The following is a 230,686-nucleotide window of genomic DNA, read 5'->3' as shown; positions in this document are numbered from 1 at the left end:
AAGGCTTGTTGCTGTGAGGCTAAGATCACCAATTGCCCCTGCTTTTCATCACTATAGACAGGTGAAAGTTCAGCAATAACATCAGCCGCCACACTACCTTTGAGGGCTTCACAGCTGACCAGGAGCAGATCATTAAGGTGGGTAACCGACAATTCCTGGCGGGCAATCTGGCCAAATTCACCGATTTCCGTTGCCGCCGCTTTCACATCAAAACTGCTGGCAACATGTAAATGACTGCTGCTACCGCTGAAATTATCGGTTAGCGGCTGCAACGTTTTCTTATGCAGAACCGGATTGCCCAGACGTCCTAACTCCCGTGCTACCGCGTTGGGTAAGCGGTGCAATTTACGGGCAGAAGGCACCACCCTGGGGTCGGCGCTGTAGATGCCATCAACATCCGTCCACAGGGTGACATTTTTCGCCGCTAATAAAGAGGCAAAAATAGTTGCCGAATAATCACTGCCGTTTCGGCCCAAAGTACAAGAGTTGCCCGCCTGATCCTTGCAGATAAACCCGGTGATCACCGCCAGTTTTTGTCCTTGGCGGCTGTTTGCTAAATTGGCTTGGCTTACCGGATTATCGACCCGGCATTCCCGGGCATTATTGATTACCAGAAAATCCCGGGCATCAAGGTAATAGCTGCTGCAGATACGCTCATTTAATAATGCTGATAATAGCCGGGCTGACCACACTTCCCCCAAGGCGAGAATATCGCTTTCAAAGGCAAGCGGATCATCACTTAACCAGGCAACCAGCTGATTGATGTCCTGCTCTAATTCTCCCGCCAGGCGACCGGCATTGTCGGCATTTAATAAAGCAAAAATCAACGCGCTTTGCTGCTCTTTCAGCAAAGCCAGCGAGGTGTCCAATAACTCACCGCCAAGGGCCAGCTGATGCAGGGACAAGAGCAGATCTGTGGTTTTTCCATTCGCAGAAACCACTATAATGTCATTCAGCTGGCAATGCTGACGGATAATAGAGATCACCCGCTCGATGCACTCGGGCGTTGCTAAACTGCTGCCACCGAATTTATGAACATTAACGCTGTGTTTTTCTAAGTTATTTTGAGCAAAATCAACTTGCTCAAGAGTATTTATCTGAGTCATTTTTTTACCACAAGCTCGCCAGTGCAGGATTAAAACTAAAAGGTTTTGTTTGCTGATCATTATCTGCCACAACCCTCAGGCTTGGCTCTGAGTTGCTTGCAGCAGATGCCTTGTCAGTAAGCTTTTTTTCAGGACCAGTATTATCGAGCCCTGACTGGCTGGCAGTTAAACCGGCATCAAGATCGTTAATAATGTCGTCGATATCTTCTATACCCACGGAAATACGCACCAGCGACTGGCTGATCCCCGCCACTAACTGGGCTTCAAGCTCCATTCCGGCATGGGTCATGGTTGAAGGATGGCTGATTAAACTCTCCACACCGCCTAAGGACTGGGCCAGGGTAAACAGGGATAAATTGTCAAACAGGCTTTTAACGGCTTCGACACCGCCTTTAACTTCAAAACTGAGCATGGCACCAAAAGACTTTTGCTGTTTGCAGGCAATAGCATGGCCGGGGTGATCCGCCAGGCCGGGGTAATACACCTGCTCAACCGCCGGGTGTCCGGCTAAAAACTTGGCCACGGCATCGGCATTGCTTTGATGTTGCTTCATTCTGATCGGCAGGGTTTTCAGGCCGCGTAAACTCAAATAGCTGTCAAAAGCTGAGCCGGTAATGCCGATACAGTTCGCCCACCAGGCCAGCTGCTCTCCGAGCTCCTTATCCTTAGTGACTAATACCCCGCCGACAACATCGCTGTGACCATTGATATATTTCGTAGTGGAATGAAAAACTATATCCGCCCCCAGTAATAATGGTTGCTGCAACACGGGGGATAAGAAAGTATTGTCGACCGCCACCAGGGCGCCCGCTCTGTGGCTTGCTTCGGTTACCGCTTTAATGTCTACGATCCTGAGCAAAGGGTTGCTCGGGGTTTCGATCAAGACCAGTTTAGGTTTTTGCGCCAAGGCTTGCTCAAGGGCATCACTGTCGTTTTGATCCACTACAACTAATTTAAACAGCCCCCTTTTCGCCAGGTGGCTGAATAAACGATAACTGCCGCCATAACAGTCATGAGGGATCACCACGAGATCATCCACAGCCAATAGCTGACACAATAAATGCACCGAAGACATACCGGTACTGGTGACTATGCCATGGGCGCCCTGCTCCAGCTCGGCCACCGCCTCGGCAAAAGTAGCACGGGTAGGGTTGCCGGTACGGGAATAGTCAAATTCACGCTTTTCATTAAAGCCGGTTAACGAATATGTACTGGATAAGTGAATTGGCGCAACCACAGCACCATGATGCTTATCATTATTTATACCTGCCCTGACGGCAATTGTTGCTGTTTTGTTATTAGCCATTTCACTCTCGATTTACATTTGGATGTTTGGACGTCTAAAACTCTAAACGTTTAGATTGTTGGGGTCAAGATCTTTTTAGCCGTCTAAACCTCTACACATTCGGATGTTGACTCACAGCCCACAACCAGTACAATTTACCCTGGGAAATTTAGAATATGAGGTAAGTCGATGGCAGAGTGGAATGCCGAATACATTAATCCATACGCCGAGCATGGGAAAAAAAGCGAGCAGGTGAAGAAAATCACTGTTTCTATCCCCTTGCGTGTTTTAAAAGTATTAACGGATGAAAGAACCCGTAGACAAGTCAACAACTTACGTCATGCGACTAATAGTGAACTATTATGTGAAGCTTTTTTGCATGCCTTTACCGGACAACCCTTGCCGGACGATGCTGACTTAGCCAAAGATAATAATGAGAAATTACCGGCAAGCGTAAGAAAAGCACTTGAAGCAAAAGGTATTACCGATTTCAGTGTTTACGAAGCAGAAGAAGAATAATATCCGATACAATTGCAGTGCTTTGCTTAATGATTTAGCAGAGAAATAGCTGACAGGTATTAAACAAGTTAAAGGCGCATTTTGCGCCTTTTTATTTACAGGGATGTAATGTATACCATGAATGCAGGATGCATACTCTTAGTAATTGCTGACCTCACCTATCAAAACAGAACCTAGAGAAATAGCATTTACCGGTTTTAAACTCGCCCATGCGCCAACACTTTCCCTGAATGAAAATGGCAAAGTAACCAGCTCGAAACACAAATGCCATTGATAAGCTTCAGTGACCATTCACTTCGCTAGTACACGATTAACATATTGTCAAATATCTTTACATTAATTTAATCACTCATAAACACAACACGAGCAAGAGATTGATTTTATTCATTTTTTATATTTTGGCATAGGAATCGCTTTATAGAGTTCAGTAACCAAGTTGCTTAGTGAGCTGTCAGGCACGACACCAAATAACAAAAGATATAAAGGAATATCACATGAAATCTAACTTCTTAAAAACTGCTGTAGCCGGCCTTATCCTTTCTGCCAGTACTCTGGCCCATGCAGGCGCTATCGACTTAAACTCCTGGTCTCAGCAGGGCAATGCCGGCAACGGTAACTGGACCGTTGCCCCTGACGGCTCTTCGGTCGTACAGTCTATCAATGGTAACCCTACCTTTTTTGTTAGCCCGGAATCTTTTATCAATAAAGAGTTTACCGGCTCTTTTGGTGTAGAAACCTCCAGTGACGATGACTTTGTCGGTTTTGTGTTCGGCTACAACGGCCTGGACGACTTCTACCTGTTTGACTGGAAACAGGGCACGCAAACCGTTAACGGCCAGGTAGGTTATGAAGGTTTTACCTTATCTAAAATTTCTGCCGGTGCCGATGTGACGTCTTTGAACGGTTTATGGGGTCATAACGGTACAGGTATTACCGTTTTAGATACAGATTATGGCAACGACCGCGGCTGGGCAGATAATACCGTTTACGAATTCACCCTGGGTTATACCGATACCGAAATCAATATCGGCATCAACGGCGGTGATTTCGTCAACGAGCAAATTTTCAGCATTTCCGGTTTAAACAACCAGGCCGGTAGCTTCGGTTTTTATAACATGTCTCAGGCAACCGTAAGATACAGCGGTTTCGAAGAAGATACCTGTACCGAAAATTGCGGTACCGTACCTGAGCCTTCTACTTTGGCAATTTTTGCCTTAAGCCTGATGGGTATCGGTGCCCGCCGCTTTAAAAAATAAAACCTTATACTTATATAAGTAATAAATAGATAAGCCCCACTTAAAAGGCATCCCAAACGGGATGCCTTTTCTATATACAGAAGGTATAAGTTAAAGAGGAGTCTCATTTCCCACTAAGTGCCGCTGACTTTACCCGGCCAGGGATTCACTTTTTCGCGGTAAATGTATGCCCGCCAGCATGCATCGAATAGAACCTCCCGCCAGCTCAATGGTGGAGACATCCAGCGGCACAATTTTTACGTATTTTTCAATCGTGTTTATCTGCTCTGGGTTTAGAGAGTTAAAAGCCGTTTGCGATATTGCCAAGATATTACCCTGTGCAGTCGCCAGCTCCAGTGCATTACCGGCAAATTGTCTGATCTGAGCCAAAGTCAGCTCTATCACCTCCCTGCCCCCCAGTTGTAAATGCTGCATCACCCGACGGCGTTCACCCTCATCTTTGATCAGCCCAGCGCCTATCATGACAAAGCCGGTGCCGATACACATTAAAACATTGGTGTGATAAACATCGACATTGTTTTCATCCCTGGCATGAAAAGCCACTGCCTGATAATTAAAATCCCGGCAAAAATGATTAAGCAGCCAGTCACTCATGCGTTTCGACTTCACCGCATAGGCAATACGGTTAACATGATCCAGCACCATGGCTCCCGTACCTTCCAGGAAAAGTCCCTGGTTTTCAAAACGAGCATAATTAAAAGTTTGCCTGACCCGGTATTCCCTGCCAAGCAGGGCCAGGACATCATCCCTTCTTTCCTGGCGACGGTTTTCACAATACATGGGATAAATGCCCACAGATCCGTTTTCATGGGTAGTGAACCAGTTGTTGGGGAACACGGAATCCGGCGTGGTTCTGGTTTCATCATCAAATAAAATCACCTTAACCCCGTGCCGGGTCAGGATTTCAGCGGCGGTATCCACCTGCGCCAGGGCTTTGCTTTTAATATCACCACCGGTGAGGGCCTGGTGACTTTTTTGAAAGGCATTATCTGCCGCCGTTTGTGGGTTAGGACAAAAATGATGGGGGCGGATCATGACCACGGCCGCCGGTGCCTGATGGTAATTTTTCATCTTGGCTGACTCCTGGAGCTAATAAGTAATTTCTGGAAAATGTTTATCTGGGGAAATTATGAAGAAAAAGAAAACTAAAATTTAGTGCAAGAATGCGATTAAATTGCTTAAAGAATTAGCAAAGTGAGCACACCGAATAACACTTTGCTAATAACTTACTTTGATCTGTCACCAAAGCACTACTGGTCCGCTACAACTCTTGCGAACTGATCCTGTGACTCGACAATAAAATGCTGGTTTCCGAGGCAGAAACTTCATTGATATTACGTATCCGCCCCAGCACCTGGTCAAACTCTTCCAGCGACCTGGTTTGCAATTCGGCAATCATATCCCAGCGGCCGTTAGTGGTATGAATAGCACACACACTCGGCTCAGCCATGAGTGCCTGTTTGATATTTTTAGTGGAAGTGCCTTTAAGTTCAATATTCATCAGGGCGCGGATCAAGGAGACCTGTTCGTTAGTGCCCGGCGAAACCAGCGCGGTATATCCGGTGATCACTCCTCTTTTTTCCAGGCGGTTAATACGGTTTTGCACCGTGGCACGGGAGACATCAATGGTTTTCGCCAACTGGGAAACCGAGGTCCTGGCATCCGCCCTAAGCAGACTGATTAGCTGCCGATCGATATTGTCCAAATCACTCATTATGCTACCCAAGCTATACAAATTGCTTAATATATTAGCAATATTAATCAAATATCAGGCTAATTAATAGCACAAGTCTGTGGCACAATGAGATTTAACGAAAAGAGTAAATCAGCACTAATGAAAAACAGTAACGGCTAATGGCAAGCAAGCTGACACAGCAAGCAGGCCAGGCGGTTACCGGGATAATAAGATGAAAAAACTACTCTCAACGATTTTATTGCTACTGCCGATTATGCAGGCCCGTGCGGCTGATTTGTCCATCGACCAGCAGATAGACCAGCTATTGCGTCCGGTGGCAGAGCTTTTTACCGGTATTATTTTTTACAGTGTAGACATCGCCGGTACGCAATTCCCGTTAATTGTGCTCTGGCTGATTGCCGCCGCCGTGGCGTTTACCGGCTATTTTGGTTTCATCAATATCCGCGGCTTTAAACACTCATGCAAGGTGATCAAAGGAGATTATTCCGATCCAAAGGATCCCGGTGAAGTCAGCCATTTTCAGGCATTAGCCACCGCCCTTTCCGGCACAGTAGGCCTTGGCAATATTGCCGGAGTAGCCATTGCCGTGTCCATCGGCGGACCCGGAGCCACCTTCTGGATGATTATCGCCGGCTTTATGGGCATGTCCACCAAATTCCTCGAATGCAGCCTGGGGGTAAAATACCGGGTGATCACCGCCAAAGGCGAGGTACACGGCGGCCCCATGTATTATCTTAAGACCGGCCTGGCGGAGCTGGGCTTTAAAACCCAGGGCAAAATACTGGCGAGCTTTTTCGCGGTATGCTGCGTAGTTGCTTCCCTGTGCGGCAGCAATATGCTGCAGTCAAACCAGGCCTATCAGCAGTTTGTGGTCGCCTTGGGCAATACCGGTTTCTGGACTGATAAAGGCTGGTTATTCGGCGCGATATTGGCGGTAATTATCGGTGTCGTGATCATAGGCGGTATTAAAAGTATCGCCAAAGTAACCTCCAAAGTGGTGCCGCTGATGGCGGGGCTTTATTTGTCTGCCGCCGTATTTATTCTTATCTATCATTACAGTGAAATTCCCCGTGCTTTTGGCCTGATCATTAACGGCGCCTTTAATCCTGAAGGGGTCGCCGGCGGCATTATCGGTGTAATGATCCAGGGCTTTAAACGCTCAACCTTCTCCAGTGAAGCCGGGGTGGGTGCGGCCTCTATCGCCCATGCCACCGCCTCCACCAAAGAGCCGATCCGCGAAGGTTATGTCGCCCTGCTCGAGCCTTTTATCGATACCATTGTCATTTGTACCATCACCGCCCTGGTGATCGTCATCACCGGCGTTTACCAGACTACGGACGGCCTGGACGGCGTCGCCCTGACCTCAAGCGCCTTTGCCAGCGTGATCTGGTGGTTCCCTTACGTACTCAGCGTGGCGGTATTGATGTTTGCCATCTCCACCATGATTTCCTGGGCCTATTACGGCTCTATTGCCTGGGGTTACCTGGTGGGTGATTCTAAAGTGCTGGACCTGCTCTATAAACTGATCTTTTGCCTGTGTACCGCCATCGGCGCTTCGGTGAGCCTGGATGCCGTGATTGCCATTTCCGATTCCATGTTTTTCTCCATGGCAATAGCCAACATTATTGGCCTGTACCTGCTCGCTCCCGGTATCAAAAAGGATTTAAAGGCCTATCAGTCGAAATATACCGCGGAAAACTAACGTCAAACCCGGCTTCGGGTATAGCTGTTATTAACAACGGCCCCGAAGCCTGCAACACTACTCGACAACATTATTGATAATCAGCTCCCGCAGCCACTTATGACCAAGATCATGCTCGAAGTGTTTGTGCCACATCAGCACATAAGCCCCCGGATCAAAGACCACAGGAATAGGTAAAATACGCAATTTAAAACTGGCAGCCAGTTTAGTGGCATGCCGCCCCGGCGCACATAAAATCAAATCGCTTTGCTCACACAAACTCATGGCACTGTGAAAGTCCGGCATATGAACGGCAATGTCGCGGTCGAGTTTTTTAATGCTCAGCACATCATCGAGCAACCACTTATTCATGCCGCCGATAGTCACCTGGATATGGCGATATTTTAAAAAGGTATCGATATCCCAACTCTCCTGTAACGCCGGATGATCTTCACGCAGCAGACACAGGGAATTTTCCCGCAGCAACTCAACATGATTAAGTTCTCCCGGAATATCTTTAATATGCACCGGAGAGCGGCTGTCCCATTCACGACAGGCAATGCCCATATCGGTTTCACGGCTAAGCAACTGCTGCATACTGTGCTCATTCCAGGTATTGGTTTTTAAACTGACATTGGGTGCCTGCACCAGCAAATCCGGCATAAAAAACGGAAAAGTGAGCGAATAGGCCATATCCGGCATATGGATATGAAAACGGCGCTGGCTTTGTCCCGGGTCAAAAGCCTGTGGCCGGGTAAGCTGCTCCAGCTGCTGGATCACCTGACGTAATTGCGGCGCCAACTCAATCGCCCTGGGAGTCGCTTTGAGTCCCTGAGCATTGCGCTCAAACAGCGGGTCGGCAAACATATCCCTGAGCCGGGACAAGTGCTTACTCACTGCCGACTGAGTGACATTCAGACGCTGAGCGGCGGCGGTCACATTTAACTCTTCCAGCAGCACCGCCAACACCTTCAATAAATTCAAATCTAACTTATGCACCCTAACCCCCTTCACTGCCGCAAGCTTGCCAGCCAAGTTGCCTATTTTTCATCAGTCATTCCAAAGTGGAATAATTAATACAATGATAATTCATTTCTGCTCATAAACCTAATCCCCTATACTGGCCCCGTTGACCCCAGGAGAACGAAATGACAACACGTAATTCCCTGCCACTGCTTATGCTGATGGTGATTTTTAGCCCGCTGGCTATCGATATATTCTTACCGGCCTTACCGGTCATGGCACAAGACTTTGCTGCACCTATGTCGCAGGTACAGTGGAGTATCAGCGCATTTCTATTAACCATGGGTCTTGGTCAACTGCTTAGCGGCCCTTTAGCGGACCGCTTTGGCCGCAAGCCGGTGGCACTGAGCGGAGTCGTGATTTACGGCCTGTCTTCATTGCTGTGTGTTTTTGCCGCCAGCCTTGAAGCTTTCCTGTTTTTCCGCATGGCCCAGGGCTTTGGTGCCTGCGCTATCGTGGTCGCCGCTTTTGCCTGTGTACGCGACAAATATAACCCGATACAAAGCGGCGTGATCTACAGTTACCTTAATGGCGCCATTTGCTGTATTCCCGCCCTGGCGCCGATACTTGGCAGCGTACTGACGGAGCACTTTGGCTGGCGCAGCAACTTTGAAGTGATGGCGCTTTATGCTGCGGTTGCCGGGGTAATTATGTTCTTTACCTTATCGGAAACCCGCCCCGACAGCACAGTACAACCTAAAAAGCTGCTCAGCCTGAAAAGTTTTATGCCGATCGTTAAACACCCGGTATTTTTATTTAATGCCACTATCGTGATGCTGATGATGGCGATCATGCTGGCCTTTGTCAGCAGCTCACCCGCCTGGTTGATGGTAGAGCTAAAGCAAAGCCAGCATACCTTTGTTTTTTGGTTCAGCCTCAATGCCGCGCTCAATATTGCAGCCTGCTTCTTTGCTCCTAAAGTGCTGACCAGGCTGGGGGCCAGGAACACTATCGGCTTAGGCATGGGCATATTAGTGGTTTCCGGCATTTTGATGCTGGCTTTACAGCAATGGCATCATGCGGCCGCCTTTATGATACCTATTATGATCTGCTCCACCGGGGTGTCATTACTGGCAGGCACCTGCTCAGGCCAGGCTTTGTCACCCTTTGGTGATAATGCCGGTTCGGCCTCTGCGCTACTGGGCTTTATGCAAATGAGCGGGGCCGCGGTTTTAGTGGCGTTATTGCAGCTATTGCCGTTAAACGCCCCACAGCAAATGGCGCTGTTGATACTGGCCATCTTACCGATTTACGCCTTGTGGAAGTTACCTAAAGTTAAAAGTACCTTATACCCCTTGCCTGTCGCCAATGCTTAACTGCGCTAAGTAAGCCTGCTTGCCGTAAAGCCCTCACAGGTTGGGACAAGCATAAAAGTTCACAATTAAAAAAGGGACGCTCATCAGTGCGTCCCTTGCCTGATAATCTCATGCTTTAGCTTGCAAAAGCCTGCTTAACGTTACCATTGGGCATTTAAGCTCACCCCTGAGAAATCACTGTAGCCATAAAGGCTGATAAACCAAGTGCTTGCCTCCGGGTTATCCATGCTGCAACTCTCGGTATTACCATCCACCCAGGGGCGACAGTCATAATCAGACGAGGTCGGCTGACTGCCTTTGCGGACATAGAGATCGGCATCGCCGCTGCCACCGGCAATATTGACTTGCAGCGCACTTTTACCGGCAGGCACATCAACACTGAAATGCAGCCATTCCCCTTTCCCCGCAGACAAATCAGACTCACTCAAACCGCCACAGTCACTGCCCTGCTGATAAGCCAACACCAACTGCGGGCCGGAGCCCATTTCTTTTGAATTCATATCGATACCATTTGAAGTACCGCCCGAGGCGATAACCAGACCATTGTTGTTACCTTGCTGCCAGGCCCTGATGGCATCTAAACCTGCCTGTCCCAGGGAGATAGTTTTCTCTCCCGTTGAGGAAGCGGTAAAACTGGTCAGTTGCGTGCCTTGGTGAGCATCACCCGATACAGAATTCCAGGTGGCATTGTTTTCATCCCAGCTGTTTTTGCCACTGTAGATATTGTAGCTACCGGAGGAAGAATTAAAGACAGTTAACTTAAGGCTGGCGCTGGTTACAGTACTGCAACCGGGCAACTGGCCCAAATCAAACTTGATCAGGGTTTGCATTTCACCATAAGTGGTGCTTAGGCCATCTGCCAGCAGACCATCGCTGCTGCCGTTATAGTTAGTGTCGGCTTTGCTTTTGGCAATAAAGGTATCATCCGAGGCATTCAAAGTGATGCTGGTACCTGCATCGCCACTGTCGATCACAGTGCGGCGATTGCTGTCTTGCACTAATTTCAACTGCTCGCCGATACCGTTGGCATGCCACCAGTCAACACTTTGCGGCAGGGCCAGGGGATCCGCCGCCCTTTGCTCCCGGGTCAGGGTACTGGCAGAGCTGGTGAACTGGGCGGTACGCACCGTCAGCTGCTCACTTTCAACCGAAATCACTTTAAATTGCTGGATACTGGCCAGGTCTATGGTCCAGGACTTAGGATCATTGGCAGAGCGCGCCGGGGCGCCCCAGCTGCCTTCACCGACATAAACCGTGCCGCCAGAGGTCGTTTCGCTAAAGCCATTACCGCTTGGTTTAATGGCCTTGGTCAGCTTATTGATATGGGTATCGGATTCAACCACCAGGTTCAGGGCATGATCATAGAAGTCCTGTGCCCACCAGTTAAATAACTCGGTATTCTCAGACTTACCTGTGTAATGCGGATACATAGGCTTATGGTATTGGGCAAAGCGCCAGCCGGCACTGTTGCCCTTAGTGCTCAAATCATCGCTTAGCCAGCTGTTCATAGTACTGGCATAAGAAGACCAGCCGCTGTTTTTAAACTGACTGTTTAAGGTATATACCCTAAGCAGGGGCGAGACATTAAAGGCGCCATAGGTATCCAGGGCATTACACTGGCCGTCTTCATTATAATCCACGCCAAATACCTGACATAAGGTCGAGTAATTGTCGTCTTCATGGTTACCATGGGTGGCCACCATAGGATAAACACGCTTATAGGGCAGGCCGTCTATGGTGTCGTAGGAAAAGGTCAGCTGCCAGTCTTCCAGGTACTGGTTCATCTCGGAGGCGCTGTTGGCATTGGTATAATCACCGCCGTGCATCACGAACAAGGGGCGGATTTTGGCAAGCAGCTCATTACCGGCACGACGGTTGGTCCAGCCGGTACGGGTATCGCCGCCGGCGATCACGGTATAAGGGCTGTTGTCGGTCGGTGCGGTTTTAAACCAAAGGCGGTCGCCACAACCGCTTTGATCGCACACCCGGTAGTAAACCGGGCTGTTGGCATTAAGGCCGGTCAGGCGAACAAAGTGGCTGGTCAGGGAGTTATCAAAGTGATGGCTGGCGCTCACTTGCGCGCTGGTCCATAAACTTTCATCTGTGCTGTAACCGAATTTCACATAGGGCGACTGACTGGAGCCGTCCGGAGAAAAGCCGATCACGGCATTAGTGGCGGGGTCGCTGTCCCACATGATTCTGTGGTGTTTGCTTGCCGCCTGGGCGCCGGATAAAGTAAGCAGGCCTGAGGTAAGTACCAGGCCGGTGAGTATTCCTTTTTTCATTATTATCAGTCCTTTATTATATTTGACACATATACAGTAAAGGTCGGGGATGATATAAAATCAATGTGAAAGTTATATGTAAGAAATGTTGCAGTATTAATCCAACTGGCTGACCAGTCTTACAAAGGCGGCATTACGATAAGGCAAGGCCAATGTTTCTCCGGTGCCGAAGTTTACCGCCAGTGCGCCATAGCCCAAATGACGGAAACTTGAGGTCAATGGCTGCTGCGCCTGGCCACTCCAGTAATCCCCGTGTTTGGTATGGGGAAAAAAACCTTTATCGATCAAAGCATCACCGGTTTTTCCCTGATAATAAAGCAGGCTTTGCAATTCCTCGGCACTCGGCAAACGCCAATTACTGACGCCGCACTGAGCTTCCTGATTTGCCCGGCGGATCAAATCCAGGGTGTCGCAGCGCTCGCTTTCAAAATAACAATCCCCGAGATTGGCCTGACCGGCACGGCCGTCAAACCAGGAATAGCTCCAGTAGCCGTCATGAATCGATTCGTTGTCGGTTTTGACTTCCCAGATCAGGCCGTTTTTTTTATCCAACACGCAGGCCCAGGGTCCCGCCCACGGCGCCAGCGGCTGTCCCTTGGCCGTTAGCTTTTGCCAGCGCTCTGAAACCGGCACTCCTGGCCGTTCGTGAGGATAGCGGACGGTATAGGCATATACGGCAGAGCATATCGCCAGCAAGAGAGTAAATCTGAAAATCATCAGGCCCCCGAAAATTCAAGCTGAATCGGCAGGGCATGGCGGGTATGGGCCACCTGCGACTGATCAAAGGCTGAGACCCAGAGACAGACGCCGTGCCTGAGGGGTACATCGTACTCTGAGCCGGTATCGAGTTTACGCGATAACTCCAGCGACCAGCGCCCCTGGTGCCAGCGGGCAAAGGCGCGTACGTCCGCCCGGTCGCCCTCAAAGCGGTTAGAGCGGTACATCACCGAAGGCATACGGGTGCCGACCGGATAGTTATCATGCTCAGCCTGATAGGGCTGGTAATCAAACCAGGGGATCACCCAACTTAAGCCATCGCTATTGTCCTGCTGGTAAGGAGTTAACAGCTCAGGCGATTTAGGCAGGCGCTTAGGTGTTATGACATCGGGTTTGTACCAGCGCCAATTCATCACATAAGCGCCGGATTCTTTACCGTCCTGCAGATAACCGGCGCTGTAACGGCGGCTGCCGGGCCTGACTTTATCCGGTGGCCCGATATAGTTATCATCCGCCAATATCATATTATTGGTACGCACCGCCTTCCAGTGCCAGAGATCTCTGATAGCACCGTCCTGACTGTAGTGATAACCTTTACCGTGCCAGTTGGCGGGTTTATCTGCCAGGGGCTTGGGGCCGAGGTGTACCGTACCCGCGCCTCCCGCCTGACACTGGTTGGAAACCATCACCGCCAGCTTGTCTTCGTAATAGCGGGTTTCATCAAAGTTATAAAAGCCCTGCTGCTCAACCTGCCAGCCGCTTTGTGTTTTCAGCAAAGGCAAGTGCTTCAGGCTTTTGGTGGGGTCGTCCCAGCTGATATGAAAAAAAGCTTCAATACCATTTTCCACGACCTGGACCCGGATCCGGGTTTGGCCGTTATCGAAATTGGCGCCCCCCTGGGTCAGTACATCCACGGTTTCGGCCTGCCGCCAGACGGCCTCATCCGCCTTGCCGTCAATATGAATCAACTGTGATAAAGGCACTTTGGCAACCAGTAAAACATGTGCCGCTTTGCCAGAGAGCTGCAAACCTAAACCCGCCAGCAAAAAGGTAAGCAGCAACAAACCCAAAGACACGGGTGACAATTGCCGGGACGGCCATAAAATACGCTTGATTGCCGCCATCCCATAATGGACAAAATAACCGCCGCCATGCAGCAATAAATAGCAGATGATGCCAAGGGCACAATAATAATGAACAGCCACCACCAAGGCGGGAGCCAGGGAGAAATAAGCAAGCAGACCGCTTAGCATAGCCCCGAAAAATATAAGATAACCCGAGCGGATCACCAGGCGATGAAAGTTCAGGGCCTGGGGTTTTACCGGCTTAGGTCTTTGCCCCCGGGTAAGCAAACGCCAGCCGATATAACCGATAACCAGTACAATCAGCAAAATTCCGGAAGTAAAATGCAGCGGGTGGATGAGACCTTGGGGTAAAATGGCGGATATGCTCTGCCACAGGGGACGGCTGACGCTGGCTATTCTCAGCCCCGTCAACAGGTTGATAACAACTATCACTATCGCCCCAAGGTGGAGCAATACCCAGAACAAATTCCCTTTGTAAATCGACATATCCAATACCGAACCGAAAAGCGCGGAAGTTTAAATAAGTTTTATGACAAAAATGTGAAAGCGACTGTATTGCCACACTTTAATTTTTACTTACTTAAGCATCACCGAAAAAGTTAACAAGAAAAATAACAGCAACCAAGGTAAAGCATAAACACGAATAAAATGGCGGCAGCATTACTTCCTTTAAATGCGAGAATACGACCAGGTAAAGCCAGAGTCAACCGCTCAAATAACAAACAAAGACTTCGCCGGGCTAATGGCTGACGGGCAACAAGTTTCAAAAGCTAAAGTTCAAAAGCCCATGTTTCTCCTCATAAAAAGCAGACAATGGCTGACGGCACCACAACTTCAGATACGGCTTTAGTGATATTTCGCCCCTGGCCGATAAAACATTTCCCCTTACCGGCTTGTCGCAGGTCAAAACCGGATATCACCTTATTCCTGAAAATCTTTTTTCTTTTCCCAATTTGTAACCTTATGATCATCCTGATGTTTTTTGTCTGGATTTTACTTTTCTTCCCGGGAATTGTCATATAACGTACCTGAACTCCTAAAGATGCAGGCATCTTCAGGGAAAAAGCAGTTAACACGCAGCTTATCTGCGATAAGAAACCGGATCTCGCGGTGAAGCTGCATAACAAAGAAACAACTAAAAGAGACAAAGCACGGAGGCTTTAATGAAGCGATTTTTATCCATTTTTACCTGTGTAACTGTAGGGCTGATCACCTTGAGCAGCAATGCCTTTTCACCGCCACATGTCACCGGAAAAGGTGTATTGCCGATAGTAGACCAGCAGGGGCGCCAGCTGATATTACAAGGATTAAATTCCGGTAATGTCGCCAAACACAGCGAAATGCGCCGCTCCTGGGAAACCGAAACCGATGTAGCCTACCAGGCAAAAACCATGGGTTATAACACCGCCCGCTACCTTATTTTCTGGGATTTACTGATGCCGGAAAGAGGACAAATCAATCAGGCATATCTAGATGACATTGAAGCCCGGCTGCAATGGTATACCGACAATAAAATGCAGGTAATTCTGGATATGCACCAAGATGTCTGGGGAGAAAACTGCGGCGGCAACGGCGCCCCCGGCTGGGCGAGCATAGGCAGCGACGACCCCTTGAATGAAGGCCCCTGGTGGCTCAAGGTTGCTTCTCCCTGCGCCGTTGACTCCGCCAACAACTTTTTTGCCAATGTTGATAATATCCAGGATGATTTCAGCCTGGCATGGCGCGCCGTGGCCGAACGTTTTGCCGGCCACCCGGCGGTTATAGGTTACGACCTGTTTAACGAACCGACCCGGCTGGACGCCATCGCCGATCAACTGGTGTATGAAATGATCGAACCGTCCCAGAAAGGTTTACTGAACTTTGCCGTGATCGGCACCATCTGGGTAGACGGCCATCCCTACAATATGTTCACCGGACTTATCCGTAACATTATCCGCGACCTGGCCGCCAACATGGGCTTTAACGTGCCCGAGTCTTATATCGACAAAGTAGCCCACACCCTGATTGCCCGCAATAAAGGCGACTGGGGTAACCTCAACGCGGTGCGGGAATTTGAAGGCGGCGCACTGAGCGACCTTTACCAAAAAGTGATCAACCGCATCCGCGAGGTAGACAACGACCACTATATTTTTGTTGAACCTATGTCGGTCAGCGCCAACCACGGCGCACCAACCTCCTTGCGTTACCTGCACGACCCGCGAAACGGCGAGCGCCGCCTGGGCTATATGCCGCACCTGTACCCCAGAGATTTACACGAGGGCGCCAGCTACCGTGAAAGCGACTTTTCCCGGGTAAACCTTTGGGAAACCAACCAGCACAACTATGCCTACAACAACAATATGGCCTGGCTGATCGGCGAATTCGGCCACAGCAACAGCGCCGAAGGCGGCCTGCAATATCTTAAAGATGTGATGCTGATGGCAGAGCGCAATAAACTCGGCTGGGCCTACTGGTCAAGCGATCCCGGCGGCTGGAGCCCTATTGCCCCGGACAAGGTATCAGAACTTCGCAATGCCCAAGCGTTAGTAAATATTTACCCCAGGGCCGTTGCCGGCAGTATAGAAAACTACGACTTCGATGCCATGCAAAATACCTTCACCTTAAGCTATAGCAACAACGGCGCTACAGGCACTACGGAAATCGCCCTACCACGGCGCTTTTTTACCGGGGAATTTACGGTAAGTAGCGCAACCGACAGCAACTGGCAATATCAGCTGGACAGCGAACACAACATATTGCACATCAGCCATGATCAAGATGTTGATTTTCACCAGTTTGCCATTACCGCCACCGGCGGCGACCAGCCCATGCCTTATCGGGAACTTACCAGCCGCAACAACGGTAAATGCCTGGATTTCTCCGGCACCTTGCCCAGTGCGGGTAAAAACGCCATTTTGTGGCAATGTGAAGGCAAGTCGTGGCAGCGCTGGGCTTACGACAGCAAAGAACAGTTCCTACGCAGCTTTCAAAACCCTGAATATTGCCTGAGCCACGGCGGCCCGGAGCAGGCAAAAGATGGCGGCGCAGTAACCCTGGCCCTGTGCAGCAACAGCAATGATCACCGCTGGCACTACAATGACGGCGTTTTTGCCAATGCCCATAACCCGGATTATGTGTTAGACGCCTTTGGCACAGACAACAACAGCACCATAGGCCAATGGCTGTACCACGGCGGTCAAAACCAAAAATGGGACTGGGCGCAAACCACAGATCTGTCGATGCAGACACTGCTTGGTGAAATGAAAAAAGACCAGCGCTATTTCATGAAAGTCGCTACCCGGGAGCATAACTGCCGCCTGGAATGGGACGGTGAACTGGAAAGCGACAACGAACGCAATGCCAAATTTGATTGCGCTTCGCCGGGCGACGGTTTTATTTTTACCGCCGCCAGCGAGCCGCAAAAGCATAGCGATAACTCAGTTTCTGTTTCCGGCTACCTCAGCATGGCAGACGGCAGCTGCGCACTGGAATGGGATGCCCACCTGGATAATAAAAACGAGCGCAACAGCAAATTTGACTGTAGTACCAGCGGCGATCAAATCACCCTAACCAGTACCAGCGGCGGCAGCTCGCTAGTGATTAGCGCTAATCAGTGCGGCCTTGAATGGGATGCCAAATTGAAGAACGGTGAACGCAACGCCAAGTTCGATTGCAACCCCAGGTTTGATGAAATGCAAATAGAGCAATTCAGGATTTATTAACCAGCAAATAATGGCAGGATAAAACTCCTTATCCTGCCCCTCTCAAATTTAAATATTAACACTTATATTTCATAGCATTACAGCGTTTACGCTTCAGAAAATCTTAACTAAAAAACACTCCCTTAATCCATGGCTTTATCCCGCTTTTTCAACTATAACTAGGTGGTGAAATATCAACAAAAGAAGGGGGTTCAAAATAGCGATTTATACAGAAATAAACAACTAGCGCTACCCCTGAGTGCAGCAACACCCAGAGATAGCTAACCAAAACAGATACGTAGGGTATCCATCATGGCTAAACTTAATAATATGCCAGAGTTAAACTCGGCTAAAGTTTTTTTAACAAACTCTTTCACTAAGCATCCGACAACAGGGCACCGCAAGCGCCCGCGGCCACAGATCGACTTTGAAGCCAACATAGATAAAACCCGATCATGAAAAAGCTGATGGTATTAACCGTGAGGCTGGATACCGAGGTCGGTGAAGCGATTCATGCCTTAGCCCGGGCAGATGACAGAAGTGTCGCTTGGATTGCCCGAAAACTACTCACCGAAGCACTCCAGGCCCGTAACCTTTTAACGCCGCAGCATGACACTCGCAATCAGGCAATCAAAACCTGATTTATACCAATAATGGGTCAGGCCTTATTTTTTCAATACAAAATTCAAGACTTGACCCTATCGGCTTCAACCCTAGTGGCTTAGTTGGCTAAGCCGAGTTTTCTTTCTTAGCAGTAACACCAGCAGGCCCGACAAAAATAGCAATACAGTTGGCGGGAGAGGCACAGAAGCAAGCTGTTGTCTTGTTATCAGCATATTACCGAAAAACTCGTTGTCGTCTGTACCGGTAATATCCCTAATTTCGATTCTATTGAACAAGATATCAGAAGAAATGCCGACAAAATCCAGCACATCGTCATGTAAATTAAAGCTTATCTTTCCAAGCTCTGTAGCACCATTGAATATGGTTAATTCAAAGGTGGTATCAAAGCAGGTGCTATTACAACCATCCCTCATTGATCTACCGGTAGGCTCATAGGCATCAAAACCAAAGGCATATGCCCCGCCATCAATATTTAAATTGTAATTTTCATTACCGCTTGCCGCCAGTTCTTGTCCGGTAATAACTGTTGCCAATTCAGTAAAAGCAATTGAAGCACCGGGGCCATTTAAAAATGTTACCGGGCCAACCGTGGTTCCATGGCCACCTGAATTGGGTAACTCCCCTATGCTTTCGGCTAATGTTGAATTTATAAATAGATCTTTATCGTTGTACTGTATGAGAGCCGAGTGGCATAGAGTAGGTAAACACAATATAACGGAGAGCATGAATAAAGCAGTTTTATTTTTCATTTTTTATCCTTAAATAATTCTTAAATAGCGATTTTATTCAATAAAATCATTCTTACTATTTCCTTGATATCCAGTTAAATCGATGGGCGAAAAGCGCTTTAATTTAACTAGGTACTAAAGAGTACCCACCGAATTTTAACCAGCATACAAATGTTTTTATTTGATTTAGATAACAAAAAATAGTTGGTAATTATGTGATTTTGGCTTTAATGAATCCCTCATTACAATTTAGTAACTACACCGCTTTTACTGTCAGGGTCAGGTTTTATTTCTTGCATAGTGCAAAATTCAAGAGTCCTCCCTGATATTTATCTTTTAGCCAGAAGCTAATAACAGAGGGTTTCCATTTATAACATGTTGCGAAAACCTCGAACTTTACTTTCATATTCCCTATTTTCTTCCCTTATATATCGCTCTATTTTCCTTAACGACTCTTCATCTTTCCAAGTGCCAGTTGAACTATTTGGTAATGATTTAAGTCTCTTTTCTTCGGCTTCTCTTCGGCTATACAAGGTTTCGATTCTTTTGTTATGTCCGATGGTTAAAACCTGAATTTGCTCTTGAACAAATTCAAGAGGGAGCGGCTTTCTATTTTTAGCTGAAATTAACATCGCTTCCATAAATGGATCAGGTTTATCCTCTAGCATTTTAGGTATAAAAGGGCTTGCTACCGACATAACGCCAAGGACAAGTGAAAAGGCCATAAATTTTGAAATAGCCTCAAGATGTGCGGGTCGTGATACTTCGCTACGCTGCTCTACTGAAAGTAATCGATAAGCTAAAAATGCAAGTAAAAAAGCCAGGCCAATAAAGCCTAGCTTTAAGATCTCCAAGATATTCATTTCGTTTATATATCCGTATACAGAAAGTCATCTACAATGCTGAAATCTTGACATGATTTTTATGTATTTTCACTAAAAATGACATCGGAATCTCTTAATCGTCATGGTGATATTTTTACATTCACAAATAGTTTGAATAAACAAACCGGGACAGCCATTTTTGCCTTAATCAATTTATGGTTATCTCGGGTTATAGCTTTGTGGAGTATGATTGACCTGTCATATAAGAAAACTGTCAGAGTCAGACCTTGTTTATTGCATAAGAAACTGCCAGTGCAAAATTAAAAACCCGATCTCGATGTTTTTACTCTTACTATATGCTGCTTTTATTCTTCATTGGTATTTTTTACGTAATTTTGTGACTCTAAACCTGTTTTTTTTTGAACGACCAACCACGCAATAAACATTGAATTTACATAAGCAAATAACAAAAGGCCAACTTTATTTAATATAGTTGTCATTATCACTCCTTCATGGCTAACTGCCTGGGTAATAGAAGCTTTTGCATTCATTAAATTCAGGAATGCCCACCATAATGCCGCCTCAGCAGTATTTATATCTGAATGATAAGAACGTTCAAACTCCAATATAAATGCAGAAGATAAAGTAAAACTGACGAATACAACTAAAAACACACACAGTGTAAATGTTTCATATTTACTCGTGTGTAGACTATTTATAAGAATCTTAATGGACTTTATTGCACGTAGATATCTAATTATTCTAACAATTTTAGATACTCTCCCCCATCTAAGTGGATCTATTGCAGGTATTGAAGATATAAAATCAATCCAACCCCATTTAAGAAATTGAGATTTAAATTTAGCTTTATAAAGGTTTACAAAAAAGTCACATAAAAAAACACTACAAACAGCAAAATCAATGTATTGAAGCACTTGTTTTACTTCTTGATCTTCAACTAAGAATGCTTCAATTGACAATGCAACAAGTACATAAATACTTAAAAACAACAAAACTAAATTGTAAAATGGTGAACCTTGATGCTTCATAATTTCCTTGAATTAAATCCTTGTGCTACACAAAATTGATAAGTAATGTAGCTAACAACAGAAAATTGCAGTACTTCAAAATATATGTAATGCCATTTACACAAATGATCTTATAGACCTCATAACATTGTTGCTACAGATATTTATAAGATACACAACAAAAACTAGCACATTGAAAAACAATAAAGCCACATTTAAATCAGTAACACCACACCCAATACTTTTCCTATAAGAATGCTTTCTCAACTCCCTTTTACATAAGGCATATTTAGCTATCTATTCCTCAACATTATTGAAAGCACTAAAACTTAATTCTATCGAGACATCCCGAATAAATGCAGAATTACACACGCTCCAGCACTTCAATATTCACACGAGGTACAGCCTCAAATCCTTTTGTTTTTTTAAAGGACATATTATGAATAAAATTACTCATTGAATCGGAAGGATCTATAGTTTCCAAATTAAGCGATTCTAGAGTAGAACAAGATATAACAGCTGATAAAATAGGTGATTCTTCTAAATGACCTGTCTTTGAATTTAGTAGTTCATCTACCGCCGTCACCGCAACAACTTTATCCGGAATAACAGAAAAAATTTCATTCGCGATTCGCAAGGTGCAGCTGCATACATAGTCCTGATATATTTCGTTAAACTTTCCTTTTGGCATTTTCTTAACAGATAACTTGCCATTTTTTAGTAAACTTTTCATCTCTGATGGCACTATATCAGCACTGTGAACATGAATAGTTACCTCTAAATTATTATCTTCATTAACTGCTATAGACAAGCGTGAACCAAGATTAGAGATTTCTGAGAAAGGCTGAATATATTCAACCGCCTCTATCTTTGCTTTTCCCGTCCCTTCCAACAAAGCATTAGCGATATCCACACTTTTTTTCCAATATTCAACTTTTTCCTCCCAACAAGCAATATTTTCTCTAAACTCACTATTGTCAGCTTCTACTGCTCTTAAAACATTTTCTGCAAAGCACGCTCTTTTTTTTTCGACTCTCCAAAAAAGTCGATCTACCAACCCTGGTTTATAACGATCTGCTTCCAGTTGTGCTTTTTTCTCATTCTCTTTTTTATTTTCTGGTTTCAAAGGTTGTTTGGACTCTGCGATAGTATTCCAGTCAACAGGCTTACTACACTCTTTGTGCATAGATTGAATTACGTCTATGTGATTTTCATACACTTCAACCTCATACTTAGCCTGTTCCAACTCTTGCATTTTTTCATACTGTTTATACTGTCTATCAAGCTCTTTTTGCCGACGTTTTGCATCTCGCTCAGCTGCGCGCACAGCTGCACCTACAGAGCGAATAGTCCCCTTCCATCCCATATTCAACTTTCCTCTCATTTTTTATCATTAACACTACAAGCAACAATAACTGCTAGCGAGACCTACTAGGTCAGGTCTTGTTTCTTGCACAAAACTAAAGACCTGAGCCTATAGCCGCTGACCCCCCCTCATACAAAATTCAAGATCTGCCCTTATAGGCGCACCGCTCCTTGTTATCTTTAATTTAATAAGATGCTAGAACACCATCCAAATAGCCTTTAGCGAATGCCGCCTGAACACTTCTGTGACGAACAGTTCCTGCTTGACTATTTGGTAACGCCGCAAAATCAATATTAATTGATTGAGATTTGGAAAGACCTAATGAATAACCTTGATCATAGGCACAACCCGCACACTTATGGCGCCCATTAAATTGACTTTGATCGTCTGGTAAACTTTCGAAATCAGGATCATATCTGTGTTGTTGTTGACAAGTCATAATCGACTCCTTTCTAATTACATTGGGGTAAAACTTATTAGTAGGAAAAACTCCATGTTTAAACATCGGGGTTCTCCATATATAAAAATTAAAATAAAACTCGAAATGACTAATTCTCTAATCACTTCAATATGTTTCAACGCTAACTTAAATCGTTACATGCTTAAAATACGCAATATTCCGTCCAATAAGGTACCAATAAAGCTATTCAGTACTAAATCTCGTACTTCACTCTATTTCAAAAATCAAAACCTAAGTCTGATATAAATCAACTCGCCCGACCTTAAACACCAATCTTTGCTTTGCATCAAAACCCCACTAGTATACAAAGCTAAAATGGAATCAAATGTCCGGTACAGGACACAGCAGATGCATTAGATGAAAGTAAAATAGTTTTATTTCATCTCATACATCAGAACAGGGAAATCAGGTTTGGATCAATTGGCATTAGCTGAAAAGATTTGTTGGCCAACAGACTTATCAGCTCAACTTAAGCAACAACTCATCAACAGCGCAAAAATAGTCAACATCTCAGGCAACGACGAACTGGTAAATTCCAATTTAGCCCACCAGGGCATCAGTTATATTCTTGAAGGCACTATGACCATTTGCCTGCAAACCCCCAAGCTAAAAGCCATTAACAGCATAGTGAAATGCAAGGGGGAATGGTTTGGCAATTACGAGCCGCGCACCAGCGACTACACGCCGTTTTTTATTACCGAAATAGAGCCGGTAACCTTAGTCCATTTTTCAACCGCCACTATTCACAGCCTGGCAAGTGAGCATATGGAAATGTATAAATGGTTTCACTCAATGTCTTTTTCCGCCAAAGCCAAATGGTTACAGGCACAAATTATCAGCCATGAAAATGTACTGGTCAGGGTGGTTTATTTTCTGCTGGAGCTTAGCTCACACCTTAACTTTTTAGCCGGGCAAACACCGCGCATTTCCATTACCCAACAACAAATCAGCCGCATTACCGGCATCGCCCGCCAGCGGGTGAATGAAGTGATTAAAAGCTTAGAAAAAGAAAACTTAGTATCGCTTGAGCGACACTGTATTTACCTCACCAACATTGAACAGCTGGGTAAAAAATTAGACGGTATCGATTTAAGTATCAGGGACCCAAGAGGGGTTATTTTTCTTTAACAACAAATAAAGACGTTGCATAAAAAAACATGTTGTTAGCGGCAAAGTCGACGACTTGACTATGTTATTGACAAAAGCTGACAACGCAGCAAAATTAAAATGAATTGAGTAGTTAGCAACATATCGACATTCACTACTCAATAACTTTTCGGGTTAATCAAATATCTCAGGAAGCAAGCGGCTTAACTTTTCTGCGCCGACATAATGCTAAGGCACAACAGCAAGATAAAAAGAACATCCGGCACCGAAGACAGTGAGTTCCTGCCAATTATTATGTGATATCTGCCGCATTAAATATCAGCCTGACTTTATTAATTTTGCCGTTTGTCCCCCAGAATTGCTGGGACATCAGGGTGCATTTTCGCCCCTTTCTAAATAGATATGTTATACACGCCGAATTTGAATTCTCATATTCTTCCCTAATTTCGTATTCGCAACTTTCCCACGGAGCAGCCTTTAAAGATTCGATATACGCTTTAGCGCTATAACTTTGTAGAAAAGGCCCCTTGAAGTCTAATTCCTCATCAAATATTTCATATAGGGAATCAAACTCTTGAGTTTTAAAAAACACATCCAAGTATTTCTTTGCTAATTCGATTGTGTTCATATTTTCTCACCAACCCTTTGCTAAGCAATGCAGAATAGCTGGCCGAAATAATGGGCAACACAGCCAGCTGTGAAGTGTCCGTTTGAGCAACTTGCATCAGAGCAATGACAAATGCTTTCCTTATGATTTAAATTCAATATTTTTCATAACGTTGCGCTATTATCACAGCAAGTTACACAGTATCCATCATAGTTAAAAATAATGATATGCCAGAGTTAAACTCAGCTAAAGTTTTTTAACAGAAACTATACTTATCCGCCCTTAGCCATTACAGCAAGAGCCGCCGACAAACGAAAATCAGCTCCCGGCCAGGCGATAGCAAAACTAAATAAGCTTGTTCCGGGTGGCGGACGGTTTTGTCAGCTATATCTATTTATCTTATTCGGGCAGGCACTTATCACGCATATAGTCTACTCTTGCTTTCAGGACGCAAAGAAAAAGAGGGATGAAATGCTCGGGGCTGAAAAACTTTGCAAATTTAGAACATTATTGCTTAGCGGGTTAAGCGCTACCATAATGGTTATTGTTGTTATCGCGGCACTGTTCCTTCATTACTCTACCCTGCAAATCTCTTCAGCAGCACGATTAAGCCAGCTGCGCCTGCTCTCCAGTGAGATCATCTACCTTGACGAAGTGCTGACTATGTCTGCCAGGGTTGGCGTATTAACAAATGATCATGTGTGGCGAGACCGCTACCTGCAGCATGCAAAATTGCTGGATATGGCCATAGTAAAAGCCATGAAGCGTGAACCTGATATCGCCCAGGCAATACACGACACCAGTAAGGCAAATACCAAATTAATCGCCCTGGAAACGCAGGCCTTTGAGCTGGCCGCACAAGACAAACAAGCTATTGCGACTGAGCTGCTTTTTAGCGCTGAATACCAACAGCTAAAATATGAGTATTCCAATGGCATACAGCAAGCCATAAAAACCCTGTTACAGCAGGAAAGCAACTCTAAACAAGACCATGAAAATATGACCGCCGTCTTTATTCAGGCAATGGTGATTGCCGCAATGGTGTTCATCTTCAGTTGGTGCTCTCTGGTATTTTATTTTAGAAGCAGCGACTTGAGAATGCGGAGTCTGGCTGAAATCGATCAATTAACCGGATTATATAACCGCCGTTTATTCTCCGAAAACCTGAAAAAAGAAACCAACCGCAGTGGCAGAGAAGGGCGATTTTTACTGTTGGTTATCATAGGTTTGGATCAGTTCAAACTATATAATGAGACCTATGGTCAGGCAAAAGGAGATAAGGTACTTTCCTCTATCGGCAAGGTTATTGCCAACTCTACTCGCCGCGCAACAGAATTTGCCTTTAGAATAAGCGAGGAAGAATTCGCCTTAATTCATAGTCTCGAACATTGCCAGGACGGCGTGGAAAGAGTGAAAACTATCTTTGAACAGATATCCGAACTCAATATCCCACACGAAAAGAACTTGCCACATAAAAAGGTTACCATATCTGCGGGCTTATCCTTTATGACACCTGACCATATCCGCAGCGCTGAAAACCTTTATATAGAAGCAGACCTGGCGCTTTATGAAGCCAAGCGCAAAGGCAGAAACCAGTTCGTGAAATATCCGACAGAGAATCAATCTGCCCCCTTCCCTTATGAGGTAAACAAAACAGCAAAAGTATAAACCTCGGGCAAACACTGAGGGCGGTATCAATAAAAACTGTGACTATGAAAAATGCCGAAACTTGCGGCAGCAGGACGATTAAACCCGGCGATTAAGCCGCTATCATGCAACATATAGAGACCAGAGCTGTGCGCTATTGCTCTATCCCTTTCTTTCAGCTTAGGTTTTCTTTCATTCCTTTTCTTTCGGGGCTGAGAAATATTGCCTAGACTAAAACACAACAAAACTAATAATTTATTCAGGCAAGGAAAGCATTATATGAAAATCCCATTTTTGTTTCTCTCGGCCCTGGCTGCCGCTTCGCTGGTTATTGGTTGCGCGACAGAGCAAGGTTACACCCCCAGTGCAGAAAAATCCCTGATGACCCCAGCCATAGGAGATACTCCCACCCGGGTAGAGTTACCCCAGGCATGGAACGACGACATCCGGATGAAATTCTGGTTCACCGATCAGGGGGCACGTATCATGCCTTACACCTGGTTTACCTGGCTGGAACAGCCGGACAGCCGGGAGTATTTCCGCAGCAGCGCCCATATGGAATTTTTACGTTATCTGCCGATGCCCTCGTCGCTGGAAAACCCGGCGGGGCTGCCGATAGGTTTTGCCCTGGGCAAAGACAGGAGCAGCGGCGAACCCTGGATGGGCATGACCTGCGCCGCCTGCCATACCAACCAGCTCGACTATAACGGCACCCGCATGTTAATTGAAGGCGCGCCGACCTTGGCCAATTTCGTGCTTTTTTTCAGCCGCCTGGTGGACGCCCTCAACAACACCCATAGTGATGCCGCCAAATTTGAGCGCTTTGCCCGTAAAGTATTAGCCGATGAATACAACGAAGAAGAAGCGCAAGCCCTTAAAGAGCGCCTTGGCCAGCTGGCTAAAGAGTTAACCGAACGCCGCATGGTCAACGCCTTGCCTGATAACTACGACCCCGACTTTACCAGTTATGCCCGTCTTGACGCCTTCGGCAATATCCAAAACGCCGGCAGTGTTTTTGCCCTCAGGGATTTAAACAACGGTAACCCGCCCACGGCCCCGGTGTCTTATCCCTTTCTGTGGGGTACCCATCAGTCGGACGTAGTGCAGTGGAATGCTTCGGCTCCCAATACTCCGGTGATCGGGCCGTTAATCCGCAATATGGGTGAAGTAGTGGGGGTATTCGGCCACTTAAACATTAACAATACGTCCATTAAAGACCGGCTTAAGGGTGGAGAAAGCCGTTATTCTTCCACCGTAGAAATGCTGTATCTGGGAGATTTGGAAACCTGGGTAAGGGATTTGCGTTCGCCGCAGTGGCCACAGCAATATTTGCCCGCGGTTGATGCCAATCTCGCCGGTCAGGGGAAAACATTATATAAACAATATTGCGCCAAGTGCCACCAGGTGATCCCAAGGGCTAACGAGGGAGAAAAATATATCTCGGTAAAAACCCCGGTGGCCGAAGTGGGTACAGATCCGGAAACCGCCTGGAACGCTGACTTTCATATGGCAAAATCCCTGTTCCTCGAAGGAGAAAAAAACCAAATCTTAGTGGGCGCCCGTTTTAAAGAAGTGACCCCCGCCATCCTCATTCCCGCCAATGGCGTGGTCGGCCTGGTATTAAAAGACCCGCTTACCGCCCTTGAAGCCGGGCTAAAACCGGTGAGAATAGACGGCAAGCTGGATAAAAGCGTTGAAGGTACCAGCATGACAGATCACCTAAAAGCCCATTTCAAGGCACTTAAGGCCATGTATAAAAGCGATAAAACCGGCGACAGTTCGCAAAAAGGCGATGACAGGGATCTTACCGGCCTGGTATACAAAGCCCGGCCATTAAACGGCATCTGGGCCACGGCGCCTTATATGCATAACGGTTCAATCCCCAACCTGTGGGAATTGCTGAAAAAACCTAAGCAGCGCTTAACCAGTTTCTGGGTCGGCAGCCGGGAGTTTGACCCTGCCAGGGTAGGATATAAAACCGATCAGGGCCTGTCCCTGTTCCGGGTGCTGGATGATAACGGCAAAATCATCCCGGGCAGTTCCAACCGCGGCCACAGCTACGGTTCAGATCTCAGCGAATCTCAGCGCTGGGCACTGGTGGAATACATGAAAACCTTATAATACATTAACAGAATAACCCGGGAGTAACAGGCTCCCGGGCTTAACACTAGCTCAAGCTCTTAAGCCGGATTAACCGATAACTGACATGACCAGCTGATCCCACCAGCTGCATTTAGCTGCCACAGGAGGTTTAGTCTTGCCGCCAACAGCAGCATCAGCAGGTACAGCCAGGGTAGATAATAAAGAAACAGTAACAACGGCTAATAATATTTTTTTCATAATTTACTCCAGATATTTGATTAATAATATGAATTTTGTGAAATGCCACGCAGGACCAATGGCCTTTGGGTGTGTATTGCAATCCACACCCAAAGACAGCAGTATTCCACAGGAGGATTATGAAGAGATTTACCGGGAATAGCAGAAAGGATTAACGAAAAGAAGCGCCAGATAACACAAATTTAAGCATTAAGCTTGTTTGCCAGGCTTAATTGAGCGCTGCCGTGCAGAATAACATACACCAAATAAACCTTAAGCACATGAAAGATAACGGCATTAAACGACCAAACCAGCTTAATATCAAGGCCGAACAAATGGCGTACCAGGTATTCAAGCACGGTTAAAGCGTGAATAAACATAAAGGCCGTCATCACATCATGCACTTCCACATCCAGCTCCAGCGACTTAGACAAACCGGGAAATAGCCGGCTGGTAAAAAACACCCGCACAAACAAGTAGTGGCGAAGCAGAATAAGAATATTAATTTCAATCAAATGCCAGTAAATTTCCGGCCCGCCGTAATCAGAAACAAACCAAAAAATTTCCGAGCATAAAGCCAAAAAAAAGAGTATCGCAACAGGTTTACGATATTCCTCTTCTTTGATTATCACTAAAGTGGTCAATAAACTCAGATAAACAAATAACCGGCTTGGCAGGTTATCTGCGAGCAGATGCCAACCCGCTTCATCAGCAAACTTGCCAAGTATAAGAATCAAGACGATCCCGGCAATATTGATATTTTTTCGACTCAATAAAATAACAAAAGCCAAAATAGCAAAATACAGCCAGTCAAATAAACGGGCATTATCAAAGGTGATAATCCCCATGGCGAGCAACAAACCCGCAAGAACCGCAGTTAGCGCTTTTTCTGACAGGGCTTTTAACAACATGCTTATACGCCGAAAAAAGCAATCAGTCCGTTTTTAAAGCGCAGCAAAATGGAGGGATCCGCTTTACCTTTACAGGCCCGGAACCAGAGTTTGACGGTATCCATTTCCAGGGTGGCAATTGCCCCCGGGTATTTATTTTCGATAGCAACTATGGTTTCCCGGCTTAGGCCGATCCTCTGCCCTAATGCTTTCTGGCTCATACCTGAGTCCAGGCGCATTCGCTTGAGGTCATCTACCATTTTCGCTTTATCGTATTTATACAATTTTAAAATCCTTGTTAAAACATATAAGAAAAACCGCGACAAAGATTTATGCGGTATTGAGCAGGCTGGGGATTATACGCGATTACTCTTTGAGCACAATGCCTTATTGCAGATGCAATAAGTGATATAAAAGGGATAAAGCAAATAAATCAATAACAATCAAATACGTAAAGCACTTGTGTAAAAAACTGTAAATTTCATCCGAGCAGAACGCTCAGGTTTTTTCATCTATAAAGATGAAAAATACGCTCGTAAAGACCGCCTCTTTCGCATCCAGGTGAGCATGGCAAACCATTCGTCCTGAATATCACCACTCTTTCACATCCAGGTGAACATGGCATTGCCTGCTAGGATGCAGCTACTTAACATTTGTCCGGAACAAAAATGTTGACCATTCGTCCTGAAATCTTCACTCCTCCTCATCCATGAGGCCGCGAAATACTGTTCGTCCTGAACATAAAAAACGGCTGTCGGTATTAGCCGACAGCCGTTTTCTTAAACAAGATGAGCAACTAATCAGCCATATAATTTTCCGGCATCTCTAATGCGGCCACGCCTGAGTCAATGGCGGCCTGGGCAACGGCTTTGGCCACCTTGGCACACAACCTGGAATCCATAGGTTTAGGAATAATATAGTCCTTACCAAAGGTCAGCGACTTATCTCCGCTGGCGGTCAGTACTTCTGCCGGCACCTTTTCCTTGGCAAGATCTTTAATGGCATGTACCGCGGCAATTTTCATTTCATCGTTGATAATGCGGGCGCGGACGTCTAAAGCGCCACGGAAAATAAACGGGAAGCACAAAACATTATTCACCTGGTTCGGATAGTCGGAACGGCCGGTGGCGATGATCACATCATCGCGGGTGGCCAGCGCCAGTTCAGGTTTGATTTCCGGATCCGGGTTGGAACAGGCAAATACCACCGGGTTAGGCGCCATCAATTTCAGGTGTTCCGCCGTTAATAAATCCGGACCGGAGACCCCGACAAAAACATCGGCACCGGCAATGGCATCTTCCAAAGTGCGCTTATCGGTATTATTGGCAAATAATTTTTTATATTCGTTTAAGTCATCCCGGCGGGTATGAACAATACCCTTAGTGTCAAGCATGTAAATTTTTTCACGCTGGGCACCACATTTGATCAACAGCTCCATACAGGCAATGGCAGCGGCTCCGGCGCCAAGACAAACGATGTTAGCCTGTTTGATGTCTTTGCCCTGGATGTCCAGTGCATTTAACATTCCGGCACAGGTGACTATGGCGGTGCCGTGCTGGTCATCATGAAATACCGGGATTTTACATCTTTCAATCAGGGCTTTTTCAATCACAAAACATTCAGGCGCCTTGATGTCTTCAAGGTTGATACCACCGAAACTGTCGGCAATATTGGCCACGGTATTCACAAAGTCTTCAACCGTTTTGTGCTTCACTTCAATATCGAAAGAATTGATGTTGGCAAAACGTTTGAACAACAGCGCCTTACCTTCCATCACCGGCTTAGAGGCCATAGGGCCTAAGTTGCCCAACCCTAAGATAGCGGTGCCGTTGGAGATAACCGCAACGGTATTGCCTTTACCGGTATATTTATATACATCATCAGGATTTTCCGCGATTTCCCTTACCGGTTCGGCAACCCCGGGGCTGTAGGCAAGGGCTAAATCTACACTGGTTTCTGCTGGAGTGGTGATCTCCACGCTGATCTTGCCTGGCGTGGGGTGAGCGTGATAATCAAGAGCCTGTTGACGCAGATCTGTCATTATGATGTCCTAACGAATAAATGTTGTAATTTTAGGTGAACTTTTTAACTTTGTTTTCACCGTCTGAAATTATTATTTTTCTTATGGTTTTACATGGTATTGCAAATACCTTGACCATTACAAGCGTCTTTCTATATAAAAATATGCTGTAAGCTATAATTAATAGGCTTTAACATGACTGATTATTACAAAATTCTTGCGGGAAATAAGTCTTTTTTATCGAACTTATGTTAGAGAAATATGAATTACTGATCGGATGACTGGTAAACTTTAAAGAAAGCTCGTATAAGATTGACTGGCCGGGGCGGTTAAATGATATCAGTCCCCGGGCCAGATTGAAGAAGTCAACCGCCAACTCAAGTGCCTTTAACCGGGCATGTCAACGCTGGCACCCGGTAATTTCGACACAATACCGCCAGCAAGTGAACGGCAAAATTACAAAGTTCCTAGTATCAATTTACGGTATAACCTCTTCCCTGCAAACAGCTGCTATAGGCTTTTTGATAATGGCTGTTAACGGCAAGCTCCTTAGCCTCCAGCGGGTCGAAACCCGACTCGGTTACCGCCCACTGGTAACATTCAAATTTATCCTGTTTGCGCTGTTTATTCGATTGTCCGTTATTGGGATAGATCACCAAAGGACTACTGGTTTCACTGACCTGTGTTGCCTGTGCAATTACCGCTGCCCCGGCATCGGCTCCCTCGGGTTTTTCCACCACGACATAACTATCTTTTTCCTTCAGGTAATAGGTGGCATTGACATGAAAATAACGCTTTACCCCTAAAGTAAAACTGACATAACCCGGCGCTAAAGTATGGACCCTGGCGCCAAGGGGCGCTTTAACCACCACATAACCCGACGGCGATGTCCGGTAAAAAACCCCGGCATTAAAATAAAAAGGCGTGCCCCGCACCAGCAGCTTGCGATAACCGGACGGCAACACTTTTACCTTGTGCCCGACCTTATGGTATTTATGCTTGTGGGCCGCAGCATTATGGTTGTGATGCGCTTTGCCCCTGTGTTTATGTTGCTCTGCCGCCACCTGAGGCAAATAAGCCAACAGGGCACAGCATAAAACAGCAGATACTTTAGCCATTAGTTTTTGCATATCAGATCTCCCCATTTACCCCGTTAGGAAAACGCAGCCTGTCATCAGCCGTGGCGCTTTCATTACATTCTCCCCGCACCGTCATTCCTTCCCTGGTGGCATAACGCTCCAGTTCGAGATACCCGCTAGTACAATATTGGCTTTGGTCTAACTTCTGCTCTAATTTCTGCTGGATAACATTCGCCAGCGGATGCTCCCGCTCCTGCCTTTCACCTTTACCGGCACCTTTATTCCTGCCGGTACCTTTGCCCCTTTTTCCCTGTTTTCCACCCGCCATTTTGTCGCGGGTTTTATCACCACGGGAGGCTTGCTCCGCTCTCAGGGTAAAAGCAAACATCTTGGAGTTATCTGCCCTGATCTGTGTGACAAAAATTTCCTCAACGGGTTTGTCCTGGCGGCTGGAGCAGGCAGATAAAAGAAAAAATAGACTGAGCCAGCCACAAAATTGAGCTTTATTCATCATAGGTTTCACCCCCTTGATACTTTGCCTGTATTTTAGCGGATGCTAAGTAAAGAAATGTCAGCAGAGTTTAAAATTAGGTAAGTTCCCCCTTGATATAACCACCTGGCCGGGGCTGGCATTATTGTCGGCAACTCTACAAATAAATGATTTTTCCACTACACTTTATGGAAACGGCTCAGCTAAATAAGACCTCAAATGTGGATATTGACGACACTATAAATTTTGCTGACGAAGACGATGACGAGGCAATTTGTAGTTCTCATCCCTGGAAAGTGCTAATCGTTGATGATGAACCCGGGGTGCATGACGTCACTAAACTCGCCCTGCAAGATCTGATCTTTAAAGACCGCCCGCTTGAATTTATCCATGCCTATTCCGGCAAAGAAGCCCGGGATATTCTTAGCAACACCCAGGATATTGCCCTGACCCTGCTGGACGTAGTGATGGAAACCCTGTCCGCCGGACTTGATACCGCCAAATACATACGCAACGAAATCAACAATCATTTGATCCGCATAGTACTGCGCACCGGCCAACCCGGTTATGCCCCGGAAAAGGAGATCATCCAAAACTATGATATCAATGATTATAAAAACAAAACCGAGTTATCCCGGGATAAGTTATGCACCACGATTATCTCGGCATTAAGGGGCTATGAAGATTTACTCAATGCCGAAACCTACCGCCTGGCCCAGGCCAAAATCATCGAAAACTCCAAGCATCTGCTGACCTCAGGCAATCATGATACTTTTATCCAGCGCCTGACGGAGAGGCTTGACGATCTGCTGCCGCTCGGGGATATTTACGCGCAATCCTCCCCTGAGTTTATGCTGATGTCTGAGCGCGATCACGTACCACAGGTTTTTCAGCACAGTCCGTCAATTCGCGATCAGGCACTATGGCTGGAACCTTATCCGGCTATGGTGCAAGAGGCCGTTGACACCGGCGCCCTGGTTATCCGGGACCAGCATGCCCTGCTATTGTTTTACCAAAAAGATCTGCTGATCACTTATCTGGCATTAAAATACCAGGAAGAGGTTTCAGACCTTGAAGCACAAATGCTCGCAGTGCTGATGCACAACATTAAAATCAGCTACAGCAATACCAGTCTGCAACAATCCCTGACCGAGATGAATAGCCAACTGGAAGTTAAAATCGACGCCCGCACCCGGGCGTTAAAAAAAGCAACCGAGGCGGCCGAGCAGGCAAGCCAGGCCAAAAGCCAGTTTTTGGCCACCATGAGCCATGAAATCCGTACCCCGATGAATGCCATTTTAGGCTTTACCCAGCTGCTACAACGTGCGCCGGATGCCACAGCAGCTTCGATCGACACCCTGAACAAAATCAGCAAAGCCGGCAATCATTTAATGGAAATTATTAATGATGTGCTGGAGATCTCCAAAATTGAAGCCGGGGCCATGGAGCTGAAAACCATTTCCTTCGATTTAAATGACTTAATAGATGATATCAGCCAGATGTTTAGCTTTCGCTGTGAACAAAAAAACATCGACTGGCAGTTGCTTTATGAAAATAACCAAAGCGTGCAGGTTTACGGCGATCAGGGAAAAATCCGCCAGGTGCTGATTAATTTATTGGGCAATGCGGTTAAATTTATCGACCATGGGGACATCAAGCTCCAGGTCACTTCCCCCAAGCCGGATTATTATCGTTTTGAAGTAACAGATACCGGTCCGGGCATGAGCACGGGGGAAATTAAAACCCTGTTTTCCACCTTTACCCAGGGGCAGGTGGGCGCCGAAAAAGGCGGCACAGGGCTGGGACTGGCCATAGCCCACAATCAGGTAGAGCTAATGGGCGGCAAACTGGAAGTAGAATCGGCATTAGGCCACGGGGCACGCTTTTTTTTCACTATCCCGCTGCCGATGAGCCAGGAAGCCCTGGTTGAGAAATTATCGGATGAAATAGAAAATGTCCGGGTCAAAGCCCCCCACAAGGTACATGCTTTAGTAGTGGATGATATTGAAGCCAACCGGGATATTTTAACCGGATTATTAACCGAAACCGGTGTTGAAGTAACCGAAGCCGTAGACGGCCAAGACAGCATAGATAAGTTACGGCGGCAAACATTCGATATTGTGTTTATGGATATTTTAATGCCGGTGATGCGCGGTGATGAAGCAATCAAGGTCATCCGGGAAGAGTTGATGTTAACAAAGCTGCATTGCGTGGCGATTTCAGCCTACAGCCTCTCCCATGAAGTGCCCTATTATATCGGTATCGGCTTTGACCAATTTATCTCCAAGCCCTTCATGTTCAGCGAAGTGTATAACAGCTTGTTGGTCTTTGGCCCCCACCTCTTTGAAAAATGTGAAAAAGTTTCTGATGAAGAACCGGCTGAAAGCTCTCCTCCGGTCGCACTTGACAAATTTTCAATCGAAAAAACGCTTTATGACGATATCAAAGATTCCGCCCAACTCAACAGAAGCTCACATGTTCGTGAAATTTTAACTCAACTTGCCGCACAATCGCCCGAAGATCAGCCCTTAGCCGAGCACTTGATACGGTTTATCGATAATTATGATATGGACGGCCTGCTGCAAGCATTAGAGGAGATCAGCTGTGATGAATGATCCGGGATTAACGGTTGGTAGCAAAGTACTGGTAGTGGATGATAAAAAAGAGAATCTCGATATACTCACCCATATCCTCGAGGGGGAAGGATACGAGGTCTCTTTTGCTATGGAAGGCGAAAAAGCCATTCAAATTGCCAGTGTTTATTTACCGGACCTTATCTTGCTGGATGTCATGATGCCGGGGATCGACGGCTTTGAAACTTGCCGGCGGATAAAAGTACTGACAGATCTCAGGGATATTCCAATTATTTTTGTTACCGGTAAAGCCGATGTCAGCGATATTCTGCGGGCATTCCAGGTAGGGGCAATCGATTATGTTACTAAACCCATACGCCATGAAGAATTGTGTGCCCGGGTAAAAACCCACCTGCAATTAAGGCGGTTAATGATCATCCGGGATGAGTTAATCGCCCAGATGCGCCAACAAAATATCCGGCTGGAAAAAATGTCTGTCGTCAATGAAGAAAAACTGGCACAAAGCGAAAAAATGAGTCACCTGGGGGAGCTTATCGGCGAGCTTACTCATGAGTTAGCCACGCCGCTGGGCATTTCAACCACGGCGCTGAGCACCTTGTCGGATAATACCCAGGAAATATCCACCAATATCCAGAGTGACAAATTATCCAAATCCAAGTTAATCAAGTTTCTCGATATCACCGCTGAAAACTATGACATAGTTTTGTCCAACCTCAATTATGCCATTCAGCTGATTAACAGCTTTAAAAAAATTGTCGTCGGCGAGTTTAACCCCAATAGCAGCAAGCTCGAGCTGGCTAACTTTCTCCATGATATTCTTCATATTCTGCGGCCAAAATTAAAACACATGTCCCACCAGGTCAAGGTGGAATGTCCGGAAAATATCAGCCTGAATGTCCAGGCAGGAGCCTTGTCCCAGGTATTAATCAATCTGATTAATAATGCTTTGATCCATGCCTTTGAAGAAAAAACCGCCGGTGAAGTGACAATCAAAGCCTGTACCCGGGCAGACAAGTTACACCTAAGCGTGGCCGATAATGGGCGCGGTATCGGGGATGAAAATCTTGAGCACATTTTTGATAAATATTTTACCAGTAAAGCCGATGAAGGGGGGTCGGGGTTAGGCCTGTTTATCGTGAAAAAAATCGTCACCGAATCCCTTGGCGGCGAAATAAACTGTCAAAGTTCTCCGGCGGGCACTTGTTTTGAGGTCATCATCCCCTTAACCTCCTGATTCACAGCAAGTGAGCCACATCAAAGCTGCTAAAGCAGTGGCGCCGGGCTTAGTCGGCAACCCGGGGTAAAATCAGGGTAAAGGTTGTCCCCTTACCCAGCTCGCTACTGACACTGATCTCCCCCGCCAGCACGTTAATAATGATGTTATAGACGATATTCAGGCCCAGTCCACTGCCTCCTTTGCCCAGCTTGGTCGTATAAAAAGGTTCAAAAATCCGGTTGACCATGCCCTTCTCGATACCGCAGCCATTATCCCGGTAAATCAGTTTCACCTTATCCTCCCCCAGCGCGTAAGCCTTGAGGGACATTTTCCCGTTTTCGGTATTTTCAAAGGCATGCACCATGGAATTATTGACAAAATTGGCAATCACCTGCCCCAAAGGGCCGGGATAACTGTCCATGGCAATATCCGCTTCAATATCCGCCTCAAGACACAAATGATTCTGTTTCAGCATAGGACTCATGGTTTTGATCACATCTTCCAGGGCTTGTTTTAATTCAAACTTACGTTTGCGATCACTGGTTTGATCCGTTGACACCTGTTTAAAACTGCCGATAAGCTCAGTGGCCTTATATATGTTCAGCTCAATAAGGTCTGCTTCATCTATGGCCTGGTGCAATGACTCTTCCAGAGTAGACTTTTTTAATGTTCCCAGTTCAAATGCCTGCTTTAACTTCACCATGCGTTCTTTTAAAGAAGAGGATGCCACCAGGCTATTGCCTATCGGAGTATTTAATTCATGAGAAACACCGGCCACCAGGCTCCCCAGGGCGGCCATCTTTTCGGCATGTATCAATTGTGTTTGGGTTTTTTGCAATTGCTCGGTCTTTTCGTTGACCTTTTGGCTAATACGTTCGTTTTGCAACGCCTGTATCCAGGTCAGCGCCGACAACAGCAAAGTGATAATACTGCCCCCCAACATGATGGCCGTGGCCAAGACAATATCGGGACCGCCTTTATAACTGTCATGCACTTGCCAGTTGAAATACCATTCCTTGCCGACCCCCATAATACGCAACACTTTTTCCGCTTTAATTGCTCCCTGGTTAACCGGATTAAGCTGCGGCATCAATAAAAGCTCCTGGTTTTCCAGCAACAGAGAAATATTCAGCCCCCCGGGGACATATAAATCGATCAAGCCGTCAAGCAGATTGGAAATATCCACAGTCGATAATAAAACGCCGCTGGCAACCCCGCTTTGCAGGGCAAAACCTAAAATCACCTTGTAGTTATCATCCCCCGCTTTAAAAATGGGGCCGACGATCATTTTCTCCGGCGATAAAAAAGCCCGCTGCAAGGTGGCGTCTATTTCCGGAATATCCGGTAAAGGATAATTGGCCTGCCATAACTCCCGGCCTCCGGCGGCTAAGTCCACCACCCTGCCCCCTTTTGCCGTGGGGACAACAAAAGCAATGGATAAAGTGCGTATGGTATCTTCGGTCTGTTCGATAAGTTTAATTGCCGCCTCGAATTCTTCCTGGCTGATATCGCCGGTCGCATAATAGAGTGACGTGATGCCTTTAAAAGTTTCTTTTTCCCTGTCTAGCCAGCTGATAAAAATATTGCTGATCTGCTCTGCCTGGCGAAAACCGTCATTGAGCCAACTCTGCTCGGCCGCCTCGCGGACTTTAACAGAAGTGAATATACTGGTTGAAATGCCCAACAGCATCATCACGGCAACGGCAACTAAATACATGATATTAAAACGCTTCATTGAGTTTTAATTCACTTCTAAAATTTCTTTGTAACCATAAGGGGCAAAGACATCGATATAGTCAAAATCATCTATGGTATCCCGGGTGAGTATTTTAAGTTTAGGGGTGACTTCATGATAATGAAGTTTTTTTTCCAATAACTTTACCGCCATATCTATGGCAAGCTTACCTTGAAGCACCGGAGATGCGGTGATGGCCCCGCTGACGGTGCCGCGTTTCATTTCCCGGTAAACCTGGGCCGTCAGGTTTAAAGACAGCAAAGCCACCTCCTCCTCCAGCGACATACGTTTAAGCAGATCACTGGCAATTTCCGCGACATAGCCCGAGGTCACCAGCACATCCAGATCCAGGTTACGGTTGAGAAAATGTGACAAGGCCTGCTGCACTTCCTCATATTCATGCCGGGTATAATGCATCCCGAGCAAGGTTATTTTCTCCCGCTGATATTGGGCCAAAAAGCCCTGTTGATATTGCTGGGCAAGCACGGAATCTTCCGGTCCGGGAAACAGGCCGACCTTTAACTTATCCACCGCCTGTTCGCTTACTTGCCGGTTAAGGTAGCCGGCAAGCAATTTACCGCTTTCACTTGCCTGGGGAATGACATTGGCATTAATGAAGACATTTTTGACCGGGTAACCCAAGGCAATGATGGGCACATTAAAGACCTTGCCTTTGTCGGACTGATCATAGACCCCGCCAAGGATAATAGCCTGGCTCGACTTTCGGCACAGATCCAGATAGGCCCGCTGCTTGTCATCACCGGCAAGCGCACCTATCTGAAAGATCTTCAAGCTTATGCCCAGCTTACGCGCCTGTTTGCTTAAACCATAATTAATGGAAAACCAATAAGAAGTATCCAGCACAGGCACTATCGCACAAAGCCGCCAGGGTTTCCTGGCCCCCTTTAACCAGGCATAGCTCATGTCTTCATCGAATTTCCCATCAAGCAGCAGCTCGGGTGCAAGTTTGGCCTCAAAGGCCAGCCCCCGGGGAAAGCAGCAAAAAAGCGATAAAAGAAGCATCAGCTTTACCGCCCGCGGGTAAAAACCGGTTACCCCTCCTGAGAGACCCATAAAGACATTTCCCTTCAACTATTTGTATTAATTATTACCCTTAGCTTTAAAAAGACAAGAACAGACAAGTTATGCTTGCGGGGAGAAAATGATTTAGTTGATCACATCATCAACCTGGGACAATAAGCTTTTCCGATATTGAATACTTCTTTTATTAAGAATAGTGACATTAACGATTTGTTTTACCGATAAGGGGTGTTCGATGCCTTGATCAACGATGCGCCAGTTATTTTCCATAATTTCCAGTAAGACCGATGACGCCTGTACCCCGAGACCATAATGATCGGGCACTATCGCAAAGGAGCCCAGGTTCAATTTAGTCGCCAGCAAAGATTTTATGCCGACGATCACCGGCAGCTTCGAACGGGTGATCAAAGGCAGCCAGGCTTTTTTCAGCGCCTTTTGATTGATCAACTGGTTATCATTAAGCAACCAGATAACATCAACCCCCTGGTTGATTAATCCCTGCAACTGGTGTTTTATTTTCCGGTTCATATTACGGTCTTTATTGGGCAGTTTTCCCCCAACCAGTTCTATGCCTTCCGCCCGGCAGTAAGCGACATTTTCATCAAAAATATCCTGCATCCAGCTGCGGTATACCACCCCAACTTTTTTGATTTCTTTCTTCATCAACAAACGCATATTCACCACACTGGTCACCAGGGGGATTTCATAGCGGATACCCGTGGCATTTTTGATAAAGGGAATAAACTTATCGACAAATAAAGCGGCCAGGGCAATGCTGGGAGGAAACTCCCGGTCGGGAAATGCCTGCTGGTATTTGGTATAAAGATTGACTGAGCTATTGCCGATTAACACTATCACTTTCGGCTGGTGCTTTTTAATCTGCTTGGCGACATCGCCAACCCGGGTCCCGGCATCAACAACCAACTCGCTAAAACTGATATCCCCTTCCAGATCATCCGACATACCACTGACCACTTCGCTAAAATCATTACCCGGAGCCCGTAATACCAAGGCAGTATTAGCAAAAGCCAGCTTGGTATTTACCAATACCAAAACCAGCAAGAGTAATTTTACCCATGCCGCTTTTTCTAATATCATGCTGTTTAATAGCGTCACTTTGACATCGCCAGCCATTGGTCTACTCCCAGCGTGGAATTTATCTTATCGTCAAAACGGCTGACACAACGCAGCAGTTTTTCTTTAGCGTTAGCACCGCTCAGGGCAAGGTTCACCAGGCTCATGGTTAAATTGGAAGAACTTGCCACCAGGTTCAGGTTAGATTTTGCTTTTAATTGCAAGAAATGACTTTCAGACACCAGCACCGCCTCTACCGAGCCAAACGTCAGCAGCGGCAGTAAATCTTCTGTTTTCGTGACCCTTTTAAGTTTCACCGCCACCGGAAAGATACCGGCAATAAACTCTCCCATGGGTTTACGCCCCAAAAGATCCACCACCCCTATTTTCTTCTGTGCAATATCCTGCATAGTCAACGGGCGACCAACCGAAACAATCACGTATTTCTCCCGGGTTTGACCATTTTTCGCCCCCTTTAATACCGGGTCAAAAGACCCCAGGCGCTCAATAATAGGCATAAGAGAAAGTACTGCGCTCGGGGGAGTATTTTTGATCTGTCGGCGAAAATCCTTACCACGTCCGAAAACCGTCACCTCTAACTCGGGACATATTTGTGAAATTTGCTGTTGCATCACTTTCGCCCTGACCTGGGTGGGAAGAAAAACAAATAAGGATTCAGCCTGGACAACAGAGGAAAAGGTTAGGGTGAAAATAAGAAAAATGGCTTGTTTGCTGTGCATCACGAATATCGCAAAACTCCGGTTACTGATATCAGCAACTTATGGATAAACCAACAGCAAGCGATATCAAACGAACCTCAGCCATGAATTGACTGTTAACAAAAATAGCATTGCTAAGTATAGCACTCAGTTATCGGATAACAGACAGCCAGGCACTTTCTGTCCCCGGTGAGTAAAAATAAGCCCCGGACACAAGTTTTATGGCGTCAAAAACTCACTTCCCCTTGTCAGCTCAGCTCAGCTGCGGCACACTAAGCCACTTGAAAATCTTAGCCAAGCAATAGAGAACCCCATGAGCGAAATAACTGTGGTACAACACCAAATCAGTCAAATGTTAACGATGCAGGACGCGATGAATTCCCGCGTCAGCGAAACCTGGCGCGACAATAATTATGAGTGGTACCGGGCGATTTGGGTGGAATGTGCAGAAATGCTTGATCACCACGGCTGGAAATGGTGGAAACACCAGGAAATTGATGTGGCCCAGGTACAATTGGAACTGGTGGATATTTTTCATTTTGGCCTGAGCCTGCGCCTGATGTCCGGCAAGGATATTGCTGACATCAGCACAGAGCTGGCACAGGAACTGATCAAAGGCAGCCCGGAAACCGACTTTAAACTGGCCCTGGAAAAACTCGCCTCGGCAGCGGTCACCGACAAGCGCTTTGATGCTGTCGCCCTTGCCGATTGCATGCGCTTGATGGACATGGATATCGACGAGTTGTTCCGTCAATATGTTGGCAAGAATACCCTTAATTTCTTCCGTCAGGATCACGGCTACAAAGAAGGCAGTTATATTAAGGTATGGCACGGCGAAGAAGACAATGAAGTGCTGGCAACCCTGGTCAACAGCCTCAACAGTCAAAGCGACAATTTCCAGGCAGATTTATACCAGGCACTTGAGCAAAAATACCCCGGCTAGCGGCCACAGGCCTGATCAGGCCTGAAACCCTGTTTCTGCTTTGGGATTCATCCCTTTTATAGATCTCTGGCACAAATTCTGCTTATACATAAACAAAGTGTAGACCCTGTAGCAAGCGTCAAGAATTTGAATTGCCGGAGATGTATATGGAACTTATCCTATTAGCCATGATCAGCCTTATTGTTATTGTTGCCATGTTAGCAAGCCGACTAACCGACAATAGCTTTCCTTTTCCCTTTGACAGTAAACCTGTGATCTTCACCCCGGCAGAAAAAAACTTTCAGAACCTGGTGGAAAAGGCCTTGGGACCTAAATACCGGGTAATTAACCGGGTCAAGTTATCGGATATCGTTTCTATCCGTAACGGCGTCTCCAACCGCGCCAGCCAGACCGCCGTCAATAATGCCGCCAACAAATACCTGGATTTTATTATTTGCGACCGCGACAGCATGAAACTGCTCGGTACCATAGACCTGGTGGATACCCAGGGCAAAGGTTATAAAGTGAAAAAAGACTGGTTTGTCAGCGGTGCACTTGAAGCCGCTTCTATCCCCCATATCCGCATCAAGGTTAAAGGCAGTTATAGCCTGGATGAGATCCGCGCCTGTATTAACAGCCGCATCTTAGGTAACCAGGCGCCGACGCCGAAAATGCGCGGCCGGGTGATCCCTGCGCCTATGGTTAAAGCCAGACCTAAAAATACCGGGGTGATCACCTCAGCAGCAGCCCAGGCAAAAGTCCAGAATGCAGGACAAATATCGGCGCCGCAAGTGGCCGCCCTGCCCCACTAAGGATAATCGACGCCCCCTGAGCAATCCGGTCATGTAGCTTGCCGGATTGCTGTCAATTTTTTGCCTTTCCCCGGCAGTGAAAATCAGCAGATTTTTCAAACCAGCCAAGTTATAATTCTGCCACTAACCTCTTAATAATCCGGATGGAATTAAAAATGAAAGCAGGCATTATTGGCGCTATGGAGCCAGAAGTCGCGATATTAAAAGCCAAACTCAGCAACTGTCAAACCGTGGAACACGCTGGCTATCAGTTTTTCCAGGGACAGCTTAACGGCACAGACGTCGTCATCGTACAGTCCGGCATAGGTAAAGTTGCCGCCGCCCTGGCCACCGCGTTGTTAATTGATAAGTTCCAACCGGATTATGTGGTAAATACCGGCTCCGCCGGCGGTTTCGACCAGTCCCTGAAAGTAGGCGATATCGTGATCAGCTCAGAAGTACGTTATCACGACGTTAACCTGACGGCTTTCGGTTATGAAGTTGGCCAGTTACCGTCAAACCCCGCCGCTTATATCCCGCATCCTGTCCTGGTTGAAGCGGCAAAAACCGGCATTGAAGCCTTAACGGATATTCAAACCCTGGTCGGCTTAATTACCACCGGCGATACCTTTATGACTGCCGAAGAAGATATTGCCAAAGCCAGGGCCAACTTCCCGCAAATGGCGGCGGTAGAAATGGAAGGGGCGGCCATCGCCCACACCTGCCGACAATTTGATACCCCTTTTGTCGTGATCCGCTCGATGTCGGACATTGCCGGTAAAGAATCACCGACTTCTTTTGAAGCCTACCTGGAAACCGCCTCGGTCAATTCTTCGCAAATGGTGATGAATATGCTTGAAGCGTTAAAAGATAAAACATTAACTTAATCTTTAAACAAGCCTGAATTCAGGCTAACTCTTAGGAGAGCCCGGCGCCACTATGATGAATTTCCCGGAAATAACCGGCCTTAGTTTTTCGGTATTATTACTTTTTAGTGTGTTACTGGTGAAATTCATCGTGACCCGGTTCTCGGATCCCCGGCCGCTGCATTATTTTCGTTTTTATTGCCAGCGCTTGTCGGACAAGGTTAACAAAAGCAGCAACAGCCAAAACCAACAAAGTATTGCCGGCTTGGTCGCCATCCTGGTCACCCTGAGTCCCTTACTGGTGATCTTATGGTTATTTGAGGCCTTTATCGAAGTGCCCTGGTTATGGCAGGGTTTGCTGCTTTATCTGGCCTTAGGCTCGTTAAGTCAGGGAGAAACCAGCCTTAGCGTGGCCAAAGCCCTGACAGCACAACAAAAATACCTGGCACGGGAAACCCTGACCCCCTGGTTGTTACGGGATACCCAGCAGTTATCCCCTATGGGACTGGCAAAAGCCTGCATCGAAAGCCAACTATTACATCACTGCGCCCTGCTTTTTACCGTGAGCTTTTTTTTCCTCATCGGCGGAGGACTTGCCGCCATCGCCTACCGGTTATTGCTGGAAATGCATTTTAGCTGGAATGTCAAACGACAGCGCTTCCTGCATTTTGGCCAATCAGCCGATCAGCTGGTAAAAATGTTGCAGTGGCTGCCCGTCAGGCTGTTTGTGTTGTTATTGTTGCTCTTTACCTCGGGTAAAAACCTGGTGTTATTTACCCGCTTGCTGCGGCCATATTTTTTCAGGTTAAACAACGATCTGCTGATCTATTGTTTTGCCCTCACCTTAGGCATAAAATTAGGTGGGGTAGCCAGCTATGATCAACAAAAACTGCGCAGACCGGCCTTTAATGATCCCGGCAGGCAACCAGAGCCGGCCGATATTATTCACGCCGGTAAACGGATAAAACAGCTAAGTGTTATCTGCAGCTTTTTCCTGTTGTTTACTGTCGTTTTGCTGCTGGCAATGCCCAAGGTTTAATCACACAATAACAATTAACTGCCACTTATTGATCGAGGTTATTATGAACAGCTCCAAGTGTTTGCTTCACGGCCTGACCGCCCTGTTATTCACGCTTTCCAGCCAGGTATTTGCCTTTGAAACCCAGCAGGTTTCCCAGGCGCAGCTGATGAGTTTATTAGCCGCCCCTAAAGCCCCTGAATTTATCGTTTTAGACGTACGCAGCCAGGAAGAGTTTGCCCAGGGACATATCACGGGTGCCGTTAACATCAGCCACGATACTTTAGCGGAAAAAATGACGAAAATAAGCCGCTATAAAGATGCCAAAGTTATTGTACATTGCCGCTCCGGCAGACGGGCAGCCATTGCCGAATCATTATTGATCGAGCAGGGCTTTACCGGCGTTCGCCACCTGAGCGGCGATATTAAAGGCTGGCAACAAGCCGGGCTGCCGCTGGTGAGAACGCCCTAAATATAACCCTATGACGGAACTGCTGTACTACCTGGATCTTTTCGGCGTTGTGGTGTTCGCCCTTTCCGGGGCATTAATGGCCGGGCGTTATAAACTCGACCCTTTCGGGGTCGTAGTACTGGCCTCGGTCACCGCAGTAGGCGGCGGCACCATACGGGATGTGATCCTGGGGGCCTATCCGGTATTCTGGGTCGCCAATCCGGTTTATCTCTGGCTGATTTTGATCACCGCCATCCTGACCATATTGATCGTCAGACGGCCCAAGCGTATCCCTAAACGTTTTTTGTTAATTGCCGACGCCTTTGGCCTGGCATTATTTGCGGTATTGGGCACTGCCAAAGCCTTATCGCTGAGTGCCCCTATGCCGGTGGCTATCGTGATGGGCACCTTAACCGGTGTTGCCGGCGGTATGATCCGGGACGTACTGTGTAATGTGATTCCCATGATATTACGCCAGGAAATATACGCCACCGCCGCCATGCTCGGCAGCTGCCTCTATGTGGCGCTGGATTATTTTGCTTTTGGCCAGAATACCAGTTTGATCCTGGCCATTAGCGGCGCCCTGACCCTGCGCCTGGCGGCCATTTACTGGCAGGTCTCTTTACCGGCTTTTCACATCTCAGAAAAAGAGGCTGATAAAGAAGAAAAAGAGAATAACTAATGGCCCGAAAGAAGAAAGATTAAGCTTCTATGCCCCAGCCGTCGTTATAACCGTCAAACTTGGCGGCAATACTTTCAAACTGCTGTTCGCGCGCGACCACATCTTCATAGGCGGGCACCATAGACACAGTGCAGTCCAGATCCCAGACATTCGGGGTTTCATCCGGGTGCAGGCTGATACTCACTTCCGGCATAGTTTCTTGAATAAAATCCGCCATCGCCTTGGCCTGGGCCTGCTGCTCAAATAACTGGAAAAAAACCACCTCATGGCTAACACTCAGGTCAATCCCCGCCTGGTGCATTTCGGCCAATACCTGGCCGGTATCATCGTCTGGAAAATTCATGTTTACTTCATTCTAAAGTCAAATTAATGGACGCTATTATAGCCCTAAGCCGATGCAAAGTGCATATTTCCTTTTGAACCAGTTTGATAGCAGAGCAGATAAGCGTTTATAAGGCAGGATTACCGACTTGTTCGCTACAACGATAATCACGGCAAACCGCCTTGATATCTTTAGCCACCAGACAGATATCCGGCGTGTCGGCCCCGACTCCGCCGGGGTGTAACGCCGATATTTTCGCTAATATCGCCGCCCCTCGGGTATTTACCGACAACCAGCAACCGGCCCCTTTGTGGTCAAGGTTAAACAACAAGCATTGCTGGTCCGACTCGCAACTTGAATGCTCCCTGGCCACCCGGGCCATAGAAGCCAGTATCGGCGTATTGGTATCTGCTTTATCTTCCGCTTCCTCCAGGCGATAAGCAACAGTCTCTTGCCGATCAACTTCCTCATAAGGCTCAAGAACAAACATTTCTCTCTGGCCATTCGCTTTCCTGGCCTGCTCCTTTAAGGCTTTTTCCTTTAAAGCACGGGCCCGTTGCTGATCCAGCTCCTGCTTAAGGGCAGTGGTTTGTGCCTCATTTTCTTTTAGCAGATAACCTAAGGCTAACAAGATCACCATAAAACCAAAAATCACCACCAACAAACTGGTTAACCATTTGAGCATAACTTTACCTCATGCCAGATAAATCAGGCGGATTTTCCCGGATATTGCGCCAACATCAGAGCGATCGCTGTCTGGATTTTTTCCTGCACCTTGCGACTGTTATCTTCGGCCTTAATTTTTACCGGATAGATACTGCGCCACACCGAGCGCTGGTTATCGGGGTCGAGCAGATCAAGGATCAAAGTGCCGACATCAAGTCGCCGCAATTTTCTCGAACCGGGATCTGAGCCGGATTTCAGGCAATATTCACAATATTTCACCCCGAGGTTATAACGTTTTAACGCCTGGTGATTGACGCCAATTTGAAATGGCCCATGAGACTTTCCCTGGACCAGATGATAGGCAACCACAAGATCCGACTGACGAGCCTCAGTGTAGTGAAATCCCGAATCATCCAGCACCTGCTCCAGCGCCAACTCGATATTATTACGCATCACATCGCTGATGTTTTGCTCTTCGTTCGCCGCCGAGTCGCGGGGCAAAAAGGAATAGGCCCGGACACTGCCAAAATCAAATTTTTCCTGATAACGAACCCCGGCGCTTTTTTGCAGCGAGCAGCCGGTCAAAAATAAAATTAATATCCCGACAATAAGAGGGTGCAACGACATATCCTGAGCCAAAGAAAGATCTTAGTAAATAAGCCTAGCCTAACCTTAACAGAGAAAATTACAAGAGGGGGCCGGCAAGCATTTGGTTTGCTATCCACTTCCCGGCAAGCGATCACATCAAAACGGCTAACTTGACCTGTTCAAAGTTAATGACCTTACCGCCGTATTCTTTGGCAAAAGCCCGGGCATCTTGCTGCTTGCTGAAACTGGCCAAAGTTTTGCCCATGGCGCCGGTCTTGTTTGAACCGGCAACAAACCAGGCACTTTTGGCATCGATAAAATAACCGTCATCCGGGGCTTCCCAGGGCATTTTACTCATATCATGAACATACATAACGCTGACATTACGCTGGTTTTCCGGATCCAGATAATAACTGAACATATCCCGGGTGGAGCAAAACTTATGCACGGTATTTTGCTGTTCCTTGCGGTATAACTCCCCCTTGGGGCCGGCAAAATTAGAGATGATCATGCCGCATAAATGGCACTCCTCGCCACTTTCAATCGCCACCGCCTTTTGCACCATGGCCAGCTGCTTATCATCCCCGCCGCACGAGGCCAGCAAAAACAGGGACAAGCATACCGATAAACAAGAGGTAAATAATTTTTTCATAATTTCTTTTTCCTAAAAATAGCAATCGCCACAGATAACGGCAGTACCACCCAAAGCAATAACAGGCTGAACAAGACCCCCTGTCCCATACTGGCATTGATCGCCACAGCCAGTACCCCGTTAACATCCGTGCTGTCCAGGCCCGCCAGATTCACCAGGCGGAAAATATCCGAAGGGTTAAGCATCATCAGCTGGGTCAGACCCTGCTGACTTAAGCCGTCTTCGATGCCCACCAACAGCGCCAGCATCACCAGATCAAAAGCCAGGGCAAATAGAAACCAGACAATAAGCGCCAATCCGGCGGCTTTGGATTTTTCACTCACCAGTAAACTTAAGATATAGGCAATGGCGGTAAAACTCAGGCCGAGCAAAATCGCACTGGTGATAAATACGGCAAAGGTTGCCACCAGCTCGCTGCTGCCGAGATTCATATACAGCAGCACCGCCGAGGTACCGAACCCTAAAAAAGTGGCCAGGGCGATGATACTGCCTTGCCCGAGAAATTTACCCAGCAATAACTGGCTTTTACTTAGCGGATAGGTCAGCAGCAATAATAAGGTGCCGCCTTCCTGTTCGCCGACAAAACTGTCATAACTGACCAGTAAGGCAATCAGCGGAATTAAAAACACCGCCAAGCTGGATAAACTGGCCACGGTTGTCGATAACGATGTGACCCCTGTGGTACCGGAGGCTGCGGCGCCAAAATAAGTTAAGCCCACAGATAACAGCGCAAAAATTAAGGTGATGGAAATAAACCAGCGGTTTCTTAAGCCGTCATGGAATTCTTTGTTGGCTACGGTAAATATTTGTCTCATGACCGCTTCTCTCCACTGGTTAGCTTATGGGCGCCGCTTAAATAATGTTGATACACCTGCTCCAGGCTGGCGGCTTCCACCTTAACATCGGTTAAATGCTCATAAGCGAGTAATTGCCTGAGGATCGCCAGTTTTTCCTGCTCCGGCACATATAAGGTCTGGTTATTATCCCCGGCCTGATCGGATAAATAAGACATCAGTTTGGCATCCTCGCGTACGGCGCCGTTAAGTCCGCAAGGCTTAATGGCCACCGGCAAATCGGCATCACGGCGTAGCTGGGCCAGGGTGCCCATGGCCAGCATTTTACCCGATGACAAGATGATCGCCCGGTCAATATGCTGTTCAACCCCGGGCAGCACATGGGAGCATAAGATAATGCTTGTACCCTGGTTTTTCAGTTGGTCCACCGTCTGGTAAAACTCCGCGGTGGCAATGGGATCTAAACCGACGGTTGGTTCATCCAGCAATAATAACTTAGGCGCGCCGATAAACGCCTGGGCCAGGCCCAAACGCTGGCGCATACCTTTGGAATAGGTTTTCACCTGGCGTTTCATCGCATGGGTAATACCCACTTGTTCGATTAACGCCAGGGCGTCTTTTTTATCCAGGCCTTTGAGCCGTGCGAAATAGGTCAGCACTTCCAGCCCGGTCAGGTGCTCATAAAAACTGACATTTTCCGGCAGGTAACCCACCTTGGCGCGGCTGTGCCAGGCAGCTTTTGAGTCCGGCGCCATGCCCATGACCTGTACCTGACCCTTGCTTGGGGAAATGACCCCGAGGATCAGCTTCATCATGGTGGTTTTACCGGCGCCGTTATGGCCGAACAACCCCAGGACTTCTCCCTGGTGCAGCTCCATGGAGACATTGTCCAGTGCGGTGAGTTTGGGATAGCTTTTGCTGACCCCGGATAAAGAAACCAGTGGTGCTTTATTCATAAGAATTATTTCCTGATGCCGCAACGGCAAGCTGCGGCGATGTTGCATCTGAGTCGGTTACCTGGCGATCCTTTGCTGGCACCGGCGGTAACATTAACGGAAAACTGTCTTTAATCCCCGGCGGCTTTAATACCGGAAACTGGCGCTGTACCCAACGCAAAATCAACACCGCCGGACTGTCCATCAGGATCTTCATTTCCGGATATTGCCAGATCAGTTTATCGATGCCGTCGTTAGGCTCAAACACGGTATCGCCGATATTGTCGCCGTCCATATCCCAGCCGAGATAATTACTCCAGAAATTCCCCTGGCCTTCCAGGCTCCATTCCTGCTTTTTATTGGAGACATATTTCACCTGGGTCGGATTATCAATAAAGCTGTTGCCGTACACCTTAGTGTTTTCCGAACCCGCGGTGAGATGAATACCGATTTCCGCCGATTCGACCTTATTGCCCGAGATGGTATTGTAGGCAGAGTTATAAACAAACAGACCTTTGCCGTCCCGTCCCAACACCTTGTTTTCCGGCTTGGTCCAAACTTTCTCGATAACATTGTTTTTAATGTGCGAAGAGGTAATAAAATTCATCAAAAAACCGTAATCTTCGCTGTCGCGGCTGGTATTGCCCAGCACCTCCAAGTTGCGGGAGCTCATCAGGGCATATCCCGCCCGGGTCCTATACGCCAGGTTGTTAATCACCTTATTGCTGTGGGAATACATATAATGCACGCCGTAACGCAGGTCATGCATGGTATTGCCTATGATCAGGTTATCCTGGCTGGAAATAATATAAAGGCCGTCACGGGTATGAAAGATGGTATTGCCACGCACTTCGGCATGTTTGATGGAAGAGAGCTGGATACCATTGCCCCGGTCCGCCGAGCGTATGCCCGGGTTACCTTCAACGGTATTGTTCAACACGCTAAGATACTCGCTTTTTTGCAGCCACATGCCAAAACCGTCGCCTTTTAAGCGGTTGTTAGCAATGGTTAACTTATTAGTGGCCTTGTCGGAATAAATACCGGCGTTCTGGGCGGTAAGATCGTCTCCCCAATTGATAATGGACAAATTTTCTATGGTGATGCCGGAGCTTTTAATGGTGATGGCATTGCCCTGTCCGCCGGCGTCGATCACCGCACCTTCAACTCCCGACAGGCGGATCGCTTTTTCAATAATAAAATTGCCGCTATAGCTACCCGGGGCCAACAGCAAAACATCACCGTCAGCACTCAAGTCCAGTTGCTGCTGTAAATTGTCCCCTGGCGATAAGCGCCATTCTTTCGCTATCGCCCCTTGCCCTGACAGTAAAGGCATCAGGAGTGTAAGCAGGAAATAAATCATTTTTTTACTCATGCTGTCCCTGTTTATAAGTAAAAGTTTGCCGGTTATCTTCATATTGCTCATATTCAGCTGGTTAATTGCCTTTTTCATTTGTGTTTTGCCTGCTGCTCTCTATTTGCGAAAATGAAAAGCACAAATGAAAAAGGCAAGGCAGCGTCCCGCCTTGCCACTCAATCAAAGATTAAGCTTCTACCAGCATTCGGCCACGCATTTCCATGTGCAGCGCATGACAGAACCAGTTACAGTAGTACCACTGCACACCGGGTTTGTCGGCAGTGAAGGTAATAGAAGCCGTTGCCTGCGGCCCGATTTCCATCTGTACCCCGTGATTGGTCATACAGAAACCGTGAGTGACATCTTCCACCTGATCCAGGTTGGTTACTACAACCGTCACTTCATCACCCAGTTTGACCTTGAACTCATTCATGCCGTAAGTCGGTGCGATCGACGTCATATAAACCCGCACTTTTTTGCCGTCGCGAATGACCTTGTTGTCGGTATAGACATCTACGCCGTCACGTTTTGCCATGGCAATGGTTTCGGCAAAAATAGGATCGGTACGCGGCCAGAGTTTTTTCGGCTTCACTTTACTGCGGTGCACTATCATACAGTCATGGGGCTCGGCAAAGGTCGGGCCGTCATGTACCAGCTTCATTTCATCACCGGAAATATCGATCAGCTGATCATTTTCAGGACGCAGCGGCCCTACCGGCAGGAACCTGTCTTTTGAGAACTTACACAGTGAAATGAGCCACTTGCCATCAGCATCCCGGGTTTCACCGGCAGAGGTATGGTTATGGCCCGGCTGATAGTGAACGTCCAGTTTCTGGCGGATGTAGTTCACTTTTTTGCCATTATGGGCAGCGATAGCATCCTCTACATTCCACTTGGCAATCTGGCTGTCAAGGAACAAGGTAGTATAGGCATAACCTTTATTATCGAAGGCGGTATGCAGCGGTCCTAAACCTAGTTCCGGCTCGGCGACAATAGCATCACGCGGCTTGATTTTGTCGTTAAACAAGTCATCCAGCTTGGCGATTTCAATCACGGAAACCGTCGGCGATAACTTACCGTTAGCAACAAAATACTTACCGTTCGGGGAGGTATTCATGCCGTGAGGCGACTTAGGCACAGGAATGTAACGGGTCAGCTTGGAACCCTTACGCCCGTCCAGTACCGGAATGCTGTTACCGTTATACGTCTTAAACTTACCGGCTTTTACCGCCGCTTCACAACGGGGCAGGTTAAAGACCACCACATGGTCGCGCTCCGAGGAGATCATATCTCCCAGATTCATGCCCATTTCCGAGTTATAACAGGTGGATGCGAAATATTTGCCGTCATAATCGGCATCGGTATTATCCAGGTTACCGTCTACCATGACCTGGAACGCCACTTCCATGCTCTCGGCATCAATGACATTAAACAAAGAGCGGTAGCTGCTGACATCTTCTAAAGATGACTTGCCGTCATTGTTCATGGGGATCTCAAATTCACCGTTACAGATCACATACTTGGTATAAGGTACTTTCTGTACCCGCAAACCATGGATGGCCTGGACATTAGGCACGGTAAGCATTTTATCGGTCTTCATCACATCACAGCGGATGCGGGCAACCCGGGTATTGGCCTTATCATTGATAAAAACATATTTACCGTCATAACGGCCGTCTTGCATACTCATATGGGGGTGATGGGAGTCACCGGCATGTAAATGAGCGCTGTCGCCTTTAATGCGTTTACTTTCATCCGTCAGACCCCAACCCGTGGCGCTGTCGGTATTAAACACAGGAATACGCATCAACTCACGCATGGAAGGGATGCCCAAAATGCGTACTTCACCGGAATGGCCGCCACTCCAGAAACCATAATATTCATCAAGCTCACCGGGATGGATAACCGGGCTATTCGCCACTTCGCTGGCCTGCGCCTTAGCCATAGAGGCAAACATAGTCGCCGTCATCGGGGCAGCAACAGCGCCGGCACCTAAAAGGGCGGTTTTGCCAAAAAACTTACGCCTGTCTTCATTTTCAACCTGGGTTTCATTTACCGGGGTATCTTCATTGCTCATCATGGTTCTCCAGTGACTTATAATTTATAAATATCAAGCTGACTATCGCCTTCTTCGCTTATTCGGTGGTGACAGTGACGGCTTCTATCTGGTTTTCTTTATATTGACGTTGCTTACGTGCCCGCTTTTTCAACGGCGGACATTTTTGCTCGTTAAAGTAAGTGATCTGGCAATCCAGGCAGTAATGGCACTCCCGCATATTGATGGTGCCGTCGGGATAAATCGCCTGAATTTCGCATTCTTTGGCACAGGTTTTACAAGGCTGGCCGCATTCAGGGCGGCGCTTAAGCCAGTTAAATAACCTGATGCTGTTGCTGGTAGACAAGGCCGCGCCCAGCGGGCACAAATAGCGACAGAAAAACTTACGGTTGAATAAATTGATCACCAGCAGGAAAACAGCCCAGAAAACAAAAGGCCACTGGCGGTCAAACTTCAGTAAAAAGGTAGTTTTAAAAGGTTCGATTTCGGCAAACTGCTCGGCCAGGGCTAAAGAGTCCAGCGACAGGCCAAACAGTGCCAATAAAATTAAATACTTAATCGCCCACAAGCGCTCATGCACGGCAAACGGCAATTCGACTTGCGGTATCTTGATATAGCGGGCAAAAACATTAAGCAATTCCTGCAGGGCGCCGAAAGGACATAACCAACCACAATACACGGCACGTCCCCACAACAAAATAGTCACGGCAGCGGCTATCCAGAGGATAAAGATCACCGGGTCGAGCAGGAACAGATCCCAGGAAAAATCACTCATAAAGGCCTGTAAAAAGGTAAAGACATTGACCACGGACAGCTGCCCGCCCCAGACCCAACCGATAAAGACCACAGTGACCACCAAAAAGCCATGGCGGAAATTATGTAAAAAGCTCGGATGACGCACCAAGACATCCTGGAAGAATAGGGTCGCCAGCAAGACCGCCATCAAGCCCAGTAAAATAGTGACTTCCAGGCTGTGCTCCTGCCACACTTGCTGGGTAAGGGTTAATTCGGGCTCAGGCAACACCACGGGCGGACGGTGCACATATTTGTCCAAAGTACTGTAATCGCCCTTAAAACTGGTAAAAATACTGTCGACAGGTCCCGTTTGCCGGCGCACCAGCAGCTCCAGCTGCCAGTCGACTCCGGGATTAAACTCCTCGTGCTCGCGGATAATAAAAATAGACTTTTCACTGAAATCCGGCGCACCGGCGATAGCAATATCCGTGATCCTGTGATGGTCGAGGTCGCGAAAAGCTATGGCTTCATCACTTTGCAGCAACTGGATACGGTCAAAAATACCGCCGCGCACATAACCCGAACCTTTAAAGGAGTAGCCGTTCCCCATCAGGATCAGCGCATGCTCCCCCGGCTTAAGCTCTTCTTTTAACCAGGCATATTCCTGATCACCCAAGACATTACGGCCGATATTTTCAATGTCGAGCTGGGCAAAATACACCTCGGCAAACATATCCTTTTTTTGCTCTGCAGTGGCTTCATCGATATGTTCGGCTTCTGTGCCGACAAAAGCTTGATCTATTGCAGCCCGGTCAAGATAGAGCTTTCTGATCGAGCCGTCGCCGGTAAGCTGTTGCCAGTTTGCCTGTGCATAAACATCCGGCAGCAAGGTCGCCATCGGCTGTTTGATTTCATCACTTTCCTCGATAATGCCCAGCGAGCGCGCCACTTTAGTGGCCGACTTGGTAATAGCAACATTCATCACCATAACGGTTACGGTAGCACCGGATAAACCGTCGAGATGGATCATGTCATCTTGTTTATTACCACCGACTTTCAGGCGCTGACTGACATTCAAGCCGGTATACTGATCGGCAAACTCATATAATTTAGACTCGGGAATACCGGCAAGAATGATGGGTTCATGGTGTTCAAGCACTTTCGCCCCGATATAAACCCCTTCAGCATCAAAGGCCACCAGCATATTGACCGGCTCGCCGGAGTAAGCGGGGATCTTGGCAATATCATTGGTTTCAAAGGCATAACCTAAAACTTGTTCGCCTTTTAATATTTTCCAGACGGGAGGTTCACCGGATTTTTCACCTATGCTGGTTGCTTCCGGGAAAAGTTGTTTGATAATGGGCTCGGGCGCTTTTGGCGGACTGACAAATAATGCCTGCACCGGCAGGGAAAAACTTAATAAGGCAACAACACTCAAGAGTAAGGTCATTAGCCTGTTCACAAAAAAAGAGTTCAACATCAGATTAACAGCACCCTGTTCATCAACATTTTTTGTTTTTATTTCACTATGGACTCAGCCAAGGTTCAGCAAAATAAATCACGGTAAAATGAAGCAACTGCGACAATATGTCACAGTGTATAGGGTCACCTGATGGCGAATATGATATGGATCAACAAATCAGAATGGCGGCTGTTGATAAAACAGCAGAGCTTGATCAAGAACAAAAAAAAGCCGATTCAGTCAAATGAACCGGCTTTTCTAAAGATAAAAATGTTAAGGGAAGAGCGCTTACGCTAAAGTTACCTTGGCAAACTTACGCTTACCGACCTGGTACACGGCTTCACTTCCTGCGGTGATGGTCAGCTTATTATCCGAGACCTTTTCACCGTCAATTTTCACCGCACCTTGCTTGATCATACGCATGGCTTCAGAGGTGCTGCTCACCAGGCCGGCTTCTTTAAGCAGGTTGGCAATCGCAATAACACCACCGTCAGCGGCTGCTATGGTTAATTCCGGCATATCATCCGGCAAGGCGCCTTTTTGGAAACGGTTAATAAATTCCTGATGCGCACCTTCGGCCGCGGCTTCGTCATGGAAACGGGCGATCAGCTCTTTTGCCAGTTCAATTTTAACATCACGCGGATTTGAACCTTCAGCCACTTTCGCTTTCAAGCCTTCGATATGTTCCAGCGGCTTAAAGCTTAACAGCTGGTAATAACGCCACATCAAATCATCGGAAATCGACATGATCTTGCCGAACATATCGTTAGGCGTATCGGTAATGCCGATATAGTTACCCAACGACTTAGACATTTTCTGTACACCGTCCAAACCTTCCAGCAACGGCATCATCAGTACGGTTTGCGGTCTTTGTCCTTCGCCCTTTTGCAGCTCACGTCCCATTAAGAGGTTGAACTTCTGATCGGTACCGCCTAATTCCACATCCGCTTCCAGCGCCACAGAATCCCAGCCCTGCACCAGAGGGTACATAAACTCATGAATGGCAATCGCCTGGCCGCCGGCATAACGTTTTTTAAAGTCGTCACGCTCCATCATACGGGCCACGGTTTGCCGTGAAGCCAGTTTTAACATACCTGCGGCGCCAAGCGGCTCCATCCAGGTGGAGTTAAACTCTACCCGGGTTTTGTTTGGGTCAAGAATTTTAAACACCTGCTCTTTATAAGTTTCGGCATTGGCCAGCACGTCATCCTGGCTTAGCGGCTTGCGGGTAACGTTTTTGCCGGTAGGATCGCCGATCATGCCGGTGAAATCACCGATCAGAAAGATCACTTCATGACCTAACTGCTGGAACTGGCGAAGTTTATTGATAAGCACGGTATGACCTAAATGCAGATCCGGCGCCGTCGGATCAAATCCTGCTTTGATCTTTAACGGCTTACCTTGCTTTAATTTTTCTAATAATTCATCTTCCAGCAAGATTTCTTCTGCGCCGCGTTTTATCTCCGCAAACGCCTGGCTGACATCTGTCATTTACTCGGCTCCACATGGTGTTTAATTACAAAATAGTTGGCGAATTCTACTGCAATTTTCCCTTAGGATAAAACCCTATAGCTGTTTCCTGCGTTATTTTTTGGTATAGTTAGGATTACAGGATAGTAAACGAACAACAGACGAAGCAGTAATCTCTTGAATAATATAAAGAATTTGTATTTAGAACTCCCCAAGAAACACAAAGTTATTATTAGCTCCTTCAGTATTATTTTAATGCTGGTCTTGTTTATTCCCTCAGAAAAAGCCACTGCCAGCCGCCAAAACAACGCTAATACCCTGCAGGTAGGCAAACGTTACCAGGTGAATGTGCCCGGCCAGGAATTAGAACTGGTCAATTCGGCCCCTTCAGAAAAAAGCCAGACTACCCCTAAGGTGACGGCTGAAAATAATGTCAGCGAACAAAAGCAAATAACACAAGCCCCGGCCCCTAAAGCGCCGGCGACAACGACTACCGCTGCAAACCTTTATCCTGCCGGCAGCGTAGGTCCGTTTTTACCTCAGGAGCAAGCTTTACCGGCGAAAAAATCAGCAAGCGAGGTGCAAACAGCAAAAATCTCCTGGCAGACGGCCAAGGTACGCAACGGCGACTCCCTGGCAAAAATATTAAAACGTGCCGGCTACGGTGCTTCGGTTACCCATAAAGTGATCAACGCCAAAGGAAAAAATACTAAGCTGCTGAAAAAAATTAAGGTCGGCGACAATTTACGCCTGGGCAGTGATAATAACGGCACTTTGGTAGCGCTTGAATATCCGCTCTCGAAAATCAAGACTTTGGCAGTCACATTAAAAGACGATAGCTACCACTCCACTACAGATGTCAAAGAAGTGGAAATACGCGAAGCCATGGCCAACGGCATTATTTCCAGCAGTTTCTGGCATACCGCCGCGAGTGCCGGCATGACCGACGGGCAAATCATCAATTTAGCCAATATTTTTGGCTGGGATATCGACTTCGCCATGGATATCCGCTCCGGCGACAGTTTTCATGTCGTTTATGAAAAACAATATGTCGACGGCGAATATATTGGCACCGGCAATATTTTAGCCGCTGAGTTTATCAACCAGAACGAGGCCTTCCAGGCAATACGTTTTAAAGACGGCGAATATTACTCTCCGGACGGCAACAGCATGCGCAAGGCATTTTTGCGGGCACCGGTGAATTTTAAATACATCAGCTCCAACTTTAAACGCAAGCGTTTCCACCCGATCCAGAAACGCTGGAAGTCTCATAACGGCACCGACTATGCCGCCAAAAGAGGCACCCCGGTTGTCGCCTCCGGCAATGGCCGGGTCACCCATGCCACCTATAACAAGTTCAACGGTAATTATGTTTTTATCCAGCACGGCAACGGTATCGTCACCAAATACTTGCACTTCTCCAAACATGCCGTGAAAAAAGGCCAGCGGGTTAAGCAGGGGCAGGTCATAGGTTATGTCGGCTCCACCGGTATGTCGCAGGCACCGCATCTGCATTATGAATTCCTGGTTAACGGCGTGCACCGCAATCCGCGTACGGTGAAGTTACCGGATGCCCAGCCGATCGCGAAGAAATATAAAAATGAATTTGCACAAATATCCAAACAACGCCTGGCAGAGCTTGACGGCTCCAGGCAGGCATTATTGGCAATGCAAGCCACGGAAAACTAACCAACATGAGCCAGGCTAAGTTCTATATCGGCCTGATGTCAGGCACCAGTGCCGACGGTATAGACTTGGCGTTAGTGGACTTTAGCCATCAGTCCCCCCGACTGGTAGCTAAATATTATCAGCCTTACCGGCAAGATATCCGCGAACAGATCATGGCTTTATATGTCCCGGGCAGCAATGAAATTGACCGGGCCTTTGCTTTAGACGTCTCTTTAGGGCAAATATTCGCCGATGCGGTTGCCGCTTTCTTAAGCCGGGAAAAACTCACACCAGAAGACATTATTGCCATCGGCAATCATGGCCAGACCATACGCCACCGTCCGGGACTCAAGGCTCCTTTTACCCTGCAAATAGGCTGTAGCCAAATCCTGGCAACATTAACCGGTATCCGGGTGATTGGCCAGTTCCGGCACAAAGACATGGCGCTTGGCGGTCAGGGCGCCCCGTTAGTCCCGGCTTTTCACCAGGCACTGTTTCCAAGTAGCACACAAGATATTTTTGTCGTCAATATCGGCGGCATCGCCAATATCACCTATTTGCCCGGCAATAAGGATAAAACCCTGCTCGGATTTGATACCGGTCCGGGCAATGCCCTGTTAGACAGCTGGTACCAGCAACATCATCAGGGGCGTTATGACGATGATGGCCAGTGGGGAGCTTCCGGTGAGATCAATGAAAAATTACTGACGGCATTGCTCGACGATGACTACTTTCAAAAACCGGCCCCGAAAAGCACCGGCCGGGAACATTTCCATCATGACTGGCTCGCTCAGAAATTAGCTTCATTTGAGCTTAACGCCAGCGATATCCAGGCAAGCCTGACCGCACTCACCGCCCATTCTATTGCTCAGGAGATAAAGGCATTAAGCCAAAGCGGCACCGTATATCTGTGTGGCGGCGGCTGCCAAAACAGCTACCTGACCACCCTGCTATCCGCCCGGTTAACAGGCTTTACCCTTGCACAAAGCGATACCCTCAATATCGACAGCGATGCCCTTGAAGCCATGGCCTTTGCCTGGCTGGCTTTTGCTTTTGATAAAAAAATTCCCGGCAACGTCCCGGCGGTAACCGGTGCCAGCCGGGCATGTGTACTGGGCCAGGTCTTTGAACCTTAATAAGATTGTCATAAAGGCTAGACCTGAGATTATTTTACTCTATACTTAAGAGTTGACTGCTTAAAAAAACCACAACTTATGTTGCATTCCAAACTCGGCTGTGGTCAATTATTGAACTAATTTCATTTAAAACAATCTAAGCAGGTATACCTGTTGTGTACCAACGAACAAGGAGGAGCAATGGAATTTAAAGATATTCATATAGGCATGAAGTGCGGCAGCAAAAAGGGCAGTGGCACAGTCACCTGGATCGATGGCTCTACCCGTACTATTTATATGGCTGATACTGAAAACAACAACAGCTTTGAAGTCGATTTTGAGGAAATCATCGAAGATCCTCAGGCTCATAATCGGGAAGACAGATATTATTAATAATAAGAAAACCCATATGTGACCAGTTAATATCTTGAGGTAACAAGCCAGGGAAAAGGCAATGAACCTCAATACTTAGCAACACATAGCACAACAAAAGCCCCTGCCTGCAGAGGCTTTTGTTTTATCCGGACTCTGAAAACTCTCCGCTACAGTTTAAATTTAGACAACTGTTTATTTAAGGCGTAAGCCAATTCCAGTAAATGTTCACTGACCTGTTTGCCCCTGATGGCATCCTCACTGGATTGCTCTGCAACATCACTGATATGCACCACGTTAACATTGATCTCATCGGCGGCAACATTCTGTTGTTGGGCGGCGCTGGCAATCTGGCAGTTTAAATCATCCAGCTCTTTGATTTGTCCGGTGATCTCATTGAGCAAGTCGGCAACATTAATCACATCTTCTGCTTTTTCATGGGCCAGTTCGCTCACTTCATTCATAGAAGTTACGGCATTGCCCGACTCCCGCTGTAAGCTGTCCAGGGTGGCCTTGATTTGCTCGGTTGACTCCCGGGTGCGCAGTGCCAGCGAGCGTACCTCATCGGCAACCACGGCAAATCCTCGCCCCTGCTCTCCTGCCCTGGCCGCTTCTATTGCCGCATTCAGGGCCAGCAAATTGGTTTGTTCGGCAATGCCGGTGATCACATCCAGTACCGTGCCCACCTCTTTGGTTTTCTCGTTTAACTCGGTGATCATCCGGGTATTGTCCAGTACCTGATCCCGTAACTGGTTGATGCCGGCACTGGCGGCGGTGACCAGCTGTAAGCCTTGCGACGCCCTTTCATTGGCGGATACCGACTTATCGGCGGCGCTTTGGGTGTTTTGCTGTACTTCGTTGGCGGAAGCATCCAGTTCATTAATGGCCGCGGCTACCGAATCTGTGCCGTTTTTCTGGCTCAGGACCGCCTCCCGGGTCAAGGTGGAAATCTCATCTACCTTGGTCGCAGAGCCAATAAGCTGCTGATTCGCCTCGGAGATTGCCAAAAAACTTTCCTTGAATTTAGCCATCATACTGTTCAGCGCCTGGCTCACCGCCCCAAGCTCATCCGGAAAATGCACTTTAATATCCTGGTTTAAATCAAGATTTTTCTCGACGCTTTTAATAGTCTTACATAAACGTTTTAAGCGGAACAACACCAGGCGGGTCAAGGCCACGCTGAGCAGGGTAAAACCTATAATGGTCAGGGCCAGCTGTATTAAAGCCGCATGGATAATGGACTCGGTAATGTCTTCTTCAACCTTGGATAAATCATAAGTGAGTTTTACCGCACCTAAAATCTCACCTTCCTTGGCCTGGTGACAGGCTAAACAGTCGGTGCCGCGATAGTTCTCACTGGCACGCATCGGCATAATGAATTCTTTCATCGGCTTGCCGTCGCGCTCAATCGAATTAAAGGCCTTTACTCCCGCCAGGCCCTGGCGTTCAAATTCCGTGGTCGCGCCTTGATCGCTAAATCCTTCGCCGAACATCTCCACCACTTTAGGGGCCCGGATAATACGTGCTTCTACTATGCCTTCCTGAGTCAGTATCTTATCCTGGATGATTTTTCGGTTAGCAATCGTCCCGGTTAACATCATGATATTAACGGAATCAAAATAATTTAGTGCCGTACTTTCCAGGTTTTGGGTCACAAAACCTTCCGCTAAATCCTTTTCATCGTGGTAAAAGAAAAAAATGGTCGCACTTAAAAGGACCAGGGCAATGCCAACCAATACCGCATGAATTTTTTGAGCTATCGATAACTGCAGAAACATTTAACTTCCTTTTGAAAACACATACTTAGTTCCAGTTGTACTATATTATCAGCAAGACTTGAATAAAAGCTCTTATCTTTCTTTATGTGATCTGGATCAAAACATGCCTCATAGGCCGCTCCATCCTCGCTTACCACAACCGCTATACTGAGGATCCCGGATAAAAATGGAAGAACATCATCGGGGAAAAATAATTACTTCTGCACGGGTAAGCAAAATGTTATAAACATAAATATGAATAAGAAATCTGATCAAAAGGGCCTGAATGAACAGGACTTTTTACTTAATTACAATAACAGCCAACAGGATGCCAAACGCTCTGCCATCATACTGACCCTGGTGGCGCTGTTTATTTTTATGATTTGGGATCTGCTGTTTCTCGGCTGGCAACATCCGGCTACCGCCAATATCTTATGGTCCCGGGCAATATTGACTTTTCCTCCGTTGGCCTGGCTCTATTATTGCTGTTATTCTGATGAATTTATTAAAAGATTTGATTTCTGGTGTTTTATTACCGCCTTTTTTATCGGGATCAGCATTCTTTATAATATCTATCAGTACAGCCAGATAGGTCACAGCCTCAGGGTTGACGGCTTATTGCTGTATACCTTTATCCTCTACATCATTCCGGGTTTCTTCCAAAAACATAAAACCTGGTGCGGCATATTAATCTCCCTGGGTTACCTGCTGCTGGCTTATGCCCTGGAGTGGCCGGATGAAAAGCTGGTTTATGGTGCCGTCTACCTGGGGATTTTTAATCTCGCCGGCAGCTGGCACAGCTGGAACAATGATCGTAAAACCAAAAATGATTACTTTAGCTATTCCCTGCTGAAAAAATTAGCACTAACAGACCAGCTCACCGGACTTTACAACCGCCACGGTTTCGATGAAAAACTCAACCAGTTAATGACAAAAGCCGATGACAATGACGGCTTGTTAGCTTTGATCATACTCGATATAGACTATTTCAAGCGTTATAACGACAGCCTGGGGCACCTGGTGGGTGATCAATGCCTGATGGCGGTATCTGCTGATTTACTGTCGCAAAGAAGAAATGAAAATGATCTGGTGGTACGCTTTGGCGGGGAAGAGTTCCTGATGGTCTTTTATCAGCAAGACGGGGATCTGGAAACCTTAAACCGGCATATCAGGGAAGTCTGTCCGGCAATAGCCGCACTGAATATTCCCCACCCCTCGTCTGATATCGCCGATATCGTGACCGCCAGTGCCGGCGCCAGTATTTACCGGGCGAAATCGGCCACCCAGAGAACCCAGCTGATGCTGGCTGCCGACAGCGCCCTCTACCGGGCAAAGCAAGCGGGACGCAACCAAACAAGGATATCGGAAGGTCATTAACAATCAATATGTTACAACTAAAAAACAGTCTCCCTTTTACTACTTTGAGCAGCTTAAACTACGGATAAATTTAAAAGGTGCGACTGACAATTCTTTAAAAGCTAACTAAAATATTCTATCTGAAGAATAGAATGAACACAGGAGAGGTCTAGTGAGAAATGTCAACTTTCTGGTGGTCGATGACTGCCCGACAGTGCGAAAAATAATGCATAAAGCACTCCGGCATAAATTAGGTGCCGAGAAGATATTTGACGCTTGCGATGGTAAAGATGCCATCAATGTCCTGGCAACCGAAAAAATCGATATCGTTATTTCCGACTGGGAAATGCCGAAAATGAATGGCGAAGAATTATTGCTGAAAATAAGAAAAACACCAAAGTTTCAGGATATGCCCTTTATCATGATGACTACCCACGGCGAGAGGAGTTTTGTCTTAAGAGCCATCCAAAAAGGCGCCAATCACTACCTGACCAAACCTTTTTCTTCGGAAAAACTGGAAGAAGCCATCAGAAAATCCTGGCACGGCAGTGACCGGCGCGAATGTGCCCGCCACGCCTGCCTGCCCATGCACAAACTGACCTTAAATTCGGCTAAAACCACTTTAGCCGCAGAAGCCCTGAATATCAGCAAAACCGGCATATTAATAAGGCTTCCCTACAACGACAATATCCGCTTATTTGGCGAGTTCACCCTGGATATTGAATTTGAAGACGTGGAATTACTTGATGTTGAGTTCAAGTCATTAATGGGCCGTATCGTCAGAATCAATGAAGCAGAATCTTATGATAATCATGAACTTGTCTGTGAAGTCGGCCTGAATTTTGATTTCGAAAAAACAAACCAAACCGCGAATGGGCAACTGAATAACTTATTAAAGTATCTGTCAACTTTTGGCCAGGAAGTTATCGCCAACGCCAGCTAACTTCCTTAACAAATAAAGCTAAGTTTACCGCCAAACTTAGCTTCCGCCGGCCGGTAACGGGCAAAATAGCAAGCCAGAGGTTATCAGAATTTAATCACAGGGATCTCTTCCCCATAAACCCAGCGTTGAAAAAACGGTGAGAGGTTACTCCCTGAAACCTGCTCAAAAACCTGCTTTAAATCATCTGTCACTACGGATTTTCCGGCAAAAGCAAGACTATAGGCTTTTAACGCCTGCCAGAAATGTTGCTCCCCCAACTTTTCCCTGAGCAGGTAAAACACCAGTGCGCCTTTATTGTAAACGATGCTATGGTTAATATCCTGCTCGGCAATTTCCGTATCAAAGGCCAGGGGAGCATTACGCCCTTTTGCGACCACTTTCTTTACCCGGGCCAGGGCAAGCTTGATTTCCCTGTGGTAGGCCTGCTCGCCAAAAAGGTGCTGCTGGTAGGCTGCCACCATAAACTGTACCAAACCTTCATTTAACCAGAAATGGGAAAAACCGGCACAGGTAATGCTGTTGCCCCACCACTCATGCGCCAGCTCATGGGCAATAAACCAGTTTTCTCCCGGCTGTTCAAGCACGGTATGGGCAAACTTTTCACCCACCATACTAAAACCGGCGGCTTCCTGGGCGACAGTCCCCGGCACTACGACATAGCTGTATTGTTTGTTGGGCAGCGCAATAGCAGATTTTTCTTCAAAAAAACGCACCATATCAGGCACATCGGCAAAAACATCTTTGATCTTTTCCCTGTTCAAACCTGAAAGCTGTACCGGGCGATAGAAAAAATTCACCGCCTGATTGTTATAAGCTGTACTTTGCTGCAGAAATTCTCCCAGGGCAAAACCAAAAGTATAAAGGGGAATGGGGGTCTGCTGCTGCCAGTGACTATACACTTTTCCTGCCGCTGCCGGCTTTTGTGAAACCAGGTGGCCATTGCCTATGGTTTTTAATTTTTTATCATGCACCAGAGTCAAATCAAAACTGGCTTTATCGGCAATATCAGCATGGGAGACCAGCCAGTTCCCGGTATGGTAAACGGTAAACATATGATCCGGATAAAAACGCATTCCCCGCTTAGGGGCTGCATGATACTCAATATCCACGGAAAATCTTTGGTCAACAGTTAACGGCGAGTGAAAATTAATCACCAAATCATCATCAAGGATCTGATAACTCAGTTTGACATCATCCGATGTGACTTTAATGGCTGTTTTATACTTTGCCGATAATACCAGCGGCCCTTTTCCCCCGGAGAGTTTTTTTGCCGTCACAGTCACCCGGCCATCAATGGCCTTTTCAATCAAATCAGGCGTTAAGCTGGCATCATAATGCAAAACATCAAAACTCGCTTTTTCCCCAAAATCCGCTGTCAAAGTATGCGCCGACACGCCAGTATTTGAAACCGTGACCGCCAGGGTTAATAGCAAACAAAGTAAAGTGTTATTTTTTATTATCATCAAAAACTCATAGAGATTAGTTAACTGGTTTTAGCCTGCAAAATAATAAAACAAAAACCATCGTAAAATCTCTATAAATTAACACATTACAAATAACTATTTATCCGTCGCCGTCTAAAAGACTTAAAATTATGACTCAGGAAATATCACTGGACACCGATAGAACTGATAACAGGCAATTAACAAACCAAGCGCAACCAGTAACGGAAAAAGCCGCTTTTGGCCACGCCGAAACCATCAGAAAAAATACAGGCGTTTACCTTTGACGATATCGGCGAGCTCACCGCCAGCTTCGGCAATATCTTTGCCCCGCCTCCGGCTGCTGGTCGAGATCATCACCAGGGCATAGCCGGAAAGCTGATTTTGATTTACCTTATTGCCTGTGCCAATAGCCAGAGCCATGGCAATAAGGCAAACCTGGCCGACAGATATTAACGGCAGCGACAATACCTGCTATTTTTAGCTCCCGGCTAATATTCCCTGCCGCCGCCACCCGTAGCAGAATGCCCGTGGGACACCATAGCCTCGTGGCCTTCCGGGTGTTCATGATGCTTGTCATGTTCAAGAAAATAAAAAAACCATTGGCTTTCGGGATCTATAATCCACATGATCAAGCTATGTTGCTTGTCATCATCTTCATATTGAAAATTATAAATAATCTTGATCTCTTTGCCGTTTGCGCTCAACTCGGTTCTGTTTTCCTTGCGGTACAACCTTTCCCCGGCAAAGACAATATCGATATCCAGGGTTCGATTCGGGCCACGCGCCTTCCTGAATCTAAAACTTTGCCCCCTGAGTTCAGCATCATTGGAAATAGTAACTTTCAACTCAAGTTTATCCAGCCGTTCGACCAGTTCTTCCCGGCTTGTTTCTGTGCGTGTCCTGGGTGAAAAGATCCTTCTCATATGCCGGATCACATCATCGAACCAGCCAGATCTGACACCTTCTCTTACTAACATATAACCTCCGCTTGTTGCCTGTTAAGGCACCTTTCATAGTAGCTGCCGCCATTGGCGGCAGGGGTTACCGGTAATAACCCGTCATACAGCTTCAATCTTAACGACTTACGTCCAATAACCCGGATTTAAGTAATACCTGTCGCTCACCGCCTTCGAGACCAAACAAGTTAAATTGATAGCGGCCTGCTTGAAGGTAGTTTTTCCCTAAATCTATATACAACATACCATCATTGGTTAACTGCAAATCCTCAAGCTGCCACACCGGCTCTTGTGCATCCCCTTTACTTAGCTGAAAACCATATAAAGGGAAGTCCATCGTTGTGATGTCGGTATCTATATAGGCCGACAATATCACCTGTTTGTCATCGCGTTTAACGGTTATCGCCTGCTCTGCCCCCCGCAGCTCCGACAGCGGAAGATTAATGACAGAAATATGACTGTCGGGAAAACTTTGCTGCGAAAGCGTATGATAGAGATAACCCGAAGGCAAAATCGCTAACAACAGGCTTGCCGCCAATGACCAGGCGGGTACCTGACGCTGCCACCAGCTTTTATGGCTGCTGATCTGTGTAACCTTAGGCTCAGGCACAACATCGGGTGCTTCGGCAATCATTTCGAGTCCCTGGAATAACCTCTGTGCTAATTCCAGTTGATCCAGGCATTCCTGGTTAGACAAATAAAAAGCTTCAAATTCAGAGGCTTCTTCCTCTGTCATTTGCCGTAGAATATATCTTTCTATCAGCTGTTCTTCTTCCAATCTGGCAGTTTTCATATAGCCCTCCACTCCGGTTTGGACTTACTTCGCAATATTAGTGCAGGCAGGAAGCCGGTTATCCCACCCCGGGTAATATTTTTTCTTAAGGGTCGGCTCCGGCCTCAACATATTCATTCCAAAGCTGCTTAAACCGCTGGCGTGCCCTGAACAATACCCGGTTAAAATGAAGCTCGTTTAATCCCAGATCCTGACAAATTTGCTGCTTCTCTTCTTCTTTAATATAGAACCTCAAGATCAGCTCCCTGTCCCGCGGCGTTTTCATTTCATCCACCAGCTTCCTGACAATCAAGGCGGTGTTATAACGTTCGATAATCAGCTGGGGCTGGCTGGCGGGATCAAGGCTTTGTGCGGTGTCCACTTCCGTGGTGGTTTTTTTATGATGGCTGCCCCGGTAGATCATCAATAACTGGTTTTTACCTGTCTGGACAATAAAGGCTGCCAGTTTGGATGGATCCTTAAGATCCCCGCCACGCACTTTTTCAATCACGATACGCCAGGTTTCCTGCGCCAGATCTTCTGCCAGGGCGTGGTTTCTTGCCCTGTGGTTCAGCATAAAAACAAGACCCCGGTTATAGCGCTGCACCATCTCGGTTTCTGCTGCCGCCTCGCCGTTTAATATCCGAGCCACCAGGCTCCGGGCAACTTCTGCTTCACTCAATTCAGTCAAACCAGGTACCTCCCGGCCCCTGCAGTACAAATCCGGCCCAATAGAAGGGGTCTTTCCAGGGCTTTTGCCGGTTCTTACGTTGGTAGTTTTTCACCTCCAACTTGGCCAGGCGTAACGCTTCCCCGGGGGCTTTTTTATCTTTAAGCAAAAACTGGTAAAAAGCCCCCATCAGCTTCGCCGTGGCATCGTCCTGAACCGACCATAAACTGGCCACCACCCGCCTGGTGCCCGCTTCAAAAAACACCCGGCTCAGCCCCTGCAATCCTTCCCCGTCAATCAACCGGCCCAGGGCGGTTTCACAACCGCTTAACACCACAAGTTCGGCATTGATATCAAGGTTAATGATCTCAGGGGCCAGCAACAAATTATCGTCGGATAAGGCATTGGAAAGTACCAGGCCCGCCAGGGCAGGTTCGTCGGTACTGGCCAGGCCGTGAGTGGCAAAGTGGATGATCTGATAGTCTGCAAGCGCCAGGGCCTGCAACTGGCTTTTACTGGCATTTTTCCGGCTTAGCAGGGATACCCGGTTGCCGGCAATTTCAATAATAGAATTTGCTTCTTTTTCGGTATAGGGCAATTCGCCGGTTTCAAACCCGGCCCGCACCCGGGCAAACTCCTCATGGGCTTTACCCGCTTGCAACATTGCCGGATTGGCCAGCAGCAAAATTTTACTGTCCTCACGGCTTTGCACTTCACGGTTTAATAGCTGGGATAATACCCCCAAAGAAGGCATATAACTGACCTGCTTGCTTTCCACTAAGGCCCCTTGTCCGGGCAAGGTTAACATTGACAGCGGCAGGTAGTTTAAGGCACCGTCCGGCACTATCAGTAAATTATCATACTGCTGCCAGCGGATATCCTTGCCGAGAAACAGGGTATCGGAAAGTTGCTTAATTGCCTGTTTTTGCTGCCTGCTGCGATTGCTATCCCGGCTGCCCGGGGAGTCGCGTACCTGCAACAGCACCGCCAGCACCTGATCAGACAGCACCTGGTTCGAAGGCAGGCTATAAAGCTCTATATTATTTTTAGCCACCGTCCATAAATAGCTTTCACCGGCATTGGTATCAAAATACAAAATCAGCGAATTGAGATCTAAGCCCTGCTGTATCTGCCGAATATCCGCGGATTTAATTTCCCGAGGTTTATCATCGGCTTTACCCGTTTGAAAGGCCGCTTCCAGCTGCTGTAACTGATAGGCGGTTTTTCTGGTCTCCCGGATGATCTGCTCCCGGCTGACGGCATCCGCGAGCTGGTGATAACTGATGACCTGCGACTGCAGGGTTTGCTGCAACTCGGCCCTGCTTTTTGCCAGCTCGGGAGGGACAGGTTTGGCTTCACTGAGATCCCTTAACCATTCGTTTAATGTTTGCGAGCGGAACATTTCCGATAACTCAAGTGTCTTAATCGCATCCGCGCGGGTATCGCGCATCAGCCCGATTTGCAAACCGATGATTTTTTGTTGTTGCGCCAGAAAACTGCGCCTGAGATCGCCACGGCTGACATGTTGCTGCTGCTGTTGAATATAGGCAATCGCCTGATCAAGCGCCTCCACCGCCTGCTTTTTATTGCCATTAGCCGCCTCAGCTATCGCCATACGATAACCTGTGGTGATCAAGCCGGCATAATCCTTGAGTTTTTGCTGCAGCTGTCTGGCCCGGTGAAAATAAGCTGATGACTCATCGGTTAAGCCATTGAAAAAATATACCAGGGCGGATTGGCTATAAAGCCGGCCTTTGACATGACTGTCGTCGGCATCCTGTAAATAATCGAGTGCCTGCTGCTGATAGGCCAGCGCCCGGGCATAATGCTTTTGCTCAAGCGCCGTTTCCGCCAGCCGGTTATAACCGCTGCCGATATCCAGCTGATTGCCGGTTTGTTTATCATAAGCCAGTACTTCCCGGTAATAAGCTTCTGCTTTTGCGTAGCTGCCAAGGCTATTGTGTACCTTACCCAGGAAATAGCGGATATTGATTTGATCCGCCACGGCATTTACCTTGCCATAAGCCAGGTATGCCTCTTCAAATACGTCCCCGGCCAGCTCAAACATGCCGGCATTTAACAATATCTGCGCCTTCGCCTGGAGCGCCCGGGCATGAAAAAAAACATAGGAAAATTTCACACTCTGCGTTAATGCCTGATCAATAAAGCTGATGGCCTGATCTATATCTCCCATGCGTCCATAGCTGCTGCCGATGCCGATCAATGCCTGGGCTTCCAGGTTCGGCAACTCCGCCTTGGCGGCAAAAGATCTTGCCTGATGATAATAATTGAGCGCCAACCCCAGGCTGCCGTGATGAAGATTAGACCAGCCAAGGTTGATCAAACCTTCAATCGTACTTCGCCAGTCTCCCGAAGAAATAAAGACCTGATAAGCCTGTTCAAAATATTGTCCGGCCTCCCCCTGCCGTCCTTCTCCCCCGGCAATCAACCCCAGGCGGCTTAAAATTTTTGCCTGCATTAACTGATGTCCCTGCAGTTGTGCCAATTCCCGGGCCCGGGTTAAATAATCGATTGAGAGTTCAAACTGCTTATTTTCATAAGCTATGACCCCTAAATCGAAGATGGCGTTTAACCGGTATTGGTCCCGATCATCTTCACTCAACTCAATCACCCTGGTAACAAACTCCTGCTGCACCTGATAATTACCGAGCCAATGGGCCGCCTGGGAGGCCAGGTATAAACTTCTGACCTTGGCATTTTCCATTTCAAAATTAACGGCAGTAACATTATCAGCCAAAGCAATGGCCTTGAGATAAAGCTTAAATACCTGGTTAAAGTTTGCCTGCTGTTCATCAACTTTAAGCCAGGTGATTGCCGCCCGGGTCATCACCGCAGCAAAGTCAATTTCCCCCTGATGGCGATCTGAGGACAAGCTTCTCGCCGTTAAAGTATAAGAACCTGATTTATCGGCATTATTGACAGGAACAAGCTGCAGCAGACAGCGGCGGCAAAGCTCGGCGCTGACCAGCACTTTTTCCTCCAGCCAGTTTCTTGCCGGGATACTGGCGGCAAACACATGTTTAGCAGGAGAAAAAGAACTGTCGGATAACACAAGTTTGACGTCGGTGTTGGGCTGGCTGACCTCCAGCAAGATCGCCTGGGAGCTGGCCAGGGAGAAAAAATAGCTGTCCCGGTCCCCTACTATGCCGCTATATGCTATGCCTGGCTCCAGTGACCGGGCGGCTAACTGATCAAGGGCTTGTGCCTGCCTTCCCCATATAAGCAAAAGTAAATAACTCACTAAAACCAGAGAGACAGCCAAATGTTTGCCCCATTTCTTAGAAAGATATTTTTTCATCTACATAGCGTAGATTACTTTCACTTTTAAAGAAAAGTTTGAGGGCTCAAATCACTTAGGGCAAGCCATTATCTTCCCGGCCCGGAGAAAAACGGCCGGCAATTCCCAGCATCTGTTTATCAGTTTATTGCCAGGGTGAGATAAATGGAGCTGTAGCAACACTAACTAGACATGGCCGGTGCTTATGCCTGAGGACATTTAAGCCCCTGACAATGCCGTGCATTTTCGATTCATAGCTGAGGTACAGACCCATGACTGACACAATCTCCGCCGTTATTATGTTTTTTCCCGATGACAGGAAAAAAGCAGTACCATCGAACTCAATCCTCGCGTGCGAGCGAGTTGAAACACCAACCCCCTTTATCGCCTCTTTTGAAAAGGTCTCAGAGCATTTTCAGTCGCTGGGGTTTACCGTCAACCGGGCCGATGTCAATCAATCCATCAGCGGCGATCTCGCACTTTTTAATGAGATATTCGATGACGACATTGAACTCTCCCTCCATCCCCAGACAGGCGATGCCGTGGTTTATTTAGAACACGACTTGCTTATTCCGCCTGAGTTGCGCCATGACATATCCAGAATCGTGATCCCGGATGCCCCGGAATATTTTTTATAACGGCGTTAACAGCAATAAAGCAGCCGGGAAGCAAATAACGCCCCGGCTGCTGTTATAAAACTCCGGCAGATACCGCCCTGTTGAGCAAGAAAACAATCACAAAAAATTTTTCCCAGAAATAACAAAAAGCTTCACCACCAAAGGCCATTTTACGGCAACAACAGCAAATAACACATGAGATAAAAACAACCCTGCCTGCACCTAGATAATTAAAAGCAGCGAAATCTGCCGGAACCAGTTTGAACACAATCAACAATGAATAATTTCAGTTAACAGTATCTTTGTCTCAGTCCAGGTCCTATGCCTCGACCTGAACTGGGTGATGATCAATTTGAGGCATAAAGGAAGTCAGATAATGAAAACGCCTACTTTAGTAAAAACCTTTATTGCGGCATCCCTACTGATTACCGCACATAGCTCAATGGCCTACCCCAAGCATGATCCTAATGTTTATGATTTGGGCAACCTCTGGTCAATCACCTTCTACAACGACAGTGCCCCCGGACACACCCAATGGGCCACCCAGAACATTTGCTACCTGCCTTATGCCGTAGTCGGCACCCATATCCGGGGCAAGTGGTACTCCACCACCTATCCCAACTGGCACGGCCATTACTCCCAGGAAGGAGACAGCGTCAAAATGGTCGGCAACTTCTGGGGCGGTAAGGGCAATGACGGCATGACCTTCGATATCGTCACCAGCTCCCGCAACAATCTTGGCGCCGGCCACTGGAACGAATGGGGAGACAATGGCCGCTTCGGCCCGGTTTACGGCTTTGGTAACGCCTTGTTCAAACGCATAGGTTACTGCCACAAGATCACCGACTTTACCCAGGCGGATGTGCAAATACGTTACTTATCCAATGGCGAACAAGCCATGTACCCTCAACAAAGAGGTCAGGAAGAGATCAAAGAACCCAGCCCTTATGAGAAGTTATTCAGCCAGGAGTTTGATATCAGAAAATAACCGGGGCAGGAGTCAATTGACGGCAACAGCTTACAACCAGGAGAACCCTGCAGATAAAAAGCCCGGATGCGGGCTTTTTTTATGCCAAAAAAGCGTCAAAATAACAGGCAAGGCTTAGATAGAAAGCCCGTTGCTAAAAACTGAGACGCTCTTTTAATAAGCTCGCATTTCTTCTTGAGATATCCAGCACTTTGCCGTCGTTCATGGTAATGAGATAACCCTCGCCAATCGCTTCTTCTATTGCCTTAACCCCATTTAAATTCACGATATATTGGCGGTTGACCCGGAAAAAATACTGCCCGGGTAAACGCGCTTCGATCGCACTTAACGATTTTTTAATAAAGGCTTTTTTTTGTTCGAAGAAGATCCTGGCGTAGTTCTTACAGCTTTCAAAATAATCGATATCGGCCAGGCTCACCAGGTAACACTGTTCATTATCTTTTAAAAAAATCTTATCGCTCATCTTCATGGCGGGTTTTGCCTGTGACTCAGGCGCCAAGCCCTGCTTTAACTCGTCACCGTTATCCTGTAATTTCTCCAATGCGGTTTCCAGCCGTTTGAAACTGATGGGTTTTAATAAATAATCTATGGTGTGATGTTCAAATGACTTTATCGCATATTCTGAAAACGCCGTGGTAAAAATCACCTTAGGGGAATACGCCAGCTGATTTAATAAATCAAACCCGGAGCCCCCCGGCATATGAATATCCAGAAATAGCAGCTCGGGCTGCAGTTGCTCTATCAGCACCAACGCCCGGGCCGGGTTTTCCGCCTCCGCCATCACGTCAATTTCGGGAAAACCTTTTAACATGCGGATCAGCCCCTGGCGGGCCAGGCGCGAGTCTTCAATCACGATAGCTTTCATGGCTGGCCTCCCTGGGAATTATCATCTTGGCGATAAATACTGTTTCGCCGTTATCAACCTCTAAACTTGCCTGATCGCCATAAAGCAGGCGTAACCTTTGCCTGATATTATCCAGACCGATTTTTGTACCGGGCTTTAACACTTGGTAGCTTAAAGGTTTGTCATTGGTTACCGTAAAGACCAGCTGCTGCTTAAGCACTGTAATATCAAGCGATAAGGTGCCGCCCTCGGGCAAAAGCTCAATGCCGTGTTTAATGGCGTTTTCCACCAGTAAATGTATGGTCATCGGCGGCACTAAATAGTACCCGCAGCGGCTGTCATCATGTAACTTAAAGTTGAGCCGCTGCTCCAGCTGGATAGACTCAAGCTCGATAAATTGCTCAATAATGGCCAGCTCCTGTTGCAACTCGACTTTCTCATGCTGGCTGGTTTCCAGCGAATACCTTAACAATTCCGACAAGTTAGTGATCATATCATCGGCTTTTTGCTGATTTTCGTGGATCACAAAACGGATATTGTTTAAGGAGTTAAATAAAAAATGCGGATTCAGCTGATTGCTTAAACTGCTCAGCTGGGCATCTTTTAAACTGTTCTGCAAACGCAGGTTATTCAATAAGGCGGCCTGCACCCGGCGGCTGGCCACGGTATAGTTGTAAATAAAACCCCAGCCACAGGCGATCACCTGATAGGTAAACGCTAAAAATACCAGCTGGCTGAGGATCACTTTAACGGCTTTATCCGGCCCGACACGGGCCAGCTGCGGATCCAAATAAAAAGATTTCGTCGCCAGGGTCAGCAACACCGCCACCAGCAAACCCGCCAGGGCCGAATAGATAAAAACAAGTGAAATAATTTTGGCAGTATTAAAATCTTGCCACCGGTATTTGATATAACAACGGCGAAAACATAAGGCTGTCGGGGTAAACAACCCCATGCCGATAACATTCATTACTGTCAGATTAAAAACATTATTGCCGTAGTAGCTGTGCATCAGAAAATAGGATAAAACCACCAGCAAACATCCGGACAAATGATATAACCAAAAAGTACGGCTTGCAGGCAGCAGATTTTTTATAAAAATATTCAATACTTTCCTTAGTTTAAGCAAAGACAGCTAGCAACAGGCAAAAAAGAGTGGCGCCATTATAAATGGAACCACAGTATTAATACCATTGATGTCGCGGTTATTTAAAACAGATCCCAGTGCTCGACAATTTTGCCTGAGTTATAATCCACCCGCCATAAATCAACCAGGGTAAGGTTATCGCCGGTCGAAAAAGTCCACACCAGATCATCCGCCGCCAGGCTGAGGAAGATCTCTAAACCGCCCGGGGTGCGGTTGCTGACAAAGTCACGTAAAGCAGCGCTGCCGTTAGGCACCCAAACATTGTGCTGCAGATAGTCTTCATCAACAAGCTCATCAATTAACGCGATATTCTGGTTATTGAATAAATCCAGATAAAATGCGGTCACCATTTCTTTGTTGGCATCTTCCATCTCTTCCGTCATTAACACCTCAGCATCCTGATAAACATATAAGTCGCTAAAGGCCGAGTTACCGCTGACCGTGCTTGCCCCCAGCACCATGGCGATATTCCATTGCTCGCTGATCAGGCCGTCGGAGAATTTATAAAGATCAACCATGGCCGAGCCGGAGAATTCATTTTCCGGGGTATCGGAATAATGCCAGTGAACCGCCACATACTCGCCATCGGCAACCAGGTGCTTAATGGTGGCAACATGATCCGGGTTATCGCTACTCAGTTGATTAAAGTAAGCTTCCTGCCCGGAAACCCCGCCGGTTATCGCCTCGTTATGCTGGATGAACTCCTCCTGATACAGGGAGTGAACCAGCTGAGTGTTGTTGCCATTGATAATCTCGGTATATATTTGCTCAACAACATACTGGTTACTGTCCTGGCACTCAACACTCACACAGGGTCCCTGGGGTGAGCTCTCGGGCTGCTCAGCACCGGCAACTTCCGGTGATTTGCTGTTATTATCACTGTTGCAGGCAAAAAGGTTGACCAGTAAAAAAGCGGCTATAAGCAATTTAATCATCTTCATAATAATCCTTTAGTTATATTAAACTCGGTTAATTAAGTTCATAAAAAGACTAAACAATAAGGCTTCTTTTGTGTGTAAAAGGTGCCGAGTGGTTTTATTCGGGGATAAGCGGTCAGAAAACAATTTCTTATGTGCTTACTGCCCTCAGATGTTAAGATTTCATTCTTTTGCTTATAGCGGCCGCCCAGATAAACAAATGACTTTATCTTTTCCCGATATCTTTGATCTCTTGCTGCGCTTTTTAGCCGTAGGGCAATTATCGCTGTTATGTTTATATATTTTATCCAACAGCCGGGAGCTAAAAGCCCTGCTCGGCAGCAGCCTGGCCGTTTGTTTATCCGCTTACCTGTTGCTGACCGCCCCGGTAGCGGATCACCATTACGGCATACTCAGGGGCATATTGTTATTTTTTACCGAACTTACTCCTTATTTGTTATGGTATTTTGCCTTTTCCCTGCTGGACAAGAACTTGATAAATGGCGACCTGATGAGTGCTGGCCAGTTTAAAGAGCGCTTTCATCCGAAGCAGTGGCCACCGGCAGTTAACGTCCTGACAGGTGGAGCCATTTTGTGGTTTGCATACTTTTTTGGCTATTTACAGGGAAGAGGTCTATTCCATGATATCAATCATGGTGTTCAGTTAATTTTGCTGCTGCATGTTATTTTTATCGCCACCAAAGATCTCAGGGATGACCTGGTGGCAGCCAGGCGTAACAGCCGCCTGGTATTAACCACTGCCAGCTGCGTATATTTTTCTTTAATTCTGTTATTGGAGCTTGGAGACGCCTCATTAAGAGATGCCGCCATATTCAGTCTCTCCAATACAAGCCTGGTATTATTATCAACATCCGTATTTAGCTGGTATTATTTTTGTGGCAGTTTCAAAGATATTTCCCCGATATCAGCCACGGTTGAAAACCAGCAAGAAGTAGCAGATACGGCAGAAGCTGAAATCCCGGTCGAATATCAAGCCACTTACCGGCAACTTTGCCAGCGCATGGCGGACGGCTTTTATACGCAGTCGCAGTTAACCATCACAGTCCTGGCAAATGAGCTAACAACACCTGAGCACCAGTTACGCAAATTAATTAACCAGCATTTAGGATTTAGAAACTTTTCCGATTTCCTGAACAGCTACCGCCTGGTTGAGGCCTGCTCACAACTACAAGATATCAAGCATATCCGTAAACCGATTTTAACCCTGGCACTTGAGCTGGGTTATGGCTCGGTTGCCACCTTTAACCGGGCTTTTAAAGCAAAAACCGGCAAGTCACCAAAAGCATATCGTGATCATTTTCAAAAATGATCCGCTTTTTTTAAAAACGATAAGCTTTAATCAACTGATTTTCTTAACCTTTCAATATTCTCAAATCAGGAATGTATGAAATGTTTAAGTTATCTAAAATCAAACTTGTATCCCTGGCTATCACCGGGATTTTCACAGTCATGTTAATCTTAGCCTGGCCGGTTTATCAGACCCTGGCTCATAAAAGTAAAATAGCCTTCCTGCCGTTTTACCGCTTTATTGCCATACCCGAAGAAAGCCCCGGCCGGGAGGTGCTGCATAACCCGGCTTACCAAAATGCCGCCGAGCAGATGTTGCCGTTATTAACCCGACATAAAACCGCGATTAATGCCCCGGCCATTTCAGCGGCGGTGGCAATAGATAACGAACTCATTTGGGCCGGTGTTGCCGGCTGGGCCGATATCGAGGAAAAAAAACCTGTGACTACCGAAAGTCAGTTTCGCATCGGCAGCACTGCCAAGGCCCTGACCGGCACTGCACTGGCCAGAATGGTGGATGCCGGGCAAATCGCACTGGACCAGCCTATTTCAACTTATATGCAGGACTTGCCCAACAGACAATGGCAGCAGATCACCCCACGCCAACTGGCTTCACATATGGCGGGTTTACCCCATTATAAAGAAAATACCGACTATCTCGGCTTTTATAAAACCCTTACCTTATCAACGCGATATGAACAGGTAGAAGATGCCTTGTCGGTTTTTGACAGCAGCGAGTTATTATTTTCACCCGGCAGCGACTTCAGTTACTCCTCCCTGGGCACGGTTTTATTAAGTGCGGTGATGGAAAATGCGCTGGAGACTCCCTACCTGGACATTATGCAACAGGCTGTTTTTACCCCCTTAAAGATGCAAGCAACCATGGCAGAATTTAAAGGGGAAAGCTCAAGCAATCTGGCCAGCTTTTACTGGAATGACGAGGGGCGCAGCCAAAAAGTCAGGCAATGGCGCAAAGTCGACCTTAGCCACAGACTCGCCGGCGGCGGTTTTATTTCCACCTCATCTGATCTGGTAAAAATGGGCATGGCAGTTTTACGGGACGATTTTATTTCCCCGGCAACCAGAAAGACCTTTTGGACACCCCAAACCCTGCCCGATGGCAGTGAAGCCCCGCAAGGTTATTCCCTCGGCTGGCGGGTACTCACCAGAAAAATCGACAATGAATTGGGGGAGATCACTTTTGCCAATCACGGCGGCGTTTCCAGGGGCGCGCAAAGCTGGCTGATGGTGATCCCTGAATACCAGATGTCGGTGGCGGTCAATATCAACGCCAATACTGAGGTTTTCTGGGATTTTGCCAAAGTCTCGATGCAAATAGCCAAAGCCTTTATTAAGGTAAGAGTGCAGGCAAAAAACAGCCTCTACAGTAAGGCTGCAGGACAAGTAAAAAACAGCGCCGGATAAGATAAGCGGGATAAATCGATGAATTTTTCTCTACTCACTTAATTTACAAGGATAAATTTATCATTCATCCTTAACTTAAGTGAGCAGCGAATGCTTTATCTCCCACAGCTTAGCCGGGGATAACAGCTTTACACGGCAGCCAACAGAGCGATATCCCCGATGAGTGATCGTAAAGACAAATACAGCATTCACAGTACCAGCTACGCCATAGGGCAGGATAATATCCAGAAATGGGGCTTTGATATTCACAATCCGGTCTTTGTCGCCAGCGCCGGCTCTGTACTGTTTTTTTTACTGGCAACCTTGATCAGCGATGCTGAAAACGCCAAATCGGTATTGGACGGGCTCAAGTGGCAAATCATCTCCAGCTTTGACCTGCTTTTTATCTGGGCCGGTAATATATTTGTCTTATTCTGCCTGGTCCTGGCTATTTCTCCTTTTGGCCGTATCCGCCTGGGGGGAAACGATGCCAGGCCCAAACACTCACGCCTTTCCTGGTTTGCCATGTTATTTGCCGCCGGCATGGGCATAGGCCTGATGTTCTGGAGCGTGGCAGAGCCGGTTGCCTACCTGACCGCCTGGTATAAAACCCCGCTGAATGTTGCAGCCAATACCCCGGAAGCCGCCCGGTTGGCGCTGGGGGCGACCATGTATCACTGGGGCTTGCACCCCTGGGCCATCTACACCCTGGTAGCATTGTCACTGGCCTTTTTCTGTTATAACAAAGGCCTGCCCCTTTCTATCCGCTCGATATTTTATCCCCTGTTTGGCGACAAAACCTGGGGTTGGCCCGGTCATCTGGTGGATATATTGGCGGTGCTTGCCACCTTGTTCGGCCTGGCGACCTCTTTGGGGTTGGGGGCACAACAGGCGGCCAGCGGCATGGAGCATGTATTTGCCATCGACAACAGCATGACTTTGCAAATCACCGTGATTGTCGTGGTGACCGCCTTAGCGGTATTCTCGGTGATCCGCGGCCTCGAAGGCGGAGTAAAAATGCTCAGCAAGGTCAATATGTTGCTCGCCCTGGCGCTATTGCTGTTCGTAATATTCAACGCTTTTAAAGTCACCCTGGGTAGCATCCCAACAACATTCGTTGCCTACCTGGAAAATATTATTCCGTTGAGCAACCCCCACGGCCGCGAAGATCAAGCCTGGCTCCGGGGCTGGAGTGTATTCTATTGGGCCTGGTGGATTTCCTGGTCTCCCTTTGTCGGCATGTTTATCGCACGGGTCTCCGAAGGACGCAGCATCAGGGAGTTTATTATTGCGGTATTACTGATCCCAACCCTAGTCACTATCGTCTGGATTTCCGTTTACGGTGGCCTGGCCATCGACCAGGTCATGAAAGGCGTCGGTACTTTAGCCAAAGAAGGTATCACTGAGGTGCCGCTGGCCATGTTCCAGATGTTTGAGCAATTACCCATGAGCCAGGTGATCTCGGTTATCGCTATCGTACTGGTTTTGGTATTTTTCATCACCTCGTCAGACTCCGGCTCCCTGGTTATCGACAGCATTACCGCCGGCGGAAAAATAGAGGCTCCGGTGCCGCAACGTGTTTTTTGGGCAGTCACCGAAGGACTTATTGCCGCCACCTTATTATGGATTGGCGGTCCCCAGGCCATAGAAGCCTTGCAGGCCGGCGCCATCTCAACCGGCCTGCCCTTTACCCTGGTATTACTCTTGATGTGTGTCAGCCTGGTAATGGGACTAAAAACCGAGCGAAACTGACCGGTAAAATAACAAATACCACCCCAGCTGATTGCAGTTAAAAACTTTTAAAACAAAGACCCGACACAAACTCTTTTCGGCTAAATGAACGCTTTAGCCGGAAAGGAACAGGATAAATCAAGATCCGGTTATTTAGCTGCTGCACAAAGATCCGAATGAGACACGCTATCTTGTTCCGGCAACCGGTTACTGAACATAAAGATGCCTATCCAGATAAACCAGACGATCTGACTCAAACCAAAAATTTCCGTAAGTACATCTGCCGGATAACAGGTTGAGATACCGGCACAGCCCACAAAGACCCCGAGGTAAAACAAGGGTTTTGACAAGGCATGGCCTTTCCAGCCGGCCAGGCTCAACAATAGCACCCATAAACCACCGACAAGTTCGTTGCCGCCGCCAATACCATCAACAAGCGTCATCAAGGTTAACCACATAATGCGGGCCTGCTCAGGCTCTGTCTCAGCGAGCTTAAGCACAGCCGCCATGCCTATGTTATCGATCATGCCACTGGCAATGACCAGGCCGACCCAGAGAAAACCAAACACACAGGCAAACCGGGATAAGGCCTCAGCCTGTACTTTTAACCTTTCATGTAATGCCAGTACCATTACCGCCAGCAACACACCAAACAAGACATAAACAACCAGGTTCATCACCGACAACAGCAATTGGTTATCGGCTAAAAATTGAAATTTCAGCATAACATCATCGCCAGCCGGATATTGCAAGACCGCCCCGTAAACGATAAAGGCCAGAATATAGATCAGGGCTTCAGAAATTGCAGCAAGTCCACCAAGTTTTTGAAGATTACTCATACTTGTTCCTTATATTTTCTTTCATTTTTTTACCGGTATAATACCGGAGTGACTATGATTGCCAGCCAAAGAATAATATGGCCGTCTTTAGCGCTAATACTGACGGATACTGCCCTTAGCATCGTCCGAGACTACTAGCGCGGACACTTTTTTCGCTTGTAATTGTTCTCACAGCAATACAAACGATGTCCTTTTAGACAAAAACAACACACAGGAAAAGTGAACTTGGAAGATCTGCTGCTATTTGCTATTACCATGGCAACACTTGGACAAATAGTCCTGTGTATTCCCCTGCTGCTGGCGGATGCAAAACAAAGGCAAACCAGACTTCCACTCACCGTCTACTTTCTTGCTACCGCGGTACTGGCAACCGGCCCGGCAATTTATCTGCTATTACCCGCCTGGTACAGCCTTTATATAGCGGCGGTATTTCCCGCCTGGTTCCTGCTTGGACCAAGCTTTTACCTTTATGTGCAGGCGCTCACCTGTAATACTCCCTGGAAAATGCAAAGAAAACATCTGCTCCACGTTATTCCCGCCGGATTCGGCCTGGTCATCACAGGGTTAGTACTCACACTCACTCCAGAACTGAGACATGCAATTTTTATCGAAGGCGCAGAAGCTGACTCTGGCTTGCCCCTGCTCACGGTCATTAGCGTGTTCCTGTCGCTACTCGTGTGGGTTATGCAGTCTATCTATTATGTCACTCGCATTGTGATCTGTTTGTCCCGTTACCGAAAACAGTTAAAAAACTTGTTTGCCAACAACGACAACCGGGAGCTTGGTTGGTTATACGCCTTATTGCTCCTGGTCGTGAGCACCTGGATATTCTCCTTGCTGGCGATGATGTCAGACTTAGCACTGGAAAGTACATTAACCAGCCGACTTGAAGCAATACTGTCTCTGGTGCTGGTATGGAGCCTGGCCTACCTAGGTTTAAAGCAAAAACCTGGCTTCGAGGGCCGCTATGATGACGGTCAAGCTCTTGAGATTAACCCCCTTGATGATAAGGGAGCTGATCACAATGCCGGTGATACTAAGGAAGCTAATGAAACAGGCCATAGCGAGGCGCAAAGCACTGAGACGGGCAGCACAGGAACAGAGAAAGAAGAAACCGGCAACAACAAGAAATATCAGCGCTCGGCCTTAAGTACAGAGCAGGCTTTACGTATCGCTGACAAAATCAACACAGTAATGGCGCAGGAACAGCTCTACCTCGACTCCACATTATCGTTAAACAAGCTGGCTCAGCACCTGGCCATCTCCCCTAACTATATTTCGCAGACCTTAAACGAAACCCTGAACAGCACCTTTTTCGACTTTATCAACCAATGGCGTATTAAAAGTGCCAAGCCGATGGTTATCGATAATAAAGCCAACGTATTAACCATAGCACTTGAGGTCGGTTTTAATGCCCGCTCCTCTTTTTATAAAGCCTTTAAAAAAGAAACCGGCATGACACCCGGTGATTTCAGAAAGTCACATACCGGTGATACATGTAAACGTGCCGGCAATTGACTTACTCCAGATTAAAGCCAACCCCTGTACCGGTTGTTGGAAAATAAGAAAAAAACGGTGTTTCGACATTATTGAAAACATCGCCATCATGATTAATGTAAACACAGGCAGGACCAAAACGTAATGCTGACCATTCTGCGGTCGCCACAGTCCCAGGGTAAACAACAATATTAATGGAAGTATCCATAATATTTTCCCATATCTCGAGACAGCCATTATTGTCTGCGGTGCTGCTGTCAGGATAACCTTCATCACTCATAGGGACAGTATTGCCGCCAACTTCAATACTCGACGGCTCCCCCAAAATCTGCCACTTCAAATGAAGCTGCCCGGCAGCCCCGTGAAAGCTTGCCATTACCGATGCTGTCACCGCCTTATTGGCATCATCGCTCAAGTCAAAAAACCTGGGCAGGGCTACTACTGAAAGCACTCCCAAGATAACAATAACCGTAACCAGCTCTATCAGGGTAAAGCCGTTTTTTTTCATATTGACCAGCACAAGTCATATTACATGACATACAACATACTTCTGTCGGCATGCTATCAAAAAAGAGCATATGCTAAAAGCTTTCACCCCGTTAACAAGCAGACCTGCTGTTATCTTTCTCTTACAGTGCCAGTCAACACTTGTGAAAATTACTGAAGTTAAAGCAAAATTAACTCGCTCCTAAATGAACACAACAAACCAGACCAACATCCATGTCAGCCCGGCTTATTGGTTTTAACTTACTTACAGCACGTACTTGGCCGAGAACTGCAACCTGTCCAAGTCGCCGTCATAACCGTTTTCCAGCTCACGATTGGCCCGGATATATTCCACGCCGATACTTAAGGGTTTAATCGGCGAATAAATCAAATTCAGGTGAATACTGTCTGCGGATTTGGTGGCACTGCGCCCGGTATATTCGGTTTTATTATCGGCGGAAAAAGTCGAATAACTTAAGGTTGAGCGTAACTTTTCATTCCACAGGTGGCGATAGGCAACAAAGCCGCCGTAGCTGTCAATGGCTTCAAGGTCGCCCTTGTCATCCAGCACCGCATCACTGGTAATGGCCAGGCCGATATAACGCCCCATGCCCGAGCCATAAGAGCCCATAAAGCGGATGTCATCGGCGCCCAGTTTTATTTTTCCCGCAACGCTGACCCCGTAAGCCGAGGTGGTGCTGTCGTAGTTGGCATCATCAATTTTTAATTGCCGTAACAGTCCGGCAACGCTGAGCTGTCCCCAGTCGGCATTATGGTTATAGCGGGCGACCATATCCGGCAGCGAGCTATCGTCACAATCAATACGGCCGTTACCGCCATTGTTCATCACCAGGCTTTCCGGGTTTTCCAGCGAGAACTGCCAGTTGCCATAGCTGTAGCGCACCATGGCCTGGCGCTCAAAAATAGTGCTTTCTGCCGGCCCTAAGAAGTCCAGGGACTCGGGTAAGGCACCGGTGTTTTGGAAGGTGGTCCAGGTTTGTCCCACCAGCCAGTTGTCATAACTGATAAAAGCATGGCGCAGCCTTGGCGAATAGCTGTTGGATACCAATTCATTGCCGCCGGGCGTGGCTAAAAAATCCATTTCAAGAAATGTTTTAACTTTGTGGCCGTCGATATTGGTCAGGGTGCTGAAATTAAAGCGCGTCGCCCTGGTGTGGCCATCAAAAGTGGTAGCACCGTCTTCACAATCCTGGCTTTCACATACCGGCACGGTTGAGGGTACATAAAACTGACGGCCGATACTATTGGAGGCCAGTGAGCCGTCGCTAAAATCGCTCCAGAAGGCATCCACTTTCATATAACCGCCGAAAGCAAACTCAGTGTCGTTAACCGCATCTTTTAACTTAACCGCAGCCGTTGCCGGTAACGCCAGCAACAAGGCTGCTGCCAGCGCGCTTTTAGCTACGGTTAATTTACCTGCATTCGTAAAGTTTTTATTCGTAAACATGCTTCTACCCTCTTTTTTATGCACAAACAGGCTCCCAGCACCTACTGAGAGTGCCTGCCAGACGGCGCACCTTTTATGGTTTTATTATTTGTAATGGTTATTTAGAAACTTAAAGCGTCCGGGCCATCCCTGCATTAAATCCGGACTTAAACCCGAACACTTTAAGGTCGGCTTATTCTTCCAGCGTACTTAAATCGCCTTCATCCTGGCCTAATGCCCGGGCTTTTAAAACCCGGCGCATAATTTTTCCGGAGCGGGTTTTCGGTAAGCTCTCCACAAAAGTCACATCCTCCGGCATGGCGATACGGCCCATTTCTTTGGCCACATGCTCCCTCAGTTCAAGGGAAAGTTCGTCACTGCCGGCAACCCCTTGCGCTAAAATGGCGTAAGTGTGAATGGCATTGCCTTTTAATTCATGGGGTAAACCTATCGCTGCCGCCTCGGTGACCTGCGGATGGCTGACCAGGGCGCTTTCAATTTCGGCGGTGCCCAACCGGTAACCGCTGACCTTCAGCACTTCATCCATGCGGCCAATCACCCAGATATAACCGTCATCGTCTTTTTTCGCACTGTCCCCGGCCAGATAACGCCATTTACCGTCAACTTCATTCCAGTACAGGGATTTATAACGCTCATCATCTTTAAAAATGGTGCGTGCCATACCCGGCCAGGGGTTGTTGATAATAAGTTTGCCTTCTTCATTGGCGGCCACTTCCCGGCCTTCGTCATCCACTATGGTAATTTCGTTACCGAAGAAAGGTTTAGTGGCAGAGCCGGGCTTTAACGGTGTGATCGGCAGCGGACAAATCATCAGGCCGCCGGTTTCCGTCTGCCACCAGGTATCAATGATCGGGCAATTGCCGTTACCTATCACCTGGTGATACCACTTCCAGGCTTCCGGGTTGATCGGCTCGCCGACACTACCCAGTAAACGCAGGCTGGAAAGGTCATGTTTTTTCGGCCAGCGATCGCCAAAACGCATCAGGCCGCGGATCGCCGTAGGCGAGGTATAGAGAATATTGATGCCGTATTTTTCGATGATCTGCCACCAGCGGTTCGGATAGGGGTAATTGGGAGCACCTTCATAGAGCATGATGGTCGCGCCGTTGATAAGCGGCCCGTAAACAATATAACTATGGCCGGTGATCCAGCCGGGATCGGCGGCGCACCACCAGCGATCTTCCGGTTTAATATCAAACGCCATACGATGGGTGGTGGAGGTATACACAGAATAACCGCCATGGGTATGCAACATGCCCTTGGGGGAGCCTGTAGTGCCTGAGGTATAAAGGATAAACAGCGGGTCTTCGGCATCGAGCTGTTCGGTATCACATTTGGGCGAGGCAATAGGTAAAGCCACCAGGTCGTGATACCAGAAGTCCCGGGTGGCTTCCATTTCCACCTCAAGTGCATTGTTTTTAACACAAATACACACTTCTATGGTGGGCGAGCGCTTCATGGCATTGTCGGCAATGGTTTTCAAATCGATCTGTTTACCGCGGCGCCAGCCGCCGTCTGCGGTGATCAATACCCGCGACTGAGCATCTTCAATGCGTGAAGCCAGGGCATCGGTACTGAAGCCGCCATATACCACGCTGTGAATGGCACCGATTTTGGCGCAGGCAAGCATGGCAAAAATCAGCTCGGGAATTTGCGGCATATAGATAGTGACCACATCCCCCTTTTCCACCCCCATGCTTTTCAGCACATTGGCAAACTGACACACCTCGCGGTTTAAACCGTTGTAGGAATAGTTGCGAACCTGGCCGTTTTCCCCTTCCCAGATAATCGCCATTTTATTGCGGTTGGCATTGGTTAGATGCCGGTCGATGGCGTTATGGACAATATTAGTTTTTCCGCCGCTAAACCATTGATAAAAAGGTGCCTTGCTTTCATCCAGAACCTTATCCCATTTTTTGTACCAGCCTAAAGTCTCGGCCTGCTCGGCCCAGAACGCTTCGCGATTATTAATGGAGTAGTCATATAAAGCCTGGTACTCCGGGACATTGGCTTGTTCCATCACATCAATAGAAGGGTTAAAAAGTTCACTGCTGTTCGCGTCATTCATCAGATCTGCTCCAAAGGGGTTATCTATCCTTGAATCCAAGGCAAGGTTAATTGTGCTTGCTATAGAATCTAGAGGGTTAGCGCAAAAGAATAAATTAGACCTTGGTCTAATACCCTGATAACAGGCTGGATGAAAAGCAGGGTGAACAACGAGAATAGAGAGGCTTATAACAAATAATGTTTAAGCGGCAATTGTTCACCGTGATTGGCACAGGCAACTTCTGCCAACAGGAGTTCGGCGGTGGCAAGGGCATCGTTTAAGGCATTGTGGGCAAAATGCGCGGGCAATTGATGACTTTGCCTTAAGTTACCAAGGCGCAAGCCGGAAGCATCAAAGGGTAAGCCCCTTTTGTCCAGGCGGCGTTTGGCGACCATTAAGGTGTCAATCACAGGGAAAATCGGCGCCATGCCATAAAGCTCAAGACAAGCCTGACGCAAGAAGGTAATTTCTATGCGGGCAAAATGCACCAGCATCACTTTACCGGCAAGTGCGCTAAGTATTGCTTCCACCACCAGGGCCAACTCGGCCCCCTGCTCTTTGGCGCTGTCGGTGATCTGGTGGATCACCACGTTATCTTCATCAAGCAGCCCCCGGGTTTTCACTATCTGGTGATACCGGGATTTGAGGCAAATTTCCCCCCGGTTTATTTCGACGGACCCGGCGCTGAGCAGCTGATCTTTTTTACTGTCCAGGCCTGTGGTTTCAAAGTCCAGCGCCAGCACAGGCACTTCAGAGATAGGGGTATTTTTATCGGGAAAGGGCACGGATAAAAATGCTTTTAACGGCCCGTCCGGTGCACGGGCCAGCAAACGTTTCCTGTGGGCCTGGTAACCGAACAGGGCAAGGTGTAATTTATCGAGCAGCTTCATCGACATCAGCAACACTAACCGTAAACACTTTGCCGGACATCCTGCAGGGATTTCACCACCTTAAAGGCGTCTTTAAGGTGCTCCCGCTCAAGCCTGGAGATTTGTTTCGGCGGTAAAAAGTTATCGGCCAGCTTACCTTGCTGAAGCTGCTTAACCTGGTGCTCGATGCGCAGCATGCCCATAAATTCGACGGCATCAATCAGGTTCTTGGCCGATGCCAGGGTTAACGAAGCACTGCCAGCTACCTGGCGCAGTCGCTCAACGGTATTCACGGCGCTAACCCCTTCGGCCAGCGCATAAATCCGGGCAAGATCGACAATCGGCGCTATGCCCTTATGCTTCAAGTCCAGGGTATTTTTATTGTCGCCATTTTTCTCCAACACAAAATCCCGGAAAAAACCCAACGGCGGGCGCAAGTTCAGGGCATTTTTCGTTAAATGGGCAAGAAAAAGAGTATTACCTTGGGTTTGTGCCAGCATGGTTTGGCGTAAATCCGTCAATAACGACATTTCACCATGAATAGGCGCTAAGTCAAAAAAGATACTGCAATGCATCAGCGCCTTGGGGTCAGGTTTGTTGACCCAAGCTTCAAAATACTGCCCCCATACTTTCTGGCTTTGCCGCCATTTGGGGTTGCTCGCCATGACATTGCCCGGACAATAGGCATAACCGCAGGCGGCCAGACCGTCACAGACAAAGGTGGCCAGGTCGTGGAACCAGTAATCATGCTCCGGCTTGGCTTGATCCGAGATGATCAGGGCATTGTCCTGATCTGAGTGGCAGCACTGCTCGCGCCGGGCCTGAGAGCCTGCGGCCACCCAGACATAAGGCACCGGGGCCGGACCGGAGATTTTCTCCGCCATCTCAATCAGGCGCACGGTAAAGGCGGCGGTAATGGCGCTGATGCTTTTACCGACATGGGCGGCGGTAGTGCCGGTTTTAACCATATGTTGCTGTAACTTAGGTACCAGTTTGCTGATTTCCACCAGCGCTTTGATGCTCTCGGCTTTATGGATAGCACCGGTAATATGCACGGCATTTTGCCCTTCCTGCCGGATCAAATCCGTTACCGTGATCATACCCGCCAATTTTCCTTCCCGGGTGACCGGCAGGTGATGGATTTGTCGGGTGGTCATCAACACCAGGGCATCAAAGGCATTATTGTCGGCTTCTATCGAGATCAATTGCCGGGTCATGATATCACTCACCGGCTGTTCAACAGACAGGGCCTGGGCCACACAACGCTGGCGGATATCTTTGTCGGTCACTATGCCCGCCATCTCCCCTTTTTCGGTCACCAGCAAGGACGAAAGATTCACTTCATTCATCTTGATGGCAGCATCCCTAATCGAGGCACCGGCGGTTATGGTGACGGCGGGGGCACGGTAAAAATCACTGATACTGGTATTCATTAACGTACCATTGACCACGGCTTGCTCATGAATTTTACTGACCTGGCGCTGCAGCCGTTCGGCAGCAGAGGTATTAAAATACGCCAGCACCTCGGGAAACGGCTGGAGCAAATCAAAGACCAGTTGCCAGTTGATGCTGTATAACAGAGTATCTTCATCGGTTCTCACGGCAATTTTAATCTTGTCATCCGGCAGGCAGAATACCGTGCAAATATCGCCTTCGCCGAATTTCCCTAATAATTCATGCTGTTCATCCAAATAAGACAAGGCGCCTTTGCGCACTAGGTACAAGCGGGGCTCGGTGATATTTTTAGGCGGTAAACTACTGTCTTTTCTCAAATATCCGATATGAATATTTTCCGTGAGTCTGTCGGCGGCATCATCGGGTAATTTATCAAAAGGAGGGGATGCCTTGATAAAATCACGGATTTCGGTCAGTTCAGCATTCATGCATTTCACCCCTTTTGATTCGGCCTATGAGCATCTAGCTCTATGATTTCATATGCTATTTAACCCGCTATCACCAAGCAGGGTCAACAGAGAATTGGCCAACCTAGACTAAAGTTTAATATCCCCGAACGAGAAAGATTGCTAACTTTAGGTTCAAGTTAATCGGTATCACTGATATAACTGAACGCAAATGTGGCAATTATTGTTTATTACAAAATAAAGTCCGGCAGTCGCTTTTTTATAAAAAGCTTTTTTAATAGGCAAGTACCACAACTTTAATTAAAACAAAATCATGCCTTTGGCATGGTAATAATAAATAGCTCTGTGTCAAAAGGAGAGTCTTGTGGGAAGTAACCAATCATACTGGCAGAAAAATCTGCGCTTAATCATGATATGCCTGCTCATCTGGTTTATCGTTTCTTTTGGTTTTGGCCTGCTGCTGGTTGAACCGTTAAATAACTTTAGCTTAGGCGGCTACAAACTCGGCTTCTGGTTTGCCCAGCAAGGCTCCATCTATACCTTTGTCGCCCTGATTTTCTGGTATTCATCAAAAATGAATAAGCTGGATAAAGAACACGGCGTTGAGGAATAATCATGGATGAATTAAAACTCTATACTTATATTGCCGTTTTCGGCTCCTTTGGCCTTTATTTTGCCATTGCCTGGTGGGCGCGAGCAGGCTCCACCAGTGACTTCTATGTTGCCGGCGGCGGTGTCAGCCCGGTACAAAACGGTATGGCCATAGGTGCCGACTGGATGAGTGCCGCTTCCTTTATCTCCATGGCAGGTATGATCGCCTTTTTGGGTTACGGCGGCTCTGTGTTTTTGATGGGCTGGACCGGCGGTTATGTGCTGCTGGCCATGCTACTCGCCCCTTATATGCGCAAACACGGCAAGTTTACCGTGCCGGAATTTATCTCCGACCGCTATTATTCGAAAACCGCCCGTATCGTCGCCGTGGTCTGTTTAATTATTGCTTCCCTGACCTATATCATCGGCCAGATGAAAGGGGTCGGTGTCGCCTTCTCCCGCTTTCTGGAAGTTGATTACGGTTTAGGGCTGGGCATAGGTATGGCGGTGGTCTGGGTCTATGCCGTGCTTGGCGGCATGAAGGGCATTACCTACACCCAGATTGCCCAATACTGCGTGCTCATTTTTGCCTATACCATTCCGGCAATCTTTATTTCTTTCCAGCTCACCGGCAACCCCATCCCCCAATTGGGACTGGGCAGCACATTGGCCGATGGCAGCGGCGTATACCTTTTGGATAAACTGGATATGGTGGTGACCGATCTCGGCTTTAAGGAATATACCACCTCGTCGATGGGCAACAGTCTGAACATGTTTGCCTATACTATGTCGCTGATGATAGGTACCGCGGGTTTGCCCCATGTGATCATGCGCTTCTTTACCGTGCCCAGCGTCAAAGCGGCCCGCTCCTCTGCCGGTTATGCCCTGGTCTTTATTGCCCTGCTTTATACTGTGGCTCCGGCCGTTGGCGCCATGGCCCGGTTAAACCTGATGAACACCATAGAGCCTGCGGCGGGCCAGAACATGGTTTATGCCGAACGCCCCCAATGGTTTAAAGACTGGGAAAAAACCGGCCTGTTGAAGTTTGAAGATAAGAACAACGACGGCAAGGTGCAATACGTAGCCGACCCGGAGAAAAATGAAATGGTCAAAGTTGACCGCGACATCATGGTATTGGCCAACCCCGCCATCGCCAACCTCCCCAACTGGGTCATCGCCCTGGTGGCGGCAGGCGGCCTGGCAGCGGCATTGTCCACGGCAGCAGGTTTGCTCCTGGCGATCTCCTCGTCCATTTCCCATGATTTAATGAAGGGGGTATTGACGCCCAACCTGTCGGAGAAAAACGAGTTGCTGGCGGGACGCGTAGTGATGACATTATCCATCCTGGTTGCCGGTTATCTCGGGCTAAATCCGCCCGGATTCGCCGCAGGTACCGTGGCCCTGGCCTTTGGCTTGGCGGCATCGAGTATCTTCCCGGCATTAATGATGGGCATCTTCTCCAAGAAAATGAGCGGCACCGCCGCCGTGTGGGGCATGTGCAGCGGGATCGGCATTACCATGCTGTATGTATTCCAGCATAAGGGCATTATGTTTATCCAGGGCACTTCCTTCTTAGGTCCGCTGGAGCCCAACTGGTTCTTAGGGATTTCACCAAATGCCTTCGGCGCAGTCGGCGCGTTAGTGAACTTTGCCGTGGCCTTTATCGTGCTTAAAGCCAAAGGGCCGGCACCGGCAGAAATCCAGCAATTGGTTGAGAATTTCCGTATTCCGGCGGGCGCCGGCGCGGCCCACAACCATTAATTTCCCCCTGACCCTGTACTGAGACTCCTGCGGGAGTCTCAGTACACACGGATGTAAGAAAACCATGAACAAACACACTAAACTTGCAATCTTGATCGCACCGCTGCTATTAATCGCAGGTTATATCGCCTCTGATTATTATCTCGAACATCAGGCGGCTCAAGATAAGGTTTTTTACCTCAACCAGCAAAACAACTGCGACGTACTGGCGGATAAATGCGTGCTTGAATCCGGCGAATTTTTAATTTCCGTATCCGACCGCCAGGGCACCACCCAAATTAATGCCACTTTCCCCTTAGATACCGTGGTCTTGATGCTGGTTAACGATGATAACTCCCAACAAATTTACCAGCTGGCCATGGCAGATAGTCCCTATTACTGGCAGGCAAAAACCGACCTGCGCGAGTCTATCCCCCGTGCCGGCGATTCCCGAAAATTACGCCTGGTGGCCAAGATCAAAGGCGGCAGCTATATCAGCGAATTTGTCAGCACCACCATTTCACGATAAGGTGGTTTATGCGCTATCCCTTGATATAAGAAATCTGATAATAAGCAACCTAACGCAGGAAAAGCTCGATGTTTGAGAACTGGCAATTAGTATTATTAAGCCTGAGTTACACCGGCTTACTTTTTTATATTGCCTCAGTGGGAAACCGCCACCGCCACAAAAAAATCCCCGGCGGCCATGCACTGATTTATGCCCTGACCCTGGGGGTATACTGCACTTCATGGAGTTTTTTAGGCACCTCGGGCCAGGCGGCATCGAGTATGCTTTCTTACCTGCCGATTTATCTCGGTCCTATTTTGTTGTTCACCTTTGCCTGGTCCTTTATTCAGCGGCTGATCCGGGTAAGCTTAAAGCTCAATCTGACTTCGATTGCCGATTTACTCGCCGCCCGTTTTGGCAAATCCCATAAGCTGGCGGTATTGGTGACTATTGTTGCCCTGATCGGCACTTTGCCTTACCTGGCCCTGCAGCTCAAAGCCATAGTCTATTCACTGCAATCCTTATCCCATAATGCCGATATGCCCGACTGGCAAATCGGCCTGGTGCTGAGCTTATTGCTCACCGGTTTTACCATTATTTTTGGCGTGCGCACCATAGACGTTACCGAACGCCATCCCGGAGTGATGCTGGCCATCGCCTTTGAATCCCTGGTTAAACTGTTAGCCTTTTTCGCGGTCGGTATTTTTGCCGTCTTCTTTATCTATGACTCCCCCACCCAGTTGTGGCAACTGTCCCAGGCAAATATGAAACTGGAGCAACAACTGCAAGCCCCCAATCTGATTTCCATGTTTGGCTTGTTGATTATCGTCATGTCGGCATTTTTATGTCTACCGCGCCAGTTTCAGGTAATGGCGGTAGAGCTGAAAAGCGATAAACACACAGGCCTGAGCAGAACTTTATTTCCCCTGTACCTGCTGGTTTTTGCCGTTTTCGCCATCCCGCTCGGCCTGGCGGGAGAGCTGGTGCTGGGGGATAAGGTCTCCCCCGATGCCTATGTACTGCTGTTACCTGCGGTGAAGGAACAAACCTGGCTCACCTTACTGGTGTTTATCGGCGCAGTCTCGGCAGCCAGCTCTATGGTGATCATCTCCTCTATCGCCTTAAGTACCATGCTCAGTAATGAAATTGTCTTTCCCAAACTCTTTCGCCGCGCCCCCGAAGAGCATAAAAACTTCCATGATTTCAGGGTCAAACTGTTAACCGTGCGCAAGCTGCTCGTTGGCCTGGTGATCGGCTTAAGCTACGGGGTGTTTTTAATTGCCCCGCCGGATACCTTATCTTCTTTGGGGCAAATCGCCTTTGGCGCCGTGGCACAACTGGCACCGGCGCTGGTGGTGGCTTTTTATTGGCGAAAAGCCAGCTTGGTCGGGGTTTATAGCGGTATCAGCATAGGTTTTATCCTCTGGCTGACGTTAAACCTCCTGCCTGAATTTGGCCTTTACCCGCAACCGGTCACAACTAGCTATTTACCGGCAAACACGGCGGCCACCCTGATCAGCCTGGGAGCCAATATCCTGGCGATTTTATGGTTTTCCCAGTTAAGCAGACAAAGCGTGCAAGAGCGGATGCAGGCCAGGCACTTTCTCCCGCACCAGGTACCGGGTGAAATTAAGCATCAGCATACCCGGGTAATAGATACCACAGAATTACAGGCCCTGACCGCGCACTTTGTCGGTAAAGACAAAGCCCAAACCAGCTTTAACCATTTCCTTAGCCGGCATGATCGCAAACAAATGTCGACGGCGGCCTTTAACGACGCCCTGATTCATCAAACGGAAAATATGCTCGCCGGAGTGATGGGCTCAAGCTCGGCACGCCTGGTGATCTCCTCAGCATTGGAAGGCAGGGATATTGCCCTTGATGATATCGCCTTTTTAATGGAGCAGGCATCCAGCGAGCGCAAAGCCTTCAGCCACAACCTGCTGCAAAGTGCGATAGAAAATGCCAGCGAAGGCATTTCCATTATCGATAATGAACTTAACCTGGTGGCCTGGAATAAACGTTATCTCGACCTGTTTAATTATCCCGAAGACTTAACCTATATCGGGGCACCGGTGGAAAAGCTGATCCGCTACAATGTCGACCGGGGACTGTGCGGCCCCGGCGACAGGGAACAACTGGTTAGCAGGCGTATTCAGTTCCTCAAAGCCGGCAGTCCCCACAGCTCAGAGCGGGAAACCGCCAACGGCAAAGTGATACGCATCCAGGGCAACCCCTTACCCGGCGGCGGCTTTGTGATGATATTTTCCGATATTACTCCCTACCGCCAGGCAGAAAAAATCCTTACCGAAAAAAACCTGGACCTGGAAAGCCTGGTCTCGGAGCGCACCAAAAACCTGGCGGAAGCCAATAGCGCCCTGGAGCAGGCCCACCGGATTGCCGAGTCGGCAAATCAAAAAAAGAGTCTGTACCTGAAAGCCTGCTCCCATGATCTGATGCAGCCGCTTGAAGCCGCCCGCTTATTCACCTCGGCTTTAGCCCATGATGACAAGCTCGACAACAGCCAGCAAAGACAGGTAAAAAATATCGACCACGCGTTAAAAGTTGCCAATGATCTCTTGTCGGATCTAACGGAGATTGCCCGTATCGAAGGGGGAAATATCCGCCCAGATATCGAACATTTCCCCCTGAAAGCGCTTATGCAAAACCTGTTCGCAGAGTTCACTTTACTGTCAAAAGACTACCAAATAGATTTTCACGGTATCGACAGCCGTTATTGGGTGAAAAGCGATGCCAAACTGCTGCGGCGCATTTTGCAAAATTTTTTAGGCAATGCTTTTCGTTATGCCGGCCCGGGTAAAGTACTGATCGGCTGTCGCCGCCGTGGCGATCAGGTGGAAATTCAGGTGCTGGACAATGGCCCGGGAATAGCGAAAGACAAGCACCAGGAAATTTTCGAGCAGTTTACCCAGCTAGAGCAAAGCTCGGCTGCCGGAGCCAAAGGCTTAGGGCTGGGCCTGAATATTGCCCGCAGCTTAAGTCAACTGCTCGGCCATGAACTGGGACTTGAGTCTACACCCGGCAAGGGTTGTAAATTTTTTATTCGGGTGCCCCTGGTACAAAGCCAGCAGGCTGTCGTAACACCTAAGCCTGCTCCGGCGATCGGTTTAACCGGTGTTAACGTGCTTTGTGTCGATAACGATCCCGACGTGCTTAACGGCATGATGGCACTGCTCAAAGCCTGGCAATGTAATATATACTCCGCCAGCTCTTATCACCAGGCACAGCAGGTTTTTAAACAACATGAATGTGACATAGATATCATGCTGGTGGACTACCAGCTGGGAAATGGTGAAAACGGCATCGAGCTAATGACAGAATTAACCAACCGGGTAAATTATCCGCTGCCCGGCATACTGATCACGGCAACCACAGACGAAACCGTGGCAACACAGGCAAGGGAAGCCGGCTTTGGTTATATGCGAAAACTGGTCAAGCCGGCGGCGTTACGGGCCATGATCAGTGCCATGCTTACCAGAAGTTTACAGGGAAATTATTCGCAAAAATAAGAGCAGAGAATAATCAGAGGTTATTCTTGCCCTTATCATGATCACAACCCTAACCAATAACCCGGAAAGGTCAGCGCCTGTTAATTTATTTTTCTCTTTTTGTGTAGCTTTTGCGCTTCTTGCCTTTAAGCCTCAGGCAGCCGCTAAGGGCAAACGGATTTCCACCTTCAAGCCCCCCAGCTCACTGTGCCCGGCGCGTATTTTACCGTGATGTGCGGTGATCAGGCTTTTACAAATAGAAAGCCCCAATCCGGAACCGCCGGTTTGACGGTTGCGGGAGTCTTCAACCCGGTACAGGCGTTCAAATATTTTCTGCAAGTCAGCATCTGCTACCCCGGGCGCCGAATCTTCAATACAGATATCAATATGCTGGGCGGCCTGCTCCACACTTAACGCAATTTTACCGGGTGAGTCGGTATAGAAAGTACTGTTGGACAATAAATTGGTGAGCACTTGCTTGATCCTGTCCTGATCCCATTGTACAGAGACATCATCAACCAGCTTGATTTTCGATTGCCAGTCAAAACCTTTGGCCTCTACAAAAGCTTCAAATTCTTCATTCCACTGCGTCAGGGTTTCATCCAGCTCAATTACTTCAGGATGCAGGTGTAAACTGGCGCTGTCCGCTTGTGCCAGTTGATAGATGTCGCTGATCAGGCGGTTGACATCCATAACTTTGCGGTTCATGGCATCGTAAGAGGCATCAACATCCTGCACCAGGTTAAATTGCAGGGCTTCTACCTGCAGCTTCAAGGCGGTCAGCGGCGTACGCAACTCGTGGGAAACATCGGCAAGCAAACGGTTTTTGCTGTCCACCACTTCCTGCAACAGGGTCGCGCGTTCGGCCGCCATTTTACGTTTTTTATATTGGCGATAGCTGATACTGGCCACCAGCAGGGTTAAAAAGCTTAAACCAAAAATCCAGGCGTTACGTTCCAGCTTTTTTTGTTGCAGCTCGGCTGCCTGCAGCGCTTTTTCATGATTGAGATTTTCTATCTCTTGTTGCCTGCGCATAAATTCAGCCTTACTCTGTAATGCCGCCACTGTTTGCGCCAGATTTCTGGTGCCGACTTCATCGTCCAGCTTTTTATATTGCCGCTGCGCTTCAAACGCCTTTTGGTAATCCTCCTGGCCATAGTAAGTGTCTGCCAACAACTGCTGCAGGATAATTTCGTCTTCTTTTTCCTTAATTTCAGCGGCACTGGCCAGTGCCTGCTCCCCCAGAACCTGGGCGGTGGCAAAATCCTTTTCCAACTGCGCCACTTTAATGCGACTGATTTGTGCCGAAATCAGGGTACTTGCCAGATTATGCTCGGCTGCAATAGCCATAGCCTTATCGATATGGATTTTTGCCTGCTCAAGATCGCCGGACTCAAGGGCAATAAGGCCCAGTAAATCATAAGCACCTGAGATCCCCGATTGGGAGCCCAGCTCCACATAGCGCTCCAATACCTCCTGGCTAAAGGCTTTTGCCAGGGGCAAATCTTTCGTTTTCAGCGCCATGGTTGCTACCCGGTTGGCACTGTTGGCAATATCGAGTTTACGCCCGAATTTTTTGTCTAATTCGTATGACATTTTGCCGTGCTTAAGGGCGAGCGGGAAGTTTTTCATTTTCCGGTAAATGCCGCCAATCTCGTACAAAGAATCGCTGATACCGGACTTATCCTGTAAAGCCGTGCGCAGCTCCAGGGCTTCGGTATGAGTGGCAAGCGCCGTGGTGTAATCACCGATGATCCCCTGAATAATACCCAGGGTTTGTAAGGTCGTCGCCAAAATCTTGTCATCATTCTGCTCACGCAAAATCACGACAGATTTTTGCACCATCTCCAGGGCTTCGAGGTATTTATCCTGAAAACGCAAAGTAGAGCTGATGCGGTCATAAGCCTGCGCAATCAGTACAGGATCATCGGCTTTTAATGCTAATTCCAGCGCGAACTTATGGTGCGATTCAGCCAGCTGATAATTGCTGCGGTTCTCTTCAACATAGCCGAGCAGCAATTGTGACATTGCCGGGTAGTAATCATCGTTTTGTTTAAGGGACTGATCAAACAGCTTTTGCGCCATCACCTTGGCCTGCTCAAACTCTGCCTGGCCAATCAGCACAAACACCAAAGAGTTTAACGCCGGAAACAAAATGTCCGGCCGGGTGAGCATTTCGGGGTCATCGGCAACAGCAGTAAAGAGCTCAATCGCCTGCTGCGGCTGTTCATTTCTGATCTTTTCTGCCTGCTCGACTTTTGCATTTGCCTGCTCAGCCGTCATCGCAAACGCGCAGTTGTGAAGACTGAGTAATAGCACGGCTATTACCCGACAACTTAATTTCATCTTAATATATCCCTATTTTACCTGGCGGAAGGTTCGTAGTTCCCCAGGCACCTGGTCCAACCAGATGATTTTAACACGCTCCCTTCAAGATCTAAATAACAAACATAATAAATGACGTAAAAGAAAACCGGATGCCGTCATCTGTACAAGAGACTTCCCCTTTTATTGACGGCTTTTTCTTTGCTCTTTAGCAGATGCAAATAATGAAAGTCCGGCTAACAAAAACACAGGATGTAAAATCAAGCCGTGAAAGATGGATATATCCGCGATACTTCCGTGTAATAAAGTAGCCGATACTATGATTAGCGCGACAATGACTAAAATGGCGGTATTAACTTGCTGCTTCATGGTGCTTCACCTTAATAAACTGGGCAAAAAATTTTTGGTAATTTAGTTATGAGCACTGCTGCTCAGTGGCTATATGCACAGCATAATTAACCGCCGGATAAGAAACTTGAAGAAACTGGCTAACCTTTACCAAAAACGCATATGAAGCTGTGTCATTATCAACGAGGGCACAACCCCAGCATTGGCATTAGCCGTTACAGGAAACCAAGGGCTTGGCTGTTTGCTGTTATGACAGGTTTTGCTCTGCCAGGTCCAGCTGACCGATGGCAATCACCGCCTGGGTGCGGTTTCTGACATTGAGCTTTTTAAAAATGGCGGTGGCGTGGGCTTTAATGGTGGCTTCGGTAACATCGAGATCATAGGCAATCTGTTTATTTTGCAGGCCCTGGGCAAACATCATTAAAATCTTATGTTGCTGCTGGGTCAGGCTTGCCACCCGTACCGCGATATCACAGTGCTCCGCAGCCGGGCTTTTAAAACCTTGCGGCGTCCACAACTCCCCGGAAAGCACGGTTTGAATTGCCAGGAAAATATCTTCCACCGGGGTGGATTTAGGCACAAAACCAGACGCGCCAAATTCCATCGCCCTGGCTATGGTCTCGTTGTCTTCATAAGCGGAAACCACTACCACGGGAATTTGCGGATAATGATTGCGGGCATAAATCAGGGTATTAAAACCGTGGGCGCCGGGAATATTTAAATCCAGCAATAAAAGATCGGCATCTTGCTGTGCCTGCAGCACTTCGTTTAACTGCTCCACGGTTTCTGCCTGATACCAGGCGGACGAAGGCATCCTTGTTTTTAAGGTTTCCAGCAATGCCTGCCTGAATAACGGGTGATCATCGGCGACAATAATTTTATCCGGCTGGATCATAACCTGCCTCCCTGTGTGGTATTTTTATAACAGTTAACATACCCCTTTCCTGTGTTTTATGCCAGCAGCATCCCTGCCTGAGCGGGCATGTTTTCATATTAAAATGACGCCACCAATTTCAGCACATTGGAAATTTCAGTAATAATTTCAACATCATCTATGGTGGAAGGGGTTTGATAATCTTCGCCGTCGGCCATTTGCCGTATCAAACGGCGCAATATTTTGCCGGAGCGGGTTTTCGGCAGTCGCTCCACCCGGTGAATTTTCTTCAAACAGGCGAGCGCGCCGATTTGCTGGCGTATCTCAAGACGAATTTGTTCGAAGATTTGCGCTTCGGGCGTTGTTACGCCATTTTTCAGTACAATCAACGCCATCGGCACCTGGCCTTTCAAGTCATCACTGACCCCTACCACGGCGCATTCGGCAACATCCGGATGGGCAGAAACAATTTCTTCCATTTCCCCGGTAGAAAGCCTGTGACCGGCAACATTAATGACATCGTCGGTGCGCCCCATGATATAAAGATATCCGTCGTCATCCAGATAGCCGCCGTCGCCGGATAAATAATAGCCGTCATAAGTTGCCAGATAACCCGCTTTGAAACGTTCGGGATTTTTCCAGATCCCCTGCAGGCAGCCGGGAGGCAAAGGCAATTTAATCGCAACACTGCCCTGCTCATTGGCGGCCTGCCCTTTACCGGTATTATCCAGGATCTGAACATTAAAGCCGGGAATAGGACAGGTGGCCGAACCGGCTTTGGTAGGCAACAGCTCAAGTCCTACCGGATTACCGGCAATGGCCCAACCGGTTTCTGTTTGCCACCAGTGATCAATCACCGGCAAGCCGCTATGTTGCTTCAACCAATGATAAGTTGCGGGATCCAAACGCTCGCCCGCCAAAAAGATGCGTTGCAGTGATGACAAATCGTATTGCTGCAACAAAGCGGCACCGGGATCTTCTTTGCAGATGGCGCGAAAAGCGGTCGGGGCACTGAAAATAGCATTAACCTGATATTGCTCGCACACCCGCCAGAAAGCACCGGCATCCGGGGTTCTTACCGGCTTGCCTTCATATAAGATACTGGTGCAGCCCGCCATCAACGGCCCGTAAACGATATAGGAATGCCCCACCACCCAGCCGACATCAGAAGCCGCCCAGAACACATCCCCCGCTTTCATGCCATATACGGTTGCCATACTATATCGCATCGCCACCGCATGGCCGCCGTTGTCCCGGACCACGCCTTTTGGGGTACCCGTAGTGCCCGAGGTGTATAAGATATATAAGGGATCAGTTGCAGCAACCGGCACCGGGGCTACAGGCTCGCTCTGGCTTTCAAGAAATTGCCAGTCATAGTCCCTGCCGGGGATCAACTCGGCTTTCAATTTTTCCCGCTGAAAAATCACGCAGGCATCTACCTTGTGCTCCGCCTGGGTGATGGCATCGTCCAGTAAAGTCTTGTAGGGAATAAGTTTCTCGACCTCTATGCCGCATGAGGCACTGAGGATCACTTTAGGCCGGGCATCATCTATCCTCAACGCCAGCTCATGGGCGGCAAAACCGCCAAACACCACGGAATGTATCGCGCCGAGGCGGGCACAGGCCAGCATGGCAATTGCCGCCTCGGGAATCATCGGCATATAGATAATCACCCGTTCCCCCCGGCAAACCCCTAAGGATTGCAGCGCCCCGGCAAAACGGGCCACCTTGTCGGTAAGTTCGCGATAAGTATATTGCCGACTGACACCGGTGACCGGCGAATCGTATATCAGGGCGGTTTGCTCGCCACGGCCATTTTCCACATGATAGTCAAGCGCCAGATAACAAGAATTTAACTCGCCGTCGGCATACCAAAGATAATGTCCGTCTTCATCCCGGGATAAGGTATTTTCCGGCTGTTTATACCACTGAACCATGGATGATTTTTGTTGCCAAAATGCCGCAGGGTCATCGATAGAAGCCTGATATTCGTTGTGGTAAGCCATCACCATATTCCTCTTATTATGCGTATAACACCAGTGTAGCGTCATAGTGATAAATGGCTATTAGACTTTAGGCTAACTCACCGCTTTATTGCCTGGAAAAAGCTTGTTTTGTTAAATAAACCGGGTCTTTTCACCTTATTGCCCGGTTATAGGCAATAACACCGAAAACTCATCGTTTGTGCCTGCTGCTTTCATGACTTTAACCTATTCGGCGATTTCCCCTAAAGCCGTAACCTCCCCCGAATACTCCCTTGTTTTCCTTGGGTTTTAGCAAGGTAATTTCCCTAACCTAGCACTCTTGAACATCGAAAAGAGAAAGACGCAGCGAAGGGATTCAACTTTGCGCCACATGCTCCAGGGATCACTACACCAACCGAGGATTAACCACTTATGACTACCTATACCGTTTGCTTTGCCGGCACCGGCTGCTCGCGAGACGAGGGAGAAGAAACAAGACACTGGTCGCGCAGAGACTGGCAGCTTTGGATGAATGAAACCCGGCTAAAAAGCCACAAAGACATTTACCATAGCGATACCGGTTATATCCCGGTGCGCCTTCACAAAGAAATTTCCGGGGTACTGGCGGAAACCGAGCCCAGTGTCACGGTACGCGGGGTCGGGGAAAACGACTGGCACTCGCAGATGGACAAAAGCTGTGAATTGCTGACCGAACCGCTTGCCGCCCCAAAAGACCTGCTCAGCTACATTAAAAGTTATTCCAAGGGCAACCAGAGATCGGTACCGTCACAACTGACCGGCTGGGCCTCTGCCGCCCTGGCCCTGCATGGCGCCAACCTGGCAGAAAAAAGCGGCGCCACCCAGATCAACTTTATCGGCCACAGCCGAGGCGCCGTGCAGGCAATTATGGCCGCCTGGTTCCTGTACGCCTACAGTAAAAAGAAAGTGCCGGTAAACATTTTTGCCATAGATCCCGTGCCCGGCACCGGCGAGTGGTACAGCATACAAACCCAGCTCGCTCCCAATGTCGCCAACTATACCGGCATCTATGCCTGGGATCATCTGGACGTTGGCTTTTCCGCCTTAGTGCCGCGCCCGAACGCCCAAATGACAAGCCAAGATGAAATTACCAAACTGGGCAAAAGCTGGAAAAGCCTGGCCAAGCACTACCAGCTTGCCGATCCCCTTGCCCGGGGTGAACTGGACCAGCCCACGGGATACGAACTCTACGCCTGTCGCGGCAGACACGGCACGGTCGCGGGCAATACCACCTCCGACGGTCTTTACGACCCGACCAAAGCCAGCGCACTGGCTGCCCCGGTACCTGAGCTGATTTACAAAATGGCCAGGGGTTACCTGGCCAAGTGGGGCACCACCTTCGAAGCTCCCTGTGCCGTCGATGAAAGCGTGCTCGAATTAAGAAGAAAAATCCATACCGACCACGCCAAATTCGATGCTATGGGCTGCGGTGAAACCCGTACCAGCCGTTTACCGTCGCGCCCCTATGTGCGCCAAGTTTCTTCCATCAGCGGCAGAAAACCCTGGGATACCTATTACCTGGATGACGTCGCCGGGGATCCGCCATACAAACTGGCTTTCCCGGTCACGGTCGAGCGTAAAAATGCCGGCTGGGTTAATTGGAAATTTTTATAAATCAGGAATAGCGTAAACGAGGAAAAACCAAAATGAGTAAAATAGATATTGTACAAGAAGCCGTCAATGGCTACTTCAGTCATTGCAGCGGCCCCAGCTATGTCAGAATGTTAGATACGCCGCACGTGTGGGGCATGCCTTTTAACAATGAAATCATGCCGCAAGCCCGGGCACGCCAGGCGGAATTTGAACGGGCCATCGTCGAGATAATACAAAAAACCTATTACCGCTGCGACGTCTCCTCCCTGAACAGCCCTGATCCCGACTGGACCCGGGCGATCCTCGGCGCCATAGATACCTGCCTGAGCGCCAAAATGGGCAGGACCAAACCGACCCAATTCCGCTTTTTATTCGGCCAGACACCGCTTTACCCCATGACTCCGCCGCCAAATTATACCGACTTCCAGGGAGCACTGGTCCGCTTGTTCAGGGCGCGGGCAGAACATTGGGAGGTCTTGCCCGAATTCTGGATCGGCAGGTTCTACCGCCTGGAAAAAGGCATTTCCTCCGGCATACTGGCCAAACTGCAGTCGCTGTTTGTTAAACCGCCGGAAGACACCACCAAGATGACCTGGAATCATTCGAAAATCATCGCCTCAGATGGCAGCGAAGCCCTGGTGGGCGGCCATAACCTCAATATGGACCTGTTCAGGAGTTATCCGCCGGTGCATGATGCTTCTGTGGTGGTACACGGCGACGCCGCCCACGGCTCGCAGCTATACCTTAACAAGATGTGGGAATGTAAAACCGATCTGCTTACCAAAGAATACATGGATATCGGCGAGCTGGTGTGGAAAAACGGCGATGATGACCACGCCGATACCCGTAAACCTTTAGATCCTTTAGCGGTGGAACCCGGATCCGCCTACATAAAAGAACGCCAGCAAACATTGGTAAAACTGCATGCCACCGGCCTAAAAAAAGAAGTAGAGCAGGAGGAAGAACCCTCGGTGGTTTCCGTGCTTAAAGTCAGCAAGGAACTTGAGGTGAGCAAGGAGCTGGAGGTACGGGAAGAGCGCGACGAGGCAGAAGAAATCCGCGCCCAGGATCTGCAAACGCTGGAAGATCTGAAACTGGAAGTGTTCCAGGAACGCATCGTATACGAGGACTACGATAAGTTTGACGACTATAAACTGGCAACCCGCATGCTCTCGGTCGGCAAATACTGGACCGGTCCGGACAAAAAAACCCAATACCAGCAGGCATCCGAGATCATGAAAAAGCAGCTGATCATGGGGGCGAAACGTATCATCCGCATGTCGCAAATGGACCTGGTCAGCGCCTGGAAAAAGAATTGGTCGGATCATGTCGTTTGCCACTGGCTGATGGACGCCCTGCTCGCCAACCCGGCGCTCAAGGTTCAGGTCGTGGTTTCACCGCTTGATGCCGGCGCCGGCGCCGAGGGGGATCAATACTCATTCGGCTCAGGTGCCTGCCGCACCTTCGAGTTGATCAAATACTATATGACCCATGATGCCGACACCGACAAAGCACTGGATGATTCCGACAGCAAACGTGCCAACGCCTTAAAAAGACTGCATATCGCCCCACTCTACTTTACCGACAAGGTACCTAAAGAAAAAACCGGCGAAGGCACCAGCTATAAATGGCCGGACCTGAGTGAAGAAGGAAAAACCGCCACCTTAAAACAGCCGCCGTTAAGCGAAAAAGCCCCGAAAAAAGGCGTCATCGGCAGTGCCGCCTGGGCGGTGGTGAACGCCAGCGGTTCGGTTTACCCTAAAGTAGATTCAGCGCCGGGCAACCACGCAAAAATCATGGTGATCGACGACGAAGCCTATATCGTCGGCTCGGATAACCTTTACCCGGGTTTCCTGTCCGAATTCAATTACCTGGTGGAAGGTGAAGAAGCGGTAGGCGAACTGCTTAAAGCTTACTGGGGTCCACTGTGGAAATACTCGGGCCCTCATTGCGCCAACCCGGTGTGCAAACTCAGTGAAGAACCGGATCATTAGCGGGTACTAACGACTTTTAGCGCAACATAGTCAATAAAACCTCTTTTAACTTTACCGTTACAAGAGGTTTTATTGATTTATGATGAGCTTAACCTTGCAAACTTTTTAGCAGGAGAGGTTTATTATTCATCCGCGCCAATAATTGCCCCGACAGCCCAACCGTCACCATCAAACCGACATTGCAACTATAATGGGGTAAAGACTAAGAATACGCGGAGCCTGTAGTCAGTATGATGGTTAATCGGCGCTTGATATATCTGCTCGTCTGCTCGCTGCTTCAGCCCCTGATACTATACGACACCACAGGAAAAACTCTCTCCGCTAACCCGTTAAAATCGCTTGTTCAGCCCCCCTCAGCCGCCAAGGTCGAACAGCTTGAAGCCGGCCTGCCGTTTCTGCGCAACTTTAGCGCCCGAGAATACGGGGCTCAACCTCAAAACTGGGCTGTGGTACAGGATCTGCGGGGCGTCATTTATGTCGGCAACGCCGAAGGCATATTGGAATTCGACGGCCAAAACTGGCGATTAATCAAAGTAGCAAACCAGACCGTTGTACGCTCCCTGGCAGTAGATGCCCGGGGCCGGGTATATGTTGGCGCCGTAGGGGAAATAGGTTATCTGGATATCGACAACAAAGGGCAAAGCCGCTATGTCTCCCTGCTGCCGAAAATCCCCGAACACCAGCGAGATTTCAGTGATGTCTGGCATACCTTTATCACCGACAAAGGGATCGTATTTTCCAGCTTTCAGCGCCTGATGCGGCTACAGGGAGACAAACTCCAGTCCTGGACGCCGTCAAACACCTTTCACCTGGCGTTCAAAGTTGGCGAGCGCCTGTTTATACGCGAGCAGGGACGCGGCCTGCTGGAACTGGCAAACAACAAACTCAGCCTGGTGCCCGGCGGCGAACAATTTTCCGATGAAAGAATTTACGCCATGCTGCCCTGGCAGGCAAAAAAACCGGGAGATATGCTGGTTGCCAGCCGCACCCGGGGCCTGTTTATCTTCAACCAAGCCGGGTTTAGCGCCTGGCCGACAGCAATAGATGCAAAGCTCAAACGCGACCTGGTTTTTCCTGTCGTGGATTTAGGCGATGGCAGGCTGGCATTAGGTACCTTGCAAGGAGGCATATATTTCCTGGATACCCAGGGCAATGAAGTCGGCCACCTTTCCGAGAAATCGGGCCTGCCGGACAATGCCATACTGGCACTGTTTTCAGATCGGGAAAGCGGACTCTGGATCGCCACAGATAACGGCCTGGCCCGTGCCGAAGTAAAAAACCCGTTAACCCGTTTCGATGACAGAAACGGACTGGCAGGGGTATGTTTTGCCGTACACCGTCATCAGGGGCATTTATACGTAGGTACGGCACAAGGTTTATACCGGCTGCAAAGTGGTCCCAAGGCCAGCTTTACCCGTATCCCGGGAATTACTTCCCAAACCTGGGGCCTGACCTCAGCAGGAGAAGAACTTCTGGTGGCGAATTACCGGGGAGTTTATGCCGTTGCCGGAAACAAGACGACAAAAATTCAGGCATCCGATGCGGTCATGTCCCTACATAGATCACAGCTGGATCCTAAACGCGTATATATAGGGCACAGGCACGGCCTGACGGTAATACATAAAAATCAACAAGGCTGGCAAAGCGGCAAGCTAGTGCCCGACATCAAGGACGAAATACGCACTATCTATGAAGAAAACAACGGCTTACTCTGGCTCGGGACAAAATCATCGGGGGTGCTCCGGGTAAAGTTTTCCACTCAAAACTCCCAAGGCGAATTAATCCCGGCCCGGATAGAGCGCTTTGGTAAGACCCAGGGGCTGCCGGGTTTAAACAATAATTGGGTCTACCCGGTATCCGGTGAAGCCCGTTTTGCCACCCAGGCGGGTTTACTGATGTTTAACGAGTCCGCCGGGCATTTCGAACCCGACCCCAGGTTTAATAAACTCTTTCCGCAAGCTCGCCCCATGTGGAGCCTGCAGCAGGAGTCCTCACACAGGGTTTGGCTCTATAGCCAGGACCCCCTCACGGGACAAATGGAAGCGGGTTTTGCCACTAAGCACACAGACGGTAAATACCGCTGGCAATCGCAATCGCTGCGCTCGCTGGCAGGCACGGCCACCGAAGGCATGCAGCATATCCACCAGGATGATAACGGCGTACTCTGGCTTGGCCGGGCCGATGGCCTGTACCGCTATACCCCGCAAACTTCAGCAAATCATCAGCAAGCATACTCGGCTTTGCTGCGCCAGGTGAAGAGCCGGGAGCAACAACTGGCATTTAAAGGTACAGAAACAACAACCCTGGCTTATGCCGACAATGCCCTGAGATTCGTCTATGCCGCCCCCAGTTTTGACGGACAAAATGCCATGCTTTTCTCGGTTTTACTCGAAGGCAATGACCAGGACTGGTCCCCCTGGAGCAGTGAAGACTACCAGGATTACACCAACCTGTTTGAGGGAAACTACCGCTTTAGGGTACGCGCCAAAAATCTGTATAACACTGTCAGCAATGAAGCAGCATTTTCCTTCACCATAGCTCCCCCCTGGTATAGAAGCCTTTGGGCTTATGGCAGCTATCTACTCACCTTGCTGTTGTTGGCCTGGGGCTTTTTAAACTGGCGCCTGCATCAGATAAAAATCCAGAAACAAGCATTGGAAACTACCGTGGCAGAGCGCACCAGGCAACTGGCTACCCTGGGAGAAATAGGCCGTGCCATCACCGCGAACCTGGATCTGGATACCGCACTGGAAACCCTCTACCTGCATCTGAATCAAATACTCGATGCCAGTGTTTTTGGTATCGGCCTGTACCATCCCGAGCAGGGTCATATAGAGTTCCGGCTCGCTATTGAAGACGGCAAACGCTTTAAACCCTATAACAGAAATATGAACGACAAAAACCAACTTGCCGTGTGGTGCATTGAACACCGTAAACCCATATTGATCGGCGACTACCCCAAGGAATATTCCCTTTACCTGACCAGGATAGACAACAGAACAAGCCCCCTGGTTGACAACAGCATCAGCAAACACCCGCTTTCCCTGTTATATGCCCCGTTATTGCTCAAAAACAAAGTGATTGGCATTATCAGCATACAAAGTTTTCAAAAGCATTTTTACGATGCAAACGATCTCAACATTCTGCAATCGCTGGCGGCCTATGCCGCCATTGCCATAGACAACGCCTTCGCCCACACCACCCTGGAAGAAATAAGCTATACGGACGCGTTAACCGGCCTGCATAACCGCCGTTTCTTACAGCAGCACCTTGAATCCGAAGTCGCCTTGAGCCTGAGAAAATATCATGACTGGCTCGATGGCAAGTCAGACAAGCCCCCTTCAAAGGCAGACTTACTGTTTTTTCTGATAGATATCGACCACTTTAAACAAGTTAATGACGTTTACGGGCATAGCGCAGGCGACCGGGTATTATTGCAGATTTCCCGGCGTTTACAGCATATCTTACGCGGTTCCGACTTTCTTATTCGTTGGGGCGGCGAAGAATTTCTGATAATAACGCGCAACCTGCCCAGGGAAAAAGCCACTTCATTTGCCGAACGCCTCAAAGGGGCTATAGCGACTCATAGCTTCGAGTTAGAAGATGACAGGCAACTAAGCAAAACCTGCTCTATAGGTTTTTGCAGCTTTCCTTTTCATCCTCGCTTCCCTGGGGCATTAACATGGTCACAAGTAATAGATTTAGCTGACGATAGCCTGTACCTGGCCAAAAGGGGCGGCCGCAATGCCTGGGTAAGCTTTCAGGCAACAGAGACCACTGCATCCGTGCCTGTATTCAAGCGGCTGCACGAGACTCCCCGTCAGGCCTTACAGTCGGATGAACTCTCAATTGCAAGCAGTTTATCCGTCGAGGCCTTAACCCGAGCCTGGGATAACAACCCCGTTAATTCTGACGATGAAACTCGGCAAGAGCCAAAAAATGGCACTTGAAACAACGATAGGCAAAAATAAAGCCGATAAAAAAAACCTCTGATAACAGTCGAGTTATCAGAGGTTTTTTAACGCTATGAAGCTGTTAATGAAAACTTAATTGATGATTGAAGCGAAATTCAATCCCAAATGAAAGCCAGGCTTCAACTACTAAGCATAGCTGGCTATTTTATCCCGGCATAGTTTTTCGGTTAAGGTCTGTAAATATTCTACCCGCTGTGCCAGCCAGGTTAACTCCTGCCTGGTGATGCTAAAGCTGGGTTTATAGCGGGCATCGACATAGGCTTTGCGCAGCAACTTAAACCTGGCTTTTTCTTCTTCCGTGCCTTGCGGAAAGACAGTGAGAAACTGAGGTTCGGCGCTGGCAGCACGCTGGGCTAATTTTGCCAAATCATGTGTGCTGGGTTTGTAGCGGGTGAATACCAGCAAGGTTGCGCCGTATAATCGCTCCGTGGCTTGGTGAAGTTCAAAAGCAGCTTTATTAAAACTGTTATCGTTTAATGCATACTTATAATGCTTTAAATAATCTTTTGCAGTATTAAACCAATATTCAAAATCTTCCTGGGCGAATTTTTTCCTTTCCTCAAGTGTTAATTCAACGGGCTCAGTCAGCTCTAACTTGCCGGAATCGAAAAGCACTACGCCTTCTTTTTTGATATCAACATAAAAATACTGACTCTTTCTCAAGCGCTTATTAACAAAGTGAATATCTTCGGCAATTAAACTGATGGGGGTTCTGTGAATAGTTTTCAGCAAACGCTGGGTAAGCTGATTATTGGACTCGATTTTATTCGCCTGTTGATGCGTTTCAGTGACGATCAATAAATCAAAATCACTCTGGTAGCGATAATGCAGGGTTTCGGGATCTAAATCTTCCACCCAGTCGCCGCGGGCATAACTACCAAACAGGATCAGCATATCAAGATCGGTTTCTTCCCTGATGATCTCAACAGCCCGCTGTAATTCCTGCTGTTTATTTTCCGGTAGATGTGCGAGTGACGTTTTCATCCCTTCATAATAATGCAAATCCATTTGGGTTGATAGTAAAGAGTTTTTTGATTTAAGAGGCACATATTCCTACCAGGAAAAAACAGTGATTTCGGTTCCATATAATCTGTTTGAGCATCAGATCTAAGTCTAAAAGAGGCTACTTAATCGTATCGCCCGGACTCCAACTTATCAAAAAATAGCTCGCCACCTACAGTCTTGCCATCATGAGTCTCTTTAGCCGCTCAGCAACGCTTGCAACAGAATGACCTTTATCGGTTACTTGCTTAACAGCCTGTATTTTAAATTCTTCTGGAAATCTTTTGGCGCTCATTCTTTCTCCTAGGACACAAAGTTTACAACTTATTTGTGTCTAGGAAAATCTGGTCGATTCACACATTTTAGCACTACTAATATGCGATAGCTTTACAAAAACATTGTCATTAAAAAGTCTGGATATTTGACTTTGAACTTATATGAAGTAGCTACAAGAGTTGTGAGATTTAGAGCTTCGGTTTATCGTGATTTTTCCATGGCAAACTTACTTCGCCTAGATTACAGCGAAATATGAAATAGAAAAATCCTGAAATGACAACTCGGAATGCTCCGAAGTATGCCCCCTCAAAAGATACATGAGTAAATATCATCAATCCATGAGATTAAATCAATTTTATTCATAAAATTAACCAGGTATAAAACACACAGTGCTCTTAACTTTGGACAATATTACAGCTGATACTTAGTTGGCCATTGGGTGCAAATCAAAACTCTGTAAAAACTACTGATAGGAAATATCAGAAAAGAAAATTGCTAAACCCGGAAAGAGCAAATCATAAATTCAGGTTTCATCTAACAGAATTGGATACTAGATCACAATGAATAAAGACTTTACATTTACCATTAAAAACATTTGTTTTGATGAAAATTATCATCCATCAGACAACACGCGTGCCACCACAAACTTTGCTAACCTGGCGAGAGGAAACAGTCGCCAGGAGAATTTACGCAACGCCTTAAAGATGATTGATAATAGTTTTAATGCCATGGCGCATTGGGATAACCCCAATGGCGATCGTTATTCTGTTGAACTTGAAATCATTTCCGTTGATATGGGTATTGAAGCCGGTGGCCAGTCCTTTCCTTCGATTGAAATATTGAAAACGAATATTGTTGATCACAAAACCAACAAGCGTATCGAAGGTATAGTAGGGAATAATTTTTCTTCTTATGTGCGAGATTATGATTTTAGCGTACTGCTGCTGGGTCATAATAAAGGGCAAGCGAAATTTAGCATTCCTGATAATTTTGGCGATTTACATGGAAAGCTCTTTAAGTATTTTGTCAATTCAAACGCCTACAAACAACATTTTAATAAGCCGCCGGTGATATGCCTGAGTGTGTCTGATAACAAAACCTATCACCGCACTGAAAATCAGCACCCGGTATTGGGGATTGAATACCTGCCAAATGAATCTTCGCTAACTGAGCAATATTTTAAAAAAATGGGCTTACAGGTTCGCTATTTTATGCCGCCTAATAGCGTTGCGCCTCTGGCCTTTTATTTCTTTGGTGATTTACTTAGTGATTACACCAATCTTGAACTTATCGGCACCATCAGCACGATGGGAACCTTCCAAAAAATCTATCGGCCTGAGATTTACAACGCGAATGCCGCTGCTGGAAAGTGCTATCAACCCAATTTGAAGAATCCAGACCATTCGTTAACGCAAATTGTTTATGATCGCGAAGAACGCAGCAGGTTAGCGATTGAGCAGGGGAAATTTGCTGAGGAGTATTTCATCAAACCATACCAGACTGTTCTTGAACAGTGGTCTGCTAATTACGCCTTATAATTCAACAGAGTACATATAGCATTTATTATGAAAACATTATTACCTACTTCGACTGCCGGCAGTTTACCCAAGCCCGCTTGGCTTGCACAACCTGAAACTCTTTGGTCACCTTGGAAGTTGCAGGATGAAGAATTAACCGAGGGCCAGCACGATGCCTTACGCATTTCATTGCAAGAGCAGCAACAAGCCGGTATTGATATTGTCAGTGATGGCGAACAAACCCGCCAACATTTTGTGACGACCTTTATTGAGCACCTGAGCGGCGTCGATTTTGAGAACCGTAAAACCGTTAAAATTCGTGATCGCTATGATGCCAGTGTACCAACAGTTGTTGGCCCCGTTAGTCGCCAAAAGTCTGTTTTTGTTGATGATGCTAAGTTTTTGCGCCAGCAAACCAGGCAGCCGATAAAATGGGCTCTGCCAGGCCCCATGACCATGGTAGATACCTTGTTTGATGACCACTATAAAAGTCGCGAGAAACTCGCCTGGGAGTTTGCCAAAATTCTCAACCAGGAGGCTAAAGAGTTAGAGGCAGCGGGTGTTGACATTATCCAGTTCGATGAACCTGCATTTAATGTGTTTTTTGATGATGTAAATGACTGGGGAATTGCCTGTTTAGAGCGGGCAATTGAAGGGCTTAAATGTGAAACTGCTGTACATATTTGTTATGGCTATGGCATCAAAGCCAATACAGACTGGAAAAAGACTTTAGGATCTGAGTGGCGTCAATATGAAGAAGCATTTCCAAAGCTGCAAAAGTCTAATATTGATATTATCTCACTAGAATGTCACAACTCTCGTGTGCCACTAGCACTGCTTGAGCTCGTTCGAGGTAAAAAAGTGATGGTAGGGGCCATTGATGTTGCTACCGATACCATAGAGACACCGGAGGAAGTAGCCGATACCCTGAGAAAAGCACTTGAGTTTGTCGATGCAGACAAGCTCTATCCTTGCACCAACTGCGGTATGGCTCCGTTATCTCGTCAAGTCGCCAGAGGCAAGTTAAATGCTTTAAGTGCAGGCGCAGAAATCGTTCGAAAAGAGCTTTCAGCCTGATAGCAACCGGTATATTGAGGTGTAGCGGGGTTGCTTTTTGTTTTCCGGGATTCAACCCCCTTTATCAAACAGGTAACCCCTCAATTAAATGGAAGTATCCAGGCTAATCAGACAAAACGCCAGAATCGCTTGGTATTTGCACCTCTCCCCTTAGTATTCCTACAATACACTTCCCTTAAGATAACTATATCCGGTTTGCACTGAGCCTATAGGAAAAGTTGTGCCAGCATGCGCAGGCCGGTCACAAGCAATACCAGAGCAAAAATCTTTTTCAATTTTGCCGCATTCAGTTTAGCTGCCAATGATGCCCCTACAGGTGCGAATAATACCGTTAGCGGCACAATACAGATGAAACCAAGCAGGTTGACTAAGCCAAATGTGCCGGCTGGTGCATCGGCTGGAGTACTGCCCATGACCAACATAGTTAAAGCACCCGGCAACGAAATAATCAATCCTATCGCCGCAGCTGTGCCGACAGCCTTATGGGCCGGGTAATTATATAGGGTGAGTAAGGGAACAGAAATAGTGCCGCCACCAATCCCGACCATAGAGCTGAAAAAACCAATGGATGTGCCCATCACCGTTTGCCCTGCTTTATCAGGCAGTTGTTGGAACAAAGCGGATTTTCCAGTTCTAAGCAACATGTTTAGCGCAGACAAGGTCGCTATCACACCAAACAAAATAGTAAGCAAGGTACCATCTACACGGGTCACTAACCAACTACCAAGCAATACACCAATAAGAATAAATACAGCCCAGCGTCTGAGCAGGTCAAAATCCACATTACCTTTTTGGTGATGGGAATGAATTGAACTAACGGACGTGGGTACTATAGTAGCCAGTGAGGTGGCTGTCGCAACCAACATGGCAGATTCCGGTGATACACCAAAACTCTGGAACAAGAAAAACAACACAGGCACAATGACGATACCGCCACCGACACCCAACAAGCCAGCTAAAATACCGGCGAATATTCCCGTGGTAACCAATGCCAAAAAGGTAGAGGTGTTATTTGTTATAAATTCAATAATATTCATTAACTGCGACTTCTATTGTTGATAACCGACAAAGACCTTGCCATAGCTTCTTAGGGCAGTTGCCGCCGGTGTCTGGCCTTTATGTCGAGCAACATAAACATGTCCCGCCGGCTCTTTTCTGGCAAAAAATAATGCCGAAGAATGACCTTTCCCTGTTACACCCCGAATAATTTCGTCAGCCAGGCCCGTTCAATATTTATATTCCCTGATTAATGTAAATAGCTTTTTAGCGCTTTAGATAGCTAAAAGAATTGTACTGACACTTGTTTGATGAATAATAATGATATAATTTCATCATTCAATGAATAAAATTAATCATTAAAACTAAAGACCGGGGTTAACTGATGTTAGAAAGGATACATTTAGAAATATTAACCGCAATAAAAGAACATGGAACCTTAACTAAAGCAGCTGACTCCTTGCATTTAACCCAATCGGCATTAAGTCACAGCATTAAAAAATTGGAAGGCCAAGTTGCGACTCCGATATGGAAAAAAGATGGACGAAACCTGCGTCTTACCACTGCGGGAGAGCGTATCCAAACACTTGCAACTAGAATACTGCCCCAGTTTTTACATACGGAATTATTATTGAATCAGATTGCAAAAGGTGAAATGGGATCACTACGCATAGGCATGGAATGCCATCCTTGTTATCAATGGTTGCTCAGAGTAATAGAGCCTTATCTTGAGCAGTGGCCAGACATAGATATAGATGTGAAGCAGGAGTTCCAGTTCGGCGCTTTAGGCGCATTGCTAAGCTATGAAATAGATGTACTCATAACACCAGATCCGCTCTTTAAACCCAAAATAGACTACATACCCGTTTTTGACTATGAACATAGACTTGTTGTTGCCACCTCTCACAAACTGGCAAAGCAGGATTTTGTTTTACCCGAGCAATTAAGCGAAGAAGTGCTATTTAGTTACCCTGTTGAGCCAATGAGGCTCGATATTTTTAGTCAATTTCTCAATCCGGCAAAGTGCTCAGTTAAGAAACATAAAATTATTGAAACAACTGAGATCATGTTACAGATGGTCGCCGCTGGCCGAGGTATTTGTGCTTTGCCCGGCTGGCTAGTAGATGAGTACTCAAAATCAATGCCGCTCAAAAGCATTCGTATTGGAAAACAAGGCATTAGTAAAAAAATCTTTTTAGGTATTCGCAAGGATGAACAGAACATCGACTATTTAGATGATTTCATTGCTCAAGCTAAAAAAACAAAATGACCAGTGTTCCTGCCGTATTTGATTGCTCCTGATTGCCCTTGACATCCATCACATTGACGCGATTCAAAATGAAATTAAACGTCTGTTACAGCAGGCGTAGATGAGCAATAGTCATTATTTGCCCCTTCTGTTTGGGGAATTCCTATCAATAATTGCACATTCTTTAATTTATTCAGGTAAAAACAAAAAACCCAGCAATTACGCTGGGTTTATCTAGTATTCAATATCTAAATTGACACTCTATTCTCTTGTATCATTTAGAACGGAATATCATCATCAAAATCAATTGAAGGCTCTTGCGGGTTTACCTTAGCCGCTTGCTGTTGGTTCTGCTGGCCAAAACCGCCTTGCTGCTGTTGGAAACCGCCCTGTTGAGGTGCCTGCTGACCACCTGAGAAACCGCCCTGTTGAGGTGCTTGCTGCTGTGGCGCCTGCTGAGAGAAACCGCCTTGCTGCTGTGGCGCTGCCTGCTGAGAGAAGCCGCCCTGCTGTTTAGGCGCTTGCTGCTGTTGGAAGCCGCCTTGCTGTTGTGGTGCCTGCTGACCGCCAGAGAAACCGCCTTGCTGCTGCCCCTGGAAACCACCGCCTTGTCCGCCACCACCTTGGCCACGGCTGTCTAACATTTGCATGGTGCCGTTAAAGCCCTGAACCACGATTTCAGTGGTGTACTGGTCTTGACCCTGCTGGTTCTGCCATTTACGGGTTTGCAGCTGTCCTTCAATATAAACTTTTGAGCCTTTTTTAAGGTACTCACCGGCAATTTCGGCTAACTTGCCGAACATTACCACACGGTGCCATTCGGTTTTTTCTTTTTGCTCACCGGTTTGCTTATCTTTCCAGGTTTCTGAAGTTGCGATGGTCAGGTTAGCTACCCCACCGCCATTAGGCATAAAACGTACTTCAGGATCTTTACCTAAATTACCTAAAATGATTACTTTGTTAACACCGGCCATGAAAAAATCCCATAAATATGCAGTAAGATTAACTTACTGACTTAGCTAATGACTTAGATTCAGCCCGTCGATAGCTGTATCTCATTCGACGAGTTAGAAATTTCGAAAATTGGAGAATATTCTATCACTGTGCTCGGAAGATCCATAGAAAAGGATCTCAATTTTCACAGACTTTTTTTCAAGATCTTTAATTATAAAAGGATTATCAAAATAAAATATCTCCCCTCATCAAGGCATATGCCCTGATGAAGGGAACGCGGGCTCAGGCCACCTGCTGTTGTTCAATAGCCGTACCTGTTGCTTTATTTTCCTCTAACGCCGGACTAGCCTCAACTTTAAAGAAAAAAGCATACAACACAGGCACCACACCTAAGGTCAGCACCGTCCCTATGCCCAAGCCAAACGCCAGTACACTGGCCATGCCGTAGAAGACCGAAGCGGGATCCATGATCAGCGGCAACAGCCCCATAATGGTTGTGATAGTGGTCATGGCTATCGGTCTTAACCGGGTTTTACAAGCGTTGATGACCGCCTGGTAATCGCTGATACCGCTGCGGCGCTCGATATCGATGCGGTCGATCAATACGATGCCGTTATTGATAATGATCCCCGCCAAACTGTATATGCCAAGCGTGACCATAAAACCAAAAGGCGCATCCATCACAAGCAAGCCGCTCACCGTGCCTATCATAGACAAGGGGATGGTCAGTACGATAATCGCCGCACGGCGGTATGAGTTAAACTGCATCACCAACAAGATGATCACCAGGCCCACCACCATAGGTACGCTGGTGCCCATGGCCTGTTGCGCTTCTGCCGACTCAATGATCACCCCGTCATATTCTATGCTGTGGTTTAACGGTAAATCCGCCTTTAACAGCTGGATCTTATCGTCTATCGCCAGCTGCATATCCTGGGCGCTGATAGCAGTATTGGTTGCCAACACGCTGATGGTGCGGAACATATTCTCACGTTTTATCCTCGAATATTGGTTCTCAGGCACAAAATCCGCCACCTGGAACAAAGGCACCCCCTGCCCCAAACTGCTGGAAAATACCGTGACCGTACGCAAGCGATCCAGGTTAAAGCGCTCTTCGTCTTTGGCCTGCAACACCACCGGGATAATATTATCCTGCTCGCGATATTCGGTCACGGTCACGCCGTCAAAATAGCCCTGCAGGGCAGTGGCGATATCGTCCGAGGTAACCCCGGCGCGGCGTGCCCTTTGCTGATCTATCTGCACCTTCACTTTGACAATGCGGTTTTGCCAGTCGGTGCGGACATTTTTGGTATTAGGTAACTGGTGCAGCACCGCCATAATTTCTTCTGCTTTGGCATATAACACATCTTTATCCGGCCCTTTCACCTGAATTTTAATCACACTCGAGTCTGACGGCCCGACAAACATACGTTTGACCCGGGCAGAAACATTGGGGAACGTCTCTATCATCTGACGGTGCAATTTATCCACAAACGGATCCAGCTGCTTCAGGGTCACGGCTTCAGCCATATTAAGGATCACAAAACCTTTATTGTCCGCCGGATCTTCCGGACTCAGGGAAGCGACAAAACGCGGGCCGTCAAAGCCGGAATAACCGGCATAACTTTGGATTTCCGGAAAGCGCTGTTTATCGTCCAGCCAGGCAAAGATCTCCTGCATCTGACGGTTGGTCTGTCGAGCCGAGGTACCGTTGGGCAAGTCGACATACATCAAAACCTGGCTGCGGTCCGAGTTGGGGAAAAACTGCTGGGCGACAAATTTAAAGCCTCCCATGGCCAGCAGGAAAATAGCGACCACTATGCCCATAAACAAGGCTTTGTGGCTTAAGATCCAGTGCAGGAAGTTTTCATAATAACCGTAATATTTAACGGCTGCGCCCTGTTTTTCCGGCTCAGCAACACTGCCTTGCTCTTTACTTTTCACCCGGATAAACAGGTAACAGAAGATCGGGGTCACGCAGATGGCCAGCACCCAGCTGGTCAGCAAGGTAATTAAAATCACCAAAGAAACCGAGCGGGTAAACTCTCCGGCAACATGCTCCGCCAGCATCAGCGGCAGGAAAAACAAGATAGTGGTCACCGAAGAGCTCAGCAGCGGCATGGCCAGCTCCTTGCCTCCCTGGCACATGGCCTGATACCTGTCTATGCCCTGCTCCAGGCGGCGCTTAAAGTCTTCGGCAATCACTATGCCGTTGTCCACCAGCAGGCCCAGAGCAATGATCAGGGTAGACAGGCTCAGCTGCTCAAGCTTCATGCCGGTCATTTTCATAATCGCCAAAGTGCCCAGCATCACAAAAGGTACGATGGAACCGACGATCAAGCCGGTACGCATGCCTAAAAACAGGATCACCACCAACAGCACTATGATCAGGGTTTGCAGAACATTGCCGGACACGCCGTCGATTTTATCTTTTACCTGCACCGACTGATCCGTCGCCAAATCTATCTGATAGCCAAACGGCAGCGTCGCCTGAATCTCCGCCACCTGCTGCTTCACCAGGGTATTGAAATCCGGTACGTTATAATTCTCCAGCATGGCGACAGCGAACATGATCGCCGGCTGACCGTTAAAGTAGGCGGGTTCATCCGGCGGATCGATATAACCGCGGCGCACCGTCATGATATCTTTTAACGCTATGGTGTCCTGAGTGCCGGGAATGGAAATCCGGGTCTCACTGATTTCTTCCAGGCTATTAAAATTACCGCTGGGTTCGACAATAAAAGAGGTATCACCGGTATCGATCTGGCCGCCCGAGCTGATAATATTCTGGTTCTGCAGCGCATTGGCTATACTTTGCGGGGAAATTCCCAGCTGGGCCAGCTTGGCGCCAGAGGATTCCAGAAAAATGCGTTCGTCCTGTACCCCGAGCACTTCCACCTTTTTCGTACCCGGCACGCTATAGAGGATATCCCGGATATGCTTGGCCATATCCCGCATTTCCCCCAGGTTGAAACCGTCGGCAGTCAGCGCCAGGGTGATCACGGACACATCGCCGAAGGAGTCGTTTACCTGGGAGGTCATAGTGCCGTCCGGCAGGTTCGCCGCCGCCTCGCTTACCCGGTTGCGAACATCCTGCCAGATATCTTCAAGGTTAAAATAGCGGTCGTAAATTTGCACATGGATAATCGAAGCGCCGGTTTCCGAGGTAGAAGTAATTTTTTTCACTTCCGGCACCTTACGGATTTCTTTCTCCAGGGTTTTGGTGATCAGCTGTTCCACCCGCTCCGGCGACATGCCGGGGTAAGCGGTGGAGACGATCGCCTCCCTGACCACAGTGGTGGGATCCTCCTGCGCCGGCAGGGTGAAATAGGCAAAGACGCCGTTGACCAGCATCAGCGCCAGCAGCATAAAAATAGATTTGCGATATTCAAAGGAAATTTTCGTGATATTCATACCCGACTCTCCGCTTCAATCAATTAAATTGCTTAACTTGCTGGTCGAGTAGGTTCACCCGCTGGCCGTGACGCAAATAGGTCACCCCGGCGGTGGCAATGATTTCCCCCTGCTTTAACCCGGAGGAAATAAAAACCTCGTTATTAAGAATGTTTTCCACCACCACCCGGCGCTTTGCCACCAGGGAGCTTTGCGGATCATAAACAAAAACATAGGCTTGCTGGCCAATACCTGCACCGAGGGCATTAAGTGGCAGGCGAAACGCCTCGCCCCGGTAACCGCTGCGCCCGGTACCGGTAAAGGTAAAATTCACTTCGGCGGTCATACCGGCACGCAGGTATTGCAGATCGTTCTTAACCAGAACAGTTACCGGGAAAGCATTGGCGCTTTGCGCCTTTGAACCGATTTCGCTGATCACGCCGCTGCCGCTAACATCCGGCAACACCGGATAGGTTATTGCCAGCTTCTGCCCCAAGCTGATATCCCGCACCAGGGTCTCCGGTACCATCACTTGTACTTCCAGCCCCATCTGGCCTTCAATATCAAAAGCCCCCTGCCCGGCCGCTACCTGCATCGAAGGCTCAATCATACGTTGGGTGATCTTACCGTCATAGGGAGCTAGCAAACGGGTATCCTTAAGGTTTTTATTGCTGATATCCAGTTGTGCCCTGGCCAGGTCAATAGCGCTGTTGGCGGTGGCATAGGCGGTTTTGGCATTGTCATAACCCGACGCCGATACCAGCCCCTGTTTTTCCAGCTCGGCATAACGGCGGTACTCGTTTTCCGCTTCTTTTTGCGTGGCAATGCTCTGCTCCAGGTTTGCCCGCGACGACATCTGGTCAAAGCGGTAGGGAGAGTTTTCTATTTTAGCCAGCAGCTGACCCTGTTTGACGACATCGCCAAGTTTGACATAAACCTCGGCAACCTTGCCAGCCACCTGAAAGCTGAGCTCGGCGGATTCCACCGGCTGCACTATGCCGGATAAACGCCTGACCTGCTCCAGGCCGGATTTTTCTACTTCCACCCAGGCAATCGGGCGGATTGCCTCCTGCTCTGCCACTTGTTCTTCTTTACAAGCGCTCAGCAGCAGGCTCAGCACTAAGCACGGCATCAGGTAGTTCATGGTAGTACGCATTTAAACACCTCAAATATTGGATTAATAAATAATGAAGTGATTATCCGCGACAGGGGGTTAAGGGCAGGTTAATGCCAACGGAGAATTGGAAATAATTGCGTAAATTTCACCCGGTTTTATTTTCCAGGACAAGAAAAAAACCGGGTAAAAGGGAAACAGGGCAAATCAGCCTGCAAGCAAATGTTTGCTCATCTCATCTTTAATGGCCTCGGGAATCGGCATAGAGGCTTGCTCCTGATAACAGAAATGCACCATCACCGCGGTACCGCTGGCACACTTCTCCCCTTGCTGCCACAGCTCCTGGTAGACATCAAACGAAGCGCCGCCGATACGGCCGATATAGGTCCTGACCTCAATCTCTTTACCGTAAAAGAGCTGGCCGTGATAGGTGACATCGATTTTCGCCAGGATCAGCTGCCAGTTACCGGTATCGAGCTCAGGCATAAACAGACGGAAAACCGGATCCCTGGCCCCTTCAAACCAAACCGGCACCATAGTATTGTTGATATGCCCTAAGGCGTCAGTATCGCTGAATCTCGGGGTAATGGTTTCACTGAACAACTTGCTATCCTTTTGCTATCTATATGGTTTATGAATCTGATAAGCGGCAATCTTACACCCGAAAGGGGAAGAGCCAAACTTTTGTCTTAAAATTTCTGCAATAAAGGCGGTGAATTATAGTATGCTGGAGGAAAAATAATAACGAATAACAAATAAAAGCAAGAACATGACTGATTTCATTGAAATATACCCCGATGCTTTACCGAGAACGTTCTGCCAGGACTTTGTCCGCCAGTTCGAGCAGAGCCCCCATAAAAATCCCGGGCGTACCGGCGGCGGTGTCGATACCACGAAAAAGCTGAGCCAGGATATTTACCTGAACCAACACCCCGAGTTCCAGCAGGCGATGCAAACCATCACCCAGGCCTGCACCCAGAGGGTCAGCGAATATATGGCCAAATACTTTTTCAGTATTATCAGTGGCATTTCCCTGACGGTAGCCCATCCGGTGACCAAAGAGCCGGTACAGCTGACCGCAGACAACTTCGACGAAATCGGTAAACCCAATGTCGTCAACCTGATGAAATACCTATTCCGCCTGGCGCCGATCAATGCGCAAAAATATGACAAAGGCAAAGGCAATTACGGCTACTGGCATTCTGAAATTTACCCCCAGCCGGGCCCCAACGATGCCCTGCACCGGGTACTGTTATTCCTGATTTACCTTAATGATGTCGAAGAAGGCGGCGAAACCGACTTTTTCTACCAGGAAAAAAGCGTCAAGCCCAAGGCAGGCACTATGGTGATCGCTCCTTGTGGCTTCACCCATACCCACAGAGGCAATGTGCCGGTATCAAGCGACAAGTACGTGCTGACTTCCTGGGTAGCCTTTAACCCGGCAGAAAGAATCTACACCCCACAATAAGTAACAACAGGACAGTAATGAAATCAGTTAGTTTATTGGCCGGATTTAAAACCGGCCTGGCATCTGCTTTAGTTGCCTCCATGCTGGCATTAAGCACCAGTGCTTTGGCTGGTCCCGGGGTTAAGGCACCTCAGCGCAGCCAGGGAGAAGGCCCCTATAAACGCCTGATCCTGCGCGGCGGCATAGTGGTGAACGGCGAAGGTGCCCCCGCCCGCGGCCCTATGGACATAGTGATCGAAAACGACCGCATCGTCAGCATTGTTAATGTCGGCAACCCCGGGGTACCGATCAAAGCCAAACGCCCCCAGGCAGGTAAAGACGATAAAGTTATCGATATCAGCGGCCAGTATGTCTTACCCGGCTTTATCGATATGCACGGCCATATCGGCGGCAGCGCCGACAATATTCCCGCCGAATATGTTTTTAAACTCTGGCTCGCCCACGGCATCACTACGGTACGGGAACCCGGCAGCTTTAACGGCCTGCCCTGGGTCATGGATCATGTCAAACGCAGCGAGAAAAACACCATAGCCGCGCCGAGGATCATCCCTTATGTTGGTTTCGGCATGGAGCAGCAAGACGAAATCACCAGCCCTGAACAGGCAAAGAGCTGGGTTAAGGCAATCGCGAAAAAAGGCGCCAAAGGCATCAAGTTTTTCGGTGCTCCGCCACAAATTATGACCGCAGCCCTGGATGAAGCGAAAAAGCAGCAGCTGGGCACTATGATGCACCACGCCCAGCTGGAAGTGACCAGCATGAACGCCCTGGATTCTGCCCGTTTGGGCCTGACCACCATGGAGCACTGGTACGGTTTGCCCGAAGCGCTGTTTGAACACCAGATCATCCAGGATTACAGCCCGGAATATAATTACAACAACGAACAGCACAGGTTTGGCGAAGCCGGCCGGTTATGGCAACAGGCCGCCAAACCCGGCAGCAAAAAATGGAATAAGGTGCGGGATGAGCTGATTTCCCTGGATTTCACCATCAACCCGACCATGACCATCTATGAAGCCAGCCGGGATCTGATGCGGGAAATGAATGCCGACTGGCACCAGGACTATACCTTGCCGACCCTGTGGCAGTTTTTCCAGCCCAGCCGTTATGCCCACGGCTCCTACTGGTTTGACTGGACCACAGACGATGAGATTGCCTGGAAGAATAATTTCCGCCAGTGGATGACCTTCCTCAATGACTATAAAAATCACGGCGGCCGGGTCACCACAGGCTCAGATGCCGGTTATATCTTTAAAATATACGGCTTTGCTTATGTACGTGAATTAGAGCTGCTCAGGGAAGCCGGTTTTAACGCCCTGGAAGTGATCCGCTCCGCCAGCTTTAACGGCGCCCAGGCGCTGGGCATGGCAGATGAGATCGGCTCAATCCGGGTCGGGAAAAAAGCCGATCTGGTGATAGTGCCGGATAATCCGCTGCGTAACTTTAAAACCTTATACGGCACCGGCCATTTCAGGTTAAATGACAAAAACCAGCCGGTACGCACCGGCGGGGTAAATTACACGGTAAAAGACGGCATTGTTTATGATGCTAAGGCCTTGCTTAAGGATGTCAGGGACATAGTCTCGGCAGAAAAAAGAAAGGGGTAAAAGCACCTTCTGCCTTTATGGCAAAGCGGGATGACATACACTCTTGTATCATAGCCGGTTAATCATCTTATTAGCCGGCTTTTTCAAATCGGTTACAAACCCTGCTCTTTGCCTTTCTGGCATCACAGGATTGCTTACAGGAAGTAAGTACTTAGCTTATGCTTGGAGCATATTAAGCTGAAATAAATCCCTTTATATACCCTGCTCTTTGCCTTCCTGGCATCACAGGATTGCTTACAGGAAGTAAGTACTTAGCTTATGCTTGGAGCATATTAAGCTGAAATAAGTCCCTTTATAAACCCAGCTCTTTGCCTTCCTGGCATCACAGGATTGCTTACAGGAAGTAAGTACTTAGCTTATGCCTGGAGCATAGTAAGCTGAAATAAGTCCCTTTATAAAAAACGTTTTAAGATCCTGTCTATTTGCGTCATGCGAATTTTCTTTAACAGCGCCTTAGGTTTGTCGGGATAATTATCAATAGCGTCAATGTCGCGGGAATGCCCGATACGCCGGGTATGCTTTAAGATCACATCGACTTCTTGTTGCACCTGTGCTTGCAAATGCCCCTGCTTATCATCAAGCAGCAAACCGTTTTCCAGATCCAGCGACCAGGCCCGGGGATTTAAATTGCTGCCGGTCAGCATGTGATAACGGTTGTCGGCGATCAGGCCCTTAAGGTGAAAACTATTGCCCTCATCCTGCCATAAGCGGATTTCAAGCTGGCCGCTGTCGATATATTTCTGCCACTTTTTCACAAAGCGATGCAAAAGCATCTCATAGATATAAGGCACGATACCGATAGTACTGAAGTCTTTTTCATCGGCAATATAAAAGTCATTGGCTTTTTTATCCCCCACCACCAGGGTAACTTTCACTTTACGCTTGAGCGCGCGGGTCACGTCTTTTGCCAGCGACTTGGGCAGGTTGAAATAAGGGGTAAACAGCAGCAACTCCTGGCGGCTCTTTTGCACCAGCTGACGTATGGTATGGTTTAAGCGGTTGCCCCGGCTGCCGTAACCGATATAGGGCTTGATCAGGATATCATCAACGCCGTTAGCCTTAGCCGGGGTATTTTGCAGCTCATAACGGGACTTTTTCATACGCGCCTTTAACCGACGGATATTTTGTTTTTGCTCTCCCGGTCCCGGCAAGACCTCATCATTTAAACGCGGCACTAAACCCGACTGGACAAATTGCCGGTCAAGGTAAAAACAAAAGCTATCGCTTAAAGATTTTGAAGAGATCTGGTAATAGCGGTCCAGACGGTATTTCTCCTGCTGGTGCAGGTAAACGTCATTGATGCTGGCGCCGGTATAAAAAACGGTGTCGTCAAACACCATGCCTTTAAGGTGCAACACCCCAAACAGCTCTTTGCGCTTTACCGCCACGCCAAAGACATCTATGCTTTGCTGATATTCTTTTTCCAGTGCCAGGTACAGCGCCCGGTTGCCTTCCTGCTTGCCTTCACCGATCAGCCCCCGCTGGGCGCGGTGACAATCGACAAAAACCTTGACGTTCAAAGAGGGATTTTCAGCCTTGGCCCGGTATAAGGCATGGAGGATTTCCCGTCCGGCGTCATCATCCTGCAGGTACAAGGCGGTGATATAAATGCGTGATCTGGCCGCCTGTATCAGCGCCAGCAACTGCTGTTTATACTCGGCAGGAGCACAAAAAACTTTTATATCTTGAGAGCTTACCGCAATACCTTGAGATGCCTTGATCAACTTTTCCACCAAAATCAGAACTAAACAGCGAACAAGTATACCCAAAGCGCATGAAAATGCGAAATAGTGCGTGTATTACAAGGGTATAAGCAAAAGATTAAGCAAGAGAATAAACCATAGCGGACTCGCTTAATCCGCCTGGCTTAGAATTACCCTTCCCCCCGACAAGCTTGCGAGGGAAAGCAAGTGAGTTCTCATTCACAATGCCATACTCGGGCAGATATCACTTAACAAAAGTAAACTGCGCCAGCTGATCGGATAAGCGCTCCGCCAGCACAGACAACTCATGCCCGGCTCCCGCCGCTTCCTTCGCCGCCTGCATGACCTGATCCGCCCCTTCGGCGATATTGACGGTATTGCTGTCGATATCCACCACCATTTGGTTTTGCTGGGTAACGGCAGCCGAAATTTGCACCGTGGCTTCGACGATTTGCCCGACATTGTCGGTCACTTCATTAAAGGTCTCGGTCACCTGCTGCGTTTTTTCCACTCCGTGCTCGGCTTTGGCTACCCCCTGGTTCATGGCAGCCACAGATTTTTCTGCTCCTCCCTGCAACTGTTCGATGATGCGCTGGATTTCCGTGGTGGAATCCTGGGTACGGCTGGCCAGGGTGCGTACTTCATCCGCCACTACGGCAAAGCCCCGCCCCTGTTCCCCGGCCCGGGCTGCTTCGATGGCGGCATTAAGCGCCAGCAAATTGGTCTGATCGGCAATTTCCCTGATAACATTCACAAATTGGGCTATTTCCGTACTTAATCCTGCCAATTCGTTAATCACCGAGGCCGAGACATTCACTTCATCGGAGATATCTGTGATCGCCTTGCCGGTTTCTGTGATCACCGTTTGCCCCTCGGTCACATGGGTACTCGCCTGCTCGGTGATCTCACGGGCTTCGTCGGTATTTTTAGCGATCACGGCAACACTGTCGGACACCTGACGCACGGCACTGGCAACGCTGTGGGTATTTTCCTGCTGCGTGGCCAGGCTTTGCTCCATGCCGGTATTGAGCTGGTGAATATTAGCCGAGCTCGATTTCAGCAAAATAATGTCATCGCTGAAACTCATCAGCAGTGCCTGAATTTTTTCCTGCATCTGGTTAAAGCTTGAGGCAATATCGCCGAGTTCATCCTGGGAGTTAAGCAGCAGTTTTTCACTGAAATCTCCGTTCCCCAGGCGCTCAGATGCCTGGTTGATCGCCATCACGTTTTGTTTTAACGAGAAATAAAAGGTTGCCAGCAAAAAGCCGATAATGACAGTGCCCGCCAGCAATACCAAGGTTAAAATCACCAGTGCCCGGTTACTCTTGTCCCGGTATTGCTCCAACTTCTGTTCAAGCAACAGGTTATTCCTTTTCAACAAATCCTGCGCCTGTTGATAGATCATGCCAACACTTTGTCCGGCAGCGCTGGCGGACCAGGAGATGCTGTCCGGGTCAATCACCTTATTACGTAAATTACGCTGATACTCGTCGAGTCCGGTTAAAAAATCCTGATAGGCTTGAGCATATTGCTTCATCTGCTTGCCGTCTGCTTTGAGCAGCTGCTCACTGGATTTCACCAGTTGCACCTGGAGTTCATCCAGGCGTTTGTCCAGGGCCACCAGGGAGGTATAGGTTTGTGCGGTAAAGCCCTCGTTATTGATAATCGCCGCGGTTAAATCCCGGGTGCGCGCCAGGTATTCGATCATGGCAGGCAAACGCTGCACCACCAGCTCAGAGATATAAAAAGCACTGGCCTGGCTTTCCCGGCTCAGGCCGCTAAAGGCGGCAATGTTCTCGCGAAATGCCAGGGTTTGGTCGTATAAGGCCGCCAGCGCCGCCGAATTATGCTGCTCGTTTGCCCCGATGATTTCCTGCCAGCGGTTATCTATAGCTTCCAGCTGCTGGCCAAGCTCGTTTAGCAGGGAAAAATCCCGTACCTGCTGCTTTAACTGGCTGAGATCTTGCGATACCTGCTCTTCGGCATTCGTTGCCACCTGGGTTTGACGAATATCCTGCTCCAGCATGGCGACTTTTTTCACCATGGCCAGCCCCATCAACTCTTTGTCATATTGTTCGATACGTCCCAGCTGCTCGCTGACAATCCACCAGCCACTGGCCAATAGCGGAATATAAAAGATCAGCGTCAGGATCAGGAATTTATATTTAAAACGCAGCTTATTAGAAAGTGCGATGGCCGACGAGGTTAGAAAAGTCATAGCTGAATATGCTTCCTTTTTTTAAAATTATTTTTATCACGTATCAATCCGGTTAACACCAGAAAAAGTATAGACCAGATACTATACAGATAAATTTCTTTTATTTGTAAGTTGTTGTTTAGATTGGCCAGATGTTTTCCCTTTTTCAGAAAAAAGTTGATAGTCGCCGGGCAGGGAAAGGTAAAAAGAAAAATAAAAGAAAAGCGGCCTTTCTCCGGATAAACCGGCAGCAACAGGCCGCTAAAGTGTGGAATATCAGTCGGGAAAAGCTAATTAAAAGCTATAGCGGTAGGCAACACCAAAACCCAGGGATTTATCATCGTCGACAATCGGACTGTCACTGATTTCATCATCAAAAAATTCCATTTCGGCAAATGCCATCACCTGCTGGTTTTTGCTGATGGCATAACCCGCGGTTAAGCCAAGTTCATAGTTGACGGCACCGTCAGCCTGATAATAAGCCCGGTTAGCGGTGACATCCTGCTCACTTACGCCGTAGTAATAATTCACCACGTCCTTGCTCGAATAATTGACACTTACCGAAGGTTCAATAAACCAGCGCCCGTAGCTGAGATGGTAGCTGTAACCGGCGCTCAGGCTGTAACCCTCGTGTTTGTTGCTGATATCATGTGCCGTACCAAGGGAAAGCTCTCCCCAGTCCCCGGAATAACTGAGCTCGACATTGGCGGTGATCGCCGTGTCCAGATCTTTCATATCTTTAAGCTCTTTGCTGTCACCGCGGTCGGTATCGCCGATGAAATCGCCGCCGATACTGAGATCGAGAGCGAAGTCATTCAATTCAATCGCGGTTAAGCCCAGCTGTCCCTGGCTGAAATAAAAATTACGCCAGTAAATTTCCGGTAAAGGCAAGATGGTATTGTTTCTTTCGCCACCGACATAAATAGAGTCCTGTGTATGGGCCAGGGCCATCACGGCAAAGTGAAAATCACCGTCCTGTTCGTCTCCTTGACCTTGATAATCATTTGCCAGCGCATAACCGGAAAACAACGGCAATAACAGTGATATTTTAGATAATAAACGCATAAATTTTCCTCCTTAGGTATGCCATCTAAAGTAGCCTATTGCCGTTTTAGAAACTGTATGGAAAATGTAAGTTAGTGTCGGCGATTTGTTGCTTACTGTCAGAAAGCCACTGAATTTACCGTCAGCCTTAATGCTCGTCCTTAGTGCCGTGACCGATAATCGCCGGATTTTCGCAAACATGGCGGGAACATTCCAGCTCTAAGGTGCTGTGCCTGATGGAAAAGCGCTCTGCCAGCAAGCTTTTCACTTCTGCCTTAATGGCATCTGCCCGCTGCCATTGTTCCGGCTCCAGCACAATATGGGCGTCCAGGGCATTTTGGTGCTCCTGCATTTGCCATAAATGCAGGTGGTGGACACTGTCGATACCCGGCAGGCTTTTTACATCGGCAAGCACCACCTTAGTATCCAGATCCGGCGGGCTGCCCAACATCAAAATACGGATCACCGGACCAATTTCCGTCACTGACTGCCAGAGGATATAACCAGCAATCATCAGGGTCACCAGGGGATCGATAAGCTGCCAGTCATAGAGCAGGATAAAGGTACCGGCCACGATTACAGCAACCGAACCCAGGGCATCGGCAACATTGTGCAAGAAAGCGGCCCTGATATTCATGCTCTGTTTTGACAGGCGAAAGGTTAGTAACGCCGTTACCAAGTCCACCACCAGGGCAAAGGCAGCAATAACAATCACCAGCCAGCCGTCCACCCCCTGGGGATTAAAAAACCTTAGTACCGCCTCATAACTCAGGTAAACCCCAAGCAGGATCAAAGTGGTGTAATTGATCAAGGCCGCCACCACTTCAGCCCGGCCATAACCATAGGTCATCTGTGCATTGGCGGGCTGACGGGCAATTTTACGGGCAACAAAGGCAATCACCAGCGCCAGCGCATCGGATAAGTTATGAATAGCATCGGCAATAAGCGCCAGACTGCCGGATAACAAACCGCCGATGATTTGCACAAGGGTTAAAGCGAAATTCACTGCGATTGCGCCAAAAACCCGCTTATCTCCGGCACCGGGATCTATATGATGATGGTGTCCTGCCATGATTACCTCTGTTAACGACTGTGATACCCTTAGTCTAATAGCTATAGTAACTAGAGGTTCAAGAGGAAAAAACAAAATGTTTTTGATTGGTGAAATGGCGCGGCGCACCGGGGTTAAAGTACCCACTATCCGCTACTATGAAAAAATCGCCTTAATTAGCCCACCCCAGAGATCTGACGGTAACCAGAGATTATATCGTCAACAGGATCTGGAGCGGCTTTCCTTTATCCGCCATGCCCGGGAACTGGGCTTTCCCCTGGAAGATATCCGGGCATTAATCGAGCTGAGCGCTACCGGCAGTTCCACTTGCAGTGAAATTCATGATATCGCGCTGGCGCAACTTGAAGCCGTTACCCGGCGCATAAGCAAGCTGCAAAAATTACAGCAAGAGCTGGAGCGGATCACGGCCGTTTCGGACCAGGGCAAAGCCAAACAATGCCAGGTGATACAGGCATTAGCCGACCATACTTTATGCCAGGGGGAGCATTAGTTTAACAGGCATTATAGGTTTATCAGCACCACATCGGTGTGGTATTTATCCAGCTTAGTATAAAAAGCCATGGCGCCATCGCTGCTGACACTTAAATGCCGGTCCGAGTCGACTGCCATCACAGGATCAATCGCATATAAGGTTTCAGACAGCCCCGTTGCCAGCTCCATTTTAAACAGCATTTGTTGTGGCTTGCTTGCCGGTTCGACACTTAAACCAGGTGACATATAGTAGATAATATCGGCATGTGCATCCCATTCATAACTGCCTTTTAGCGCCAATAACATTTTATCCGCAGGCATTTGGGACTCGTTCCCGGTTAACGTCCGCGAATGCACCTTCACCGTACCGATTTTTTGATAATGCAGGTGTTTTTTATCAGGAATAGCAAATCTGGAAACCGGGTGCTGCAACAGGCTTTGTGTTTGCCCCGAGGCCAGATCTTTTGCCATGATCTGCCAGATACCGTCAATTTCTTCATACCAGTACAACATAGCACCGTCTTGCGACCATTGGCCCATTTTGACATTATTTTCACCGGCAAAGCCGTCGGCATTTCCCAGCTCCAAATCAAACTGTATGATGCGGCTAGTGTCCTGGCCCAGGACACTGATCAGCAACTGTTTACCATCCGGTGACCAGGCCGGCGCCACCAGCTTTTCCTTTGCTTTGGCCTGAAAAACCAGGCGGTTATAATTATCATCCAGGGAGCGCAGCCACAGTGAGTCTATATCCGAGGTGGTGGAAACAAACGCCAGCATCTTGTTATCCGCCGACAGCCTGGGATAACTGGTGTGCGGCAGGTTCTTGAATAACGGTTTGGCAACCCTGTTCCCCTGCGGGTCCGGCGATGACTGCCAGATATTCATTTTACGATCCCGGGCAATACTGGCAAACTGCCCGGAAACTTCATCAAAATCCAGGCTGCTGCTTTTGGTCCCGGCGATCAATGTCGTTTCCTTGCTGCCAAGATCAACTTTCCAGATACCGTCGTTGCTGCTATTGACCAACAGGTAATACAGGGCATTGCCGGTTTCATCCCATACCACCTGGCTCACCTCCTCTCCCGTAGGCAGCACTTCGGTAAAAGCCCCGGAGTCTTTATCTATCAGGGCCAAAGTCCACAAATGACTGTTGGGTTGGTAATAGACCACAGCAATAGTCTTGCCGTTTGGCGAAAAACGCGGCCACAAATAGCCAGAAGCAGGGTGCTGCGGCGACGGCAAGAGTTGGGTATTGCCGCTGTCGGTATCTATCAGGGCCAGGCCTTCTATTTTTTTGATTTGGTTAAATACCGTAGTGACCAGCTGTTTGCCGTCGGGAGACCAGTCCAGCGCCTGGGTTTGCGCATAGGGACAAGGGGCCAATTCACGTTCGCTGGCATCGAGCAGGTTATAGACCCGGATCAGACAACCACTGTCACTAAAATGTTTATAGGCGATTTCTTTGCCGTCGGGGGAAAATGCCGGGGCAACATCATAGGAGGCAGCAGCACTTTCTTCAGATCCTGGCGCCACTCCCAGGGTGATGAGCTTATTGTCCGTCAGTGAACGCAGCACAATTCTGCCGCCAGTATACGCGTTCGAACTGACAGAATAAGCCAGCATTTTGCCGTCAACGCTAAATCTCAGGTAACGCTCATAAGCTTGATCCCGGGTAAGATAGCTGAATGTCGGCTCAGATAACTTGTCTGCTTCCTTCACCGCGACATGCGAATTTGACGCTTCTCCCTGAAACAGCCAAGCACCAACCAGCAGGGCGGCAAGAGCCAGCACACTAAAAACCAACCTGAGAGTTTTCGCTGTTACTGTCCTGCCAGTTGTCTCAACTCCCGGGGGTTGTTCAGCTAAAGGCACTTGTTCAGCCGCTTGTGTTTCTTTAACCGGTAAAGGTTCAACTGCAGCGCCCGGCTGCCAGTTTACCGCCGGTTTAAGGCGGTAGCCCTGCTTAGTTACGGTTTCGATATAAGCTTGTTGACGCGCCGAGTCGCCAAAAACTTTACGTAAATCAGAAATCGCCCGACTTAATACCATATCTGAAGTATGGGGCGTGCCCCACACCGCGATAATCAAATGTTCTTTCGAGAGGGTTTTTCCCTGGTACCTAGCCAGCTCGGTTAATACTGCCAGCATTTTAGGGGTAATGGCAGTTTCCGTTTCTCCCCGGGTAATGAGGTTACGTGAACCGTGAACGGTAAAATCTCCCACGGTAAAACTGGCGACTGTGGCTGCTGTGTTATTTTCCATGAGATCTCATTGGCTGTGGGCTATCCATTTTGTTCATACATCTGATCAGCGCAAACTTTTTTATTTTTTCCCGGCCTTCAACGGGCTTGCCAGCAGTTTTAAAGCATCCCTTGACAGGCGTCAAGGGTTTTCACTTTGGCCAAAGCCAGATTCAACAAGGAAAAAAGTCGGTCTCACCGAGGTATAAACCATTGTTTATTATGCATTTCAAGGAAATTTCAACAAAGTTTCAAGCAAATACACAGTAATTCTCAAGACGCTTTAAGTTCAGAACCGGTAATTTCATCCTGTTGGTCCCGGCCGCTGACCGGCCCAGGTTTTCCTGCGCTAGTTTTCGGCTTTTAATTCACTGAACGGGACAAGAACTTAACCGTACGTTTGCCTCTGTCTCAAGATAAAAAGGCAAACCCGGACAATAAAACGACAAGGGAAATATGAAGATGCAGCAACACAAAAATTTGATCCGCAAGTGCGCCCTGGCCATGGCGATAACTTTTTCCTCAGCGGCAATGGCAGCCGACTACAGTGAATTTGCTGTCATGCCAACAGCCAATAACGATGGCCTGAGTTTTGATGCCGATGGCAACTTATACGTTTCTCATGCCGGTAATTTTGACAATGGCCCTTTATCCGGCACTAGTGTCCGTAAAATAGCCTTAGACGGCACGATATCAGATGCCGCCACAGAGTTGTCGGGGCCGATAGGCAACAGATTTGATTCCAGCGGCAATATGTATGTTGCCAACTTCAACACCGGAGTAATCACCAAAGTCACACCGCAAGGAATCAGCTCCACCTTTGCCCAACTGGGCAATGCCAGCGGTATCATCATTAACTCACAGGATGAACTTTTTGTTTCCAGTTACCTCGAAAGCGTGATTTATAAGATCACTCCGGACGGTGAAAGCGAAATCTGGCTGGCAGGCGAAGGCCTGTTCGGCCCGGTCGGCATTGATCTGGATGAAGAAGAAAACCTTTATGTCGGCAACTACAATGACGGCCGGATATTTAAGATAGCAAGCGATAAAAGCGTTACCGAGCTGGCGTCGGCACCGGATTATACCGGTCACATCGCTTATGCCAATAACATGATTTATACCACGGCGCTTGAACACGATCTGATTTATCAGATACCGGTTAACGGCGGCGATCCTCTGGAACTGGAAGGGTCGGCCGAGGCCGGCTTGCTCTTTCCCAACGGTATTACCACCAGCCCGGACGGCAGTAAGCTTTATGTCTCTAACTTTGAAAGCAACCAGATAATACTGGTTGAGAATTTTGTCCCGGCGGCCGAAGATGACCTGGTGACAACTTCACAAAATACTGCCCTGGTGATAGATATACTGGCCAACGATCTTGACCATGGGGTCCCCCTGGATCGGACATCGGTCAATATTGTCACCGGCCCCGAACATGGCAGCGTCACTGTCGATGAAGTTGACGGCAGCATCATCTATATCCCGGATATTCCATTTACCGGCGAAGACAGTTTTGTTTACAGTATCAGCAACAACAATGGTGCCAGCTCGAATAAAGCCCGGGTAGCCATCACGGTAACCCCGGGTGAAACGGCAGCAAGATCTTCCGGCAGCAGTGGCGGTTCATTTGGCACTTCGTTATTGTACCTACTGTTACTACTGCCGGGCCGAAAGTTGTTATCCGCCCTTAAACATGGCTGATATAAAACCTTTACGCCCAGTTACCCTGTAAAAAGTCTCTGAAAAACAATGGTATTCAATCACTGAATGCCATTTCCCCCTTGCTGGTATTCACTTAATTTCAAGTCACTAACCGATCTTTTCTTGACATAGATCAAATTAGGTTTACAATTTTCAGAAATTACTGAAAATTCAGAATAGATAAAATGTCACCGATAATTAACTCCCTGGTTATGCATTTTGGCGAAATGGGCTCCCGCTGGGGCTTAAACCGCACCTTAGGGCAAATGTATGCCCTGATCGTCTTAACCGAAAAGCCCCTCAACGCCGATGAAATAAGCGCTCAGCTCAACATTTCCCGCTCTAATGTCAGCATGGGACTGAAAGAATTAAAGTCCTGGAACCTGATCAAACTCAGCCATATTCCCGGCGACCGCAAAGAGTATTTCAGCGCCCCCAAAGATGTCTGGGAAATCGCCCGCAACCTGATGATGGAGCGCCGTAAAAGAGAAGTTGACCCGACCCTGACCGCCCTGCGCGATGTCTTGCTCGAAGCCCCCGCCAATGAGCAGGAAGAGTATGCCCAGCAAAGGGTCAAGCAAATGCATGATCTCATTGAAATGCTCACCATATGGACGGATGAATTGCAGAATATGTCCAATGAAAAAGTGGCCGCCCTGCTCAAGCTCGGCTCAGGGTTGAGCAAATTGCTGGATATGAAAGAGCGCCTGCTGCCGGGCAAAGCCAATAAAGAGTAACCAGGCAGTCAACACCAGGAACAGAATAAAGCATACCTCCAAAATAAACCTAAGGGTAAATCGATATGATTGAAGTACTCAGCGACTCCCTGGCAAACAATTTGATGCTGTCGCGCATTCAGTTTGCCGCCAATATCAGTTTTCATATTTTATTCCCCACCATCAACATCGCCTTATGCTGGTTCCTGCTGTTTTTCAAGGTCCGCTACCGGCAAACCGGCAAAGAAACCTGGATGCGGGTGTACCGTTTCTGGGTCAAGATTTTTGCCCTGACCTTTGCCCTCGGGGTGGTCAGCGGCATTACCATGAGTTTCCAGTTCGGCACCAACTGGCCCGGTTATATGGAAACCGTCGGCAATATCGCCGGCCCCCTGCTCGGTTATGAAGTACTGACCGCCTTTTTCCTGGAAGCGACCTTTTTATCTGTGATGCTCTTTGGCATCGGCCGGGTATCGGATCGCGTCCATACCCTGGCGACCTTAGTGGTGGCCATCGGCACCACTATGTCTGCCTTTTGGATCATCGCCTTAGATTCCTGGATGCAAACCCCGCAAGGCCATACCATGATCGACGGTGTCGCCCATGCCACAAACTGGTGGCAGATCATTTTCAATCCTTCCATGCCCTACCGCCTGACCCATATGTTACTGGCTTCCGGGCTAACCGCCGCCTTTTTTATCGCCGGGATCAGCGCTTATCGCTTGTTGCAGGGAGATCCTAAACCCGCCCCCAAGCTTGCGCTGAAAGTCTCATCGACGGTGGCTTTGGTGCTGATCCCGCTGCAAATTTTTGTCGGGGATCTGCACGGCTTAAATACCCTGAAACACCAGCCCGCAAAAGTCGCCGCCATGGAAGGTTTGTGGCACAGCGACAGCCATGTGCCCCTGGTACTGTTTGCCCTAGTTGATGAAGCAGAAAAAACCAATCATTGGGCACTGGAGATCCCAAGCCTCGCCAGCTTAATTTTAACCCACAAAACAGATGGTTATATCAAAGGATTAAATGAATTCAGCGGCGAACACCCGCCGGTAGCCCCTGTTTTTTACGGCTTTAGGATCATGGTCGCCACCGGTTTACTGATGCTGCTCACCGCCGCCTTACTGGTGTATTACCAATATTTTCACAGCAGGGTCAAGCAAAGCCCCCAGCAGCAGAAAAATACGGCTCAAGGCCTGCCCCGCTGGCTGTTAAAACTCACCCTGCTAATGACTTTTTCCGGCTGGCTTGCCACTTTAGCCGGCTGGTATGTAACCGAAGTCGGTCGCCAGCCTTACCTGGTTACCGGAGTATTAAAAACAGCCGATGCCGTGACTACGGTGCCTTCAAGCCATATCGCCCTGTCGCTGGCCTTATACCTGACGGTTTACGGCGTCCTTATCGTTGCTTATATCAAAACCCTGTTTGTGATGGCAAAAAGGGCCATTGCCCTGGAAAATGATCAGGGAAATAACCAAAAGCCACAACATAAACAACCTCAGGAAAAATTAACGGGAGAGCAAGATTATGCCGCTTATTGATAACGACTGGTTGCCCCTGGCCTTCGTGATATTGATGGCCCTTTCATTTTTAATTTATGCCGTGCTCGACGGTTATGATCTCGGGGTCGGCGTCTTACTGCCGATGCAGGACCAACAACAGCGCGATACCATGATCTCTTCTATCGGTCCCTTCTGGGATGCCAATGAAACCTGGCTGGTACTGGCCATCGGCTTATTGCTGATCGCTTTTCCCCAGGCGCACTCCCTGGTCTTGCAGCATTTGTATTTACCGGTTTCTTTTATGTTGCTCGGGCTGATCCTCAGGGGTGTGGCTTTTGACTTTCGTACCAAGGCCGCCAGTAAAAACAAAAAAAGCTGGGATTTGGCCTTTAAAGGCGGCAGTTTGCTCGCCACCTTGATGCAGGGTTATATGCTCGGCCGTTATGTCATGGGCTTTAGCGATACCAGCGCCAGCTATGCCTTTGCCGTCCTCAGCGCCATTTGTGTCACAGCCGGTTATTGTTATATCGGCAGTGCCTGGCTGGTGATGAAAACCACGGGCAAATTACAGCAAAAAGCAGCAAGCTGGTGTTTTTACAGCGCCCTGCTGACCGCTTTAGGCATCATCGCCGTGTGCCTGACCAATCTTTTGCTCAGCCCGGAGATTTTCGATAAATGGTTAGGTTTGCCGCAACTCTTTATTTTCCTGCCGCTGCCCTTGCTGTTTATGATCATTTTCAGCGTCAGCTGCTTTTACCTGAAAAAAGTGCCCCACGCTGGCGATAATGGCTGCTGGCTTCCCTTTGCCGGCGCGGTACTGGTTTTTATCCTGTGTTTTTCCGGCCTGGCATACAGCTATTTCCCCTATATTATCTGGCAAGAGCTCACCATATGGCAGGCTGCCAGTGCCCGGGAGTCACTGCAGTTTATTTTTTACGGCGCGGTCGTGGTGTTGCCCACCATAGTGGCCTACACCATTTTTTCTTATAAAGTCTTTTGGGGCAAGGCAAGCAAGTTGAACTATTACTAAAGCTAAGCATAAAAGCACCGGCGCCCGAAGGGGCGGGCAAAGAGAGATAAAAACAAAAAGGCAGCACCTCGGCTGCCTTTTTTTATAAAGGTTATTCGCGGTCGGGATCTATACCCTGATTGATTTTCGCCAGCCGCTCGACATGGTTATGATGGGCTTTTAATGCCTTGTTGCCGAAAACCCCGATGATGGCCACGATAGGGATCAACAGAGCCAAAGTTCCAGGTTGTAGTAAGTGAAAAAGCCATTCCATCCTTCATTCCTTCTTCTTGTTATTAATCAGATTGCTCAGCCCTTTATGTTAGCAGCTTATTCCTCGAAGTAAGTGCCCCAGCCATCGTAATCAACATTACATTGTTTGGCCAGCTGGTACATGGTTTTAGCTTCATCGAAAATGATATCAAAATCAAGCGCCTGTTCGGTAACAATGTCGAAGGCAAAGATCTTCTCGCCGGTTTCCAGCTCGGCCTCTTCCGGCTCTTCCACGTCAAAACCCATTTTAAAGGCGGTGACCGCCGCCTTTTCCAGCAACTCAAAATCTGTGCTGGCAAAATGATGTTCTATGGTGTGATGTACTTCTTCATTGGTGCCGTCTTCGATCAATTCATCAATCAGCGCTTCGGTATGTTCCCGCCAACGTTGCAGTTCTTCATCATTCATAATTTCTCTCTCACCTTATTTGTTCGCTTGCGGTAACTCGGTACCCACTTCATGGCTGATTTCATTGATTCTTTTTAACATCCGACCATGGGTCTTTTGGGCGAGTAAACGAATACTCTCCCTTTTGTCACAGTCCAGCTCTATCGGCTCCTGGAATTCAATAATCATTTTACCATTATTCCAGCGGTTTAATTTGATCACGCCATGTAAATTACTGACACATACCGGCACAATCGGCACATCCGCCTGTACTGCGGTGCGAAAGGCGCCGGTTTTAAAGGGCAATAATCCACGCCCGTTACTGCGCGTCCCCTCGGGAAACAACCAGACTGATAACTTCTTTTCCCGAATTTTTGCTGCGGTGACGGCAATGGTATTCATCGCCTTAGAGCTATTTTTCCTGTCGATCAGAATATTACCGGTTAACCAGTACATTTGCCCGAAGAAAGGGATCCATTTTAAACTCTTTTTACCGACACTGACGGTATTTTTCGGTACCGCACCGCTGATAGTAAAAAGATCATAGTTATTTTGATGATTAGCAATATACACCGCCGGGCCCATTGCCTTTACCGAATCCGGCATACGGATTTCTACTTCCAGGCCGATAATTTTTGAAAATCTACCTAACACTAATGAAGCCAAATGCACATTGTTGCGATGAAAAGGCCGTAACAAACTACCTACGGTCGCCACAACAGATAATAACACTAAGCCTAAAGCCAATAGCACGAGTCGAATAACAGCTAACAAAAAAATCACCCCGTAATAAATTAAGGTGGCAAGTATACATGTAATTGCCCCCGGAGCTAAACCTGAAAATAAGATCTTTTAGACAAGGCGGCATTTCCCCTGAAATCCCGGGCCCTGCGCCGGGATCCGCCCCTTTCCTCCCCCGGACACGGCAAATAAATTTCCCCCCAAGGCAAGCAAAAAAGCCAGCCTTAGCTATAGTTAACCTTGCAGGAAAAATAAGCAAAACATGTTAAAGACAACAAAAAAACATCAGACCCGGGTAATAAAAAATGAAGTTATTAGCGCTCTCAATAACAGGCTTTACTGTGCTATCTTATGGCGTAGCGGCGCAGTCGTTACCCGAAAAGCCCGATGTCGCCAACGCTAACTCCCTGCTCAGCATTCAAAAAAGCATCGACTCCGCCAGCAGCACACCGAAAAAAAACCCGGTAAACTTACCGGAAAAATACCTGGACTCAGCCGGGCTTACTGCAGATAACGGCGAAAGCCGGCTTAAATTCAACAATAACTTAACCGACAGCTGGTCATGGAACCCCAGCAGCATAGATTTCCGCCCGGAAGCCATGTCGGCGGCTATCACTTCCGATGCAAACTTTCTTGAAAAGCAAGTCTTACAGGACAACAGCCAACAGCCGTTATCCCAGTTAAATGTCAGCTACCGGGGTAAGCGATTGAGTGTGCAAACCGGCTTTTTAACCGAGCGCCTTGAGCATGACCAGGGCAACAAATTCTTTCTGCAGGGCTCATACTCTCTCTGGTCGTTTAATAATTTCGATATTTCCGTTACCGCAAAAATAGAAACCCTGGATAAAGATATTATCCAAAGTTATTATCCGGTGGAAAATACCACTTTAGATATTAATAAGCTCAGCACCAATAAAACCCTGGGGCTCATCGGCACCTTTGACTTAAGTAGCCGCTGGAAAATGGTCGGCGCCATTACCACCACCTCTATCGGTTCAGAAATCACCAGCCCCCTGATTGAAAACAATACCTTCAACATGGCACTTATTGGCACCACTTATTCTTTCTAAATCCTCTTGAGCACTTTGAGACTCAACGTGTTCCCCCCGATGTTAACGGGGGTCGGTTTCTTCAATACCTGCCTGCTGCAAGTGACTTTGATAAAAGGCCGCTAAATGGGGCAAATGGCTAAAGTCAAACAGGGCGCGAAAACTTATCCAGTCCAATAAACAAAACAAACATATTGCCGGGTAGCGCCATTGACCAAACTGCTCTGCCGCCACTTGCTCATCCAGCGTATTGAGGATTTTATCAACCCTTTCGTTTTGCAGCTTAAAGAGTAATTTGTCTTCACCGACATCAAAACCGGAACGTTGTGATATCAGCAGGGTGACAAAAGAATCGCTGGCGGCATCGATCAGGGTCAGCAAATTTTCCTGCTGCCAGCTCAGCTGCTGATGACCAAACTTGTGCGCCAGGTAACGGTAAATCACCCGGGAGTCATAGATATTTTGCCCCTGGTCAATGAGCACAGGAACTTTCAAGGCAGGGTTGTTGGCAGTTAAGGTCGCCCTGTCATCCGGGGCAAAAATATCCAGGTTAATAAATTCATAATCCTGTCCGTGCAGAAATAGCCGTATCCGACGGACAAATGGTGAGGTCGTTGATCCCAGTAATTGCATGTTAGTCCCTGTTAAGCGTGATTTCTCATAAAGAGTGTGGGTAAAGAGTTCCGGGTAAATAATATCAGGGAATAAACAGCCAAAAGCAAGTGATGGCCGCAAGTTCAGCAAGCATTACACATATCGGCGCTCTTAATTTTCCTGCTGCCGCGTCATACGTCCTGTGCGACGCTCCTAAGCATCCCTGCTGCCGCGTCATACCATACGTCCTGTGCGACGCTCCTAAGCATCCCTGCTGCCGCGTCATACGTCCTATGCGACGCTCCTAAGCATCCCTGCTGCCGCGTCATACCATACGTCCTGTATATAAAAAACCCGTTATAACATCAGCTATAACGGGCTTTAGTATTCATCAAGGACAACCTTGGTTAGAACAATTCTTCATCCAGGGCAAACAATGGCTGACTGCCTGATTTTGCGGTGGCGATCAATGACACCCTGCGGGGTAATATACGCGCAAAGTAATAACGGGCGGTATGCAGCTTGCTTTGATAAAAATCATCGCCACTGTCGATTTTATTCAGTGCTTCTTGCGCCATACGTGCCCAGATATATGCCATGGCGGTATAACCAAACACATGAAGATAGTCGTTAGCAGAAGAACCCAACTCATTGGCATCCTGCCCGGCTTTATCAAGCAAATACTGGGTCAGCTCGGCTAAATCCGCCACGGCGGATGTCAGCGGTGTTATAAACTCAGACATCTTGTCATCGCTTGTCTCCTGGATATAAGCCTGTACTTCCTCCAGGAATATCTGCATCAGTTTGCCGTTGGAGCCGGCGACTTTTCTCGCCAGTAAATCCATGGCCTGAATACCGTTGGTGCCTTCATAAATCTGGGCGATACGGGCATCGCGTACCAGCTGCTCCTGCCCCCATTCACGGATATAACCGTGGCCGCCAAAGATCTGCTGGCCGTTAACCGTGCTTTCGAAACCTAAATCGGTAAAAAACGCTTTGGCCAACGGCGTCATCAGCGCCGCCAGGTTTTCACCTTTTTGCTGTGCTTCCCCTTCACCATAGGTGGCAATATCAAGCTGCATGGCGATATAGGTAGATAACGCCCGCGAACCTTCATTTAATGCCTTCATATTCATCAGCATACGGCGGACATCGCCATGCACCATGATAGAGTCGGCTTCTTTATCGCTGTTTTTGGCGCCGGTTGCCGAGCGCCCCTGAATACGGTCTTTGGCATACTCCAGTGCATTTTGGTAAGAGCGCACCGCCGCCCCTATGCCCTGGATACCAACCCCGATACGTTCGAAGTTCATCATGGTAAACATACAGGCCAGGCCTTTGTTGATATCGCCAATCAGATACCCTTCGGCATCATCAAAATTCATCACACAGGTGGCGGAAGCATGGATCCCCATTTTGTGCTCGATAGAACCACAGCTGACGCCATTGGCTTCACCCAGGTTACCGTCATCATCCGCCTTGATTTTAGGCACTAAAAATAACGAAATGCCCCTGGGGCCAGCGGGGGCGTCGGGTAGTTTGGCCAACACCAGGTGAACAATATTTTCGGTTAAGTCGTGCTCGCCGCCGGTGATAAAGATTTTATTGCCTGTGATCCGGTAGCTGCCGTCTTCCTGCGGTATCGCCTTAGTGCGTATGATCCCCAAATCCGAACCGGCATGGGCTTCGGTCAGACACATGCTCGCCGCCCACTCGCCGGCATACATGCGGGTTAAATACTTCTCTTTTAATGCCTCACTGCCGTGTTTGGCCAAAGACAACCCCGCACCTGCGGTTAAGCCGGGATAAAGGGAGAAAGAGATATCCGCCGAACATAACATTTCTTCGTGCAGGGAGGTGATCATTTTCGGCATGCCCATGCCGCCATACTCAGGATCTCCCCCTAATGCAGTCCAGCCCCCTTCGGCATAGGTATTAAATGCCTGCTGATAACCGGGGGCGGTGGAGACCACGCCGTCATCGAAGCTGACGCCGGTTTCATCCCCCTGACGGGCAATCGGTGCGATTTCCTGCTCAGCGATTTTGGCACACTCTTGTAAAATAGCGTCCGCCGTTTCGCGATCAACATGCTCTGCCAGCTTAGGTAATTTTTGCCATAATGCTTCCGTCTTAAAAACGTCATACAACAAAAAACTCATATCTTTTAGGGGAACCCGATAGTCAGCCACAAAACCTCTCCAAAATAAAACACACGATTAAAACATCTGTTTCAATATATCTTTTTATCACTAAATGTAAAGCCTAATCTGGTGATTAACTGTCTTAATTAATAAAATTACGTTAGGGTTAATAGGTTAAGTATAGAAAAGGTAACGCCTTGTACTGTGCATAGTTTTAAATTTTTCCTCTGGCTAAACCTGATCATCGCCGGTAATAGTTTCGCAGAGCAATTACAGTTCAGCCGCCAGGAGCAGGACGACAGTTTCCAGTTCCGTTACCAATGGCAAGATCACCAGCGGCAAGTGCAGTCTCTTGACTTCCAGCTCACAAAAATCGCCCTGTTCGAGCGATTCAGGCATTTTCGCGCCTACAAAAACGAATTGGCGGAGAAGAATGTCCACAAGGCCATCCGTAAGCATTTGCGTAAAGAACCGATAAAAGGTGTGCAGGTTTATTTTCGCCAGCAGCAGGGCAACAGTTATATCGATATTAAAGGCAGGGACAGCGATAAGGTTGAGGCGGCCTATAGCCAGATAGCCAAGTTGGAGCAGGACTTTTTCACACAATACTTAACAGATAATTTTTATCACAGCTTTATCACCCATGATCTGATCCGGGGAGTAAAGCCGGACCATGTCAGCATTGCCGATGCTTCTGTCGAAGACCTCAGGCCGATAAAACAGTTAATCCTGGATAAGGTTTCCATTCGCAATATCCGTCAGGTCACGGAGTTTGTCCTTGGCTTTGTGCAAAACATTCCCTATTCCACCTTGGAATCCCGGGTAACTTCCTCCGGCGCCGGCTTTAATACGCCGTTAAAATTACTGTGGCAAAATCAGGGAGATTGCGACAGCAAACTGACCTTAACCGCCGCATTGTTACGCACCCTGATGCCAAGAATAAAAATGCTGATGATCTATATTGACCAGCATGCTTTTATCGGCATCAATATTCCGTTTATGGCGGGAGAGATGACCATCACCGAAGACAACCTGACTTATGTGCTGGCAGAGCCTACAGGGCCGGCGCTGTTAAAACTTGGCGTGATCGCCCCCGAATCGGAACAGGCTATTCTTCAGGGACGCTATACCACCCAGACTTACCACCCGCAAGCGATACCGGCCGAAGCCGAACAGGAAACACAGCAACCCCAGGCAGAAACGAAAGCTCAGGCCGAAGCGGTTATCCCCTAGACTTCAACGCCTTTTACCACTTCCAGTATGGCACTGCGCAATACATCCACTTTCACCGGTTTGGAAATATGTTTATTCATGCCGACAGCAAAACTTTTCTCACGATCTTCATCCCTGGCATGCGCCGTCATGGCAATAATCGGCAACTCACAGTATTTATCTTGTAAACGTATTTGCTTAGTTGCGGTTAAACCATCCATCACCGGCATCTGGATATCCATCAGGATCACATCCACTTCCTGCTCAGCCAGCGACTCTATCGCTTTTTGGCCATTATCGGCAATAATGACACTGGCCTGCATATTGCTCAACAGCTCGCTGGCCACCATTTGATTCACCAGATTATCTTCCACCAGCAACACCCTGATGCCGCTTAAATCAAGCTTGTCCTCCGCTTCTTCCGCAAGCGCTTCAACAGCCACTCCTTCAACCGGGGCCGCCAGCTGCGGCTGCTGCTGAAAGTGTGCCACCAGCGCATGCAAGCTATTACGGTATAGGGGCTTCTCCAACAGCAAATAAGGAATTTTCAATTTATCCAGTTGCTGGCTGGTTTGTTCGGTAATTTCCGTTAACATCGGCTGGCATACCCCGAGTAACACTAAGTTATCCCGTGATTTCGCGCTAATTTCCCGGACAAACTCGTCGCAGGTACTCAACAGGTACTCACTTTCCAGCAATAAGATTTGTTGCCGGTCAAAGCCGTCAAGCCCTTCAATACATTCGATCTCTCTATGCTGCCAACCGATATTCTCTATTACCGTCAATAAAGACTCCGGCAGAGCGAAACCCAGGGTACACAGGGTGATATCCGGCACCACTTCCTGTTGCGGTTCATCGCAACCGGCCAGGGTGAAAGGCAACTCAAAACTAAACTCGCTGCCCTGGCCAAACTGGCTTTGCAGGCGAATACTGCCGCCAAGTAAGGTCACAATCTCCTGACAAATAGATAATCCCAATCCTGAGCCGCCATATTCCCGGGTCATGGACTCATCCGCCTGGCTAAAAGCAGCAAAGAGTTTGCCCTGTTTATCGGCTTCGATGCCGATCCCGGTATCTTTTATCCGGAACAATATCCAGACTTGATCAGTACTTTTCCGGGTTAACTCAACAGTCAGCGACACTGTACCTTCATGGGTAAACTTCACCGCATTATTTAATAAGTTCACCAACACCTGCACCAGGCGCATTTCATCGGTTTCGACGAACCGGGGGACATCTGCTTGAATATCCACGGTAACCGGTAGGTTTTTCTTGTTGGCGAGGATCACATTAAGCTTAAGCGCCTTATCGACCATAAGGTCCAGGTCGGTTTTTTCCCGGCTGATCACCATTTTACCCGCCTCTATTTTAGACAGGTCCAGTAACTGCTCGATCAGGTGCAATAAAGAGGAAGCGGCATTGGCGGCATTATCCAGGTAATGCTGCTGGTGGGAGTTTAACCGGGTTTTTGCCAAAAGCGACATCATGCCCTGGATGGCATTGATCGGGGTGCGGATTTCATGACTCATATTGGCCAGGAACTGGCTCTTGGCTTCATTGGCCTCTTCCGCCTGCTCTTTAGCCTGTTGTAGCGCACTTTGAATGGCGTACTGGTTGGTCACATCCCTGAAAATACTGATGGTGCCCAACTCAATACCGGTCTCACTGAAAAAGTTACGGCTAAAGAGTTCAAACGTCTGCTCTGCGGATTTGATAATCCGCTGGTGACCGTTTATTTCATTTTCCGGATTAGGCTGACGGGCCAGTTCAGACATCACCTCACCTAAGGCAAGCGGCAATAGTTGATGGGCCTGTTGTCCCAGGATGCCAAATTCGCTTTGACTGACGAATTTTTCAAAGGCGCGGTTACAGCCGATAAGCTGGCCGTTGGGATCGTTAAAAATAATCAATTCGGGAATGGCATTCATCACCGAGCGCAACAGCGCATAATCCCGCTGATGTTGCTCACTTTTTTCAAGCAAAGCCTGGGTTTTTTCGCTGACCCTGGAGTCCAGTACCGCGTTTTGCTCTTTTAACTGCTGCAATAAGCTCCGGTTCTGGCTGAAGATATCTTCGACAATTTGAAACCAGTGTAACCAGTCTGCGGTGGGCTTTACTTTACCCGGATCCCCCTGGGCACAGTTTTCGATATGACTGATAAATTCGGTAGCGGGTTTGATAAAAGTGGTGCGGGTCATAAAATAAACCAACCCGAGGAAGGCCATCAAACCGGTGAATAACACAGAAAAAATAAAGACAAAATTATCAAATACCGGCGAGGTAAAGTCATGGTATGGCTGAAACTTCAATAGTGTCCAACCATTGACTGCTAAGGTGTGCTTTTGTACCAGCCACTCGCCGACTTTAGCGGAATCCGGCAACCGGTCAAATTCTGCGGCGGTCAGGGCGGCAATATCTTCGGGAATAATATCCGACCAGGACAGGCCATGGGCAACATTTTCCGACTCCTGATTTTTATAGGTTAAAACTTCCTTTTTCTCATTGATCAATACCATAGCATGCCCGGGAGCAGATAGCTCAGGTAAGCTTTTTTGCATGCTTGCCAAGTCCATATCCATCACCAGGGCACCGATAAACTGCTGATCCCGATAAACCCCGGTGCCCAGGGAAACCTTCATGGTTTTGCTGGCGGTATCCCGAAAAGGCGGAGACCAGTAAAACTTTTTATTGTTAAGGCCGACTTTTTTAATTTGATAGACATTGCCGCTGGCCAGCAACTTGTCGGTATAACGCCAGTTTGAACGACCGAGCCAGGGATACAGATTAATAAAACGATTGATGGATAAGTAATAAAACCAGGTGGCATCGGGATTGATTTTATGGGCGGTGACAAAGGCCGGCGTCAGCGCACTCGCCATCGCCAACTCCTGTCTCATCGGCAGATCAAAAGATTTTACAAAACCAGTGCCGGTAATATTACCGCTGAGTAATTTTCCCTGGTGAACCACATCATGGGCGGGCATATCCAGATAATATTGCTTGCCTTCCTGGATAAAACGCGGCGGTTTAACATTTAATTCCTGCGGATATTGCAAATAATAATTGGCAAAGCGCTGGATGCCGGTGATCGCCTGCACACTTTGCTGCAACTTGATATTCAGGGCATTCGCCTGCCTGCTTAAATCCGCCAGCAAACGCTGCTCGTGTAAGTTTAATTCATTGAAATAACGAAATGATGCTACCGTTAATGCGGCCACCGCAATAACAAAAAACACTATCAATACAGCGGTATTATATCGACTAAATACCTTATTTTTCGAACCTTGGTAGGGCAAGCTGTCAACCTTGGGCTGGGATAGATGAACAAATTGTTATTAAAGTAAAACACTCGGTAAAGTGATACAAGTTATTTAGTCACCCGCCGGTGATATCGGCGGGTGACTTCCCTGTTAATACTTCCTCTTACCGGGAGCTTTTAAAAACTGCTTATAAGTTTTCTTCGGCAAACGATGCCAGCCGGCTGCGCACCACCCCGTTAAGGTTGATGGTGGTGCTGCCGGGAAAACTTTTAAAGCGCTCGACGATATAGGTTAACCCCGAGGTTACCGCGGTAAGGTAATTGCTGTCGATTTGCGCCAGGTTGCCGGAGCACACCAGCTTAGTACCTTCACCGCAACGGGTGATAATGGTTTTCAGCTGGGAGGCGGTCAGGTTCTGGCATTCGTCCAGCAATACCAGGGCATTTTGTATGCTGCGCCCGCGCATAAAGTTCACCGACTTAAACTGGATATTGGCCTTGTCCATAATGTAATTCAGGCTGCTGTTCATATTCTCATCCTGCTTATGCAGCACTTCCAGCGAATCGGTGATCGCCGCCAGCCAGGGGGCCATTTTTTCTTCTTCCGTGCCCGGCAAAAACCCTATCGATTCGGCAATTTCCGGGGTCGAACGGGTGACGATCACCTTGTCGTATAAGCCCCTTTCAATCACTTGCTCTAAAGCCGACGCCAGCGCCAGCAAGGTTTTCCCGCATCCCGCGGGACCTGTGAGGATCACCAGGTCGATATCGGGATCAAGCAAGGCATCGAGTGCCATGCCCTGATAGATATTTTTCGGCTGTATGCCCCAGGCATTTTTCGACATCAGCCGATCCCGGCCGATATCCAGTATCGCCAACTTCTCATCATCCCAGCCGGTGACCTTGCCGGCGAAACTTTCACTCTCATCAATGAGGTATTCGTTGATATAAGTCACCGGGGCAATGTCACGGTCGACAAAGTGGGTGGTATTGCGTCCCTCGGTTTCACTTTCACAACTTTTAATTTTTTCCCAGAAGTCGCCGTCGAATTTGTGGTAGCCCTTGGTCAGGAAACGGATATCATCGATCAACTGGTCGGTACGGTAATCTTCAACATGCGCCAGGCCGGCCCCTTTGGCCTTTAACCGCATATTGATGTCTTTGGTGACTAACACCACCCGCTTCGAGGATTTTACCGCCTGGATATGCAGGGCAGTACTGATAATGCGGTTATCGTTTTCATTAAATGACAAGGTGCCTGAGGTTTGCTCCAGAGTATAGTCATTAAAGATAGATAAACAACCGCTGGGGTGTAATTCATCGGTTTGCGGTAATTTTACTCCGGCGAGGACTTCTTCCGGGCTCGCCTGGGCCAAGGTGTCTTCCAGCGCCCTGATGGCGACTCTGGCATCCCGGCTGACATCTTTGCGGCGATCTTTAATAGAATCGAGTTCTTCGAGTACCGTCATCGGGACGACGACGTCATGTTCCTGGAAGGATAAAAAAGCGAAAGGTTCGTGTAGTAAAATATTCGTGTCTAAGATATAGATAATTTTTTCTTCAATCATATAGGCATTCCCAGCAATTATGACAATTAGCCAGCCAAATAATCCGGTTGAAGAAATAGTTATCCAGTGTACTTTAATAAAATCAGCTAAAGCGGTGATGGATAAATCCGGTGGTAACTCCCCACCCGGTTATTTAACTACCCCTTTAATTAAAAGATGAAGTTTTCTCCATAAGCAAAAAGTTATACCCCACTTTGACAGTTTATGACCAAGCTGGCAAGTGTCAATTTTCTTCCGTACGGGTGAATAATTTTCAACCTAAGCAGCAACCCCTGCCGGGGGCGTTTACCACAAGGATTTGCCGGTAAAAAAATCCCCTTAACGCCCGCAAAAATATTTTCTCGCCGGTAAGAACTTTTTAATGATCACTTCTATGATTAACGGTAATATAGCGCCCCTTTTTTTGCCTTATATTAAGTTGGAGACCTCCTCTATGTCATTTCACCCCGGTCAACGTTGGATTAGTGATAGTGAATCAGATCAGGGATTAGGTACGGTAACCTCGGTTGAACAAAGATTTGTCACCATCATTTTTACCGCTACCGGTGATGTCCGTAAATATGCCAGCGATAATGCCCCCCTGACCCGGGTGATCTTTAACGCCGGTGACAGCATTCCCAGCCACGAAGGCTGGAAAATGACGGTAGAGTCCATAGAGGAAAGCAATCATTTATTCGTTTACCATGGCGTGCGCCAGGACACAGGGGAGACGGTTTCCCTGAAAGAAATGATGATTGACCACTTTATCAAGTTTAACAAACCCCATGACAGGTTGTTAAACAGCCAGGTTGACCGCCTCGACTGGTTCCGGTTGCGTAAAGACTGTTTGCAGCACCAGTTCCAGCAACAGCAATCTCCCCTGATGGGCCTGAGCGGCGGCCGCGTCAGCTTAATTCCGCACCAGTTGCATATCGCCGATGAAGTCGGCAGCCGTTTTGCTCCCCGGGTATTGCTGGCGGATGAAGTCGGCCTGGGTAAAACCATAGAAGCCGGTTTGATCATCCACCAGCAGTTGGTCAGCGGCCGCGCACAGCGTATTCTAATTATCGTGCCTGAATCCCTGATGCATCAGTGGCTGGTGGAAATGCTGCGCCGTTTTAACCTCAAGTTCAGCATTTTTGACCATGAACGTTGCGTGGAAAGCGGCGAAGAAAATCCTTTCAGCTCGGAGCAGCTGGTACTGGTTAATCTGGGCTTTATTACCGACAATCCCGAATGGTATGAATCCCTGATCGCCGAAGAGTGGGATTTGATGGTGGTTGACGAAGCCCATCACCTCAACTGGCAGCAAGACAACGCCAGCATGGAATACCAGTGCATAGAGCAACTGGCGCAAACCATCCCGGGTGTGCTGTTGCTGACCGCCACCCCGGATCAGCTCGGCCACGAAAGTCATTTTGCCCGCTTAAGACTGCTTGATCCCGATCGCTTTTTTGATTACCAGAAATTTATCGATGAAGAAAGTCACTATACCGAAGTGGCGGATGCCGCCAATGTCATCCTCTCCGGCGAAGCCCTGTCATCCGGTCATCAAAAAACCTTAACCGCGTTATTTAAAGAAACCGATATCAGCGAGCAGCTGGCGATTTTAGCCGATGATAGCCACAATGAGCAGCAAGCGGTACGGGAAGAACTACTGAACCAATTATTGGACCGCCACGGTACCGGCCGTATCCTGTTCCGCAACAGCCGCAACACCATCAAAGGTTTCCCAGAGCGCCAGCTGCTCCCGGCCCCGCTGGCCATGCCGGAGCAGTACCAGGCCCAGCTCAACGACTTTATGCTCAGCGACTGCGCCGAGAACCTGATGCAGCTGTCCCAGGCAAAATATATCTTCACTCCTGAGCTCTTATATACCCTGGATAATCCTGCCGGTAACTGGGTCGATTTCGATCCCCGGGTCGGCTACCTGATCGAGCTATTACAGTCCCTGAAAAAAGAAAAAGTACTGGTCATTTGTGCCTCGGCGCAAACTGCCATCGACCTTGAAGCGGCCCTCAGGGTTAAAGAAGGGATCCGCGCCGCGGTTTTTCATGAAGGTTTGAGTATTTTTGAACGGGATCGCGCCGCCGCCTATTTTGCCCAGGACGAAGACAGCGCCCAGCTGCTCTTGTGCTCGGAAATCGGCAGTGAAGGACGTAACTTCCAGTTCGCCCACCATATGGTACTGTTTGACTTACCTTCCAACCCGGATCTGCTGGAACAGCGTATCGGCCGCCTGGACCGTATCGGCCAGACGCAAACCATCAAACTGCATGCCCCCTACTTTGAAGACTCGGCGCAAAGCCTGTTATTCCAGTGGTACCATCAGGCACTCAATGCCTTCGAGCATACCTGTATCACAGGCCGGGTGGTGTATGAACGTTACGGCAATGAGTTGTTGCAGCTGGCCCTTTCCGGACAATGGCAGTCGGAGGCGGCTACCGCCATTTTAGAAAGCAGCCACCAACAACATTTAAGCCTTAAAGCCGAGCTGGAATCCGGCCGGGATAAGCTATTGGAAATCAATTCTTCCGGCCAGGGCAAGGCCGAGGAGTTAGTGGCTCAGATAGACAAGCTGGACCAGCAGATCTCCCTGCCGCAGTTTATGTTCCAGGTCTGGGATGTTTACGGCATCCAGCAGGATGATAAATCCGATAATGCCATCGCCCTGAACCCGACAGAGCATATGCTCAGCACCAACTTCCCTTGCCTGCCGGAAGACGGCACTACCGTCACCTTCAACCGGGAAACCGCCCTGGCCCATGAAGATTACCAGCTGCTGACCTGGGATCACCCTATGGTACGCGGCGTCCTGGATTTGGTGCTGGCAGACGAAACCGGCAACGCCAGCATCGGCTTGTTGCAAAACCCGGCATTGCCTGTGGGCACCTTCTTCCTGGAATGTTTATTTACCGTAGAAGCAACCGCCCCTTCCCAGCTGCAACTGGGCCGTTATTTGCCGACCACGCCAATCCGGGTGCTGGTGGATAAAAACGGCAACGATCTCGCCGACAAGGTTTCCGAAGAAGTGCTGGATAAGCAATTGTCTCCGGTGAAAAAGCAAATGGCGCTGCAACTGATCAAGGCATTAAAATCCCAGTTTTCTCCCCTGGTGGAAAAAGCCGAGGCCCATGCCAATACCCAGGTAGCCGATATCCAGGGAAAAGCCATCGAAGTGATGCATAAGACCCTGGACGAGGAGCTGGAGCGTCTCACCGCCCTGGCGGCCATCAACCCGAGCGTGCGCCAGGAAGAGCTGGACTTTATCAAGCTGCAACTGGCGGAACTGACCACTTATATCAACAAGGCGCAGTTAAAGTTTGAAGCAGTGCGCATGATAGTAGTGACTCACTAACTACCAATAGCTAACAGATAATGACTTAATAAAGGAAGCAGCATGGCAGCAAACCCTGACTTCATCTACCAGCCACCGATGAAACCTTATCTTGATATCGTCTATCAGGATAATGATATCGTGGTATTAAACAAAGGCAGCGGTTTGCTTTCTGTGCCCGGTCGCCTGGCGGAGCACCAGGACTGTTTGCAAAACCGGGTATGCAAGGTGTTGCCAAGCGCCACCATAGTACACCGCCTGGATATGGCCACTTCCGGCCTGATTTTGATGGCGCTGAACAAGCCGGCCCATGTTGCCATCAGTCGTCAGTTTGAACAAAGGCAGACGGAAAAAAGTTACCTTGCCCGGGTGTATGGCAAGGTAAAGGAGCAATCGGGTGAAGTCGATCTGCCGCTAATTTGCGACTGGCCCAACCGGCCAAAACAAAAAGTCGACCATGAACATGGCAAGAAATCCTTAACCCGCTACCGGGTCTTAAGCTACCAGGAAAACAACACCCTGGTAGAACTGATCCCCGTCACCGGACGCTCGCACCAGTTAAGGGTACATATGCTGGCACTCGGGCACCCGATATTGGGGGACAGGTTATACGCCCATGATAAGGCCCTGACCATAAGCCCAAGGTTACAGCTGCATGCACAAATGCTGACCATCAAGCATCCGGTCAGCGGCGAAAGCCTGACCTTTACCCGAGAAGCTCCTTTTAGCTAGGAAAATAGCTAAGCACACGGTAAACCAGGGCATTGGCGCATAAACCTTTTGCCCTGGCTTCTATTTCTCGCCACCATTAGCCCTTTACTTTTGCCCTAAGCTGCCGATATATTTCAGTACCGAGTTGATCGATAAAAACCAACGGAGTTTGCCTTGTTGCCAGACCTTCTTTCCAAGTTATACCGTTTTGGCTTGCCCGCATTATTACTGCTGAGCATAACTGCGGTATCGGCGCAGCAAAAGGAAACACCGGAGCAGGAAGAAACAGCAGAAAAGGCACCGGAAACCTATGAGTACGCCTCTCCCGCTTATAGGATTGAGCGTAGCAGTATCAAAATCAGCGAACCGGTTTCCCGGGAAAAACTGCAAAGGGACGATTTATCCCACTACCTGCAACCGGCAAACGTAATACCCCTGCTTGCCGGGCCTGAAGACTTTATCACCTTGATCAAAAACGAATTAACCAGCAACAGCAGAGGAGTGGCGATTTTACTGCCCGACTGGCAGCAGGGAGCAACCGCCGCCAATTCTCTCAATTACCTTAGAAAAGTATTACCGGACCAGGGCTGGACCACGATCGCCGTTCAGCCTTATGAAAAGCCGGCCAATTATCCTTCGATGGCGCTAAAACCGGAGCAGCAACAAGAAGAAAACAACACTAGCCTGGAGCAATACCGGGAAAAGCTCAGCGCCATGATGACGGCGGTAATGGAGAAAGCCAAAAGTTATCCCGGCATCTTCCTGGTGATCGCCCAGGGCAGCCATGCCGCCGTGCTGACGGATTTATACCAGCAGGAAAAAGTGCCCCTGCCCAATGCCCTGGTGGTCCTGAGCAGTTTTATGCCCACCGCAGAGGAAAATCAGGCTTACGCTAAAACCCTGGCGCAAACCGAGCTGCCGGTACTGGATATCAGTTTAAAACGGGATCACCCGCTGGCCATCACCAATGCCAGCTTACGCCGCGCCCATGCCGACAAGGAAATGAAGGCTTCCTACCGGCAGCGGATATTAAACAATTTCACTACCGGTTATTATCCCGAAGCCACCCTGCTGAGAGAAATCAACAGTTGGCTGAGATCAGAAGGTTGGTAACCTCTTTTCCTATTCTTTATACCTATAAGCAAGAAACATAAATAACTTGTTAAATAATGTTAACCGCGTACAATGCCGCAGACAACGCTTCACGTATAACATAGGCTAAGACGATCACTTACGACAAGCCCTACTAATTTATGGATTAACTACTTGTGTACTATCCTTTTTCTCCCTCTGTTATGTTAAAGCGAAAATATTCATAACTTATTTAATTTATTGAGTTGCAGTATGAAATTTTTGTTACCCGTAATTCTAATTTTGCTCTGTCAGTCAGCTGTTGCCGCAGGCAAAGTTAACTACCTTAATGTAGTAAATGATCTGGTTTATTTTTCAACCGATGAAATCAAAGCCAGCAGTCCATCATGTGTGCTCGCAGAAAGCGCAAACCAGTGGACTATTTCCCTGGAAACTAAAACAGGTCGTGCCCTGTATTCTTTACTGGTTTCCGCCATGTCAGCCGACCAGGCAGTTTCTGTAGAAAGCGGCGCCGATTGCGCCGATGTAACAGGCATAGAAAGAGCCAAAGGGATTAGCTTACAGCCCGCCAATAGCCAAACCGGCAGTACTGGCGTAACATGGGCCGGATATACTGACCAGTTCCAGGGGCATTTTGTTGGCACAGATATTAATACCAATGAAAGCCCGGTATTAGCAGCAACAAAACTTTGCCAGGCCAAATATCCAGACTCCCGCATAATGCTCTGGAATGATTATATCAGCATCATTTCCACTTACCCTCACAGTGAAACCATCTGGTTTTTAGACCCGGTATCTTCAACTGGAACCACTGAATCGAGTGGAATGCTAACCATTTTAAAAAATGGCCAATCCTATACCAGTAACGGACTCTACAAACAATATAACTCTACGGCCAGTTGTAACGACTGGAGAGAGAGTGACTCCAGCGTTACAGGATTTGTAATGGACAAAAAAGGTAAAATGTGGACAACAAGTTGCGCCAGCAGATACCGCTTAGCGTGTGTTTCGCAATAATAAGACAACTTTATAACCTCTAACAACCTCGTGAAGCCTATAACCACAGAACTTGGCTCACCTTTATCTCTGGTGAAAACAAGCATGTACATCTTCCTTTTTTTATTGTTGTCTTTATTTAGTACCTATTTGCAGGCAACTCCACCGACACCGCCTGTATTGCTGCAATACATTGCGGACGACTTGGCACCCGAAGTATCCGGCTTTATCCGCTTACCTGAACAGTCAAATACAGGAACCTTTGACCTTAGCTGGTCACTCGAAAATACAGGCAAGTATTTTCTAGTAGAGCAATACTTGCCTGCTAACTCCCAATGGTTACAAATATATAGTGGTACAAACTCCACTTTGGCAATACAGGAAGTCATCAGCGGTAGTTATAAATATCGGGTAAGAAGCTGTATTGAAGACATTTGCAGCGATTATTTAACATCCAATTATATTAATATCAGCCTGGAAGCTAATAGTATAGAACTCACGTCTTTTCACGGAGATTCAGCCGAACTCACGCTGCATGGATTAGCCGATAATACCTCGGTTTATTATCAGATCTACCAGTTATCCCCGCAAGACAACACCTGGAATGTTGGCCCCTGGGCTTGTGTAAACATAACCAGCAATAACACAGGTATCAGTTTAACTGACTTTAGCTATGGCACATATAAGGTCGTGGTTTCAGCCGAACTACCGGAAGCCGCTTGCAACCTCGAACGTTTCCAGGCTGAATACACAGTAACATCTGCAATTAAAGAGTCCGCAAGCTGGACTTTCCGTGTTCCAGAACTTAAACCAGATCAGGTAAGTACCCAGGAAGACAATGCTAAAGTTATAAATGTACTAGCCAATGACCTTTATATAGAAAGAGACACTGTCAAACTGAACATTAGCCAGCCTGAACATGGCTCTGCAAAAATCACTGCCGAGAATAATATCCTTTATACTCCGGATCGTGATTTTAATGGCTGGGATTTCCTAGAATATAGCGCTACAACCATTAATACTAATGTTGAGTTAACTGCAGCAAATGTCACTATTCAAGTATCTTCTGTTGAAGACATGGAACCAGTTGCACTAGATGACAATATTAGTATTACCCCCAGCTCCCCATATACTAACGGTGTTATTTACGCCAATGTGCTAAATAATGATTATCACCCGGAAAACTATCCTATATCTTTAAAATCTATCGATAACCATCCCAGCCATGGCAGCTCCCAAATCGTTGGAAACAGCATCAGCTACCGACCTGTTGCTGAATATTGCGGCAGTGATAACATCACATATTCCATCCAATCTAGTACTGGATATTTTGCTGTTGCAGATATAAATATTGAAGTTATTTGTCCGTCATTTATTCCTAGGGCGCAGCCGGATACCTTCTTAATTGATAAGAATGATGAAATAGCAATATTTGATGTAATCCTCAATGATCTTGAACTCAACGAAGGGCATACTGTCCGTCTTTACCGCATAACAAGCGCTCCGGTTCAGGGGCAGGCGAGTATCATAGATGGAAAAATTGCCTATCAACCAGATAGTAATTATTGTGGTACAGATACTCTATTTTACGATATAAAAGATAATATAGGAACAATAATGGAAGACAGGACTCTAGGCCGGGTAGACTTTGAAATCGCCTGCCAGCCATATCCTGTAGCAGCCCCAGATCAATATTCCCTCAATGAGAGTAATGAAACAACCCTCTTTGATGTGATATTAAATGACATTGAATTAAACTTGGGGCGTACCATCAGTCTGCATCAGATAATTACGGCTCCACTTCATGGCACCGCCAACATTACCGATAATAAAATCCAATATAAACCGATGAACAACTATTGCGGTAAAGATAGCTTATATTATGATTTAATTGATAACAACGATAAAACTTCAAAAGACAATGCTCCGGGCAGAGTGGACTTTGACATCAGTTGCACCGCCTTGGATAAAGTCATAATAAAAACCCAATTACTTGGTTTTCCGGTTTCAAAGGAGCAATGATCCCAAGAATATCTAAACAGTGTTAACCCCCTTGCTCACTGTTTAGATATAAGATCATAAGCCGCCTGGATATCTTGAGTTTTCTGTTTGGCCACCTCCATCATTTCCGGAGGCAGACCTTTGGCCACCAGTTTATCCGGGTGATGCTGCGCCATCAGTTTTTTATAAGCCTTTTTAATCTCCCGATCTGAATCGCTTTTACTGACCCCGAGCAGCTTGTAGGCATTTGCCAACTGCTGCCGGTTGTTTTGCATCGAACTCGAACGTTGCTGACGGCTTCTTTGCTGGTGAAACGCCGATTCCGCCGACATCATTTCCAACAGTTTATCGAGATCCCGGGCAGAAAAGCCGAGCATCTTTGCTATCTGGTGCAAGACTTTGCGCTCTTCGGGATCCACTTCGCCGTCGGCAAACGCCACCTGGATCTGGATTTCTAAAAACAGCAATAACAGATCATGGCGGTTCGAACAGGACTGCCTGAATTTTCTTAACCTGTCCTTAAGCGGAAAACCCGCCATCTTGCCTTCGCGAAATGCATCCTGGGCCTGCTGCCTTAATTCGCCGCTCAACCCCAACTTATCCATATAAGCGGTGGCAAAGGCAATTTCATGTTTAGTGACCTGGCCTTTTGCTTTGGCAATATGCCCCATCACGGAAAAGGTAGTGTAAAAAAACGCCGCCTGGCGGGTAATATCATCGTTGGGGTTGACCCCGAGATTATCAAAGTCGAGCTTGCGCCCTTTATCGAATAAATGCCCGAGCCAGAGACCGAGCAGGGCACCAAAAATATTTTTGCTGAGCATAAAGCCAAACAAAAAGCCTAAAATCTTTCCCCAAATATGCATATGTTACTTTTTCCTTTGACGGCAAAATCAATCGCCGGGGTGATCCGTTATTGCCGTATCAAATATTATTTATATCCAGTTAAACCCTTTATGACACTGAGTGAGTGTCCTGGTTGAGCTGAGCCAAACGTTCGGGCGTACCAACATCGGTCCAGCTGCCGGGTAATATACTGGCGGTTATTTTTTGCTGGTTCGCCCCTTCGCGCAGCAAGGGCCCCAGGGGCATCACAGTACCGGCCCCCTGCCCTGAACAGCCGGATCCAGAAAAGAAAGCTTGCTGCTGAAAAAACGCCGGCTTAAATATCGCGATGCCACTATAGGTATAACTTTGCCGCTGCGCCTTATTTTCAGACAAGTTATCCAGCATTCCCTGGGTAATGGCAAAATCCCCGCCCGGGTGGTGCTCGGGATTATTGACCATAAACAGATGAGCCTGCTGCTGCCCGTCAAGCTTAGGTTGCGCTTTAAAATCAAAAGAACTAAAAACATCACCATTAACCAGCCAAAATGCTTCCTGCCCCAATAAAGGCAAGGCATTGGCTATGCCGCCTGCCGTTTCCAGCGCACCGTTTTTTTCGGCGCTGTAGCGGATATTGGCATGCCAGCGGCTGCCATCTCCCAGGTAGGTTTCTATTTGCTGTCCCAGCCAGGCATGGTTAATCACTATCTCAGTGATCCCGGCGGCCACCAAGCGTTCGATATGATATTCAATCAACGGCTTGCCGTGTACGGTTAACATAGGTTTAGGGCAGGTATCGGTTAAGGGTTTCATGCGCTCTCCCCTCCCTGCCGCTAAAATCATGGCTTTCATGGTCGTTTCATTCTCTTATTGTTCGTTGCCGGCAGCAGCTGGCAAGACTTGCTGCTCAAGGTTTTCCTTAGCAGCCAACGCCGGCAATACCTGCTCTGCCACTAACTGGTGCAGGAATGCCAATTCATCATAACAGCCGCTGATATCCTGGATGTAAGCAAGGGTTAGCGGAATATCCTTTAAATAGCCAGCTTTATTGTCCCTGTGATATAAACGGGCAAAGATGCCGCTGGCTTTGAGGTGGCGCTGCAGCCCCATCAGATCAAACCAACGCTGCCATTTTGCCGCGCTCACCCGGGGTAAGTTTAATGCTTTGGTGATCAAATCGCAGTAATACTCAAATAACGGGCCGATCTGCTGATCTGGCCAGCGCAGATAACAATCCCGCAATAAAGAAACGATATCATAGGTCACCGGGCCTCTGACCGCGTCCTGAAAATCGATAATACCTAAGTTTTTATCAGCCAATAACATAATATTACGGCTATGATAATCCCGGTGCATGGTCACTTGCGGCTGCGCCAGGGCAGAGTCGATTAAAATATCAAAGCAGGCGCGTAATTTCTGCAACTCTTGCGGTGATAAATCAATATTTAAATGCTTTGCAAGCAACCACTCGGTAAAGATCGATAACTCAAAGTCTATAAAGGGCCGGTCATAGTCGGGTAAAACATAATCTCCTGCCGGTTGGCTGGTGGCAATGGCCGGTAACAATTCGATTGCCTGGCGGTAATAAGCCTGCATATTGTCGCTCGAGAGCACATTCGAGAGCAGGGTGTCGCCAAAGTCGGTTAAGCAAAAATAACCCAGTTCCAGATCCCCGGCTTTCATTTCCGGTACCTGGATGCCACTTTCAGCAAGGCCTGATCCGAGCGCGATAAATCCCTGGTTATTGGAATATTGTGGCGGTGCATCCACCGCGACATAAGAAACACCATCGAGATCAAAGCGGTAGTATTGACGAAAACCGGCATCACCGTTCATAGACAGTAAGCTGATCTCAGGTACTGAAAACACTCCACATAACCAGCTCTTCAGCCCTGTTTCTCTTGAAGTTAGCGACAAACTTTTACCCTTTTTAACAAAAAGCCCAATATAACCAATTAGCAGGATAATGAAAATTGCTATATCATATCCAAGTTATGCAGTAAAATACCGCATTTCATCGGCTTAAACTTATATAAATATTAATAATCACCATATTATCATTATTATTTCCGGACTCTAAATGCCATTTTCTCGTAAAGTTTTCTCTGCTTATTATTGCCTGTTTTTTTCAGGGGCTGTCGCCGCCGAAACCTCAGTAACCGATCTAAGCCCGGCGCCGCAATGTTTGCCTCCGGCATACCCCCAGCTGGCGCCCGGATATCAGGCAGGTGAAGGACAAACGATCAAAATCGTGGCCGACCATACCAGTTTGCTAAGAAACCAGGTGGCAAAGTTCACCGGCGATGTCACCCTGATCAACGAGGAACACCGGATTAAAGCAGATGAACTGAAAGTAAACCGCCAGTCGGAGTCTTTTAACGCCAAAGGCAATATTCACTTTCAAAATAATATGGTCAATGTTTTTGCCAACGCCCTGGATGCCAGTGACGAGACCCAATCAACCCAGTTAACCAAGACTTCCTACCAGCTGGTCAATAGCCCGGGCAAAGGGGAAGCAGGCGCCATTATCGTCAACAAAGACGGTGAGTTGAGCATGATTGACTCCACCTACACCGCTTGTCTCGGTGAAGTCCCTGACTGGCAAATCAAAGCCGCCGCCATCAATCTCTCGGTAGAAGAAAATTATGTCGAAGCCTACCATGCCCGACTGAGATTATTCGGGGTGCCGGTGTTTTATCTGCCCTATTTTAATTATCCGGTCACCAACGAACGTAAGTCAGGCTTGCTGGAACCCCAGTTCAGCTCTTCCGGCAGTTCGGGGGTCGAAGTTGCCATGCCTTTTTACTGGAACATCGCGGAAAACCTGGATGCGACCATCACCCCGCGTTACATGTCTAAGCGCGGCATGCAACTGTTGACGGAATTTCGCTATCTTGCGGATCTGCAGTTTGGGAAAATCAACCTGGAATACCTGAACAAGGATAATGAACTCAACGCCAATAATGATCCCCGTTATCTGGCCCGCTACCAGCATAGCGGTACCTTCTCGGATCGTTTCCGCGCCTATATCGACTATACCACCATCAGTGACGATAATTACCTGGTGGATATCGGCAGTGAAGAATACAAGGCCAATGACGCCTATCTATACCAGGTAGGCGAGTTATCCTATTTTGGCGAGAACTGGCAAACCACCTTTAAACTGCAGGATTTCGAAGTCTTGGGAAATCATCAGCACAGTTATAAAACCTTGCCGCAAATCGAAATCGCCAGCCAACAGCCGCTGCCTTTGCTAAATGGCCAATTCGAGGTCTATTCCGAGTTGACCCGGTTTGAAACTCCCAATAAAGCGCAGCCCAAGGCGAACCGCTACCATGTAGAAGCCGGATTTAATTTTCCCCTCACCAGCCCCGCCTGGTTCCTTAATTCCGAGTTAAAAGTGCTGCAAACCTATTATCAGCAGGAAGATATTGCCGAGAACGACGACTTTGAAGAAACCGTCAGCCGAACCCTGCCAAAGATCCGTTTTCACGGCGGCATCAATTTTGACCGCGACCTCCAGGCCTTCGGTAAGGGCTTAACCCAGACCTTCGAACCTCAGTTGCAGTATTTATATATCCCGGATAAGGACCAAAGCGATATCGCCGTCTACGATACCGCAAGATTACAGGATGACTACAACGGCTTATTCAGGGATCGCCGTTACAGCGGTTTAGACAGAATTGCTCATGCCAACCAGGTTTCCTGGGGGGTAACCAGCCGGATCTTAAGCCGGTCACACCAGGAACTGTTCCGGGCCAGCCTGGGGGGCATAGTTTATCTCAACGACAGTAACTTTGCCGCCGACGATACTTTGGGTATTTCCGCCAATAAGTCGGCCCTGGCGGCGGATCTGTTCTACCGCATTAACCATCAATGGCAGTTAAGCGGCGACATCCAGTACAATACCACCACCAATGTCACCGATAAAAGCCAGGTGAACCTGGATTACCAGTTTAATGAAAATCAGCTGATCCAATTGAACCATAGGTACAGTCGTAATGTCTCAGACTCTACACTGGAACAAATTTCATTGCTCGGCAGTACCAAGATAGATAAAAAATGGACCTTTGTTGGCCGGATCACACAGGATCTTCAACAAAATCGCAGTATTGAGTCTTATGCGGGATTGGAATACGAAAGCTGCTGCTGGCGGGTACGTTTTATCTACCAAAGGCAAATCAACACTAATATCGACGAGCAAGACTTTATTAATGAAAACCGCGATGAATTTAACAGCGGTTTTATGATAAAGTTCCAGAAAGGGTTTGGCGGCCAGGATTCAACCGTTGGCAGACAAGATATGTTTAACTCGAGTATATTCGGTTACAAACGTCCGTATTTTCTCAATAATTAATCAAGATAATTATATACATGAAAAATTCATTTAAGTTATTAACACTGGCTTCATCATTATTTTTTGGTGCTGCCCTAAACCTACAGGCAGAAGAAGTACCGCTGGACAGGATAGCTGCCGTTGCCAATACCGGGGTTGTACTTGAGTCAGAAATTCAGGACTTAATCCAAAGCATTAAGCAGCAAGCCAAAAATAATAATCAAGAGCTGCCCTCAGATAACGCCCTGCGGGTGCAGGTGATGGACAAACTGATCAATGACAGTTTAATCCTGCAAATCGGCGAACGCATGGGGGTGCAGGTCAGCGATGCCCAGCTCGATGAAACCCTGACCAATATGGCCCGGGATAACGGCCTTTCCCTGGAACAGTTCCGTGAAAACATCATCGCCGACGGCCTGGAGTATGAACAATACCGTGAAAGCGTACGTACCGAACTGATTTCCGGTGAAGTACGCCGCGCCAGTGTCCACCGCCGTGTTTATATTTCCCCGCAGGAAGTCGGCAACCTGCTGAAAATGATGAAAGAGCAAACCACCAATGAGGTTGAATACCAACTTGGCCATATCCTGATCGCCTTTCCGGCAGATCCCAACCAGGAAGATATCAATGCCGCCAAAACCCGCGCCGATAAGGTAATAGAGCTGCTTAATAATGGCTCAGACTTTGCCAGGATTGCCATCGCCTCATCCAGTGACAGCAACGCCCTGGAAGGGGGGGATCTCGGCTGGAAAACCATCAATGAAATGCCGACCCTGTTTTCCGAAATCATCGACGGCGAAGCCAAGGGTACGGTTTTAGGCCCTATCCGTACCGGTTTGGGTTTTAGTATCGTCAAAGTCAAGGATATCCGCGGTAAAGAAGTGGTCGAAATCGAAGAAGTGGAGTCGCGCCATATTTTGATCGAACCTTCGGTGATCTTAAGCGAAGCCAAAGCCGAAGAAATGCTGCAGGGTTTCCTGGATCAGCTAAACGCCGGTGAAGCCGATTTTGCCGAGCTGGCCAAAGAGCACTCCGACGGCCCCACTTCCGTTAAGGGCGGCGATCTCGGCTGGGCCGATCCCAACAGCTATGATCCCGCCTTTAAAGATGCACTGGCCCGACTGGACATCAACGAATACCACAAGCCGTTCCGTTCCTCTTTTGGCTGGCACCTGGTGCAGTTAACCGGCCGCCGTACGCTTGATGCCACCGAGAAAATGAATGAAAACCGGGCTTATCAAATGCTCTACAACCGTAAGTTCGGTATGGAAAGCGCCCGCTGGATCAAAGAAACCCGAGATCAAGCACATATAGAAGTATTTGATCTGGAAGAGAAATAATGACTAAACGCATTGCCATTACCCCGGGTGAACCTGCGGGTATTGGCCCCGACCTGGTGATCGCCATTGCCCAGCAAGCCTGGCCGGTACAAGTGGTGGTTATCGCCTCCCCTGAGCTGCTGCTTGAGCGGGCCAAACAACTGCAATTACCGCTTGAGTTGACACCATACGACGCAAGTGCCGCCGCATTGCCGCAACAGGCCGGCACCCTGACCATTTTACCGCTGGAACTGGCAGCCCCCTGTGTACCCGGTGAACTTAACCCGGACAATGGCCACTACGTGGTAGAAAGCTTACGTATTGCCAGCGAGAAAAATATCTCAGGTGAATTTGATGCCATCGTCACCGGCCCGGTACACAAAGGCTTGATTAACCAGGCAGGTATTCCCTTTAGCGGCCATACCGAATATTTTGCCCACCAGGCCAATTGCAGCGATGTGGTGATGATGTTGGCCACAGAAGGCTTGCGGGTTGCCCTGGTGACCACCCATATTCCGCTGGCCTATGTCGCCAAAGCCATTACCACGGAAAGACTGCAAAAAGTCACCCGTATTCTACACCGGGATTTGATCGAAAAATTCGGCATCAAAAATCCAGCCATCTATGCCTGTGGTTTAAACCCGCATGCCGGTGAAGACGGTCATCTCGGCGGGGAAGAGATTGAAACCATCATCCCTGCCTTTGAAGAATTGCGACGCGAAGGCATGAATATTATCGGGCCACTGCCGGCGGATACCATTTTCCAGGAAAAATATTTAAGCCAGGCGGATGCCATCTTGACCATGTATCATGACCAAGGCTTACCGGTACTTAAATACAAGGGATTTGGCGCTTCCGTCAATATCACCTTAGGTTTACCTTTTATCCGCACTTCCGTTGACCACGGCACGGCACTGGAGCTGGCTGCAACCGGCCAGGCGGATTCCGGCAGCTTTATTGAAGCCATGTCTAATGCCATTCACTTAGTAAATAACAAATCATGAGTAAAAATTCACATTTAGGCCACCAGGCCAAAAAACGCTTCGGTCAAAACTTCTTGCACAACGATGCCGTCATCAGCCAGATTGTTGATGCCATCAATCCCGAGCCGGGAGAAAACTTAATTGAGATCGGCCCCGGATTAGGTGCCTTAACCGAACCGGTGATCGAACGTGCCGGCAAACTCTCTGTGGTGGAACTCGACCGGGATCTGGCCCACAGATTGCGCCATCACCCGTTTTGGGCGCCGCACCTGACCATACATGAAACCGATGCGCTCAAATTCGATTTTGCCCAACTGGCAACCCCGGATAAGCCGTTACGTATCTTTGGCAACCTGCCCTATAATATTTCCACACCGCTGATTTTTCATCTTTTAAGCTTTAAAGATAAAGTGAAAGATATGCATTTTATGCTGCAAAAAGAAGTCGTGGAACGTATGGCATCGGGAGAAAATTCTAAGGCTTACGGCCGGCTGTCAATCATGACCCAGTACCAGTGCCAGGTGATCCCGGTAATGAAAATCGGTCCGGAAGCCTTTAAGCCTGCCCCTAAGGTCGACTCGGCCATAGTACGCCTGGTGCCGCATAAAGAAATCAAAAATCCGGTGAAAGATATCGAGGCCCTGAACAAGGTTTGTCTGGCCGCCTTCAACCAGCGCAGAAAAACCATCCGCAACAGCTTTAAAAAGTTATTAACGGTTGAACAACTGCAAAGTTTAGAAATAGACCCGGGATTAAGGCCGGAAAACCTCACGCTGGATCAATATATCCGCCTTGCCAACTTTATCGTTGACCACCCGCCGGAGCAATAACAAGGTTAAAATGATGAATGAATGCAATACCCGCTCAAACCAGGCATCAGACAGACAACAAGATCTTGGTAACGATATTTGCTCTAAGATAAGCGTCAGTGCCAAAAGCACTTATTTGCCGGAGCAGTCATTGCCCCAAGAGCAGACTTATGCCTTCAGTTATACCATCACCATCACCAATAACAGTGAGCAGGCGGTCAGGTTATTAGCACGCAGCTGGTTGATCACCGATGCCAATGGTGAAACCAGCACTGTAGAAGGTGAAGGTGTTATCGGCCAGACCCCGGATATTTTACCCGGCGCCAGTTTCAGCTATACCAGTGGCTCAGTCTTTGAAACCCCCCTTGGTACCATGCAGGGCTATTACCAACTGCAAAATCCGCAGGGAGAAACTCTCAGGGCAGAAATCCCGGTGTTCCGCCTGGCCATGCCCAACATTCTCAATTAGCCGAAACAGGGAAGCAGGAAAAGTTTATATGGCGATTTATCTGGTCGGAGATATACAGGGCTGCTTGCAAGAGCTTAAAAGCCTGCTGAACCAGGCCGCTTTTTGCCCTGAGCAGGATCAGTTATACCTGGCCGGAGATATCGTCGCCCGCGGGCCGCAATCCCTCGAGACCCTGAGGTTTTTAATCTCCCTGGGAGAGAGTGCCAAAATGGTGCTGGGTAACCATGACCTGCATTTACTCGCCATCGCCGCCGGCATTAAAAAAGCCAACCCCAAAGATAAGCTCGAGCAGATACTCCAGGCCCCGGATTTGCCGGCCTTAATCCAGTGGTTAGCCGGGCAGCCGCTACTGCGTCAACTGCCTGGAGAAGAAACCTATATCAGCCACGCCGGTTTATCGCCCCAGTGGAGCATAAAAGACGCCCTAGCCCAGGCGGCAAGCGCCAGTGAAAAACTAAAAGGTAGTGACAGGGATACTTGGCTGAAACAAATGTACGGTAACTCCCCCGACAACTGGCACCAGGCGAAAACCGAAGTGGAAAAGTTCCGCTATACCATTAATGCCTTCACCCGGATGCGCTACTGCCGGGAAGATTTGTCATTGGAATTTAGCTGTAAAGAAACCCCCGAGCATGCCCCCAAAGATATCTTCCCCTGGTACCAGCTCAATAAACAACTGGATTCGGCCAACTGGGTTTTCGGCCACTGGGCTTCCCTGATGGGCCAGTGCCCGCATGCCAACCTTTATGCCCTGGACACCGGCTGTGTCTGGGGCAATCATCTCACCTTATTAAGGTGGCACGATAAGCAAGTTTTTACCGAACAATCCCACACCCATATCTGACAATTAAATTTACCATTTCAAAATGGAATCCTTGATTTGCTTGTTATAATGATTAATTATGACAAAATGCTTAAATACTGTAACAGCGGGCTGTCGATTCCTGTAACATATTAAAAATTTGAATAATGATCATTAAAGTCATTTATTCTCTATTCTTAACTCTAAAGTTCAACTGGTGGTGTTTATGAATCTAACTGTGGCAATGAAAATCAAGGGTGGTTTTGCCATTATTACTGTACTTCTGGTTATAACCAGTATCATCTCATGGAGCAGCCTCAACAAAATTCAAGATGCAACGTTGGAAATGAGCGAGCTAGCCGTCCCCACCTTGGCGGGCAGCAACCAACTGACCCTTGAATTAGCTCAGATGGGCAACCTGACCCTCAAAGGTTATTATCAAAGCGAACTTACCCCGCTGGCAGAAAACCAGCAGGCCTTTGACAGCGCCAACACTTTATTTTCAGGTGCATTAAAAAAGTTAAAAGCCTTAGTACAGGATAAAAGCCACTTAATTGCCAACCTGCGCAAGGTCGATGATGTTTATAATGCCTTTAGCGGTAATGTCGGCAGTGTCTTCGAAAATCGCCAAATCAGCATAGAGCAGGCCACAGCCTTGGCCGAAAAAGTGGATACCCTGGAAGAAAAAGCCGATGATGCCGCCACGGTATTGCTCGACCTTGCCGATCACGATCTGGCGGACACTAAGCTACAACGGGCGGTGAGTTTAGCCGAACAAACCGAAACCTTATTGAACTCCATCGTCAGCTCCGCCTTTGAATACCGGGATATCCTGGATGTCCAAACTTCCCAGCTAATCGAAAGAGAATTAACCAACAGTTATACCGAGCTTAGCCGCTCTATTGATGATGTACTCAACGAATTAAACAGCAACGATGCGTCCGATGTTGCCGACGAAGTCACAGATGCTGTTGGCGAAGTCAGCAACCTGATCAACGGTGAAAACAGTATTTTTGCCAATAAGGAAGCTCAGCTTAACGCCATTGCACAAGCGACAGCAATGCTGGCATCGGCAGAAAGCAATATTGCCTCTGCCAGCAGCATCTTAGCTAAGCAAGTTTCCCTGGCAAACGAAACCAAAACCACCACGGCAGAGATGGTGAACGGCGCAGTCTCCGACGGTAAAGGTTTGACCATCTTTTTCACTGTTGTTGCTGCTTTTATTGCCATAGGTACCGCTTTTTATATCCTGATCAGCATTACCCGCCCGCTCTTTAGGGTCAATGAAATGCTTAATATCGTCGCCTCCGGTGACCTGTCCCGCAAGCTGGACGACTCGGGTACGGATGAATTTGCCCAACTGTCTAAAAACTGTAACACCCTGATCGAAAGCCTGCGTAACCTGATCGAAAGCATCGTCAGCCGCTCCACCCAGTTAGCGGCAGCTGCAGAGGAAACTTCAGCGGTAACCGCACAAAGCACCACCGCCATCGAAGAGCAGCGTAACCAGGTAGAGCAGGCGGCAACCGCCACCACGGAAATGAGCAGTACCTCACAAAGCGTATTGTCCAGCGCCAATGACGCCCTGGGAGAAATCAAACAGGCGGATGATGAAGCCGAGCGCGTTAAAGGTATTTCTGACAATAACCGTAAAACCATTGAATTGCTGGCCAACGAAGTAGAGTCTGCTTCCCAGGTGATCAATAAGCTACAGCAGGACAGCGCCTCCATCGGCGGTATTCTTGATGTCATCCGCGGCATCGCCGAGCAGACCAACCTGCTGGCCCTTAACGCCGCTATCGAGGCAGCCCGTGCCGGTGAACAGGGCCGTGGATTCGCGGTTGTTGCCGACGAAGTAAGAACCCTGGCCAGCCGGACCCAGGAATCTACCCAGGAAATCCATAACATGATCGAAGTGCTGCAAAGCGGCGCCGAGAAAGCGGTAGCGGTTATGGATACGGGTAAATCCCAGGCAGCCAACTGTGTCGAGCAAAGCGAACTGGCAGACAAGGCGCTGGAAACCATCACCCACGCGGTACATGAAGCCTATGACCGCAGCTCTCAGATTGCCACCGCAGCAGAAGAGCAAAGTGTGGTTGCCCATGAGATCAGCGAAAACCTGGAATCCATTGTGGCTATCGCCGAGCAAACCACTGCCGGCTCACAGCAAACCGCTTCTTCCAGTGGCGAAGTGGCCCGCCTGGCAGAAGAACTGCAACAGTCGGTACAGGAGTTTAAGCTTTAGTCTTAAGCCCAACTAAGCACAAAAAACCAGCTCCCGGGCTGGTTTTTTTATACATGGAAGTATTTATCCAGCGGGCTCAGGATGAGCAGGAGCTGGGGTTATACATGGAAGTATTTATCCAGCGGGCTCAGGATGAGCAGGAGCTGGGTTTATACATGGAAGTATTTATCCAGCGGGCTCAGGATGAGCAGGAGCTGGGTTTATGCATGGATGTATTTATCCAGCGAGCTCAGGATGAGCAGGAGCTGGGTTTATGCATGGATGTATTTCAGCTTGTCTGCTTCCCGGCACAAGCTAAGTCCTTACCTCCTTGTAAATCCCCCTGCATTCATGGGGACATGAAGCAGCAGGGGTTATAGCTAAATCTTAACAGTTTACAACAAGATTTAAGTCAGCTATCACTTGCGCTCGTAAACACAAAAATCGAGATCATAGGCATTTTTTTCATCCGCCGGGCGTAATTCACTCGCCGTTTTCACCCAGTTTTTTTCACCGTCAAAATCCGGAAAGCGGGTGTCTCCTTCGATAGTCGCCTTGATATGGGTCACATACAAGCGGGTTGCTGCCGGTAAACAATGGCTATAAATAGCACCGCCACCGATCACCATGATCTCCTCCACATCTCCGGCTAAGGCCAATGCCTGTTCAACGCAAGTAACCACATCAACCCCTTCGGCGCTGAAATCCGGATTACGGGAAATCACGATATTTTGCCGCCCGGGTAGCGGCCGGCCGATAGACTCATAGGTTTTTCGCCCCATGATAATGGGTTTACCTAAGGTGGTTTTTTTAAAATACGCCAGGTCGGCAGGCAAATGCCAGGGCATTTGGTTATCTTTGCCGATAATATTGTTATCCGCACAAGCAACGATCAGGGAGAGTTGGGTCATAAAATTTCTGTTTTACCAAGTTTGCAGCAAGTTTAAAGGGTTTTGCCACAATTAAAAACAAAAAAGCACCGGCTGTAACAACCAGTGCTTTAATACTTTAGCGAGTTGAAGCTAAGGCGGATATCAAGCCGAGCTTAGACAGAAAACCTACTGACGGTATTCAACCTCAACATCATAGTCGTCTTCATCCCAGTCATCGTCGTCAAGATCATCATCTAAGTCCGACATCGCCTGATCATGATAAGTGTCCCATTTAAACTCAACCTCGCTGCCATCTACCGGTGTTTCTTCCTCTTCGGCTGGCAATGTTTCGATAAAGGACATCAGCTTGTTACAGAGCTCATCCGTGCCCATTTTATTAAAGGCAGAAATGCTAAAGACGTCTCCCTGCCAGTCGAGTGCGGCCAGGATCTCATTAGTGATCTCCTGCGCTTCTTCTTCCAGCAATAAATCCAGCTTGTTAAAGACAATCCAGCGGGGCTTATCCGATAGTGCCTGCGAATGTCTTTCCAGCTCACCGATAATGGTACGGGCATTTTCCACCGGATCTGAACCGTCTACCGGCATCACATCGATAACATGTAACAATACCCGGCAGCGTTCAAGATGCTTGAGGAACTGGGTGCCTAAACCTGCACCTTCGGCCGCCCCTTCGATTAATCCGGGAATATCGGCGATAACAAAACTGCGTTGCTGATCCAGGCGTACCACACCCAGATTAGGCACCAAAGTGGTAAAAGGGTAATCCGCTACCTTAGGTTTTGCCGCCGAAACGCTGCGGATCAGGGTTGACTTGCCGGCATTGGGCAAACCAAGCAAACCGACATCCGCCAACAGAAGTAATTCAAGTTTCAGGTTACGAATTTCGCCCGGGGTACCGTCGGTTTTTTGTCTTGGCGCACGGTTGGTACTGCTTTTAAAGCGAGTATTGCCCAAACCATGCCAGCCACCTTTGGCTACCATAAGTTTTTGCTTATGCTGGGTTAAATCGCCAAGCTGCTCCCCGGTGTCCACATCTACGGCCCGGGTCCCCACAGGTACTTTTAAAAACAAATCGTCGGCGCTTTTCCCGGTACAGTCACGGCTTCTGCCGTTCTCGCCCCGTCCCGCCCGATGAAAACGTTCAAAACGATAATCTATCAAGGTATTTAAATTTTCGTCGGCGATCAGATAGACGTCGCCGCCGTCACCGCCGTCGCCGCCATTGGGGCCGCCGAATTCAATGTATTTTTCTTTACGAAAACTGACGCAGCCGTTGCCGCCGTCGCCGGCTTCAACCCTGATTTCAACTTCATCAACGAATTTCATGGTGTTTTGAATAACTCCAAAGTTATAACTGCCTAGTATTATACCAAGACAGCCAACATTATGCTTGCCCGGCAATCAGCCTTTTATCTTGAGGCAAAAAAAAACCTCGCTGAAGTGCGAGGCTTTTAGAACTCAAATGTAAGATTATTCAGCAACAATGCTTACAAATTTGCGGTTCTTAGGACCTTTAACTTCAAACTGAACTTTACCGTCAGTTAAAGCGAATAAAGTGTGGTCTTTACCGATACCCATGTTGTTACCAGCGTGGAACTTAGTACCACGTTGACGAACAATGATGTTACCAGCTAAAACTGTTTCACCGCCAAAACGCTTAACGCCAAGACGTTTACTTTCTGAGTCACGACCGTTACGTGTACTACCTGCAGCCTTCTTATGTGCCATATCAAATCGCTCCTAATTAGCCGTTAATACCAGTAATCTTCACTTCAGTGAACCATTGACGATGGCCCGCTTGCTTGCGTGAATGCTTACGACGTTTAAATTTAACAATTTTAACTTTATCAGCGCGGCCTTGAGTAACAACTTCAGCTACTACTTTACCACCGGCAATGTAAGGCGCGCCTACATTGATTTCTTCGCCATTGGCGATCATTAAAACGTTATCGAATTCTACAGTCGATCCGACTTCAAGCTCTAGCTTTTCAAGACGAACAGTTTGACCTTCGGTCACGCGGTGCTGTTTACCACCACTTTGGAATACTGCGTACATAGCTACTCCGTACTGCGCCAACCTTCAAATGTGACGCATAAATTTAAAAATATAGGGCGCGAATTCTACTCGAAGATCCTAATGAGGGCAAGTATAAAACGATCATTTATTAATATTTCTTGGCGTAATGAAACAAACACCAGACAAAGGCCAGACAAACCTTCTCTGCGGCTGATTTTAGTGTAAACTCTGGGGCCATTAAACTGATAATGCGGACGAGACTTAGGGTACCTAATTGAGCTTTATGGATCTTGATAATATACAAGCGCTAGCGCGCACCGATATGACAGTTGTAAACGACCTGATTTACGGTCAGTTACAATCCGATGTGGCACTGATAAACCAGCTGGGTATCTATATTGTTAACGCGGGCGGTAAACGCATGCGGCCACTGCTGACGGTACTGGCCGCCCGGGCGCTCAATTACCAGGGACAGGATCATGCCAGTGTCGCTGCCATTATTGAGTTTATCCATACCGCCACCTTGCTGCATGATGACGTGGTGGATGAGTCCAGTATGCGCAGGGGACGGGAAACCGCCAATGCCATGTTCGGCAACAGCGCCAGCGTACTGGTGGGGGATTTTCTCTACACCCGTTCATTCCAGATGATGGTAAAACTCAATAACATGCGCATCATGGAAATTTTATCGGACGCCACCAATATCGTTGCCGAAGGTGAAGTACTGCAATTGATGAATTGCAACGACCCCGACACCACAGAAACCAGCTATATGGAAGTCATTTACTGCAAAACCGCCAAGCTGTTTGAAGCGGCCACCAGACTGGCCGCCGTGATCGCAGGAAAAGATGAAAAAACCGAAAAGGCGATGACCGACTACGGTAAACATTTAGGCACCGCCTTCCAGCTGGTGGACGATATTATGGACTATACCGCCGATGCCAAGGAAATGGGCAAAAACGTCGGTGATGACCTCGCCGAAGGCAAACCCACCCTGCCGCTCATTTATGCCATGGAAAATGGCACAGAGACGCAAAAACAATTGATCCGCGAAGCGATAGAGCTCAATAACGGCATGGATAACCTGGATGAAATTCTTAACGCCATGCAGGAAACCGGCGCCTTAACCTATGCCCAGCACAAAGCCGAGCAGGAAGCAGACAAGGCCATAAACGCCTTGGCTGTATTGGAACCGTCTGAATACAAAGACGCGTTAATCGCCCTGGCGCATATCGCAGCAAACCGCAGCGTCTAAGCACCACGAAAGCTTCCAGGTATAAGGCCTGCTCTTTTCCTTTGTAAGGAAGCGCAATATAAATACTTACATGCATAAAAAAAACCGCTGAAAAGCGGTTTTTTTATATCAGGTGTTCATTCACTTATTAATAGCGATTAACCATTAATGAAGTCGATACCTTCTTGAATATCGCTGTTCAAAGTGGCCAGCATATCTTGTTTGGCTTTTTCTTCAAAAGCACTTAGCTCGCCGTAAGATAAAATCTCAGCAACACCGTTTACGCCTAAACGTACCGGACGGGCAAAATAAGCGGCTTCTTCACCTTCGCCTTCAACATAGGCATAATCAACAACTTCTTCACCTTGCAGGCCTTTAACCAAAGACATACAAAAGCGTGCTGCTGCAGCGCCCATAGATAAAGTAGCAGAACCGCCACCCGCTTTAGCGTTAACCACTTCGGTACCGGCATTTTGGATACGCGGTGTTAATGCAGCAACTTCTTCATCAGAGAAAGTTACGCCTTCAACCTGAGAAAGCAGAGGTAAAATAGTTGTACCTGAGTGACCACCGATCACTGGAATTTTAACATCAGCAACGTCCAGACCTTTTAATTCGGCAATAAAAGCTTCTGAGCGAATTACGTCTAAGGTAGTCACACCGAATACACGGCCGGCGTCATAAGTTCCTGCTTTTTTGAACACTTCAGCAACAATTGGTACAGTGCCGTTTACCGGGTTAGTAATAATACCAACCAGGGCTTTAGGACAGTTAGCAACAATACCTTCAGCCAAAGTTTTGATGATACCGGCATTTACAGCAAAAAGATCGGCACGGTCCATACCAGGCTTACGCGGCATACCGGCAGGGATCAATACGATATCGGCACCGGCTAAGGCAGGTGCTAAATCATCGGCACCAAAGCCTTCAACTTTTACTGCCGTTGGGATGTGTGATAAATCAACAGCAACACCGGGTACAACAGGTGCAACGTCATAAAGAGATAACTCAGAGCCTGCAGGTAACTGAGTCTTGAGTAACAAAGATAACGCCTGGCCGATACCGCCAGCTGCGCCTAAAACAGCAACTTTCATGAAATGTCTCCGGAATTTGAGTATTTGAGTAATTACTTAAAATTTTCTGCCGCCAAAAGATATAGCATAAGGGGCAAAAAAACAAATATTATTAACCTTGTGCAGGATACCGTATAATACTTGGGTAACAAATTATCGCGTTAGATAGCCCAAGATTCCATATCATTAGTAGTGAAGATAACAAAATAGCAGCACATTATGACAGTTCAACAAAAGCAAGAAGCACTGGTACAGGCCTTTAAAGAGTTATTAAAGCAAGAACAATTTGGCTCTCAGGGCGACATAGTCGATGCACTCAAAGCCCAGGGTTTTGACAATATCAGTCAATCCAAGGTCTCGCGCATGCTCAGTAAATTCGGAGCAGTCCGCACCCGCAACGCCCGTCAGGACATGGTTTATTGCCTGCCGGCAGAGCTAGGCGTACCAACGGCAAAAAGCCCGCTAAAACAACTGGTACTCGATATTGAGCATAACGATGTGATGATCATTATCCGCACCAGCCCAGGGGCAGCCCAACTTATCGCCCGCTTGCTGGACAGCTTAAGCAAAAGCGACGGAGTACTTGGCACCATTGCCGGTGACGATACTATCTTTATTGCACCAACAGATGTCAGCCAGATAAAACAGACAATCGGCAAACTGGAAGTCTTATTCTCTAAAAATCTCGCTTAAGTATTATCTCAGCGAAAACCAGTATCACCATTCCTTGGCATCCGTGTGATCATGGTATTGCCTGCAAGGATGCAGGTACTGAATATTTATCGGGAACAGGATATTGACAGCTCATCCTGAGCATCGCCATTCTTTCACATCCCTGTGATCATGGCATACAGCTCATCCTGAGCATAAAAAAGGCCGAATAATTTCGGCCCTTTTCGATTCAGACGTTATTCCTGCGCCAGACTCTCCAGGAAATTTAAGCTCGGCGCAAAAAAGGCGGCGCCGGTTTCTGCCTGGGTATATTTTAACATATGATCTGAATGCCCTGAGCCATCGCCATAAATCATACTTTTTAACATCAGTTCGAAAGGCTCGGGAGAATGGCAGTAAGAAACAAACATTAAGCCCTGCATTTTCATATCGCCGTAGGGCATGCTTTGTCTTAATATTTCGATACTATTGCCCTGTTCATCTTTGAGGTTGGTGCGTTTAGTATGCGCCCCTGGACTTTTCTGTTCGCCGGGATACTCTATGTTATCCACCTTAGTGCGACCAAAAACATCTTCCTGCTCTTTCACTTTCAGAGATTGCCATAAATGCAGATTATGACGATAGCGCTGTACGTGTAAATAACTGCCACCGGCAAAATCACCGTCGCTTTCATCGGTTACCAGGGCAACTTTACGGCGATGGAAACCTTGCGGATTTTCGGTGCCGTCAACAAAACCGGTGAGATCCCGGCCGTCGAGAAATCTGAAAGCATGCACTTCCTCAACCAGCTCTACACTTTCTGCCAGTAAATCGCAAACTTTAGAGCTGACAATATGATTAACGTCGGCGCGATCGCTGCGAACCTCAATATAAAGATCTATGCTCTGCGCCGGGGCAATACGATCCTCGCATTCCATGGCAGGAAAAGGCGCTAAAGATTTTGGCCTGCTGTCGGGATTAAACTCATCCCAGTAATTGGCCCCGATGGCAATCACCCCGGTGAGATTAGACTCAGAAAAACGATCCGCATATTTTTCAAATAATACCGGCAAGCGCGACAACGCCTGTCTGAGATAAGTATTTTGCTCATCAACGGCATTAAAAAATAAATATGAGCCATGTAAACTTGGCTCGGCACAAACTCCGAATTGTTCTCTCGCCATTGTATTTCCTATGGTGATATTTATTTATGTAATAAGCTGCAACATTTTATACCGCTAATTCTACATAAAAGCTATTGTTTGGCAGTAAATCAGTAGCTAAAACAGGTGATTATTTTCGATTATGGTCATAAATCAACAAAAGTGAGCTCCCTGCTCCTTCATATCCGTATGATTGCAGGATTACTTACAGGAGGTAAGGACTTAGCTTGTGCCGGGAGCATACAAGCTGAAATACATCCATGTATAAAAAAGCCAGCAACACGTGCTGGCTTTTGTCCTTGCTAACTTTTACTGCAAAACAGGTTAGCTGTTTACGGAAACAAATTCAGGGTAAGCTTCAATACCGCAATCAGATTTATCGACACCGTTATATTCTTCCTCGTCACTGACACGTATACCCATGACTTTCTTAAGAATACTCCAGACAATTAAACTGGCAACAAAAACCCAGCCGAAGATCACCGCACAGCCGTAAAGCTGGGTTAAAAAGCTTGCATCGCCATTGCTGAAAGGCACCGCCATGACACCGAAGAAACCAACAACACCGTGCACTGAGATCGCACCTACCGGATCATCAATTTTGATCTTGTCAAAACCTATGATAGAAAATACCACTAGCACACCGGCCAGGGCACCAATTAAACTGGCGAAGATCGGCGTAGGCGATAAAGGATCCGCGGTGATCGCCACCAAACCGGCCAGGGCGCCGTTTAAGATCATGGTCAGGTCTGCCTTACCCCAAATAACTTTATTCAGCAATAATGCGGCAACAGCACCGGCAGCCGCCGCAGCATTGGTGTTTAAAAAGATTTTCCCGACCGCGGTGGCATTTTCGGCGTCTGAAACCATAAGTTGCGAACCGCCGTTGAAGCCAAACCAACCCATCCATAAAATAAAGGTACCAAGTGTCGCCAGAGGCATATTCGATCCCGGGATCGGATAAATAGCACCATTTTTACCGTATTTTCCTTTACGGGAACCCAGCAGTAACACCCCGGCTAATGCCGCCGCCGCACCTGCCATATGCACTATACCCGAGCCGGCAAAGTCACTGAAACCGGCTTCGGACAAGAAACCGCCGCCCCAGGTCCAATAACCTTCAAGGGGATAAATAAAACCGGTTAAAACCACAGAGAATGTCAGAAACGCCCATAATTTCATGCGCTCAGCCACCGCGCCCGAAACAATGGACATGGCGGTAGCAACAAATACTACCTGGAAAAAGAAATCTGATTCTAATGAGTGATCGGCGTCAGCGGCCTGGGTGCCGATCAGACCGGCAAAAGAAGGCAATATGCCACCTTCGGGATTATCGACATACATGATGTTATAACCGACCAGAAGAAACATCACACAAGCAATGGCATATAAACATATGTTTTTGGTTAAAATTTCTGTTGTATTCTTAGAACGAACCAACCCGGCTTCCAGCATTGCGAAACCGGCGGCCATCCACATCACCAAAGCGCCGGAAATTAAAAAATAAAATGTATCCAGTGCAAAACGTAATTCACTGACACTTGATGAAACTTTCACTAACTCTTCCATTCTATCCCCTTGGTTAAATTGCTTGGCTGTCTAATTCGCCGGTGCGGATACGAACAGCTTGTTGTAGGTCATAGACAAAGATTTTACCGTCGCCTATTTTCCCGGTATAAGCCGATTTACTAATGGCTTCCACTAAGCGCTCAACCACTTCGGAATTTACCGCGATTTCTAATTTTACTTTCGGCAGAAAGTCGACCTGGTATTCGGCGCCACGATAAAGCTCGGTGTGACCTTTTTGCCGGCCAAATCCTTTCACTTCACTTACTGTCAGGCCTTCAACCCCGATTTCAGATATCGCTTCACGAACATCATCAAGTTTAAAAGGCTTAATGATAGCGTTGACTAATTTCATAAACTTCCCCAGATAGTTGTGCTCTATTGACGAGTTTATAAACAATAGCTGTGCCATTATTTTTTACAGTTATTTTTCAAACAGTTATCTTGAAAAGATAGCATTAACCAAAAACCTTGCCCCTCCTTGGTGCAGCAAAAAACCGGCAACGCTCTTTGATGGTGCAAAAGTAAATTACGGCGTAAAAAAAGTATTACCAGTCAGGGGCAAACAATAAATGCACCGTTATAGGGCGACGGGAAAGGCAGGACAAACCTGGGGATTGCCTGAGAAAGCAGGCAAAGGAAAGAAACCCGAAGACTTCAGGTTTCTTTTATCTGGATTAGTAAATCATCACAGAGCTGGGTTTAAGCACAGATAAAATACCCAGGCGCTCTAGATCGCAATACTCCACCGCAGCATCGAGGATTTGATCATCAAGTTCAATCATATCATCGCTAAAGACAATCGAGTATGGGTGCTCAGGATAAAAACTGTTGCGTATCATCACCCGCTTGGCCAGATAGAGTAACTGAGTTTCACTGCTTGACTGGTCAAAGTCATTATCATCCTGCTCGCGGATCGGCTTGATCAGGCTATAGGGCAATTGCCATAACTTCAGCAATTCCGCAGTACAGTCACCGTAAGTAAAACCTAACACCTCTTGCTGTTTTTGCCAGGGTAAAACCGCCGGATCATCGCTATGGCAGGCAATAACCTTATCCGGATCAAACTGCTGTACCACCAGCTCCCCTAAGTCATGCAATAACCCGAGAATAAATAGTCTTTCGGCATTGGCAATATTCATGGTGGTGCCCAAAAACTTGATCAATAAGGCACAATCAACACTTCTTTGCCAAAAGCTTTCCAGGAAATCTTCTTCGGCATTGATAGGCTTAAAAGCCTCGGTGGTAAAATAGGCGATCACCAGGTTATAGACCTCAGTGATCCCCAACACCAACACGGCTTTAGAAACCGTATCTATCTTGCCCGGGTAATTGAAAAATGAGCTGTTCGCTAACTTGAGTAAGGTACCGGACAAGGCGGGATCCAAGAGGATCACTTCGGCAATATCATCTATGGTGGAGGCTTCATCATCTATCAATTCTTTAATACGGATGAAAGAATCAGACAAAACAAAAATCTCACCTGCCTTTTCGGCATATTCTACAGCTTTCATATAAAGCATTCCTAATAGTAACAATATACGCAGAGATTGTTATGATCGCATTCCTGCGAGGCTATATATCCGAGCAGCAGACTTGCCAACGCCTTGCTACTCTTTTGCTCTACTCATTATAGTCAGAATAAGGGTAAAGTTTTATTCTTCTTCGTATTCTACATGAATATGATATGAGGTATATTTTCGGATATTAATCACCCCGTTATCAAAAATCAGATACTGCCCTTTAATACCCATTAAAGTCCCTGACACTTCAGGGGTTTTATCCAGGTTAAAGGAAGTGATTTTCGTCAAATATTCCGACACCGGAAAATGTAAGTCCACCACAGGTAAATCCAGCGACTGCACCGCATCTTCACCATAGTTCAAGCGAATATCGGCTAACTTATCACTGATCAAAGGTTTAAGCTCTTTTGCTTTCGCCGCTAAATCAATCGGCTCGGCATTGCCTTTAAGCATAGCGCGCCAGTTGGTTTTATCAGCGATAAATTCCGCCAGGGCAATTTCCACCAATCCTGACTGCAACCGGGTATTGACTTTAAAAATAGGCAAGGCCTGGGTTGCCCCCTGATCGATCCAGCGGGTCGGTACTTGTCCCTGACGGGTGATGCCCACTTTTAATCCCGAAGTATTGGCCAGATAAACATAATGGGGGATCATGCAGTGCTGCTCTCCCCATTCGGGCTCACGGCAGGTGCCCAGATGATGGTGGCAGGTTTCCGGCTTCATAATACACATATCGCATTGAGCCAGTTTTTGCATGCAGGGAAAACAATAGCCCTGGGAATAGCTCTTTTTGGTATTGCGCCCGCAGTGGCAGCAAGTAATTTTATTAGCAAAATGAAGGGATATTTTACGGCCGATCAAAGGATTCAGGGGTAAACTCAATTCCCCCACCGGCAGCTGGTAATCAATATTGCCGTCGGCGTCGAGTTGCGCCGTTAATTTGCGTATTGCCCCTACTTCTGTTTTTGTCATTAAACTGTCCTGCCCTCAAATTAAGCGCGCTATACTAAAAAAAAATATTCCTCAATACCAGCACTAGTAATTAACTTTACCACGCAGCGCTTTGGTCGCCCCTTTCTTAGCCTTATTGTCCATGCGTTTGCGATGCGAACTTCTGGTGGGTTTGGTTGCCCTGCGCTTTTTCTGCACCACCATGGCGGAAAGTATTAACGCCTTCAGCCTTTCCAGTGCATCCTGCTTATTCTGATCTTGGGTACGGTAAGACTGCGCTTTGATAATCACCACACCATCGGCAGTGATACGGCTGTCAGCAAGCTTAAGCAACCTCTCCTTATATACCGAGGGTAATGCCGAGCGTTTGATATCAAAGCGCAAATGGATCGCAGTGGCGACCTTATTCACTCTTTGTCCGCCATTTCCCTGAGAACGTATCGCGCTCAGTTCAATTTCCCACTCGGATAAAGTCACTGTATTAGAGATTTCTAGCATTAAACACCCAATCTATATTCGCCGGTTTACCTGCATAACATCATCTGCCGGGCACTTATCAGCGCAAGGCTCACCAAAAAGCCATTTCTGCATTCCAGAGCCTGACCCTGGAATGAACAAGCAAGATAATTTTGCCCGGATAAGTGTAACTTTGCTATCATCGCCTAAAACATCAATAAGCAAAATGAATGTCATCTTCCTGGTACGTCTATTTTTTACGCTGCGCCGATAACAGCCTTTATGCCGGCATCACCACAGATCTTAAGCGCCGGGTCAATGAACATAATACCTCAAATAAGCTCGCAGCAAAATATACACGTGTGCGCCGTCCGGTAGACCTGGTTTATGCCGAGCAATTACATACCAGATCCGATGCAAGCAGCAGAGAATACCAACTTAAGCGGCTGAGCAAGCGGGCAAAAGAGCAACTGGTGAAAAATTTTACTCTCGAGCAGCTGCAACAGCCTTAACACCTGTACGCTTAAAGCCAATCTAAAGCAGAGAGCAATACTGGTCTGCTTTGTAGTCTTACTAATAAATTACTTCGATTTGCCCGGCAACTGCTGGTAGAATGCTGCCGGTTTTCGGCATTGAAAGTGAATAAGAATAGTTATGTTTATTGATAAATTTTACAGCAGCTCAAGCGATAAAGTCCGCTTTTCTCGTCAGCAGGCAAGTGATTTTGCTAAGCAAATCGCCGATGACTTTAATCCACTGCATAACATCGAAGCCAAGCGCTTTTGTGTGCCCGGCGATTTACTCTTTGCCGTGACCCTGGCCCGCGCCGGTTTGCATCAGCAAATGCGCTTTAAGTTTTCCGGCATGGTCACCGATGAAAATGAACTGAATTTTCCACAAAGTCTCGGGCAAGATGTCAAAGTCACCGACGACAACGGGAAAGAATACCTGGAAATCGGCGCTTCAGGTGATAAAACCGATAACCCAGCGTTGATCGAATCTTTGATCAAGGCTTATGTCGGCTTTTCCGGACATACTTTCCCGCATCTGCTGGTTGAACTGATGGCCAAAGAAAATGTCATGATCAATCCGGCCAGACCTATGATCATGTATGAAAGCATGGCTATCGACTTACAGCGTTTAGATATTAAAGAGATCAGCCTGGTATTGGCCAAAACCGAGCTCACCATCGAAGGCAAACGCGGTAATGCCTGCCTGGCCTTTGACCTGTTATCCGAAGGGGAAGTGGTCGGCCATGGCGAAAAACACATGATCCTCAGCGGCTTAAGAGAATTCGACCAGGCCACCATGGACAATATCGCCAACGACTACAATGCCATGAAAGCAGCCTACCAGGCGGCATAATCCCTGTTTTAAGCTTACCCTAAGTCAACTCTATCAAGCTTAGGGTAAGCCCCGGTTAATCTTTCGCCCAACGCCTTTTCAGGGCAAGTATTAGCTTATCTGTTTTCCTGGCACTTGCCGCCAGCCAACGCTGACTTTTCCTTAACCAGGCTTTTGCCAATGGATATTCCAGGCTCAACAGGGCTAAACCTGCGGGTACAAAGATAACCGCGGGCCCCGGAAGCAAAATAAAAACAAGTCCGATAAATAAACAGAAAAAACCGGCAAAGGTGATCAGGTATTTTTTTATTCTTGTCTGCATAAAAAGTTACTCTTCAAGGATAGGTAACAAACAACAGCAAGCTTTACACCAAAAAATAAAAGCCTTAAATATCAATCACTCAATTAAAAATCAAAAATACTTCAACAAGCGCGACTCGTCATTTATGCTAATAGTTGGCTAAATTGCCCGCAGCCATTGATGCTTTAACGGCGCTTCATTTTTGATAATTCTTCTCGAAAAGCTGCTGTTGCAGGCGCTTGTCTTCAACGCATGCGGCAAAAACTTTAATATTCTTAGGCTGCTGGCATTTATCCGGTTGTTTATAGAAGGCAAGCCAGTCCAGCTGTTGCTGCCCCTGATATTCCGCTTTTAATACAATCGCCCTTTGGGTGGCAAAAGGTACGGGAGTCGCCGGGGATTTTTTGGCTTTCGTTGTCCCTTTATTTTTCTCCTGGGTAAGTTTGGCAATTTTTTCCGTCTTTTTCCGCTGATGTTTTTTACTTTTCTTCTTCTTTTTCGCTAGCTTGCCATTTTCACATGCCCACCAGGTATCCCGGGCCCTGGTCTCTTTTTCTTTTAATTTATTACTTTGCTTCAACGAATTGCCGTTTCTTTGTTTCGCCTGTACCTGATGTAGTTTTTCCAGGTATTTTTTACACGCCTTTTTTGCCTGCAGGCCCTGACTAAAACTCAGGAATAATAAAAATGACAGCAGCAAACAATAAGCGCCTATATTTTTCATCCGTGCACACTCCCTTGTCCGCCTGCCGATTCATTTTTATCTCAGAGAAAGTCTAGTCGATAAAAAAGTTTCTATACTTAACTTTACATCAGACACCAACACGGATGTTGCTCATGAAGAAAATCCCGCTTAGCGCCGGTGGCTCTCTTGGTGCGTTGTTATCATTGCTGTTATTCGCCGGGGCTAACGTCCACGCCGGGGATAACCAAGCCCCTGCCAAACCCGAGATCCAGCTGGCAAGCCGCTATCAGGGGCAGGAGAATATCAGCGAATTTTTTATCAGCGAAAAGCTCGACGGCGTCCGAGGCTACTGGACCGGCAAGCAACTGCTAACCCGCCGGGGGAATATCATCAAAACTCCGGTATTTTTCACTATAGGTTGGCCCAATATACCATTAGACGGCGAGTTATGGCTGGGCAGAAACCGGTTCGAGCAGGTCTCAGCGACGGTGCGGACCTTTAAGGCCAAAGCCGAAGACTGGCAGCAGATACGGTTTATGATCTTTGACTTACCCGACCATAAAGGCACCTTCAGCAAACGCATCAAGGCCATGCAGGCCATAGTCACGGCAACGAATAACCCATACCTGAAAATGATCTCCCAGGAAAAGCTGCCTTCCGTAAGCAGTTTGCAGGCCAGACTCAAACAGGTGGTCGATAATGGCGGTGAAGGATTAATGCTGCATCACCGGGATGCCTATTACCAAAGCGGCAGGAATGCCCTGGTGATGAAGCTAAAACAATACCAGGACGCCGAGGCTGTCGTGCTGGCACATAATCCGGGCACGGGAAAATATCTGGATAAACTCGGCTCCCTGCTGGTAAAAACCAGCGAAGGGATCATTTTTAAAATCGGCACTGGGTTTAGTGATCAGGAGCGGGAGTTTCCGCCGCCGATAGGCAGTACCATTACCTACCGCTATACCGGAAAAACCAAAAATGGCGTGCCCAGATTTGCCAGCTTTATGCGCCAACGTCACTGACGCTAAACGCTCCCTTACCCAGGTAAGAAACAAGGTCAGGAGCGAGGTCAAGCACAAGGCAAATAAGTAAAGAGCAACACTTTCAACCCCTTGCCCTGGTGCGCTTCCTGATAAACCTCAGGCGGGCTGACAAAGGAATCAAAACGGCACTCGGGACATTCTGCCTGTACCGTTTCCAGTAAAAAGTTTTCATCCAAGTCCGGGGAGTTCAGGCATAACATCAGGCGGCCGCCATCTTTCATTAATTGCGGAATACGGCGGATGATCTTGGCATAATCCCGCTCGATATTAACACTGCCCTTTTGAAAAGACGGCGGATCGGAAATCAGCAAATCATAAGGCCCGTGTTTTTTTAACCGGCCATAGGATTTAAAGATATCCACCCCTTCAAATTTCACCTTAGCCGTATCCTGGCGGTTTAACCTGTGATTATCCCGGCCTTTGCCTAAGGAAGCTTTACTGACATCAACATTAACCACCTTAGCCGCGCCCCCGGCAAGGGCTGCCACGGAAAAGGCACAGGTATAGGCAAACAGGTTAAGCACATTTAAGTCTTTGCTGTTCTCCTTTACCCACTGCCGGCCGTTACGCATATCCAGGAATAAACCGGTATTTTGCGCTTTGCCCAGTTCAATATGATAACTCAGCCCCAGCTCCTGTACCTGGGTATGCTCTATGCCCTCTCCCAGCAAAACTTCGGTGGGGGCCATGGCGCGGCAACGGTATTGCACCTGCACCGAACGGCAATCCGGCACTAAAGCCTGCAACGCCACCGCCTGCTCTGCCAACCAGCTCGCTTCCACTTCCTGATATAGGGTGATCAAGACCACCGGCGGCAACCAGTCGACATTGACATGGCTCAGGTTTTCATAGGCATGGCCGCGGCCGTGAAACAGGCGCTGGCATTCGCTAAAATTTGTGCTGGTAATAAATTCAATCATGTCATTTCACTTAAGGATAAAACAGCAAAGCCGCCGATCAGTAACCTGACCGGCGGCTTTTATCAAATGGATTCGTTTGAACTAAAAGCCAAATAAACTGACGGCAAAAAACTTATGCGCCAGAGTATTAATAAAGATGAAGAAAATTATAACAGGAATAAAAGTCCCCAGGGAGAAGTTAATATACTTCTCAATAAAGGAGCCCTGGTAATTTTCGTTGCCTTTGGCCAGCTCTTCAGAAAGCTTGGCTTTTTTCCAGCGGTAACTGACAAACAAACACAACAGGAAACCGTTCAACGGTAAAATCGTATCGTAGAAAATATCATAAATCACGTCAAAGAAAGATTTAGTACCGCCGGCATAAGAAGTAAACTCGGTAAAGAACTGCACCATACCAAAAGAAACCGTGGCAAATAAGGTCAGGATCCCCGCGGTCATTAATAAAATCGACAGCGCCTTTTTCCGGCTGTGCTTTTTCTCACCGACCAGATAAGACACAGGTACCTCAATAATCGACACCAGGGAAGTAATGGCGGCAAAAAATACCAGCAGGAAGAAGATCGCCGCAACGATACTGGCGCCGATATAACCTATGGTCGCCTGCAGGGCTAAAAAGATCTTCGGCAGGAACACAAAAATCAGGGATATGCCGCTGTCGCTCAGCTCCGCCGGGTTGATGTTGGGGTTAAAGGAGAACACCGCAGGCAACACCATCAAACCGGCGGTAAAGGCAACACCGGTATCAGTCAGCGCAACCATTTTCGCCGAGTTGGGAATATTGGTTTTATTGTTAATATAAGATCCGTAGGTAATTAAAATCCCCATCCCCAGCGACAGGGAAAAAAACGCCTGGGATAAGGCGCCGTTAATCACCGACGGCGTCAGTTTGGAAATTTCCGGGATAATAAAGAATTTCACCCCCGACATGGCGTTGTCTAAAGTCAGGACAAAAACCACCAACAAGATCAGCATAATAAACAAGGTCGGCATTAAGATTTTTGCCGCTTTTTCGATACCGTCTTTGACCCCCGCCACCAGGATAAAATTAACAATTGCAGCAACTACCGCCATGGCGGCAAACAGGTAAGGACTGGTAATAAAATCGTTGAAGCTTTCGCCGCTGGCAAGATAATCCAGGTTACCCGTAACTATCATCGCCAGGTAACCGAAAATCCACACCGTGAGTACCATATAAAAGACCGCGATCATAAAAGGGGTCAACACCCCGAGCAAACCGGGAAGACTCCACCACTTACTGCCGCCGCTTAAGGTGTTATAGGCGCCGACCGGCTCTTTCGCGGTTTTACGGCCCACCGCCATTTCCGCGATCATCACCGGCAAACAGATCAAAAATACAAATAATGCATAAACCAGCAAAAATGCACCGCCGCCGTTTTTGGCGGCATTAACAGGAAAACCAACCAGGTTACCGATGCCGACGGCTGAACCGGCCGCCGCGAGAATAAAACCGATGCGGGAACTAAAATGTTCTCTTTCTGTACTCATAAATGTCCTTAATTATAATTTTTTTAGGGCATGTCATCATTTTTGATTGCCTGATGCTATCAGGCTTTAACATGCTTGTCTTCCCTTGTCTGGAACGAAAGCGGTTCCGATAAAGTGAAACTGTATAAATTTCCTTGCAATGCAGGTGGTTAACGCAGGAAACGCCGTTTAAAAAAACAACTAAGCGTTTCGTAGTTAAGGTAAGTAATTGCGTAAACGTTTGAAATACCGGGCAGGATTTTAGCCGATAACAGCCTTATATCAAACCTAATAAATAAGTGACCAAGATTCAATGAGGATAAATATTCAAGTTCACAGCTTTATAGCTCCAGACTAAAGCTAAGCACCTGCATCCTTGCAGGCGAGGCGCGAGATTGATCCCGACATGGATGTTGGCTATTAGGGCAACGCAGGAGCAGTTTGCCGGGCAATAGCTGGCTATTGGGATTGAACGCAACGAAGAAGTTGAATGTTTAGACCATTGAAGATGGTTAATTAATTATTTCGTTTGATATCAATAAAGCTTGGCATTCATAATCGTTAAAATATTATCCGCTTCATCGGTGGCAAATTCAGCCGCTTCTGCCAAATCATCGGCATAGATGCCTAAACTGTGGCACAAACTCTCATCCACGGTTTCATCATAACTGAATTCCTCGGGATCGCTGTCCACCAGCGCCAGCCGTGAAGCCAGATACAAGACTTTAACATCTTTATTGATTTGAATATTATGGGCCTGGTGAAAATGGCGGATCGGCAGGATAATTTTCTCCGGAATTTGCCAGATCTTTAAGATTTCGGCAGAAATTTCCGTGTAATTATACCCCAGGTGTTCTTGCTGCAAGTGCCAGGGCAGGGCTTCGGCCGAGTATTTTTCACAGCGTTTGGCCACGTCCGGGGTAAAGTTAGCCACCAGCAATTCGCCGAAGTTTTGCAGCAAACCGGCAACAAACATACGTTCTATATCGCGGATCCCCGCCTTGATCGCCAGGTTTTTCGTTGCCAGGCCGCAAAAAACACTCATGCGCCAAAAGCGTTTTAAATCAATCGCCTGGTTGGCAAAATGCTTAAAAGCCGAACTGGCGATATCTACCAGCATCATATTATAAATGGCCTGGGTACCGATAATGGTAATGGCACGGGAGATGGTACTGATTTCCCCGGGGAAACTATAAATGGCACTGTTGGCTATTTTTAATAGTCTCGAAGTCATCGAAGGGTCGACGCTGATAACATTGGCAAAATCTTCAACATTGGAAGTCTCGTCATCCATCAGGGCTTTGACTTTAAAACAAGCATCGGGCAAGGCAAAAGATCCGTCCGCCTGGCTTGCATATTCATAAGCATTCATCAGCTATTCTCTTTCTTGGTTCTGCTGTTCAAATCCGCTGTATACATTGTAGTGTAACTTGTTGCAAATATTAGTAAAACAAGAAACATAAACAAGCGCCTTTCGCCGTTAAAGTATCGGCAGGCCCAGGTCCTGTTTAACATTCTCCATCACCACATAAGTATGGGTTTGGGAAACCGCAGGCAACTCAACGATCACCCCGAGTATTTCCCGGTAGGCCTCCATATCTTCAAAGCGCAGCTTTAACAGATAATCAAAACCGCCGGCCACCATATGGCATTCCGCTACCTCCTTGATTTTCACCACCTGCTCCCTGAACTGGTTAAACACATCGGCGGTGGTGCGATCTAAGGTCACCTGAATAAAGGCCGACATGCCATATTTAAGCTTAGGGGCACTGAGTACGGCAGCGTAGCGTTCAATATAACCTTCGCTTTCCAGCCGCCGGACCCTTTCCAGACATGGGCTGGCACTGAGGTTGACCTGCTTGGCCAGTTCAACATTGGAAATCCGGCCGTCTTTTTGTAAAACATCTAAAATCATCAGATCAATACGATCTAATACCCTGGCTTTAACTTGGTTCATCTTTCAGAATTTTCTATGCCATTTGTTAATTCATGCCATATAAAATACTGGAAAATCCGAAATTTCGCCAACACATTCTGCCAGTGATTGATTAGAATTTGCTATCGATTTTTTTATCCCTATTATGACTATTTCCGGGTGAACACATGATTTTTAACGGCTCCCTAACCACCGAAAATACAATAAGACAAACAATCCGCAACCATTACCGCGCCGACGAAAATGCGGTACTTGAACATTTGCTGCCGATTGCAGAAATTGATGTTGAAGCCAAGTCCAGAGCCTGGGATTATGCCCGCCAGCTGGTGGTGAATATCCGTAAAGACCAGGTAGGCAAAGGCGGCGTCGATGCCCTGCTCAATGAATTTTCCCTGTCGTCGGAAGAAGGCGTCGTCTTAATGTGTCTGGCAGAAGCCCTGCTCAGGGTGCCGGATGCCGACACCGCCGATAATCTTATCCGCGACAAACTCGCCAACGGCGACTGGAGCTCACATTTAGGCAACAGCGACTCATTGTTTGTTAACGCCTCCTCCTGGGGTTTATTGCTGACCGGCAAACTGGTCAACTATTCCGATGAAAAGAAACAATCCCAGTTCGGCTTATTGAAAAAAACCGTTGGCCGCCTGGGAGAGCCGGTGATCCGCAAAGCAGTGCGCTACGCCATGAAAATCATGGGCACCCAGTTTGTTATGGGTCACACTATCGGCTCCGCCATTAACCGCGCACAGGAAACCGAAGCCAAGGGCTACCGTTACTCCTACGACATGTTAGGGGAAGGCGCCCGCACCATGGCGGATGCCGATCGCTACTTTGACAGTTACGTTAACGCCATAGACGCCATAGGCACGGCCGCGAAAAACCGCGGACCAATTAACAGCCCGGGCATCTCCATCAAGTTGTCGGCGATACACCCAAGATACGAATTCTCACACCGCGAGCGGGTGATGGAAGAATTGATCCCAAGACTGAAAAAACTGGCACTGGCGGCCAAGGCCTATGATATCGGCTTTACCGTCGACGCCGAAGAAGCCGACCGTTTAGATATTTCCTTAGACGTTATCGAAGCGGTATTCGCCGATAAAGACCTCGACGGCTGGCAGGGCTTTGGCATCGCGGTACAGGCCTATCAAAAACGCGGTATCTTTGTGATCGAATGGGTGCGTGAGCTGACCCAAAAAGTTGGCCGCCAGATGATGGTGCGCCTGGTTAAAGGCGCTTATTGGGACAGCGAAGTAAAAGAAACCCAGGCAGAAGGTTACCCCGACTTCCCGGTCTTTAGCCGCAAGCCAAGCACAGATGTCTCCTACCAGGCCTGTGCCAAGAAGCTGCTGGAATATCGCGACAGCATCTACCCGCAATTTGCCACCCATAACGCCTATACCGTTGCCACCATTTTAGAAATGGCACAAGAGCTTAAAGGTTTTGAATTCCAGCGCCTGCACGGCATGGGGGAATCCCTTTATGATCAGGTTGTCGGCGAAAAAGGCGTACCGTGCCGGGTATATGCCCCGGTGGGCGAACATGCCGACCTGCTGGCCTATCTGGTACGCCGTCTGCTGGAAAACGGCGCCAACAGCTCTTTTGTCAACAATATCGTTGACGAAGCTATCCCGGTAGAATCCTTACTGGTAGACCCGGTGGAAACCGTGCAGGGCTGGCAAGACAAATACAACCCGCAAATTCCACAATCTCTGGATCTTTATGGCGACGAATACGGCAAAAAGCGCATCAACTCCAAGGGTATCGACTTAACCGATATCGATGAAATCACCGCGATGCGCACTAACCTGGATAACTGGTTTGCCTCGCGTAAAGACCTGAGTGCAAAAGAAGGTGAAGTAGCGGTAACCAACCCCGCCAACTTTAACGAAGTGCTGGGTTATATCCGCCACGTCGATGAAACCGAAATGACCGCTTTAGTCGACGGCGCCGAGCAGGCCTTTGCCAGCTGGTCTGCCACCCCGGTACAAGAGCGGGCGCAAATCCTGCTTAAGGTTGCCGACAAACTTGAACAGCACAGGGACGAACTTATCGCCTTATGTACCAAGGAAGCGGGTAAAACCATTCCTGACGGCGTAGCTGAAGTGCGTGAAGCCGTTGATTTTTGCCGTTATTATGCAGCACGTGCCGAAGAGCTGCTTGAAAATAACAGCCTGGTTTCCCGCGGCGTAGTCTTATGTATCAGCCCGTGGAACTTCCCGCTGGCCATTTTCTTAGGTCAGGTTTCCGCTGCCATAGTCACCGGTAATACCGTAGTGGCAAAACCCGCCGAACAAACCAGCTTAGTTGCCTTAAGAACCATAGAGTTGATGGTGGAAGCCGGACTGCCGCAGGACGTAGTAACCCCGGTGATCGCCCGCGGCAGCAAGGTCGGCCAGCATATAGTGCCGGATCTGCGCATCCAGGCAGTCATGTTTACCGGCTCTACCGAAACCGGTAACTGGATTTCGAAGAAACTGGCCGAGCGCTCAGGCGACCCGGTACCGCTGATTGCAGAAACCGGCGGTCAAAACTGTATGATAGTCGACTCCACCGCCCTGCCAGAGCAAGTAGTTGATGATGTCATCTCTTCCGGCTTCCAGAGTGCCGGCCAACGTTGCTCGGCCTTAAGGGTATTATTCGTACAGGAAGATGTCGCCGATAAGATCATCTCCATGATCACCGGCGCCATGAAAGAATTGCACTTAGGGGATCCCGCCTTCTTAGGCACAGACGTTGGTCCGGTAATCGATGGCAAAGCGCTGGGCGCCCTCAATGATCATGTCAACTACCTGCAATCGCGCGGCACTTTACATTACTGCTGCAAGGGGCCGGAGCTGGAAGCCGGCATAGCTGAAGATCAGCACAACTTCTTTACCCCGCGCCTGTATGAAATCTCGGATTTATCCGTGCTTACCAAAGAAGTGTTCGGCCCGATCGTACATGTGATCCGCTACAAGGCCGATCAACTGGAGCAGGTTATCGACCAGGTGAACGGCACCGGCTTTGGTTTAACCATGGGCATACACACCCGGATAGAAGAGAAAAGCCGCTACCTGGCCAGCCGCTCACGCGCCGGTAATGTCTACATCAACCGCAACATGATCGGCGCTGTAGTCGGCGTTCAACCCTTTGGCGGCCGCGGCTTATCCGGCACCGGCCCTAAGGCAGGCGGTCCTTTGTACCTGACCCGGTTAGTAAAAGAAAACGTTACCCCGGTCCAGGTCAACTTAACAGCTGAGCAGGAGCAACAACTTCAGCAGGCCATTGAAAAGGCCAAAACCAACTCCGCCAGAGTCGGCCAGCTGTTAAACCAGGCAAAAAGCAGTGAAATCAACTGGAGCCAGACACCGTTAAACAACCGGATTTCCGTGTTACGCCAGCTACTGGCCCAGCTCTCTTCCAACAAGGTAGTATTGAGCCAGGAAGAACAGCTGCCGCAGGCCTTAACCGAGGCAAGAAGCCAGCTGTTAGCCATGGAAAAAAGACTGGAAAAACCACAGGAGCTACCGGGACCAACGGGTGAGTCTAACATCCTTTACCTCGAAGCCAGGGGTACGGTCGCCTGTTTACGTTGCCAGCAAACGCCGTTTAGCTTCTGGTTGATTTCGGTATTAACCGCCATGGCCAGCGGCAACTGTGTCTTTGCCCTGGTAGACGATACTTACCTGGCGGAAGCCGAAGCCATCAAGAGCCTGTTGATCCAGGCCGGTATGCCTGAAGGCGTATTCCAAATAGTCGCCCTTGGCCACTTGCCGGACTTATTGGCAGACAGCCGCTTAGCCGGGGCGGTGGTCGATCACGGCAGCGGTTTAAAACAACTTAGCGGTGAGATATTGGGCGGCCGCAGCGGAGCAATAGTGCCGCTGATCACGGCAACCAACTACAGCAACCTGCTGGAGCGGTTAGTGACGGAAAAAACCGTTACTATCGATACCACGGCAGCCGGTGGTAATGCTTCTTTGATGACCATGGAAAGCAATGTCGGCTAAGCCACAAATATAAATCACATAAAATGAGAAAAGGAGCTTAGGCTCCTTTTCTTTTGCTCCCTCCCGGTAGAAGAGTCAACCACAGTTCACGGCCACAAACGAATCACCTGATGTTAAACAACAGCAGCGGTTAAATAAAAACCCCTTGAATACTGACATACATGTAAGTAAACTTGTCCGCCATGAGAGATGCCATATTAGAAATAGCCGAGCAGCAGTTAATGCGTGGTGGTTACAGCAAGCTTAATTTCGCCACCATAGCGAAAGAGCTCAATACTACCCGGGCTAACCTGCATTATCATTTCAAAAACAAGGAGACCCTTGCTATTGAGGTGACTCGTCGCTATGTCGGCTTTTATCTCAGGGAATTCGAGCGGCTGCGCTCCGTCTATAAAGGTAACTTTTTTGCCTTATGGCCTGTGGTTGAAGAAATGATCTGGATGCAGCCGGATAACAGTGATGATGCAAAAGTAGATTCCTGCATCAACCTGGTCTCGGATCCCGAGATTCCCGAGTCCATTGCCATCTTGTCACGGGACAGCTTCAACAAAATACACAATATAGTAACAGGCATTATCCAGGATGCCGTTGATTGTGGTGAAATCCGCAACGACATAGACGTTGACCGGGAAGCGACACGTTGCCATGTGTTAATGATAGGCGTAAACGGCTGCGGACAGCACCAATTGCTGGTTCGCGAGGCGAAAAAGTTACTGAGCGGTTTATTGGCCGAATGGGCTGAAAGCCTTAAATAATTAGCTTTTTTCCGCCCTAAAAACTTACTTACATGTAAGTGAGTTTAAAAATAACAAACAGTTATAAACAGACCAACAGCCTGGATATTTTTTTAACGAACCAACTTACTTACATGTAAGTATGCTTGATAACTTTGAATAAAGTAAAGAGTGCAATAACAAACCCAAAGCGGTTTTTTTTAAAAAACAAAACTTACTTACATGTAAGTTAAATTATAAGACCCAGAGTCTTTGGAGGAAACGTGAGAGATAAAATTTTTAACTTCACCATCAGGCATCCGCTCTGGGTGATACTGGCATTGGTAACTTTTGCCATGCTGGCGGCGGCCGGTGCGCAAAAGCTGGTTTTTAAAAGCGATTACCGGGTCTTTTTCGATGAGAATAACCCGGAATTGATCGCCTATGATGCCATGCAAAAAATCTATAACAGAAGTGATAATGTCACTTTTGTGATCGTGCCCAAAGACGGCAATGTCTTCACCCGGGAGCATCTTAGCGCGCTGAAAACCCTGACCGAAAAAAGCTGGCAGGTCCCCTACTCTACACGGGTAGACTCACTGACCAACTTTCAATATACCTATGCCGAACAAGACGATTTGATTGTTGAAGACCTGGTAATGGATCCGCTAAGCCTGACCCCGGGCCAACTGGCAAGTATCCGGCAAATCGCCTTAAACGATCCTCAGCTCGTTGATAAAACGGTCTCCGGACAGGGGCATGTTTCAACAATCGAAGTGGCGGTAAAGTTACCGGGTATTGATCCAGCAGCCGAAGTACCGGAAGTGGCCGCTTTTGTCAATAACATGCGTGATGAGTTTCTAACGCAAAACCCCGGCGCCCAGGTGCACTTGTCGGGCATGGTGATGCTTAACAACGCCTTTACCGAAGCGTCAATGAAAGACGGCGCCACCCTGGTGCCGCTGATGTTTGCCACCGTGATCCTGATCATCGGCTTTTTACTGCGCACCATCTCCGGCACTGTCTCTACCGTGTTGATCATCTTCCTGAGCATAGGCAGCGCCATGGGACTGGCGGGCTGGATGGGCCTTTATCTTACCGGCGCTTCCGCCTCGGCGCCCACCATCATTCTGACACTGGCTGTCGCCGACTGTATCCATATTCTTGCCTCGATGTTTTATGAAATGCGCCGCGGCGTCGAGAAAAAACCGGCCATCATCAAAAGCCTGCAGGTTAATTTCAAGCCGGTATTGTTAACCAGTATTACCACGGCTATCGGCTTTTTAAGCATGAACTTTTCCGAGGTCAAACCATATCACGACCTGGGTAATATCGTTGCCATGGGGGCCATACTGGCGTTTATCTTCTCTGTGACCCTGTTCCCGGCATTATTGGCAGTGTTGCCGGTCAAAGTAAAAGTTGAGCCGCAAGGTTCCAGCAACATGATGTCAAAACTGGCTGATTTTGTTATCAAAAAACGTAGGCTGCTGCTGCCGTCGGTCAGTGTTGTAGTTATTGCCCTGGCGTTATTCATCCCGAAAAACGAGATCAACGACGACTTTGTCAAATACTTCGATGAAACCGTCCCCTTTAGAACCGCCACCGATTTTATGCAGGAAAACCTTTCGGGCATGACCTTGCTGGAGTTGTCTGTAAAGTCCGGCAGCCCGGAAGGCATTAACAAACCTGAATTTATTAAAGCGGTATCGGATCTCAGTGACTGGTTACGCCAGCAGCCGGAAACCGATCATGTCAACACCATTACAGACACCTTAAAACGCCTCAACAAAAACATGCACGGCGATGACCCTGCCTGGTATAAATTACCGGACAGCCCGGAAATGGCGGCACAATATCTGTTGCTGTACGAGATGTCTTTACCGTACGGCCTGGATTTGAATTCGCAGCTTAATGTTGACAAATCATCCACTAAGTTGATTGCCACCTTTAAAAACCTCACCAGTCAGGAGCAAATCGACTTGGCGAAGCGCATTGAAGCCTGGTTCGCCCAACATTCCCCCCAGTATCAACTGGACCTGGCAAGTCCAAGCTTTATGTTTGCCAATATCGGCCAAAAGAGTATCGTCAGCATGTTAATCGGCACCCTGGCGGCGCTGATCCTGATCTCCTTTATTTTGGCCTTTGCCCTGAAGAGCTGGCGTTATGGCTTGATCAGCCTGCTGCCAAACATTATGCCTGCGGCGGTTGCTTTTGGTGTCTGGGGCCTGATTGACGGTCAGATAGGCATGAGCCTGTCCATGGTGATCGGCATGACCCTGGGTATTGTCGTCGACGACACGGTCCATTTCCTCAGCAAGTATCTCCATGCCCGCAGGGAAAATAACAGCGATGCCAAAGCCGCCGTACATTACGCCTTCGGCAACGTCGGCAGTGCCTTGTGGATCACCACCCTGGTATTGGTGGCCGGTTTCTCGGTACTGGCGCAGTCGAGCTTTAAGCTCAATGGTGAAATGGGCCTGTTAACCGCCATCACTATTCTAATTGCCCTGATCATCGACTTCCTGTTGTTGCCGCCGCTACTGATGGCCATAGACAACAAAAAGTCAAAACAGCACAACAGCAAAGCAGCAGCGAATGAATTCACCCCTGAGCCTGCCGCATAACAGAACACATTGCCGGTGAGCATTATTTTCACCGGCAATCAAGTACACAGCATTTGGAGAAAATCATGACCATAAACACCAGTATCAAAAAAGCTTTAGCCACTATAACCTTCGCGATGGCAAGTTTCAGTGCCCTGGCGCTTAGCCCGGCGCAGCAGGGCATGGAGATATTCACCGAAGTGAAAAAGCGCGACATCGGCTGGGGAGACAGCAAGGCCGATATGCAGATGATATTAAGTAACGAACACGGCCAAAAAAGCGTGCGTGAGATCAAAATCAAATCGCTGGAGCAAGAAAACGACGGCGATAAAAGCCTGACGGTGTTTGATAAACCCAGGGATGTCAAAGGCACGGCTTTTCTCAGCTTCTCCCACACCACGGGCGCCGATGACCAGTGGCTGTATATGCCGGCGATAAAACGGGTGAAACGCATTTCATCCCGAAACAAGTCCGGCCCCTTTATGGGATCTGAATTTGCGTTTGAAGACTTCAGCTCGTTTGAACTGGCCAAATACCGCTACAACTTTCTTGGTGAAGAACAACTCGGCGGCAAGGACTGTTTTAAAGTGGAGCAGTTTCCGGTAGACAAAAATTCCGGTTACACCCGCCGTGTGGTATGGGTAGACAAGCAGGAATACCTGGAGCAAAAAATCGATTTTTATGACCGTAAAAACTCCTTATTAAAAACCCTGACTTATAGCGACTACCAAAAATATCCGGGCAACTACTGGCGGGCACTGAGCATGAACATGGTGAACCATCAAAACGGCAAAAGCACAGAATTAAAATGGCTCAATTACAGCTTCAACACAGGCTTGACCGAGAAAGATTTTAACCGCAACGCCTTAAAACGTACCAACTAAGCCTATGTCTGTTAGTAAATTAACGAAAACAGCAGCCGTTGCCATGCTGCTGTCACCTGGTGCAATAGCTGCCCAATTCGAATATTCCGGTAAAGTCGGCACCGAACAACGCTATTTTGTTGATCAGGGGCAGTACCCAAAACAGTTCGCTCACACCCAGCAGTCATTTTTTATCAGCCCGGAGCTGTACTGGCAATGGAACTCGGGTGATGACAGCCTGACATTCCAGCCGTTTTACCGCTACGACAGTGAGGATAACCAGCGCTCCCACCTGGATATCCGTGAATTGTCTTATATCCACGTTGGCAAAGACTGGGAGTTAAAAGCGGGCATACGCAAGGAGTACTGGGGAGTAACCGAATTTCAGCACCTGGTGGATGTGCTCAACCAGACGGATGGCGTCGACAGCTTTGACGGCGAACAAAAACTCGGCCAGCAGATGGTGAACCTGTCTCTGGTCAGGGATTGGGGCATAGTTGACATGTACCTCCTGCCCGGTTTCAGGGAAAGAACATTCTCCGGCGAAAAGGGGCGTCTGCGCGGCCCGCTGCCGGTAGACAAAAATAATGTCGACTATGAGTCCGGCGCCGGAGAAAACCACCTAGATCTGGCAACACGCTGGTCCCACACCATAGGCGATTTCGATGTCGGGGCATACTGGTTTCACGGTACGAACCGCGAACCTGAGTTAACGGCTAGCCAGGATGGCGAAAAGCAGGTGTTAAGGCAATATTACCGTCAGATGGAACAGCTGGGACTGGATATACAGGCAACCAAAGGCGATTTTCTCTGGAAGTTCGAAGCGATTTACCGCAGTACAAGTGCCGAAGATTTCTGGGCAACCCAGGCCGGTTTTGAATATACCCGGGTGGGAGTTTTTGACAGCGCAGTCGATCTCGGCTTTCTGCTGGAATATGCCTGGGATTCCCGCGGCGAAGGCGACACTGACTCTCCTGGCGCAGCCATGCAAAGTGATCTGTTTTTCGGCAGCCGGCTTGCTCTTAATGATGTGCAGAGCACTGAAGTTTTGCTGGGCTTAGGCACAGATTTGCAGCATAGCGCCACCAGCTTTATTGTCGAAGCCAGCCGCCGGATAGGCGAGAGTTTCAAGGCCAGCCTGGATGTCAGGGTGTTTCAAAGCAGCGACAAACAAGATGCTTGGTATTATCTGAGCAATGATGATCATTTGGGATTCACGCTGGAGTGGTATTATTAAGTTTTTTATCCTCTCTCCCCGTACCTACGGGGAGAGAGCTGATGTACAGCAAGGTTATTTTTCACAACGGCCAAAGGCCGTTATAGCAACCCCGGCCCGGGCTGCGTCCGTTAAGCTCAGTTTAATGCCATGGTCTGCGCCGGGTTGGCCGCCGAATACATAAAGGCTTCCACCGCATCCGCCGCCATCGGCCGGGCAAAATAATAACCTTGTCCGTACATGCAATCCATTTGCTGCAACAGCAGGGCATCCACTACATTCTCTATGCCTTCCCCCACGGTCGCCATTTTTAAGCTGGTGGCCAGGTCAATAATGGTTTTGATAATGGCCCTGTGGTTGGCGTCTTCATCGACATTGTTGATAAAGGATTTATCAATTTTTAATACGTCGATAGGGAACCTGTGCAGGTAGCTGAGACTGGAATAGCCGGTGCCGAAATCATCCAGCAGGATTTTCACCCCCAGCTGTTTCAGCGACTGCATATTCGCCAGCACCAAATCGCTGTTTTCCAGCAAAGCGCGCTCGGTGATTTCCACCCTGAGCTGCTGGGGTGATAGACCGACCCGGTCTAATATTGCCCTGATATCCTGCGCCAAGTTCTTGTTGAAAAAATGATTGCAGAACAGGTTACAACTAACGTACAGATTCTTGTCTTTTAATTTGCTTTGCCACTGTTTCAGCTGCAAGCAGGCTTTTTCCATGATCTGTAAATCGATTGCCATCACCAGGTTGGTATCTTCCGCCAGCGGGATAAATTCATCCGGATAGACAAAGCCGCGTTTACCACTGTTCCAGCGGGCCAGGGCTTCGAAACCGGCGATTTTTCCGGAAGAGAGATTCATAATCGGCTGGAAATAGGGGACAAACTCCTGTGCGCCTATGGCCTCGCGGATATCCACTTCCAGCGACAGGGCATTTTGCACCTTGGAATGCATGCTGGCGTCGAACACTTCATAGCGGCCCTTACCGTTGTCTTTGGCGTGATACATGGCGGTATCGGCATCGCGCAGCATGGTATCGGCGCTGTCATATCTGTCGTCACTGAACAATAGGCCGATACTGGTGCCGATAAATACCGGCTGCCCTTCTATGGTAAAAGGCCGATCCAATAAGCGTGTGATCCTGCTGGAAATTTCATGGGCTTCCTGTTCGTTGATCAGGTTTTCAATCAAGATCACAAACTCATCTCCGCCGAGACGGGCAACGGTATCCACTTCCCGGACAATGTCCCTGAGCTCTTTGGCGATCATTTTCAGCAATATATCCCCGGCATGATGCCCCAGGCTGTCGTTGACTACTTTAAACCTGTCCAAGTCCAGAAATAACACGGCAAATTTCACCTGCCGATCCCGTTTGCGGCAGGCGATGGCATGGTTGAGCAAATCGATAAATACGCTGCGGTTGGGCAGGCCGGTTAAACTGTCGTGGGAGGCGGTATGCTTGAGTCTTTCTTCCGCCTGCTTCCTTTGCTTGATTTCATCTTCAAGCGCCACGGTTCTAAGCTTGACCTGCTGCTCCAATAATTCATGGGCCCGGCGTTCGTAATCCGCCGCCTCACGGCGCTTGATCGCGGTTGATACGTGCTGGGAAACGAAATTGAGCAATTCGGCATCCTGCTCGGTATACTCGGTATTTTGCTGGTAACTTTGGATCACCATCACCCCGAGGATTTCACCAAAGCTGAACAGGGGCACGCCAAGCCAGGAATTGGTTTCATCCTGAGGTTTCCTGGTTTCGCCGCTTTGATGAAGCGCCATCATATCATCACGGGTCAGCAACACGGTTTCACCGCGGCGGATCACCAGCTCGGTGTAATGATTGGCCAATTTTCTCGGCCGGAAATCTTTTTCCAGATCGCGGGAATTTTGATCGAGATAATAAACAAACTCTAAGGTTTCATTTTCCTTGTCGTATTTGGCAATAAAGAAATTCACCGCATTGATCAGCTGGCCGACAATATTATGCACCTGGGCATAAAACTGCTCGATATCCAGGGAAACGTCATTGGTGAGCTCAGAAATGCGGAACAGGGATTCCTGCAATAATTCCGATTTTTCCCGCTCGCGGATCTGCTGCATTAATTCCCGGGTACGGGCGCTGACGGCATTTTGCAGCCGCTCCCTGTCCTGCAGCCGGGTCATGGCCACTACTATGTGCTGGGCGGCAAAGGTCAGCAGGTCTAAATCGCGCTCCTGGTAACGGGTGCTTTCACTGTAGCTCTGTACCACCATAACGCCGATCACGATACCGTCATTAATCAGCGGTACCCCGAGCCAGTCCAGGCCCAAAGTGCCGATACGGGCAATTTTCCGGTTGTTGGTCAGCTCAGTGATCAATTCCGGGGTCGCCAGCAAAGGTTCGGCGGTTTCAATCACATAATTGGTCAATGAGCCGGCTAACTCTTCATAGGCGATAGTCCCCTCGGGGATTTCGTCTTTCTCATCGATATGATAAACAAATTCCAGTGTCGCCAGGGTTTCGTCGTACATGACAATATAAAAGTTCTTTGCCGTCATTAACGAGGCAATGGTTTGATGCACTTCCTGGAAAAACACGCTTAAGTCGGCACAATCGTGGGATAATTGCGTCAGTTTAAACAGCGCCATATGATGTGCCTGTAAATCCAGGAATTGCTGGCGCGTCTCTGCCAGCTCCTGAGCAAGCAAACTTTCAGGATCGGCGGAAGTTCCTGTGATTTTGGCTGAATTTCCCATTATTTAAACGAATCTACTGCAATTATCTAGCTAAAATTATCAATTAACACCCGATAATGACCTGTTCTGAAGTAAATTTCTAGTGAATTCATAGACAGAAACGGCAACAATTTTTTAACTCTTGATATAAGGGAAGATTTAAAGGAGAGATTTGATGGTCAAAGTGTAAACAAAAGACTACTGCCATCACTTTAGTTATTTGCCCGACGCCGTTGCAACAAATAACATCAGTCAGGTGACTGAGTTCGAGCTCCCGGGAAGCATCCCGGGAGAAAAATTCAAGGAAACAGCTTATTTCAGCTCTTCCTGCACCTCGGGCTCTGTCCGGGCTTTTTTGCTTTTCTCTTATTACCTGAAAAAAGCCGGCGGCAATCGCTTAGCGGTCAGCACTGCCGGCTGATTTCAGCTCTTCCTGCACCTCAGGCTCTGTCCGGGCTTTTTTGCTTTTCTCTTATTACTTGAAAAAAAGCTGGCGGCAATCGCTTAGCGGTCAGCACTGCCGGCTGATTTCAGCTCTTCCTGCACCTCAGGCTCTGTCCGGGCTTTTTTGCTTTTCTCTTATTACTTGAAAAAAAGCTGGCGGCAATCGCTTAGCGGTCAGCACTGCCGGCTGATTTCAGCTCTTCCTGCACCTCAGGCTCTGTCCGGGCTTTTTTGCTTTTCTCTTATTACTTGAAAAAAAGCTGGCGGCAATCGCTTAGCGGTCAGCACTGCCGGCTGATTTCAGCTCTTCCTGCACCTCAGGCTCTGTCCGGGCTTTTTTGCTTTTCTCTTATTACTTGAAAAAAAGCTGGCGGCAATCGCTTAGCGGTCAGCACTGCCGGCTGATTTCAGCTCTTCCTGCACCTCAGGCTCTGTCCGGGCTTTTTTGATTTTCTCTTTATTGCCGCAAATAGCGATTTGATGCTCATCGCGATAATAACGAATATCAACACAGTCTTGCTGATAGCGACGCTCTAATTCCGTGCGTAAAATAGGCTTGCCTTTTGCTTTGGCGATCTGGCGCTGCAGTGCCTGACATTGCTGAATTTGCTCCGAAACCAAGGTGATATCTTCACAAGCTTTTTCCTGTGTGGCACAGCCAGACAAAATCAATAACAGACTGGGGACGACAAAAACAGATTTTTTCATTTTATTTCTCTCTTAACTGCGACCGGTAATGCCGCATTATAGCCAGCAGAGGCTAAACTAGATAGCATTTCCTTGTTATTGATCGTAATCAACTTTTGGCTTAGTTTTTCATGTTTCCTGACAGTAGTGACAGTTCATACTTTGCTCAAACCGTGAAATAGCGTAAAATTGTAGGCTTGAATGCCCTTTGGAGAAAATTATGCAAGTTCAAGTTGTAGATTATACAGCAAAAGACGCCCCCGAGCGTTTCGTAGAAAGTTTACGGAACACTGGCTTTGGCGTATTAATCAACCACCCCATTAAACAAGAAATGGTTGAGTCCATTTATAAAAACTGGCAAACCTTTTTTAATTCAGAACAAAAGCATGATTTAGCCTTCGATCCTGAAAAACAGGACGGTTATTTTGGTCCTGAGGTTTCTGAAACCGCGAAAGGCCATACCAAAAAAGACATTAAAGAGTATTACCACGTTTATCCCTGGGGACGTATCCCGGCGGAGCTTAAGGATGAAATCCTTAACTATTATAAAATGGCCTCTGATCTGGCCGCCGAACTGCTGGACTGGGTACAGGAACACAGCCCGGCGGATGTCGCCGCCAAATATTCCGAAAACCTGTCGAATATGATCAAGGATACGCCTAATACCCTGCTTAGAGTATTACACTATCCGCCGTTAACCGGTGACGAAGAGCCGGGTGCAATCCGCGCCGCCGCTCATGAAGACATCAACCTGCTGACGGTATTACCTGCCGCCAATGAACCGGGCTTACAGGTGCAGCAACAAGACGGTAACTGGTTAGACGTACCTTCGGATTTCGGTAACCTGATCATCAATATCGGTGATATGTTGCAGGAAGCCTCCGGCGGTTATTTCCCGTCGACTACCCACAGGGTTATTAACCCGAGCGGTAAAGGCAGCGATAAATCTCGTATCTCTTTGCCGCTATTTTTACACCCGCGCAGTGAAGTGGTGTTGTCAGACAAATATACCAGTGAAAGCTATTTGCTTGAGCGCTTAAGAGAACTTGGCGTTAAGTAAGTATCCGTTAATAAAAGACGAATAAAGCCGCAGGATTGCTGACAGGATGTCAGTACCTGGTTTGTGTCAGGAACATATAAACCGAAATACTTCCAGGTATAAACCCTGCTCCTCTTCATCCATGAAGCCGCAGGATTGCTGACAGGATGTCAGTACTTGGTTTATGTCCGGAACATATAAACCGAAATACTTCCAGGTATAAAAAAAGCGAAGCCAGTTACTGGCTTCGCTTTTTTATGTGCCGTTAATTATATATCCAGCACTTCATCGCTATCAAAACCTAGGTATCCGCGTACTTTGGCTTTACCGCGGCCAAGCACCCCACGTATATCTTCAATCACAATATACAGGTTAGGAATCAGCACTAAGGTCACAACAGTGGCAAACAATACGCCGAATGCCAAAGAAACCGCCATAGGGATCACTATCTGTGCCTGCATACTGGTCTCAAAGAAGACGATAGGCACCAGACCGATAAAGGTAGTGATCGAAGTTAACATGATGGCACGAAAACGTCTGTTGCCGGCAGCCATTACCGCCTCTTTCAGGGGTATGCCGGCTTTTCGGGCATTATTGACATAATCCACCATGACCAGGGAGTCATTCACCACCACCCCGGAAGCGGCCATAATCCCCAATACGGATAAGGCACTTAAATCCATACCCAAAATCATATGTCCCAGTACAGAGCCAATCACGCCGAACGGGATAACACTCATGATCATAAAGGGCTGAGAATAAGATTTCAGCGGCACCGCCAGCAAGGTAAAGATCACCATAAGGGCAATGGCCATATCGCGCATTTGCTTGTTATTATTCTCAATTTCCTCCTGGATCCGGCCTGTGACTTCACTTTTCACCAAAGGATATTTTCTCAACAGCTTAGGAATAAAGTTTTCACGGATATCATTAACCACCTTAAAAGGCTCTACCTGGTCGGCGTCAACACTGCCCCAGACATTAATGGTACGATTGCCGTTTTCCCGGCGAATACGGGTAACGCCGTCGGTCAAGCTAATGTTGGCCAGTTCAGACAAGGGCAATTCCGCACCATTGGGGGCCTGGATCAGTACATCGTCAACATGGCCTACCGAGCTGCGCTGCTCCTGCGGATAACGTACCATGACCTTGATCTCTTCACCGTCACGAAGGATACGCTGCGCTTCTAAACCGTAAAAGCTTGAAGATACCTGAGAGGCGATATCCGCCAAGGTCAAGCCTAAACTATAGGCAAGCGGTTTCAGGGTAAACTGAACTTCCTTGGCGCTGGTCTGACGGCTGTCGTTGACATCGCCGATCCCTTTAAGACTGTTTAATTTCACTTTTAACTCAGCCGCCGCCTGTATCAGTTGATCGTCATCCTTACTTTCCAGACGGAAACTGATATCGCCGTCATCACGGCCACCGCCAAATAAGTTATCATCAATGGTAAAGGATTTAACGCCGGGCAACGCAGGGATTGCCTGTCGCCATAAGTCCGACAAGGCAAAGGTATCCATGGCCCTGTCCTCGGGTAATACCAGTTTCACCTGAATATTGGCACTGGTACGGCTGCGCAGATCCACCTGCATATCATCGATCATCGGCTTGCCATATTCAGCCACGATTTGTTCATCTACCTGATACAAGATCCCCTGTATTTTTAATAAGGTATCCAGGGTCGCCTGCTCCGGGCTATCGACATTCATTTCCACTGTGATGCGCGGGAAATCTTCAGGAATTTTCGGTTGGCCGACAAAACGCACCATACCGCCGCTGAACAAACCCGCGGTGATCAACAGGAAACTGATAAACAACATCACCACAGAGTAACGGTATTTAATCGTCATCTTCAAAAACGGGGCATATTGATTTTCAATAAAGCCTTTAAGTTTGCGGTCTATCCAGCCACGCAGACGATCCAGCGGATTTTTCGGGTTAAAGGCTTTCACTTTCATATGGGCTAAATGCGCCGGTAAAATCAACTTGGACTCAACCAGGGAGAACAACAGACATAAGATCACCACCATGCCTATCGCGCGGCCGGTAGCCGCCCCTTCGCCTTCGCCAAACAGGAAAGGAACAAAAACCGCAATCGTGGTCAGTACCCCGAAGGTCGCGGGCATCGCCACTCTTTGTACGCCGCGAATTACATTGTCTATGGTATGACCTTTATCCTCAATTTCGCTATGGGCGCTTTCCCCCATCACGATGGCATCATCCACCACTATCCCCAGTACCATGATAAAGGAGAATAAACTGAGAATATTAATGGTGACATCAATAAACTCCATCGGCATAAATAACAAGGTGCCGAGGAAACATACCGGTAAGCCCATCATCACCCAGAATGCCAGGCGAATACGCAAAAACAGGGCCAGCATAAGAAAAACCAGCACGGCGCCGCTTTTCATATTGTCCAACATCATGTTTAGCCGGCCTTCCAGGTAGTAGGTAAAATCAACCCAGATATCGAGTTTTACCCCTTCAGGCAATTCCAGTTGCTTTTGCGCCACATAACGCTTCATCACCTTGGCAACATCGGTAATACTTTGATCGCCGGAGGCACCCACAAAAAAAGTAACGGAGTTTTTACCGTTATATTTAGAGTACTGTAGTCCTTCCTCGAAACCGTCTTTAATGGTGGCCAGCTCTCCCAGCAATATCTTAGTGCCGTCTTGCAATGTGATCACCGGAATCGTTTCAAATTCATGGCCGCGATAGGCCTGGCTTTCCACCCGCAGGTTGATATAGCCGTTTTCAGCACGGATCTGACCCGCCGACATATTACGGGAGTAATTGCGCACGGCTGCGGCCACATCATTAAAACTCAGACCATATTCCCTGAGTTTGTCTTTACTGACTTCAACAGAGATTTCATAACCCAGGCCACTGTAGAACTCGGAGATATTCACCAGCGGCTGCTGTTGAATTTCATCGTGTACCTTCTTACCCAGGGCTTTTAATTCCAGGTTGCTTAAATCACCGTACAAACTGATATACATGACTTGCTGTTTGAACTTAATGCGCTCAACCGTAGGCCTTTCCATACCGTCGGGAAAACTGGAAATGGAATCAATCTGTGATTTCACCTCATCCAGCACGACCTGGGGATCATATTTCTCATCAACACGAAAATAACCGGAAGAAAAGTTACGGTTGGAATAAGTGATCACCCGATCCAGTCCCTGCACGGTTTCCAGGGCCTCTTCAATCTTCATGGTGATCCCCTCTTCCACTTCCTGGGGAGCTGCCCCGGGATAAGGCGCAGAAAACTCTAACCAGTTGATTTCAACCTGGGGGAACATTTGCTTACTGATGGTGGTGGCGGTCAGCAAACCGCCGATGATGATAAAAAACATCAACAGGTTGGCAGCCACGCTGTTGCGGGCAAACCAGGCGATCAGGCCTTTATTGGTATCATGCATGGCTTAGTCCTCTACGCTGGCAATCTGCGTATCGGCGTCACTTTCTACCGCTTGCTGATCGTTATCATTTTCTGCTGCGTCTTCTTCATCCCCCAAAGCCAGCTTCATGCCGTCAACCGGAAAATCCAGTGCCGACACGATCAGGCGATCTCCCTGTTTAAGGCCGTTTGAAACAACCACATTGGCGCCGTCCTGGCGAGCGATTTCCAGGTCCACATAACGCAACAGAGATTCGTTATCCAGGATAGCGACCCGGCCATCATTGACTAAATAGCGGGGCACAACCGCAGCATGAGCAATTTCGATTCCCTGGATGCTGGCATTAACATAAGCGCCAAAACGTAACGGTTCGCTGTTGCCGGTCAAAGCATAGGGATCGTTAATTTCTGCCACTAAATAACTCATGCGGCTTTTGTTATCCACCACCCCTTCACTGCGGGCGATTGTCGCCGGCCACTGCCTTTCCTTGCCGGCAAAAACGCCGTTTAAGATCACCTGGGCATGCACCCCCTGATCGGTTAAAAACTGCAATTGGTTATCGGCAACCGGCAAACGTACTTCGGCTGTATCCGTGCCCAGCACTTTACCTACCTGGGTACCGACACCGACAAAAGAGCCCAGACCGATATTACGGCTATCGATCATGGCATCGTAAGGGGCACGGATTTCGGTGCGCTCCAGGTTGCGTTTAGCCCTAAGCACAGCAGCCTGCGCGGCTTTGACCCGGGCCAGCTCCTGTGCCAGCTGAGGTTTGCGCAAGCTCAGCTCTGTCGGTGAGCTGTCTGTAATACGTTTCCATTCCTGCTCGGCGACTTTTCCCTGCGCCCGTTCGGTTTCCAGGGCAGAGCGGGCCGATGCCATAGTGGCCTGGGCATCAATAAGCGCCGCTTCATAATCGCTGGGATCGATGCGCGCCAGCAACTGGCCTTTTTTCACCTGGCCGCCCCGTAAAAAAGCCTCGGAAAGTTCTACTATCTGGCCGCTGACCTGGGCCACCAGCTCGGTTTCATATTTAGGCTGTACGATACCGTATGACGCCACTTCCAGGGTGAGAGGAGTAACACTGATATCTTCAACGGCGACAATCGGAGTGGTATCCACTTCGGGTTTTTCTTCAGGAGGTTTTTTCATGTTGGACAAGCCTGCCATCAGGCCAACACCGGCAAGTAAAATGCCTATGGGGATAATAATCTGTTTTTTTCGTGTCACCGCTTCGTCCTCACTCAATAAATCAGGGTAGCATTATTATTTTTGCCGTAAGAATAGCTAATTCTACCGCAACAAATTTAACAAATATGTAACCGTCTATTACAAAAAACGCGCCTAAATGATAAAACCGAGCCAAAAAAGTGTGACCAAATAATATTTTACATATTTAACAATGAGATATAGACAGGTGATTCATAGTATTAGCCAGGGAAAAATAAGAAGAAATATACTGCCGCAGGTAAAAATAAAATAGGAATAGTCATTAATACTATTTATTATTAATTCCCCCTACATTTTGGCTGATTTCATTAATAACAGCCTAAAGACAGGAGAAATAAATCCGGATCAGGGAATAAAACACGGCTTTTATTACCGGCTTTGTTGCACTTTTATTGCCATCACAATGCCCGGACGTAACATTTTGTTATCAAATATCAAAAGCAAGTCCTTGCAATCAAAGGCGCCAAGCCTAACACTGAGTAGAAACATCCCGGGAGAAAATTCACTATGCTGACCAAGATAACCATGTTTTTTCAGTTTTTAAATGACGGGGCTGCGTCTGAAAATGAGCAAGAGATCTCTCTGGAAATTGCCTGTGCGGTGCTGTTATGCGAAGTGATGCGCGCCGACGAACACTTTGACCCGCAGGAGCAAGCGCATATCAATAAAATTTTGATGGCACAGTTTCAGCTAACCCCGGCAGAAGTCGATGAAATCATCGACCAGGCAATCAAGTTGAGCGAACACGCCACCGACTTTTACCAGTTTACTTCGAAAATTAACCGCCATTACTCCCTTGAGCAGCGCATCAATATGGTTTGCCTGCTGTGGCAGCTTGCCTATGCCGATGGCGAGCTGGCCGCCATTGAAGAGCATATTATCCGTAAAATTTCCGACCTGCTGTATTTAAACCACCAGGAATATATCCAGGCCAAGCTTGCCGCCCAACAGCAACTAATGTAAATAAGCCATAGTGTCAAACGGCCACTATGCGTTATCATAGCCGCTATAACTTGTTCCCTTTTTTCATTTGTAGAGTTTTATGGCAACTATTGGTAAATTCAACACCCTCCCCGTTATCGCCCTGACGGATAATGGCGCTTATCTCGATGCCGGTGAGCTCGGAGAAATCCTGCTGCCAAACCGTTATCTTCCCGAAAATTGTCAGCCAGATGACCGGTTGGAGGTGTTTGTTTATCTCGACTCCGCCGATCGCCTGGTGGCAACCACGGAAAAACCTTTGGCCCAGGTAGATGAATTTGCTTCCCTGAAAGTGGTACAAGTCAACAAAATGGGCGCCTTTTTAGACTGGGGTTTGCCAAAAGACTTGCTGGTGCCCTTTAACCAGCAACATACCAAGATGGAAGTGGGCAAATATTACCTGGTCAGGGTTTTCCTCGACCAGAGAACCGAACGCCTGGTGGCCTCAAGCAAACTGGACAGGTTTCTCGATATCTGGCCGGCAGAATACCGGCAAGGGGAAAAAGTCGAGTTGACCATAGGCGGCAAAACCGATTTAGGCTTTAAGGCCATTATCAACAACAGCCACTGGGGCCTGTTATATAACAATGAAATTTTCCAGCCGCTGCGCACCGGCAAAAAGCTCACCGGCTACATCAAACAGCAAAGGGAAGATGGCCGTATCGATCTGATTTTGACCCGCGGCGGCAAAGGTAAAGTGATCGATTTCAGCGATAAATTATTGGCCTATCTGGCGGACAATGACGGTTATGCCCCCCTGCACGATAAAAGCTCGCCCGAACAAATTAAAAGAGCCTTAGGGGTCAGCAAAAAAACCTTCAAGGCTACCGTGGGCAACCTGATGAAAAAAGGCAAAATCACCATAGAAGCCCAGGGGATACGCCTGAAATAAGCCAACCGGCATCACGAATAAAAAAGGGAGCCTTTGGCTCCCTTTTTTATTAACGGTGATATTAGCGGCTAAAAGCTGCCGCGTATGCCTACACTGATACCACGTCCCGGCAGCGGCGCCACATCTTTCAGGAAAGAAGAATGTACCCGGGCATTTTTATCGGTCAGGTTCTGTCCTTTCAGGTACAGCACGGCATCGTTGCCAAAACCTTCCAGATAATAGTTGAAGTTAGCATCCAGCATCAGGTAACCGGAAGTCTCGGTTTCATTGACTGCCAACTTGTCCTGTTTAAAGTAATAACTGGCGCTGAGCTCGGCATCAAAGTTCTGCCCCTGGTAATTAAACTGGCTGCCGATACGTGTCGGCGGAATACGGGGCAGGTTGCCGCCGTCGCTAAGCTTGCCGCGGACAAAGTCGGCGAAAACACCGGTTTTCACTTGCGGGGTCAACTGATAGCTGACATCGATTTCCGCACCATACATATCAACATCAGCCTGGCGATATGTCAGCACAGGCAAAGCCTCGTCTTCATGCTCTTCGCCTTCATGGTCGTGTGCTTCACTAAAGAACAGGCCTGTGTCGTGTTGGTAATAGTAATCCTCTACATGGTTATAAAAGGCGCTTAAGACATAACTAAAGTCACCCTGATACTTTCTCAGCGTCAGATCCAGGTTGTAGGAGGTTTCCAGCTCTCCTTCGCTCTCAGTCAGGTGGGGATGGAATTCACCGTCACCTTCATCATGCAGGGAAAATAGCGCCCCGACTTCAAAGGTATTGGTGCCGATATGGGGACCGTAAGAAAACAACTCCCCCGCCGAAGGCGCCCGTTGCGAATAGGCCAGGGACATACCCAGGTTATAACCCGGGGCAAAATCCCAGACACCGCCTACGGATGCGCTTACCGGATCAAAGCTCTGCTTGTCAAAATGTATCTCTTCGGCGGCTTCCGACTCGCCTTCATGCTCATGGCCTTCCAGCACCAGGGCGTCTGCCGAGATAGTTACATGTTCATACCTGGCCCCCAGCTGCAGTAAAAAGTCACCAAAGCGCTTTTCTTCCAGCCAGGCAACCGCCTGAGACTTAGTGGTAGAGGCCGGGGTGAAAGCTTCTTCTCCCATGGCGGAAAAATCAGAATCTTTATAGTGGAACGTCCAGGCCCCCTGCCAGCCGTCAAAATGCTGATGATAAAGATCTATCCGGCCTTCCAGGCTTTCGTTGTCAAACTGGGTACCTACCTCACCGTTTTCGATTTCCTGGTGGCGGTAATCGGTATACGCCAACTTACCCTGTAAGCGCTGAATAAAGCTCTGGTCAAAGGTCAGCTCGGTAAGCAGCTGATAACGCTTTTGCTCCATATCGGCATAAACATCGGCAGCTTCGGCCTCTTCATGCTCCTCGTGCTCTTCACCTTCATGCTCTTCATGTTCGTCTTCTTCCTCATGGCCGCCATGACTATGGCCGGGCACGCCGTATTCACGGTTCATTAAACCGTAGGAGAATCCCAGGTAGCCGTTATCAAACAAATAACTGCTGCCTAAGGTGAAACCCGAAGATTTAGCAGCACTGTTGGCCAGCTTGCCGCTTTCACCGTGCTCTTCATGTTCCTCATGCTCTTCACCTTCCTCGTGCTCTTCATGCTCGTCATGTTCCTCGCCTGCCATTTCTGCCTTGCCGGCAATTTCATAATCATTGGATTCACGCCAAAAACCATCCAGGTGCACCGCGATATTGCCTTTGCCGGAATCCAGGCTCAGGGAGGCCAGATTTTCATCCGCAACCGTGTTGTGCTCCAGTAGCCACTCTGCCGCAGTGTCCGTTGATTTCGGAACCCGGTTGTCGACAACATTCACCACACCACCAATGGCGCCGCTGCCATAAAACAGGGTGGCAGGACCGCGTAAAACTTCAACCTGGGTAGCAGTACTGGTTTCAGACGCTACCACATGATCCGGGCCAACCCGGGACGCATCGCCGACATCCAAGCCATTTTGTGTGACTAAGACACGCGGGCCGTCCAGGCCCCGGATAATCGGGCTGCTGGCTACCGGTCCGAAATAAGTGGAATGTACACCCACTTCATTTTTCAGGGTCTCTCCCAGGGTAGAAGCCTGCTTGTTCCTTAGCTCATCGCTGGAAAGTACGTTCACGGGTTGGGCAGAGTTGATGCTGGTGGCATTAAAAGGGCTGGCCTGTACCCGGATCACTTCTATCGCCGCCGGGCTGAGCACTAGCTGCAAATCCGCCATATCGCGGGTGCTAAGCTGTAAAGATTTTTGCATTGCCGCATAGTTTTTAGCCTCTACCGTCAGCAGTACGCCGCCGGGGTTAACCTGCTCCAGGATAAAGGTGCCCGAGCTGTCCGTGGTCACATAAAGCTCCGCATTGGCATCCCCCTTAAGGGTAACCTTTGCTCCTGCTATCGCTTGTCCCTTGTGATCAACTACCTGGCCGCTAATTTTTTCCGCCCAAGCAGGAAAAGACAGCGATGCTGCCAATGAGCATGCCACCAAAAATTGTTTGTTTTGCATTTGTTCTAGTTTCCAGTAAATATCCGGCAAAAAATCCGGCAAATAAATAACCCACGGTTATTCCGGCCGACAACAGACCAAACAGGAATAAACCGCTTTAAAAAGATAGAATTACTGGTAAACCGGCGGCGCCCTTAACGGCGGAGAAAGGTAGAGATTTCCGGACTCTGGAACGGCAGCAAATGCGACAGAGATCCTCAGGAAAAGGTTGGCGGAAAACCCCGAGAACAGCGGAGAAACTTCAGGAGTATCAATGTGATGTTGACACAGGTGACATTCTTGAAGCTCGCTGCTTTCAGCGATAATATCAAAGTGGGCACCATGAGAGAAAAACGAAAAAACCCAAAAAATCAGCAGAATACGGCTGATAGCAGTGAGATTTTTATGTATTTGCAAAAATAGTGACTTCATAACGGCTGTGATATTATAACATTTTTATTGAAGTTACAATATCACATTGCTCACTGCTGCCTTATCTCTTTGATCTTATGGTCAAAGATTCATCAGAAAATCTCCAGCCTTCACCATGCTTGAGTATGCCGAAGACTTATATATCCACTCCCTATAACTCAAAATATTCACAAAACACCTTATACAGCTCGGTGCCCTGGTTTACGCTGGCGGAGGCAAAATGTAAGATCGGGATCACCGGCCGGTCCAGGGACAAATAATGCAGGGCATCGCCGTCACCGTAATTATCCATGCGTAAAATTCTCGCAATCGGCTCTCCCGCCGCTAAAGGCTCGCCAAAGGTTGCCAGGTAATCCACCATGCCGCCCATAGGAGAATAAAACGCCTTATAGTCTTTTAAGTAACAGGCATAGCGGGTCATGGCCTGTGGCTGAAAATTACCATCAGCGATCACCCCTTTATATTGCAGGTAACTTAAAATACTCAGGGCATCCTGGTAAGCAACATCCAGATCTATCTGCTCCTGTGAACCCAGTTCTACGGTAAAACTTTCCTTGTTAAAGTCCAGCTCCCGCCCAAGCCTGCCAAAAGTCTGCTGCAGCGTCCACCAGGGACAAAAAGTCGCTTCATCCATGGCGCCGTCAAAACTGTTGGGAATGACGATAGTATGGGGAATATCAAAATAGCGGGCGCTGTCGATGGCATATTCAGGACAATACAAATGTTTGCTGGAAATCGGCCCGGTGTGCAAGTCCAGCACCAGATCTGCCTTATGCGCCATCTTTTGCAGCTGATAGGCGATGCGCTGGCCTGTGGTTAAGCCAAAAACATTATGATCCAGCTTGTCGGCAATATCCCCCAAGAGCAACTCGCGAAAGGCCTGTTCGATCACTTCAATACTGCTTTCTTGGTGCTGCTCGGCAAATCCCGGGATCTGCTGCTCATTAAAATGATACATACGGTTCCAGTTAACCCCGGTAATAGGATCAAAACGCCCCAGGGTATACTCACCGTTTTTATGATTACAGCCCACCGGGTTGGCATAAGGCACCAGGGTAATATCCCCCTGTAAAGTTAACCCCTGCAATAATTCCAGCAGCTGGTAGATCACCGCATTGCCCTGAACTTCAGCGCCGTGCATATTCGCCTGGATATAAACACCGGGACCGCTGCCTTGCCCTTTTAGCCGGTAGACCGGCACGGTAAGAGCGGCGCCGCTGGCCATTTCCCCCATATGCAGCACTTCTTTGATCAGCAGATTCTTTTGCTCTTTATTCATGACGATTACCTCATATACCAGGTGGCCGGCTCGGCAGCGCGCACCTGCTGCAAGACCCCCTGCTCATAGACATATTCAGCGGCAATTTGATGACAGAGGAAAAACGGCATACTCTCGGTAAAGCCATATGCGCCGCAATAGCCAAATACCAGCTGATCGGCGACATCAACATCGCCGGGCAAAGGCAGGCGGCCTAATTTATCCAAACTGGTGCATAAAGGGCCGTGAATATCAAAAAATGTTGCTGCTTGCTCCGACGGGCGCAATAGGGTTACCGGAAACGGTTGATCTGTGATTGCCGGGCGCAGCAGGTGATTGATGCCCCCCGCCAGCACCAGTTGCTCACTGTCAAAGTTAGTCTTGCGATCAACGACCGGAGCCAGGTAATAGCCATATTCAGCCACCGCATAACGCCCCAGCTCCAGCCATAACTCCTCAACCCCGGCAGCCTGTTTGATCCGGGCCAGATCTGCCAGCGCCTGTTGCCAACACAGCGCCTGTCCCTGCTGCAGGTAATCTATACCCAGGCCGCCGCCAAGATCCAGTATCTTTAAACCCATGCCGATTTCCTGCGCCAATGCCAACAGCGGCGCTACCATTTGCGACCATAAGGCAAACATCCGCTCATTACTGAGCATATTGCCCCATTGGAAAATATGCAGGCCACAGATATCCAGGGCGGGATAATCCGCCACTTTAATGGCGCACCACTGGCTTAGCGACAAACCAAAAGGCGTCAGCTCATTACCTCCCAACGGGTTTTTCTCCCCCTCGGGCCATTGCAGCTGCACCCGAAGCAACACCTGCGGGCAAACACCTTGCTCGCTTGCCGCCTCATTAAGCCAGCTCAACTGGTTGAGACTTTCAATGACAAAGGTATTCACCCCCTGGGCCAGAAAAGCCGTCAGCTGTTTTTTCGATTTCGCCGGACCGGTATTAAGCACCTGGGTAGGATCCACCTCCTGAGACAATACCTGCGCCAGCTCGCCGCTGCTGGCGACATCAAAGTTAAAACCGGCCTCATTAAAACTGCGGATCACCCGAGACAGCGGATTGGCTTTCACCGCAAACCACAGCTTGACCACATCCTGCTGCTGCAGCCTTTTTAAGTGCGCCTTCAGGGCATCAAGGTGATAAACAAAATAGCCGTTTTCATGGTGATCACCGCTGTGGTGTCTTTGTAATAACGGCCTGATCTCTTCATCGAACCAAGGGGGAGTTTTATTCATAACATCTCTTCTCAATAACAACCAGCTCTAGCGCAACAAGGATTCCAGCGTAAGTGAGGCATCACTTTTTTCATCCCGATATTTAACAATTAAGGCGCAGGCCATGGTCAGGCCCAAATCGCTGCCCCAGTCGCCTTTTACCGGCCGGGTGCCGGGCACCACGACGGCACGCTCAGGGATCGCCGCGCCTTTTTCCAGCATCTTCTGGTTGACGCAGTCATAAACCGGCACCGAAGCCGATAAAGACACCCCGGGGGCGATCACCGCACCTTTTTTCACCACTATGCCTTCGACGATCACCACACCAGCACTTAAAAACACCTCGTCTTCGATGATCACCGGCTTGGCCCCCACCGGTTCCAATACCCCGCCGATTTGCACCGCCGCCGAGACATGGACATTTTTCCCCACCTGGGCGCAGGAGCCGATCAGGGCATGGCTGTCCACCATAGTGCCGGTGTCGACAAAAGCGCCGATATTGATATAGGCCGGTGGCATAATGATCACCCCGGGGGCAACATAAGCGCCGCGCCGCACGGAAGAGCCTCCCGGCACTAACCGTACCTTGTCTTCCACCTTGAATTGCCTGGGAGGCAGGTTGGCCTTATCGACAAACCCCGGGTAAGCGCCGTTAAATTCAGCATTTTCTCCCGCTTTAAACGCCGCCAATATCGCTTGTTTGGCGTCGACATTTGCCTGCCAGTTGCCGCTTTCATCCTGATAGGCGGATCTGACCGACCCGGTTTCTAACTGTTCTATGGTTTGTTGCCAGTTCATTCTTTACTCCTGAATTATTTTTTATCCAGAGGCTTACCCCGGGCTCCCCCGGATGTCACCGCTGTTAATGGTTTAAATCGTTTACTGTATTGTGAAAGCTAAGCCCGGTTAGTTCAGGCAGGCTTGTCCCTGCCGCTGTGCCTGCCATTGGCTGATCAACTGATCCTGATGGACCAGGGCCAGGCTGTCGGGCAATTCGGTATGGGTCAAAGGGGGACGTAAGGTCGGCGAACTCAGCACCTGCTGTTCAAACATCAGCTGCTTCACCGGGATAGGATTTGCCACGGCAAAAAGCGGTGCGATGGCATTTTGCCATAAGGGAAATAACCCCTGGTTTTGTGCCGCCAGGGATAATTCCACATAGGCCCGGGTCGCTTCGGGCCAGGCATTGGCGCAAACCGATACCAGGCCCTGGGCCCCGGCGCTGGCAAGATAGGGCATCATGGCGTCTTCGCCGCTATATAACGCCAGCTCGGGACATGCCTGGCGGTAGCGCAGGAACTGCTCCAGTTCGCCGCTGGCTTCTTTGAGCGCCCAGCAATTATCATGGTGTTGCAGCTTGGCCAGCGTGTTAACATCCAGATCAATACCACTTCTGGAAGGCACGTTATATAACATGCAGGGATATTTTGCCTGATCCAGCAGGGCGCTGAACCACAGATATTGCCCTTGTGGTCCGGGTTTGGCGTACAAGGGGCTGCCCAGCAGATAGGCCTGTACCGGCAAGCGGTTACAGGTCTGGATCCACTTTAGCTGTGAAGGCAGATCATGGCCGCCGACAGCCACCATCAGCGGCACCGCTAACGACAAGCGGCAAATGTATTCAACAATACTCAGTTGTTCTTCAAAGGATAAGGCCAGTCCTTCACCGGTACTGCCCAGCAGCAGGATACCGTTACCGGCATCTGCCTGATCCCGGGCAATGGCTTCAAGGCTGGTAAAGTCAATTTCGCCGTTGGCATAAAAAGGCGTAACCAGGGCGGTCCACAAGGGACAGTTAAGGGATAAATTGGATTCTTGTGTTTGATTCATTGCTCTCGAACTCATAACGTTCGGAGAACTTTAAGGCATTTGCATCAAGCACAAACCGGCAAGGGGTGCAGGCTAAAGGCTTTTTGCAAAGGCCAGAAGCTCTCCACCTAACAGGTGACAGTCGGCGGGATTCAACCCGGTCAACCGATATCGCTATCATCAAAAATAGCGCTATCTCGGCGTTAATCCCCCTCATTATTTATCACCGGAGTTTGATCTCCTCAAAATAATTACCTGGTTAACGCTCCTCTTCTGGCCCTTTCCGCCACGCCTGAAGGCATAGCGGTCGCTGATTTCTGTTCGCCGGGAGTCGGGGTTTAACCCGAGTGAAAATCACGGCTTGAACAATCGGCTTCAATAAGGGACGGCGGCTATTTAATCACCTTTGCTTGCTCCCTGTCAATAGACGTCTATACGTTTATTTTTCAGCGGAGCTGACGACTTTTCCTAGCCTGCCTTTAGTTACCAGGCAATAATTTACCGAAAAATCCCTTTCAGTTACTGAAGATAACATTTACTTCCGGTAAACTAGCGCGATTAATCAAGCGAGCGCCGGCTTTCATAGCAGCCGATATCATCACAGGCAAGGTGCCTGTCACCGTCCAGTAAACAGGTAAATAACATGTCTTTAAGCAATCCCAGTCAACTCCTTATGCGCAACAGTGATTTATTGGCGGCTGATTGCCCGTTATTGATAAATTTACCCGCCGACGGTTTACTTGCCGCCTACCTTGAGCAATACCCAAACAGCAAGATCACTTGCTTTAATAATAACTTTGAGCACCACCTGGCATTAAAACAAAGTTACCCGGGTAAGGCCGAATTTGTTTTTGACAGCCAGTATCAAAGCAGTAAAAAACACGATCTGGTGGTGATTGCTTTTCCGAAAAGCAAAGCCGAACTGGCTTTTACCCTGGCAATGATCAATCCGCAGCTGGCTGAAAACACGCCGATATTGATCGTCGGAGAAAATAAGGGCGGAGTAAAATCCACTGGCAAATTAGCCGCAGATTATATTCACCATATCGGCAAGGTAGATTCCGCCCGCCACTGCACCCTGTTCAGCGGCCTGGCCAACACAAAGCAACCGGCCTTTGATATCAATGCCTGGTTTAAGCACTATCACTTTATCCTGGGTGATATCAAACTGGAAATCGCTTCCCTGCCCGGTGTTTTCAGCCAAAACGCCCTGGATAAAGGCACCGAACTCTTGCTCAATAACCTGCCCGCCAAGCTTGAAGGCGAACTGCTGGATTTTGGCTGCGGCGCCGGGGTGATCAGTTGCTTTATCGGTAAAAAATATCCACAGGCACAACTGGCATTATTGGATGTCAGCGCCCTGGCCCTGGCTTCGGCAGAAAAAACCTTGGCAATAAACGGTTTAAACGGCACAGTATTTCCTTCTAACAGCTTGTCTGAGGTCAGGGGAAAATACCAGCATATCGTCTCCAACCCACCGTTTCACCAGGGGGTGAAAACCCACTACGGGGCGACGGAGAGTTTTCTCAAACAAATTAAGGGACACCTTAAACCTAAGGGCAACGTCACCATAGTGGCCAACAACTTTTTAAGCTATAAACCCATTATGGAGAGCGCTATTGGTACGACCACGACGCTGATCAATGAAAAAGGCTTTGCTATTTATCATTCTCAGATAAGATAGGGCGGCAGACATAATAACCTGATGTATGTTTTATCTGATGTATTTGTTAAAATATGGTTGATCTATCTCCACTTTTCTACAATCATCCAAGTAGTCGCCTGTAACAATGAAGAATTAATTTGATCCCTGGCTTATGACATCATCCGCAAAAATCAAGTCTATCCAGCGTCACCTGTTGTTTTTAATTACCGGTGGAGTATGCCTGATCCAGATTATCGGCATTTCATTTATTGCCATGACTTTCGTTGACAATGCCCAGCAAAATATCGAACTTGAAAGCCAGTACAGCGCCGAAACCATCGCCAGTCGCAGTATCAGCTACCTCGAAGCCAATGACCATGATGGTCTGCATGACCTGTTGTTGGATATAAAAAACATCCCATACATCAATTACGTACATATCTACCGACTACAGGATGACAGCGAAGAGATTGAATTTTTTACCAGTTATAACCGGGATGAAAATTTTCCGGCAATTCCGGACAAAATAGGCGAAATAGACAAGTTAACAACCACCAATTATACCGAGAACTTTCTTGAGCTGATCATCCCCATCAAGAAGCAAAAGATATACGGCTATCTTTATATCCAGTCGAGCACAGAGCAAGTTAAAGAGATCATCCAGAAAACCATTATTATTGCCGCTGTCGTTTTCACGGTTTCCCTGTGCTTTACCCTGTTGATCATCATCAGGGTACACCGGATGATCACTGTGCCGATAAAAAGCCTGATCGGCACGGTACAGGATATTTCCCAGCATAAAAACTACACCTTAAGATGCCAGGACATGCCGTATCAGGAGCTGGATATTCTATCCCGCAACCTCAATATTATGCTCTCAAGGACCAGTAAACATATTACCAAGCAGGATAATGCCGAACAGCAGATATTAAAGCTGAACCACGAACTAGAAGACAAGGTCAGCCAGCGAACCGAGGCGCTGAAAGAATCAAATCAGGAACTGTTGTCGACGCTGGAAAAACTGCACCAGTTCCAGGGACAACTGGTGGAAAGTGAAAAAATGGCTTCCCTCGGGGACATGGTGGCGGGGGTTGCCCATGAAGTTAATACCCCGATTGGCCTGGGGGTTACGGCATCAACCTTATTGTCAGATCGTCTTAATGCCATTAAAGATGCCTTTGAAAACAAAACCTTAAAATCAAGCCAGCTGAAAAAATTCCTTAATGAAGGCCAGGAAAACGTCGCCATTGTTTACCGTAATCTCAACCGCGCCGCCGATTTAATTTCCAGCTTTAAACGGGTGGCGGTAGACCAGTCCAGTGAACAGGACCGCACCTTTAATGTCAAAGAATTGATTAACGAGGTCTTCCTGACCCTGGCGCCGCAAATCAAACAAAAACCTTTTGAGCTCGAGCTCAATTGCCCGGGCGATCTGGTGGTGATCAGTAAACCCGGGCCCATCAACCAGATATTGATCAACCTGATCGTCAACTCTATCCTCCATGGCTTTGAGGGTAAAGACGACGGCGTGATCAGCATTACCGTGATGAATTTAAGCGGCCAGCTGCACATCAATTACCGGGATAACGGCACAGGTGTCAGCCAGTCTATCAAGGGCAAAATATTTGATCCCTTTATTACCACAAAAAGAGGGGCCGGTGGTAGTGGCTTAGGCTTACATTTGGTCTACAATTTAGTAACACAGGCACTTGGCGGCAGCATTCAATTTGAAAGTGAAATCAACAAGGGCGTCAGCTTTGATATTCACTTTCCAGTTGTAAAATCTGCAAGTTAATAGATAAAACAGATTTTTTTTAATATATATATGTAATAACTATTGGCTCAGGGAAAGACAAAGGTTATTGTTATTTATAATCAGGTTATATAAGATACCGGGTTGTTTTGTTAACAAAACCCCAACCAATAGCAACTACGTATGCTAATTTGACATTGTTAGTGGAAGATATCACATGCAAAAACCTCATATTCTTATCGTAGAAGATGAAGATGTTACTCGCTTTAACCTTCGAAACTTATTCGAAGCAGAAGGATATCTCGTGTCCGAGGCCATAGATGGCGACAGCATGGACAGTAAATTACAGCAAAATGCCATCAATTTGATCATTATGGACATTAATTTGCCCGGCAAAAATGGCCTGCTGCTGGCAAGAGAATTGTCCAACCAACCGGATTTAGGCCTGATCTTTTTAACCGGTCGGGACAGTGATATCGACAAGATACTCGGGTTGGAGATAGGTGCGGATGATTACCTCACCAAACCTTTTAACCCCAGGGAATTAACTATCCGGGCGCGCAACATCTTAAGCCGGATAGGGCATAACCGGAATGAAACCGAAAATGCCGTGATTAAATTTAATCAGTGGACCCTGGACGGTAACTCGAGAAAAATGACGTCACCACAGGGAGATGTTTTTTCTATCCCACGTGGCGAATATCGCGCTTTAAGATTACTGATCGAAAATTCCGGGCAAATTGTCACCCGTCAGCAGCTGATCAAAGAAATGACCGGCCGGGATCTACGTTCCAATGACAGAACCGTAGACGTCACCATCAGACGCCTACGTAAACATTTTGAATCTGTCGAAAACCCGCAAGAGCTGATCAACACCATACATGGTGAAGGTTACCGCTTTGTAGGTACCGTAGAATAATCAAAAACCATTACGGCTTTTAAAGCTGCTCTAACCAGCCTTTAAAAGCCGCAATCGCGGTATCGTTTAACTCCAGAATTTCCGCCAGCAACTGGCGTTTCTGGCTTTGCGCTTCACTAAACTTCTCTGCCATCACCAGCTTGGCATGCAATTGCTTTAACCCTATGCTGCCGGCAGCGCCTTTCATTTTGTGGCAACGATCCTGCCATTGTTCCTGCGAGTCAGCTTCCACGGCAGCAGAAATTTCCTCCAGGTAAAGCCGGGATTGCTGCAGATACAAATCAAGCATTTTTGCGATAATGCTTTTGTCCAGCTGCTCTAAATAACCATTTAATAACTCTTCGTCTAGTTGCTTAACATCTAACACCGCAATTCCCTGTAATTAATACGACAATTATTGCCCTAGCATAACAATAAAATTCCCCAAGGGCATCACAGGATCCGGTGAAAGTAATAAAAGGTAACACTTTAGTACAAGCAATAGGCAGCAAATGCTTAGCCGCTGATATCTGGCCCGCTAATAGAAATAAGCAATAAATAGCTAACATTGGCGACGGTTTGAACGGGATTTTTTCAAAAAATAACCGCTTTTACATGGGCTATAAGCAAATAATATAAAATTTAGACCTATTTAAGCGAAATAATAGTAATGATCTGTGCAGGAATTGAGATAGAATATGCGCCCTTAAATTAATTTTACCAGCAAAACCCCTTGTTTTGCTGTTTTTACCAAGCGGAGTAGTAATGCCGACATCAATGCCTGATATTGCCAACCACACCACAGCACAAACCGAGGGCACCTTGGATTGGGTAGGTATGGGTAATATTGAGATGCCAGTGATGGTTGCCTCAAAAGATGAAGCCGAGCGTATGGTTTCAGCTCATGTTGACGCCTTTGTTAACCTCAAAGAGCCAAAGGCAAAAGGCATTCATATGTCGCGCCTTTACTTGCTGCTTGATGAGTTATCCAGTAACCAGGTGTTGAATCACCAGAACCTGGTGACTTTACTCGACGGCTTTATCAGCAGTCACCAGGATTTAAGCGACAACGCCAAAGTGCAGTTCCGTTTTGATTATCACCTGCGCAGAAAATCACTGATCAGCGGTAAATCAGGCTGGAAAGCCTATCCCGTGGTAATAACCGGCCGCTTGAACCAGGGCGCCCTGGATATTGAGCTGGCCATAGATGTCAGATACTCTTCCACCTGTCCGTGCTCCGCCGCACTGGCACGCCAGCTGATCCAAAAAGCGTTTGTCGATAAGTTCTCCGATAACGGTGAAGCCAACCTGGCGGATATCCATGAATGGCTGGGCACCACAGAAGGCATAGTGGCCACTCCTCATAGCCAGCGCTCGGTTGCAGAAATTAAGGTTAAGCTTAACCAAAAGGTAAATGATTTCCCCATCACCGACCTGGTGGACACCATAGAAGGCGCCTTGCAAACCCCGGTACAGGCTGCGGTAAAACGGGAAGACGAGCAAGAATTTGCCCGTTTAAACGGCCAGAACCTGATGTTCTGTGAAGATGCCGCCCGCCGCTTGCAACATGCCATGAACCTGGAAGCTGGCTATGATGATTTCTGGCTGAAAATAAATCACCTGGAATCCCTGCATGCCCATGACGCGGTCAGTGTCGTCACCAAAGGCATAGCCGGCGGCTACCAGCCTTAAGTTTAAAAGTATCCAACACAGATATTTTCCTGAAAGTATCTGTGTTGCCATCACCCCGCTTCCCCCTTTTTATAACTCCACCGGCTCCTGCCTGGCTGATCACACAACCAACAATAAAACACGGCACTGATATTGGTGCGTTATAGTAGTGCGTCATATTCATGCAACCTGTTTATTTCATAATCCCTGATGAATCAAGCAATAAGCAAACTTGTCTATACTGCTTGCCGAATAAATGAATAATTTCTGAATATACATTCACATTGCCAATTTTGTAATTTTATTACATTTTGATGGGCTTTTTGAAAGCTTTCGGAAACTCGACACTCATCACAAGCCCTTTAAAAATATAATAATTGCTGTTTATAGTGAAAATAGAGTAATTAAATTACCCTATTTAGTGAAAATAAACTACGAGCAAAAGCTCTATTTTTGTTGACCTTTGCTCAATAAGTGTTTAGTGTAAAATGTTCCTTTTGGGCTAAAACAGGATATTTATGCAATTAAAGCATAAAAATATTCTTTTTTAATCTTCCTATGCTCAAACGCTTTTTTATTAGGAGAAGAAGAAAATGCAGCTTTATGATCCCAACTTTCAAAAAGACAACTGTGGATTTGGTTTAATCGCCCATCAAACCGGGGAAACAAGCCATAAGCTGATTAAAACCGCGATTTCCGCCCTTGACCGCATGCAACACCGCGGCGGTATTGCCGCCGATGGTAAAACCGGTGACGGCTGCGGTTTATTGCTGCAAAAACCCGACAGTTTCTTCCGCGCCATCGCCGAAGAAAACAACTGGCAACTGGGGCGCAAATATGCCGTCGGCATGGTGTTTTTAAGCACAGATCCCGTTGAAGCTGCCCTCTCCAAACAAATACTTGAAGAAGAACTTGCACAGGAAACCCTGACTATTGTCGGCTGGCGTACCGTGCCGACAGATCCCTCGATTTTAGGGGAAATTGCCGCCAGCAACCTGCCGCAAATAGAGCAGATTTTTGTTGATGCCCCTCCGGGGTGGCGTAACCGGGATCTGGAGCGACGTTTATATATGGCGCGCCGCCGCGCAGAAAAACGCAGTAATGACGAGAAATTTTATATCGCCAGCCTGTCCTGCCTGGTGACTATCTATAAAGGCCTGATGATGCCGGTGGATCTGCCGAACTTTTATCTGGATCTGGCAGATATCCGCATGCAGAGCGCCATTTGTGTGTTCCATCAACGTTTTTCCACCAATACCTCGCCGCAATGGCATCTGGCACAACCTTTCCGCTATCTCGCCCATAACGGTGAGATCAACACCATCAGCGGTAACCGCCAGTGGAGTCGGGCGCGCAGCTACCGTTTTAAATCACCGTTATTACCGGATCTTCAGGATGCCGCGCCTTTTGTTAACGAAAGCGGCTCTGACTCTTCTTCGCTGGATAATATGCTGGAGCTGTTCCTGGCTGGCGGCATGGATTTATACCGGGCAATGCGCTTACTTATGCCACCGGCCTGGCAAAACAGCCCGTGCATGGACGATGATATTAAAGCCTTTTATGAATTTAATTCCATGCATATGGAGCCCTGGGACGGTCCCGCCGGTGTGGTCATGACCAATGGCCGACATGTGGCCTGTAACCTGGATCGCAACGGCCTGCGCCCCGCCCGTTATGTGATCACCCGCAACGGTTTTATTACCCTGGCCTCAGAAGTGGGGATCTGGGATTACGGCGAAGATGAAGTGATTGAAAAAGGCCGGGTTGGCCCGGGGGAAATGCTTGCCCTGGATACCTATACCGGCAAGGTCTTTAACTCTTCCGATATCGACAATGAATTAAAAGTCAGACATCCCTATCGCGAGTGGCTCGATACCAACATCCGCCGCCTGGTGCCGTTTGATCAGCTGACCGCCGAATTGATCGGCCAGCGGGTATTTACCGATCATGAACTCAGCCAGTACCATAAGATGTTTAACTACAGCTATGAAGAAATTCAGCAGGTAGTAAAAACCCTGGCAGAAAACGGCCAGGAAGCCACAGGCTCTATGGGGGACGATACCCCTATGGCGGTGCTTTCTAGCCAGGCACGTACCTTATATGACTATTTCCGTCAGCAGTTTGCCCAGGTCACCAACCCGCCGATTGACCCCCTGCGCGAACGTTATGTGATGTCCCTGGCCACCTGTATCGGCCGCGAACACAATGTTTTTAATGAAACCACAGGCGGTGCCGATCGGATTTTATTTGCCACGCCGGTACTTATGTATACCGGGTTAAAACAGTTACGGGAACTCGATCCCGAGCATTACCGCTCCGACACCCTGACCCTGAACTATGATCCCGCCGAAGGCCTGGAAAGCGCCATCCGCCGTTTATGTGATGAAGCGGTCGATCTGGTACGTAACAAAAATACCGTTATTTTAGTGTTATCGGATCGCCAGATACATCCGGGCTTATTGCCTATCCCGGCGGCCATGGCGGTCGGTGCGGTACAACAGCGCCTGGTCAATGAACAGCTGCGCTGCGACTCCAATATTATTGTCGAAACCGCTTCGGTGCGGGATTCCCACCAGTTTGCGGTCTTGTTAGGTCTTGGTGCCACCGCTATCTACCCGTTTTTGGCCTTTGAAACCGTGGAACAGCTGGTAGAAAAGGGACAAATCGATTTAACTCCGCGACAGGCGGTGAAAAACTACCGCGACGGCATCAATAAAGGCCTGCTGAAAATTTTATCTAAAATGGGCATTTCCACCATCGCCAGTTACCGCTGCGCCGGTTTATTTGAAGTGGTGGGCCTGCACCAGAATATCATGCAACTTTGTTTCCCGGATCTGCCGAGCCGCATCCAGGGCGCAGATTTTGTCGATATCGAACAGGATAACATTAACCTGGCGCGCAAAGCCTTTTTACCGCACCAGAAAGTCAACCACGGCGGTTTATTGAAATACGTGCATGGTGGTGAATATCACGCCTTTAACCCTAATGTTGTCAACTACTTACAAAGTGCGGTACAAAGCGGCGATTATGGTGATTACAAAAAATTCGCCGATGAGGTTAACCAACGCCCGGTCGCAACGTTAAGAGATCTATTAGCCCTTAAAGAAGATACCGAGAGTATAGATATTGGCCGGGTGGAAGCCGAGAGTGAAATGTTTAAGCGCTTTGACAGTGCCGCCATGTCCATCGGCGCCTTAAGTCCGGAAGCCCATGAGGCGCTGGCGATCGCCATGAACCGCCTGGGGGGCTTTTCCAACTCGGGTGAAGGGGGCGAAGATCAACGTCGCTTCGGTACCGTGAAAAACTCCCGCATCAAGCAAATTGCTTCCGGTCGCTTCGGGGTAACCCCGCATTACCTGGTGAATGCCGATGTGCTGCAAATCAAAGTCGCTCAAGGGGCAAAACCCGGAGAAGGGGGCCAGCTGCCCGGCGATAAGGTCACCCCTTTGATCGCCAAATTACGCTTTTCCGTGCCTGGCGTCACCTTAATCTCACCGCCGCCGCACCACGATATTTACTCTATCGAAGATCTGGCGCAGCTGATTTTTGATTTAAAACAGGTCAACCCGAAAGCCATAGTATCAGTGAAACTGGTTTCCGGTCCGGGTGTCGGCACTATCGCCTCAGGTGTAGCCAAAGCCTATGCCGACTTTATCACCATCTCAGGCTATGATGGCGGTACAGGTGCCAGCCCGCTAACCTCAGTAAAATACGCCGGTTGTCCGTGGGAATTAGGCTTGGCCGAAGCCCACCAGTCATTGGTAGCCAACGGCTTGCGCCATAAGGTACGTTTACAGGTAGACGGCGGCTTAAAGACCGGCATCGATATCGTCAAGGCCGCCATCCTGGGCGCGGAAAGCTTCGGTTTCGGTACCGCCCCTATGGTGACCTTAGGTTGTAAATTCCTGCGTATTTGTCACTTAAACAACTGCGCCACAGGTGTTGCCACCCAGGATCAGGTCTTAAGGGATGAATTCTTTAAAGGCCTGCCGGACCAAGTGATGAATTACTTTAAATTTGTCGCCCAGGACGTGCGCGAGATCCTGGCAAAACTCGGCGTTGAAAGCCTGACCGCCATTATCGGCCGCACCGACTTGTTGGAGCAACTGCCGGGTTTTACCGCCAAGCAGCAAAAACTGGATTTGTCAGCGATTATTGCCCCTGTTGTTGCCGGCGAAAATACCGCCCTGCATCAAACCGAAGCCAATGTCGCGTTCGATGAAGGCGCCCTGAACCAGCAAATGCTGGTAGCGGCCGCCGACAGTGTCGCCCATGCCAGCGGCGGCGAATTCAGGTTTAATATTCAAAATACCGACCGCTCTGTTGGCGCCGCCTTGTCCGGGGAGATTGCCCGTCATCACGGCGATCAGGGCATGGCCAGCAACCCGATCACAGTACATCTGTGTGGCACCGCAGGCCAGAGCTTCGGCGTCTGGAATGCCGGCGGCCTGGAGATGATCTTAACCGGCGATGCCAACGACTATGTCGGTAAAGGCATGACCGGCGGCAAGCTGACCGTTAAACCGCCTAAAGGGGTCGAGTACCCAAGCCATAAAACCATGATCATGGGTAATACCTGTTTATACGGCGCCACCGGCGGTAAGTTATTCGGCTGTGGCCGTGCCGGTGAACGTTTCGCGGTACGTAACTCAGGCTGCCATGCGGTAATTGAAGGCACAGGTGATCATGCCTGTGAATATATGACCGGCGGTATCGTCACCATCCTAGGGGATATCGGCGTAAACTTCGGTGCCGGGATGACCGGAGGTTTTGCCTATGTGCTGGATGAAGCCGACGACCTTAGCGTACGTTTAAACAACGAGTCCATTGAAATGCTGCCGATTGAAGACCTGGTGATCCACCAGGAGCATTTGCGCGGCATTATCAACCAGCACCTGGAAGAAACCGGCAGCTTGCGGGCACAGGAAATACTGAGCAACTTTGATAAGTTTGCCCCGCTGTTTAAGCTGGTGAAACCCACAGCAACCGATGTAAAAACCCTGTTGGGGCATCGTAGTCGTTCGTCTGCTGAACTTCGCGTTCAGGCACAATAACGCGGAATGAGGAACACAAGCACATGAGTAAAAATGTATATCAGTTTATCGACGTCAAACGCATCGATCCGCCAAAAAAGCCGGTAGAGCAGCGTAAAATCGACTTTGTCGAAATTTACCAGCCGATGAGCAGTGACCAGAGCCAGGGCCAGGCAGATCGCTGCCTGGACTGCGGCAACCCCTATTGCGAATGGAAATGCCCGGTACATAACTATATTCCCCAATGGCTGGAACTGGTGACCGAAGGCAAGATTTTTGAAGCCGCCGACTTATGCCACCAAACCAACAGCTTGCCGGAAATGTGCGGCCGGGTGTGCCCACAGGACAGGTTATGCGAATCCGCCTGTACCCTCAATGATGACTTCGGCGCCGTCACTATCGGCAATATCGAAAAATACATTACCGACACCGCCTTTGAGCAGGGCTGGAAACCGGATCTGTCCCATGTGATCCAAACCGGCAAGAAGGTCGCGGTAATAGGCGCGGGTCCGGCTGGCCTTGCCTGTGCCGATGTCTTAACCCGCAACGGCATTAAAGCCGTGGTTTATGATAAAAATGCCGAAATCGGCGGCCTGCTGACCTTTGGCATTCCGTCCTTTAAACTGGAAAAATCTGTAGTGAAACGCCGCCGCGAAATCTTTGAAGGCATGGGCATAGAATTTCACTTAAATACCAATGTCGGCGTCGATATCAGCTTTGACAGTTTAAGCCAGGAATATGACGCGGTATTTTTAGCCTTAGGCACTTATACCGATATGACCGGCGGCTTTGACAACGAAAACGCCAACGGCGTCTATAATGCCCTGGACTTTTTGATCGGCAATACCCAGCAACTGATGGGCATTACCGAAAATGCCAAGCCTTACGTTAATTTTGAAGGTAAAAAAGTCATCGTTTTAGGGGGCGGAGATACCGCCATGGACTGTGTCAGAACCTCAGTGCGCCAGGGTGCAACCAATGTGACCTGTGCCTATCGCCGTGACGAAGCCAATATGCCGGGCTCACCACGTGAAGTACAAAACGCCAAGGAAGAAGGAGTGAACTTTGAGTTTAACCTGCAACCTTTGGATATTGCCGTTAACGAACAAGGTAAAGCCATCGGCGTTAAATTTGTTAAAACCCAGCTTGGCGAGCCGGATGCCAATGGCCGCCGTAACCCCGAAGTTATCGAAGGCTCTGAATTTGTGATGCCCGCCGATGCGGTCGTGATCGCCTTTGGTTTCCTGCCCAGCCCGCCGCAGTGGATGAAAGATGCCGGTGTTGAAGTGGACACCAAAGGACGGGTAATAGCCAAAGACAACAGCCAGTTTGCCCTGCAAACCAGCAAAGGCAATATCTTTGCCGGTGGCGATATGGTACTGGGCTCAGATTTAGTGGTTACCGCCATCGACCAGGGCCGAAAGGCTGCCATGGGCATCTTGGATTATGTCTTTGATGAACAGGTGGTTGCCGTTTCATAGTTACGGCAGCTTAACCCGACAAAATACCAGTCATTTGACTGGTATTTTTTTGTCTGAAAATGTTTACCTACGACTGATAAACTCAAGCTTCTGTCCGGTGATATTACAACAGTGGCGACAAAACCATTAAAAGACCCACACTTTATGAAACACTTTCCCGCAGGGTGTTTCAGCTTTTGTTATTAACCTACGACGTAAATCCATTAAGCGCTCTAAAGTACGATTTACTGGCATTAAGTATAAGAAACTTAATCATATATTTTCTAATGAATTTAAAAGCTTATTTATAACCCCATATTGAAATATAGAAACATCAATTTGTGGGTTCCCTTATTGTTTTTTCGGGCTAATTGAGCAATTTAGCTCAACACCGAAGCATTCGTATCTCATGCTTCGATAAGAGAGAAATCCTTAAGTATTAGGGTGTAGAATAATTAATGGAGATTGGTTTGAGAGAAAGGTTTATATTTGAATCTGTAATAGATTCTGTTCCTCAATGGTTTGAATCCGATGAAAGTACATCTCGGAGAAGTCTTACTATTGGTGATTTAACTTGGTATATTAATTCACACAGAGGATTGACTCCTTTGCTCTCTGAGTTGCATGAATTCTGCCAGGAGAAATCACAGCTTTGGTTAGAAAATTTACCACCAATACTTTCTAGTTCTGCAAGAAAAAATATTACTCAAGAAATATCACTGTTTTGGCTAAGCAGGCATAGCTCGACCACAAATTGGTATAAGTTTATTGCTTATGCTGAAGAGATGTTGTTTAGAACATATGAAAATATACCCGTAAGTACCAATTTAATGATATCTCCAGGTGATAATGGGAACAGTGACATAACGAATTCATCTATACAGAAGCTGCTAGATCCGCTTTCTACGAGCATGCAAACATATTTAAAGGTTGATTCTGAAGCTAATTTGGTTGCTTATGAGCAAATTGACTGGTCACAAATTAATGATACTAGTGACTATAAATTCAACCCTGAATTTTTACAGCCATTTGCTTGCGCACTAGAACAAGGCCAATTCTCTTTTCATGTGACTATCAAGGGTGACATCCTTATCATGAATTCGCTTGGTCTGCTTGCGTCTTGTCGAAAAGGTCGGTGGCACGTTTACGATGTTCAAACACTTAAGAATAGTATTGGTGATATATCAGGTGATTACCGAATTGGATGTAATATATTTGAAGTGTTACTAGACCTTTCTTATAAACGGCACGGGGCATTGTTAATTTATGATCCCGGTCATGATGTAATCGATCATATTGTAAATAGGGAGTCATTGTTACTAGATAATCAAAATATGGATTCTGCAAGGACAATGCTTGCTCCATCTGTAGTTGGCATTGGCATGGGCATTCAAACAATGTCTGCTCGCAAAAAACGGATTATGCTTGAACTTGCAAGCATGGATGGAGCTGTGATTTTTGATGATAGAAATATTCTATCATTCGGGGCCATGGTTGAAACTCATCCTTCCGCAGGAAGCCATGCTGGTGCAAGAACTACAGCATTTGAATCTGCATTTCTTTATGGTGGGCGGCCTTTTAAGGTTAGCTCTGACGGTGATATTTCTCTGAGGTTTGAGCGAGGGGGTGGCAAATTAAGCTTTTTATAGCCCTGACAGAGATAAACAAGAACAAGCACGGACACCCAAGCCTTAGTATTAAGCCAGCAAAATCTGTCGATTGAAGCAATTTTCCAAAACTAACGATAGATACCTTAGTGGTAAGTATCATTACACTCTGTAGTTTTTAAACCTTATTGCCTTTGACGATAAGGTTTTTTTATATATGGGGGTTGGTATTGAGTGGCTTTATGGATGAAGAGAAATTTTGGCCTGGAAAATACGAATGTAAGGGCGCGTTTATTAAATACGGTGTTAGTAGCTTATGTCAGGTAGAGAATAGGGCAGAATTTTAAGCCGGGTGAGCCTGCAAGATACCAGGTTGCCAGTGTTAGCTCACCCAAGCATTTTCCTGTTAGTTAAGTCGATTAGTTAAACTGGTTGTTCAGGCTTAAGATCGCGTAATCCCTGGAGGATCTTATCCATTTTATCCCGGTAGCCTCTTATCTGAATTTTTAAGCGATAGCTTACATACCAGATACCTTCACTCGTTTCTGGGGTGATGCATTCGGGTTCGCGGGCAACCGCGGCGAAGGCATCACAGAGAAAGGAGCATTCATCGCTAAACTTGCTAAAGTCGTCACAAAGATCAAGGCATTCACTCGATAGCTGCTTTCGTTTAGTTTCATAGTCAGCATTTGGGCTAGTTGATTCAGACATGATACTGCCCTCCTATGATACTTGGTAGTACACAGTGATGGGCAAGCTTGCTACAGGTTATGGACAGGTGCCCGGGGTTAGGCATAAGGTCAGGTATATTTTCTGTTAAAGAAACTTTAACCGAGTGAAACTCTGGCATATCATTAGAGTTAGCCATGATGGATACCTTCTATATCTGTTGTGGTTAGCTTCCTCTGAGTGTTATAGCACTTAGGGGGAGCGCTTGGTTTATCTGCTGTTTCTCTTTGTTAAGCCCTCCGTTGGTGAATGATTCACCTATTAGTCATAGTACAAAGTACTGTAAAAATCAGGCTGTGTTTGCATTTAGTGTTGGTCTTACTTATATATACTGTATGGATTGCTGTACACAGAGTTCAACACTATGAAAAATATTGAGTTAGAGTCCTTACAAAAACATCTGAC

184 protein-coding genes, 1 pseudogene and 1 riboswitch (1 of these 186 cut by a window edge) are annotated in these 230,686 nt (G+C 48.0%); of the genes and pseudogenes, 80 read left to right on the top strand and 105 right to left on the bottom strand.

Annotated features, from left to right (window positions below; all coding sequences use genetic code 11):
- Both metL and metB read right to left on the bottom strand, forming a co-directional pair.
- Positions 1-1,106, bottom strand: the beginning of a protein-coding gene (gene metL, locus QL234_RS21635; protein ID WP_281559845.1) for a bifunctional aspartate kinase/homoserine dehydrogenase II. It extends 1,351 nt beyond the left edge of the window; 1,106 of the gene's 2,457 nt are visible here — the first part of the coding sequence; it begins with the start codon at positions 1,104-1,106; its stop codon lies off the left edge, out of view.
- Positions 1,107-1,110: 4 nt separating this feature from the next.
- Entirely contained in the window at positions 1,111-2,412 is a 1,302-nt protein-coding gene (gene metB / locus QL234_RS21630) for a cystathionine gamma-synthase (protein WP_281559844.1), read from the bottom strand.
- Positions 2,413-2,580: 168 nt separating this feature from the next.
- Here metB and metJ point away from each other — a divergent pair, with 168 nt between their 5' ends.
- Together metJ and QL234_RS21620 are read left to right on the top strand one after the other, a co-directional pair.
- Positions 2,581-2,910, top strand: a complete 330-nt coding sequence (metJ, locus tag QL234_RS21625) for a met regulon transcriptional regulator MetJ (protein WP_281559843.1) — start codon at positions 2,581-2,583, stop codon at positions 2,908-2,910.
- Between the two features lie 494 nt (positions 2,911-3,404).
- Complete coding sequence (locus QL234_RS21620) at positions 3,405-4,166, top strand: PEP-CTERM sorting domain-containing protein (protein WP_281559842.1); 762 nt, start codon at positions 3,405-3,407, stop codon at positions 4,164-4,166.
- A 129-nt stretch (positions 4,167-4,295) separates the two neighbouring features.
- Here the strand turns inward: QL234_RS21620 and QL234_RS21615 are convergent, their stop codons facing one another.
- The gene (locus QL234_RS21615; protein WP_281559841.1) at positions 4,296-5,237 is read right to left on the bottom strand and encodes an arginine deiminase-related protein; all 942 of its coding nucleotides are present in this window, start codon (positions 5,235-5,237) and stop codon (positions 4,296-4,298) included.
- A 190-nt stretch (positions 5,238-5,427) separates the two neighbouring features.
- Positions 5,428-5,880: an Lrp/AsnC family transcriptional regulator gene (locus QL234_RS21610; protein ID WP_044832931.1), complete on the bottom strand. Its 453-nt coding sequence runs from the start codon at positions 5,878-5,880 to the stop codon at positions 5,428-5,430.
- Positions 5,881-6,073: 193 nt separating this feature from the next.
- Between QL234_RS21610 and QL234_RS21605 the strand changes: the two genes are divergently transcribed.
- Positions 6,074-7,564, top strand: coding sequence for an alanine/glycine:cation symporter family protein (locus QL234_RS21605; protein WP_281559840.1), 1,491 nt, complete (start codon positions 6,074-6,076; stop codon positions 7,562-7,564).
- Between the two features lie 57 nt (positions 7,565-7,621).
- Here the strand turns inward: QL234_RS21605 and QL234_RS21600 are convergent, their stop codons facing one another.
- Positions 7,622-8,542 (bottom strand): LysR family transcriptional regulator, encoded by a 921-nt coding sequence (locus QL234_RS21600; RefSeq protein ID WP_281559839.1) that lies wholly within the window; start codon positions 8,540-8,542, stop codon positions 7,622-7,624.
- 149 nt (positions 8,543-8,691) lie between these two features.
- Here QL234_RS21600 and QL234_RS21595 point away from each other — a divergent pair, with 149 nt between their 5' ends.
- The gene (locus tag QL234_RS21595; RefSeq protein ID WP_281559838.1) at positions 8,692-9,882 is read left to right on the top strand and encodes a multidrug effflux MFS transporter; all 1,191 of its coding nucleotides are present in this window, start codon (positions 8,692-8,694) and stop codon (positions 9,880-9,882) included.
- 140 nt (positions 9,883-10,022) lie between these two features.
- Here QL234_RS21595 and QL234_RS21590 read toward each other — a convergent pair whose 3' ends face one another.
- The 3 genes from QL234_RS21590 to QL234_RS21580 form a co-directional block, all read right to left on the bottom strand.
- Positions 10,023-12,167: a DNRLRE domain-containing protein gene (locus tag QL234_RS21590; RefSeq protein WP_281559837.1), complete on the bottom strand. Its 2,145-nt coding sequence runs from the start codon at positions 12,165-12,167 to the stop codon at positions 10,023-10,025.
- Between the two features lie 96 nt (positions 12,168-12,263).
- A complete protein-coding gene (locus QL234_RS21585) occupies positions 12,264-12,884 on the bottom strand; it encodes a DUF1566 domain-containing protein (protein ID WP_281559836.1) in 621 nt (206 codons plus the stop codon).
- Positions 12,884-14,455, bottom strand: a complete 1,572-nt coding sequence (locus QL234_RS21580) for an ethylbenzene dehydrogenase-related protein (protein WP_281559835.1) — start codon at positions 14,453-14,455, stop codon at positions 12,884-12,886. The genes QL234_RS21585 and QL234_RS21580 overlap by 1 nt, the downstream gene beginning before the upstream one ends.
- A gap of 677 nt (positions 14,456-15,132) precedes the next feature.
- Between QL234_RS21580 and QL234_RS21575 the strand changes: the two genes are divergently transcribed.
- Both QL234_RS21575 and QL234_RS21570 read left to right on the top strand, forming a co-directional pair.
- The gene (locus QL234_RS21575) at positions 15,133-17,670 is read left to right on the top strand and encodes a cellulase family glycosylhydrolase (RefSeq protein WP_281559834.1); all 2,538 of its coding nucleotides are present in this window, start codon (positions 15,133-15,135) and stop codon (positions 17,668-17,670) included.
- 434 nt (positions 17,671-18,104) lie between these two features.
- Positions 18,105-18,290: a hypothetical protein gene (locus tag QL234_RS21570; protein WP_281559833.1), complete on the top strand. Its 186-nt coding sequence runs from the start codon at positions 18,105-18,107 to the stop codon at positions 18,288-18,290.
- Between the two features lie 72 nt (positions 18,291-18,362).
- On the opposite strand, the gene QL234_RS21565 is transcribed toward QL234_RS21570, so the two are convergent.
- The 5 genes from QL234_RS21565 to QL234_RS21545 all read right to left on the bottom strand — a co-directional run bounded on the left by QL234_RS21565 (position 18,363) and on the right by QL234_RS21545 (position 22,724).
- Positions 18,363-19,022 (bottom strand): hypothetical protein, encoded by a 660-nt coding sequence (locus QL234_RS21565; RefSeq protein WP_281559832.1) that lies wholly within the window; start codon positions 19,020-19,022, stop codon positions 18,363-18,365.
- Between the two features lie 347 nt (positions 19,023-19,369).
- Positions 19,370-19,864, bottom strand: a complete 495-nt coding sequence (locus QL234_RS21560; protein WP_281559831.1) for a hypothetical protein — start codon at positions 19,862-19,864, stop codon at positions 19,370-19,372.
- 326 nt (positions 19,865-20,190) lie between these two features.
- Positions 20,191-20,874, bottom strand: a complete 684-nt coding sequence (locus tag QL234_RS21555; RefSeq protein WP_281559830.1) for an ion transporter — start codon at positions 20,872-20,874, stop codon at positions 20,191-20,193.
- A 343-nt stretch (positions 20,875-21,217) separates the two neighbouring features.
- Positions 21,218-22,219: a hypothetical protein gene (locus QL234_RS21550; RefSeq protein ID WP_281559829.1), complete on the bottom strand. Its 1,002-nt coding sequence runs from the start codon at positions 22,217-22,219 to the stop codon at positions 21,218-21,220.
- Positions 22,220-22,403: 184 nt separating this feature from the next.
- Entirely contained in the window at positions 22,404-22,724 is a 321-nt protein-coding gene (locus QL234_RS21545; RefSeq protein WP_281559828.1) for a hypothetical protein, read from the bottom strand.
- A gap of 366 nt (positions 22,725-23,090) precedes the next feature.
- On the opposite strand from QL234_RS21545, the gene QL234_RS21540 reads away from it, so the two are divergent.
- Positions 23,091-23,807 (top strand): Crp/Fnr family transcriptional regulator, encoded by a 717-nt coding sequence (locus QL234_RS21540; protein WP_281559827.1) that lies wholly within the window; start codon positions 23,091-23,093, stop codon positions 23,805-23,807.
- A 271-nt stretch (positions 23,808-24,078) separates the two neighbouring features.
- Here QL234_RS21540 and QL234_RS21535 read toward each other — a convergent pair whose 3' ends face one another.
- Positions 24,079-24,414, bottom strand: a complete 336-nt coding sequence (locus QL234_RS21535; RefSeq protein ID WP_281559826.1) for a hypothetical protein — start codon at positions 24,412-24,414, stop codon at positions 24,079-24,081.
- A gap of 516 nt (positions 24,415-24,930) precedes the next feature.
- Between QL234_RS21535 and QL234_RS21530 the strand changes: the two genes are divergently transcribed.
- Both QL234_RS21530 and QL234_RS21525 read left to right on the top strand, forming a co-directional pair.
- Positions 24,931-26,061, top strand: a complete 1,131-nt coding sequence (locus tag QL234_RS21530; protein WP_281559825.1) for a GGDEF domain-containing protein — start codon at positions 24,931-24,933, stop codon at positions 26,059-26,061.
- 258 nt (positions 26,062-26,319) lie between these two features.
- On the top strand, positions 26,320-28,161 hold the full coding sequence (locus QL234_RS21525; RefSeq protein WP_281559824.1) for a di-heme-cytochrome C peroxidase: 1,842 nt from the start codon (positions 26,320-26,322) through the stop codon (positions 28,159-28,161).
- Between the two features lie 69 nt (positions 28,162-28,230).
- On the opposite strand, the gene QL234_RS21520 is transcribed toward QL234_RS21525, so the two are convergent.
- The 6 genes from QL234_RS21520 to QL234_RS21495 form a co-directional block, all read right to left on the bottom strand.
- The gene (locus QL234_RS21520) at positions 28,231-28,380 is read right to left on the bottom strand and encodes a hypothetical protein (protein ID WP_281559823.1); all 150 of its coding nucleotides are present in this window, start codon (positions 28,378-28,380) and stop codon (positions 28,231-28,233) included.
- A 182-nt stretch (positions 28,381-28,562) separates the two neighbouring features.
- Entirely contained in the window at positions 28,563-29,270 is a 708-nt protein-coding gene (locus QL234_RS21515; RefSeq protein ID WP_281559822.1) for a hypothetical protein, read from the bottom strand.
- 2 nt (positions 29,271-29,272) lie between these two features.
- Positions 29,273-29,533, bottom strand: a complete 261-nt coding sequence (locus QL234_RS21510) for a helix-turn-helix domain-containing protein (RefSeq protein WP_281559821.1) — start codon at positions 29,531-29,533, stop codon at positions 29,273-29,275.
- A 512-nt stretch (positions 29,534-30,045) separates the two neighbouring features.
- Positions 30,046-31,290 carry a malic enzyme-like NAD(P)-binding protein gene (locus QL234_RS21505; protein WP_281559820.1) on the bottom strand — a complete coding sequence of 415 codons (1,245 nt, stop codon included), beginning with the start codon at positions 31,288-31,290 and terminating at the stop codon, positions 30,046-30,048.
- Positions 31,291-31,742: 452 nt separating this feature from the next.
- Positions 31,743-32,399 (bottom strand): DUF6515 family protein, encoded by a 657-nt coding sequence (locus QL234_RS21500; protein ID WP_281559819.1) that lies wholly within the window; start codon positions 32,397-32,399, stop codon positions 31,743-31,745.
- Between the two features lies 1 nt (position 32,400).
- Positions 32,401-32,862, bottom strand: coding sequence for a hypothetical protein (locus tag QL234_RS21495; protein WP_281559818.1), 462 nt, complete (start codon positions 32,860-32,862; stop codon positions 32,401-32,403).
- Between the two features lie 143 nt (positions 32,863-33,005).
- Here QL234_RS21495 and QL234_RS21490 point away from each other — a divergent pair, with 143 nt between their 5' ends.
- Both QL234_RS21490 and QL234_RS21485 read left to right on the top strand, forming a co-directional pair.
- Positions 33,006-35,453 carry a hybrid sensor histidine kinase/response regulator gene (locus QL234_RS21490; protein WP_281559817.1) on the top strand — a complete coding sequence of 816 codons (2,448 nt, stop codon included), beginning with the start codon at positions 33,006-33,008 and terminating at the stop codon, positions 35,451-35,453.
- On the top strand, positions 35,446-36,666 hold the full coding sequence (locus QL234_RS21485; RefSeq protein WP_281559886.1) for a hybrid sensor histidine kinase/response regulator: 1,221 nt from the start codon (positions 35,446-35,448) through the stop codon (positions 36,664-36,666). Before QL234_RS21490 ends, QL234_RS21485 begins: the two co-directional genes overlap by 8 nt.
- 49 nt (positions 36,667-36,715) lie before the next feature.
- Here the strand turns inward: QL234_RS21485 and QL234_RS21480 are convergent, their stop codons facing one another.
- The 4 genes from QL234_RS21480 to QL234_RS21465 form a co-directional block, all read right to left on the bottom strand.
- Positions 36,716-38,383 (bottom strand): HAMP domain-containing sensor histidine kinase, encoded by a 1,668-nt coding sequence (locus QL234_RS21480; protein ID WP_281559816.1) that lies wholly within the window; start codon positions 38,381-38,383, stop codon positions 36,716-36,718.
- Positions 38,384-38,389: 6 nt separating this feature from the next.
- On the bottom strand, positions 38,390-39,457 hold the full coding sequence (gene torT, locus QL234_RS21475) for a TMAO reductase system periplasmic protein TorT (RefSeq protein ID WP_281559815.1): 1,068 nt from the start codon (positions 39,455-39,457) through the stop codon (positions 38,390-38,392).
- Positions 39,458-39,550: 93 nt separating this feature from the next.
- Positions 39,551-40,558, bottom strand: a complete 1,008-nt coding sequence (locus QL234_RS21470; protein WP_281559814.1) for a hypothetical protein — start codon at positions 40,556-40,558, stop codon at positions 39,551-39,553.
- Positions 40,537-41,238: a hypothetical protein gene (locus QL234_RS21465; protein ID WP_281559813.1), complete on the bottom strand. Its 702-nt coding sequence runs from the start codon at positions 41,236-41,238 to the stop codon at positions 40,537-40,539. The genes QL234_RS21470 and QL234_RS21465 overlap by 22 nt, the downstream gene beginning before the upstream one ends.
- A gap of 301 nt (positions 41,239-41,539) precedes the next feature.
- Between QL234_RS21465 and QL234_RS21460 the strand changes: the two genes are divergently transcribed.
- The 6 genes from QL234_RS21460 to QL234_RS21435 all read left to right on the top strand — a co-directional run bounded on the left by QL234_RS21460 (position 41,540) and on the right by QL234_RS21435 (position 45,947).
- On the top strand, positions 41,540-42,160 hold the full coding sequence (locus tag QL234_RS21460; protein ID WP_281559885.1) for a dUTP diphosphatase: 621 nt from the start codon (positions 41,540-41,542) through the stop codon (positions 42,158-42,160).
- 146 nt (positions 42,161-42,306) lie between these two features.
- Positions 42,307-42,951 carry a DUF2726 domain-containing protein gene (locus tag QL234_RS21455; protein WP_281559812.1) on the top strand — a complete coding sequence of 215 codons (645 nt, stop codon included), beginning with the start codon at positions 42,307-42,309 and terminating at the stop codon, positions 42,949-42,951.
- A gap of 155 nt (positions 42,952-43,106) precedes the next feature.
- A complete protein-coding gene (mtnN, locus tag QL234_RS21450; protein WP_281559811.1) occupies positions 43,107-43,817 on the top strand; it encodes a 5'-methylthioadenosine/S-adenosylhomocysteine nucleosidase in 711 nt (236 codons plus the stop codon).
- Positions 43,818-43,869: 52 nt separating this feature from the next.
- Positions 43,870-44,835, top strand: a complete 966-nt coding sequence (locus tag QL234_RS21445) for a cobalamin biosynthesis protein (protein ID WP_281559810.1) — start codon at positions 43,870-43,872, stop codon at positions 44,833-44,835.
- Between the two features lie 43 nt (positions 44,836-44,878).
- Complete coding sequence (locus tag QL234_RS21440) at positions 44,879-45,286, top strand: rhodanese-like domain-containing protein (protein ID WP_281559809.1); 408 nt, start codon at positions 44,879-44,881, stop codon at positions 45,284-45,286.
- 10 nt (positions 45,287-45,296) lie between these two features.
- Positions 45,297-45,947 (top strand): trimeric intracellular cation channel family protein, encoded by a 651-nt coding sequence (locus QL234_RS21435; RefSeq protein WP_281559808.1) that lies wholly within the window; start codon positions 45,297-45,299, stop codon positions 45,945-45,947.
- Between the two features lie 19 nt (positions 45,948-45,966).
- Here the strand turns inward: QL234_RS21435 and QL234_RS21430 are convergent, their stop codons facing one another.
- The 10 genes from QL234_RS21430 to tyrS all read right to left on the bottom strand — a co-directional run bounded on the left by QL234_RS21430 (position 45,967) and on the right by tyrS (position 57,002).
- The gene (locus tag QL234_RS21430) at positions 45,967-46,290 is read right to left on the bottom strand and encodes a ribonuclease E inhibitor RraB (RefSeq protein WP_281559807.1); all 324 of its coding nucleotides are present in this window, start codon (positions 46,288-46,290) and stop codon (positions 45,967-45,969) included.
- Positions 46,291-46,396: 106 nt separating this feature from the next.
- Positions 46,397-46,954, bottom strand: a complete 558-nt coding sequence (locus QL234_RS21425; RefSeq protein ID WP_281559806.1) for a hypothetical protein — start codon at positions 46,952-46,954, stop codon at positions 46,397-46,399.
- Between the two features lie 23 nt (positions 46,955-46,977).
- Positions 46,978-47,562, bottom strand: coding sequence for a DUF4136 domain-containing protein (locus QL234_RS21420; RefSeq protein ID WP_281559805.1), 585 nt, complete (start codon positions 47,560-47,562; stop codon positions 46,978-46,980).
- 112 nt (positions 47,563-47,674) lie between these two features.
- On the bottom strand, positions 47,675-48,175 hold the full coding sequence (locus tag QL234_RS21415; protein ID WP_281559804.1) for a nitrous oxide reductase accessory protein NosL: 501 nt from the start codon (positions 48,173-48,175) through the stop codon (positions 47,675-47,677).
- Positions 48,172-48,990: an ABC transporter permease subunit gene (locus QL234_RS21410; RefSeq protein WP_281559803.1), complete on the bottom strand. Its 819-nt coding sequence runs from the start codon at positions 48,988-48,990 to the stop codon at positions 48,172-48,174. The genes QL234_RS21415 and QL234_RS21410 overlap by 4 nt, the downstream gene beginning before the upstream one ends.
- A complete protein-coding gene (locus QL234_RS21405) occupies positions 48,987-49,925 on the bottom strand; it encodes an ABC transporter ATP-binding protein (RefSeq protein WP_281559802.1) in 939 nt (312 codons plus the stop codon). The genes QL234_RS21410 and QL234_RS21405 overlap by 4 nt, the downstream gene beginning before the upstream one ends.
- Positions 49,918-51,276, bottom strand: coding sequence for a nitrous oxide reductase family maturation protein NosD (locus tag QL234_RS21400; protein WP_281559801.1), 1,359 nt, complete (start codon positions 51,274-51,276; stop codon positions 49,918-49,920). The genes QL234_RS21405 and QL234_RS21400 overlap by 8 nt, the downstream gene beginning before the upstream one ends.
- Positions 51,277-51,445: 169 nt before the next feature.
- Complete coding sequence (gene nosZ / locus QL234_RS21395) at positions 51,446-53,335, bottom strand: TAT-dependent nitrous-oxide reductase (protein ID WP_281559884.1); 1,890 nt, start codon at positions 53,333-53,335, stop codon at positions 51,446-51,448.
- A 58-nt stretch (positions 53,336-53,393) separates the two neighbouring features.
- The gene (locus QL234_RS21390) at positions 53,394-55,499 is read right to left on the bottom strand and encodes a NosR/NirI family protein (protein ID WP_281559800.1); all 2,106 of its coding nucleotides are present in this window, start codon (positions 55,497-55,499) and stop codon (positions 53,394-53,396) included.
- A 300-nt stretch (positions 55,500-55,799) separates the two neighbouring features.
- The gene (gene tyrS, locus QL234_RS21385; protein ID WP_281559799.1) at positions 55,800-57,002 is read right to left on the bottom strand and encodes a tyrosine--tRNA ligase; all 1,203 of its coding nucleotides are present in this window, start codon (positions 57,000-57,002) and stop codon (positions 55,800-55,802) included.
- A gap of 156 nt (positions 57,003-57,158) precedes the next feature.
- On the opposite strand from tyrS, the gene QL234_RS21380 reads away from it, so the two are divergent.
- From QL234_RS21380 to QL234_RS21370, 3 genes are all read left to right on the top strand, one after another.
- Positions 57,159-58,670, top strand: a complete 1,512-nt coding sequence (locus QL234_RS21380) for a peptidoglycan DD-metalloendopeptidase family protein (RefSeq protein ID WP_348650727.1) — start codon at positions 57,159-57,161, stop codon at positions 58,668-58,670.
- Between the two features lie 5 nt (positions 58,671-58,675).
- On the top strand, positions 58,676-59,785 hold the full coding sequence (locus tag QL234_RS21375; protein ID WP_281559798.1) for an anhydro-N-acetylmuramic acid kinase: 1,110 nt from the start codon (positions 58,676-58,678) through the stop codon (positions 59,783-59,785).
- Between the two features lie 180 nt (positions 59,786-59,965).
- Entirely contained in the window at positions 59,966-60,157 is a 192-nt protein-coding gene (locus tag QL234_RS21370) for a hypothetical protein (protein ID WP_044834986.1), read from the top strand.
- Between the two features lie 149 nt (positions 60,158-60,306).
- Here QL234_RS21370 and QL234_RS21365 read toward each other — a convergent pair whose 3' ends face one another.
- Positions 60,307-61,914: a methyl-accepting chemotaxis protein gene (locus QL234_RS21365; protein WP_281559797.1), complete on the bottom strand. Its 1,608-nt coding sequence runs from the start codon at positions 61,912-61,914 to the stop codon at positions 60,307-60,309.
- 234 nt (positions 61,915-62,148) lie between these two features.
- Here QL234_RS21365 and QL234_RS21360 point away from each other — a divergent pair, with 234 nt between their 5' ends.
- The gene (locus QL234_RS21360; RefSeq protein WP_281559796.1) at positions 62,149-63,270 is read left to right on the top strand and encodes a GGDEF domain-containing protein; all 1,122 of its coding nucleotides are present in this window, start codon (positions 62,149-62,151) and stop codon (positions 63,268-63,270) included.
- Between the two features lie 151 nt (positions 63,271-63,421).
- A complete protein-coding gene (locus QL234_RS21355; RefSeq protein ID WP_281559795.1) occupies positions 63,422-64,192 on the top strand; it encodes a response regulator in 771 nt (256 codons plus the stop codon).
- A gap of 83 nt (positions 64,193-64,275) precedes the next feature.
- On the opposite strand, the gene QL234_RS21350 is transcribed toward QL234_RS21355, so the two are convergent.
- The 6 genes from QL234_RS21350 to QL234_RS21325 form a co-directional block, all read right to left on the bottom strand.
- Positions 64,276-65,655 (bottom strand): M1 family metallopeptidase, encoded by a 1,380-nt coding sequence (locus QL234_RS21350; protein WP_281559794.1) that lies wholly within the window; start codon positions 65,653-65,655, stop codon positions 64,276-64,278.
- 237 nt (positions 65,656-65,892) lie between these two features.
- Entirely contained in the window at positions 65,893-66,057 is a 165-nt protein-coding gene (locus QL234_RS21345) for a hypothetical protein (RefSeq protein WP_281559793.1), read from the bottom strand.
- Positions 66,058-66,125: 68 nt separating this feature from the next.
- Positions 66,126-66,614 (bottom strand): hypothetical protein, encoded by a 489-nt coding sequence (locus QL234_RS21340; RefSeq protein ID WP_281559792.1) that lies wholly within the window; start codon positions 66,612-66,614, stop codon positions 66,126-66,128.
- A gap of 97 nt (positions 66,615-66,711) precedes the next feature.
- Positions 66,712-67,386: a hypothetical protein gene (locus tag QL234_RS21335; RefSeq protein ID WP_281559791.1), complete on the bottom strand. Its 675-nt coding sequence runs from the start codon at positions 67,384-67,386 to the stop codon at positions 66,712-66,714.
- An 85-nt stretch (positions 67,387-67,471) separates the two neighbouring features.
- A complete protein-coding gene (locus QL234_RS21330; protein ID WP_281559790.1) occupies positions 67,472-68,056 on the bottom strand; it encodes a sigma-70 family RNA polymerase sigma factor in 585 nt (194 codons plus the stop codon).
- Positions 68,049-71,354 (bottom strand): CHAT domain-containing protein, encoded by a 3,306-nt coding sequence (locus tag QL234_RS21325; protein WP_281559789.1) that lies wholly within the window; start codon positions 71,352-71,354, stop codon positions 68,049-68,051. Before QL234_RS21325 ends, QL234_RS21330 begins: the two co-directional genes overlap by 8 nt.
- A gap of 251 nt (positions 71,355-71,605) precedes the next feature.
- On the opposite strand from QL234_RS21325, the gene QL234_RS21320 reads away from it, so the two are divergent.
- Together QL234_RS21320 and QL234_RS21315 are read left to right on the top strand one after the other, a co-directional pair.
- Positions 71,606-71,971, top strand: a complete 366-nt coding sequence (locus QL234_RS21320) for a hypothetical protein (RefSeq protein ID WP_281559788.1) — start codon at positions 71,606-71,608, stop codon at positions 71,969-71,971.
- A gap of 355 nt (positions 71,972-72,326) precedes the next feature.
- Entirely contained in the window at positions 72,327-72,938 is a 612-nt protein-coding gene (locus tag QL234_RS21315) for a hypothetical protein (protein ID WP_281559787.1), read from the top strand.
- Positions 72,939-73,071: 133 nt separating this feature from the next.
- Here QL234_RS21315 and QL234_RS21310 read toward each other — a convergent pair whose 3' ends face one another.
- The 3 genes from QL234_RS21310 to QL234_RS21300 all read right to left on the bottom strand — a co-directional run bounded on the left by QL234_RS21310 (position 73,072) and on the right by QL234_RS21300 (position 75,864).
- The gene (locus QL234_RS21310) at positions 73,072-73,803 is read right to left on the bottom strand and encodes a LytTR family DNA-binding domain-containing protein (RefSeq protein ID WP_281559786.1); all 732 of its coding nucleotides are present in this window, start codon (positions 73,801-73,803) and stop codon (positions 73,072-73,074) included.
- On the bottom strand, positions 73,784-74,890 hold the full coding sequence (locus tag QL234_RS21305) for a histidine kinase (RefSeq protein WP_281559785.1): 1,107 nt from the start codon (positions 74,888-74,890) through the stop codon (positions 73,784-73,786). The genes QL234_RS21310 and QL234_RS21305 overlap by 20 nt, the downstream gene beginning before the upstream one ends.
- A 101-nt stretch (positions 74,891-74,991) precedes the next feature.
- Positions 74,992-75,864, bottom strand: a complete 873-nt coding sequence (locus QL234_RS21300) for an ester cyclase (RefSeq protein WP_281559784.1) — start codon at positions 75,862-75,864, stop codon at positions 74,992-74,994.
- Between the two features lie 202 nt (positions 75,865-76,066).
- Here QL234_RS21300 and QL234_RS21295 point away from each other — a divergent pair, with 202 nt between their 5' ends.
- The 3 genes from QL234_RS21295 to QL234_RS21285 all read left to right on the top strand — a co-directional run bounded on the left by QL234_RS21295 (position 76,067) and on the right by QL234_RS21285 (position 80,310).
- Positions 76,067-77,176 carry a helix-turn-helix domain-containing protein gene (locus QL234_RS21295; protein WP_281559783.1) on the top strand — a complete coding sequence of 370 codons (1,110 nt, stop codon included), beginning with the start codon at positions 76,067-76,069 and terminating at the stop codon, positions 77,174-77,176.
- A gap of 80 nt (positions 77,177-77,256) precedes the next feature.
- Positions 77,257-78,579: a serine hydrolase domain-containing protein gene (locus tag QL234_RS21290; protein WP_281559782.1), complete on the top strand. Its 1,323-nt coding sequence runs from the start codon at positions 77,257-77,259 to the stop codon at positions 78,577-78,579.
- Positions 78,580-78,738: 159 nt separating this feature from the next.
- Positions 78,739-80,310: a BCCT family transporter gene (locus QL234_RS21285; protein ID WP_281559781.1), complete on the top strand. Its 1,572-nt coding sequence runs from the start codon at positions 78,739-78,741 to the stop codon at positions 80,308-80,310.
- Between the two features lie 128 nt (positions 80,311-80,438).
- On the opposite strand, the gene QL234_RS21280 is transcribed toward QL234_RS21285, so the two are convergent.
- On the bottom strand, positions 80,439-81,128 hold the full coding sequence (locus QL234_RS21280; RefSeq protein ID WP_281559780.1) for a hypothetical protein: 690 nt from the start codon (positions 81,126-81,128) through the stop codon (positions 80,439-80,441).
- A gap of 219 nt (positions 81,129-81,347) precedes the next feature.
- Between QL234_RS21280 and QL234_RS21275 the strand changes: the two genes are divergently transcribed.
- Positions 81,348-82,646: a helix-turn-helix transcriptional regulator gene (locus QL234_RS21275; protein ID WP_281559779.1), complete on the top strand. Its 1,299-nt coding sequence runs from the start codon at positions 81,348-81,350 to the stop codon at positions 82,644-82,646.
- Between the two features lies 1 nt (position 82,647).
- Here the strand turns inward: QL234_RS21275 and QL234_RS21270 are convergent, their stop codons facing one another.
- From QL234_RS21270 to QL234_RS21250, 5 genes are all read right to left on the bottom strand, one after another.
- The gene (locus QL234_RS21270; RefSeq protein ID WP_281559778.1) at positions 82,648-83,133 is read right to left on the bottom strand and encodes a type II secretion system protein; all 486 of its coding nucleotides are present in this window, start codon (positions 83,131-83,133) and stop codon (positions 82,648-82,650) included.
- A gap of 243 nt (positions 83,134-83,376) precedes the next feature.
- The gene (locus QL234_RS21265; protein ID WP_281559777.1) at positions 83,377-84,579 is read right to left on the bottom strand and encodes a DcaP family trimeric outer membrane transporter; all 1,203 of its coding nucleotides are present in this window, start codon (positions 84,577-84,579) and stop codon (positions 83,377-83,379) included.
- Positions 84,580-84,751: 172 nt separating this feature from the next.
- The gene (acs, locus tag QL234_RS21260; RefSeq protein WP_281559776.1) at positions 84,752-86,647 is read right to left on the bottom strand and encodes an acetate--CoA ligase; all 1,896 of its coding nucleotides are present in this window, start codon (positions 86,645-86,647) and stop codon (positions 84,752-84,754) included.
- Positions 86,648-86,811: 164 nt separating this feature from the next.
- Positions 86,812-87,522 carry an exonuclease domain-containing protein gene (locus QL234_RS21255; RefSeq protein ID WP_281559775.1) on the bottom strand — a complete coding sequence of 237 codons (711 nt, stop codon included), beginning with the start codon at positions 87,520-87,522 and terminating at the stop codon, positions 86,812-86,814.
- 8 nt (positions 87,523-87,530) lie between these two features.
- The gene (locus QL234_RS21250) at positions 87,531-89,378 is read right to left on the bottom strand and encodes a putative nucleotidyltransferase substrate binding domain-containing protein (protein WP_281559774.1); all 1,848 of its coding nucleotides are present in this window, start codon (positions 89,376-89,378) and stop codon (positions 87,531-87,533) included.
- A gap of 343 nt (positions 89,379-89,721) precedes the next feature.
- On the opposite strand from QL234_RS21250, the gene QL234_RS21245 reads away from it, so the two are divergent.
- From QL234_RS21245 to QL234_RS21230, 4 genes are all read left to right on the top strand, one after another.
- Positions 89,722-89,970 (top strand): DUF4212 domain-containing protein, encoded by a 249-nt coding sequence (locus QL234_RS21245; RefSeq protein WP_084692920.1) that lies wholly within the window; start codon positions 89,722-89,724, stop codon positions 89,968-89,970.
- Positions 89,971-89,972: 2 nt separating this feature from the next.
- On the top strand, positions 89,973-91,709 hold the full coding sequence (locus QL234_RS21240; RefSeq protein ID WP_281559773.1) for a sodium:solute symporter family protein: 1,737 nt from the start codon (positions 89,973-89,975) through the stop codon (positions 91,707-91,709).
- A 64-nt stretch (positions 91,710-91,773) separates the two neighbouring features.
- On the top strand, positions 91,774-92,217 hold the full coding sequence (locus tag QL234_RS21235) for a hypothetical protein (RefSeq protein ID WP_281559772.1): 444 nt from the start codon (positions 91,774-91,776) through the stop codon (positions 92,215-92,217).
- 68 nt (positions 92,218-92,285) lie between these two features.
- Positions 92,286-95,726, top strand: a complete 3,441-nt coding sequence (locus tag QL234_RS21230; RefSeq protein ID WP_281559771.1) for a PAS-domain containing protein — start codon at positions 92,286-92,288, stop codon at positions 95,724-95,726.
- Between the two features lie 132 nt (positions 95,727-95,858).
- Here the strand turns inward: QL234_RS21230 and QL234_RS21225 are convergent, their stop codons facing one another.
- From QL234_RS21225 to QL234_RS21210, 4 genes are all read right to left on the bottom strand, one after another.
- Positions 95,859-98,051 carry a tetratricopeptide repeat protein gene (locus QL234_RS21225; protein WP_281559770.1) on the bottom strand — a complete coding sequence of 731 codons (2,193 nt, stop codon included), beginning with the start codon at positions 98,049-98,051 and terminating at the stop codon, positions 95,859-95,861.
- A 162-nt stretch (positions 98,052-98,213) separates the two neighbouring features.
- On the bottom strand, positions 98,214-98,399 hold the full coding sequence (locus QL234_RS21220; protein ID WP_281559769.1) for a hypothetical protein: 186 nt from the start codon (positions 98,397-98,399) through the stop codon (positions 98,214-98,216).
- Positions 98,400-98,625: 226 nt separating this feature from the next.
- Entirely contained in the window at positions 98,626-99,273 is a 648-nt protein-coding gene (locus QL234_RS21215) for a response regulator transcription factor (RefSeq protein ID WP_281559768.1), read from the bottom strand.
- A gap of 98 nt (positions 99,274-99,371) precedes the next feature.
- A complete protein-coding gene (locus tag QL234_RS21210; RefSeq protein WP_281559767.1) occupies positions 99,372-101,258 on the bottom strand; it encodes a propionyl-CoA synthetase in 1,887 nt (628 codons plus the stop codon).
- 390 nt (positions 101,259-101,648) lie between these two features.
- Between QL234_RS21210 and QL234_RS21205 the strand changes: the two genes are divergently transcribed.
- The 3 genes from QL234_RS21205 to QL234_RS21195 all read left to right on the top strand — a co-directional run bounded on the left by QL234_RS21205 (position 101,649) and on the right by QL234_RS21195 (position 108,792).
- Positions 101,649-102,869, top strand: coding sequence for a hypothetical protein (locus QL234_RS21205; protein WP_281559766.1), 1,221 nt, complete (start codon positions 101,649-101,651; stop codon positions 102,867-102,869).
- A gap of 32 nt (positions 102,870-102,901) precedes the next feature.
- Positions 102,902-104,842: a hypothetical protein gene (locus tag QL234_RS21200; protein WP_281559765.1), complete on the top strand. Its 1,941-nt coding sequence runs from the start codon at positions 102,902-102,904 to the stop codon at positions 104,840-104,842.
- Positions 104,843-105,072: 230 nt separating this feature from the next.
- Positions 105,073-108,792 carry a diguanylate cyclase gene (locus QL234_RS21195; RefSeq protein WP_281559764.1) on the top strand — a complete coding sequence of 1,240 codons (3,720 nt, stop codon included), beginning with the start codon at positions 105,073-105,075 and terminating at the stop codon, positions 108,790-108,792.
- Between the two features lie 150 nt (positions 108,793-108,942).
- On the opposite strand, the gene QL234_RS21190 is transcribed toward QL234_RS21195, so the two are convergent.
- Together QL234_RS21190 and QL234_RS21185 are read right to left on the bottom strand one after the other, a co-directional pair.
- Positions 108,943-109,800 carry a HEPN domain-containing protein gene (locus QL234_RS21190; RefSeq protein ID WP_281559763.1) on the bottom strand — a complete coding sequence of 286 codons (858 nt, stop codon included), beginning with the start codon at positions 109,798-109,800 and terminating at the stop codon, positions 108,943-108,945.
- A 217-nt stretch (positions 109,801-110,017) separates the two neighbouring features.
- A pseudogene (locus tag QL234_RS21185) lies at positions 110,018-110,113 on the bottom strand (transposase); the annotation flags it as partial.
- A 541-nt stretch (positions 110,114-110,654) separates the two neighbouring features.
- On the opposite strand from QL234_RS21185, the gene QL234_RS21180 reads away from it, so the two are divergent.
- On the top strand, positions 110,655-111,632 hold the full coding sequence (locus tag QL234_RS21180) for a DUF1852 domain-containing protein (protein WP_281559762.1): 978 nt from the start codon (positions 110,655-110,657) through the stop codon (positions 111,630-111,632).
- Between the two features lie 27 nt (positions 111,633-111,659).
- Positions 111,660-112,688, top strand: a complete 1,029-nt coding sequence (locus tag QL234_RS21175; protein ID WP_281559761.1) for a methionine synthase — start codon at positions 111,660-111,662, stop codon at positions 112,686-112,688.
- Between the two features lie 206 nt (positions 112,689-112,894).
- Here QL234_RS21175 and QL234_RS21170 read toward each other — a convergent pair whose 3' ends face one another.
- Positions 112,895-113,725 (bottom strand): sulfite exporter TauE/SafE family protein, encoded by an 831-nt coding sequence (locus tag QL234_RS21170; RefSeq protein WP_281559760.1) that lies wholly within the window; start codon positions 113,723-113,725, stop codon positions 112,895-112,897.
- 344 nt (positions 113,726-114,069) lie between these two features.
- Here QL234_RS21170 and QL234_RS21165 point away from each other — a divergent pair, with 344 nt between their 5' ends.
- Positions 114,070-114,954 carry a LysR family transcriptional regulator gene (locus QL234_RS21165; protein WP_281559759.1) on the top strand — a complete coding sequence of 295 codons (885 nt, stop codon included), beginning with the start codon at positions 114,070-114,072 and terminating at the stop codon, positions 114,952-114,954.
- A gap of 257 nt (positions 114,955-115,211) precedes the next feature.
- On the opposite strand, the gene ssb is transcribed toward QL234_RS21165, so the two are convergent.
- The 4 genes from ssb to QL234_RS21145 form a co-directional block, all read right to left on the bottom strand.
- Positions 115,212-115,907: a single-stranded DNA-binding protein gene (ssb, locus tag QL234_RS21160; RefSeq protein WP_281559758.1), complete on the bottom strand. Its 696-nt coding sequence runs from the start codon at positions 115,905-115,907 to the stop codon at positions 115,212-115,214.
- 262 nt (positions 115,908-116,169) lie between these two features.
- Positions 116,170-119,301 carry an efflux RND transporter permease subunit gene (locus QL234_RS21155; protein WP_281559757.1) on the bottom strand — a complete coding sequence of 1,044 codons (3,132 nt, stop codon included), beginning with the start codon at positions 119,299-119,301 and terminating at the stop codon, positions 116,170-116,172.
- Positions 119,302-119,320: 19 nt separating this feature from the next.
- Positions 119,321-120,436 carry an efflux RND transporter periplasmic adaptor subunit gene (locus tag QL234_RS21150; RefSeq protein WP_281559756.1) on the bottom strand — a complete coding sequence of 372 codons (1,116 nt, stop codon included), beginning with the start codon at positions 120,434-120,436 and terminating at the stop codon, positions 119,321-119,323.
- 165 nt (positions 120,437-120,601) lie between these two features.
- Positions 120,602-120,997 carry a thioesterase family protein gene (locus QL234_RS21145; RefSeq protein WP_281559755.1) on the bottom strand — a complete coding sequence of 132 codons (396 nt, stop codon included), beginning with the start codon at positions 120,995-120,997 and terminating at the stop codon, positions 120,602-120,604.
- A gap of 166 nt (positions 120,998-121,163) precedes the next feature.
- Here QL234_RS21145 and QL234_RS21140 point away from each other — a divergent pair, with 166 nt between their 5' ends.
- Positions 121,164-121,862: a 2OG-Fe(II) oxygenase gene (locus QL234_RS21140; RefSeq protein WP_281559754.1), complete on the top strand. Its 699-nt coding sequence runs from the start codon at positions 121,164-121,166 to the stop codon at positions 121,860-121,862.
- A 17-nt stretch (positions 121,863-121,879) separates the two neighbouring features.
- Entirely contained in the window at positions 121,880-123,466 is a 1,587-nt protein-coding gene (locus tag QL234_RS21135; RefSeq protein ID WP_281559753.1) for an amidohydrolase family protein, read from the top strand.
- 392 nt (positions 123,467-123,858) lie between these two features.
- Here QL234_RS21135 and pssA read toward each other — a convergent pair whose 3' ends face one another.
- The 4 genes from pssA to QL234_RS21115 all read right to left on the bottom strand — a co-directional run bounded on the left by pssA (position 123,859) and on the right by QL234_RS21115 (position 129,482).
- Positions 123,859-125,190, bottom strand: a complete 1,332-nt coding sequence (pssA, locus tag QL234_RS21130; RefSeq protein WP_281559752.1) for a CDP-diacylglycerol--serine O-phosphatidyltransferase — start codon at positions 125,188-125,190, stop codon at positions 123,859-123,861.
- Positions 125,191-125,413: 223 nt separating this feature from the next.
- Positions 125,414-127,387 (bottom strand): methyl-accepting chemotaxis protein, encoded by a 1,974-nt coding sequence (locus QL234_RS21125; protein ID WP_281559751.1) that lies wholly within the window; start codon positions 127,385-127,387, stop codon positions 125,414-125,416.
- Positions 127,388-127,660: 273 nt separating this feature from the next.
- Positions 127,661-128,431, bottom strand: a complete 771-nt coding sequence (locus tag QL234_RS21120) for a MipA/OmpV family protein (protein ID WP_281559750.1) — start codon at positions 128,429-128,431, stop codon at positions 127,661-127,663.
- A 127-nt stretch (positions 128,432-128,558) separates the two neighbouring features.
- Positions 128,559-129,482, bottom strand: a complete 924-nt coding sequence (locus QL234_RS21115) for a cation diffusion facilitator family transporter (RefSeq protein ID WP_281559749.1) — start codon at positions 129,480-129,482, stop codon at positions 128,559-128,561.
- A 76-nt stretch (positions 129,483-129,558) separates the two neighbouring features.
- Here QL234_RS21115 and QL234_RS21110 point away from each other — a divergent pair, with 76 nt between their 5' ends.
- Positions 129,559-129,972: a helix-turn-helix domain-containing protein gene (locus QL234_RS21110; protein ID WP_281559748.1), complete on the top strand. Its 414-nt coding sequence runs from the start codon at positions 129,559-129,561 to the stop codon at positions 129,970-129,972.
- Positions 129,973-129,983: 11 nt separating this feature from the next.
- Here the strand turns inward: QL234_RS21110 and QL234_RS21105 are convergent, their stop codons facing one another.
- Complete coding sequence (locus QL234_RS21105) at positions 129,984-132,218, bottom strand: winged helix-turn-helix domain-containing protein (RefSeq protein WP_281559747.1); 2,235 nt, start codon at positions 132,216-132,218, stop codon at positions 129,984-129,986.
- 440 nt (positions 132,219-132,658) lie between these two features.
- Here QL234_RS21105 and QL234_RS21100 point away from each other — a divergent pair, with 440 nt between their 5' ends.
- The 4 genes from QL234_RS21100 (at position 132,659) to QL234_RS21085 (ending at position 137,142) form a co-directional block, all read left to right on the top strand.
- Complete coding sequence (locus QL234_RS21100) at positions 132,659-133,897, top strand: Ig-like domain-containing protein (RefSeq protein ID WP_281559746.1); 1,239 nt, start codon at positions 132,659-132,661, stop codon at positions 133,895-133,897.
- A 185-nt stretch (positions 133,898-134,082) separates the two neighbouring features.
- Positions 134,083-134,634 carry a GbsR/MarR family transcriptional regulator gene (locus QL234_RS21095; protein ID WP_281559745.1) on the top strand — a complete coding sequence of 184 codons (552 nt, stop codon included), beginning with the start codon at positions 134,083-134,085 and terminating at the stop codon, positions 134,632-134,634.
- A gap of 89 nt (positions 134,635-134,723) precedes the next feature.
- A complete protein-coding gene (locus tag QL234_RS21090; RefSeq protein WP_281559882.1) occupies positions 134,724-136,151 on the top strand; it encodes a cytochrome ubiquinol oxidase subunit I in 1,428 nt (475 codons plus the stop codon).
- Positions 136,138-137,142, top strand: a complete 1,005-nt coding sequence (locus QL234_RS21085) for a cytochrome d ubiquinol oxidase subunit II (RefSeq protein WP_281559744.1) — start codon at positions 136,138-136,140, stop codon at positions 137,140-137,142. The genes QL234_RS21090 and QL234_RS21085 overlap by 14 nt, the downstream gene beginning before the upstream one ends.
- Before the next feature lie 91 nt (positions 137,143-137,233).
- Here QL234_RS21085 and QL234_RS21080 read toward each other — a convergent pair whose 3' ends face one another.
- From QL234_RS21080 to QL234_RS21070, 3 genes are read right to left on the bottom strand one after another with little or no spacing between them, the layout of a single operon-like run.
- Positions 137,234-137,395, bottom strand: a complete 162-nt coding sequence (locus QL234_RS21080) for a hypothetical protein (protein WP_281559743.1) — start codon at positions 137,393-137,395, stop codon at positions 137,234-137,236.
- 56 nt (positions 137,396-137,451) lie between these two features.
- Complete coding sequence (gene rraB, locus QL234_RS21075; RefSeq protein ID WP_281559742.1) at positions 137,452-137,802, bottom strand: ribonuclease E inhibitor RraB; 351 nt, start codon at positions 137,800-137,802, stop codon at positions 137,452-137,454.
- A gap of 15 nt (positions 137,803-137,817) precedes the next feature.
- Positions 137,818-138,435, bottom strand: a complete 618-nt coding sequence (locus tag QL234_RS21070) for a 1-acylglycerol-3-phosphate O-acyltransferase (RefSeq protein ID WP_348650726.1) — start codon at positions 138,433-138,435, stop codon at positions 137,818-137,820.
- Between the two features lie 392 nt (positions 138,436-138,827).
- Between QL234_RS21070 and QL234_RS21065 the strand changes: the two genes are divergently transcribed.
- Entirely contained in the window at positions 138,828-139,592 is a 765-nt protein-coding gene (locus QL234_RS21065; protein ID WP_281559740.1) for a MipA/OmpV family protein, read from the top strand.
- A gap of 42 nt (positions 139,593-139,634) precedes the next feature.
- Here the strand turns inward: QL234_RS21065 and QL234_RS21060 are convergent, their stop codons facing one another.
- Positions 139,635-140,204 (bottom strand): glutathione S-transferase family protein, encoded by a 570-nt coding sequence (locus QL234_RS21060; protein ID WP_281559739.1) that lies wholly within the window; start codon positions 140,202-140,204, stop codon positions 139,635-139,637.
- Between the two features lie 368 nt (positions 140,205-140,572).
- A complete protein-coding gene (locus QL234_RS21055) occupies positions 140,573-142,354 on the bottom strand; it encodes an acyl-CoA dehydrogenase C-terminal domain-containing protein (protein ID WP_281559738.1) in 1,782 nt (593 codons plus the stop codon).
- Between the two features lie 156 nt (positions 142,355-142,510).
- Between QL234_RS21055 and QL234_RS21050 the strand changes: the two genes are divergently transcribed.
- Positions 142,511-143,539, top strand: a complete 1,029-nt coding sequence (locus QL234_RS21050) for a hypothetical protein (RefSeq protein ID WP_281559737.1) — start codon at positions 142,511-142,513, stop codon at positions 143,537-143,539.
- Here the strand turns inward: QL234_RS21050 and QL234_RS21045 are convergent.
- Positions 143,536-146,814: an ATP-binding protein gene (locus QL234_RS21045; protein ID WP_281559736.1), complete on the bottom strand. Its 3,279-nt coding sequence runs from the start codon at positions 146,812-146,814 to the stop codon at positions 143,536-143,538. The genes QL234_RS21050 and QL234_RS21045 overlap by 4 nt on opposite strands.
- Positions 146,815-146,965: 151 nt before the next feature.
- Positions 146,966-148,345 (bottom strand): PhoH family protein, encoded by a 1,380-nt coding sequence (locus QL234_RS21040; RefSeq protein WP_281559735.1) that lies wholly within the window; start codon positions 148,343-148,345, stop codon positions 146,966-146,968.
- Positions 148,346-148,778: 433 nt separating this feature from the next.
- Between QL234_RS21040 and rapA the strand changes: the two genes are divergently transcribed.
- From rapA to QL234_RS21015, 5 genes are all read left to right on the top strand, one after another.
- Positions 148,779-151,682 (top strand): RNA polymerase-associated protein RapA, encoded by a 2,904-nt coding sequence (rapA, locus tag QL234_RS21035; RefSeq protein ID WP_281559734.1) that lies wholly within the window; start codon positions 148,779-148,781, stop codon positions 151,680-151,682.
- 42 nt (positions 151,683-151,724) lie between these two features.
- The gene (rluA, locus tag QL234_RS21030) at positions 151,725-152,393 is read left to right on the top strand and encodes a bifunctional tRNA pseudouridine(32) synthase/23S rRNA pseudouridine(746) synthase RluA (protein WP_281559733.1); all 669 of its coding nucleotides are present in this window, start codon (positions 151,725-151,727) and stop codon (positions 152,391-152,393) included.
- Positions 152,394-152,546: 153 nt separating this feature from the next.
- The gene (locus QL234_RS21025) at positions 152,547-153,485 is read left to right on the top strand and encodes a DUF3530 family protein (RefSeq protein ID WP_281559732.1); all 939 of its coding nucleotides are present in this window, start codon (positions 152,547-152,549) and stop codon (positions 153,483-153,485) included.
- 231 nt (positions 153,486-153,716) lie between these two features.
- The gene (locus tag QL234_RS21020; protein WP_281559731.1) at positions 153,717-154,481 is read left to right on the top strand and encodes a hypothetical protein; all 765 of its coding nucleotides are present in this window, start codon (positions 153,717-153,719) and stop codon (positions 154,479-154,481) included.
- A gap of 84 nt (positions 154,482-154,565) precedes the next feature.
- Complete coding sequence (locus tag QL234_RS21015; RefSeq protein ID WP_281559730.1) at positions 154,566-156,482, top strand: Ig-like domain-containing protein; 1,917 nt, start codon at positions 154,566-154,568, stop codon at positions 156,480-156,482.
- A gap of 35 nt (positions 156,483-156,517) precedes the next feature.
- On the opposite strand, the gene djlA is transcribed toward QL234_RS21015, so the two are convergent.
- From djlA to QL234_RS21000, 3 genes are all read right to left on the bottom strand, one after another.
- The gene (gene djlA / locus QL234_RS21010) at positions 156,518-157,327 is read right to left on the bottom strand and encodes a co-chaperone DjlA (protein ID WP_281559729.1); all 810 of its coding nucleotides are present in this window, start codon (positions 157,325-157,327) and stop codon (positions 156,518-156,520) included.
- A gap of 88 nt (positions 157,328-157,415) precedes the next feature.
- A complete protein-coding gene (gene murU / locus QL234_RS21005) occupies positions 157,416-158,138 on the bottom strand; it encodes an N-acetylmuramate alpha-1-phosphate uridylyltransferase MurU (protein ID WP_281559728.1) in 723 nt (240 codons plus the stop codon).
- A 15-nt stretch (positions 158,139-158,153) separates the two neighbouring features.
- The gene (locus QL234_RS21000) at positions 158,154-159,155 is read right to left on the bottom strand and encodes a phosphotransferase (protein WP_281559727.1); all 1,002 of its coding nucleotides are present in this window, start codon (positions 159,153-159,155) and stop codon (positions 158,154-158,156) included.
- Positions 159,156-159,366: 211 nt separating this feature from the next.
- Between QL234_RS21000 and lptD the strand changes: the two genes are divergently transcribed.
- The 8 genes from lptD (at position 159,367) to QL234_RS20960 (ending at position 168,608) form a co-directional block, all read left to right on the top strand.
- Positions 159,367-161,643 carry an LPS assembly protein LptD gene (lptD, locus tag QL234_RS20995; RefSeq protein ID WP_281559726.1) on the top strand — a complete coding sequence of 759 codons (2,277 nt, stop codon included), beginning with the start codon at positions 159,367-159,369 and terminating at the stop codon, positions 161,641-161,643.
- Between the two features lie 17 nt (positions 161,644-161,660).
- Complete coding sequence (gene surA, locus QL234_RS20990; protein ID WP_281559725.1) at positions 161,661-162,962, top strand: peptidylprolyl isomerase SurA; 1,302 nt, start codon at positions 161,661-161,663, stop codon at positions 162,960-162,962.
- Positions 162,959-163,945, top strand: a complete 987-nt coding sequence (gene pdxA, locus QL234_RS20985) for a 4-hydroxythreonine-4-phosphate dehydrogenase PdxA (RefSeq protein WP_281559881.1) — start codon at positions 162,959-162,961, stop codon at positions 163,943-163,945. Before surA ends, pdxA begins: the two co-directional genes overlap by 4 nt.
- The gene (gene rsmA, locus QL234_RS20980; protein WP_281559724.1) at positions 163,942-164,754 is read left to right on the top strand and encodes a 16S rRNA (adenine(1518)-N(6)/adenine(1519)-N(6))-dimethyltransferase RsmA; all 813 of its coding nucleotides are present in this window, start codon (positions 163,942-163,944) and stop codon (positions 164,752-164,754) included. The genes pdxA and rsmA overlap by 4 nt, the downstream gene beginning before the upstream one ends.
- Before the next feature lie 10 nt (positions 164,755-164,764).
- A complete protein-coding gene (gene apaG / locus QL234_RS20975; protein ID WP_281559723.1) occupies positions 164,765-165,202 on the top strand; it encodes a Co2+/Mg2+ efflux protein ApaG in 438 nt (145 codons plus the stop codon).
- 28 nt (positions 165,203-165,230) lie between these two features.
- Positions 165,231-166,046 (top strand): symmetrical bis(5'-nucleosyl)-tetraphosphatase, encoded by an 816-nt coding sequence (locus QL234_RS20970; protein ID WP_281559722.1) that lies wholly within the window; start codon positions 165,231-165,233, stop codon positions 166,044-166,046.
- Positions 166,047-166,230: 184 nt separating this feature from the next.
- Positions 166,231-168,249 (top strand): methyl-accepting chemotaxis protein, encoded by a 2,019-nt coding sequence (locus tag QL234_RS20965; protein ID WP_281559721.1) that lies wholly within the window; start codon positions 166,231-166,233, stop codon positions 168,247-168,249.
- A 53-nt stretch (positions 168,250-168,302) separates the two neighbouring features.
- A complete protein-coding gene (locus QL234_RS20960; protein WP_281559720.1) occupies positions 168,303-168,608 on the top strand; it encodes a hypothetical protein in 306 nt (101 codons plus the stop codon).
- 39 nt (positions 168,609-168,647) lie between these two features.
- Here QL234_RS20960 and folA read toward each other — a convergent pair whose 3' ends face one another.
- From folA to rplU, 4 genes are all read right to left on the bottom strand, one after another.
- On the bottom strand, positions 168,648-169,139 hold the full coding sequence (gene folA / locus QL234_RS20955) for a type 3 dihydrofolate reductase (protein WP_281559719.1): 492 nt from the start codon (positions 169,137-169,139) through the stop codon (positions 168,648-168,650).
- Between the two features lie 147 nt (positions 169,140-169,286).
- The gene (cgtA, locus tag QL234_RS20950) at positions 169,287-170,447 is read right to left on the bottom strand and encodes an Obg family GTPase CgtA (RefSeq protein ID WP_281559718.1); all 1,161 of its coding nucleotides are present in this window, start codon (positions 170,445-170,447) and stop codon (positions 169,287-169,289) included.
- 144 nt (positions 170,448-170,591) lie between these two features.
- A complete protein-coding gene (gene rpmA / locus QL234_RS20945) occupies positions 170,592-170,849 on the bottom strand; it encodes a 50S ribosomal protein L27 (protein ID WP_281559717.1) in 258 nt (85 codons plus the stop codon).
- Between the two features lie 16 nt (positions 170,850-170,865).
- The gene (gene rplU / locus QL234_RS20940) at positions 170,866-171,177 is read right to left on the bottom strand and encodes a 50S ribosomal protein L21 (RefSeq protein WP_044832164.1); all 312 of its coding nucleotides are present in this window, start codon (positions 171,175-171,177) and stop codon (positions 170,866-170,868) included.
- A 244-nt stretch (positions 171,178-171,421) separates the two neighbouring features.
- On the opposite strand from rplU, the gene ispB reads away from it, so the two are divergent.
- Positions 171,422-172,393: an octaprenyl diphosphate synthase gene (gene ispB / locus QL234_RS20935; RefSeq protein ID WP_281559716.1), complete on the top strand. Its 972-nt coding sequence runs from the start codon at positions 171,422-171,424 to the stop codon at positions 172,391-172,393.
- Positions 172,394-172,530: 137 nt separating this feature from the next.
- Here the strand turns inward: ispB and mdh are convergent, their stop codons facing one another.
- Entirely contained in the window at positions 172,531-173,466 is a 936-nt protein-coding gene (mdh, locus tag QL234_RS20930; protein ID WP_281559715.1) for a malate dehydrogenase, read from the bottom strand.
- 198 nt (positions 173,467-173,664) lie between these two features.
- Here mdh and argR point away from each other — a divergent pair, with 198 nt between their 5' ends.
- Positions 173,665-174,138: a transcriptional regulator ArgR gene (gene argR / locus QL234_RS20925; protein WP_281559714.1), complete on the top strand. Its 474-nt coding sequence runs from the start codon at positions 173,665-173,667 to the stop codon at positions 174,136-174,138.
- A gap of 215 nt (positions 174,139-174,353) precedes the next feature.
- Here argR and QL234_RS20920 read toward each other — a convergent pair whose 3' ends face one another.
- The 6 genes from QL234_RS20920 to arfB all read right to left on the bottom strand — a co-directional run bounded on the left by QL234_RS20920 (position 174,354) and on the right by arfB (position 179,797).
- Positions 174,354-175,280 (bottom strand): Dyp-type peroxidase, encoded by a 927-nt coding sequence (locus QL234_RS20920; protein ID WP_281559713.1) that lies wholly within the window; start codon positions 175,278-175,280, stop codon positions 174,354-174,356.
- Between the two features lie 303 nt (positions 175,281-175,583).
- On the bottom strand, positions 175,584-176,828 hold the full coding sequence (locus QL234_RS20915; protein WP_281559712.1) for an ammonium transporter: 1,245 nt from the start codon (positions 176,826-176,828) through the stop codon (positions 175,584-175,586).
- A 13-nt stretch (positions 176,829-176,841) separates the two neighbouring features.
- Positions 176,842-177,180, bottom strand: a complete 339-nt coding sequence (gene glnK / locus QL234_RS20910) for a P-II family nitrogen regulator (RefSeq protein WP_044841217.1) — start codon at positions 177,178-177,180, stop codon at positions 176,842-176,844.
- A 322-nt stretch (positions 177,181-177,502) separates the two neighbouring features.
- The gene (locus QL234_RS20905; protein ID WP_281559711.1) at positions 177,503-178,339 is read right to left on the bottom strand and encodes an HDOD domain-containing protein; all 837 of its coding nucleotides are present in this window, start codon (positions 178,337-178,339) and stop codon (positions 177,503-177,505) included.
- 141 nt (positions 178,340-178,480) lie between these two features.
- Positions 178,481-179,320 carry a DUF2797 domain-containing protein gene (locus QL234_RS20900; RefSeq protein WP_281559710.1) on the bottom strand — a complete coding sequence of 280 codons (840 nt, stop codon included), beginning with the start codon at positions 179,318-179,320 and terminating at the stop codon, positions 178,481-178,483.
- A gap of 63 nt (positions 179,321-179,383) precedes the next feature.
- Positions 179,384-179,797, bottom strand: a complete 414-nt coding sequence (gene arfB, locus QL234_RS20895) for an alternative ribosome rescue aminoacyl-tRNA hydrolase ArfB (RefSeq protein WP_281559709.1) — start codon at positions 179,795-179,797, stop codon at positions 179,384-179,386.
- A gap of 188 nt (positions 179,798-179,985) precedes the next feature.
- Here arfB and QL234_RS20890 point away from each other — a divergent pair, with 188 nt between their 5' ends.
- Complete coding sequence (locus tag QL234_RS20890) at positions 179,986-180,267, top strand: GIY-YIG nuclease family protein (protein WP_281559708.1); 282 nt, start codon at positions 179,986-179,988, stop codon at positions 180,265-180,267.
- Between the two features lie 142 nt (positions 180,268-180,409).
- A complete protein-coding gene (locus QL234_RS20885; protein ID WP_281559707.1) occupies positions 180,410-181,120 on the top strand; it encodes a DUF3581 family protein in 711 nt (236 codons plus the stop codon).
- Positions 181,121-181,175: 55 nt separating this feature from the next.
- On the opposite strand, the gene QL234_RS20880 is transcribed toward QL234_RS20885, so the two are convergent.
- Positions 181,176-181,421 carry a PGPGW domain-containing protein gene (locus QL234_RS20880; protein ID WP_281559706.1) on the bottom strand — a complete coding sequence of 82 codons (246 nt, stop codon included), beginning with the start codon at positions 181,419-181,421 and terminating at the stop codon, positions 181,176-181,178.
- Between the two features lie 175 nt (positions 181,422-181,596).
- A complete protein-coding gene (locus QL234_RS20875) occupies positions 181,597-182,124 on the bottom strand; it encodes a hypothetical protein (protein WP_281559705.1) in 528 nt (175 codons plus the stop codon).
- A gap of 113 nt (positions 182,125-182,237) precedes the next feature.
- On the opposite strand from QL234_RS20875, the gene QL234_RS20870 reads away from it, so the two are divergent.
- Positions 182,238-183,107 carry a DNA ligase gene (locus tag QL234_RS20870; RefSeq protein WP_281559704.1) on the top strand — a complete coding sequence of 290 codons (870 nt, stop codon included), beginning with the start codon at positions 182,238-182,240 and terminating at the stop codon, positions 183,105-183,107.
- A 47-nt stretch (positions 183,108-183,154) separates the two neighbouring features.
- Here QL234_RS20870 and QL234_RS20865 read toward each other — a convergent pair whose 3' ends face one another.
- The 4 genes from QL234_RS20865 to QL234_RS20850 all read right to left on the bottom strand — a co-directional run bounded on the left by QL234_RS20865 (position 183,155) and on the right by QL234_RS20850 (position 187,490).
- Entirely contained in the window at positions 183,155-184,048 is an 894-nt protein-coding gene (locus QL234_RS20865; RefSeq protein WP_281559703.1) for a class I SAM-dependent methyltransferase, read from the bottom strand.
- An 81-nt stretch (positions 184,049-184,129) separates the two neighbouring features.
- On the bottom strand, positions 184,130-185,554 hold the full coding sequence (locus QL234_RS20860; RefSeq protein WP_281559702.1) for a sodium-dependent transporter: 1,425 nt from the start codon (positions 185,552-185,554) through the stop codon (positions 184,130-184,132).
- A gap of 514 nt (positions 185,555-186,068) precedes the next feature.
- Positions 186,069-186,905 (bottom strand): HDOD domain-containing protein, encoded by an 837-nt coding sequence (locus QL234_RS20855; protein WP_281559701.1) that lies wholly within the window; start codon positions 186,903-186,905, stop codon positions 186,069-186,071.
- A 108-nt stretch (positions 186,906-187,013) separates the two neighbouring features.
- Positions 187,014-187,490 (bottom strand): winged helix-turn-helix transcriptional regulator, encoded by a 477-nt coding sequence (locus QL234_RS20850; RefSeq protein ID WP_281559700.1) that lies wholly within the window; start codon positions 187,488-187,490, stop codon positions 187,014-187,016.
- A 146-nt stretch (positions 187,491-187,636) separates the two neighbouring features.
- On the opposite strand from QL234_RS20850, the gene putA reads away from it, so the two are divergent.
- The 5 genes from putA to QL234_RS20825 all read left to right on the top strand — a co-directional run bounded on the left by putA (position 187,637) and on the right by QL234_RS20825 (position 196,877).
- Complete coding sequence (gene putA / locus QL234_RS20845) at positions 187,637-191,461, top strand: bifunctional proline dehydrogenase/L-glutamate gamma-semialdehyde dehydrogenase PutA (protein WP_281559699.1); 3,825 nt, start codon at positions 187,637-187,639, stop codon at positions 191,459-191,461.
- Positions 191,462-191,643: 182 nt separating this feature from the next.
- Positions 191,644-192,216: a TetR/AcrR family transcriptional regulator gene (locus QL234_RS20840; RefSeq protein ID WP_281559698.1), complete on the top strand. Its 573-nt coding sequence runs from the start codon at positions 191,644-191,646 to the stop codon at positions 192,214-192,216.
- 242 nt (positions 192,217-192,458) lie between these two features.
- Entirely contained in the window at positions 192,459-194,798 is a 2,340-nt protein-coding gene (locus QL234_RS20835) for an MMPL family transporter (protein WP_281559697.1), read from the top strand.
- A 65-nt stretch (positions 194,799-194,863) separates the two neighbouring features.
- Positions 194,864-195,661 (top strand): outer membrane lipoprotein-sorting protein, encoded by a 798-nt coding sequence (locus QL234_RS20830; RefSeq protein WP_281559696.1) that lies wholly within the window; start codon positions 194,864-194,866, stop codon positions 195,659-195,661.
- Positions 195,662-195,665: 4 nt separating this feature from the next.
- On the top strand, positions 195,666-196,877 hold the full coding sequence (locus tag QL234_RS20825; RefSeq protein WP_281559695.1) for a hypothetical protein: 1,212 nt from the start codon (positions 195,666-195,668) through the stop codon (positions 196,875-196,877).
- Between the two features lie 116 nt (positions 196,878-196,993).
- On the opposite strand, the gene QL234_RS20820 is transcribed toward QL234_RS20825, so the two are convergent.
- Together QL234_RS20820 and QL234_RS20815 are read right to left on the bottom strand one after the other, a co-directional pair.
- Complete coding sequence (locus tag QL234_RS20820; RefSeq protein ID WP_281559694.1) at positions 196,994-199,591, bottom strand: EAL domain-containing protein; 2,598 nt, start codon at positions 199,589-199,591, stop codon at positions 196,994-196,996.
- A gap of 804 nt (positions 199,592-200,395) precedes the next feature.
- A complete protein-coding gene (locus tag QL234_RS20815; RefSeq protein ID WP_044833854.1) occupies positions 200,396-200,722 on the bottom strand; it encodes a lipoprotein in 327 nt (108 codons plus the stop codon).
- A gap of 199 nt (positions 200,723-200,921) precedes the next feature.
- Here QL234_RS20815 and QL234_RS20810 point away from each other — a divergent pair, with 199 nt between their 5' ends.
- Positions 200,922-201,761 carry a 2OG-Fe(II) oxygenase family protein gene (locus QL234_RS20810; protein ID WP_281559693.1) on the top strand — a complete coding sequence of 280 codons (840 nt, stop codon included), beginning with the start codon at positions 200,922-200,924 and terminating at the stop codon, positions 201,759-201,761.
- Positions 201,762-202,009: 248 nt separating this feature from the next.
- Here QL234_RS20810 and QL234_RS20805 read toward each other — a convergent pair whose 3' ends face one another.
- Complete coding sequence (locus QL234_RS20805) at positions 202,010-205,168, bottom strand: efflux RND transporter permease subunit (RefSeq protein ID WP_281559692.1); 3,159 nt, start codon at positions 205,166-205,168, stop codon at positions 202,010-202,012.
- A gap of 3 nt (positions 205,169-205,171) precedes the next feature.
- Positions 205,172-206,377: an efflux RND transporter periplasmic adaptor subunit gene (locus QL234_RS20800; RefSeq protein WP_281559691.1), complete on the bottom strand. Its 1,206-nt coding sequence runs from the start codon at positions 206,375-206,377 to the stop codon at positions 205,172-205,174.
- A 507-nt stretch (positions 206,378-206,884) separates the two neighbouring features.
- Here QL234_RS20800 and QL234_RS20795 point away from each other — a divergent pair.
- Both QL234_RS20795 and QL234_RS20790 read left to right on the top strand, forming a co-directional pair.
- Positions 206,885-207,340 carry a TerB family tellurite resistance protein gene (locus QL234_RS20795; RefSeq protein WP_281559690.1) on the top strand — a complete coding sequence of 152 codons (456 nt, stop codon included), beginning with the start codon at positions 206,885-206,887 and terminating at the stop codon, positions 207,338-207,340.
- Between the two features lie 79 nt (positions 207,341-207,419).
- Positions 207,420-208,250, top strand: a complete 831-nt coding sequence (locus QL234_RS20790; protein WP_281559689.1) for a S1-like domain-containing RNA-binding protein — start codon at positions 207,420-207,422, stop codon at positions 208,248-208,250.
- 68 nt (positions 208,251-208,318) lie between these two features.
- Here the strand turns inward: QL234_RS20790 and QL234_RS20785 are convergent, their stop codons facing one another.
- The 6 genes from QL234_RS20785 to dapA all read right to left on the bottom strand — a co-directional run bounded on the left by QL234_RS20785 (position 208,319) and on the right by dapA (position 215,506).
- Complete coding sequence (locus QL234_RS20785; RefSeq protein ID WP_281559688.1) at positions 208,319-210,778, bottom strand: TonB-dependent receptor; 2,460 nt, start codon at positions 210,776-210,778, stop codon at positions 208,319-208,321.
- 111 nt (positions 210,779-210,889) lie between these two features.
- Positions 210,890-211,189 carry a hypothetical protein gene (locus tag QL234_RS20780; protein ID WP_281559687.1) on the bottom strand — a complete coding sequence of 100 codons (300 nt, stop codon included), beginning with the start codon at positions 211,187-211,189 and terminating at the stop codon, positions 210,890-210,892.
- 151 nt (positions 211,190-211,340) lie between these two features.
- Positions 211,341-212,468 (bottom strand): succinylglutamate desuccinylase/aspartoacylase family protein, encoded by a 1,128-nt coding sequence (locus QL234_RS20775; protein ID WP_281559686.1) that lies wholly within the window; start codon positions 212,466-212,468, stop codon positions 211,341-211,343.
- 5 nt (positions 212,469-212,473) lie between these two features.
- Positions 212,474-213,697, bottom strand: a complete 1,224-nt coding sequence (locus QL234_RS20770) for a PLP-dependent decarboxylase (protein WP_281559685.1) — start codon at positions 213,695-213,697, stop codon at positions 212,474-212,476.
- A gap of 27 nt (positions 213,698-213,724) precedes the next feature.
- Positions 213,725-214,474, bottom strand: coding sequence for a 2,3,4,5-tetrahydropyridine-2,6-dicarboxylate N-succinyltransferase (locus QL234_RS20765; RefSeq protein ID WP_281559684.1), 750 nt, complete (start codon positions 214,472-214,474; stop codon positions 213,725-213,727).
- A gap of 108 nt (positions 214,475-214,582) precedes the next feature.
- Entirely contained in the window at positions 214,583-215,506 is a 924-nt protein-coding gene (gene dapA / locus QL234_RS20760; RefSeq protein ID WP_281559683.1) for a 4-hydroxy-tetrahydrodipicolinate synthase, read from the bottom strand.
- A gap of 88 nt (positions 215,507-215,594) precedes the next feature.
- Positions 215,595-215,766, bottom strand: a riboswitch (Lysine riboswitch).
- Between the two features lie 362 nt (positions 215,767-216,128).
- Here dapA and QL234_RS20755 point away from each other — a divergent pair.
- The 3 genes from QL234_RS20755 to arcA all read left to right on the top strand — a co-directional run bounded on the left by QL234_RS20755 (position 216,129) and on the right by arcA (position 219,802).
- Positions 216,129-217,169 carry a methyltransferase gene (locus QL234_RS20755; RefSeq protein ID WP_281559682.1) on the top strand — a complete coding sequence of 347 codons (1,041 nt, stop codon included), beginning with the start codon at positions 216,129-216,131 and terminating at the stop codon, positions 217,167-217,169.
- A gap of 133 nt (positions 217,170-217,302) precedes the next feature.
- Complete coding sequence (locus QL234_RS20750; RefSeq protein ID WP_281559681.1) at positions 217,303-218,925, top strand: ATP-binding protein; 1,623 nt, start codon at positions 217,303-217,305, stop codon at positions 218,923-218,925.
- 175 nt (positions 218,926-219,100) lie between these two features.
- A complete protein-coding gene (arcA, locus tag QL234_RS20745) occupies positions 219,101-219,802 on the top strand; it encodes a two-component system response regulator ArcA (RefSeq protein WP_044833844.1) in 702 nt (233 codons plus the stop codon).
- Positions 219,803-219,821: 19 nt separating this feature from the next.
- Here arcA and QL234_RS20740 read toward each other — a convergent pair whose 3' ends face one another.
- Complete coding sequence (locus tag QL234_RS20740; protein WP_281559680.1) at positions 219,822-220,169, bottom strand: Hpt domain-containing protein; 348 nt, start codon at positions 220,167-220,169, stop codon at positions 219,822-219,824.
- A 377-nt stretch (positions 220,170-220,546) separates the two neighbouring features.
- On the opposite strand from QL234_RS20740, the gene folE2 reads away from it, so the two are divergent.
- The 4 genes from folE2 to QL234_RS20720 all read left to right on the top strand — a co-directional run bounded on the left by folE2 (position 220,547) and on the right by QL234_RS20720 (position 229,594).
- Positions 220,547-221,473 (top strand): GTP cyclohydrolase FolE2, encoded by a 927-nt coding sequence (folE2, locus tag QL234_RS20735; RefSeq protein WP_281559679.1) that lies wholly within the window; start codon positions 220,547-220,549, stop codon positions 221,471-221,473.
- Positions 221,474-222,045: 572 nt separating this feature from the next.
- Positions 222,046-226,506, top strand: a complete 4,461-nt coding sequence (gene gltB / locus QL234_RS20730; protein WP_281559678.1) for a glutamate synthase large subunit — start codon at positions 222,046-222,048, stop codon at positions 226,504-226,506.
- Positions 226,507-226,529: 23 nt separating this feature from the next.
- Complete coding sequence (locus tag QL234_RS20725; RefSeq protein WP_281559677.1) at positions 226,530-227,966, top strand: FAD-dependent oxidoreductase; 1,437 nt, start codon at positions 226,530-226,532, stop codon at positions 227,964-227,966.
- Positions 227,967-228,403: 437 nt separating this feature from the next.
- Positions 228,404-229,594, top strand: a complete 1,191-nt coding sequence (locus tag QL234_RS20720; RefSeq protein WP_281559676.1) for a hypothetical protein — start codon at positions 228,404-228,406, stop codon at positions 229,592-229,594.
- A gap of 381 nt (positions 229,595-229,975) precedes the next feature.
- Here the strand turns inward: QL234_RS20720 and QL234_RS20715 are convergent, their stop codons facing one another.
- Complete coding sequence (locus tag QL234_RS20715) at positions 229,976-230,263, bottom strand: hypothetical protein (protein ID WP_281559675.1); 288 nt, start codon at positions 230,261-230,263, stop codon at positions 229,976-229,978.
- Positions 230,264-230,686: the final 423 nt, after the last annotated feature.

This window comes from Thalassomonas sp. RHCl1, from assembly GCF_947387555.1.
GTDB lineage: Bacteria > Pseudomonadota > Gammaproteobacteria > Enterobacterales > Alteromonadaceae > Thalassomonas.
Note: the sequence above shows the minus strand (reverse complement) of the source record. Positions and strands in the feature narration are given on the sequence as shown.

Coding starts and splice junctions, on each gene's coding strand:
- QL234_RS21495 (WP_281559818.1), bottom strand. CDS start 32,862: ATGATGAATAAAGCTCAATTTTGTGGCTGGCTCAGTCTATTTTTTCTT.
- QL234_RS20920 (WP_281559713.1), bottom strand. CDS start 175,280: ATGGCGAGAGAACAATTCGGAGTTTGTGCCGAGCCAAGTTTACATGGC.
- QL234_RS21455 (WP_281559812.1), top strand. CDS start 42,307: ATGGAACTTATCCTATTAGCCATGATCAGCCTTATTGTTATTGTTGCC.
- QL234_RS20780 (WP_281559687.1), bottom strand. CDS start 211,189: ATGAAGTCACTATTTTTGCAAATACATAAAAATCTCACTGCTATCAGC.
- rsmA (WP_281559724.1), top strand. CDS start 163,942: ATGAGTAAAAATTCACATTTAGGCCACCAGGCCAAAAAACGCTTCGGT.
- QL234_RS21525 (WP_281559824.1), top strand. CDS start 26,320: ATGAAAATCCCATTTTTGTTTCTCTCGGCCCTGGCTGCCGCTTCGCTG.
- QL234_RS21390 (WP_281559800.1), bottom strand. CDS start 55,499: ATGACCTTACTCTTGAGTGTTGTTGCCTTATTAAGTTTTTCCCTGCCG.
- QL234_RS21255 (WP_281559775.1), bottom strand. CDS start 87,522: ATGTCGATGAAGCTGCTCGATAAATTACACCTTGCCCTGTTCGGTTAC.
- QL234_RS21150 (WP_281559756.1), bottom strand. CDS start 120,436: ATGCGTACTACCATGAACTACCTGATGCCGTGCTTAGTGCTGAGCCTG.
- glnK (WP_044841217.1), bottom strand. CDS start 177,180: ATGAAATTAGTCAACGCTATCATTAAGCCTTTTAAACTTGATGATGTT.
- QL234_RS21020 (WP_281559731.1), top strand. CDS start 153,717: ATGAAATTTTTGTTACCCGTAATTCTAATTTTGCTCTGTCAGTCAGCT.
- QL234_RS21470 (WP_281559814.1), bottom strand. CDS start 40,558: ATGGCTGGCGATGTCAAAGTGACGCTATTAAACAGCATGATATTAGAA.
- QL234_RS21200 (WP_281559765.1), top strand. CDS start 102,902: ATGAGTAAAATAGATATTGTACAAGAAGCCGTCAATGGCTACTTCAGT.
- lptD (WP_281559726.1), top strand. CDS start 159,367: ATGCCATTTTCTCGTAAAGTTTTCTCTGCTTATTATTGCCTGTTTTTT.
- QL234_RS21155 (WP_281559757.1), bottom strand. CDS start 119,301: ATGAATATCACGAAAATTTCCTTTGAATATCGCAAATCTATTTTTATG.
- QL234_RS20900 (WP_281559710.1), bottom strand. CDS start 179,320: ATGACAAAAACAGAAGTAGGGGCAATACGCAAATTAACGGCGCAACTC.
- QL234_RS20870 (WP_281559704.1), top strand. CDS start 182,238: ATGAAGAAAATCCCGCTTAGCGCCGGTGGCTCTCTTGGTGCGTTGTTA.
- QL234_RS21115 (WP_281559749.1), bottom strand. CDS start 129,482: ATGGCAGGACACCATCATCATATAGATCCCGGTGCCGGAGATAAGCGG.
- QL234_RS20805 (WP_281559692.1), bottom strand. CDS start 205,168: ATGCATGATACCAATAAAGGCCTGATCGCCTGGTTTGCCCGCAACAGC.
- QL234_RS21135 (WP_281559753.1), top strand. CDS start 121,880: ATGAAATCAGTTAGTTTATTGGCCGGATTTAAAACCGGCCTGGCATCT.
- rluA (WP_281559733.1), top strand. CDS start 151,725: ATGGCAGCAAACCCTGACTTCATCTACCAGCCACCGATGAAACCTTAT.
- QL234_RS21250 (WP_281559774.1), bottom strand. CDS start 89,378: ATGAATGCTGAACTGACCGAAATCCGTGATTTTATCAAGGCATCCCCT.
- arfB (WP_281559709.1), bottom strand. CDS start 179,797: ATGCTAGAAATCTCTAATACAGTGACTTTATCCGAGTGGGAAATTGAA.
- QL234_RS21340 (WP_281559792.1), bottom strand. CDS start 66,614: ATGTTAGTAAGAGAAGGTGTCAGATCTGGCTGGTTCGATGATGTGATC.
- QL234_RS20915 (WP_281559712.1), bottom strand. CDS start 176,828: ATGGAAGAGTTAGTGAAAGTTTCATCAAGTGTCAGTGAATTACGTTTT.
- QL234_RS20775 (WP_281559686.1), bottom strand. CDS start 212,468: ATGAATAAAGAGCAAAAGAATCTGCTGATCAAAGAAGTGCTGCATATG.
- metB (WP_281559844.1), bottom strand. CDS start 2,412: ATGGCTAATAACAAAACAGCAACAATTGCCGTCAGGGCAGGTATAAAT.
- QL234_RS20830 (WP_281559696.1), top strand. CDS start 194,864: ATGACCATAAACACCAGTATCAAAAAAGCTTTAGCCACTATAACCTTC.
- QL234_RS21205 (WP_281559766.1), top strand. CDS start 101,649: ATGACTACCTATACCGTTTGCTTTGCCGGCACCGGCTGCTCGCGAGAC.
- torT (WP_281559815.1), bottom strand. CDS start 39,457: ATGGGTCTCTCAGGAGGGGTAACCGGTTTTTACCCGCGGGCGGTAAAG.
- cgtA (WP_281559718.1), bottom strand. CDS start 170,447: ATGAAATTCGTTGATGAAGTTGAAATCAGGGTTGAAGCCGGCGACGGC.
- QL234_RS21315 (WP_281559787.1), top strand. CDS start 72,327: ATGAAAACGCCTACTTTAGTAAAAACCTTTATTGCGGCATCCCTACTG.
- QL234_RS21435 (WP_281559808.1), top strand. CDS start 45,297: ATGACGGAACTGCTGTACTACCTGGATCTTTTCGGCGTTGTGGTGTTC.
- QL234_RS20905 (WP_281559711.1), bottom strand. CDS start 178,339: ATGAAAGCTGTAGAATATGCCGAAAAGGCAGGTGAGATTTTTGTTTTG.
- QL234_RS21575 (WP_281559834.1), top strand. CDS start 15,133: ATGAAGCGATTTTTATCCATTTTTACCTGTGTAACTGTAGGGCTGATC.
- QL234_RS21270 (WP_281559778.1), bottom strand. CDS start 83,133: ATGAAAAAAAACGGCTTTACCCTGATAGAGCTGGTTACGGTTATTGTT.
- QL234_RS21400 (WP_281559801.1), bottom strand. CDS start 51,276: ATGAGTAAAAAAATGATTTATTTCCTGCTTACACTCCTGATGCCTTTA.
- QL234_RS21565 (WP_281559832.1), bottom strand. CDS start 19,022: ATGAAAAATAAAACTGCTTTATTCATGCTCTCCGTTATATTGTGTTTA.
- QL234_RS21420 (WP_281559805.1), bottom strand. CDS start 47,562: ATGTCGTTGCACCCTCTTATTGTCGGGATATTAATTTTATTTTTGACC.
- arcA (WP_044833844.1), top strand. CDS start 219,101: ATGCAAAAACCTCATATTCTTATCGTAGAAGATGAAGATGTTACTCGC.
- QL234_RS21105 (WP_281559747.1), bottom strand. CDS start 132,218: ATGGAAAATAACACAGCAGCCACAGTCGCCAGTTTTACCGTGGGAGAT.
- QL234_RS20840 (WP_281559698.1), top strand. CDS start 191,644: ATGAGAGATGCCATATTAGAAATAGCCGAGCAGCAGTTAATGCGTGGT.
- QL234_RS20795 (WP_281559690.1), top strand. CDS start 206,885: ATGCTGACCAAGATAACCATGTTTTTTCAGTTTTTAAATGACGGGGCT.
- QL234_RS21520 (WP_281559823.1), bottom strand. CDS start 28,380: ATGAAAAAAATATTATTAGCCGTTGTTACTGTTTCTTTATTATCTACC.
- QL234_RS21555 (WP_281559830.1), bottom strand. CDS start 20,874: ATGAAGCATCAAGGTTCACCATTTTACAATTTAGTTTTGTTGTTTTTA.
- QL234_RS21230 (WP_281559771.1), top strand. CDS start 92,286: ATGTTTGAGAACTGGCAATTAGTATTATTAAGCCTGAGTTACACCGGC.
- gltB (WP_281559678.1), top strand. CDS start 222,046: ATGCAGCTTTATGATCCCAACTTTCAAAAAGACAACTGTGGATTTGGT.
- QL234_RS21590 (WP_281559837.1), bottom strand. CDS start 12,167: ATGAAAAAAGGAATACTCACCGGCCTGGTACTTACCTCAGGCCTGCTT.
- QL234_RS21325 (WP_281559789.1), bottom strand. CDS start 71,354: ATGAAAAAATATCTTTCTAAGAAATGGGGCAAACATTTGGCTGTCTCT.
- folA (WP_281559719.1), bottom strand. CDS start 169,139: ATGACCCAACTCTCCCTGATCGTTGCTTGTGCGGATAACAATATTATC.
- djlA (WP_281559729.1), bottom strand. CDS start 157,327: ATGCATATTTGGGGAAAGATTTTAGGCTTTTTGTTTGGCTTTATGCTC.
- surA (WP_281559725.1), top strand. CDS start 161,661: ATGAAAAATTCATTTAAGTTATTAACACTGGCTTCATCATTATTTTTT.
- QL234_RS20715 (WP_281559675.1), bottom strand. CDS start 230,263: ATGTCTGAATCAACTAGCCCAAATGCTGACTATGAAACTAAACGAAAG.
- QL234_RS20820 (WP_281559694.1), bottom strand. CDS start 199,591: ATGGGAAATTCAGCCAAAATCACAGGAACTTCCGCCGATCCTGAAAGT.
- QL234_RS21125 (WP_281559751.1), bottom strand. CDS start 127,387: ATGACTTTTCTAACCTCGTCGGCCATCGCACTTTCTAATAAGCTGCGT.
- QL234_RS20890 (WP_281559708.1), top strand. CDS start 179,986: ATGTCATCTTCCTGGTACGTCTATTTTTTACGCTGCGCCGATAACAGC.
- QL234_RS20815 (WP_044833854.1), bottom strand. CDS start 200,722: ATGAAAAAATCTGTTTTTGTCGTCCCCAGTCTGTTATTGATTTTGTCT.
- QL234_RS20825 (WP_281559695.1), top strand. CDS start 195,666: ATGTCTGTTAGTAAATTAACGAAAACAGCAGCCGTTGCCATGCTGCTG.
- QL234_RS21175 (WP_281559761.1), top strand. CDS start 111,660: ATGAAAACATTATTACCTACTTCGACTGCCGGCAGTTTACCCAAGCCC.
- QL234_RS21300 (WP_281559784.1), bottom strand. CDS start 75,864: ATGATTAAATTGCTTATAGCCGCTTTTTTACTGGTCAACCTTTTTGCC.
- QL234_RS21120 (WP_281559750.1), bottom strand. CDS start 128,431: ATGCGTTTATTATCTAAAATATCACTGTTATTGCCGTTGTTTTCCGGT.
- QL234_RS20970 (WP_281559722.1), top strand. CDS start 165,231: ATGGCGATTTATCTGGTCGGAGATATACAGGGCTGCTTGCAAGAGCTT.
- rraB (WP_281559742.1), bottom strand. CDS start 137,802: ATGAATGATGAAGAACTGCAACGTTGGCGGGAACATACCGAAGCGCTG.
- QL234_RS20755 (WP_281559682.1), top strand. CDS start 216,129: ATGTCTTTAAGCAATCCCAGTCAACTCCTTATGCGCAACAGTGATTTA.
- QL234_RS20860 (WP_281559702.1), bottom strand. CDS start 185,554: ATGAGTACAGAAAGAGAACATTTTAGTTCCCGCATCGGTTTTATTCTC.
- apaG (WP_281559723.1), top strand. CDS start 164,765: ATGATGAATGAATGCAATACCCGCTCAAACCAGGCATCAGACAGACAA.
- argR (WP_281559714.1), top strand. CDS start 173,665: ATGACAGTTCAACAAAAGCAAGAAGCACTGGTACAGGCCTTTAAAGAG.
- QL234_RS21560 (WP_281559831.1), bottom strand. CDS start 19,864: ATGAATATCTTGGAGATCTTAAAGCTAGGCTTTATTGGCCTGGCTTTT.
- QL234_RS21240 (WP_281559773.1), top strand. CDS start 89,973: ATGGATGAATTAAAACTCTATACTTATATTGCCGTTTTCGGCTCCTTT.
- QL234_RS21165 (WP_281559759.1), top strand. CDS start 114,070: ATGTTAGAAAGGATACATTTAGAAATATTAACCGCAATAAAAGAACAT.
- QL234_RS21465 (WP_281559813.1), bottom strand. CDS start 41,238: ATGCACAGCAAACAAGCCATTTTTCTTATTTTCACCCTAACCTTTTCC.
- QL234_RS20965 (WP_281559721.1), top strand. CDS start 166,231: ATGAATCTAACTGTGGCAATGAAAATCAAGGGTGGTTTTGCCATTATT.
- rpmA (WP_281559717.1), bottom strand. CDS start 170,849: ATGGCACATAAGAAGGCTGCAGGTAGTACACGTAACGGTCGTGACTCA.
- QL234_RS21040 (WP_281559735.1), bottom strand. CDS start 148,345: ATGATTGAAGAAAAAATTATCTATATCTTAGACACGAATATTTTACTA.
- QL234_RS21430 (WP_281559807.1), bottom strand. CDS start 46,290: ATGAATTTTCCAGACGATGATACCGGCCAGGTATTGGCCGAAATGCAC.
- QL234_RS21535 (WP_281559826.1), bottom strand. CDS start 24,414: ATGAACACAATCGAATTAGCAAAGAAATACTTGGATGTGTTTTTTAAA.
- QL234_RS21290 (WP_281559782.1), top strand. CDS start 77,257: ATGTTTAAGTTATCTAAAATCAAACTTGTATCCCTGGCTATCACCGGG.
- murU (WP_281559728.1), bottom strand. CDS start 158,138: ATGAAAGCCATGATTTTAGCGGCAGGGAGGGGAGAGCGCATGAAACCC.
- QL234_RS21265 (WP_281559777.1), bottom strand. CDS start 84,579: ATGTTTACGAATAAAAACTTTACGAATGCAGGTAAATTAACCGTAGCT.
- QL234_RS21550 (WP_281559829.1), bottom strand. CDS start 22,219: ATGGGATGGAAGGGGACTATTCGCTCTGTAGGTGCAGCTGTGCGCGCA.
- mdh (WP_281559715.1), bottom strand. CDS start 173,466: ATGAAAGTTGCTGTTTTAGGCGCAGCTGGCGGTATCGGCCAGGCGTTA.
- QL234_RS20885 (WP_281559707.1), top strand. CDS start 180,410: ATGTTTATTGATAAATTTTACAGCAGCTCAAGCGATAAAGTCCGCTTT.
- QL234_RS21225 (WP_281559770.1), bottom strand. CDS start 98,051: ATGAAATTAAGTTGTCGGGTAATAGCCGTGCTATTACTCAGTCTTCAC.
- QL234_RS21375 (WP_281559798.1), top strand. CDS start 58,676: ATGAGCCAGGCTAAGTTCTATATCGGCCTGATGTCAGGCACCAGTGCC.
- QL234_RS21195 (WP_281559764.1), top strand. CDS start 105,073: ATGATGGTTAATCGGCGCTTGATATATCTGCTCGTCTGCTCGCTGCTT.
- QL234_RS21085 (WP_281559744.1), top strand. CDS start 136,138: ATGCCGCTTATTGATAACGACTGGTTGCCCCTGGCCTTCGTGATATTG.
- acs (WP_281559776.1), bottom strand. CDS start 86,647: ATGAATGACGCGAACAGCAGTGAACTTTTTAACCCTTCTATTGATGTG.
- QL234_RS20850 (WP_281559700.1), bottom strand. CDS start 187,490: ATGAACCAAGTTAAAGCCAGGGTATTAGATCGTATTGATCTGATGATT.
- folE2 (WP_281559679.1), top strand. CDS start 220,547: ATGCCGACATCAATGCCTGATATTGCCAACCACACCACAGCACAAACC.
- nosZ (WP_281559884.1), bottom strand. CDS start 53,335: ATGAGCAATGAAGATACCCCGGTAAATGAAACCCAGGTTGAAAATGAA.
- QL234_RS21530 (WP_281559825.1), top strand. CDS start 24,931: ATGGTTATTGTTGTTATCGCGGCACTGTTCCTTCATTACTCTACCCTG.
- QL234_RS21190 (WP_281559763.1), bottom strand. CDS start 109,800: ATGAAAACGTCACTCGCACATCTACCGGAAAATAAACAGCAGGAATTA.
- QL234_RS21180 (WP_281559762.1), top strand. CDS start 110,655: ATGAATAAAGACTTTACATTTACCATTAAAAACATTTGTTTTGATGAA.
- QL234_RS20765 (WP_281559684.1), bottom strand. CDS start 214,474: ATGAACTGGCAACAAACCATAGAACAGTTAGAAACCGGGTCGGTCAGA.
- QL234_RS21410 (WP_281559803.1), bottom strand. CDS start 48,990: ATGAGACAAATATTTACCGTAGCCAACAAAGAATTCCATGACGGCTTA.
- QL234_RS20880 (WP_281559706.1), bottom strand. CDS start 181,421: ATGCAGACAAGAATAAAAAAATACCTGATCACCTTTGCCGGTTTTTTC.
- QL234_RS21350 (WP_281559794.1), bottom strand. CDS start 65,655: ATGATAATAAAAAATAACACTTTACTTTGTTTGCTATTAACCCTGGCG.
- QL234_RS21080 (WP_281559743.1), bottom strand. CDS start 137,395: ATGGAATGGCTTTTTCACTTACTACAACCTGGAACTTTGGCTCTGTTG.
- QL234_RS20960 (WP_281559720.1), top strand. CDS start 168,303: ATGGAAGTATTTATCCAGCGGGCTCAGGATGAGCAGGAGCTGGGGTTA.
- QL234_RS21595 (WP_281559838.1), top strand. CDS start 8,692: ATGACAACACGTAATTCCCTGCCACTGCTTATGCTGATGGTGATTTTT.
- QL234_RS20790 (WP_281559689.1), top strand. CDS start 207,420: ATGGCAACTATTGGTAAATTCAACACCCTCCCCGTTATCGCCCTGACG.
- QL234_RS21415 (WP_281559804.1), bottom strand. CDS start 48,175: ATGAAAAAATTATTTACCTCTTGTTTATCGGTATGCTTGTCCCTGTTT.
- QL234_RS20750 (WP_281559681.1), top strand. CDS start 217,303: ATGACATCATCCGCAAAAATCAAGTCTATCCAGCGTCACCTGTTGTTT.
- QL234_RS21345 (WP_281559793.1), bottom strand. CDS start 66,057: ATGGCTCTGGCTATTGGCACAGGCAATAAGGTAAATCAAAATCAGCTT.
- QL234_RS21095 (WP_281559745.1), top strand. CDS start 134,083: ATGTCACCGATAATTAACTCCCTGGTTATGCATTTTGGCGAAATGGGC.
- QL234_RS20725 (WP_281559677.1), top strand. CDS start 226,530: ATGAGTAAAAATGTATATCAGTTTATCGACGTCAAACGCATCGATCCG.
- QL234_RS21295 (WP_281559783.1), top strand. CDS start 76,067: ATGACTTTATCTTTTCCCGATATCTTTGATCTCTTGCTGCGCTTTTTA.
- QL234_RS21335 (WP_281559791.1), bottom strand. CDS start 67,386: ATGAAAACTGCCAGATTGGAAGAAGAACAGCTGATAGAAAGATATATT.
- ssb (WP_281559758.1), bottom strand. CDS start 115,907: ATGGCCGGTGTTAACAAAGTAATCATTTTAGGTAATTTAGGTAAAGAT.
- QL234_RS21440 (WP_281559809.1), top strand. CDS start 44,879: ATGAACAGCTCCAAGTGTTTGCTTCACGGCCTGACCGCCCTGTTATTC.
- QL234_RS21490 (WP_281559817.1), top strand. CDS start 33,006: ATGATTTTTCCACTACACTTTATGGAAACGGCTCAGCTAAATAAGACC.
- QL234_RS21485 (WP_281559886.1), top strand. CDS start 35,446: ATGAATGATCCGGGATTAACGGTTGGTAGCAAAGTACTGGTAGTGGAT.
- QL234_RS21220 (WP_281559769.1), bottom strand. CDS start 98,399: ATGAAGCAGCAAGTTAATACCGCCATTTTAGTCATTGTCGCGCTAATC.
- QL234_RS20810 (WP_281559693.1), top strand. CDS start 200,922: ATGCAAGTTCAAGTTGTAGATTATACAGCAAAAGACGCCCCCGAGCGT.
- QL234_RS20855 (WP_281559701.1), bottom strand. CDS start 186,905: ATGAATGCTTATGAATATGCAAGCCAGGCGGACGGATCTTTTGCCTTG.
- QL234_RS21360 (WP_281559796.1), top strand. CDS start 62,149: ATGAATAAGAAATCTGATCAAAAGGGCCTGAATGAACAGGACTTTTTA.
- QL234_RS21570 (WP_281559833.1), top strand. CDS start 18,105: ATGAAAAAGCTGATGGTATTAACCGTGAGGCTGGATACCGAGGTCGGT.
- dapA (WP_281559683.1), bottom strand. CDS start 215,506: ATGAATCAAACACAAGAATCCAATTTATCCCTTAACTGTCCCTTGTGG.
- mtnN (WP_281559811.1), top strand. CDS start 43,107: ATGAAAGCAGGCATTATTGGCGCTATGGAGCCAGAAGTCGCGATATTA.
- tyrS (WP_281559799.1), bottom strand. CDS start 57,002: ATGACAGATGTCAGCCAGGCGTTTGCGGAGATAAAACGCGGCGCAGAA.
- QL234_RS20785 (WP_281559688.1), bottom strand. CDS start 210,778: ATGCAAAACAAACAATTTTTGGTGGCATGCTCATTGGCAGCATCGCTG.
- QL234_RS21515 (WP_281559822.1), bottom strand. CDS start 29,270: ATGTTGTTAAAAGCCCTGTCAGAAAAAGCGCTAACTGCGGTTCTTGCG.
- QL234_RS21100 (WP_281559746.1), top strand. CDS start 132,659: ATGCAGCAACACAAAAATTTGATCCGCAAGTGCGCCCTGGCCATGGCG.
- QL234_RS21235 (WP_281559772.1), top strand. CDS start 91,774: ATGAACAAACACACTAAACTTGCAATCTTGATCGCACCGCTGCTATTA.
- QL234_RS21585 (WP_281559836.1), bottom strand. CDS start 12,884: ATGATTTTCAGATTTACTCTCTTGCTGGCGATATGCTCTGCCGTATAT.
- QL234_RS21545 (WP_281559828.1), bottom strand. CDS start 22,724: ATGTTTAAACATGGAGTTTTTCCTACTAATAAGTTTTACCCCAATGTA.
- QL234_RS21170 (WP_281559760.1), bottom strand. CDS start 113,725: ATGAATATTATTGAATTTATAACAAATAACACCTCTACCTTTTTGGCA.
- QL234_RS20875 (WP_281559705.1), bottom strand. CDS start 182,124: ATGAAAAATATAGGCGCTTATTGTTTGCTGCTGTCATTTTTATTATTC.
- QL234_RS21365 (WP_281559797.1), bottom strand. CDS start 61,914: ATGTTTCTGCAGTTATCGATAGCTCAAAAAATTCATGCGGTATTGGTT.
- QL234_RS21210 (WP_281559767.1), bottom strand. CDS start 101,258: ATGGCTTACCACAACGAATATCAGGCTTCTATCGATGACCCTGCGGCA.
- rplU (WP_044832164.1), bottom strand. CDS start 171,177: ATGTACGCAGTATTCCAAAGTGGTGGTAAACAGCACCGCGTGACCGAA.
- QL234_RS21425 (WP_281559806.1), bottom strand. CDS start 46,954: ATGCTCAAATGGTTAACCAGTTTGTTGGTGGTGATTTTTGGTTTTATG.
- QL234_RS21065 (WP_281559740.1), top strand. CDS start 138,828: ATGAAGTTATTAGCGCTCTCAATAACAGGCTTTACTGTGCTATCTTAT.
- putA (WP_281559699.1), top strand. CDS start 187,637: ATGATTTTTAACGGCTCCCTAACCACCGAAAATACAATAAGACAAACA.
- QL234_RS21285 (WP_281559781.1), top strand. CDS start 78,739: ATGAGTGATCGTAAAGACAAATACAGCATTCACAGTACCAGCTACGCC.
- QL234_RS21060 (WP_281559739.1), bottom strand. CDS start 140,204: ATGCAATTACTGGGATCAACGACCTCACCATTTGTCCGTCGGATACGG.
- rapA (WP_281559734.1), top strand. CDS start 148,779: ATGTCATTTCACCCCGGTCAACGTTGGATTAGTGATAGTGAATCAGAT.
- QL234_RS21445 (WP_281559810.1), top strand. CDS start 43,870: ATGATGAATTTCCCGGAAATAACCGGCCTTAGTTTTTCGGTATTATTA.
- QL234_RS21610 (WP_044832931.1), bottom strand. CDS start 5,880: ATGAGTGATTTGGACAATATCGATCGGCAGCTAATCAGTCTGCTTAGG.
- metJ (WP_281559843.1), top strand. CDS start 2,581: ATGGCAGAGTGGAATGCCGAATACATTAATCCATACGCCGAGCATGGG.
- QL234_RS21620 (WP_281559842.1), top strand. CDS start 3,405: ATGAAATCTAACTTCTTAAAAACTGCTGTAGCCGGCCTTATCCTTTCT.
- QL234_RS21310 (WP_281559786.1), bottom strand. CDS start 73,803: ATGAAAGCTATCGTGATTGAAGACTCGCGCCTGGCCCGCCAGGGGCTG.
- QL234_RS21605 (WP_281559840.1), top strand. CDS start 6,074: ATGAAAAAACTACTCTCAACGATTTTATTGCTACTGCCGATTATGCAG.
- QL234_RS20865 (WP_281559703.1), bottom strand. CDS start 184,048: ATGATTGAATTTATTACCAGCACAAATTTTAGCGAATGCCAGCGCCTG.
- QL234_RS20770 (WP_281559685.1), bottom strand. CDS start 213,697: ATGAATAAAACTCCCCCTTGGTTCGATGAAGAGATCAGGCCGTTATTA.
- QL234_RS21480 (WP_281559816.1), bottom strand. CDS start 38,383: ATGAAGCGTTTTAATATCATGTATTTAGTTGCCGTTGCCGTGATGATG.
- QL234_RS21370 (WP_044834986.1), top strand. CDS start 59,966: ATGGAATTTAAAGATATTCATATAGGCATGAAGTGCGGCAGCAAAAAG.
- QL234_RS21280 (WP_281559780.1), bottom strand. CDS start 81,128: ATGAGTAATCTTCAAAAACTTGGTGGACTTGCTGCAATTTCTGAAGCC.
- QL234_RS21215 (WP_281559768.1), bottom strand. CDS start 99,273: ATGATCCAGCCGGATAAAATTATTGTCGCCGATGATCACCCGTTATTC.
- QL234_RS21500 (WP_281559819.1), bottom strand. CDS start 32,399: ATGCAAAAACTAATGGCTAAAGTATCTGCTGTTTTATGCTGTGCCCTG.
- QL234_RS21615 (WP_281559841.1), bottom strand. CDS start 5,237: ATGAAAAATTACCATCAGGCACCGGCGGCCGTGGTCATGATCCGCCCC.
- QL234_RS20720 (WP_281559676.1), top strand. CDS start 228,404: ATGGAGATTGGTTTGAGAGAAAGGTTTATATTTGAATCTGTAATAGAT.
- QL234_RS21580 (WP_281559835.1), bottom strand. CDS start 14,455: ATGTCGATTTACAAAGGGAATTTGTTCTGGGTATTGCTCCACCTTGGG.
- QL234_RS21320 (WP_281559788.1), top strand. CDS start 71,606: ATGACTGACACAATCTCCGCCGTTATTATGTTTTTTCCCGATGACAGG.
- QL234_RS21110 (WP_281559748.1), top strand. CDS start 129,559: ATGTTTTTGATTGGTGAAATGGCGCGGCGCACCGGGGTTAAAGTACCC.
- QL234_RS21405 (WP_281559802.1), bottom strand. CDS start 49,925: ATGAATAAAGCACCACTGGTTTCTTTATCCGGGGTCAGCAAAAGCTAT.
- ispB (WP_281559716.1), top strand. CDS start 171,422: ATGGATCTTGATAATATACAAGCGCTAGCGCGCACCGATATGACAGTT.
- QL234_RS21505 (WP_281559820.1), bottom strand. CDS start 31,290: ATGACAGATCTGCGTCAACAGGCTCTTGATTATCACGCTCACCCCACG.
- QL234_RS21015 (WP_281559730.1), top strand. CDS start 154,566: ATGTACATCTTCCTTTTTTTATTGTTGTCTTTATTTAGTACCTATTTG.
- QL234_RS21140 (WP_281559754.1), top strand. CDS start 121,164: ATGACTGATTTCATTGAAATATACCCCGATGCTTTACCGAGAACGTTC.